This is a genomic window from Picosynechococcus sp. PCC 7003 (assembly GCF_001693255.1).
In the GTDB taxonomy this organism is placed as follows: Bacteria; Cyanobacteriota; Cyanobacteriia; order Cyanobacteriales; family MRBY01; genus MRBY01.
In genome coordinates this window covers 1,197,197-1,427,882 of record NZ_CP016474.1, presented here as the reverse complement: position 1 = coordinate 1,427,882, position 230,686 = coordinate 1,197,197, and the positions used below count along the sequence as shown (strand labels likewise).

Annotated in this window: 209 protein-coding genes, 4 tRNA genes and 3 pseudogenes (2 of these 216 cut by a window edge); 117 read left to right on the top strand and 99 right to left on the bottom strand. The window is 50.0% G+C overall.

Going from position 1 to position 230,686, the window contains the following annotated elements; translation table 11 throughout:
* Together AWQ21_RS06815 and AWQ21_RS06810 are read right to left on the bottom strand one after the other, a co-directional pair.
* Positions 1-2,700: the 5' portion of a Tn3 family transposase gene (locus tag AWQ21_RS06815; RefSeq protein WP_065713887.1), read on the bottom strand. 330 nt of this gene lie to the left of the window's left edge; 2,700 of the gene's 3,030 nt are visible here — the first part of the coding sequence; its start codon is at positions 2,698-2,700; its stop codon lies beyond the left edge, outside the window.
* Between the two features lie 152 nt (positions 2,701-2,852).
* The gene (locus AWQ21_RS06810; RefSeq protein WP_065713886.1) at positions 2,853-3,734 is read right to left on the bottom strand and encodes a tyrosine-type recombinase/integrase; all 882 of its coding nucleotides are present in this window, start codon (positions 3,732-3,734) and stop codon (positions 2,853-2,855) included.
* Between the two features lie 76 nt (positions 3,735-3,810).
* Here AWQ21_RS06810 and AWQ21_RS06805 point away from each other — a divergent pair, with 76 nt between their 5' ends.
* Positions 3,811-4,275: a helix-turn-helix domain-containing protein gene (locus tag AWQ21_RS06805; protein WP_071932272.1), complete on the top strand. Its 465-nt coding sequence runs from the start codon at positions 3,811-3,813 to the stop codon at positions 4,273-4,275.
* 93 nt (positions 4,276-4,368) lie between these two features.
* Here the strand turns inward: AWQ21_RS06805 and gyrB are convergent, their stop codons facing one another.
* The 5 genes from gyrB to AWQ21_RS06780 all read right to left on the bottom strand — a co-directional run bounded on the left by gyrB (position 4,369) and on the right by AWQ21_RS06780 (position 9,683).
* Positions 4,369-6,291: a DNA topoisomerase (ATP-hydrolyzing) subunit B gene (gene gyrB, locus AWQ21_RS06800; protein WP_065713884.1), complete on the bottom strand. Its 1,923-nt coding sequence runs from the start codon at positions 6,289-6,291 to the stop codon at positions 4,369-4,371.
* Positions 6,292-6,579: 288 nt separating this feature from the next.
* Positions 6,580-7,173 carry a hypothetical protein gene (locus AWQ21_RS06795; RefSeq protein WP_065713883.1) on the bottom strand — a complete coding sequence of 198 codons (594 nt, stop codon included), beginning with the start codon at positions 7,171-7,173 and terminating at the stop codon, positions 6,580-6,582.
* A gap of 23 nt (positions 7,174-7,196) precedes the next feature.
* Positions 7,197-8,537, bottom strand: a complete 1,341-nt coding sequence (locus AWQ21_RS06790; protein WP_065713882.1) for a DUF4335 domain-containing protein — start codon at positions 8,535-8,537, stop codon at positions 7,197-7,199.
* 9 nt (positions 8,538-8,546) lie between these two features.
* The gene (locus AWQ21_RS06785; RefSeq protein WP_012306959.1) at positions 8,547-9,182 is read right to left on the bottom strand and encodes a DUF3038 domain-containing protein; all 636 of its coding nucleotides are present in this window, start codon (positions 9,180-9,182) and stop codon (positions 8,547-8,549) included.
* 198 nt (positions 9,183-9,380) lie between these two features.
* Positions 9,381-9,683: a DUF2288 domain-containing protein gene (locus AWQ21_RS06780; protein WP_065713881.1), complete on the bottom strand. Its 303-nt coding sequence runs from the start codon at positions 9,681-9,683 to the stop codon at positions 9,381-9,383.
* Positions 9,684-9,831: 148 nt separating this feature from the next.
* Between AWQ21_RS06780 and AWQ21_RS06775 the strand changes: the two genes are divergently transcribed.
* Positions 9,832-9,903 (top strand) — tRNA-Gln (locus AWQ21_RS06775).
* 116 nt (positions 9,904-10,019) lie between these two features.
* Here AWQ21_RS06775 and AWQ21_RS06770 read toward each other — a convergent pair.
* The 3 genes from AWQ21_RS06770 to AWQ21_RS06760 are packed head-to-tail and all read right to left on the bottom strand — an operon-like array spanning position 10,020 to position 11,862.
* Entirely contained in the window at positions 10,020-10,346 is a 327-nt protein-coding gene (locus tag AWQ21_RS06770; protein ID WP_065713880.1) for a YbjQ family protein, read from the bottom strand.
* A gap of 40 nt (positions 10,347-10,386) precedes the next feature.
* Complete coding sequence (locus tag AWQ21_RS06765; RefSeq protein WP_065713879.1) at positions 10,387-10,785, bottom strand: TIGR03792 family protein; 399 nt, start codon at positions 10,783-10,785, stop codon at positions 10,387-10,389.
* Positions 10,786-10,824: 39 nt separating this feature from the next.
* On the bottom strand, positions 10,825-11,862 hold the full coding sequence (locus tag AWQ21_RS06760) for a hypothetical protein (protein ID WP_065713878.1): 1,038 nt from the start codon (positions 11,860-11,862) through the stop codon (positions 10,825-10,827).
* Between the two features lie 198 nt (positions 11,863-12,060).
* Here AWQ21_RS06760 and AWQ21_RS06755 point away from each other — a divergent pair, with 198 nt between their 5' ends.
* Positions 12,061-12,942: an ABC transporter permease gene (locus AWQ21_RS06755; protein WP_065713877.1), complete on the top strand. Its 882-nt coding sequence runs from the start codon at positions 12,061-12,063 to the stop codon at positions 12,940-12,942.
* Between the two features lie 80 nt (positions 12,943-13,022).
* On the opposite strand, the gene AWQ21_RS06750 is transcribed toward AWQ21_RS06755, so the two are convergent.
* Entirely contained in the window at positions 13,023-14,147 is a 1,125-nt protein-coding gene (locus AWQ21_RS06750; RefSeq protein WP_065713876.1) for a TMEM43 family protein, read from the bottom strand.
* A 321-nt stretch (positions 14,148-14,468) separates the two neighbouring features.
* Here AWQ21_RS06750 and AWQ21_RS06745 point away from each other — a divergent pair, with 321 nt between their 5' ends.
* Positions 14,469-15,620, top strand: a complete 1,152-nt coding sequence (locus tag AWQ21_RS06745; RefSeq protein WP_065713875.1) for an alanine--glyoxylate aminotransferase family protein — start codon at positions 14,469-14,471, stop codon at positions 15,618-15,620.
* A 401-nt stretch (positions 15,621-16,021) separates the two neighbouring features.
* Positions 16,022-16,588 carry a methyltransferase gene (locus tag AWQ21_RS06740; RefSeq protein ID WP_232315096.1) on the top strand — a complete coding sequence of 189 codons (567 nt, stop codon included), beginning with the start codon at positions 16,022-16,024 and terminating at the stop codon, positions 16,586-16,588.
* A gap of 127 nt (positions 16,589-16,715) precedes the next feature.
* On the opposite strand, the gene AWQ21_RS06735 is transcribed toward AWQ21_RS06740, so the two are convergent.
* The 3 genes from AWQ21_RS06735 to AWQ21_RS06725 all read right to left on the bottom strand — a co-directional run bounded on the left by AWQ21_RS06735 (position 16,716) and on the right by AWQ21_RS06725 (position 18,964).
* Positions 16,716-17,657 carry a DUF1517 domain-containing protein gene (locus tag AWQ21_RS06735; RefSeq protein ID WP_065713874.1) on the bottom strand — a complete coding sequence of 314 codons (942 nt, stop codon included), beginning with the start codon at positions 17,655-17,657 and terminating at the stop codon, positions 16,716-16,718.
* 84 nt (positions 17,658-17,741) lie between these two features.
* Entirely contained in the window at positions 17,742-18,323 is a 582-nt protein-coding gene (locus AWQ21_RS06730; RefSeq protein ID WP_065713873.1) for a hypothetical protein, read from the bottom strand.
* Positions 18,324-18,328: 5 nt separating this feature from the next.
* Positions 18,329-18,964: a ParA family protein gene (locus tag AWQ21_RS06725; RefSeq protein ID WP_065713872.1), complete on the bottom strand. Its 636-nt coding sequence runs from the start codon at positions 18,962-18,964 to the stop codon at positions 18,329-18,331.
* Between the two features lie 217 nt (positions 18,965-19,181).
* Between AWQ21_RS06725 and AWQ21_RS06720 the strand changes: the two genes are divergently transcribed.
* Together AWQ21_RS06720 and AWQ21_RS06715 are read left to right on the top strand one after the other, a co-directional pair.
* Complete coding sequence (locus AWQ21_RS06720; protein ID WP_065713871.1) at positions 19,182-21,689, top strand: U32 family peptidase; 2,508 nt, start codon at positions 19,182-19,184, stop codon at positions 21,687-21,689.
* Between the two features lie 164 nt (positions 21,690-21,853).
* Positions 21,854-22,921, top strand: coding sequence for a hypothetical protein (locus tag AWQ21_RS06715; protein WP_065713870.1), 1,068 nt, complete (start codon positions 21,854-21,856; stop codon positions 22,919-22,921).
* Between the two features lie 48 nt (positions 22,922-22,969).
* Here AWQ21_RS06715 and cobA read toward each other — a convergent pair whose 3' ends face one another.
* Positions 22,970-24,460, bottom strand: coding sequence for a uroporphyrinogen-III C-methyltransferase (cobA, locus tag AWQ21_RS06710; RefSeq protein WP_065713869.1), 1,491 nt, complete (start codon positions 24,458-24,460; stop codon positions 22,970-22,972).
* Positions 24,461-24,580: 120 nt separating this feature from the next.
* Here cobA and AWQ21_RS06705 point away from each other — a divergent pair, with 120 nt between their 5' ends.
* Positions 24,581-25,267, top strand: coding sequence for an ATP-dependent Clp protease proteolytic subunit (locus AWQ21_RS06705; RefSeq protein WP_012306815.1), 687 nt, complete (start codon positions 24,581-24,583; stop codon positions 25,265-25,267).
* Between the two features lie 64 nt (positions 25,268-25,331).
* Positions 25,332-25,931, top strand: a complete 600-nt coding sequence (locus tag AWQ21_RS06700; RefSeq protein WP_065713868.1) for an ATP-dependent Clp protease proteolytic subunit — start codon at positions 25,332-25,334, stop codon at positions 25,929-25,931.
* Positions 25,932-26,019: 88 nt separating this feature from the next.
* Here AWQ21_RS06700 and miaA read toward each other — a convergent pair whose 3' ends face one another.
* The 3 genes from miaA to AWQ21_RS06685 form a co-directional block, all read right to left on the bottom strand.
* On the bottom strand, positions 26,020-26,916 hold the full coding sequence (miaA, locus tag AWQ21_RS06695) for a tRNA (adenosine(37)-N6)-dimethylallyltransferase MiaA (protein ID WP_065713867.1): 897 nt from the start codon (positions 26,914-26,916) through the stop codon (positions 26,020-26,022).
* Between the two features lie 7 nt (positions 26,917-26,923).
* Positions 26,924-27,259 carry a co-chaperone YbbN gene (locus AWQ21_RS06690; protein WP_012306818.1) on the bottom strand — a complete coding sequence of 112 codons (336 nt, stop codon included), beginning with the start codon at positions 27,257-27,259 and terminating at the stop codon, positions 26,924-26,926.
* Between the two features lie 89 nt (positions 27,260-27,348).
* Positions 27,349-28,065 carry an NnrU family protein gene (locus tag AWQ21_RS06685; RefSeq protein ID WP_065713866.1) on the bottom strand — a complete coding sequence of 239 codons (717 nt, stop codon included), beginning with the start codon at positions 28,063-28,065 and terminating at the stop codon, positions 27,349-27,351.
* Positions 28,066-28,207: 142 nt separating this feature from the next.
* On the opposite strand from AWQ21_RS06685, the gene AWQ21_RS06680 reads away from it, so the two are divergent.
* Positions 28,208-29,188, top strand: a complete 981-nt coding sequence (locus AWQ21_RS06680) for a LysR family transcriptional regulator (RefSeq protein WP_065713865.1) — start codon at positions 28,208-28,210, stop codon at positions 29,186-29,188.
* Between the two features lie 18 nt (positions 29,189-29,206).
* Here AWQ21_RS06680 and AWQ21_RS06675 read toward each other — a convergent pair whose 3' ends face one another.
* Complete coding sequence (locus AWQ21_RS06675) at positions 29,207-29,740, bottom strand: TIGR02652 family protein (RefSeq protein ID WP_065713864.1); 534 nt, start codon at positions 29,738-29,740, stop codon at positions 29,207-29,209.
* 98 nt (positions 29,741-29,838) lie between these two features.
* On the opposite strand from AWQ21_RS06675, the gene queA reads away from it, so the two are divergent.
* Positions 29,839-30,915, top strand: coding sequence for a tRNA preQ1(34) S-adenosylmethionine ribosyltransferase-isomerase QueA (gene queA, locus AWQ21_RS06670; RefSeq protein ID WP_065713863.1), 1,077 nt, complete (start codon positions 29,839-29,841; stop codon positions 30,913-30,915).
* Positions 30,916-30,991: 76 nt separating this feature from the next.
* The gene (locus tag AWQ21_RS06665) at positions 30,992-32,275 is read left to right on the top strand and encodes a TldD/PmbA family protein (protein ID WP_065713862.1); all 1,284 of its coding nucleotides are present in this window, start codon (positions 30,992-30,994) and stop codon (positions 32,273-32,275) included.
* A gap of 248 nt (positions 32,276-32,523) precedes the next feature.
* Here the strand turns inward: AWQ21_RS06665 and AWQ21_RS06660 are convergent, their stop codons facing one another.
* Together AWQ21_RS06660 and AWQ21_RS16185 are read right to left on the bottom strand one after the other, a co-directional pair.
* Positions 32,524-33,510 (bottom strand): RNA polymerase sigma factor, RpoD/SigA family, encoded by a 987-nt coding sequence (locus tag AWQ21_RS06660; RefSeq protein WP_065713861.1) that lies wholly within the window; start codon positions 33,508-33,510, stop codon positions 32,524-32,526.
* 820 nt (positions 33,511-34,330) lie between these two features.
* Positions 34,331-34,489, bottom strand: a complete 159-nt coding sequence (locus tag AWQ21_RS16185; protein ID WP_157094712.1) for a hypothetical protein — start codon at positions 34,487-34,489, stop codon at positions 34,331-34,333.
* 65 nt (positions 34,490-34,554) lie between these two features.
* On the opposite strand from AWQ21_RS16185, the gene AWQ21_RS06655 reads away from it, so the two are divergent.
* Positions 34,555-35,787 carry an LL-diaminopimelate aminotransferase gene (locus AWQ21_RS06655; RefSeq protein ID WP_065713860.1) on the top strand — a complete coding sequence of 411 codons (1,233 nt, stop codon included), beginning with the start codon at positions 34,555-34,557 and terminating at the stop codon, positions 35,785-35,787.
* 82 nt (positions 35,788-35,869) lie between these two features.
* On the opposite strand, the gene AWQ21_RS06650 is transcribed toward AWQ21_RS06655, so the two are convergent.
* The 3 genes from AWQ21_RS06650 to pyrE form a co-directional block, all read right to left on the bottom strand.
* Positions 35,870-36,496 (bottom strand): triacylglycerol lipase, encoded by a 627-nt coding sequence (locus tag AWQ21_RS06650; protein WP_065713859.1) that lies wholly within the window; start codon positions 36,494-36,496, stop codon positions 35,870-35,872.
* Positions 36,497-36,535: 39 nt separating this feature from the next.
* Positions 36,536-36,964 carry a hypothetical protein gene (locus AWQ21_RS06645; RefSeq protein WP_065715252.1) on the bottom strand — a complete coding sequence of 143 codons (429 nt, stop codon included), beginning with the start codon at positions 36,962-36,964 and terminating at the stop codon, positions 36,536-36,538.
* A 141-nt stretch (positions 36,965-37,105) separates the two neighbouring features.
* Positions 37,106-37,702, bottom strand: coding sequence for an orotate phosphoribosyltransferase (pyrE, locus tag AWQ21_RS06640; protein ID WP_065713858.1), 597 nt, complete (start codon positions 37,700-37,702; stop codon positions 37,106-37,108).
* Between the two features lie 92 nt (positions 37,703-37,794).
* Between pyrE and AWQ21_RS06635 the strand changes: the two genes are divergently transcribed.
* Complete coding sequence (locus AWQ21_RS06635; protein ID WP_065715251.1) at positions 37,795-38,211, top strand: hypothetical protein; 417 nt, start codon at positions 37,795-37,797, stop codon at positions 38,209-38,211.
* Between the two features lie 109 nt (positions 38,212-38,320).
* On the opposite strand, the gene AWQ21_RS06630 is transcribed toward AWQ21_RS06635, so the two are convergent.
* Positions 38,321-38,393, bottom strand: a tRNA-Ile gene (locus tag AWQ21_RS06630).
* An 82-nt stretch (positions 38,394-38,475) separates the two neighbouring features.
* Here AWQ21_RS06630 and AWQ21_RS06625 point away from each other — a divergent pair.
* Together AWQ21_RS06625 and AWQ21_RS06620 are read left to right on the top strand one after the other, a co-directional pair.
* Positions 38,476-39,174, top strand: coding sequence for a hypothetical protein (locus AWQ21_RS06625; protein ID WP_065713857.1), 699 nt, complete (start codon positions 38,476-38,478; stop codon positions 39,172-39,174).
* Positions 39,175-39,213: 39 nt separating this feature from the next.
* Complete coding sequence (locus AWQ21_RS06620; RefSeq protein ID WP_065713856.1) at positions 39,214-40,653, top strand: hemolysin family protein; 1,440 nt, start codon at positions 39,214-39,216, stop codon at positions 40,651-40,653.
* Here the strand turns inward: AWQ21_RS06620 and psb35 are convergent.
* Positions 40,650-40,859: a photosystem II assembly protein Psb35 gene (gene psb35, locus AWQ21_RS06615; protein WP_065713855.1), complete on the bottom strand. Its 210-nt coding sequence runs from the start codon at positions 40,857-40,859 to the stop codon at positions 40,650-40,652. The two genes, AWQ21_RS06620 and psb35, sit on opposite strands and share 4 nt — an antisense overlap.
* A 53-nt stretch (positions 40,860-40,912) precedes the next feature.
* On the bottom strand, positions 40,913-42,268 hold the full coding sequence (locus AWQ21_RS06610) for a type IV pilus twitching motility protein PilT (RefSeq protein ID WP_232315094.1): 1,356 nt from the start codon (positions 42,266-42,268) through the stop codon (positions 40,913-40,915).
* Positions 42,269-42,951: 683 nt separating this feature from the next.
* Between AWQ21_RS06610 and AWQ21_RS06605 the strand changes: the two genes are divergently transcribed.
* Positions 42,952-43,323: a hypothetical protein gene (locus AWQ21_RS06605; protein WP_065713854.1), complete on the top strand. Its 372-nt coding sequence runs from the start codon at positions 42,952-42,954 to the stop codon at positions 43,321-43,323.
* A 159-nt stretch (positions 43,324-43,482) separates the two neighbouring features.
* Positions 43,483-44,595, top strand: coding sequence for a non-hydrolyzing UDP-N-acetylglucosamine 2-epimerase (gene wecB, locus AWQ21_RS06600; RefSeq protein WP_065713853.1), 1,113 nt, complete (start codon positions 43,483-43,485; stop codon positions 44,593-44,595).
* Here the strand turns inward: wecB and AWQ21_RS06595 are convergent.
* A complete protein-coding gene (locus tag AWQ21_RS06595) occupies positions 44,582-45,190 on the bottom strand; it encodes a hypothetical protein (protein WP_065713852.1) in 609 nt (202 codons plus the stop codon). The genes wecB and AWQ21_RS06595 overlap by 14 nt on opposite strands.
* A gap of 205 nt (positions 45,191-45,395) precedes the next feature.
* Here AWQ21_RS06595 and AWQ21_RS06590 point away from each other — a divergent pair, with 205 nt between their 5' ends.
* Both AWQ21_RS06590 and AWQ21_RS06585 read left to right on the top strand, forming a co-directional pair.
* On the top strand, positions 45,396-48,134 hold the full coding sequence (locus AWQ21_RS06590) for a valine--tRNA ligase (protein WP_065713851.1): 2,739 nt from the start codon (positions 45,396-45,398) through the stop codon (positions 48,132-48,134).
* Positions 48,135-48,153: 19 nt separating this feature from the next.
* Complete coding sequence (locus AWQ21_RS06585; RefSeq protein WP_065713850.1) at positions 48,154-48,567, top strand: hypothetical protein; 414 nt, start codon at positions 48,154-48,156, stop codon at positions 48,565-48,567.
* A gap of 25 nt (positions 48,568-48,592) precedes the next feature.
* On the opposite strand, the gene AWQ21_RS06580 is transcribed toward AWQ21_RS06585, so the two are convergent.
* The 6 genes from AWQ21_RS06580 to AWQ21_RS06555 form a co-directional block, all read right to left on the bottom strand.
* Complete coding sequence (locus AWQ21_RS06580) at positions 48,593-49,789, bottom strand: FtsW/RodA/SpoVE family cell cycle protein (RefSeq protein WP_065713849.1); 1,197 nt, start codon at positions 49,787-49,789, stop codon at positions 48,593-48,595.
* A gap of 166 nt (positions 49,790-49,955) precedes the next feature.
* The gene (locus AWQ21_RS06575) at positions 49,956-50,285 is read right to left on the bottom strand and encodes a hypothetical protein (RefSeq protein WP_065713848.1); all 330 of its coding nucleotides are present in this window, start codon (positions 50,283-50,285) and stop codon (positions 49,956-49,958) included.
* 618 nt (positions 50,286-50,903) lie between these two features.
* Entirely contained in the window at positions 50,904-51,896 is a 993-nt protein-coding gene (locus AWQ21_RS06570) for a pentapeptide repeat-containing protein (protein WP_065713847.1), read from the bottom strand.
* A complete protein-coding gene (locus AWQ21_RS06565) occupies positions 51,893-53,161 on the bottom strand; it encodes a hypothetical protein (RefSeq protein ID WP_065713846.1) in 1,269 nt (422 codons plus the stop codon). The genes AWQ21_RS06570 and AWQ21_RS06565 overlap by 4 nt, the downstream gene beginning before the upstream one ends.
* A gap of 148 nt (positions 53,162-53,309) precedes the next feature.
* Positions 53,310-54,389 (bottom strand): CIA30 family protein, encoded by a 1,080-nt coding sequence (locus AWQ21_RS06560; RefSeq protein ID WP_065713845.1) that lies wholly within the window; start codon positions 54,387-54,389, stop codon positions 53,310-53,312.
* A gap of 83 nt (positions 54,390-54,472) precedes the next feature.
* Positions 54,473-54,973 (bottom strand): cupin domain-containing protein, encoded by a 501-nt coding sequence (locus tag AWQ21_RS06555; RefSeq protein ID WP_065713844.1) that lies wholly within the window; start codon positions 54,971-54,973, stop codon positions 54,473-54,475.
* Positions 54,974-55,502: 529 nt separating this feature from the next.
* Here AWQ21_RS06555 and AWQ21_RS06550 point away from each other — a divergent pair.
* Positions 55,503-55,877: a response regulator gene (locus AWQ21_RS06550; protein WP_065713843.1), complete on the top strand. Its 375-nt coding sequence runs from the start codon at positions 55,503-55,505 to the stop codon at positions 55,875-55,877.
* Here AWQ21_RS06550 and tatC read toward each other — a convergent pair.
* Together tatC and AWQ21_RS06540 are read right to left on the bottom strand one after the other, a co-directional pair.
* Positions 55,874-56,635 carry a twin-arginine translocase subunit TatC gene (gene tatC, locus AWQ21_RS06545; protein WP_065713842.1) on the bottom strand — a complete coding sequence of 254 codons (762 nt, stop codon included), beginning with the start codon at positions 56,633-56,635 and terminating at the stop codon, positions 55,874-55,876. The two genes, AWQ21_RS06550 and tatC, sit on opposite strands and share 4 nt — an antisense overlap.
* Positions 56,636-56,698: 63 nt before the next feature.
* The gene (locus tag AWQ21_RS06540; RefSeq protein ID WP_065713841.1) at positions 56,699-57,130 is read right to left on the bottom strand and encodes an EVE domain-containing protein; all 432 of its coding nucleotides are present in this window, start codon (positions 57,128-57,130) and stop codon (positions 56,699-56,701) included.
* Positions 57,131-57,276: 146 nt separating this feature from the next.
* Here AWQ21_RS06540 and AWQ21_RS06535 point away from each other — a divergent pair, with 146 nt between their 5' ends.
* From AWQ21_RS06535 to AWQ21_RS06525, 3 genes are all read left to right on the top strand, one after another.
* On the top strand, positions 57,277-58,593 hold the full coding sequence (locus AWQ21_RS06535) for an ATP-binding protein (protein ID WP_065713840.1): 1,317 nt from the start codon (positions 57,277-57,279) through the stop codon (positions 58,591-58,593).
* Positions 58,594-58,771: 178 nt separating this feature from the next.
* Positions 58,772-58,951, top strand: coding sequence for a hypothetical protein (locus AWQ21_RS06530; protein WP_065713839.1), 180 nt, complete (start codon positions 58,772-58,774; stop codon positions 58,949-58,951).
* A 120-nt stretch (positions 58,952-59,071) separates the two neighbouring features.
* Entirely contained in the window at positions 59,072-59,581 is a 510-nt protein-coding gene (locus AWQ21_RS06525; protein WP_030006311.1) for an inorganic diphosphatase, read from the top strand.
* A gap of 69 nt (positions 59,582-59,650) precedes the next feature.
* Here the strand turns inward: AWQ21_RS06525 and AWQ21_RS06520 are convergent, their stop codons facing one another.
* Entirely contained in the window at positions 59,651-60,277 is a 627-nt protein-coding gene (locus AWQ21_RS06520) for a TetR/AcrR family transcriptional regulator (protein WP_012306850.1), read from the bottom strand.
* Positions 60,278-60,437: 160 nt separating this feature from the next.
* Between AWQ21_RS06520 and AWQ21_RS06515 the strand changes: the two genes are divergently transcribed.
* A complete protein-coding gene (locus tag AWQ21_RS06515) occupies positions 60,438-60,626 on the top strand; it encodes a CPXCG motif-containing cysteine-rich protein (RefSeq protein WP_065713838.1) in 189 nt (62 codons plus the stop codon).
* Positions 60,627-60,912: 286 nt separating this feature from the next.
* Positions 60,913-61,902, top strand: coding sequence for a hypothetical protein (locus tag AWQ21_RS06510; RefSeq protein ID WP_157094711.1), 990 nt, complete (start codon positions 60,913-60,915; stop codon positions 61,900-61,902).
* A 9-nt stretch (positions 61,903-61,911) separates the two neighbouring features.
* Here the strand turns inward: AWQ21_RS06510 and AWQ21_RS06505 are convergent, their stop codons facing one another.
* Positions 61,912-62,508, bottom strand: a complete 597-nt coding sequence (locus AWQ21_RS06505; protein WP_065713836.1) for a Crp/Fnr family transcriptional regulator — start codon at positions 62,506-62,508, stop codon at positions 61,912-61,914.
* An 828-nt stretch (positions 62,509-63,336) separates the two neighbouring features.
* Between AWQ21_RS06505 and AWQ21_RS06500 the strand changes: the two genes are divergently transcribed.
* Complete coding sequence (locus tag AWQ21_RS06500) at positions 63,337-63,606, top strand: hypothetical protein (RefSeq protein WP_065713835.1); 270 nt, start codon at positions 63,337-63,339, stop codon at positions 63,604-63,606.
* Between the two features lie 304 nt (positions 63,607-63,910).
* Here AWQ21_RS06500 and AWQ21_RS16180 read toward each other — a convergent pair whose 3' ends face one another.
* Positions 63,911-64,048 (bottom strand): hypothetical protein, encoded by a 138-nt coding sequence (locus AWQ21_RS16180; protein ID WP_083997980.1) that lies wholly within the window; start codon positions 64,046-64,048, stop codon positions 63,911-63,913.
* The gene (locus tag AWQ21_RS06495; protein WP_065715249.1) at positions 64,045-64,611 is read right to left on the bottom strand and encodes a 5-formyltetrahydrofolate cyclo-ligase; all 567 of its coding nucleotides are present in this window, start codon (positions 64,609-64,611) and stop codon (positions 64,045-64,047) included. The genes AWQ21_RS16180 and AWQ21_RS06495 overlap by 4 nt, the downstream gene beginning before the upstream one ends.
* Positions 64,612-64,770: 159 nt before the next feature.
* Here AWQ21_RS06495 and AWQ21_RS06490 point away from each other — a divergent pair, with 159 nt between their 5' ends.
* The 3 genes from AWQ21_RS06490 to mnmH all read left to right on the top strand — a co-directional run bounded on the left by AWQ21_RS06490 (position 64,771) and on the right by mnmH (position 67,814).
* Entirely contained in the window at positions 64,771-66,291 is a 1,521-nt protein-coding gene (locus AWQ21_RS06490; RefSeq protein ID WP_065713834.1) for a helicase C-terminal domain-containing protein, read from the top strand.
* 108 nt (positions 66,292-66,399) lie between these two features.
* Entirely contained in the window at positions 66,400-66,648 is a 249-nt protein-coding gene (locus AWQ21_RS06485; protein ID WP_065713833.1) for a hypothetical protein, read from the top strand.
* A 101-nt stretch (positions 66,649-66,749) separates the two neighbouring features.
* Positions 66,750-67,814, top strand: coding sequence for a tRNA 2-selenouridine(34) synthase MnmH (mnmH, locus tag AWQ21_RS06480; protein ID WP_065713832.1), 1,065 nt, complete (start codon positions 66,750-66,752; stop codon positions 67,812-67,814).
* Positions 67,815-67,893: 79 nt separating this feature from the next.
* Here mnmH and AWQ21_RS06475 read toward each other — a convergent pair whose 3' ends face one another.
* Positions 67,894-68,118, bottom strand: a complete 225-nt coding sequence (locus AWQ21_RS06475) for a ferredoxin family protein (RefSeq protein ID WP_065713831.1) — start codon at positions 68,116-68,118, stop codon at positions 67,894-67,896.
* On the opposite strand from AWQ21_RS06475, the gene AWQ21_RS16175 reads away from it, so the two are divergent.
* Genes AWQ21_RS16175 through AWQ21_RS06460 form a run of 4 tightly spaced genes read left to right on the top strand, consistent with a single transcriptional unit; the run spans position 68,110 to position 69,988 of the window.
* Positions 68,110-68,289: a hypothetical protein gene (locus AWQ21_RS16175; protein ID WP_157094710.1), complete on the top strand. Its 180-nt coding sequence runs from the start codon at positions 68,110-68,112 to the stop codon at positions 68,287-68,289. The two genes, AWQ21_RS06475 and AWQ21_RS16175, sit on opposite strands and share 9 nt — an antisense overlap.
* A 33-nt stretch (positions 68,290-68,322) precedes the next feature.
* Complete coding sequence (locus AWQ21_RS06470) at positions 68,323-68,700, top strand: phasin family protein (RefSeq protein WP_065713830.1); 378 nt, start codon at positions 68,323-68,325, stop codon at positions 68,698-68,700.
* 37 nt (positions 68,701-68,737) lie between these two features.
* Positions 68,738-69,388 (top strand): DUF2301 domain-containing membrane protein, encoded by a 651-nt coding sequence (locus tag AWQ21_RS06465; protein ID WP_065713829.1) that lies wholly within the window; start codon positions 68,738-68,740, stop codon positions 69,386-69,388.
* Positions 69,389-69,394: 6 nt separating this feature from the next.
* Complete coding sequence (locus AWQ21_RS06460) at positions 69,395-69,988, top strand: L-threonylcarbamoyladenylate synthase (RefSeq protein ID WP_065713828.1); 594 nt, start codon at positions 69,395-69,397, stop codon at positions 69,986-69,988.
* A gap of 6 nt (positions 69,989-69,994) precedes the next feature.
* On the opposite strand, the pseudogene AWQ21_RS06455 reads toward AWQ21_RS06460, so the two are convergent.
* From AWQ21_RS06455 to AWQ21_RS06445, 3 genes and pseudogenes are all read right to left on the bottom strand, one after another.
* Positions 69,995-70,639: pseudogene (locus AWQ21_RS06455) on the bottom strand (hypothetical protein); the annotation flags it as partial.
* Between the two features lie 355 nt (positions 70,640-70,994).
* Positions 70,995-71,468: a hypothetical protein gene (locus AWQ21_RS06450; RefSeq protein WP_065713826.1), complete on the bottom strand. Its 474-nt coding sequence runs from the start codon at positions 71,466-71,468 to the stop codon at positions 70,995-70,997.
* 149 nt (positions 71,469-71,617) lie between these two features.
* Positions 71,618-72,175 (bottom strand): thioredoxin family protein, encoded by a 558-nt coding sequence (locus AWQ21_RS06445; protein WP_065713825.1) that lies wholly within the window; start codon positions 72,173-72,175, stop codon positions 71,618-71,620.
* A gap of 137 nt (positions 72,176-72,312) precedes the next feature.
* On the opposite strand from AWQ21_RS06445, the gene rimM reads away from it, so the two are divergent.
* The 4 genes from rimM to AWQ21_RS06425 all read left to right on the top strand — a co-directional run bounded on the left by rimM (position 72,313) and on the right by AWQ21_RS06425 (position 77,632).
* Positions 72,313-72,840, top strand: a complete 528-nt coding sequence (rimM, locus tag AWQ21_RS06440) for a ribosome maturation factor RimM (protein ID WP_065713824.1) — start codon at positions 72,313-72,315, stop codon at positions 72,838-72,840.
* A gap of 219 nt (positions 72,841-73,059) precedes the next feature.
* Positions 73,060-74,637, top strand: a complete 1,578-nt coding sequence (gene serA / locus AWQ21_RS06435) for a phosphoglycerate dehydrogenase (RefSeq protein WP_065713823.1) — start codon at positions 73,060-73,062, stop codon at positions 74,635-74,637.
* A gap of 62 nt (positions 74,638-74,699) precedes the next feature.
* Complete coding sequence (gene prmA / locus AWQ21_RS06430) at positions 74,700-75,590, top strand: 50S ribosomal protein L11 methyltransferase (RefSeq protein ID WP_065713822.1); 891 nt, start codon at positions 74,700-74,702, stop codon at positions 75,588-75,590.
* Between the two features lie 101 nt (positions 75,591-75,691).
* Positions 75,692-77,632, top strand: coding sequence for an FAD-dependent oxidoreductase (locus AWQ21_RS06425; RefSeq protein ID WP_065713821.1), 1,941 nt, complete (start codon positions 75,692-75,694; stop codon positions 77,630-77,632).
* A gap of 1 nt (position 77,633) precedes the next feature.
* Here AWQ21_RS06425 and AWQ21_RS06420 read toward each other — a convergent pair whose 3' ends face one another.
* Complete coding sequence (locus tag AWQ21_RS06420; protein WP_065713820.1) at positions 77,634-77,933, bottom strand: DUF3593 domain-containing protein; 300 nt, start codon at positions 77,931-77,933, stop codon at positions 77,634-77,636.
* Positions 77,934-78,000: 67 nt separating this feature from the next.
* Here AWQ21_RS06420 and AWQ21_RS06415 point away from each other — a divergent pair, with 67 nt between their 5' ends.
* The 3 genes from AWQ21_RS06415 to AWQ21_RS06405 all read left to right on the top strand — a co-directional run bounded on the left by AWQ21_RS06415 (position 78,001) and on the right by AWQ21_RS06405 (position 83,108).
* A complete protein-coding gene (locus tag AWQ21_RS06415) occupies positions 78,001-79,158 on the top strand; it encodes a 2-succinylbenzoate--CoA ligase (protein ID WP_065713819.1) in 1,158 nt (385 codons plus the stop codon).
* A gap of 63 nt (positions 79,159-79,221) precedes the next feature.
* Entirely contained in the window at positions 79,222-79,956 is a 735-nt protein-coding gene (locus AWQ21_RS06410) for a GDSL-type esterase/lipase family protein (protein WP_065715248.1), read from the top strand.
* A 32-nt stretch (positions 79,957-79,988) separates the two neighbouring features.
* Positions 79,989-83,108, top strand: a complete 3,120-nt coding sequence (locus AWQ21_RS06405) for an alpha-mannosidase (RefSeq protein ID WP_065713818.1) — start codon at positions 79,989-79,991, stop codon at positions 83,106-83,108.
* 23 nt (positions 83,109-83,131) lie between these two features.
* On the opposite strand, the gene AWQ21_RS06400 is transcribed toward AWQ21_RS06405, so the two are convergent.
* The gene (locus AWQ21_RS06400; RefSeq protein WP_232315089.1) at positions 83,132-83,689 is read right to left on the bottom strand and encodes a hypothetical protein; all 558 of its coding nucleotides are present in this window, start codon (positions 83,687-83,689) and stop codon (positions 83,132-83,134) included.
* 116 nt (positions 83,690-83,805) lie between these two features.
* On the opposite strand from AWQ21_RS06400, the gene thiL reads away from it, so the two are divergent.
* Positions 83,806-84,798 (top strand): thiamine-phosphate kinase, encoded by a 993-nt coding sequence (thiL, locus tag AWQ21_RS06395; protein WP_065713816.1) that lies wholly within the window; start codon positions 83,806-83,808, stop codon positions 84,796-84,798.
* 71 nt (positions 84,799-84,869) lie between these two features.
* Positions 84,870-85,691 (top strand): carbohydrate ABC transporter permease, encoded by an 822-nt coding sequence (locus tag AWQ21_RS06390; RefSeq protein WP_065713815.1) that lies wholly within the window; start codon positions 84,870-84,872, stop codon positions 85,689-85,691.
* On the opposite strand, the gene AWQ21_RS06385 is transcribed toward AWQ21_RS06390, so the two are convergent.
* Positions 85,681-86,634 (bottom strand): DNA polymerase III subunit delta', encoded by a 954-nt coding sequence (locus AWQ21_RS06385; RefSeq protein ID WP_065713814.1) that lies wholly within the window; start codon positions 86,632-86,634, stop codon positions 85,681-85,683. The genes AWQ21_RS06390 and AWQ21_RS06385 overlap by 11 nt on opposite strands.
* Positions 86,635-86,702: 68 nt before the next feature.
* Between AWQ21_RS06385 and AWQ21_RS06380 the strand changes: the two genes are divergently transcribed.
* The 4 genes from AWQ21_RS06380 to AWQ21_RS06360 all read left to right on the top strand — a co-directional run bounded on the left by AWQ21_RS06380 (position 86,703) and on the right by AWQ21_RS06360 (position 91,061).
* Positions 86,703-87,050 carry a hypothetical protein gene (locus tag AWQ21_RS06380; protein ID WP_065713813.1) on the top strand — a complete coding sequence of 116 codons (348 nt, stop codon included), beginning with the start codon at positions 86,703-86,705 and terminating at the stop codon, positions 87,048-87,050.
* Between the two features lie 123 nt (positions 87,051-87,173).
* Positions 87,174-87,509, top strand: a complete 336-nt coding sequence (gene psb28, locus AWQ21_RS06375) for a photosystem II reaction center protein Psb28 (protein WP_065713812.1) — start codon at positions 87,174-87,176, stop codon at positions 87,507-87,509.
* 345 nt (positions 87,510-87,854) lie between these two features.
* Positions 87,855-90,671: a preprotein translocase subunit SecA gene (secA, locus tag AWQ21_RS06365; RefSeq protein ID WP_065713810.1), complete on the top strand. Its 2,817-nt coding sequence runs from the start codon at positions 87,855-87,857 to the stop codon at positions 90,669-90,671.
* A gap of 78 nt (positions 90,672-90,749) precedes the next feature.
* Positions 90,750-91,061, top strand: a complete 312-nt coding sequence (locus tag AWQ21_RS06360) for a hypothetical protein (RefSeq protein ID WP_065713809.1) — start codon at positions 90,750-90,752, stop codon at positions 91,059-91,061.
* Between the two features lie 23 nt (positions 91,062-91,084).
* Here the strand turns inward: AWQ21_RS06360 and AWQ21_RS06355 are convergent, their stop codons facing one another.
* A complete protein-coding gene (locus tag AWQ21_RS06355; RefSeq protein WP_065713808.1) occupies positions 91,085-94,774 on the bottom strand; it encodes a response regulator in 3,690 nt (1,229 codons plus the stop codon).
* 514 nt (positions 94,775-95,288) lie between these two features.
* On the opposite strand from AWQ21_RS06355, the gene AWQ21_RS06350 reads away from it, so the two are divergent.
* Positions 95,289-96,458, top strand: coding sequence for a serine hydrolase (locus tag AWQ21_RS06350; protein ID WP_232315088.1), 1,170 nt, complete (start codon positions 95,289-95,291; stop codon positions 96,456-96,458).
* Here the strand turns inward: AWQ21_RS06350 and dnaN are convergent.
* The gene (gene dnaN / locus AWQ21_RS06345) at positions 96,455-97,639 is read right to left on the bottom strand and encodes a DNA polymerase III subunit beta (RefSeq protein ID WP_065713807.1); all 1,185 of its coding nucleotides are present in this window, start codon (positions 97,637-97,639) and stop codon (positions 96,455-96,457) included. The two genes, AWQ21_RS06350 and dnaN, sit on opposite strands and share 4 nt — an antisense overlap.
* A gap of 342 nt (positions 97,640-97,981) precedes the next feature.
* Between dnaN and AWQ21_RS06340 the strand changes: the two genes are divergently transcribed.
* The 3 genes from AWQ21_RS06340 (at position 97,982) to AWQ21_RS06330 (ending at position 99,167) form a co-directional block, all read left to right on the top strand.
* On the top strand, positions 97,982-98,203 hold the full coding sequence (locus AWQ21_RS06340) for a Calvin cycle protein CP12 (protein WP_012306885.1): 222 nt from the start codon (positions 97,982-97,984) through the stop codon (positions 98,201-98,203).
* A 199-nt stretch (positions 98,204-98,402) separates the two neighbouring features.
* Positions 98,403-98,996, top strand: coding sequence for a DUF3177 family protein (locus AWQ21_RS06335; protein WP_065713806.1), 594 nt, complete (start codon positions 98,403-98,405; stop codon positions 98,994-98,996).
* Positions 98,997-99,094: 98 nt separating this feature from the next.
* A tRNA-Phe gene (locus AWQ21_RS06330) sits at positions 99,095-99,167 on the top strand.
* A gap of 211 nt (positions 99,168-99,378) precedes the next feature.
* Here the strand turns inward: AWQ21_RS06330 and AWQ21_RS06325 are convergent.
* Positions 99,379-101,193 carry an aspartate kinase gene (locus AWQ21_RS06325; protein ID WP_065713805.1) on the bottom strand — a complete coding sequence of 605 codons (1,815 nt, stop codon included), beginning with the start codon at positions 101,191-101,193 and terminating at the stop codon, positions 99,379-99,381.
* A gap of 594 nt (positions 101,194-101,787) precedes the next feature.
* Here AWQ21_RS06325 and AWQ21_RS06320 point away from each other — a divergent pair.
* Positions 101,788-102,231, top strand: a complete 444-nt coding sequence (locus tag AWQ21_RS06320; RefSeq protein WP_065713804.1) for an RNA-binding protein — start codon at positions 101,788-101,790, stop codon at positions 102,229-102,231.
* 117 nt (positions 102,232-102,348) lie between these two features.
* Positions 102,349-103,050 carry a ribose-5-phosphate isomerase RpiA gene (gene rpiA, locus AWQ21_RS06315; protein ID WP_065713803.1) on the top strand — a complete coding sequence of 234 codons (702 nt, stop codon included), beginning with the start codon at positions 102,349-102,351 and terminating at the stop codon, positions 103,048-103,050.
* A 61-nt stretch (positions 103,051-103,111) separates the two neighbouring features.
* Here rpiA and ruvA read toward each other — a convergent pair whose 3' ends face one another.
* Complete coding sequence (gene ruvA, locus AWQ21_RS06310; protein ID WP_065713802.1) at positions 103,112-103,741, bottom strand: Holliday junction branch migration protein RuvA; 630 nt, start codon at positions 103,739-103,741, stop codon at positions 103,112-103,114.
* 152 nt (positions 103,742-103,893) lie between these two features.
* Between ruvA and dnaB the strand changes: the two genes are divergently transcribed.
* Both dnaB and AWQ21_RS06300 read left to right on the top strand, forming a co-directional pair.
* A complete protein-coding gene (gene dnaB / locus AWQ21_RS06305; RefSeq protein WP_065713801.1) occupies positions 103,894-105,270 on the top strand; it encodes a replicative DNA helicase in 1,377 nt (458 codons plus the stop codon).
* A gap of 402 nt (positions 105,271-105,672) precedes the next feature.
* The gene (locus AWQ21_RS06300; RefSeq protein ID WP_065713800.1) at positions 105,673-106,095 is read left to right on the top strand and encodes a hypothetical protein; all 423 of its coding nucleotides are present in this window, start codon (positions 105,673-105,675) and stop codon (positions 106,093-106,095) included.
* Between the two features lie 143 nt (positions 106,096-106,238).
* Here AWQ21_RS06300 and AWQ21_RS06295 read toward each other — a convergent pair whose 3' ends face one another.
* The 3 genes from AWQ21_RS06295 to AWQ21_RS06285 form a co-directional block, all read right to left on the bottom strand.
* Positions 106,239-108,065, bottom strand: a complete 1,827-nt coding sequence (locus AWQ21_RS06295; protein WP_232315087.1) for a ribonuclease J — start codon at positions 108,063-108,065, stop codon at positions 106,239-106,241.
* Positions 108,066-108,251: 186 nt separating this feature from the next.
* Complete coding sequence (dapA, locus tag AWQ21_RS06290; RefSeq protein WP_065713799.1) at positions 108,252-109,142, bottom strand: 4-hydroxy-tetrahydrodipicolinate synthase; 891 nt, start codon at positions 109,140-109,142, stop codon at positions 108,252-108,254.
* A 36-nt stretch (positions 109,143-109,178) separates the two neighbouring features.
* The gene (locus tag AWQ21_RS06285) at positions 109,179-110,222 is read right to left on the bottom strand and encodes an aspartate-semialdehyde dehydrogenase (RefSeq protein WP_065713798.1); all 1,044 of its coding nucleotides are present in this window, start codon (positions 110,220-110,222) and stop codon (positions 109,179-109,181) included.
* A gap of 412 nt (positions 110,223-110,634) precedes the next feature.
* Here AWQ21_RS06285 and tig point away from each other — a divergent pair, with 412 nt between their 5' ends.
* Entirely contained in the window at positions 110,635-111,999 is a 1,365-nt protein-coding gene (gene tig, locus AWQ21_RS06280) for a trigger factor (RefSeq protein ID WP_065713797.1), read from the top strand.
* A 223-nt stretch (positions 112,000-112,222) separates the two neighbouring features.
* On the opposite strand, the gene AWQ21_RS06275 is transcribed toward tig, so the two are convergent.
* Positions 112,223-112,564 carry a hypothetical protein gene (locus AWQ21_RS06275; RefSeq protein ID WP_065713796.1) on the bottom strand — a complete coding sequence of 114 codons (342 nt, stop codon included), beginning with the start codon at positions 112,562-112,564 and terminating at the stop codon, positions 112,223-112,225.
* A 13-nt stretch (positions 112,565-112,577) separates the two neighbouring features.
* The gene (map, locus tag AWQ21_RS06270) at positions 112,578-113,348 is read right to left on the bottom strand and encodes a type I methionyl aminopeptidase (RefSeq protein WP_065713795.1); all 771 of its coding nucleotides are present in this window, start codon (positions 113,346-113,348) and stop codon (positions 112,578-112,580) included.
* Positions 113,349-113,701: 353 nt separating this feature from the next.
* Between map and ilvC the strand changes: the two genes are divergently transcribed.
* The gene (ilvC, locus tag AWQ21_RS06265; protein WP_065713794.1) at positions 113,702-114,697 is read left to right on the top strand and encodes a ketol-acid reductoisomerase; all 996 of its coding nucleotides are present in this window, start codon (positions 113,702-113,704) and stop codon (positions 114,695-114,697) included.
* Between the two features lie 100 nt (positions 114,698-114,797).
* On the opposite strand, the gene AWQ21_RS06260 is transcribed toward ilvC, so the two are convergent.
* Positions 114,798-115,622 (bottom strand): bifunctional 2-polyprenyl-6-hydroxyphenol methylase/3-demethylubiquinol 3-O-methyltransferase UbiG, encoded by an 825-nt coding sequence (locus tag AWQ21_RS06260; RefSeq protein ID WP_065713793.1) that lies wholly within the window; start codon positions 115,620-115,622, stop codon positions 114,798-114,800.
* A 186-nt stretch (positions 115,623-115,808) separates the two neighbouring features.
* Between AWQ21_RS06260 and polA the strand changes: the two genes are divergently transcribed.
* Positions 115,809-118,724: a DNA polymerase I gene (polA, locus tag AWQ21_RS06255; protein WP_065713792.1), complete on the top strand. Its 2,916-nt coding sequence runs from the start codon at positions 115,809-115,811 to the stop codon at positions 118,722-118,724.
* A gap of 2 nt (positions 118,725-118,726) precedes the next feature.
* Positions 118,727-119,914 carry an 8-amino-7-oxononanoate synthase gene (bioF, locus tag AWQ21_RS06250; protein ID WP_065713791.1) on the top strand — a complete coding sequence of 396 codons (1,188 nt, stop codon included), beginning with the start codon at positions 118,727-118,729 and terminating at the stop codon, positions 119,912-119,914.
* Here bioF and AWQ21_RS06245 read toward each other — a convergent pair.
* Positions 119,911-120,786, bottom strand: coding sequence for a hypothetical protein (locus AWQ21_RS06245; protein WP_232315086.1), 876 nt, complete (start codon positions 120,784-120,786; stop codon positions 119,911-119,913). The two genes, bioF and AWQ21_RS06245, sit on opposite strands and share 4 nt — an antisense overlap.
* A 67-nt stretch (positions 120,787-120,853) precedes the next feature.
* Positions 120,854-122,077, bottom strand: coding sequence for a hypothetical protein (locus tag AWQ21_RS06240; RefSeq protein ID WP_157094709.1), 1,224 nt, complete (start codon positions 122,075-122,077; stop codon positions 120,854-120,856).
* A gap of 52 nt (positions 122,078-122,129) precedes the next feature.
* Between AWQ21_RS06240 and AWQ21_RS06235 the strand changes: the two genes are divergently transcribed.
* The gene (locus AWQ21_RS06235; protein WP_065713788.1) at positions 122,130-122,570 is read left to right on the top strand and encodes a thioesterase family protein; all 441 of its coding nucleotides are present in this window, start codon (positions 122,130-122,132) and stop codon (positions 122,568-122,570) included.
* 123 nt (positions 122,571-122,693) lie between these two features.
* The gene (locus AWQ21_RS06230) at positions 122,694-123,032 is read left to right on the top strand and encodes a P-II family nitrogen regulator (protein ID WP_012306905.1); all 339 of its coding nucleotides are present in this window, start codon (positions 122,694-122,696) and stop codon (positions 123,030-123,032) included.
* Between the two features lie 86 nt (positions 123,033-123,118).
* On the opposite strand, the gene AWQ21_RS06225 is transcribed toward AWQ21_RS06230, so the two are convergent.
* The 3 genes from AWQ21_RS06225 to AWQ21_RS06215 all read right to left on the bottom strand — a co-directional run bounded on the left by AWQ21_RS06225 (position 123,119) and on the right by AWQ21_RS06215 (position 127,568).
* Complete coding sequence (locus AWQ21_RS06225; RefSeq protein ID WP_065713787.1) at positions 123,119-123,583, bottom strand: plastocyanin/azurin family copper-binding protein; 465 nt, start codon at positions 123,581-123,583, stop codon at positions 123,119-123,121.
* Positions 123,584-123,631: 48 nt separating this feature from the next.
* Positions 123,632-127,120: a transcription-repair coupling factor gene (mfd, locus tag AWQ21_RS06220; RefSeq protein WP_065713786.1), complete on the bottom strand. Its 3,489-nt coding sequence runs from the start codon at positions 127,118-127,120 to the stop codon at positions 123,632-123,634.
* A 118-nt stretch (positions 127,121-127,238) separates the two neighbouring features.
* Positions 127,239-127,568: an STAS domain-containing protein gene (locus tag AWQ21_RS06215; RefSeq protein ID WP_065713785.1), complete on the bottom strand. Its 330-nt coding sequence runs from the start codon at positions 127,566-127,568 to the stop codon at positions 127,239-127,241.
* A gap of 351 nt (positions 127,569-127,919) precedes the next feature.
* Here AWQ21_RS06215 and AWQ21_RS06210 point away from each other — a divergent pair, with 351 nt between their 5' ends.
* From AWQ21_RS06210 to folP, 3 genes are read left to right on the top strand one after another with little or no spacing between them, the layout of a single operon-like run.
* Positions 127,920-129,050 carry a saccharopine dehydrogenase family protein gene (locus tag AWQ21_RS06210; RefSeq protein WP_065713784.1) on the top strand — a complete coding sequence of 377 codons (1,131 nt, stop codon included), beginning with the start codon at positions 127,920-127,922 and terminating at the stop codon, positions 129,048-129,050.
* A 22-nt stretch (positions 129,051-129,072) separates the two neighbouring features.
* Complete coding sequence (xth, locus tag AWQ21_RS06205; RefSeq protein WP_065713783.1) at positions 129,073-129,855, top strand: exodeoxyribonuclease III; 783 nt, start codon at positions 129,073-129,075, stop codon at positions 129,853-129,855.
* Between the two features lie 3 nt (positions 129,856-129,858).
* Positions 129,859-130,716, top strand: a complete 858-nt coding sequence (gene folP, locus AWQ21_RS06200) for a dihydropteroate synthase (RefSeq protein ID WP_065713782.1) — start codon at positions 129,859-129,861, stop codon at positions 130,714-130,716.
* Here the strand turns inward: folP and AWQ21_RS06195 are convergent.
* Complete coding sequence (locus AWQ21_RS06195; protein WP_065713781.1) at positions 130,694-132,130, bottom strand: NAD(P)/FAD-dependent oxidoreductase; 1,437 nt, start codon at positions 132,128-132,130, stop codon at positions 130,694-130,696. The two genes, folP and AWQ21_RS06195, sit on opposite strands and share 23 nt — an antisense overlap.
* Positions 132,131-132,337: 207 nt before the next feature.
* Between AWQ21_RS06195 and AWQ21_RS06190 the strand changes: the two genes are divergently transcribed.
* Together AWQ21_RS06190 and AWQ21_RS06185 are read left to right on the top strand one after the other, a co-directional pair.
* On the top strand, positions 132,338-133,102 hold the full coding sequence (locus AWQ21_RS06190) for a dienelactone hydrolase family protein (RefSeq protein WP_065715245.1): 765 nt from the start codon (positions 132,338-132,340) through the stop codon (positions 133,100-133,102).
* Between the two features lie 223 nt (positions 133,103-133,325).
* The gene (locus AWQ21_RS06185; RefSeq protein ID WP_065713780.1) at positions 133,326-133,910 is read left to right on the top strand and encodes a hypothetical protein; all 585 of its coding nucleotides are present in this window, start codon (positions 133,326-133,328) and stop codon (positions 133,908-133,910) included.
* A 9-nt stretch (positions 133,911-133,919) separates the two neighbouring features.
* On the opposite strand, the gene AWQ21_RS06180 is transcribed toward AWQ21_RS06185, so the two are convergent.
* Positions 133,920-134,846 (bottom strand): FTR1 family protein, encoded by a 927-nt coding sequence (locus tag AWQ21_RS06180; RefSeq protein ID WP_065713779.1) that lies wholly within the window; start codon positions 134,844-134,846, stop codon positions 133,920-133,922.
* 444 nt (positions 134,847-135,290) lie between these two features.
* On the opposite strand from AWQ21_RS06180, the gene AWQ21_RS06175 reads away from it, so the two are divergent.
* The 8 genes from AWQ21_RS06175 to AWQ21_RS06140 all read left to right on the top strand — a co-directional run bounded on the left by AWQ21_RS06175 (position 135,291) and on the right by AWQ21_RS06140 (position 145,488).
* Entirely contained in the window at positions 135,291-136,919 is a 1,629-nt protein-coding gene (locus AWQ21_RS06175; protein ID WP_065713778.1) for an NB-ARC domain-containing protein, read from the top strand.
* A gap of 143 nt (positions 136,920-137,062) precedes the next feature.
* Positions 137,063-138,100 carry a class II fructose-bisphosphatase gene (gene glpX / locus AWQ21_RS06170; protein WP_065713777.1) on the top strand — a complete coding sequence of 346 codons (1,038 nt, stop codon included), beginning with the start codon at positions 137,063-137,065 and terminating at the stop codon, positions 138,098-138,100.
* Positions 138,101-138,367: 267 nt separating this feature from the next.
* Positions 138,368-139,645 (top strand): glutamyl-tRNA reductase, encoded by a 1,278-nt coding sequence (locus AWQ21_RS06165; RefSeq protein WP_065713776.1) that lies wholly within the window; start codon positions 138,368-138,370, stop codon positions 139,643-139,645.
* 131 nt (positions 139,646-139,776) lie between these two features.
* Positions 139,777-140,328 carry a photosystem II reaction center PsbP gene (psbP, locus tag AWQ21_RS06160; RefSeq protein WP_065713775.1) on the top strand — a complete coding sequence of 184 codons (552 nt, stop codon included), beginning with the start codon at positions 139,777-139,779 and terminating at the stop codon, positions 140,326-140,328.
* Positions 140,329-140,421: 93 nt separating this feature from the next.
* Positions 140,422-141,006: a nucleoside triphosphate pyrophosphatase gene (locus tag AWQ21_RS06155; RefSeq protein WP_065713774.1), complete on the top strand. Its 585-nt coding sequence runs from the start codon at positions 140,422-140,424 to the stop codon at positions 141,004-141,006.
* 182 nt (positions 141,007-141,188) lie between these two features.
* Positions 141,189-143,948 (top strand): hypothetical protein, encoded by a 2,760-nt coding sequence (locus AWQ21_RS06150; RefSeq protein ID WP_065713773.1) that lies wholly within the window; start codon positions 141,189-141,191, stop codon positions 143,946-143,948.
* A gap of 58 nt (positions 143,949-144,006) precedes the next feature.
* Positions 144,007-144,774: a hypothetical protein gene (locus AWQ21_RS06145; RefSeq protein WP_065713772.1), complete on the top strand. Its 768-nt coding sequence runs from the start codon at positions 144,007-144,009 to the stop codon at positions 144,772-144,774.
* A gap of 36 nt (positions 144,775-144,810) precedes the next feature.
* Complete coding sequence (locus AWQ21_RS06140) at positions 144,811-145,488, top strand: hypothetical protein (protein WP_157094708.1); 678 nt, start codon at positions 144,811-144,813, stop codon at positions 145,486-145,488.
* Between the two features lie 141 nt (positions 145,489-145,629).
* Here AWQ21_RS06140 and AWQ21_RS06135 read toward each other — a convergent pair whose 3' ends face one another.
* The 4 genes from AWQ21_RS06135 to AWQ21_RS16170 all read right to left on the bottom strand — a co-directional run bounded on the left by AWQ21_RS06135 (position 145,630) and on the right by AWQ21_RS16170 (position 149,610).
* Positions 145,630-146,379: a response regulator transcription factor gene (locus AWQ21_RS06135; RefSeq protein WP_065713770.1), complete on the bottom strand. Its 750-nt coding sequence runs from the start codon at positions 146,377-146,379 to the stop codon at positions 145,630-145,632.
* Positions 146,380-146,615: 236 nt separating this feature from the next.
* Complete coding sequence (gene thyX / locus AWQ21_RS16705) at positions 146,616-148,670, bottom strand: FAD-dependent thymidylate synthase (protein ID WP_065713769.1); 2,055 nt, start codon at positions 148,668-148,670, stop codon at positions 146,616-146,618.
* Positions 148,671-148,803: 133 nt separating this feature from the next.
* Entirely contained in the window at positions 148,804-149,400 is a 597-nt protein-coding gene (gene dcd, locus AWQ21_RS06125) for a dCTP deaminase (protein WP_065713768.1), read from the bottom strand.
* Between the two features lie 60 nt (positions 149,401-149,460).
* Entirely contained in the window at positions 149,461-149,610 is a 150-nt protein-coding gene (locus tag AWQ21_RS16170) for a hypothetical protein (protein WP_157094707.1), read from the bottom strand.
* On the opposite strand from AWQ21_RS16170, the gene AWQ21_RS06120 reads away from it, so the two are divergent.
* From AWQ21_RS06120 to tmk, 6 genes are all read left to right on the top strand, one after another.
* Positions 149,609-149,728: a PetM family cytochrome b6-f complex subunit 7 gene (locus tag AWQ21_RS06120; RefSeq protein ID WP_024545731.1), complete on the top strand. Its 120-nt coding sequence runs from the start codon at positions 149,609-149,611 to the stop codon at positions 149,726-149,728. The two genes, AWQ21_RS16170 and AWQ21_RS06120, sit on opposite strands and share 2 nt — an antisense overlap.
* A gap of 73 nt (positions 149,729-149,801) precedes the next feature.
* A complete protein-coding gene (gene psb28, locus AWQ21_RS06115) occupies positions 149,802-150,275 on the top strand; it encodes a photosystem II reaction center protein Psb28 (RefSeq protein ID WP_065713767.1) in 474 nt (157 codons plus the stop codon).
* Positions 150,276-150,603: 328 nt separating this feature from the next.
* Entirely contained in the window at positions 150,604-152,208 is a 1,605-nt protein-coding gene (locus AWQ21_RS06110; RefSeq protein ID WP_065713766.1) for an MFS transporter, read from the top strand.
* A 205-nt stretch (positions 152,209-152,413) separates the two neighbouring features.
* On the top strand, positions 152,414-154,642 hold the full coding sequence (locus AWQ21_RS06105) for a molybdopterin oxidoreductase family protein (protein ID WP_065713765.1): 2,229 nt from the start codon (positions 152,414-152,416) through the stop codon (positions 154,640-154,642).
* A 57-nt stretch (positions 154,643-154,699) separates the two neighbouring features.
* Positions 154,700-155,917, top strand: coding sequence for an FAD-dependent oxidoreductase (locus tag AWQ21_RS06100; protein ID WP_065713764.1), 1,218 nt, complete (start codon positions 154,700-154,702; stop codon positions 155,915-155,917).
* Entirely contained in the window at positions 155,917-156,573 is a 657-nt protein-coding gene (tmk, locus tag AWQ21_RS06095; RefSeq protein WP_065713763.1) for a dTMP kinase, read from the top strand. Before AWQ21_RS06100 ends, tmk begins: the two co-directional genes overlap by 1 nt.
* Here the strand turns inward: tmk and AWQ21_RS06090 are convergent.
* The 3 genes from AWQ21_RS06090 to ureA form a co-directional block, all read right to left on the bottom strand.
* Positions 156,530-157,234, bottom strand: coding sequence for a biopolymer transporter ExbD (locus tag AWQ21_RS06090; RefSeq protein ID WP_065713762.1), 705 nt, complete (start codon positions 157,232-157,234; stop codon positions 156,530-156,532). The two genes, tmk and AWQ21_RS06090, sit on opposite strands and share 44 nt — an antisense overlap.
* Entirely contained in the window at positions 157,224-157,871 is a 648-nt protein-coding gene (locus AWQ21_RS06085) for a MotA/TolQ/ExbB proton channel family protein (RefSeq protein WP_065713761.1), read from the bottom strand. Before AWQ21_RS06085 ends, AWQ21_RS06090 begins: the two co-directional genes overlap by 11 nt.
* A gap of 159 nt (positions 157,872-158,030) precedes the next feature.
* Positions 158,031-158,333, bottom strand: a complete 303-nt coding sequence (ureA, locus tag AWQ21_RS06080; RefSeq protein ID WP_065713760.1) for an urease subunit gamma — start codon at positions 158,331-158,333, stop codon at positions 158,031-158,033.
* A 464-nt stretch (positions 158,334-158,797) separates the two neighbouring features.
* Between ureA and AWQ21_RS06075 the strand changes: the two genes are divergently transcribed.
* From AWQ21_RS06075 to AWQ21_RS06070, 3 genes and pseudogenes are all read left to right on the top strand, one after another.
* Complete coding sequence (locus AWQ21_RS06075; RefSeq protein WP_065715212.1) at positions 158,798-160,045, top strand: RNA-guided endonuclease TnpB family protein; 1,248 nt, start codon at positions 158,798-158,800, stop codon at positions 160,043-160,045.
* A gap of 24 nt (positions 160,046-160,069) precedes the next feature.
* Positions 160,070-160,276: pseudogene (locus AWQ21_RS16700) on the top strand (BrnT family toxin); the annotation flags it as partial.
* Entirely contained in the window at positions 160,248-160,478 is a 231-nt protein-coding gene (locus AWQ21_RS06070; protein WP_065713759.1) for a hypothetical protein, read from the top strand. The pseudogene AWQ21_RS16700 and the gene AWQ21_RS06070, both read left to right, overlap by 29 nt.
* A gap of 10 nt (positions 160,479-160,488) precedes the next feature.
* Here the strand turns inward: AWQ21_RS06070 and chrA are convergent, their stop codons facing one another.
* Positions 160,489-161,643 carry a chromate efflux transporter gene (gene chrA / locus AWQ21_RS06065; RefSeq protein ID WP_232315085.1) on the bottom strand — a complete coding sequence of 385 codons (1,155 nt, stop codon included), beginning with the start codon at positions 161,641-161,643 and terminating at the stop codon, positions 160,489-160,491.
* A gap of 106 nt (positions 161,644-161,749) precedes the next feature.
* On the opposite strand from chrA, the gene AWQ21_RS06060 reads away from it, so the two are divergent.
* Together AWQ21_RS06060 and AWQ21_RS06055 are read left to right on the top strand one after the other, a co-directional pair.
* Positions 161,750-163,480 carry a diflavin flavoprotein gene (locus AWQ21_RS06060; RefSeq protein ID WP_065713757.1) on the top strand — a complete coding sequence of 577 codons (1,731 nt, stop codon included), beginning with the start codon at positions 161,750-161,752 and terminating at the stop codon, positions 163,478-163,480.
* A gap of 127 nt (positions 163,481-163,607) precedes the next feature.
* Positions 163,608-164,099 (top strand): cupin domain-containing protein, encoded by a 492-nt coding sequence (locus AWQ21_RS06055; RefSeq protein ID WP_232315084.1) that lies wholly within the window; start codon positions 163,608-163,610, stop codon positions 164,097-164,099.
* On the opposite strand, the gene AWQ21_RS06050 is transcribed toward AWQ21_RS06055, so the two are convergent.
* Positions 164,100-166,802: a CBS domain-containing protein gene (locus AWQ21_RS06050; protein ID WP_065713756.1), complete on the bottom strand. Its 2,703-nt coding sequence runs from the start codon at positions 166,800-166,802 to the stop codon at positions 164,100-164,102. It lies immediately after the preceding gene.
* Between the two features lie 66 nt (positions 166,803-166,868).
* Here AWQ21_RS06050 and AWQ21_RS06045 point away from each other — a divergent pair, with 66 nt between their 5' ends.
* From AWQ21_RS06045 to AWQ21_RS06035, 4 genes are all read left to right on the top strand, one after another.
* Entirely contained in the window at positions 166,869-167,114 is a 246-nt protein-coding gene (locus AWQ21_RS06045) for a hypothetical protein (protein ID WP_232315083.1), read from the top strand.
* Positions 167,114-167,854 (top strand): nucleotidyl transferase AbiEii/AbiGii toxin family protein, encoded by a 741-nt coding sequence (locus AWQ21_RS06040; protein WP_232315082.1) that lies wholly within the window; start codon positions 167,114-167,116, stop codon positions 167,852-167,854. Before AWQ21_RS06045 ends, AWQ21_RS06040 begins: the two co-directional genes overlap by 1 nt.
* A 106-nt stretch (positions 167,855-167,960) precedes the next feature.
* Positions 167,961-168,098: a ParA family protein gene (locus tag AWQ21_RS16670; protein ID WP_261340611.1), complete on the top strand. Its 138-nt coding sequence runs from the start codon at positions 167,961-167,963 to the stop codon at positions 168,096-168,098.
* Between the two features lie 270 nt (positions 168,099-168,368).
* Positions 168,369-169,106, top strand: coding sequence for a hypothetical protein (locus AWQ21_RS06035; RefSeq protein ID WP_157094706.1), 738 nt, complete (start codon positions 168,369-168,371; stop codon positions 169,104-169,106).
* 8 nt (positions 169,107-169,114) lie between these two features.
* On the opposite strand, the gene AWQ21_RS06030 is transcribed toward AWQ21_RS06035, so the two are convergent.
* From AWQ21_RS06030 to AWQ21_RS06020, 3 genes are all read right to left on the bottom strand, one after another.
* Positions 169,115-170,557, bottom strand: coding sequence for a sodium/glutamate symporter (locus AWQ21_RS06030; RefSeq protein WP_065713752.1), 1,443 nt, complete (start codon positions 170,555-170,557; stop codon positions 169,115-169,117).
* Positions 170,558-170,875: 318 nt separating this feature from the next.
* Positions 170,876-171,199, bottom strand: a complete 324-nt coding sequence (locus AWQ21_RS06025; RefSeq protein WP_315862239.1) for a type II toxin-antitoxin system PemK/MazF family toxin — start codon at positions 171,197-171,199, stop codon at positions 170,876-170,878.
* The gene (locus AWQ21_RS06020; RefSeq protein WP_065713750.1) at positions 171,193-171,453 is read right to left on the bottom strand and encodes an AbrB/MazE/SpoVT family DNA-binding domain-containing protein; all 261 of its coding nucleotides are present in this window, start codon (positions 171,451-171,453) and stop codon (positions 171,193-171,195) included. Before AWQ21_RS06020 ends, AWQ21_RS06025 begins: the two co-directional genes overlap by 7 nt.
* Before the next feature lie 138 nt (positions 171,454-171,591).
* Between AWQ21_RS06020 and AWQ21_RS06015 the strand changes: the two genes are divergently transcribed.
* A complete protein-coding gene (locus AWQ21_RS06015) occupies positions 171,592-172,782 on the top strand; it encodes a class I SAM-dependent rRNA methyltransferase (RefSeq protein ID WP_065713749.1) in 1,191 nt (396 codons plus the stop codon).
* 12 nt (positions 172,783-172,794) lie between these two features.
* On the opposite strand, the gene AWQ21_RS06010 is transcribed toward AWQ21_RS06015, so the two are convergent.
* Complete coding sequence (locus AWQ21_RS06010; RefSeq protein WP_083997977.1) at positions 172,795-174,093, bottom strand: FIST N-terminal domain-containing protein; 1,299 nt, start codon at positions 174,091-174,093, stop codon at positions 172,795-172,797.
* A 248-nt stretch (positions 174,094-174,341) separates the two neighbouring features.
* Between AWQ21_RS06010 and AWQ21_RS06005 the strand changes: the two genes are divergently transcribed.
* The 4 genes from AWQ21_RS06005 to AWQ21_RS05990 all read left to right on the top strand — a co-directional run bounded on the left by AWQ21_RS06005 (position 174,342) and on the right by AWQ21_RS05990 (position 177,669).
* Positions 174,342-174,680 (top strand): hypothetical protein, encoded by a 339-nt coding sequence (locus AWQ21_RS06005; protein WP_065713748.1) that lies wholly within the window; start codon positions 174,342-174,344, stop codon positions 174,678-174,680.
* Positions 174,681-174,782: 102 nt separating this feature from the next.
* Positions 174,783-176,282 (top strand): AAA family ATPase, encoded by a 1,500-nt coding sequence (locus tag AWQ21_RS06000; RefSeq protein ID WP_065713747.1) that lies wholly within the window; start codon positions 174,783-174,785, stop codon positions 176,280-176,282.
* A 125-nt stretch (positions 176,283-176,407) separates the two neighbouring features.
* Positions 176,408-176,761: a DUF1257 domain-containing protein gene (locus AWQ21_RS05995; RefSeq protein WP_012306802.1), complete on the top strand. Its 354-nt coding sequence runs from the start codon at positions 176,408-176,410 to the stop codon at positions 176,759-176,761.
* Positions 176,762-177,021: 260 nt separating this feature from the next.
* A complete protein-coding gene (locus AWQ21_RS05990) occupies positions 177,022-177,669 on the top strand; it encodes a hypothetical protein (protein ID WP_065713746.1) in 648 nt (215 codons plus the stop codon).
* Positions 177,670-177,771: 102 nt separating this feature from the next.
* On the opposite strand, the gene AWQ21_RS05985 is transcribed toward AWQ21_RS05990, so the two are convergent.
* Complete coding sequence (locus AWQ21_RS05985) at positions 177,772-179,073, bottom strand: DUF3747 domain-containing protein (RefSeq protein ID WP_065713745.1); 1,302 nt, start codon at positions 179,071-179,073, stop codon at positions 177,772-177,774.
* Positions 179,074-179,156: 83 nt separating this feature from the next.
* On the bottom strand, positions 179,157-180,794 hold the full coding sequence (locus tag AWQ21_RS05980; RefSeq protein WP_065713744.1) for a mechanosensitive ion channel family protein: 1,638 nt from the start codon (positions 180,792-180,794) through the stop codon (positions 179,157-179,159).
* A 482-nt stretch (positions 180,795-181,276) separates the two neighbouring features.
* Here AWQ21_RS05980 and ftsH point away from each other — a divergent pair, with 482 nt between their 5' ends.
* The 6 genes from ftsH to AWQ21_RS05950 all read left to right on the top strand — a co-directional run bounded on the left by ftsH (position 181,277) and on the right by AWQ21_RS05950 (position 196,321).
* Positions 181,277-183,196, top strand: coding sequence for an ATP-dependent zinc metalloprotease FtsH (gene ftsH / locus AWQ21_RS05975; protein ID WP_065713743.1), 1,920 nt, complete (start codon positions 181,277-181,279; stop codon positions 183,194-183,196).
* A gap of 5 nt (positions 183,197-183,201) precedes the next feature.
* Positions 183,202-183,444, top strand: coding sequence for a membrane protein insertion efficiency factor YidD (gene yidD / locus AWQ21_RS05970; RefSeq protein ID WP_012306797.1), 243 nt, complete (start codon positions 183,202-183,204; stop codon positions 183,442-183,444).
* Between the two features lie 39 nt (positions 183,445-183,483).
* A complete protein-coding gene (locus AWQ21_RS05965) occupies positions 183,484-184,383 on the top strand; it encodes an alpha/beta fold hydrolase (protein WP_065713742.1) in 900 nt (299 codons plus the stop codon).
* A 196-nt stretch (positions 184,384-184,579) separates the two neighbouring features.
* Positions 184,580-192,730 (top strand): type I polyketide synthase, encoded by an 8,151-nt coding sequence (locus AWQ21_RS05960; protein ID WP_065713741.1) that lies wholly within the window; start codon positions 184,580-184,582, stop codon positions 192,728-192,730.
* Positions 192,731-192,932: 202 nt separating this feature from the next.
* Positions 192,933-194,849, top strand: a complete 1,917-nt coding sequence (dxs, locus tag AWQ21_RS05955; protein WP_065713740.1) for a 1-deoxy-D-xylulose-5-phosphate synthase — start codon at positions 192,933-192,935, stop codon at positions 194,847-194,849.
* Between the two features lie 140 nt (positions 194,850-194,989).
* Complete coding sequence (locus AWQ21_RS05950; RefSeq protein ID WP_198159693.1) at positions 194,990-196,321, top strand: CmpA/NrtA family ABC transporter substrate-binding protein; 1,332 nt, start codon at positions 194,990-194,992, stop codon at positions 196,319-196,321.
* A 2-nt stretch (positions 196,322-196,323) separates the two neighbouring features.
* Here AWQ21_RS05950 and mnmE read toward each other — a convergent pair whose 3' ends face one another.
* The 4 genes from mnmE to AWQ21_RS05930 form a co-directional block, all read right to left on the bottom strand.
* Complete coding sequence (mnmE, locus tag AWQ21_RS05945) at positions 196,324-197,706, bottom strand: tRNA uridine-5-carboxymethylaminomethyl(34) synthesis GTPase MnmE (RefSeq protein ID WP_065713738.1); 1,383 nt, start codon at positions 197,704-197,706, stop codon at positions 196,324-196,326.
* 10 nt (positions 197,707-197,716) lie between these two features.
* Entirely contained in the window at positions 197,717-198,184 is a 468-nt protein-coding gene (locus AWQ21_RS05940; RefSeq protein WP_065713737.1) for a single-stranded DNA-binding protein, read from the bottom strand.
* 59 nt (positions 198,185-198,243) lie between these two features.
* Positions 198,244-198,777: a hypothetical protein gene (locus tag AWQ21_RS05935; protein WP_065713736.1), complete on the bottom strand. Its 534-nt coding sequence runs from the start codon at positions 198,775-198,777 to the stop codon at positions 198,244-198,246.
* Positions 198,778-198,959: 182 nt separating this feature from the next.
* Complete coding sequence (locus tag AWQ21_RS05930; protein ID WP_157094704.1) at positions 198,960-200,555, bottom strand: hypothetical protein; 1,596 nt, start codon at positions 200,553-200,555, stop codon at positions 198,960-198,962.
* A gap of 192 nt (positions 200,556-200,747) precedes the next feature.
* On the opposite strand from AWQ21_RS05930, the gene ispF reads away from it, so the two are divergent.
* A complete protein-coding gene (gene ispF, locus AWQ21_RS05925) occupies positions 200,748-201,227 on the top strand; it encodes a 2-C-methyl-D-erythritol 2,4-cyclodiphosphate synthase (protein ID WP_065713734.1) in 480 nt (159 codons plus the stop codon).
* 44 nt (positions 201,228-201,271) lie between these two features.
* Positions 201,272-201,472, top strand: a pseudogene (locus AWQ21_RS15875) (type II toxin-antitoxin system HicB family antitoxin); the annotation flags it as partial.
* Here the strand turns inward: AWQ21_RS15875 and AWQ21_RS05920 are convergent.
* The 3 genes from AWQ21_RS05920 to AWQ21_RS05910 all read right to left on the bottom strand — a co-directional run bounded on the left by AWQ21_RS05920 (position 201,464) and on the right by AWQ21_RS05910 (position 204,798).
* A complete protein-coding gene (locus AWQ21_RS05920) occupies positions 201,464-202,063 on the bottom strand; it encodes a heme-copper oxidase subunit III (RefSeq protein ID WP_065713733.1) in 600 nt (199 codons plus the stop codon). The pseudogene AWQ21_RS15875 and the gene AWQ21_RS05920 overlap by 9 nt on opposite strands.
* A 13-nt stretch (positions 202,064-202,076) precedes the next feature.
* The gene (gene ctaD / locus AWQ21_RS05915; protein WP_065713732.1) at positions 202,077-203,723 is read right to left on the bottom strand and encodes a cytochrome c oxidase subunit I; all 1,647 of its coding nucleotides are present in this window, start codon (positions 203,721-203,723) and stop codon (positions 202,077-202,079) included.
* Between the two features lie 85 nt (positions 203,724-203,808).
* Positions 203,809-204,798: a cytochrome c oxidase subunit II gene (locus tag AWQ21_RS05910; RefSeq protein ID WP_065715242.1), complete on the bottom strand. Its 990-nt coding sequence runs from the start codon at positions 204,796-204,798 to the stop codon at positions 203,809-203,811.
* A gap of 386 nt (positions 204,799-205,184) precedes the next feature.
* On the opposite strand from AWQ21_RS05910, the gene AWQ21_RS05905 reads away from it, so the two are divergent.
* Genes AWQ21_RS05905 through AWQ21_RS05895 form a run of 3 tightly spaced genes read left to right on the top strand, consistent with a single transcriptional unit; the run spans position 205,185 to position 208,554 of the window.
* A complete protein-coding gene (locus AWQ21_RS05905) occupies positions 205,185-206,099 on the top strand; it encodes a heme A synthase (RefSeq protein WP_071932270.1) in 915 nt (304 codons plus the stop codon).
* 53 nt (positions 206,100-206,152) lie between these two features.
* Positions 206,153-207,106 (top strand): heme o synthase, encoded by a 954-nt coding sequence (locus AWQ21_RS05900; RefSeq protein WP_065715241.1) that lies wholly within the window; start codon positions 206,153-206,155, stop codon positions 207,104-207,106.
* A complete protein-coding gene (locus AWQ21_RS05895) occupies positions 207,106-208,554 on the top strand; it encodes an aminotransferase class I/II-fold pyridoxal phosphate-dependent enzyme (protein ID WP_065713731.1) in 1,449 nt (482 codons plus the stop codon). Before AWQ21_RS05900 ends, AWQ21_RS05895 begins: the two co-directional genes overlap by 1 nt.
* Positions 208,555-208,559: 5 nt before the next feature.
* On the opposite strand, the gene AWQ21_RS05890 is transcribed toward AWQ21_RS05895, so the two are convergent.
* On the bottom strand, positions 208,560-209,378 hold the full coding sequence (locus AWQ21_RS05890; RefSeq protein WP_065715240.1) for a Cof-type HAD-IIB family hydrolase: 819 nt from the start codon (positions 209,376-209,378) through the stop codon (positions 208,560-208,562).
* Between the two features lie 93 nt (positions 209,379-209,471).
* Between AWQ21_RS05890 and AWQ21_RS05885 the strand changes: the two genes are divergently transcribed.
* Complete coding sequence (locus AWQ21_RS05885) at positions 209,472-209,750, top strand: hypothetical protein (RefSeq protein ID WP_198159692.1); 279 nt, start codon at positions 209,472-209,474, stop codon at positions 209,748-209,750.
* Positions 209,751-209,964: 214 nt separating this feature from the next.
* On the opposite strand, the gene AWQ21_RS05880 is transcribed toward AWQ21_RS05885, so the two are convergent.
* Positions 209,965-210,037: transfer RNA gene (locus AWQ21_RS05880), tRNA-His, on the bottom strand.
* Positions 210,038-210,091: 54 nt separating this feature from the next.
* Here AWQ21_RS05880 and AWQ21_RS05875 point away from each other — a divergent pair.
* Complete coding sequence (locus AWQ21_RS05875; RefSeq protein WP_065713729.1) at positions 210,092-210,496, top strand: DUF4359 domain-containing protein; 405 nt, start codon at positions 210,092-210,094, stop codon at positions 210,494-210,496.
* On the opposite strand, the gene AWQ21_RS05870 is transcribed toward AWQ21_RS05875, so the two are convergent.
* The 3 genes from AWQ21_RS05870 to AWQ21_RS05860 all read right to left on the bottom strand — a co-directional run bounded on the left by AWQ21_RS05870 (position 210,493) and on the right by AWQ21_RS05860 (position 212,308).
* A complete protein-coding gene (locus AWQ21_RS05870) occupies positions 210,493-211,212 on the bottom strand; it encodes an LOG family protein (protein WP_065713728.1) in 720 nt (239 codons plus the stop codon). The genes AWQ21_RS05875 and AWQ21_RS05870 overlap by 4 nt on opposite strands.
* Positions 211,213-211,292: 80 nt before the next feature.
* Positions 211,293-211,958, bottom strand: coding sequence for a histidine phosphatase family protein (locus tag AWQ21_RS05865; protein ID WP_065713727.1), 666 nt, complete (start codon positions 211,956-211,958; stop codon positions 211,293-211,295).
* Positions 211,959-211,960: 2 nt separating this feature from the next.
* Entirely contained in the window at positions 211,961-212,308 is a 348-nt protein-coding gene (locus tag AWQ21_RS05860) for a DUF86 domain-containing protein (protein ID WP_065713726.1), read from the bottom strand.
* Positions 212,309-212,421: 113 nt separating this feature from the next.
* Here AWQ21_RS05860 and AWQ21_RS05855 point away from each other — a divergent pair, with 113 nt between their 5' ends.
* On the top strand, positions 212,422-212,979 hold the full coding sequence (locus AWQ21_RS05855; RefSeq protein WP_065713725.1) for a DUF3172 domain-containing protein: 558 nt from the start codon (positions 212,422-212,424) through the stop codon (positions 212,977-212,979).
* A 77-nt stretch (positions 212,980-213,056) separates the two neighbouring features.
* Positions 213,057-214,928, top strand: coding sequence for a glutamine--fructose-6-phosphate transaminase (isomerizing) (glmS, locus tag AWQ21_RS05850; protein ID WP_065713724.1), 1,872 nt, complete (start codon positions 213,057-213,059; stop codon positions 214,926-214,928).
* An 80-nt stretch (positions 214,929-215,008) separates the two neighbouring features.
* Here the strand turns inward: glmS and AWQ21_RS05845 are convergent, their stop codons facing one another.
* The gene (locus tag AWQ21_RS05845) at positions 215,009-215,299 is read right to left on the bottom strand and encodes a YiaA/YiaB family inner membrane protein (RefSeq protein WP_065713723.1); all 291 of its coding nucleotides are present in this window, start codon (positions 215,297-215,299) and stop codon (positions 215,009-215,011) included.
* A gap of 176 nt (positions 215,300-215,475) precedes the next feature.
* On the opposite strand from AWQ21_RS05845, the gene AWQ21_RS05840 reads away from it, so the two are divergent.
* Both AWQ21_RS05840 and gshB read left to right on the top strand, forming a co-directional pair.
* Positions 215,476-216,498 carry a hypothetical protein gene (locus AWQ21_RS05840; protein ID WP_083997976.1) on the top strand — a complete coding sequence of 341 codons (1,023 nt, stop codon included), beginning with the start codon at positions 215,476-215,478 and terminating at the stop codon, positions 216,496-216,498.
* 75 nt (positions 216,499-216,573) lie between these two features.
* A complete protein-coding gene (gshB, locus tag AWQ21_RS05835; protein ID WP_065715238.1) occupies positions 216,574-217,542 on the top strand; it encodes a glutathione synthase in 969 nt (322 codons plus the stop codon).
* A 138-nt stretch (positions 217,543-217,680) separates the two neighbouring features.
* Here the strand turns inward: gshB and aroB are convergent, their stop codons facing one another.
* Entirely contained in the window at positions 217,681-218,781 is a 1,101-nt protein-coding gene (gene aroB / locus AWQ21_RS05830; protein ID WP_065713722.1) for a 3-dehydroquinate synthase, read from the bottom strand.
* A 102-nt stretch (positions 218,782-218,883) separates the two neighbouring features.
* Complete coding sequence (locus AWQ21_RS05825) at positions 218,884-219,453, bottom strand: DUF4333 domain-containing protein (RefSeq protein WP_065713721.1); 570 nt, start codon at positions 219,451-219,453, stop codon at positions 218,884-218,886.
* A gap of 430 nt (positions 219,454-219,883) precedes the next feature.
* Here AWQ21_RS05825 and AWQ21_RS16485 point away from each other — a divergent pair, with 430 nt between their 5' ends.
* Positions 219,884-220,627 (top strand): MFS transporter, encoded by a 744-nt coding sequence (locus tag AWQ21_RS16485; protein WP_232315077.1) that lies wholly within the window; start codon positions 219,884-219,886, stop codon positions 220,625-220,627.
* A 44-nt stretch (positions 220,628-220,671) separates the two neighbouring features.
* A complete protein-coding gene (locus tag AWQ21_RS16480) occupies positions 220,672-221,067 on the top strand; it encodes a hypothetical protein (RefSeq protein WP_232315076.1) in 396 nt (131 codons plus the stop codon).
* On the opposite strand, the gene ndhN is transcribed toward AWQ21_RS16480, so the two are convergent.
* The 3 genes from ndhN to AWQ21_RS05805 form a co-directional block, all read right to left on the bottom strand.
* Positions 221,068-221,541, bottom strand: a complete 474-nt coding sequence (gene ndhN, locus AWQ21_RS05815; protein WP_065713720.1) for an NAD(P)H-quinone oxidoreductase subunit N — start codon at positions 221,539-221,541, stop codon at positions 221,068-221,070.
* A 137-nt stretch (positions 221,542-221,678) separates the two neighbouring features.
* On the bottom strand, positions 221,679-223,220 hold the full coding sequence (locus AWQ21_RS05810) for a sodium:solute symporter (protein ID WP_065713719.1): 1,542 nt from the start codon (positions 223,218-223,220) through the stop codon (positions 221,679-221,681).
* Between the two features lie 114 nt (positions 223,221-223,334).
* A complete protein-coding gene (locus tag AWQ21_RS05805; RefSeq protein WP_065713718.1) occupies positions 223,335-224,234 on the bottom strand; it encodes a bile acid:sodium symporter family protein in 900 nt (299 codons plus the stop codon).
* A gap of 209 nt (positions 224,235-224,443) precedes the next feature.
* Between AWQ21_RS05805 and fni the strand changes: the two genes are divergently transcribed.
* Together fni and sppA are read left to right on the top strand one after the other, a co-directional pair.
* Positions 224,444-225,472, top strand: coding sequence for a type 2 isopentenyl-diphosphate Delta-isomerase (gene fni / locus AWQ21_RS05800; RefSeq protein ID WP_065713717.1), 1,029 nt, complete (start codon positions 224,444-224,446; stop codon positions 225,470-225,472).
* 37 nt (positions 225,473-225,509) lie between these two features.
* Complete coding sequence (gene sppA / locus AWQ21_RS05795) at positions 225,510-227,294, top strand: signal peptide peptidase SppA (RefSeq protein ID WP_065713716.1); 1,785 nt, start codon at positions 225,510-225,512, stop codon at positions 227,292-227,294.
* Here sppA and argJ read toward each other — a convergent pair.
* A complete protein-coding gene (gene argJ / locus AWQ21_RS05790) occupies positions 227,291-228,535 on the bottom strand; it encodes a bifunctional ornithine acetyltransferase/N-acetylglutamate synthase (RefSeq protein WP_065713715.1) in 1,245 nt (414 codons plus the stop codon). The genes sppA and argJ overlap by 4 nt on opposite strands.
* A gap of 111 nt (positions 228,536-228,646) precedes the next feature.
* Positions 228,647-229,825: a DUF58 domain-containing protein gene (locus AWQ21_RS05785; protein ID WP_065713714.1), complete on the bottom strand. Its 1,179-nt coding sequence runs from the start codon at positions 229,823-229,825 to the stop codon at positions 228,647-228,649.
* 98 nt (positions 229,826-229,923) lie between these two features.
* Here AWQ21_RS05785 and AWQ21_RS05780 point away from each other — a divergent pair, with 98 nt between their 5' ends.
* Positions 229,924-230,451, top strand: a complete 528-nt coding sequence (locus tag AWQ21_RS05780; RefSeq protein ID WP_065713713.1) for a GIY-YIG nuclease family protein — start codon at positions 229,924-229,926, stop codon at positions 230,449-230,451.
* 159 nt (positions 230,452-230,610) lie between these two features.
* On the top strand, positions 230,611-230,686 hold the 5' portion of the coding sequence (locus tag AWQ21_RS05775) for a DUF3038 domain-containing protein (RefSeq protein ID WP_012306700.1). The gene runs 515 nt beyond the window's last position; the window shows 76 of its 591 coding nt (coding positions 1-76); its start codon is at positions 230,611-230,613; its stop codon lies beyond the right edge, outside the window.

Here is a 230,686-nt window from a genome sequence, read left to right as displayed (position 1 = left end):
AGATTCCACCTTGTTAGTACAGTCATTAATCTGTCGTCTGAGGTGACGCTCAGAGATATAGCGCAGTAGAAACAGAGTGCGAATGACTTGCCCAAGGGCCTTAAAAGCTTGATACAGGCGGTTTTTGCGGCTGTAACTACCTAACTTCCTCAGGATGGTGGAAGGCATTAATTTGCCCGCACGGATCGATAGTACAACACGCATGAGATCCTGCCAATGGGTTTGGATTAGCCCCCATTGAGCAACATCGGTGAACAATGGGTCAATGTAGTCGTAAACCACCTCACTATCCGGTCGAAAGAAGCTGTAGTCTTGCCAAGAGCGAATACGGGGCATGAGTTCAATGCCTAATAAATGGGCCAGGGCAAAGACGGGAGTCGATTGCCCTTGGGTATCGGCATGGAGGGTATCAGGTTGAAGAGCCGAAGTATTTTTGAGCAAGCCATCCAGGATATAGACCGCTTCCCAGACGCCACAACTGATGAAATGAGTGAACAGGGCAATGTAATTGTCACAGACATGGTGATAGGCAATGCCCCCATAGCCTTTGTAGCGTAGATGATACTCCGCCATCAGATTATTATCGTAGACCTCAAACTTGCTGCCATCCGCCGCAGCTCGTTTGCCAGTGCCCCAACAATTGGGCAACTTCAACTGGGAGTAAGCTTGGATGATATCGCGAATGGCATCCTCAATTTTTTCAGTACTGATATGTCGCGAATGAATGTAGGAGAGCTGATGGGCCGAGAGCAAGCCTCGGGTATGGCGAGCAGTTTCATTGGGGCCAAGATTACACCCATAGCCAAAAGTGGTGAAAATATAGCGTTCAACTGGCTCATCTAGCTTAGGCTCTGACCCGGACAGGGGGCCAAAATGGCGCGTCCAATTAACCCAGTGCTGCACATTGCAGAGAATATCAAGAACTGAGCGCTCTGGCAGACGCTGATGGATGGTATGCTCCAGCCGCAGTGCTGATGGGGAGCTGGGTGCCGCCTTCAGCCGCTTGAGCACTGGTTTCCCCTCTTTAGAGATCGTCACCTGGGTACCATCTTTGCAAATGGTATCCACCGCTGCTGCCACCTGGCTGAGCTGACTTTTGAGCTGTTCGACAAAGGCTTCAGCAGTATTGGGGATACCCGTTTCTTGAGAGTATTCCGCCAACAAATTTTGGCATTCTTCCCAAGGGAGGAGCTGTTCGCGGAAATCAGCATAGGATTCTGACCCCATGACACAGATATCGCCGGTTTTGAGCTCGGTGGCCAGATAGCTGAACAGACAAACCTCCAGTTGCTGTCGCACTAAAACGGTTTCCTCGTCCCGTTCCACAACCACCAATTTACGCCAATTCTCGCTGATGAAGTTCAGCTCTAACTCAGCAGGAAGATAGGCGGCACGCTTATCTTCATAGGTTTGGAGAAATTCTAAGGCAGTGAACAGCGATTGTTCTGCTGAAGTTGGGCGGAGCTCTAACAGACGCAATAAATCAAACATCGCTTTACGGTGCCGTGAATAAAACTGCCAGGCCAAGGGCAGATGATTATTGGTGTTGTAAGTTGTGAGCTCCTTGCATTGGGTCAGCAAATTGGTGGTGCCGCCATGGGTATTTAATATAGCTTGCACGGCTTTGCCTAATTGGGCTTCGTCTTCAGCGTTGTCGGCTGATTCCGCCAAGACTTCAGCAAAGATGCCCAACATTATTTCCGTTTGCCTGAGATGTTGTTCCCGTAACTCAAGTAATCTCTGCTTGGCAGCGTTATGAATTTTGCCCATACGCTGCACAAACATATCAGCCAAATGGTCGCGGGTCTTAACCTGAGCACGGTGGAGTAGACATAGCAACAAGGAGCGCCGTTTCGGCAGTCGCATATCCTTGAATTCCCCGGCATCGAGGGCTCTGGCTTGGGCAGCGAACGCCTTCGCCTTGGCCGGGGCAATATCCTTGAGTTTTTCCTGAGCATCCCCGAAACCCATGAGGCGCTCCAAGGTGTTTTGAAGTTCCCATAGATGGGAAAGGGAAGGACGTTTGGGTGAAGCTTTGAGAAGATTTAGGGTGACTGGCAACTTCTCGGGAGTATCCCCTTGAGGGTCTTGATTTTCCATTGCTTCGTCTGTCGCCTCTTCAGTATGAATCAAGCGATCCAAATAGGCACAATCATCAGCGCTGAGGCTATCGGCGAGCTGCTCCCAAAGCTTCTGATTCGTTGCCGCACGGACATGACGCACCAAACGGTCAAGGGTACTAAAAGCCGGCAGCTCAAAGCCTCGCTCACTCAACTCCTCCAAAGCTCCATTGATTAAATCTGCTGGGTCATCCCGAATGAGAGCAAGCTTTTCAACTACCGTTATTGCTAATTGCTCCCCCTGGGGACGATAAGAAACAATATTTAGGTGACCCCGGATCTGTTCTTGATACAACCGCCAGGAACGCTTGGCTGGCATTCCGGAAAGGGATGCTGGGAGTTTGAGATGGCTGCGAATATATCGGATGACCCTTTTTGGGACGTCCTTGGGGGCAGGGAAATAGTGCGTTGCTTGGAATATTTTGAGGGTTACCAACCAGCTCAATAGCCCTGCCTGGGTGCGAACATGGGGGCGAGCCCAAGCGAGCTCCTCCTCCGTTGGTCTGTATCGTTCCTCCAATTCCTTGGTGCTGGGAGTCCTGGAGATTTTGGGATAAGCCGTTCGCTCAATAACCGTCATTGTCAAGCTTCTGGGCTGTTTGGCCCGCTTTATGTCATTATTTGCAGCCGCAGAGTATAGCCCATACTCACAACCAAATGGCTTAATTGGTCCAAAGTGATAAAAATCTTGAATAACCTGTAGTACTAAGTAGTCGCCATATATTTAATAATCTATAGTTTTTGAAATGCTTTTTTTGCTATATATTTAGCGCGCTCAGATGTAACTTTTTGATAGCGTAGGGTGGTCTCAATTTTTTCATGGCCCATCAGTGCTCTTAACTCTTCAATCCCCATTAAGCCAACCCGTTCAGTGGCAAAGGTATGTCGTAGGTCATGTAGCCGGAGCCCCCTCAATAGAGGATTTTGATTCGTTAATGTTCGCCAGCGGTGGTAGGCCGTCGAATAGCTTAGCCTGGTGACATGACCGCTCATTGGCTGTTTCGCTGTAAATAGAGCAGAGTGACCTGAAAAACGATAGTACTTGCGATATTTCTCTAGGAGTTGAGCGGCTTCATCATTGTAAAAACACCATCGCTGTTTGTTGCCTTTGCCAAGCACCTGGAACTTCTGACTTCCCCAATCCATATCACTCTCATCTAAAGCGAGTACTTCGGAAATTCTTGCCCCACTACAATGCAGGAGTTTGACCAAAGTATACAAACGATTGTCAGACCTGAGCTGTTGGTAGAGCACTGTCAGCTGTTCTGTCGTCAAGTAATGAATCGTCTGATCTGATTGATGTTCTCCTTTTTCAGGATTGGGCTTACGGCGGCGCAAACCCGCCAATGGATTGACACGGATATAACCTTGCTCCACTGCAAAATTGAATAGTGCCTGTAAAATCGCTTGATGTCTATGATGGGTGGTGTAGCTCAGGTTTTTTCGGTCATTCAGGTACTCACCAATACTTTCGCGATCTAATAGCTCTATCGGCCATCGACCATATTGTTTCAGCACGGGTAGTAATGTTGATTCGTAGGAACGCACGGTACTTGGGGCTAGACCTGGGCGATCTAAAAACTCGGTTGCTACTTTTGCAAGGGAGACAGACATACTCTTATTTTCTCGGCCTAGGTCATTTAAAAAGTAGTCGAATAGAATATTTCTAATCCATACTCTTTTCTATATTTTGACATCTACTTCTGATTCTGAAAAAATACCTCTCTCCGATGAGTCCATCGCTCATTATCTTTTGCGGATACGCCGTTTACTCGGTCTTTCCCAACAGGACGTGGCGAGTAAGGCTCGGATACATGTTCAAAGCCTTGGCAAGATTGAACGTGGCCAAACCAACACGCTCCATGACAAGACACTCAACGGTCTTGCCTATGCTCTTCAAATTCCAGTTGAGCATTTGGACTCCCTCCAGCGGGGGGGCGCTATCAGCGATGCTACTACTTTCCGCTTTTGTCCCCAATGCTGGACTCCAGGGACACCACCTGAACCTCTATGGATGCATCAACGGGCTCATTTCTGCTTCGAGTGTGGCTCTCCTCTTCGTTCCCGTTGTCACAGTTGCCAAGAACCAATCTCCTCTCTCAGACATCGTTTTTGCCCCCTTTGTGGAACGCCTTATAAGGAAATTGTCGATTAGTGCCTGAAACCTACTCATAGCAAGGTTTCTAGAATCTACTTGCACTTTTTTACACGTATCTCGGCATGACCCCTTTTGTACTTAAAGCTGCTGTTAAATATCGAGATCATCCATATTCAGTTTGGGGGCATTCATCTCAATAAATTCTCGACGGGGCGCGACGCGATCGCCCATGAGCACCGTAAAGATTCGATCCGCTTCGGCAGCATCTTCGATCTCAACCCGTTTGAGGGTACGACTTTCTGGGTTCATGGTGGTATCCCAAAGCTGCTGGGGCATCATTTCCCCTAGACCCTTAAAGCGTTGGATATTATATTTCGCGTTGTCGGGGAGCTGACGGATTTGATCTTGCAGTTCGCGATCGCTGTAGCAATACACATGATTTTTCCCCCGTTCCAATTTGTAGAGGGGCGGGCAAGCGATGTAAATATAGCCTTGGTCTACCAGTTCCCGCTGGTAGCGATAGAAGAAGGTCAGTAACAACGTCCGAATGTGCGCCCCATCCACATCCGCGTCGGTCATAATCACCACCCGATGGTAACGGAGTTTTTCGGGGTTAAATTCTTCCCCTTTAATCCCCATCCCCAGTGCTGTAATCAAAGACTGAATTTCGTTATTTTTATAAATCTTGGCGTCGTCGGTTTTCTCAATATTGAGGATTTTCCCCCGCAGCGGCAAAATCGCTTGGAAGGCGCGATCGCGGCCCTGTTTGGCACTACCACCCGCAGAATCCCCCTCTACCAAGTAAATCTCAGTCTTAGCCGGATCCCGTTCACTACAATCCGCCAATTTACCGGGGAGCAACGAAGATTCTAAAACAGATTTACGGCGCACCAATTCCCGCGCCCGCCGTGCCGCTTCTGCCGCCTTAAAGGCTTGGATTGCCTTTTCTAAAATTGAATCAACGACATTTAAATTAAATTCAAAATATTCCGTCAGCACCTCACCCACAAAGGAATCAACAATCCCCCGCACTTCTGAGTTGCCGAGCTTTGTTTTCGTTTGCCCTTCAAATTCTGGATCGGGCACCTTCACCGAAATCACAGCAGTTAGGCCTTCGCGAATATTTTCCCCGGCTAGATTCGAATCATTATCCTTGAGCTTATTGCGTTTCCGCGCCACGGTATTCATGGTTCGGGTGAGTACGCTTTTTAACCCTTCAAGGTGTGTCCCCCCGTCAATGGTGCGAATGTTATTCGCAAAGCCCAATAGGTTGTCGCTATAGGCATCAGTACACCATTGCAAGGCCACTTCTAGTTGAACACCGTTCTTTTCCCCGGTGACATAGATAATTTCTTCGTGGAGGGGCGATTTTTCGCGGTTCATGTAGGCGACATATTCTTTGATGCCCCCTTCATAAAAATAGGTATTACTGGCTTGCTTTTCTGAGCGGTGATCCGTAAAGACGATTTTGACACCAGCATTTAAGTATGCGAGCTCCCGTAGGCGTCCAGCGAGGGTATTGTAATCAAAAACGGTGGTTTCGGTAAAAATTTTCGCATCGGGCAAAAAGCAAACGGACGTTCCCGATAAATGCTGTGGGGCCGGGGCTTCGGTGAGTTCGCCTTGGGGGACACCTCGTTCGTACCGTTGTTTGTAGGTGGTTTCGTTGCGCCAAACGGTCACTTCGACCCATTCTGATAGGGCATTGACCACGGAAACCCCTACCCCGTGCAGACCACCGGAGACTTTATAGCCGCCCGCGCCAAATTTGCCCCCTGCGTGGAGGACGGTCATCACGGTTTCGAGGGCTGATTTCCCGGTACTGGGGTGCACATCAACAGGAATACCACGTCCGTTGTCAGTGACGGTGACGGAGCCATCGGCATTAATCTCAACGCTAATTTCTGTGCAGTAGCCGGCCAGGGCTTCATCGACGGAGTTATCAACAACTTCATAAACGAGGTGATGTAAGCCACGGGGACCAGTGGTGCCGATGTACATTCCGGGACGTTTGCGGACAGGTTCTAATCCTTCGAGAACCTGGATCTGCTGGGCACTGTAATTACTGGTCATGGACGAACTCCGAATTTTGGGCGTAAAAACTCTGTAGCCTGTTTTTGGGTTAAATCAGGCAAAAATTATACCATAAAAGGCTTCTGGGGGGAGCAGGCTAAATCTGCGGCAGGATTTACCAAGGGGGTGGAGCGGCGGTTTTGCAGCAAAAAAATATATATGCAAACTAAGCAAAAAATGAACTCGGGGCGATCGCCATAAAAAGACTCAATGGAGCGGAGAAAAATTAGTACGTCTATTTCACAATTTTAGCGCAGGGGCGGGGGATCAGAAAAAATGTTTGGGGGGTTAGAAAATATTGAGATGCTGGGGTTGTTCGGCGGCGGCAATGAGGCGATCGCAGCCGGATTGGGGGGCAGCCCAGCGGTAATGACATTCCTTTGGGTTACCCCAGCAGAGGGCGAGGTAAAATTCACCATGACCCACGTCTAATTCAGCCCATTCTGCGAGTTGACTCGCCCGCTCTAACTCCGCAAAAGTCAGGGGAGAAAGTTGATGATCGACTAACTGCCAGAGGTTTAAGCCAGCGGTGATGTGGTGCCAAAAGTCGAGAACATTGGGTTTTGCCGCCCGGAGAATCGCTTTATCGCTGTCAATGGCAATCAGTTGTTGGTGAATTTCCGGCAGGTGCAGCTGGCGATCGCCCACAGTGATTTCCCGCCAGACGATGCCGGAAACATTATTTTCCCGTTGGTATTGATGAATCTGTTGGGTAAAGTCCTGGCAGGCAAACACTTTTCCCAGTTGGTCTTGATCGAGGGCCATGGTCACGATCGGCACTCCTACCCGCGCATCTGGTGAGAGCAAAAGGCGATCGCCCCGGAGGGTTGCCTTTAACTCTTGGTTGAGGATTTCAATTAAATCTTGGGTACTGTAGACCATGGCTTTGCGGTGGTCGCTTTCTTTTAACGATAACCTGCCCAGGGACTCACTTCGATCACGCCATTGGTTTGAAAGACCACATTAACCTGGGTCAGCGGTTCAGTGGGCAAGATTGTTTCGCCAGGGACAATGCCCGCCGCCGCTGGTTCCACTAGGGCGGGGAGGGGCGTTTGATCAAGGGCTGTTTTCGCGGCGTTGTTGTCGGCGACCACGAGGGCGATCGCCCCATCATTGGTGACTCCTAGGGTATAGGCCAGGGTTTGGGGAATGGTGGTATTTTCTCGATCAAATTCGGTGGCGATGTTGTCCTTGACCTGTTGGATCAATTGGCGGAGGGCATCCCCTTCCACTTCGCGGGAGTCAAAATCCAATTCGCTAGAACTTTGAAAACCGTCCCAGGGGCTTACTTCCAAGACATTCCCCGTAAAATTCACCCGAAATTGGGCCATGGCCTGCTCGTTGGTGATCGCCGCCACTTCTGGGGTATAACCCAACTCATTTAAAGCCGTTATCCCCGTCGTCATCTCAGCGCCATCTAAAGGTTGCACCCCCAAAAGACGACCATCAGTGCCGAGGGCCAAGCGATAAGAGGCATTATCTGTCGTATTTCGCTCCGTCCAAGCCGAGTCCAGGGTGCCATAGAGATAAGCCTGCATTAACTGCAGATCGCGATCTGTGGCAATGGTGGGCAAGGTTTCACCCAGTTGATCAAACTCGGCTTCCGTCCAGAGGGCCGTATCCGGCAAAGCTTCGCTGGCGAGCTGTTCTGTCTCCTGCCCAGAACCGATCTGTTCACTGTCAGTACGTGTTTTTTCTGGCGCTGGTACGAAGAATAAAGCAAAAGCTGTTAGGGCTAACCCACTGACGCCAACCAGGGGCGGCACCGCCCGATCTGCAAAGGATTCCTCCGGTACGCAATGGCGGCGACTCAGGGGCGTGAGGGGTAAAACAAAATCCGGTAGAGTCAAACTATCGGCCAGGAATTGATCAATGGCTTCCGTCAAATCAAATAACTCCGCCGTCGTTAATTCGAGGGTTTCGGCGGCGCTGCCATCGGGTTGTTGCCAATGGAGATGGTGGGTATAGGTTGCCGTTGCTGTTTCCAAGCGAACCTGGCCCTTTGCATCGAGGACTTCGGGGGGACGTTGGAGACCGCTTAAAATGCCCTGGGCATATTCACTCACAGCTTGGACGAGGTGATCAAAGAAAATTTTCCCGCCGCTGAGTACTTTCTGGGAGGTGGTAAAACGGCATTCTACATTGGAAAGAATGCTCAGGGTGTCGAGGAGTTTGCCACTACCATCGTCGAATCCTTCGAGGGTGAGGGTGCAGTTGGGGAGGTTGTATTGGCGATGAATATTCATGGTAATTGTTTAGCTCACTTCTCCATCAAAGAGGCTGACCCATAGCCGTTGGGTGCCAACGGTGCCTGTGCAAAACAACAGCTTTTCGAGGAGGGCGATCGCCAGTTCGTTTAAATCTTGTTTTGACTGGTTGTAGAGTGTAACACGGACACGTCGAGGATTCATCCGGCTCCGGAAATGGGCGCGAAACCTTTCTAGGTATTCAGAAAGACGGAAATGACTGTCGAGGGGGAGATTCCGTTCCCGGAGGTGCTGGGCGGCGGGTAGGAGTTGTCGTAACAGGGCCAGTAAATTCTTCGCGCGATCGCCAATGATCAAAACTAATGCCTTGGCTTCTGTGGGGGTCAGGTGGCCATGGGTGTGAGACCGTCGCCAGGGGTTGGTGCGCCGCAGTCGCCAGAGGACGACCCGATTCGGGATAATCTCCGTCAATTCTAGTTTTTGGGCAGAGCGCAGCATTAGTTCTGAACCGCCCAATTCCAACGCTTCTAGGGCCAAGAGGAGCAGGTCAATTTGCTGTTGGGCCCGGCGCGGAAAAACTTTTCCCTCCGGCAATAGATCCGGCAGATTTTGCAACAGGTAGGGTTGTCCTGGGGATACCGATGGGGAACTAGGATTGGGCATTACGCTCACAGAATCATTCATACTCTCAGAAAAACAAACTTGGTTCGCTGCAAACCCACGACGGGAGATGATCGCTATCTATCGCCATGCCATCAATGAGGCTCAAACCCGATCATACGCGATGATCAGAGGTCTCACACCAGGGCAATGGATTGTTCTCAATCAGTTTACCCCACAAGACCCGTCGTCCCAGCGAAAAAATTCCGGGCGATCACCCCTTTAAACTTCTGGTTGGTCTCCACTGATCAGCACAAAGGGCTGCACAATTAATGTCGCAAATACTAGGGTCTGGGTTGCTTGGTTCCAGCGTTCTAGTTCTTCTTTTGTGGGCTTACGCACTAGGCCACCGCTCATCCACTTGCCCACTAGGGCAGCATTATCCGTGGCGATCGCCTCTCCCACCTGTAACAGATCTAAGGAAGGATGTACCACAATCAGCGCATCACGGGCCGCATGGGGCGCGAGGTCATGCCACTCACTGTCGCCAAAATTGGACTGGAGTTGTTTAAGCAGATCTGACATTAAAAAAATAATGAAATTAAGGGCAACGGTTAAGGTTTACTGGATTTTGGGGTTTTTGACAATTATCCAGGGCCACTCGAAAAAGATTTGGTGAGACTGTTGACGCTTCCGAAAAATTGGTGTTATATTTCTAAAGGCTTAAACGCAATGGGGTGTCGCCAAGCGGTAAGGCATCGGATTTTGGTTCCGACATTCCCAGGTTCGAATCCTGGCACCCCAGTAAAATCATCAACTTCAAACAATCTCTGAACCTTGTTGCCCACGGCGCTATGTATCTGCAGGGTTTCAGAGAACGATGTTGGGAAGATCGTGGCGATCGCCCAGTAAAGAAAATTCTTACCCCAGTTTTACAGCGGTTCCAGTGGCCGTGATCAGCAGCAGAACGCCTTTGTCGTCGATATTGATCGTGCCCGTGTCCATGCTCAGGCCAATTACCGCATCGGCACCGCGTTTTTGGGCATTGCTTTCTAGCTCCCGCAGTGCTTCCTGATGACCTTTTTCAAAGATACGCTCGTAACTAGCAGTGCGGCCGCCAATCATGTCTCGGATGCCCGCAAAGAAATCCCGGAGGGCGTTGGTGCCATAGACTACTTCAGCGGTGACGACACCTTGATAACTGGTGATGGTTGCCCCTTCGATGGTGTTGGTAGTGGTGAGAATCATATTTTTCTATGGGTATTAGTGCAACAGAAATTTAGCGAGTTCAATTGGTAGGAGAAAGATTGTAGAACTCTTTCTTTTCGAGGATTGGGTAACTTTTGCCCATGGCTTTATCAAAGGCTTTCTCGGCGGCTGCCACTTCCTCTGGGGAAACGACTTTCCGTAGGGCTTGGCTCGACCAAGACACAACGACAGTAAGCTGATCGGGGTGGTCAGCAGCTTGCCAGATTTCTTTGCGCACAAAGGCAGGCGATCGCCGATCAATTGGGTTCCAGATTTCCAGTTCCTTTTCGATGAATTTTGCCTGGTCGGCCTGGGGAACGGCAAAGGTTAACCATTCCACCACGGGAGCATCGCTCAGAGGTGCCGCCAGACTTGCGTTTTGTCCGAGACCGAAAATTAAAGCGAAGACTAAGGCGATCGCCCCGAACCATTTACCCATCGGATCCGCTACTCCTGATTGAAACTGTTCTCTGCTATTTTACTCCTCTCCCAAAATGCGAATCCGCACACTACTCTCGCCGGAATCATCTAAATCGACTTCTAAAACCTCGCCACTCAAGGCATCTAGGGTGCCCAGCATCGACCGTAGATAGGGATTGCTCGCCCCCGTATCCACATAAAGGCGATCGGCTAATTTTCCTAGGCGCTTCCAGGTGGTAAAGAGTTTCACCACACATTGCTCCATTTGGGTGGCCTGTTTCACCAGATCAGCGGCGGTACCCAGACAATCCAAACGTAGGGCTTCTTCGAGGGCCATTTCTAGGTCAATGTTCGCCTTGCGGAGGGTCTGCACCTGGGCGGCGGCATCGATATATTTTGCTAGACTTTTCGCCTCCCGGGTCATGGCTTTGACGGTGTCGGTGTTGGGGGCTTCGCGGATTTCCTCTTGGATTGCCGTGACATGGGCTTCTGGCAATTTCTCTAATTCCTTCACCAGGGGCGAAAGAAACCGACTGGGGAGCGCACCGCTGGCGGCCTGTTCTTTCACTTCATCGGGGAGCAGCTCCGAGCTCATACTCGTCCATTCGTCGGCCAGTTGTTTTACTTCCCGTCTGGTGATGCGATCGCCTTTTTGGGCGGCATCGGCAACGAGTTTTTGAATTTCTGGGGCTGATTTTGCCGTTTCGACAAAGGCATTTTTACTGAAATTGTTAATGCTGTTGGGGTCGAGTTGTCCTTCGGCGAGGAGGGTATCGGCACTGTTGGCCAGTTCAATGAGGCCGTAGGCTTGACTTTTGCTAATCTCTCGCTGTTTGAGCCAGTTTAAAAAGCCTGTCCCGCGCCCGTCGCCGCCACGTTTTTCTCGATCCCGCACGGCCCGCATAATCCGGCCCCGCCAAATGTCTGTTTGCAGATCAAAGCGATCGCAAATTTGCCAGACCCGCTCAATCTGGGTATCAAATTCCGCATCGTGGAGTTGGTCATCCTCAGGATCCGGCAGCTCCAAGTTAAAATCAACGTCCGTATTCAAAGCGGCGGCCAGGTCAGCGGCAGAAACGTCGGTCAGGGTGGTCATAGGGGCGATCGCCTTCAGAAACGACATAGAAGTAAAACTATAGCTCTCGCTAAGCCCCACTGATTTTAGTGGGAATTCTCTCCCCCGACAAGGCGCATCCCCAGGGGAACAAAGACCATGATTTAGGGTGGAATACGTTAATCTAGTCCTGAGAAAAGAGCCAACATTTGCGCCCATTGGGTACGCGAAACAACTGTTATGAGTCAATCTGTGTTTACTCCCAACTCCATTCTGTCCCCCACTGCGAAGGTCAATACTCCTGAGGGAAATGGCTGGCAGGATTTTTTTCAGGAAACGGTGGCCCTCACCCAACGGCTGGTGATTCAATTACAGCGACGCCCAACGACCCTAATCGCTGGCATTATCCAACCGTTTATGTGGCTGATTTTATTCGGTGCCCTATTTTATAAAGCGCCCCAAGGACTGTTTGGGAATGATATTAACTATGCCCAATTCCTCGCCCCAGGGATTATTGTGTTTACGGCCTTTTCCGGGGCATTGAATGCAGGTTTACCGGTGATGTTTGACCGGGAATTTGGCTTTTTAAATCGACTGCTAGTGGCTCCTTTAGCGACGCGCTACTCCATCGTGGCGGCCTCAACGATTTACATTATGGGTCTGACCTTGATTCAAACGGCGGTGATTGTCGGGGCCAGTGCTTTCTTGGGGGCGGGTTTACCCAGTGCCTTGGGTCTCGGGGCGATCGCCTTGGTGGTGTTCTTGATTGTGTTGGCGGTAACGGCCCTCAGTTTAGGTTTGGCTTTTGCGCTGCCGGGACATATTGAACTGATTGCGGTAATTTTTGTGGTGAATTTACCCCTGCTGTTTGCCAGTACCGCTTTAGCGCCCTTAGATTTCATGGCGAACTGGTTACAGATTGTCGCGAGCTTAAACCCCTTGACCTATGCCATTGAGCCGATTCGCTATCTCTATATGCACAGTGATTGGACATGGCAGAGTGTGGTTTTTAGTGCACCTTGGGGAGATTTAAACTTTGGGGCAGTGCTTGGAATTTTGACGGTTTTTGGGGCGATCGCCTTGGCAACCATCCAACCGCTCCTTAAACGTCGTTTGGGCTAATTTTTACAAAAATTCCACTAAAAAAGGAACGGATCGCCGTTCCCAAATATTTTTAAAACTTTTACTTGACCAGGGAGAACCTAAGCCAGTTGATCCTTGGTCTTTTTACGTTTCGTCCAGCGGTAGACAATGAAACCACAGAGACCGAGGGCCAGGAAAATCATGATCGGACTGTGAAGAATCATCGACACAATAATCGTTAAACCAGACAAAATCGCCGCCACAATGAACGTTGCAAAACCTGTGGCGGTGCGGGTCAAATCCCCTAAAAACGGAATGATATCCAGCACAACACCGAGGGGTTCGACGACTAAATTTAAGCCAATCCACATTAATAAAAAGCCCCCGAACCGTAGGCCCCAGGTGATCAGCTTATGTCGGTTTGCTAAGTTGGCGATCGCCTGGTCACGGGTACCGGGAAAGAGTCGATAAAACGTCACATTTTTTGGGCCTTGGTAGGGCGTGAGCTGGTTGCCGTTGCCCAAGTCCCCAAACACCGTTGCTTGAATATTTTTATTTAGGGCTTGATAACTGAGCCGCAGATCGCCAATTTCTGGACTGCCGAGGCTACCTGTCCCAAAAAATAAGTAACTGCCGTTGAGTTTGTTTTTTGATTCTGCTGGGATCTGGGCTGCCGTTAAATTAACGGGCTGGTTGATGGGAAACGTTAGCTGATTGACATCCAGTTGATAGTCCCCCACTTGGGCTTGGGAAACCCGCAGGTCTTGGCTCTCGATGCTTTTTTCGGGGTTGTAATGGCCGGTTGGATTCTTAAACCGTGAGGAATCATCCGGATTTTCAGCCCATTCTTTGGCGTAAGTATAGGTCGTTGTTTTCGTTTCTGAACCCCCTGCATTTTTCTTGGTGGTGGTGCGGCTATTCTCTTCCCAGGCATACATTTCTGTTTTGCGCCTGAGGGCAATGTATTCACCGGGTTCTAAGTAGGGGCGATCGCCGAGGGTTTCTGGGCTGCTGAGGTTGCCTGTGATCGACACAAAACTATTGGCCTTTACCGTAGCAGTGCCGGTGGCGGGAATTTCTGTGGCCGTGGCCGCAATTTTCGAGAGGTCTACCCGGCCTTCATTCCAGTAGAGCACCCCAAAGGACGCTAAAAAGAGAACGATACCCAGGAAAATCCCCACAATGGAATTGCCGAGGCGCTGAAAATACCCCGTTGTTTTTTGTTCAACAAATTGGTCACTCATTGGCTTTGGAACCGTACAAAACATTTCCCTTCGATCCACTTCAACCGAGGGAAAACTTCCGTTTGATCGGTGAATCGAAGGTGCCTTTAGGATATAACTTGGCCCCCGATTTTTTGGACTTTGTGACGCTTCTCAATCATCCTTAACGTTTTTCTTCACTGCCTCGTGAAATTTTTGCTTTTCGTGAATAAATAGACGGCATCTCAGTAGCTTGATCTGGGCGATCGCATAGGATAGGATTTAGCTTTTGCGGAACCTCCCTCGGCTCTTGGGGATTGGTGGCAGGTTCAAAAAAATTGTCTAAGCGAGGATAAACACAACATGGAAGACAAACATATGCTGATGATTCCCGGCCCGACCCCTGTGCCGGAGCAGGTTTTGCTAGCAATGGCCAAACACCCTATCGGTCACCGGAGCGCCCAGTTTAGCGAAATCATGGCCGAGGTCACGGCACAACTCAAATGGCTCTTCCAAACCAAAAACGATGTGTATTGCCTCGCCGCCAGCGGTACCGGCGCCATGGAAGCGGGTTTGATCAACTTCATCAATGCGGGCGATAAAGTCCTCGTCGGCGATAACGGCAAGTTTGGTGAACGTTGGGCGATCGTCTGTGAAACCTACGGTATGGACGTCGAAAAGGTGCAAGCCCCCTGGGGTGAAGCCCTCGATCCTGAAGTTTTCCGCGCCAAGCTCGAAGCCGACACTGCCAAAGAAATTAAAGCCGTCGTCGTCACCCACTCAGAAACTTCTACCGGTGTCCTCAACGACCTCGAAACCATCAGCCGCTACGTCAAAGCCCACGGTGCATTAATGATTGTGGATGCCGTTACCAGTTTAGGCGCTTGCAATGTTCCCACTGATGAATGGGGCCTCGATGTGGTCGCCTCTGGTTCCCAGAAAGGCTTTATGATTCCGCCGGGTTTGGGCTTTGTTTCCGTCAGTGATAAAGCTTGGGCTGCCTACGAAACTGCAAAAATTCCCCGCTTCTACTTTGATCTCAAGGCCGCGAAGAAAAATTTAGCGAAAAATACCACCCCCTTTACACCGCCTGTGAATCTAATTTTCGCCCTCCAGGCGGCCCTAGGGATGATGCAACGGGAAGGCTTAGAGAATATTTTTGCTCGCCACCAACGCTTAACCGATGCCACTCGCGCGGCAGTAAAAGCTTTAGGTTTAAAGACTTTCGCCCCCGATGGCAATGCCAGTACAGCGGTGACCGCCGTTGACCCCGCGCCTCTCGGTGCCGAGGATATCCGCAAGGCGATGCGCACAAACTTTGATATCGCCCTCGCTGGCGGCCAGGATGATTACAAAGGGAAAATTTTCCGGATTGGTCACCTAGGCTTTGTCCATGACCGGGATATCATTACGGCGATCGCCGCCCTCGAAGCAACCCTCCAGGGCTTAGGCCACGGTGATTTTGAGGCAGGCGCTGGCGTGAAAGCAGCAGCAACAGTTTTCCAAAACGCTTAAAACATTTGGCTTTCTAAAATTAACTGCAAATTTTCATTTTTCGCCTCTGGTCTACGGTGCTGGGGGCGAATTTTTTTATGGGCTAAATCTTAAATCTGGTTTTGTGAACTTGGGCGCGGCAGTCCCTATCCCTCTTTAGGGTAGGGAAGGATAGCGCGGCTACTGAAGAGAAACGGAAGTAGCCAACCAGTGTGGAAATAATATGCTATAACAGTAGCCACATTGATCACTTAAAAAGAATCAATGCAGCTCAGGTTAATTGAGCCTGGGCAAGGGGTCAGGAACTGGCCTCTTTAGACGCAGAGCTGCCAAGCTCTACCGATTGCGGAAGCATGAGGCAACTAGGAGCGATGAAGCGTCGGAAACTCCATGTCTCTTAGGCTGGAGTAGTTCATGAGGCGATGAACAGCTTCTCCAAAAATGAAGAGCCAAAAATTTTGGCCCATTATGATTTTTCTGCCTTCTCAACCATCGTTGATGTGGGTGGGGGCTACGGGGAGTTGCTCGGCAGCATTTTGGCCAAATACCCCCAGTTGCAGGGCATTTTGTTCGATGAAGATTATGTGGTGGACAATGCCGCACCGACGTTAAACCGCCACGGAGTCGGCGATCGCTGTCAACGGATTGGCGGCAGTTTCTTTCGAACGGTTCCGGCTGGGGGCGATGCCTATTTACTCAAACATATTATTCACGATTGGGGCGATGAGCCGGCGATCGCCATTTTGAAAAATTGTCGAGCAGTGCTACCAGATGACGGCAAAATCTTGATCTGTGAAGCGGTGGTACCAGAGGGTAATGAACCCAGCGGTGCAAAGATGCTCGACATCAATATGCTGGTGATGTGCCCCGGTGGCAAAGAGCGCACTGCGATGGAATTTGAAACCCTGTTGGCGGCGGCGGACTTAAAACTGACGCGCATTGTCAGAACCGCCGAGGAAATTTGTGTCATTGAAGCCTGCAAAGCCTAGAAAATACATTTACCCAATAGGGGATTGGCAGGGCAAATTTTTACAAAAATCAAAAAAAATCCCCTCAATACGGGGGATTCTTTAAATTGCCATCATTTACGTTGGATTACTTTAGCGTTTGACCTGATTAAACGAGATTGATGTCGGGGTAATAGGTCAAAATATCGTCGGTGCTGAGGGTGTCACCAATCGCTTGGGGCGTCCATAAAACTTCGAGGGCCAAAAGGCGATCGCCACCGAGGGCACCAATTTGCCGGATTGCCTGTTCGAGGGATTGGGAATCAGTCACTTTCGGTAACTCAACTTTGCCCATGGCCCCAGCGATAATCGTCACCATGATGTATTCGTTCGGTGTGCCGTCGCTTTTTACCAAATCAACACCGGCGCTCTTCCCTGCCACATCCCGTTCGTTGTCAACGTTGCTGAGGGTTTCGGCGGTAAATTTACTCCGTTCGTTCAAAGCCAATTGATTAAACTTGGTTTCGGCAGCATCAACCCCAGCCTCGAGGGATTCGCTCGCGCCATAGACCCAATATTCTGGGTGACGCAGCAGGGCAAGGGTGGATTCCTGTAGAACCTTGGCGCGTCCGGCAGGGGTTCCGGTATCAGCGGTGCTCGCGAGGCGGTTTAGATCCTGCTGGAGATCCCGGGCTTGGGCCAATAGACCCACCTGTACCTTCGCCACAGAAATTTTGCTACTAGGGGCAGAGTAACCGAGACTGTCGCCCTCATTCATGCCACCCCCCATCACATTCTGGAAGGTGCGGACGAGGAATCCAGCGATCGCCAACATCATGAAAAGACCAAAGATGCCGCTAAAACCACCGAATCCGAAGAAGGGCAACAGGAAGGGGAACCCAAATCCGCCCCCGAATCCGTAGCCATAGCCACCGCCAACGGGAGCGCGACGCGCTGGGCCTGGGGAGAAACTGCGACTAGGAGCACTGCGGAAGGAACCGCCACCAATGCGTCCCCCACTGCGGGCCGCCCAAGCGTTATCCGCCGGGGTAAAGATCAGGGTAAAGGCCAAGACAATGGCGATCGCCCCATAAAAAAACCGTTTAATCATGATTGAGTTGTTAAATGTGCTGCGTAAAAATCCTGGGATCTATTCTATCAAGCCCCAGAATTCCGAGCATTGGCGGTTTTTCCCCTAATCAAACCAACCGATTTCCTCATCGGGGATGCTGGAGGGGGGCTGCGCCGGAAATTGCAGATTCGCTTGGTAGCTGGCAATGCGGGCAAGCACAAGGGCGCGGTCTTCTTCGACGGTGCGTTCTATGGCGGCTTCTTTTTCCGTCTGTTGGGCTTCGAGGCTTTGGATTTGACCGTACAACTTTTCGACGAGGCCCCGTTGTTCGTCTAATGCTTGTTCAAGTTTCGCTTTTTCAGAAGAATCCGCTTTGAGGGTCTTAATCGTTTTCTCGGCGTTGGCGATCGCCTGTTGTTGAACCGCAATTTTTTCTTCGAGGGCTTTTACCTCACTCGCCAAGGTTTCCTTCTCCGTAAGCAGCGTTTGATCAACATGATCAACAGGGGCGGCCGTTACCGTTTCCTGTTGGGCATACAGGGTTTCAATGTGGGCCAGAAGTTGCGCCTTCGTCATCCGAGAAAGGGCCGTTGTCGAAGGTTTCTCCGGTGAGTTATCTGCCGTTTCGGGAGCAGAAGCCTTGGTTTTATCCTGCTTTGCTTCCTGCCGTAATAAATCCGATAAATTTTGTTTACTGCTAGCCATAACCGTTAAATCCAATCTCGTTGCAATTCATCCGCGACACGACGATAATCCGTTTCCGCATCCTTAGCCTTTTTACCACGCATTTGGGTCATGGGAACGCCGGCGAGAACAGCTTGCTCGTGGGCTTTATAACTACGCACAAAGGCATGACACACCGGAATCCCCAGCTCAATCAAGGTATTTTGGGCATCGATGCTCTCCCGGAGACTGCGACTATCGACTTTTGTCAGGAGTACCCGGTGATGAATCTCAATGGGGTTAATGGCCGTTTGCACCGTTTCAATTAATGCACTCAAGTCCATTGGGGCCGGTGGCGTCGGCAAAACCACATAATCCGCAATGCGGAGTACGGTTTTGAGGGCCTGCGATCGCAAAGCTGGGGGCGTATCCACCACAATCAGGTCATAACCTTTAATCTGTCGGAGGTTTTGGAGTAAATCTGGTTGATGCTCTCTGCTTACATCTAGCTGCCATTCATCGGGGTTACGGTCTACCCACCAAGAGGCTGATCCTTGGGGATCACTATCCACCAAAAGAACCTGCTGTGTTTCTGCAAAAATGGCCGCAAGATTGACGGCGGTAGTGGTTTTACCAACGCCCCCTTTACCATTCACAACTGCTAAAATCCGCTGGGATGCCACGATAGATTCGTTTTTTGCTTATTAGCCTTGATTTATGGTGAGCCATTATAGCGGCTCTGTTCCCACTCCCTAGTAAATGCAAAGTTTCTTGAGAGAGAAGTTATCTTTTCTCACAGTAATTGGATCCTTCAAAACGCTATGCTCAGACTCATCACTCGTTCCTAGACAGGATGCCACTATACTACTGGAGCGATCGCCTCTCTATTTTGATATTCCTATGTCTACTCCCTCCGTTACCCCTGTAGAATCTACCATCTTAGTAAAAACCCCTGAACTGTTGGCTCCGGCGGGAAATTGGGACTGTGCGATCGCCGCCGTGGAGAATGGGGCAGATGCGATTTATTTTGGGCTGGATCAGTTCAATGCAAGGATGCGATCGCAGAATTTTACCGAGGCGGATTTACCGGAGTTGATGGCCTATTTGCATCGGCGCGGCGTGAAGGGTTATGTGACGCTGAATACGTTGATTTTTACCTCGGAATTGGCGGCGGTTGAACAATATTTGCGGTCGATGATTGCGGCGGGGGTCGATGCGGCGATCGTGCAGGATGTGGGTTTGTGTCGCCTGATTCGGCAGTTGTCGCCCGATTTTCCGATCCACGGCTCCACGCAAATGACCGTCACCAGCGCGGCGGGGGTCGAGTTTGCGCAAAATTTGGGCTGTAATTTGGTGGTGTTGGCGCGGGAATGTGCCATCAAGGAAATCGAAAAAATTCAGCAGGAATTGGGTCAGCAAAACCTGTCGATGCCGCTGGAAGTGTTTGTGCATGGGGCGTTGTGCGTCGCCTATTCGGGGCAATGTCTGACCAGTGAATCCCTCGGCGGACGGTCGGCCAATCGCGGGGAATGCGCCCAAGCCTGTCGGATGCCTTACGAGATGATTGTTGATGGCAAACCCTTCGATTTAGGGGACAGACATTATTTATTAAGTCCCCAAGATTTGGCAGGATTACCTGTGTTGCCGGACTTGATCAAAGCGGGAGTAGTTTCTCTCAAAATTGAAGGGCGTTTAAAACAGCCGGAATATGTGGCAAGTGTCACCCAAATTTATCGCCAAGCCATTGATAAAGCAGTCACCAATCTATCAGCAGAATATGAAGTTTCTGAGCGGGAAACATATCAATTAGAAATGGCATTTTCGCGGGGCTTATATACAGGTTGGCTCGATGGCATTGATAATCAAAGTCTGGTTCATGCTCGATTTGGTAAAAAGCGCGGCGTGTATCTAGGCGAAATTAAACAGGTGCGTGATGGTCGGGATAAACAAGTGGTTTTACGCTTAGAAGCGCCCTTAAAAGCGGGGGATGGCGTGGTTTTTGACTATGGAAAACCAGCGGAACGGGAGGAAGGTGGACGAGTCTACGCAGTGGAAACCCACGGGAAAGATACCCTTGTGACCTTTGGACGGCGGGATGTGGATTTGCGGCGGGTGCGGGTTGGCGATCGCCTCTGGAAAACGAATGATCCGGAACTGGATAAAAAATTACGGCAAACCTTTACTGGTGAAAAAATTCAATTTCAACGCCCGATTACTTTAGAAATTCATGGGGAAATTGGCGGAAATTTGACGGTGATCGCCCGTGATGAACAGGGTAATATTGTCCAGGTCGCATCAGAAATCAGCCTCGACGCAGCAATCAAGAAACCCCTAACGACGGAACGTTTAACAGAACAATTTGGGCGCTTAGGAAATACTCCTTTTTACCTCCAGCATTTAGAAAATAACCTGGTTGGTGAGGCCATTCTTCCCGTGAGTGAACTAAATCGAATGCGGCGGGAAATGGTCAGTCAATTAGAAACTTTGCGCGCTCAACCGAAGCGTTGGCAACTGAATCGTAGCGCATCCTATCAAAGTCTTTTACCCTGTTTAGAAAAATCGGCGAGTAACTCAGCAAAAATTATTGTTTTAGTGCGTAATTTGCTGCAACTTAAGGCTATCTTAGATACAAATATCCAGACCATTTATTGTGAGTTTGAAAATCCGATCAACTACCGTGAAGCGGTTAAACTGGCGAAAGAAACAGAACATCAACCAGAAATTTGGGTAGCACCGCCCAGAATCACTAAGCCCAAGGAACAGTACATTCTCAATCAAGTGCTGTCTAGTCAAGCAGATGGCTATTTAATCCGCAATTACGATCACCTCAAATTCTTTAAAAATGAACGGATTACCGCTGATTTTTCTTTAAATATTTCTAATCCAATCACTGCCAATTATTTTAAAAAAACCTTTCCCCTAGAACGTCTTACGGCCTCCTACGATCTGAATATTCATCAGTTAGAATCGCTCCTGAAAAATACACCGCCCCACTGGTTTGAAATTACGATCCACCAACATATGCCGATGTTTCACATGGAGCACTGTGTTTTTTGTGCATTTCTCTCCGATGGCACTGACTTTACAAATTGTGGTCGTCCCTGTGAAAGCCATGAAGTAAAATTAGGCGATCGCACTGGTATCGAGCATGTTTTAGTTGCCGATGCAGGCTGCCGGAATACGGTTTTTAATGGCACCGCCCAGACTGGCGCAGAGTATATGCAGCATTTTATGAATTTGGGAGTGCGGCACTTCCGTGTTGAATTTGTGCACGAATCCCCCCAGGAAATTACAAAGACCATTGCCCTTTATCAACAGCTCATTACGGGAAAAATTTCTGGAGCACAGCTCTGGAAAACCCTCAAGCTCCAAAATCAATTGGGGGTGACCCGTGGTTCGCTAGAATAAAAAGGCGATCGCCCTGTTTCAGCCAATCGGAACTGTCACATATCCCTGGCAATAATGGGCTGCACCAAAATTATGGGTTGTTAAACGGACTTGCCGTAGTCACCTCCCCCAATGCGCCACAACTGTTCTGCTTAAAATCACATCAACGTTTCAGATAAAATTCTATGACTTTACCCTTCGATGCGGCCCCCACCGAAGCACGGGTTAAACAATTTTGGCAACTCACCGCCAGTTTCGGCATGGAGCGTAATGCCTACCATAATTACCTCAATGAAATCGTCAGCGATCGCTATGCTCTGATCAGTGGACTGCAGATTTTGCGGGATGAATTACAGTTTGTCGCCTCAGATTCAACGGATATCAAGGCCTGTGGGGCGGATATGAGTTTGCCCAGTGTGGTAACGACCCTCGCCTATACCAATTGTGGCGATCGCATCCACCAGGGGGAAGCCACAAAGCGATATCGAGATGTGGTGGCGTCCCGTTTTGCGACCCTCTCAGAAATCGGCGAATTAAAATTAGAGGCTTTCTTTCCGGCGGGTGGCGGCACCGATGACGGTGAAACTTTGGCCCATGTCACCGTGGCTCACGAGCTAGACGAATCTCTAAAGCGGCGCGTTTACGAAGGCAATCCCCAATCCATTTCCCTGGTGGCCATTGATCTCAAAACCCATGTGGGACGGCTGCGTCAGGATGGCAAGCAGGTATATGGAAAAACCCGTGAATCACCGTGGCGCGAACCTCGCAACGCCTGTGGCGCAATTGTCGGCACTCTAAAAAATTACAATGCCCATAATCCGATCCATCGACGTATTCGCAATGATTTAGGGGAAGAAAATTTTCACTTTTTAGCCCACAATGCAGTCCTGACGGATACCAAAAAAATTGACATTACGATGGCGGTGGCAGCCAATATTGTGGCCATTCGCGGCATTCGCAATACAGCCATGGCGATCGCCCAGGAATTAGACGAACGGGGTTTAGCTCACCTCACCGCTAGCACCACAGTCAATCGCCCTTCCCGCGACGATTTGGTGATTTATCTCGCCCGGGCCACGGTCTTTAACGGCAGCATCAAGATCCAAAGCCTAGGTACTGATGCCCGCTTATATGGTGGCAAAATCGTTGAATATGCTGGGGAAAAACGCCTCCAATTGCGTTACACAGACTGGAATTTAAATAATCTCCCCATCGAAGAAATTCCCTATCAAGTCCGCTCATCGGGATTGTGAACGTCAAAGGCGATCGCCTCTAAAACTGCCAATGATGGCTGATTATTTTTATACACAATTGGTTAGAATCGCATCCCGTAAACCTTCTAGGGTATAGACCTCGGCTTCGAGATCAACCCGTTGGAAAAGGTCTAAACAAGTCTGGGAAGTTTGGGGGCCAATGGAGGCAATTTTCAGCGGTTTTAACAGTGCTAAATCTCCCCCCTGCCGCTGGATTAGCTGCCAAAAGTTGCGCACTGTTTTAGAGCTCGCAAAGGTTACTAGATCAATGGTTTGTGCTTCGAGGGCTTGCCACACCGCCGCTGGAATTTGTCGCGGACACCCCGATTCGTAGGCAGGCACTTCAATCACCTGAGCGCCTTGTTGGGCGAGCTCTTGCACCAGGATTTTTCGCCCTCCTGTTTCGACCCGGGGAAAAAGAATTTTTTGATTTTGCAGAGAATCTGGAAAGTTTTCTACTAAAGAATCCGCAATAAAATCGGGGGGAATATAGTCCGCTTTTAGGCCGTGCTGGCGCAAGAATTTTTCTGTTTTTTTGCCGACGACGGCAATTTTGAGCTTACCTAAGGCCCGCACATCTTTGCCCAAGGTTTCGAGTCGCTGGAAAAAATATTCAACGCCATTGGCCGAGGTGAGGATCAGCCAGTCAAAGGTTTCTAGGGTGGCGATCGCCTGGTCGAGGGGTTCCCAGGTGGAGGGTTCACGGATCTCTAAAGCGGGCATTTCCAAGACCTTTGCGCCGGTTTCTGCCAAAAGTTCGGTAAATTCACTTGATTGCGACGCGGCACGGGTAATGAGAATTGTTTTGCCACCCAATGGAGCCCGATCCATGTAATCCTCCCGGAGACTAACCACCTGACCCACAATGATCACACAGGGAGAAAGTTTTTGAACCGTCGCCGTTTGCTTCGTAATGCTCTGTAACGTTCCCGTCCAGACCTGCTGCTCTGGTAATCCCGCCGCTTGGATAATGGCAATGGAAAAATCAGGCGATCGCCCCGCTTTGACTAACCGCTGGCAAATTTCCCCTAAATTGCGTCCCCCCATCAAAAACACCAGGGTTTCCAAATGGGCCAGAGCAGACCAATCAAACGCGTCTAGATCATGGGCTGTCCCCACAAAAAAGCCGCGACTCAAGTCTTTATGGGTGAGGGGAATACCTGCTAGTAACGGTGCCACCAAAGCCGATGAAATGCCAGGAATCACCTCAAAATCACAGCCTGCCTCTTTCAGTGCCAGAATCTCCGGGTGCGATCGCCCAAAAATATACGGATCTCCACCCTTGAGGCGCACCACCCGTTTCTCCGACTGCCCATATTCGACCAGATACCGATTAATTTCCCCCTGGGGCGTACTCTTTTCTCCACCCCGCTTGCCGACAAATAACCGCAAACAATCCTGGGGCAGTAGATCCAACAGTTCCTGGGAACCTAGCGCGTCATAAATCACCACCTCCGCTTGTTGGAGGATTTTCCAACCCCGTACCGTCAAATAGTCTTTTGTCCCTAAACCGGCTCCCAGCAAAAATACCTTACCCATGTGCGATCGCCCTAAACCACCGTCAAACCTTGCGTTAAAATTAGATGCTAAGACAAAATCAGACAAAAACACCCCGCAACCGTAACGCCAACACGTTACCCAACGCATTAATAAAGATCTATGAACTCACCGATTCAGGCTGTACAAGCACCCTACAGAGGTGGCGGCTCCACCTACAGGACGCCACCGCCAGATCTCCCTTCCCTGCTTTTAAAAGAGCGGATCGTTTACCTCGGTCTGCCCCTCGTTTCCCCCGATGAGTATAAAGATCAAATTGGCGTAGATGTCACCGAACTGATCATTGCCCAACTGCTATTTTTGCAGTTCGATGATCCCGATAAACCCATTTACATGTACATCAACTCCACCGGCACCTCTTGGTACGGTGGCGACTCCATTGGGTTTGAAACAGAAGCCTTCGCCATCTGCGATACCCTCAACTACATCACGCCGCCGGTGCATACCATTTGCCTCGGTCAAGCAATGGGGACAGCGGCCATGATTCTTGCTGCTGGCACCAAGGGCTGCCGCGCGAGCCTGCCCCACTCGACGATTATTCTCCACCAAGCGCGCCAAGGGGCCCAGGGCCAAGCCTCCGATATTCAAATTCGGGCGAAGGAAGTGATCGAAAACAAACGGACAATCCTGCAAATGATGTCCAAATACACAGGTCAGCCCCTCGAAAAACTCGAAAAGGACACTGACCGGATGTTTTACATGACACCCCAGCAGGCTCTCGAATACGGCATTATCGATAAAGTGCTCGAAAGTTCGAAGGATTTGCCGTCCCCCGTACCGGCGCTGTAGCTCCTGTGATTGCTTAAAATCACCTCATTTTTTCCCGTTGTTCAGATCAAGGTAAACAAAATCCATGCCCATCGGTGTACCCAAAGTTCCCTATCAAATGCCCGGTCAGCCCTATTCTGACTGGATCAATATCTATGACCGTTTGTACCGTGAACGGATCATTTTCCTCGGTCGGGGTGTCAATGATGCTTTGGCAAACCAGATTATTGCCATCATGCTTTACCTCGATTCTGAAGATCCTGGCAAGCCGATCTATCTCTACATCAACTCCCCTGGTGGTTCAGTGACAGCGGGTCTTGCGATTTACGACACGATGAAACACATCAAGTCGGAAGTGGTAACCATTTGTGTGGGTTTAGCGGCATCTATGGGGGCGTTTTTGCTGTCTGCGGGCACCAAAGGTAAACGTCTGGCCCTGCCCCACTCCCGGATTATGATTCACCAACCCCTCGGTGGGATCCAAGGCCGTCGTCAAGCGACAGATATTGACATTGAAGCCAAGGAAATTATCCGCATTAAGCATCAACTCAATGAATTGATGGCCGCCCATACGGGTCAATCCATCGAAAAAATCGAGAAGGATACGGATCGGGATTACTTTATGTCAGCCCAGGAAGCGTTGGAATATGGCCTGATTGATAAGGTAATTGAAGAACGCCCTTAATATTTGTCTGATTTTTCAGCCTCAAATTTGTTGAAGCATTCTTTCTCACGAAAGGGTGCTTTTTTCTGATTGAAAAATCTCTGAATTTCTATTGTTGGGTAATGAGATTCAGAGCTTGCTCAAGGAGATCCGAGGCTGTGTTGTCGAGCCAGTGGATATCTGGGTTAGCGCGGAACCAGGTGCGTTGGCGTTTGGCAAATTGGCGGGTGTGGAGAACGGTATTGGCGATCGCCTCCTCTAATGTCCCTTGACCCTGGACATATTCCCGAAATTCTGCATAACCGAGGGTGTTCAGGAGGGGCAAATCCCAACCGTATTTTTTGCCGAGATGTTCAACTTCGGTGACGAAACCCTGGTCAACCATCTGCTGGGTGCGTTGTTGAATCCGCTGATCGAGGTGGTCGGGATTGCAATCGAGACCAATTTCAAGAATGGGATAACTGGGTGGATTTTCTCCCTGTTGGTGACTAATCGGTTTCCCGGTGACATAGAACACCTCCAGGGCGCGGAGGGTACGTACCTGGTCATTGGGGTGAATTTTTTGGCAAGCTTCTGGGTCAAGCTGCTGGAGCAGTTGATAGCTATAGGCTTGGCCCAGGTCGGTAAATTGTTGGCGCAGCTCTGGTTGGGGCGAAACCCGGGGAATTTTTAATCCTTTGGTGATTGCTTTGATGTAAAGGCCAGTGCCGCCGACGAGTAAAACAGGCTTTTTTTCGGCGTGAAATTGGGCGATCAGTGCTTGGGTTTGGGTTTGGTATTCCGCGAGGGTCAGGGTTTCCGTCGGTTCACAAATATCAATCAGGTAATGGGGAATGCTTTGCTGCTCTGCAGGGGTTGGTTTCGCCGTACCGATGTCGAATTCTTTGTAAATTTGTCGCGAATCAGCACTGAGAATTACGGTGTCTAGTTTCTCGGCAACTTTTAGGGCTAGGCCGGATTTACCCGTCGCGGTGGCACCACAGATGACGATGATGGGGGAAGTCATAGAAAATTTAGGGGATCACCACGCCCTGGAGGAGTTGTTCGAGTTGGGCATTGAGGCGATCGCGGTTTTGGAATTTATCGATGCGCTCGACGATCGTGCCATCGTTGAACAAAATTAAAGTCGGTAAGGTTTTGAGGCGATAGGTATTGGCGAGCTTCAGGTTATCGTCGGCATTAACATCGACCAAGAGAAATTGTCCTTCCCATTCCTTTTGCAACTTCACCAAAAAGGGATGGAGCAAATGACACAAACCACACCAGGGTGCCCAAAAGTTCACCAAAACAGGTTGATTTGCTTCTAAAACAGTCTGGGTAAAATCCGCTTCGGTGATTGATAGAACCATAATTACCTGTTCTTTTCGCTCACATACTCAATATTATCTGTGGTCTCTTATCTTACCTGTATCGGTCCTGGGGATCATCTTTTTTTCCGCTACCAGGGCACTTTCGCCGTCATTACCATCAACCAGGGATGTCCCCACCAGAGCAGGGCAATGAACGCTGTAACACCGACATAGGCAGGTTTGAGGAATTCTTCTAGCTTGAGCTGTTGACGCCCCTGGAGAATCGCCAAAAAGGGAATGATCGAGGTGCGTTCTTTCACAGCGAGAAAAGTCTTGCCATAACGGGATTTCAAACGGCGATCGCCATGCCAAACCGCAAAAATATGGTGGGCCATCAAGCCAATGGAGGTGAGCAATGTAAAAGAGCTTCCAATCCAGAGGGTATGGGCCACGCACCAAATCAACTGACCAACCATCTGGGGGTGACGGGTGATGCGAATGATCCCCTTTTCGTAGAGATGCACCTGGGGTTGCTTGACCGCCGCAATTTCGAGCAAGTTAAAGGTTGAGGGATACAAAAAGAAAAAAGAAATCGCCGACAGCCACCACACCGTTGGTTTCACCCAAGCGACTCCCTGGACTCGCCACAACACCAGGCCATCATAACGGTGATTGAAAAAATAGATAATTAAACAGGTGGCAAAGGGAATACTGACTAAAGCAAACAGCACCCGGTACAGTCGAGAACCGATTTTTTGTTCGCCCCAAGGACGTAAGGCAGCCAAACCACTATGGGCGATCGCAAAACCAAGCAAAAGACCCGCCATAATCCAGTGACTTGTCGAAAACCAGCTCAAATCCGTCATAATTCCGTCGATCGAAGTATTTTGCTTAAAATTAGTACAAGCTATATTATCCATGAAAAGAGATACGATCCCCTTATTATGGTACTGTCAATCATAAAACCAGCAGTGATCCCTCTTTGTCGTCCCTTTTTGCCGAGGCTATATGTCTGACATTCCATTTACCCTGGATCAACTCCGTATCCTAAAGGCCATCTCCACCGAAGGAAGCTTTAAACGGGCAGCAGATAGTCTCTACGTCTCCCAACCTGCCGTCAGTCTCCAGGTACAAAACCTCGAAAAACAGCTCAATGTCCCCCTCTTTGACCGGGGTGGACGGCGGGCCCAACTCACCGAAGCCGGTTATCTTCTCCTCGATTACGGCGAAAAAATTATTACCCTCTGCCAAGAAACCTGCCGCGCCATTGAAGATTTACAAAATCTCCAGGGGGGCACCCTCATTGTGGGCGCTTCCCAAACCACAGGTACTTACCTCATTCCCCGGATGATTGGTTGCTTCCGGCAGAAATATCCCGATGTGGCGGTGCAACTGCAAGTCCATTCAACGCGACGCACTTCCTGGGGAGTTGCCAACGGTCAAGTGGATCTGGCGATCATTGGCGGCGAAGTCCCTTCGGAATTGCAAGATACGTTGAAAATCGTTCCCTATGCCGAAGATGAACTGTCCCTAATTTTGCCCGTGAGTCACCCCCTCGCCAAGGCAGACACCATTTATCGAGATGATTTGTACAAACTGAAATTCATCGCCCTTGATTCCCAATCGACGATCCGCAAAGTCATTGACCAAGTTTTAACGCGCTGTGATATCGATACCAAACGGCTCAAGATTGAAATGGAACTCAATTCCATTGAGGCGATTAAAAATGCCGTGCAATCGGGTCTAGGGGCTTCTTTTGTCTCCGTGACCGCCATTGAGAAAGAACTGCGGATGGGCGTGCTGCACCGGGCGCGCATTGAAGATGTGGAAGTGCGGCGGATTTTAAGCGTAATTGTTAATCCAAACCGTTATCGTTCCAAGGCAGCGGAGGCCTTTTGCCTAGAAATTTTGCCCCAATTTGCCAATCAGTTGAAAAAGTTTGACCTGAGTGAGTTGATGCCCCAGGGCCTAGAATCGGGTCAGAAATAAGGGTCGAATTGGGTCGGGTTAGTCCCGGCTCAGGTAATGGTAGGGATAACGACGGGGAGAGCCGGGTTCAGTTTCTAGCTCGAAGTTGACAATTTGCCAGCGGTCTTGGCGATCGCCTGCCTCATGGAAAACCACGGGAAGGCCGTATAGGTGAGGCACTGAAGAGGCGGCATAGTCCGTTGGGGTTATGTCTGTCCGTCCAGGGGCCGATTTAAAATCCAGGGTGCGCCGCATAAGGGTTTGGTAGCGTTGGGCGATGGTGATTTTTGTGGCCCGTAGCCCTTGGGTGTAGAGGCGGTCGAGGGCTTCATGGATCTCAAAGCGAATGCCATCGGGATGGGTATGTTGGCGGTACCATTTTTCCTCCCAGCGCTTCCATTGGCGACTGGATTGAAGGTGTACCAAGATTTCTGTTTCTGGATCTGCTTCAAAAGCACCATGGCGATCGCAGAGATAACTATCCGTCAAAGTTAAAGCTGGAATCATTTGACGACAATGGGGACAGGGAATTTCAGCACCAAAAATAGGGTAATGTAAGCTAGATTCAACCATTGCACTTGTGTCGGTATAGTCGGAATAAAAAAATTTTGCTGTGCCGTCCTCAAAGTTGTGTTCATTATATCGGAGATTTTTATTCGCTTCAGTGAGCTATGAACCCAGACCAAAGCCTCTCAAGTTATGACTATGACCTGCCGCCGGAACGCATCGCCCAAACCCCTGTCACTCCCCGTGATCGTTCCCGCCTATTAGTACTTGATTCTGTCGATAGCATTCAGCATCAACATTTTTACCACCTAGTTGATTGGCTACACCCCAATGACCTGCTGGTGATGAACAATACAAAGGTGATCCCGGCGCGGCTCCATGGCCGTAAGACAACGGGTGCTCCTGTAGAAGTCCTGCTCTTGGAAGAACGCTCAGCTCACACTTGGCTGGCTTTAGTGAAACCGGGTAAGCGTTTTACCCTAGGATCAGAAATTTTATTCACCGCTCCCCATGATTTGAGCCAAACCTTGAAAGCAACGGTGGTTGACCGGGATCCAGACACCGGGGGACGTTTACTCGAATTTCAGTTGCGCGAAAATCAAACCCTTTGGTCTGTGTTAGATGATTTTGGGGAGATCCCTTTCCCGCCCTACGTTACGGACTCTGAGGCGAAACCCGACCAGTATCAAACGATCTATGCCGATACTCCTGGGGCTGTGGCGGCACCGACTGCGGGGCTACATTTTACGCCGGAGGTACTTGCAGCATTAGAGCAAAAAGGTATTGAAAAAACCTTTGTGACGCTCCATGTGGGGGTTGGCACATTCCGTCCGGTGGAAGTAGAAGATATCACCGCCCATGATATGCACTATGAATGGATTGACGTGCCGGAGGAAACGGTGAAAAAAATCCGGGAAACGAAGGCAAAGGGTGGTCGAGTCATTGCGGTCGGGACAACGGTTGTGCGATCGCTAGAGGGAATGGCAGCAGCCTCGCCTGGGGAGTTACAGTCATTCCAGGGACAGACCAATTTATTTATCTATCCGGGTTATGAATGGCAGGTGGTGGATGGCCTGATCACGAATTTTCATTTGCCAAAATCGAGCTTACTGATGCTGGTTAGTGCGTTGATCGGCCGCGAAAGATTGCTCGACGTTTACCAGGAGGCGATCGCCCAGGAATACCGTTTCTATTCCTTTGGGGATGCGATGCTCATTTTGCCTGAGGCGAAGGTCTTTTAGGAGAATTAGGATTAGGTCTAAAGTCTCAGCTAAACGGCGTTATTCACAGTTTGTAGGGTACCGGTAGGAAAATTTTATGAGCGATTTTGCCCAGCAGCTCCTGGATCTGGCACGCCAGAGAGGAGCCGAGTTTGCGGAAGTTTATCAGGGAAGTTCCGTTTCCCACCCCGTCACCTTTGAGGCGAATCGCCTAAAACAGCTAGAAACGTCCGAGTCCATCGGTACGGCGCTGCGACTTTGGTACCAGGGGCGACCTGGGCTGGCGGTGGCCTATGGTCACGGGTCACCACAACTGTTGGTTGAAAAGGCGATCGCCCTCAGTCAGCTCCAGGAGCCAACTCCCCTAGAGGTCTGTGAACCCCGCCGCGATATCAATCCTCCCATTGGTACCGCCATGGATGTGGAAACTCTGGTGGAGAAAGGCAAAGCGGCGATCGCCCAACTGCGCGACCACTATCCCGAAATTCTCTGTAGCGGTGTTTTTGACTGTGAATCGAGCCATACGCTCCTGGTTAATTCTGAGGGCCTCTATTGCACTGCCGCCGATATTTCCCTCAGCTATGGCCTAGAAGTTGAATGGGTGCGGGGAGATGACTTTTTAGGCATTTATGATGGGGATATTACCCAGGATTCCCTCGACCCAGAGGCAACAGTGCAAAGGCTGTTGGAGCGTCTCCACTGGGCCAAGCAAAATAGTCCGGCCACCACGGGCAAAGTGCCGGTGATTTTTACCAGTAATGCCGCGCCCCTACTGTGGTCAACGGTGGCCGCCGCCCTAAATGGGAAAAATATCCTCGAAAAATCTTCTCCCTGGAGCCAAGCCCTTGGTCAACGGGTCATCTCGCCTCAGATCAGCCTCTACCAAGACCCCACCGCCAAACCTTACATTTGCCACTTTGACGACGAAGGTACGCCGACGCGATCTTTGTCCCTGGTACGTGAAGGCTTTGCCCAAGATATCTATGGCGATCGCCAAACAAGTCGGAACCTTGGGATTCGACCCACGGGCAATGGGTTTCGGGCCAGTTTGGGGCGCTATCCAACCCCAGAGCTCGCTAATTTGATTGTTGCCCCTGGCGTGGGCACACTTAACACAATTATTTCTCAATTAGATACAGCAATTGTCGTCGATCAAATCTTGGGGGGAGACGCAGACCTTTCGGGGGACTTTTCCGTCAATATTGACCTAGGCTACCAGGTGCGACAAGGACAAATCACCGGACGCATTAAGGATACGCTGGTCACAGGGAATGTTTATGAGGCCCTCAAACAGGTCATCGAAGTGGGAGGCGATCGCCGCTGGCAAGGCTCTTGCTATACCCCCTGCATTGCCCTCGAATCCTTGTCCATTGTTGCCTAAATCCTCGCCCATCGCTTTTAATGTTGTGCCTATTGGTGTTGCCTCTTTGAATTTTTGGCAATAAAAAAGGTGGGACCCCCCACCCTGTACATCCTTGAGAGAAAAACACCATCTTTAGGATACTCTTAGTTGATAAATTAAGTCAACAATATTAAAAATCTTTTTTATTAGCTGTCTGAAGCGACAAAAAAAGATGGGGAGAATGCCCCATCTCAAAATGCCTAAGTCATGGTGAAAAGTTGAAAAACCTAGCTGGCAACCAGATATTCACGAATTTGCGATCGCCGCCGTCGCAGATGATTTAGGGCTTGGCGTTCTAGCTGGCGCACCCGTTCTCGGCTGAGGTTCATGCGTTTGCCAATTTTTGCGAGGGATAGCTCTTTGCCATCGTTGAGCCCAAACCGCAGAATAATCACCTCCTGCTGTTGGGGAGTGAGATCCGCAATCAGATCCCGTAGATCCTGCTTGAGGAGTTCATAGGTAACATTATCATCGGGGGACGCATCGCTATCTTCGAGCAGATCCATCAGTTCCGTATCTTGGTTGTCGCCAACCCGGACATCAAGGGAAATGGGGTGCCGGGAAACGCGGAAATATTCGCGAATTTGGGCCGGCTCTAGTTCGAGGGCTTCGGCGATCTCCGCAATGGTTGCTGCCCGTCCCAGGTCTTGGGCCAGTTGTCGCTGGGTTTTCTTAATTTTGTTGAGCTTTTCGGTAATGTGGATCGGTAGTCGAATCGTGCGACCCTGTTGGGCGATCGCCCGGGTAATCGCCTGGCGAATCCACCAGTAAGCATAGGTGGAGAACTTATACCCTTTTGTGGGGTCAAACTTCTCGACACCCCGCTCTAAACCAAGGCTTCCTTCTTGGATCAAATCTAAAAATTCTAGGTTGCGCTTTTGATATTTCTTGGCGATCGCCACCACAAGCCGGAGATTCGCTTCAATCATCTTGCGCTTTGCCCGTTCCCCAATTTGGAGATCCCGTTGGAGTTGCTTCGGTGTTAGTTGATTAGCCTCAGCCCATTCCTCCCGGGTTGGTTCCCGGTCAAGGGATTCTTCTAGGGTTTGGCGTTTTTCCTGGAGGGCCATCAGGCGCTGCACCTGTTTCCCATAGACAATTTCTTCTTCGTGGGTTAACAAGGGCACCCGACCGATTTCCCGGAGATAGGTGCGCACCATATCCGCAGAACTTTTGCCGTTATTGGGGGCTTGTTGAAGATTTACTTTAGGCATTTATGCTTTAACTCCTTAAATCTAAAGAACGAAGAATTATATGGTGCGGCCCAGGGGGCAAATACTTTACAAAACAATCATCATGCAGGTCAGAATCTAAAACACAAAAAATTTTTCCAAGAAATATAACGGCATACCCCTTATTTTTTTTTACGCTCTATAACTTTTAATTGAGCACTCACTACTTTAGACGGGCAACAATCAGAAAAGGTTCAACGATTCACAAAAATCTCAGGGATGGAGAATTCATAGACGCTCTATACTCAATTCTCCTTGATTGACTGAGGGATTGAAAAGGGAAAAAGATGCGGGATTACCGAACTTGGGATGTCGCCAGACTCAATTTAAAACGTAGTGCCGTTGAAATACACGATTCGCTGTAATGCTGCTGGTACTTTTAGGGAAAACATCCCTTAAAAACGAAACCTCTATCATACTAGAGGGGGTGGGGAATACCCAAAAACCAAGACTTTTTACTTCTTATAGCGTATCTTTTTGCGCGAATAAAATCAAGTTCGGTGGGGTTAAGTCCACCCAGAGATAGACTTCTTTACCTGTAGCGGTGGTCTCCCTTGTGACTTTTGCTACCGTTTAAAAGATTGAAAAAGAATATTTTTTTGACCAATAAGTCCAGTTTATGCAAAAAAGAGCCCTTTGTCTGCCTTTAAGGACAATATAATCTCGGCAAAATCAGGAAAATTTAGACCGGAGATACGGAACTCAGAAATATTTTTGGGAAGTCGGGGATTTCACCTAGAAATTAGCAGTTCATAATTTTCTAGGAAATAAACGAAAGAATCTCCTTGCGGGCCGAGGAAGCCTAGGAGGCGATCGCCTCTGGAGAAGATCTATACTCTAGGGTTTCAAAATTTGTGCGGCAATGGGACGGCGTTTCGATTTTTGTAACCCGGTGCTGCGGGTTGCCTGGGTGAGGATCGACAGACAATTTTTTCAGCGTCGCCACCCCAAAAAGATCCATCGGCTTCCCTGGGGCATGGGATGATAGGTTAATCTGTTTTACGGTCTTTTGCCCCTGATTTTTCTATGGTTAGAATTAACGAAAATTACCTCAAACTGAAAGCAGGTTATCTCTTTCCCGAAATTGCCCGGCGGGTGAATGGGTTTTTAGCAGAAAACCCCAATGCGCCCATTATCAAATTAGGGATTGGTGATGTCACCGAACCCTTGCCCGCTGCCTGTCGCGAAGCGATGGCAAAGGCCATTGACGACATGGGCGATCGCGCCAACTTTAAAGGCTATGGCCCAGAACAAGGCTATGCTTGGCTCCGGGAAAAAATTGCTGCCCACGACTTCCAAGCGCGCGGTTGTGACATCGATGCCTCTGAAATTTTTGTGTCCGATGGTGCCAAATGCGATACCGGAAACATCCTTGATATCTTTGGCAAAGACAACACTATTGCTGTAACTGACCCCGTTTATCCCGTTTACGTTGATACCAACGTCATGGCAGGACACACCGGAGAAGCCGACGAATCAGGTAAGTATGGTGGCCTGACCTACATCCCCATCACCGCCGACAATGACTTTGTGGCCCAAATCCCCACAGAAAAAGTCGATCTGATCTACCTTTGTTTTCCGAATAATCCCACCGGGGCGACGGCGACAAAAGAACAGCTCCAAGCTTGGGTGGATTATGCCAAGGCCAATGGCTCGATTATTTTCTTTGACGCCGCCTATGAAGCGTTCATTACCGACGAGAGCCTACCCCACTCGATCTACGAATTAGAAGGGGCAAAAGATTGCGCCATCGAATTCCGTTCCTTCTCCAAAAATGCGGGCTTTACGGGAACCCGGTGTGCCTTTACCGTTGTGCCGAAAAACCTGACTGTCACCACGAGTAATGGCCAAGCCGTGCAACTCTGGAGCCTTTGGAATCGCCGTCAGTCCACCAAGTTTAACGGTGTTTCTTACATCGTCCAACGGGGGGCAGAGGCCGTTTATTCCGAAGCCGGTCAAGCGCAAATCAAGGCACTGATCGATTTTTACCTAGAAAATGCGGCCATTATTCGTCGAGAACTCCAGGCCGTCGGTTTTGATGTCTATGGCGGCGTGAATGCCCCCTATGTCTGGGTCAAAACCCCCGCTGGTTTATCGAGTTGGGACTTTTTTGACAAGCTCTTGATCAACTGTAATGTGGTTGGCACCCCTGGATCTGGCTTTGGGGCCGCTGGGGAAGGCTATTTCCGTATTTCTGCTTTCAATAGTCGTGAAAACGTGCTCGAAGCAATGAAACGGATCACAACGGCGTTCCAATAGGGATTGAGTAATTTCTAAACGTTGAGTTAAAAAATTTGCTGTTGATTTTCTGAGGCGCACCGGAGTGCGTCTTTTTTTATCTTCACCAAGACGCGGGAGAGTGGGGGCGCAAAATGTCGCGGACAGTCTGTTGGAGGGGCAAGTGATTCATCATAAAAGTGTGCAGTACCGGTAATTGGATCACTGAATCTGCCGAGGAAAGTCGCGTTTCTCCGAGAGCAACAATGCCATCATTAAATTCTTCGCCAAAGGGACTCAAGCTTCCCCTGGGGCCACCTACGCCCGCAATCACAGTGTAGGGAGCATCTAAATTAGGTAGAGCTTCGTAAAAGGCTGGATCCGTTAAATTGAACCCGCATTGCCCCGTCCACCAGCGAAAAGGAGGCAATTGCCACGCCCAAGCCGCTAAACGAGGCGGTTGGTTCGGGGTTCCCAACATTACCACGTGCTCTGGGTCTGGCGTGTTCGGGCAAGTAAGGGCGGCGCGCGTCAACACTCCTCCCAAAGAATGGGCCACAATACTGTATTTCTCGGTTTTGGCGATCGCCTGAATTTTTTGGCGAAGCCGTACCACAATCTGCTCAAAACTTTCTGTGGCCGCAAAATAGCCAAACTGCTCCGTCGTCCAACCATGGCGCTCTAAATATTGAGCTAACCCAAGCAGAGAAAAGGGCGTCCGGCTGAGGCCGTGAACACATAAAACTTTCATTGATTACGCTGCATCACCGCCCCTTTCAACACAAAAACCCTAGGCGGCTGGAATTGTTTTTCTGATCCGATGGTAACGTTTTTGGAGCCACTGGTACGACACCACATTCAATAAAATACCAATCCCTAAAAGTAGCGTCATCAAAACAAGCTGATACCAAGGAGCTTTAACAGTAATATCTGCGATCAAATGACCAATATTTAGTACCGAATACAACAACGTCACCAGAAAATGTAGTCGCCGAAACCCTTTACTGTTGGTAAAGGTCGTCAAAATTATCAACACCATGGGGATGGTGAAGAACAAAAACATAAACCCAAAAATTAGATCTAGATTGCCCCCAGCATGGGAGTGCTCCACGGCCTGGTCATGGAACAGAGGCATTAACCCCAGGTCTGTATGAAACAAGATTCCCAAGAGGAAAGTTGTCCAAAGAGCATTGATCTGTGTCGGGTAGCGATTCGCCATTATCTTAAGCTCCACCATGGCCACTTGCCTCAGTCATAGCATTGCCGCACCAACCTAGCCAAGAGCGCATTTACCAAACATTACGCAGGGGCTGATCTCTAAGGCCCGCACTAGATTGGGATATAACTTTACTGCTTGACCCTACGTATTTAGAGCGCGGTAGGCAGCCTGTACTTCGGTGATTGTGAATAAACTGGAGAACTTGAGATTTTGACTAGCGTAAAATTCAGATCCTCCCTGCTGCCGGTCAACGAGGGCAATGATTTCTTCGACTTGGTAGCCGGCATCCCGGAGACGTTCAACAGCTTGGGCGGCGGACTGTCCGGTGGTCACGACATCTTCAAGGACAACCACTTTAGCGCCTGGGGCGAGGGGTGGCCCTTCGATATAGGCTTGGGTGCCGTGGCCCTTGGCTTTTTTGCGAATGATCAGGGCGGGAATGGGACAATTTTCGTAGGCTGAGACAACACTGACGGCGCTAACGATTGGGTCAGCCCCTAGGGTTAAACCCGCGACAGCAGCAACATTTTGATCGAGCTGGGTGAGGATGAGACGACCAATGAGGAGAGCGCCCATTGGGGTGAGAGTGACCAATTTGCCGTTGATATAGTAGGTACTTTTTTGTCCGGAAGAGAGGGTGAAGTCGCCTTCTTTGTAAGCGTCTGTGGCGATTTGATTGAGGAGTGTTTGTTTGAGGGTGGCTTGATCAGCGGTCAGGAGGTCGGAAAGGGCAGGCATGGTTGTTATGAAGTTCAGTACAGAGAAAACTTGACCAATTGGGTTTTGTGAGCAAAGATGCTGGTAAAGGTTTGATTTATGGGTGTAATACCATGAAAAAATGGTTTCATCATTTAACCACAGTTTTTGTGGTAGGTGCGGCGGTACAGGGAATTGGCCAGGAGGCGATCGCCCAAACTTATCTAGAGGGAAGATACCCGACTTACCCAGAACATACCAATGATGTGTTTACTCGTGCCCTCTACTACGAATTGAAAGATACCTTTGCGAGCTTTAGCACGGGCCAAGTTCTGAATGAATATTTTGGTTTGGTGCCCTTTGGTTTGAATGGTGCGGGCTATCCAGAACACCGGGCGAAACGAGATATCAAAAAAATCGATATTCTCTACCGAGATATTTTGTTGCAACAGGTAGGCAGTGACCCGGTGCTCCGTACCCAGGATTTGCCGAATCCGTTTAACTCTTCCCTGCAAACGGAAGCCGCCTTCGACCATAACATGGGTTATTAGACAACATTCACCCAAACGGCGATGCTCCCAAACGGAAGGCGATCGCCTTTGGGACATTTTTTCGTAAGGTTGAATTTATAAATTGAAAAATAGAAAGTTCGCCTGAAAGTCCAGGGTGCAGGAGTTGAACCTGCCTGGGACGAATTATGAGTTCGTTGCCTAAACCGCTCGGCCAACCCTGGGAAATTTGTTGGGGTGATTTTGCCCACAGGCTATCATAGTACAATTTCTCCTTTTCCTTAACTGTTCCTCTGGTGATCGCCCATGAAGTTTCAAACGACCCTGGCTTTTACTTTCTTGCTTCTGCTTGCGATGTTTGGCGCTGGAACTGTGAGTGCTCTCTACGGCTTTACCGTCGGTTATGAAGCCCTAAAAGGCGTCAAGCAGCCCGAAGGAAATCCGAGTCAGCAACTAATTCATAGTCGTCAGCCCGACAACGGCGAAGCAGATCCCGCCGAAAACCTAGAATTTGTGTCCGAGCGATCAATCATTGTGTCTGTTTACGATCAAATCCAGGCCCAAGAAAAGGAACTCCAAAAGGCCACCGCGTCAGCGACACCTGAAAAAAATACATTTATTGACGCGGCTGAGCCCCCCGCAGAAACAGGTGATCAAAAAACCTTCCCCCTCACCACCAGTGCAGACGATATCACGTTAGAAATTGTGAGCGGCCAACTGTCTGGCAACGATTGGCTCATGGAAGTAAACCTGCAAAATAATGGCCAGGAAGCGGTGAATTTTTTGTATAACTTCCTCGAAATTAAAACCGAGACGGGACGATTGTTAAGTACCCAAATGGACGGCCTCCCCAACGAAATTCCTGCAAATCGGCAAAAATACGCTGGCACTATTCGGATTCCGGCGGTGATCCTTGATGAGACGAAAAGCCTGTCGCTCCAACTTCAGGACTATCCTGATCGGGAAATTTCCCTCGAACTTTCTCAGATTCCAGTGATACGTTAGGTAGAAATAGTACGCCTGCAAGGGTCATAGCACAATTCCATGTTATCGAGCGGTGAAATTTTAGTCCGATTATTGTCTGTGTTGTTGCTGATCGCAATTAATGCTTTTTTTGTGACCGCAGAATTCTCGATTGTCTCGGTGCGGCGATCGCGCATTAGTCAATTAATTGCGGAAGGGGATCTCCAGGCCAAGATGGTGCAAGCCCTCCAGTCTCGTTTAGAACGCCTCCTTTCGACGACCCAGTTGGGGATTACCCTCTCTAGTTTGGCCCTGGGCTGGATTGGTGAAGATACCATGGCGACGGTTATTGCTCAGTTCCTGGTGGGATTGCCCCTCCCCGACGACTGGATTCAACCCTTTGCCGTATCCATTTCGATCCCTTTTGCTTTTTTCTTAATTGCTTATTTGCAGATCGTCCTGGGGGAACTCTGCCCGAAATCTTTGGCCCTCTCCCATGCCGAAGAAATGGCCCGCTGGTTAGCACCTCCCAGTTTGGCGATCGCCCGCATTTTCAAACCTTTTATTTGGATCCTGAATCAATCTAACCGTCTCTTGTTGCGCCTTGGGGGCATTGCACCGATCCAGCAGGGCCTTTGGTATGACCGACTAACACCAGAGGAACTGCAACTGATTATCACCACTGAGCAAGAATCCATGGGGTTAGAGGCCGAGGAACGGGAACTTCTCAGTAATGTCATTGAATTTGGTGATGTGGTCGCCGAAGAAATTATGACACCCCGCACAAAAATCCATGCGATCGCCAATGGGGCCACCCTTGGAAATCTATTGCAAAAAGTCAGCCAGACCAATCACTCCGCCTATCCCGTCTATGGGGAATCCATCGATGACATTGTCGGTTTTGTGCGCTTCCGAGATTTTGCCAAGCCCCTAGCGGCCGGCGGGATGAATCTCACCACGGCCATTACCCGCTGGGTGAAGCCCATTCCTTTTGTCGCCGAGGGCACCCCAATCGCCGACCTCTTGCCGAAGATGCAGCGCACCAAGCAACCGATGGTCATGGTCGTTGACGAATTTGGCGGCACCGCCGGACTTGTCACCCTCAAGGATATTATTAATGAAATTATTGGTGATGAACTCGACAGTCATCCCAATGCGCCGCTCCATTTCAAAGCTTTAGATCGACAAACTTTCCTGGTCGATGCCCAAATTGATCTCGAAGAATTAAATGATCTCCTGAATGTCGAATTGCCCTACACCGACGATTACCAAACCCTCAGCGGCTTTTTGCTCTACCAATGGCAAAAAATCCCGGAAACGGGCGAAATATTCCAATTTGAAGACCTAAAGTTTCAAGTGATGGGCATTGATGGCCCCCGTCTTCAGCAGGTTAAGATCACCCGCGATCCTTCTGATATTGAGGCGATCGCCGAATTTGATCTCCCTCCAGAGCCAGAGAACCATCCCGACATGGAAGAAATCCTTGGCCCCGACTTTAAACCCAACGGCGAAACCGACTAGGATTCATCCTCGGACTCTTTTTTCTGCAAATCTGGAATCAGATCCGGGCGTTTGGCATCTTCCCAACCCGAAGGCCGCTTGGAATTAAAAAAGGCGATTAGACCAATGGAAACCGCCGCCACAAAGCCCACCACGTAAACGAGGGTGAAGTACAAAGGGAAGGGTTGGCCAGCGACTGCCAAGAGTAAAGAATGAGAATCGGACATAGCTGCTTGATTGTTACAATTCGTTACAAGCTTACCAAGAAATGGCTTTCTGCCTAGATCCGTCCCCGGAGCATCATCGCCATTTCGTTGGGGGTCGGCGATTTTTCTAGGGCAATTTCTTCGGTGATTCGACCTTCTTGATAAAGGTTAAACAACGATTGGTTCATGGTGACCATGCCATCAAAGTCGCCATTTTGCATCAGTTCCAACATTTTGTCGTATTGGCCCCGGACAATATAGTCCTTCATGGTTTCGGTGTTGATCAAAATATCGTGGTAGGCGGCCCGTTTGCCATCAGTGGTACGGCATAGCCCCTGGGCAATGACTGAGACCAAAGATTCGGCGATCGCCACCTTCATCGCATTTTGTTCCTCGGCGCTGTAGAGGTTGAGTATCCGTTCAATGGTTTTAATCGCATTGTTTGTGTGGAGCGTTCCCATAACCAGGTGCCCCGTTTGCGCCGCTTTGAGGGCTGTATTGACCGTTTCTTTGTCCCGCATTTCCCCAACAAGGATAATGTCTGGATCTTCCCGGAGCGCCGCTTTGAGCGCATTATCAAACTTTAGGGTATGCATCCCCACTTCCCGGTGCTTGATCAAGGATTTCCGACTTTGGTGGACAAATTCAATCGGATCTTCAATGGTGATGATGTTCTTCGGGTGAGTTTTGTTAATGTAATCCACCATCGCGGCCATGGTGGTGGACTTACCCGAACCCGTTGGCCCTGTAACAAGGACAAGGCCTTTTTCTGCATCAGAAATATTCTTAAAGATGGGTGGTAGACGCAATTGCTCCATGGTCAAGATTTTGAGCGGAATCAAACGCAAAACCAAAGAGGGGCCATTTAAGGAATCAAAAATATTAATCCGCACCCGCGCGAACTCGTATTGAGTCGCACCATCAAAATCGAGACTGTCCTTGAAGCGTTTGATCTCCGGGGGTTTCAGCACTTCATGCAACCAAGAATAAAACGTATCTTGGTCGGTCACAGGGTACTCCGTGATCACCATTTCCCCCCGATCACGATACCGGGGGACTTCCCCTACCCCAAGGTGCACATCGGAAAATCCTTCTTTGTGAGCCCTGGTGACCAATTCCTTTAGGCTGGGTTGTCCTGGCCCCCGTTGGGGAATTCGTTCGGCATTGGCTCCTAAATATTGGCGCGGTGGCGCCGGTAAAGGCGGTGGGGGCGGCATCCGTTGCAGCGGCGGTGGGGGCGGCGGAGACGCAGGACGACGTTGGGGTTGGGCCGTGGGTTGAGGACGCCGTTTTTGGGGCATCACAATTTGTGTTTCATCCGCTGGAACGTCAGCTTGAGGCCGTGCAGAGATAATTTGGGTTGCCTCGGTGGCAGGGGGGACCGGAGGACGAGAGCCCGCAGAACGGTTAGGAGGCATGGGATCACTCATAGGTATCTTTCCGCAATGGAGGGGACTGAGAAATGAGGGGACACCCTGGTGTTGTATGGGTTTAACCGGGGAATTTTGCCTAGATTTATTGGCTAACTTTCCCTATGGTAACTTGAAATCTTCGCTCCGCTAAAGGGGAAATACTGTGGGCGATCGCCTTTATGCTGACCCAAAAACCAAAGATCACGCCCTTTATCTCTAACAATTTAGCACTAACACAATCTCAAGGATTATCCAGAGAATCCAGGGATCTTTTACGACAATATTCCTGACGCTTGATCGAATACTGCCTGAGAAGAAAATAGCCCCTTTCCAACCTGGCATAAATACCCATGGCCTAATATGAATTAATGTAACGAAATCTCAGGAGCCAGGGCAGGATTTTGACGATAAAAATGTGTTCAATAGCGGCTCTTAAAAGACTTTTTATTATCTGAGTATAAATAACTATTTCTAGTGACTCAAAAGGGTTGAAAGACCTGATTAATCAATGTTTTCGCTGTTTTTTGTTAGATTTTTACCATAAAAAAATGCTTTGGAAATTAATTTATGTAAAGAGATTCTCATTTTCGTCTTTTCCCTGTTTATACTATTTACTATCGAAGGGCATCAACACCCATAAATATTGATGCTGCCATTTAAGTTTTTTGACAACTAAACATATCCCTGGGAGGGGACAGATTATGGACTACTCATCGACGCGCAGTTGGGATTCAGCTTACCTATCTGTACTATTAAAAAGCTTTTTGATCTGGAGTTTTACGCTACTGGTTTGCCTTTTGGTTGTTGGTTTTCCGGTTGTTGTTTTAATGATGACTATTGGTTCACTCATGGCCATTGTGCTCCAATCTATTTTGCCGGTTAGTGCCGTGCTCGTTGTGGCTGGTACCATTATTGGCGGCACCTTGATGGGAATTTTGGTAGCGGCGGCGATGCTAACGGCCAAAGGTGTACACCCCCAGGAAGTTACTTGGCTAACTTGGCTCCATGGAAATGCAGAGGTAGCATCGGATTCTGTTTTTGCAGCCTGTCCTTTAACCTGTGAAGTTGGCTAGAGGCGCGTTTGCATTGCACACTGCCTTGTTGATTAGAGTTTTCTAAAGTTCATAAGTGATGTAAAAAAAGATGCTTGTGTCTGCCCGGTAATTTGCCGGGTTTTTTCGTGACCGTCGAGGGAATCTGTAAAATGAGTAAGACCTTTTGGTGAGTGTTTTATGCCCTCAGTTTGTATCACCCTTGGTACCCGCCCGGAAGCGATTAAGCTCGCGCCTGTGATCCGGCAATTTCGCCAGCAGTCTGATTTTAAAACCCATGTGATTTTGACGGGGCAGCACCGGGAAATGGTGGATCAGGTGATGCAGTGGTTTGATCTGCGGGCGGATGATGACCTCGAAATTATGCAACCGGGACAAACGTTATCGGATATTACTTGCCGGAGCTTGGTGGGTTTACAAGCGATTTACCAAGAGCTATCTCCGGATATAGTCCTGGTGCAAGGGGATACGACGACAGCCTTTGCGGCGGCTTTGGCGGCTTTTTATCAGCAGATTCCGGTGGGCCATGTGGAAGCGGGTTTGCGGACGGATAATTTAATGAATCCTTTCCCAGAGGAAGCAAATCGACGGTTGATTTCTCAGATTGCCCAGTTACATTTTGCGCCGACGACCCAGGCGATCGCCAATTTGAAAAAGGCGGACATTTTAGGGGGACTCCATTGTACAGGTAATACGGTGATTGACGCTCTCTTAACCGTCGCGGCGGCTAACCCTCCTTGTGAGATTCCCGGTTTAGATTGGGAAAAACAACGGGTTATCCTGTCTACGGTGCACCGTCGGGAAAATTGGGGTGAACCGCTCCAGGACATTTTGCAAGGCTTGCTAAAAATTGTGACCACATTTCCAGATGTGGCGATTTTATTACCCATGCACCGAAATCCCACTGTCCGGGAGCCGATTCAACAGATCCTGGGCCAACATCCCCAAATTTTTCTCACAGAACCCCTAGACTATCCCCAGTTGGTCGGGGCAATGCAGCGGAGTTACCTGGTACTCACGGATTCCGGAGGGCTCCAGGAAGAGGCACCGAGCTTGGGTAAGCCAGTGTTGGTTTTGCGGGAAAATACCGAACGCCCAGAGGCGATCGCCGCCGGCACAGCCCAATTGATTGGCACTGCCCAGGATAATATTTTCCAAGCCGCTCAACTACTGCTCACAGATCAAGAAAAATATGAGCAAATGGCTAATGCCGTCAATCCCTTTGGGGACGGCACTAGCTCCGCGCAAATCCTGCAAATTGTGCGTGATTTTCTGCAAACTAGGGCAGCTTGAGATCCCGGGCCGGGGCCGAGTTTACAAAATCCCGGAGATTGACAGAACTTGGGGCTTGGATCGTGTCTTGGCCCTGAAAATCGGTGTTTTCCTGCGGGGATGTTGCCGGGTCAGGCCGAAAAGAGTCTGGGGTCGTTTGTGAGCCGAGGGTTGGTACGCTGGCGACGGTATCAGAGGGGCGATCGCCTGCCGTTTGACCACTGGGTTGACCTGCACTGAGATTAGGGTTGAGGGGCTGACTGGTAAAGTTCGGAATCCTGATATTCGCCCAATAGTTGGGATAGGGCGGCACAGAAGGCTGGTTGGTGGCGTACTGGGGAATCGCCGTCGGCATGTTGCGGAGTGCCTCGGGAGAGACCGTTTGGTAATCTTGGAGGATCTGTTCGCGGCTATCGTTTTCGGCAAAGGTGGCGGTGCTGGGTTCGTCGACCATGAAACTTGGGTCTGAGCCGCCATTTTCAAAGGTTTCATTAGCGGCTGTTTCTGCTGTCTCAGCGGGGCGATCGCCTTTATTGAGTAGACCAACTGTCACCGGTGTCAGAACTGCCCCAGCCAAGAATAAACCACCATATAAAAAATACTCTTTCTTTACCATCTTGCTCAGATATAGGCGAACTTATCTTCCTTCTAGCATATTGTTCCGCGTTTCGGTGTTGCGCAAAATTTACCGATTAATGTCCTAGGCGATCGCCGTCCTCAACCAAATTTGGGGAGAACTAGCCCAGCATGGCACAATCTAGGGCGAAGATCGATTTACAATGAAGCATCTCTCAAGTTTTTTATTCCTCTAAGACGGCCCAATGACTACCGATATACCCAATCTTCCCAGTCAGTACGATCCCCACAACACCGAGAATAAGTGGCAACAGACTTGGTTTGAACGGTCAGTGTTTCGGGCCGATCCCCAGAAAAAAGGTGATCCCTTCTGTATCGTGATTCCGCCCCCCAACGTCACGGGCAAACTCCACATGGGCCACGCCTTCAATACCTCCCTCATCGATACTGTCGTTCGTTATCACCGCATGAAGGGGGACAATGTCCTCTGTCTCCCCGGCACTGACCATGCCAGTATTGCGGTGCAAACCCTCGTCGAAAAACAAATTAAAGCCGAAGGCAAAACCCGTTACGATCTCGGTCGGGAAAAATTCCTCGAAAAAGCCTGGGAATGGAAAGCAGAATCCGGTGGGGCGATTGTGAACCAGCTCAAACGCCTGGGACTGTCCGCCGACTGGACGCGGGAACGGTTTACCCTCGATCACAATCTGTCGGAAGCGGTGAAAAAAGCCTTTATTACCCTCTACGAAGAAGGTTTAATTTATCGCGGCAACTATTTGGTGAATTGGTGTCCCGAATCCCAGTCCGCCGTCTCTGATCTGGAAGTAGAAAATAAAGAAGTAGACGGACATTTGTGGCATTTCCGTTATCCGCTGACCGATGGTAGTGGTTATGTGGAAGTGGCAACGACACGACCGGAAACGATGCTCGGTGATACCGGGGTCGCTGTGAATCCCAACGATGAACGCTACAAAGATCTAATTGGAAAAACATTAACCTTGCCGATTGTCGGGCGGGAAATTCCCGTCTTTGCCGATGACCATGTGGATCCCGAATTTGGAACGGGTTGTGTCAAGGTTACGCCCGCCCATGATCCAAACGATTTCGAGATGGGTAAACGCCACAATCTCGAATTTATTAACATCATGAACCGCGATGGGACGTTGAACGAAAATGCGGGGCCGTTTGCAGGGCAGGATCGGTTTGAGGCGCGGAAAAATCTGGTTGCGAAGTTAAAAGAAGACGGCGTACTGGTGAAAACAGAAGATTATCGCCACAGTGTCCCCCACAGCGATCGCGGTAAGGTTCCGGTGGAACCACTCCTTTCCACCCAATGGTTTGTAAAAATTGACCCGCTGGCGCAGAAAACCCTTGCCTTTTTAGATGAGGACAATCAACCGAACTATGTGCCGGAACGGTGGCGTAAGGTCTATCGGGATTGGTTAGTGAAGCTGAATGATTGGTGTATTTCGCGGCAGTTGTGGTGGGGACATCAAATTCCGGCGTGGTATGTGGTCAGTGAAACTAACGGCGAAATCCAAGACCACACCCCGTTTATCGTTGCCCATGATGAAACCGAAGCAAAACAAAAGGCGATCGCCGAATACGGAGAAAACTGCCAACTAGAACAAGACCCTGATGTTTTAGATACTTGGTTTTCCTCTGGGTTATGGCCGTTCTCCACGTTGGGCTGGCCTGAAAATACGGATGATTTCCAGAAATATTTCCCCAATAGCGTGTTAGTGACGGGGTTTGACATTATCTTTTTCTGGGTGGCGCGGATGACGATGATGTCCAGCCATTTCACGGGCAAAATTCCCTTTAAGGATGTCTACATTCACGGGCTAGTGCGGGACGAAAACGGCAAAAAAATGTCGAAATCGGCGAATAATGGCATTGATCCGCTGCTGATGTGCGATCGCTATGGCACGGATGCCCTGCGGTATACCCTGATCCGGGAAGTGGCTGGAGCCGGACAGGATATCAGTTTGCAATACGACCGCAAAACCGATGAATCCCAGTCGGTGGAAGCCTCCCGTAATTTCGCCAATAAGCTCTGGAATGCGGCGCGGTTTGTGATGATGAACCTCGATGGAAAAACCCCCACCGATTTGGATCGTCCTGCGATGGCAGATCTCGAATTAGGCGATCGCTGGATTCTCTCCCGTCTGCACCAAGTCATTGCCGACACCCACAAAAACCTCGAAGGGTATGGATTAGGAGAGGCCGCAAAAGCCCTTTACGAATTTATTTGGGGCGATTTCTGCGACTGGTATATCGAACTGGTTAAACCCCGTCTCTATGCAAAGGAAGCGCAGGATCAAGCTTCCCGTACCGTTGCCCAGCAGGTTCTGGCATGGGTTCTAGAGGATATTTTGAAACTGCTCCACCCCTTTATGCCCCATATCACCGAGGAGATTTGGCAGACCCTCACCCAGGCAAACGGTCAGAAATTCCTGGCGACAGCGCTTTTCCCCGCCGAAAATAATCAGTTAGTGGATGAAGCCCTAGAGAACGAATTTGCATTGTTGATCGAAGCTATTCGCACGATTCGCAATCTCCGCGCCGAGGCAGGGATCAAACCGGGAGCAACGGTGAACGTCATCCTCCAAAGTGAAACCGAAACGGAATTAGAAACCCTCGCCAAAGGGGAAGCCTATATTCTTAAATTAGCCAAGGTGGAAACGTTAAAATTGACCAATACTGTGGATAACACCCTCAAACAGGCGATCGCCGGGGTTGTTGGGACGATTCAGGTCTTAATTCCCCTTGAAGGCCTTGTCGATATTCCTGCACTACGGTCAAAATTAGAGAAGAATCTTGTAAAAGTGAATAAGGAGATTCAATCCCTCAGTGTTCGTTTGAATAACCCTGGCTTTGTCAACAAAGCCCCAGCAGAGGTGATCGAAGGTGCCCGGTCTGCCCTTACCGAAGCTGAAGCACAACAATCTATCTTGACGGAACGTTTACAGCGACTTCAGTAATACGTTTTCCTTACCTGTGATGCGTCACCTTGCTCAAATTCAACGTCATCCCCAATCGACTCAGCCTCAACTTGTGTTTGTGGCGCAAGAGCAACCTGACGGGAGTTGGCTAATCCATGACCAAGGCGATCGCCCCTCCATGGTTTATTCCCAAACGGAATTTGCTGTGGGGGCACTGGTTTTAATTCAACTGGATAAACAGCGACAATTGGCCAGCATCCAAGACGCGACGGACTGGCTATTGAATGTGGTGCACCATTACTTCGTACCAGGGAAAATTACCCCGGAGTTCGTCCAGCAAGAGCAAAAGAAAATAGAAACTTGGCGCCAGGAAATGACAGCCCAGAGCCAAGACTTTACCCGTCGTCAACTCGAACTAGAGGTGCGCAGGGAGCAGCTAGAAGCCCTGGAGCGTAAACTGTCTGACCCTTAATTTGTTAAGTTAACTGCTGAGCGACTTATGTCGGATTTTCTTGTCGTTGTTGCCGCCGTTCTGCGAGGGAAATGACCGTCGCTTCGCCGTTTTCTCTGGCGATCCGCACCAAAAGTCCTGTCAGCATCAGGCTCGAAATAATTGAACTACCACCATAGCTAAAGAGGGGCAACGGTAAGCCCGTCGTTGGCAAAACCCCCGTTGTTACGCCAATGTTGAGCAAAGATTGACCAATGAGAATAAAGGTGGCCCCAATGGCAATGAGTCGGTGACGGAGCACAGGCGATCGCCAAGCCACATAACTCCCCAAAGAAGCATAGGCCAACAGTAACCCCAGTAGCCCCAAGGAGCCAATCAGACCAAATTCCTCGGCGAAAATCGCGAAAATAAAGTCTGTATGTTGAATGGGGAGAAAAAATAACTTTTGCTGGGATTCCCCAAAGCCTAATCCCCAACCACCACCGGAGGATACCGCCAACAGACTTTGCACCAACTGATAACCTTCATCCCGTGCAGCTCGAAAGGGATCAAGGAAAAACGTCAATCGCTCCCGTTGATAACTATGGATACTAACGCTTACCAAGGCAGCTAATCCCCCGACACCAGCGGCTCCCCCCAGCAGTAGCCAAGGAAGACCCGCGGCCAAGGCAATAAACCAAATGGTCATGCCACAAAGGCCGGTGGTACTCAGGTTGGGTTGCTTCAAAATTGCCAATAAAATACCAGCAAACAAACTCAGCCAAACGCCCCGGTGCCAAATTTTCAACTGACGCCAACGGCTAAATACATTAGCGGCCTCTAAAACCAAAAAAGGCTTTGCAAACTCTGAAGGTTGCAGGGCAAATCCAGCAATCCCAATCCAACGGGAAGCGCCCCATTCTTCGCCACCTCGACCAAAACCGACAATCGTCAGTAGAATCAATACAAAAGAAATCATCAGACCGCCGAACGAGACCAAGCGAAGTTTCTTGAGGGGGACACGGGCGATCGCCCCAGCACAAATCAGACCGGCGATCGCCCAAACGATTTGCCGCTTGATGTAGTACCAACCATCCCCATTCTCGACGGCTGCCACCGGATAAGACGCAGAAAAAAGGGTAACCAATCCAAGCCCAAGCCAGAGCAACGTCAACCACCGCAACAACCTTGCCTCTAAGGCCCAATGCTTGACCTCAGTAAAATACGCTAAACAATGGTGTAGGAGATCTCTGTTAGCCAACACGTTTTAAAGGTAAAAAAATATTTCCCTATTATCGCAAAAGATATTCGATCCGAGGGTTACTTCTCCCGGACTTTTTTTTGCCAACTTATTGACGAATTTTTGATCTTGATTACCGTCGGTCACTTAGTTGTAAATACTTACTAAAGAGAAATGACGATTTTTTCTCCTAAGCCGTTGCTGGAATTTCAACCTCTAAACGTGCCGCTGTGACAGCGCTAAAGGCAAAGGCCATCACCAACGGTAAAGGGCAATGCCAATAATAAGTAAAAATACCGGCGACCAAGCTCACCCCGGCAGCCAAGGCCAACCAACATTTTTCATCTTGGGTAAAACCTTTTTCCGATTTAATGAGGCGGAGAATTTCTCCAGGAATGGGTTCGGGCATGACTCCATTTGGCGGGAAAGCCCAATAAAAATCTGCACTGACTAATGTTGGATCCGTCCAACCATTACCATCACACCACTCTTGAATCCACTCGTCGCAATAATGCCTCATACTCATTTGTTCCTGCTGATTAATTCCGTAATGTCTATTGATCTTGCAAACAATAAACAATAATTTAAGATTTGATTGTGTCTTGCCCTGTCCATTCCCAAAGACAATTCCAAATGCAGAAATCCTTTAAGAATGGAATTTTATCCTATCAACTGAAAAACCAAAGGCGATCGCCAAAGAAAGAAAAGTTTAGATAAAAGAATTGAGTATAATTACTTATCTTCGTTATCGTTTTGATGGCTGTTCTTAAAGCAAAATACAATAACCCCTTTTCAAGAAAATCTATTTTCCCGTGATTAATCTTGCTGGCGATCGCCAAGCTCAAAGTCAAGGTCCGAACCAAGTATCAGTTCGTCTGTAAAGAAATATTGCAAAAACTGATGGCGCTTGTTACAATTTTTAACAAAGCTCATTCCAAGATTTTACAGATTTCCATTCCAGTGGATCTGTCGGCAAAGTACCATGCGCCGTCTTGACATTGAGTTTCTCCTCTCATACAGCAAGCTCAAACTGACCAGCCCTGAAGCTTAGGCTGGTTTTTTTATTGAAAAAATTTTTTCTCGCAAAGATGGCAGGGGAAGCCCCCCGAATACCGCTAAAGAAAAGGCCAACATTGATCTAGCGGTGTTCGGAGCCATCGGGCATCATCGCCCCAGTCAGAATTACCCCAGCAAGGTTTGTGCTGCTAATTTCAGCACGGACCAGGTTTGCCCGGGTTAAATCTGCCCCCATGAGATTGGCACGGGCAAGGTAAGCATCAATCATTTCAGCATCAATTAATTTGGCCTGGGACAGGTTCGTACGACTGAGATCTGCACGGTTGAGACGGGCATTAGTCAAGTCAGCTTTATTGAGTTTGGCGCGATTGAGACGGGCACCCGGCAGATTGGCCCAGGTGAGATTGGCGAGGCGAAGATCGGCATCTTCCATCAAAGCCCGTTCCAACTTTGCATTTTTGAGGTTGGCTTTGACAAGGTTTGCCCCAATTAAATTCGCTTCGGTCAAGATCGCATTTTCTAAGTTGGCCCCACTGAGATCAGCTTCGTGGAGATCGGCGCGTCGGAAATTAACGCCCTTGAGGTTGGCACCACTTAATTCGCCCCGGGCGAGGTCTGCGCCCTGGAGATTAGCCCCCTGTAGATCGGCTTTTCGGAGGATGGTGCCCCGCAAACTGGAGTTATAAACTCGCTTTTCTTCCCGCAGATTGGCTTCCCGCAAACAAACCCCAGAAAGATTAGCCCCACTGAGGTCTGCTCCCCGCAGGTCTGCCCCCATGAGGTTGGCATCGAGTAAATTCGCTAGGGTCAGGTCGGCATTGGTTAGGTTGGCACCAATTAAGACAGCGCCATGGAGTTCGGCGTTGTGGAGTTCGGCCAAGGTTAAATTGGCTTGGTTAAGATTGGCGCCGCTGAGGTTGGCATTAATAAAATTGGTCTGTTTGAGGTTAGCCCGGCTGAGATAGGCAAAAATTAAAATTGCATTATGGAGGTCGGCATCTTGGAGATTAATGCCGATGAGATCTGCCCCCCAAAAGTTCGCACCATCGAGTTGGGCCCCTGGGAAATGGGTTTCTCCCAGTGCATATTTAGCAATTAGTTCTTGGGGGGTCATAGGTCATGGACAGGGGGATTGGTGAAGGTCGTCACGGCTTGAACGATGGCTTCGGCGGCTTGGAGATGTTCGTTTGCGTCAAAGAGTGAGCGGGCGATCGCCGACATTTTGATTGTCAGGGCATTGAGGCTAGAGGCCTCGCACAGCACTTCGGATAATAACTCATCAAAATCACAGGTGCGTAACATTGACCAATCTTTACCGCTAAGATCGAAGGGGTGATGGACGACGGAAAACAGCAGAATTTTTGTGCGGAGGGGATTAGCATATTTCATCACCTCCAGTTTGAGTTCGTAGATGTTGAGATCAGCCGCAAAATGCTTTTTTTTCGCCACCGGGGCTGGGGCTGGAGCGGGCTTCGGCGCTGGTTGGGGAGCACTGGTGTTGAGTACCATCGTTTGGGGCCCCTGGGTCTCTGGATCTAGAGCTAGGGTTTGATTTGGGCTGAAATCAAGATCCCTTGACTGGGCAGGATGGGGAATGGGAAGTTCACCAATATTAAACGCCATGGTCTGCTTATAGTTCACAGGCTCCGGCTCTGGGGTTGGGGCAGGGGGCGGGCCAACCGGGGTGGGGACTGGTGCTGGGGGATCGGCGGTGGGTTTGGTTAAACCTGTGGCAGAATCACCAGATTTGTATAGGGGGGCGATCGCCCCAAGGATCACGTCGGCTAATTGGCCATAGATTTGTTGGCGGTTAAGTAGGGAAACTAATTTACGCAGGATCGTCTCAAATTGTTTACGGGTGGGGTAGTTAACGATTACTTGGCGCAACAGATTAGCCAAAGTGTATTCTTCTAAAACCTGAAAACTATTTTCCCAGCACTTAAAACAGAGGGCATAGAGCAATTTTTTGATGCGAATATTTTCGCGATGTTCCTCAAGGGTCTGCACCGCAACTTCGAGGTGAATCTCTGTAATGCTTTGTTGATTACTCTGGCCAGGCGCAACAATCCCCGTAGAAAGATCTTGGTCTTCGTAGAGGGGGCTTAATTGGGTCAAGATGTCATTGGCAAGGCGACCATAGGTGGCAGGCCGACTGAGGGTGTTGACAGAGTTGCTAAAGGCTCGTTGGAGTTCTTTGAAACTCAAAAACTGATCAAGGTTTTTTTTGACAATGCGCTCAAGGGAGAGACGTTGGAGTAACTGGGGGTTACTTTCCCAACGGTTGACAGCAGTATAAATCAACAACTTTTTGATGCGTTGGGCATCTGGATGTTGTTCTAACTCTCGAATGATGGCTTGGAGAGAGACGGGGGGAGTCATAGGTTGAGAAACAATTCCCACGGGAAACCAGCGTTTAATGGTACAGGATTAGGGCAACCAAAGTGTTTATGCTTCCGATCTTACTTGTTTATGCTGAATATCTAACCGGATACCCCGCAATTCTTTGCCATGGGTAACCCGTTAGCGGTTATTGGGACGCCGTACAGGTAATAATTTGGTTAACGGCTTGGCGATCGCCAATGACATTGATCACAGTTGGCAGATTTTCTGCGGTAAAACCCTGGGGACAATGAATTAAACAGTAGGGAATCCCCGTTTCCTGGAGCGCCTCCTGGGGGGCTGTGGTTTGACTTAGGGCAATAATTTGAGGGAAAGGTTCACCACCATAGACGGCGATCGCCTCAATGACCAGTTGGAACCCCCCCGGTTTAAAGCTGGGATTGAGTTGCCCATCGTATTCAAACTTACTGAGCATCAACTGCAGTGCATAGACCCGATCCGCTTGAAATTGCCCCATTTGCGGTACGGATTTGGCCCGAAAAACAGGCACCAGCTCCCTAAAGGGAATATCCACAGTCCGCCACTGGTCTGCGGTGGTCTCAAAGGAATAACTGTAGCCAATGCCATCCCAACGGTTTTCACAGCGGGCAATAAATTTGTAGCGTTGGCCATCGCCCTTTACCCGGAGCCGGAACCCTGCATATTTAGATAAATCCCAGGGATTGGCCAAACTTTTTGTCCGTACCGATGCAAAACCGCCATTGTTATCGGTGGAGACATTACCAGTAAATAGCGCCCCGGCTGGGGTTAATCGTAATTGACTTTGGCTGACGCCCCCCATCACCACGTCGTCCACGGCCCCCCACAGTTGGGCGAGGGCAGGGGTCGCTTGGCGAAAATTAAACAGTTCCCACTGGGGCGATCGCCATTGGGGGTCTCGGCTCGCCTGGGTGAGGAGGGATTCTCTGGTTGTGGCGGCGAGATCGGCACAAAGAATGAGCATGGCTGCTCCATCGCAAGATTCATCGGCATCTTGTGCCCAATGGGTTTGATAACCACGCTCCAAAAGGGCCTGCACAAGGGTTTGATTTTCTGGGCGATCGCCACCCACGACTAAAATTTTTCTCATCTGGGCGCTGCCTCCAAATGCTGTACTATCTGCCGCCATGTTTTCTTGACCCAACCAAGGTTTAATCAGCTGACTCCCCGGCATGACATCAAACTGAATGAGGGTCTGCATGAAGCGACCGAAATCCCAAATTGCCATTGTGTTTCCCTCGGTTGCCAATCCATTGGTCAAAGTTTAACGGGTTTCCCTGGGCGATCGCCAAAGTGAGACAGTGATCTCCCTTAATGGTTTGGATGAATGTAAGCCTTAAGTTGCGGCCAATGCTCCGGATACAGATCTTTAAGAACTGCCCCCTGGGCCACTTCCAAATCTTGGTAATCAAACCCTGGGGCCACCGCTTCCCCCAAAAGACCAAATTCGCCCGTTTCTAAAATGGCTGTTTTCCAGTAACCCCCTGGCACCAGGAGTTGGGGCACTTCCCCCGCCGCCAAGTCAAAGCCGAGCTTCGTAGTCTGCCACTGGCCTTCCGGAGAAAGGGTGTGGTAAGTGATTGCCGCCCCACCGTGGAAATAGTGCATGATTGGCGATTGGTTACGGTGCAGATAATCCATGGGCCGGGATTGACTGAGCAGATAGTAAATCGAAGTTAACAGTTGGCGATCGCCTCCCGGTCTCTCGGTGGCCATGGATAGTGCCGATCGGTAAGTTTCTCGGAAATAGCCCCCTTCCAAATGGGGCTCCAGGCCCAAATATTCAATTACGGCTGCTGCTGTCAAAGTCATAGAGTAAAAATCCTCTGGCTAAAATAAACGTGAAAATTAGCATTGATTTTGTTTGCTTTCAAGATAGCGCCTGATCACGGTCATCAAACAATCTAAAAAAATTTTTAGTCGATAATTTCAGCCAGTAAGACAAAATACCTAAAAATAAAATTTGATTTCGACGCAAGTCGCAGTAAATCGCAATAAATTTTCAGAAAATTAGTTACAAAACCACAGACAAGTTAAGAAAAACAAACTTAATCAATCTTGCTTGCGGGAAACCTTAAATGTTCATTAGGGTTTATTTTTTCGAGGCAAAGTCACCTCTATGATCAGTACCGTAAGCAATTTTAGGTCAATGCTGCGAAATTACTTTTTTGCTGCTGTTGTTGTGAGATTTCTCTTGACCAATTGTGTTTAACCCTGGCAAGACAAAATTTGTCACGACCTTTATTTACTATTTAGATCCGTCGCATTTTCCCTGGATTCAGGCTCACAAAGAGTCTTGAATTTTCTCCGCAAAAATTATTATTTCCCTTGGTGACGCATCATGATCCCCAAAATTTTAGTGATCGAAGCTGAATCTGATCTGCGAGGTAGCTTGGTTATTTCCTTAATTGTCGAAGGCTATGCCGTTACAGGTGTAGCGAATGGTGCCATTGGGGTTAGTTTGGCGCGACGGCTGACGCCAGATGTGATTATTTGTGATTTTCGCTTGCCCTGTCTTGATGGCCGAGAAATTTTTGGTCAATTGCGCCATGATCAATCCACCGAAAAAATTCCGTTTATTTTGATCAGCGCCGATGCTTTGCCAGAATATTCTGTGCCCAAGCCCGATTCTTTCCTCCGTAAACCCTTCGGTCGCCACGAATTAATGGATGCTGTGCTGCAGGCGATCGCCAAGCCCCTGGCTCCAAGTTTCTAGCGTCCTGAGAGTTTCACAATACCAATACCACCAAAATATAGGCCCAACACTGCCCCAGCCAAGAGCGATTGGGTCATCGGATCTGTCGAGGGCGTAATCACAGCACCGAGAACCACCGCCCCCAGCACCACAAAGCGCCAACCCTTAAGCATCAAGCTCGAAGAAACAATCCCCAGCCAGGACAAAATCATTTGTACCACGGGCACCTGAAACGCTAGCCCCGTAAAGAACATCAGACCCAGCACCAACTCAAAATATCGCTCAATGGACCAGGCCGCCTCTACGACATCAGCACCATAGGTAATGAAAAAATTCAAGGCCGCTGGAATTAGGGCAACGTAGGCGAAGGCCAAGCCCGCAAAAAACAGCACACCAGACCCCAACACAACGGGAGCAAGGAGACGCCGTTCCCCTCGGGTCAGCCCCGGTAAAACAAACTGAATGACTTGGTACAGAATGAAAGGACTCGCCAATAAAACGCCGGTGTAACCCGCCACTTTAAATGACAGAAAGAAAAATTCGCCGGGGGCCACCTGGATAAATTTCACCCCAACGGCAGGTGCTTCTAAGATTTGGACGATAGGTTTGACAAAAAAGAAACAGCCGATCCAACCGACAACCACGGCAATTAGAGAATAAAAAATACGCCAGCGGAGTTCTTCGAGGTGATCGAAAAAGGACATTTCCACTTCATCGGGGATCTCCCGCATGGGATCTGGGGACTCGGTTGGGGGCATTTTACTTTGGGTCGAGGTCATGGTGAAGAAGGGTGCACAGCAGAGTTTTATTTTAACGGAGGTTTTTCGGGAAGTTAGGGGGAATCAGCCTTTTAGTTGATGTACCCGCAGCCATTGTTCGGGGGTAATTTTGAAGTTGGTACTGCTGGGGGTATGGATAACATCGAGATCGCGCAGGATGCCATCAAATCGCAATTCTATCTTGCGTAGGGGTTGACCGAGGAGTTTGCGAATAAAGCGGATTTGACTGCGGGGTTTATCGGCTCGGAGGCGCTTAGGGTCCGTCCAATAGTCGAGGTCTTGAATGTCTTTGGGGGGAATGACTGTGGGCAAACTAATGATTTCGGCGATCGCATAAATTCCGGCAGCTTCACCGGCCATCCAAATTAAGACGCCATCACCGACTTGAATTTTATTTTTGTAGCGGGTCACAAGCCAGGGCATTTCCGTTTGTTCACGGATGGCATCAAGTACACGATGGTAACGGGGGTTCCCTTGAAAAAGCCAATATGCCATCTGATCCGGATTGAGAAAATGTAAAGGATGCTGAGAAATACAATACCGCCATTTCCCCAATGCGGTAAATTCTTAGCAGAATGGTATCGCACCACCAATACGGTTCATCTGGATTTTTTAGCCCATTACATCGGCAGATATTTTTTATGGTTGCTCCCGCTTCAAACACAATTTCGACCAGGCTACTTTATCCCCAAATTGCGTCTTTACTGATTTTTCAGGGGGTGTTTGCCGATCCAGTTGGTCAGACTTTTCTCGCACTGTTAGAAAGTTTATATTCAGACCAAGCGGCCCAGTCCTCTGGGTCAACGGCCAGTATTCAGTGTTTGCGACGGTACGGGCGCTGGTTTCAAGCTTTGGCGATCGCCGATGTGAGTTGGCAAGATTGGCTCGTGGGACGTATTCTCCAGGATGATAATCCCTTTAGTCGCCAGGCCCAGGTGAAATCCCTAGGGGAAATGAGTCATGCGCTGCAAGAGGCGGTGCGCCATGACCTGACGATTTTGCACCAAGTGTATTTATGTGAGCCAGAAACCGTCCGCTATTGGGTCACCGTTGCTACCCAGGTCGCCACCACCCTTACCCCTTGGCGGCGATCGCCTGTTATGGATAATGCCTTTCTCCATTCCCACGACGCTTGGCCCGACTCCCTTGAGCAGTTGGCCGGTTATTACCATCGCCACGGGGCGGGTCAGTTTAGCCAATACGGTGCCTTCCGTTGGGCCGAAGCCAGTTTGCAACCCGTCGTTGATCCCGAATGGCTGCCCCTCGACGATATTGTGGGCTATCCAGAACCGAAAACAGCTTTAATTCGTAATACCGAAGCCTTGCTCCAGGGTTTACCGGCGTTGAATGTTCTCCTGTACGGGAGTCGCGGTTCTGGTAAATCTTCCCTGGTGAAAGCTTTGTTAGGGGCCTACTACGATCAGGGCTTAAGACTCATTGAAGTGGACAAAACGGGCCTGGGAGATTTACCGCAAATTGTGGAGATCCTCCGGCAGCAACCCCAAAAGTTCATTATTTTTGTTGATGATTTGTCCTTCGAAGAGGATGACGAAGTGTTTAAGTCCCTCAAGGTGGTACTCGAAGGCAGTATCCGGGCCAAAGCGAGTAATGTCGTCGTCTATGCCACCTCCAATCGTCGCCATTTGGTGCGGGAATTTTTCGAGGAACGGTCCCGACCCAGCCAGGCAGAGGAAATTCATCACTGGGATACGGTTCAAGAGAAATTATCCTTTAGCGATCGCTTTGGGTTGACCCTGACCTTTGCCCCGGCAAATCAGGCGACCTATCTGGAAATCGTCCACCATTTAGCCCAGAAAGCTGGCTTAAATTTGACTCCGGCTGATTTAGACTTTCAAGCGAAGCAATGGGCCACTCGTCACAATGGTCGCTCAGGCAGGACAGCCCGTCAGTTTATTGATTTTTTGGTGGCAGAACAAGCCTTAAATTTCCCCCAGTAGCCTGTGGTGACGAGGCCCCAACGATTAAAGAAATCTTAAGGGTAGAGAAAATCGTCAAACCCAACACAGTTCTGGGCCAATTCTTCGTTAGAATAACAGCACCTTCTTTAACCACTTAATTTTTTAGTTTTTTAAAACATTGGCTTCCTAACAATTGTGTTAGCAAGCCCTGACACCTATGGACTCCAGTGGCTCTCCCGGCAAACCTGCCGACCCTTCCCCCCGATGGTCTGATCTGCTTGGTACAGCGATCGCCCTTTTGACTTTGACCATTCCCTTGCTGATTATTGGTTATTACTCCGACCGACCCGTCCAGAACCTCGCCCCGGATCTCACCTCCTCTGTGTTACTGAAATAATCCTGCGGGCAAAGGAACCGCTTCTGTGTAGAATGCTTGAGGGCGATCGCCTAGCACTTTTTTAGCGTGTTTTGGGGCCGCCTCAATCTTTTGTTCTGGATATATTTGGAGAAATTACCCGTGGATTTATCTCGGATTCCTGCCCAACCGAAAGCTGGTTTGATTAACGTTTTGATCGAAATCCCCGGCGGTAGCAAAAACAAGTATGAGTTCGATAAGGATATGAATGCCTTTGCCCTCGACCGGGTGCTTTTTTCTTCGGTGAAATATCCCTACGACTACGGCTTTGTGCCCAATACCCTCGCCGATGATGGCGATCCCCTCGATGGGATGGTCATTATGGACGAGCCGACCTTCCCCGGTTGTGTCATCGCCGCCCGCCCCATTGGAATGTTAGAAATGATCGACGGTGGCGATCGCGACGAAAAAATCCTCTGTGTTCCTGCCGAAGATCCCCGTTACAACGACATTAAATCCATCAAACAGATCTCCCAGCATCGCCTAGATGAAATTGCCGAATTCTTTGCCTCCTACAAAAACCTGGAGAAAAAAGAAGTAGAAATCCTTGGCTGGAAAGATATCGATGCCGTTGCGCCCCTCGTCGAAGAGTGCGTAAAAGCTTACAAATAGAGCGCCATCAATTGACCCTATTTAAAGGTGGGCGTGTCCTTAGCTGGGATGCGCCCCTTACTTTGGGTTCTAGGCCAAAACACCGTGGAGGAAAATGTCGGCGATGCCTTCTGCCATCTCCCGGAGCGACTCTGGGGTCGCATGGGGGTCAGCGATGGTCACATCAGAAAAGCCGGCGATCGCAAACATCCCTAAAAAGACCTGGGCGACGATGTGGGGGTTCATTTTTCGGTAAATGCCCTTTTCCATGGCTGACTCGAAAAATGCCTCGGCAATGCCGGTCATCTTATCGATCACTTCTGCCTGGATTTTTTCCTGCAATTCTGGGTGGGCTTGGGTTTCAATGAAACAAACCTTCAGCAAATTTTTGTTTTTGTGCATATTTAGCATCCGGTGGCGCATCACCTGGGCGATCGCCTTGTAGCTGCCCATCTCACTCATTTCCGTTAAAAAGTCCGTGAGGAGATCCATCCAGCCGAGGGTCGCCACTTCCACAAGGATGGTCTTTTTGTTGCTAAAGTGACGAAACAAGGTGCCCTCTGCCACTTGGGCCTTGGCGGCTAATTCCTTTGTTGTGGTTTTTTCATATCCCTTTTGGGCGAATAACTGTAGCGCCGCCTTCAAAATTCGGTCCCGGGGCTGGTCTGCCGCGCAGTTCTCTGCTAATCCTGTCTTTGGCGATCGCTGCTGAAACATGACCATCTTTCCTACGTCCCATATACAGTATCTAACTACTTTTATTGTGTCTTAGGAGACGAAATCCCCTCCCTTAGCCTTCATAAAACTTGAGGTGCTCCCCCAGAAAATATTGAGAAACATTTAGTGACAGAACAACAAACTAAGCGTGCAATTCATTATGGAAAATACAGCGACCTATTTTTGTGCCTATTGTGGAGAAGAAAGCATTACTTTTGTTGATCTCAGTGGTGGTTTTTCCCAGAGTTACATCGAAGATTGCCAAGTCTGTTGTCAGCCCAATCGTCTGTTTATCACCATTGATGAAGAGACCCTAGAAGTGACCATTGAAACCGATATCACCTATTGATTTACACTACTTTAAAGCAAATCAAAAAACTATTTATTTTTGCATTAAATACTTCTGGCAATCCACTCTATCTTAAGGCTATCAATATCTTTTTTAAATTCTAGAAGCAACGATTTTCCTTATTATGGCCGATTTTTACAGTTAACTGCCCCACTATAATCGAAACAATGCTTCTTAAATCATTGTCATCATGAATATTGCGATTAGAGATCAAAATCTGATGCCCTCGCCTTTGCATCTTCTCTTCAGCAGCACTTTGTTTTTTAGCGCATCTTTCGCAGTTTCAGTGAAGGCCGAAGTTTATCAAGGAATTGATTTTCCCCAGGGGGCCAGCTCTTTTGCAGATCGGGTAGTGAGCCTAGAATACAATGGGGCCACCGATGTCAGTGGCGAATATCGTGATAGCTCCCGCGCCCTAGGAATTCCAGATGGTAACCACGTATCCCTCGGTAATACCTCAGATCTCACGAATTCCTCTGCGTTGATTGTGGAGTTTGTGAATAATCGCCTGGTGGATGCGCCAGGGCCAGATCTTTACATTTTTGAAGTGGGGCCAGCGGTGGAAGCCACCAACGTGTCGATTTCTATAGATGGGCAGCAATGGTATGAGTTGGGACGTATTCAAGGTTCTACTCGTTCTGTGGATTTAGCGAAATTCAATAATTTGCCAACTGGTGCTCAATATCGCTTCGTGCGATTACGTGATTATCCCGACTGGCGAACGAGTGGTAGTCCCTACGGTGGCCCAGATATTGATGCGATTGGAGCCATTGGCTCTGTGGCAGCACCGCCGGAACCAATGCGAGTACCTCCTGTAAACCGGCCTGATTTGTTTAATCCTGAGCCAGAAAATACGATCCAATCGAGTAACGGCTCCCAAGCTTGTCGCAACGGGAATGTGACTTTCCAAGCAATTGGGAATCCCCAAGTATCATTGCGCTTTGAGCCAGCCCAGGGATTTGTGACGGTTCCCTATATTGGCATTATCACCCATCAACAACGGGGAGAAGTGGCCCGGTTTGAGTATTCAATTTCAGTGGGCTATCCTAGGGCCAATCTCATTTTGCAAAACAGCACAACCCCGACGGATCCGCCCAGCTTTCCCATCTACTTTTTTGATGGTCGCTTAATGCCGACTTATGGGGATGTGAAATCGGAGTATGCGATGATCTCCGGTTTTGGTGCCTATGATCATTACTTCAATGTCGAAGGCGGTTCTCGCACAGGGGGCGGCGAAATTGGTGATGTGATGTGGCGTCAACAATGTTCGGGCTAGAGCAAACCCTTAGAGTCTGGGCAGAGGAAGGCGATCGCCTTGGGGATCATCTAATAATAAAATGTGGCGATCGCCATCAATTTTGAGCCAGCCTTGCTGTTGAAATTCTTTAAAGAGTCGGGTGACAGTGACACGGGTGGTGCCGATGGCATCGGCGAGATGCTGGTGCGTAAAACGATAACGAAGTCGGGTGATGGTCGCTTCTGGTTTGCCCATTTCATCCTTCAGGAGCAGCAACAAAGAAATTAAGCGGTCTTCAATGCGTTTGAGACCGGCGATCGCCAGAAGATATTCGGCTTGACGGAGGCGCTGGAGAGTCTGTTGGAGCAATTCTTGTTGCAGGCTAGGGGACTGTTTCACTGCCTTGGCAGAATGGCGCACCAGACGACTGTCCACAAGGGCGATCGCCTCAATTCCTTCCAGCTTAGTCATAAATGACCCCCAAAAACTGCCTTTTTGCAGCCAACCTAACACTGTCACTGTCCCGTCGGTGGTATGGCTCCGGAGCTGCAAAACACCCCGTTCCACCTGCCAAATATCCTGAGAATAGCGGGGAATGACCTGGCCCCGTAGGAAGGAATGGCAAACTTTTTCCGCAGCGTCCATGGGCTTACACGACTCAAAGCGTTGGGCAAATAAATAATAGTTGCTGACAAAGATGATTTTGGTTAAAAAATAACTGAAACTTCGCTTAGGATAAAGGCAATAGTTAAATAAAATGTAATCGTGAGTTTAAGGTTAATCCTCTGCAAAGCACCAAACCACGAAGAGAACCCCTAGCCAAAATATAATTTGTTGACTGATCTGAACAAGGGAGCTGAACCCCCAATTGGCAAAAATCACGCCGCACTGAGTTGTGATATAGGTTGTAATCAAGAAGAAGGCACTGAGTCCCACTAATAATGCAATCATTTTTCTCGACCTTTTGCTTTAGAAAAAAGTCATAATTATTTAAAATTGAACATCACTAATTTTGTGAAAATAGCTGTGTTTTGACTCCTCTCATTGCCCTTAAAATTGCGATCAAAATATTGGTGATACTAGGAACAATTTTTCAGGTTTAAATAATCTTTGCTCAAGAGTACCAAGCTGTTTTGGCCATAAAGCCCCATTTGGGAACTTCTGGACTAGGTGCAGTAAGTAGCGTTACTTATTATAGTCTTTGTTGAGAATTTATAGCAAAAGCTTGGATTTGATGCACTCAAACATTGGCTATAAAGCCCTAACTTAAGTTGCCTCAAAAGACCATGATCCTTTAGGCGGAAAAAACAAGAAAAGCAATAGTGTTTTGATTAGCCTTTCTGATGATCGGCTTTGCTTTTGTTCAAACCTTTATGGTTCTTGCCTTGACGGCTACTCAAGGACAATTTTTCATCGCTATAATTAATAGCCGTTTTAACTTGGTCTTAACTTAGATTAAGGAGTATTTATACTATGTACATCAAACGTTTTCTGTTGGTGGCGATCGCCTCTGTTATGAGCCTTGGTTTCTTAGGTGCTTGCGGCCCTGAGACAACTGCTCCCACCGATGAAACAACCACGGAAGAAGTTCCCGCTGAAGGTGAAGTTACCGAAGAAGCCCCCGTTGACGGTGAAGTAACTGAAGAAGAAGTTCCCGCTGAAGGCGAAGTTACTGAAGAAGCCCCCGTTGACGGTGAAGCCACCGAAGAAGCACCTGCTGAAGGCGAAGAAACCGCTAACTAATTATTTGGCGATCGCCTCGTGCTTGGCTCCTCAACTCTTAGCGGGTTGGGGAGCTTTTTAACGGCAAAGGGTTGAAATCCCCGCCCCTTGGGGCGTAATGCTCTATAATCATATCGTTGACACGGCAACGGATAGCGAAAACCAAGCTAGAACATACAAAGTATTTTTTGTGACCGTGATTTTTGTCCTCGGGAACCGGGGAGTCCGCCTATCGCCAGAATATAAGACTCGCTATTCCTCGGAATAGAAAGCTTTTCTTTGGGTAGGAAGCCCCGCTGCTTGCGGCGGGGTAGTTCACTTCGCTTCAATAGCAGCAGCCAGCCCAGAAGGGTGACGGCTCAACTTTTCTCTTCCCTGGGAGCCACACGAGATAACCGCCACCAATTTCAAACAACCCCGCCAATACAAAATACAGCAAAGATTTGAGGATGACACAGGTCATTGGGAAAGCTCCTGGGCGATTTTAATCAGTCGTTTTTCTGTACAAACATAGTCTAAGGGCACGTCCCAGGGATCGTTGGGCAGGGTCGGCACAAAGCAGCATTCAAACACAATACCCACTGTGGTGACGGGCTGGGGTAGGGTGGCAAAAAATCGGTCATAAAATCCAGCGCCGTAGCCGAGGCGATCGCCCCTTTGACTACAGGCAAGGGCGGGTACTAACACCAAATCGATGGTCGCCAGATCAATTAAAGGAGTCGTGGCTTCCGGTTCACGGATCCCAAATTTACCAGGCACAAGGCGATCGCCCCTTTGATAATGGTGCCAAGCGAGATCGGCCCCCACACAACGGGGTAATCCCCAAGTTTTAGGGGCATTTAGCAAAGTCTGTAAACAAGGCTCTCGGTGATGGGATAGGTAGCTCAAAATCGTGATGGAATCCTGCCAGAGCTGACTGTCCCGGAGATGCTGACAGATGGCGGCATTGGCCTGGTGCCAAGTCGATTCCGGTAGCGATCGCCGCCGTTGCTTAAAAGTTTGCCGTAAGTGCGTTTTTTGATCCATATCCATGGATATACCAGACCCATCACCGCCCCGGCAATGGGGGCAGCTTTGAGTCTAAACGTTTCTGATAGGCTAGAAAACGTTTTCGCGGGTGCGTATGACTGATCGATTTTTATTTAGGAAATTCTGGGTCGTTGTGTTGATGGGAAAAGTGACGCGATGATGGAAGCGCAAGTACACCAAATCCTGGTGGCGATCGCCCGTGAGCAAGATATTAGCCCCTGGCCCCATCATTTAACCCTGGCGCGGTTGGTGGCGCGGGGATTACGCCTAGGCCGTTCTGCCCTGATTCAAACCAGAACCGGCATCGAAGACTATGCCTTGAGCTATCTAACCCCTGCTCTCTTGACCCCAGAGCCTGTCGTCATTGTCGTCCCCCAGCTATTGTTGACTTGGCTCCAGACGGAGGAAATTCCGCGACTGCAACGCTTACTGGCAACCAAGCGCCCCATTGTCACCGCTGAATCTGGAGGTCAGCCCCATCCCAGCGCTGTCACGCTCCTGACCTCTACCCAGTGGTTAAATAGAATGACTGGCGATCGCCCCCCGGCCCCGGTGACAACAATTCTTAATCCTGTCGATGAACTGTGGCAGTGGGCCCAAGATTTTTACCGTTGCCAACTGCAACTCGCAGATTGGGAAGCCCTCAAGCAACAAAACCCTGCCCAGCAGGACTTCATTCAGAGCCAGTACGACCAACTGAAAGCGCAATTGCTGCGGCGATCGCCCAATCCCTACCATTGCTATCCCCTCGACCCAGACAATCAACGTCGCCTGGCTGCCTGTTTTCAACTTCCCCGCTTACCCGCAGCTTGGCGCACCTTTACGGATACCTGGCAGCATCGCCACCAGTCCCCCCTCTGTTGGGCGCAGCTCCACCAACGGGATGGCCGATTTTCTCTCCAAGTGGCCCCCCAAGCCCTTAACCACAGCCTGGCGCCCCTCTGGCAAAGGCAGCCGACTTTACTGATTGGGAGTTTTCTCGAACCCCAACGAGAGGCCCCAAACTTTTGTGCGCAAATTGGCCTCAACCCCGACCAGCTCACCTGTGTAGATTTTGCGCCTCCCCGCCAACAGCATCAAGTGCGCGTTTATCTGCCGGAGCAACGTCTTCCTTTACCCAATACCCCAGAATTTCAAGAGGAATTGTTACACCAACTGCGTCATTTGATCCGCCGCCACCCCCACCACAATCGCCCCATTGTTTTGTTAATTAATGATGTGCCCCTCCAGGCGCAGATGGGGGCCGCCCTGGCCGCTGAGTTTGGGTCGCGGGTCAAGGTCGAAACAACTAATCCCCAGGCCGACAGTATTTTGATCTGCGGTTGGGCCTTTTGGCGACGGCTCACGGATCCCTTATTTTATGGTCAATCTGTGGGCTTCCCGTTACCTCAACTGATGGCGATCGCCACCCTCCCCCTCCCATCCTTAGAAAATCCCCTGGTGGCAGCCCGCGTCGCCCAATACAAACAAAAACGCCAAGATTGGTTTCGCCTGTACCTATTACCCACAGCCCTCCAAGAAATGCAACGGGCCACTTATCCCCTCCACCAAGAGCAAAGCGTGATCGCCATTCTCGACAATCGCATCAACCACCGCGCCTATGGTCAACAGATCCTAGATGCCCTCCAGCCCTGTTCTGTGTGTAATTATCTCGAACCCAACTGGCTGGGAAGTTGACTTTTTTTTTGAATACCAAGGCAAAAGTCAACACTCTTGTAACAATTTGCAATATTTCGTAAAAATATGTTAAGATTGTCCGTGTAGACAAACAAAACAGGCAATTTTATGGTTACTGACTTCAACTACAAACCCGAAAATCTTTTCACCCCCGTTATTTTCCGTAAGGACTTCAGTGACGCGACCATTTCTGCTACCCAAGCTTGGTCCCTCTTCTTCTCTGCGGGTCAAGAAGAAAACCTCTTTGGCCAAGAAAAAGAAATCGGTTGGTTTTACAACAACGTGTTGTTAGCCGGTGGTGTCGCCTTTGCCCTCGCCGCAATCTTCTTTAGTGCTCCTTTGTCTCCTCTGTTCTAGGTCTCGCTGGACTTGTGCTAAAACCTAAACCCCGAAGGCAGCCCCGTGGCTGTCTTTTTGTTATGGTAAAAGCCTGATTCAAAACGCAAAGTTAGGTGGCGATGGCTCCTCCGATTCACAGCACGACAAATCCTTGGGATCAGGATTTTCAACCCTACACAACCATTATTGATGTGCGATCGCCAGCGGAATTTGCCGAGGATCATATTCCCGGTGCCGTCAACTTTCCGGTACTCAGCAATGAAGAGCGGGCCTTGGTGGGCACCATCTATACCCAGCGATCGCCCTTTGAAGCCCGTAAAATTGGGGCCGCCCTCGTGTCTAAAAATATTGGCCGTCACTTAGAAACGCATTTTTTAGAAAAGCCCAAGGAGTTTCATCCCCTCATCTACTGTTGGCGCGGCGGCCAGCGTTCCCACAGTTTCGCGACGGTACTCAGCCAAATCGGTTGGCAGACCACCCTACTGAGCGGGGGTTACAAAACCTATCGTCAGTACGTGCGCCAAGCCCTTGCCCAGTTCGGGGCAACCCTGTCTTTACGGGTGCTCTGTGGCTATACGGGTAGCGCCAAAACTAAATTACTCCAGGCGTTACAGGCAGAACAGTTTCAAGTTTTAGATTTAGAAGCCCTCGCCGCCCACCGGGGATCTCTGCTGGGACAAATGTGGCAAACAACGCCCCAGCAACAGCCTGCGCAAAAGTGGTTTGAGTCGCAACTGGTGGCCCAGCTCAAAACCTTTGATCCAGGGCGACCGATTTGGGTCGAGTCAGAAAGTAAAACCATTGGCAAAATCCATGTGCCGAAACCCCTCTGGGAAAACATGGGGCGATCGCCGGTGGTGGAAGTGGTCTTACCGATGGCCGAACGGGTCAAGCTGCTTATCGCGGAATATCCTCACCTCATCGAACATCCCGCGACCCTAAAACAATTGCTCAGTCACCTTGTTCCCAAATATGGCAAGCGCAAAATCCAAGCTTGGTATGCCTTAATTGATGCCCAACAATGGCCAGAATTTGTTGAAGCGATTCTCGAAGAACATTATGACCCCACCTATCGGCGATCGCTGCCCCGCCACTTTCGCCAACCCCAACAAACAATTCACCTCGATGGGTTAGACCCTGCCGATATTCAACGCTTTATCCAGACCCTCAACCCGGAACAGTAAAGGGTTTACGCTGCTAATAAAAATCCCCTGCTGCGGGGATTTGTCACCTATCAAAATTATCTAAGCCAAGTCCCCAAAATTAGGGAGTACGCTGTAACGTGGAATTTTCTTCCGGGATAATCGCCCCTTCGACGGGACAAACCTGAATACAGATGCCGCAATCAATGCACACATCAAAGTCAATCCAGTACCAATCGGTACCTTTGGCGTTTTTGCCGGGGCCATCGTGGATACAAGCCACAGGGCAAGCTTCGACACAGTCCGCGATGCCTTCGCAAACGTCAGTCACAATGGAATGGGGCAAGGGTTTTTCCTCAAAGATGTACTGCTTGTTGTTATTGTTTGTAACCGATTCCTTGCAAGAAGATCAACGTTTCGCTACTCCTTCCTAAAGAATGGTCTGGAATATCGTCCTTCTCTGGGGGGACAGGCGATCGCCCCCAGCCCAAGCCTCAAATTTATCGACTATGCTTAAAACAGCACGCTTGATGACACAGGACTTTAGACTATGGCAGGCTTCAGTGATTTAGTACAAAAGGCTTTTTACCTTGGGGTCGGGGCCGCTTCCCTCGCCGCCGAAAAAGCAGGGGCAACGATCCATGATCTACGCGAACAGGCCCAGGTCATCGCCGATGAAATGGTGCAAAAAGGGGAGATGAACGCCGAGGAGGCCAAAAAGTTTGTCAATGAAATGGTCAAGCAGGCCCAACAGCGGGTGCCCCAAAGCCCAGAAACAACAGACTCGAACAGCGAGACCAAAGAGCCGCGGCGCATTGAAATCCTGGACGATGACGAACCCGAAAACACTGACGCCATGGACGAAGCGGAACGGCTCCGGCGGGAAGTGGAATCTCTCCAAGCAGAGCTGAATAATTTGAAACGATAAACGTAGCTGTTTTGGAAATAGATAACTGGAAATAACGATGTCTGATGCTTCTTTATCACCCCAAACCCCAGAAGTTTACACGGGTTACTACGGCGAATTTACGATCACTGATGCTGATCGCCAGGAGGTTTTTCTCTATCGTTTGGGGTTGGCGATCGCCGCTGGGACATTCAGCCTCGGCACTGCTTTCGCCCTTACTTTTGGGGATCAGGGTTGGGCGCCGGGGCTGATTTCTGGACTATTTGTCGGGTTTTGTGGTGGTCTGGGTCTCAGTTTGGCAAAGATTCATATTTATCTAATTCCCCTACACCGACTACTCCAGGGCTTTTGGCTCGTGGGCTGTGGGGCGGCGATCGCCTTTGGTCTCATTTTTCCAGAACCGCTATTCGTCACCGTTTTAGATCAACCTCAAACTCTCTGGGGCATTGGTTTTCTTTTTGCGGCCTTAACGGGAATTTTCTTTAAAGAAGGCTTTTGTTTTCGACGTTTGGAAACAATGCTGTTGACGCCCCTGGTGCCCCTGCTGCTTTTGGGCCACTTGACTCAGCTTTTACCCTTAGAAGTTGCCCAAATTGGGTTCAGTCTGTGGAGCGTTTTGTTTGTGATTTTTGCGGCCCGTAAATTTACACAAAAGCCCGCCGATGATATTGGTGATAAAAGTGTATTTGACCATCTCAAACAAACCTAATAATTAATGCCCCTCGTTACTGCTGCTGCCCTGGTTGACCAGGCAAACAATGGCCAAGTGGTGAGCTTCCCCACGGATACGGTGCCTGCCCTCGCGGCGAAACCCGACGCTGCCCCACTGATCTATCAATTGAAACGGCGATCGCCCGATAAACCGCTGATCCTGATGACGGCTTCCCTGCCGGAGATTTGGGACTATGTGGTGGGTAGTGAGACAGAAAAAGAACAATGGCAGGCGATCGCCCAGCAATATTGGCCAGGAGCATTAACCCTCGTTCTACCCGCTTCTGCAAAGGTTTCCGCCGCAATGAACCCCACCAATTCCGGCACCATTGGCGTGCGTGTCCCCGATTTAGACTTGGCCCAAGGGATTTTGCGAGAAACAGGCCCCCTCGCCACCACTAGCGCCAACCGTTCCGGTAGCGACCCCCTCGAATGGATGACGGCGATCGCCACAGAATTTCCAGAGATCCCGGTGCTCGATTGCACAACCCAGGAACAAATGGGCAAGATAGGCAGTGGGCAGCCCTCGACGGTGGCCCAGTGGACAGGCTCCGGCTGGCGCATTCTCCGTCAGGGGACTGTCAGCCTGAATGTTTAGCAATTTTTACCAACTAAAAATCAATGGTAAACCGGGCCGACAATCGATGTGTTGCCCAGACTGTTCTCCATCAAAACCCAGTGCAATTCCGTGATGATTACCGATTCTTCGACTCACTTGTGCCGTTCCTAAGACAGCTTGTAGTGCTGGCGAAGGTGAATTAGTCATCGGCTGAATCAATTCCACACGAGTGACTTCTCGCCAGCCAATGGGGTGTTTGATAGGCTGTGCTTTATCGGGAGAATATTGGTCGGAGCGTTGGCCAAAGGGTGTTTGAAACAGCAGCGGTTCGCTGAGGATGTCACTATTTGTACCCATAGCAATACTTAGGGGTTCTGGTAAGTAGACCGGCTGGTAAGTCCAATGGGGAAAAGCCATAGAGTTAGAACCACTGGCTGTAGGCCGTAGACAAATCCCGAAAGGACACTCTGACTGGCGATTTTGCCACCGCTCCCAAAGATGGGTTGGACGGGTGAGGTCGGCAATCGCTTCCTCTGGATCATGTACCCACAGTAATTCCAGCATGGCGTTATGGAAAAAGAAGCGGCGATTGCTGGTGCCCTGTCCGGGATGAATATTTGCTGTTCCTTCTCTTAAGCCAAGGGCAATGAGATCATTAGCAATCTCTGCACCGACATCGACACAGATAAAGAGATGGTCGAAATGAACTACTCCAGCCTAAGAGGCATGGAGTTTCCGACGCTTCATCGCTCCTAGTTGCCTCATGCTTCCGCAATCGGTAGAGCTAGGCAGCTCTGCGTCTAAAGAGGCCAGTTCCTGACCCCTTGCCCAGGCTAAATTAACCTGAGCTACATTGATTCTCTTTAAGTGATCAATGTGGCTACCGTTATAGCATATTATTTCCACACTGGTTGGTGATTCCGCTTTGCTACATCACCGCGCTATCCTTCCCTACCCTAAAGAGAGATAGGGACTGCCGCGCTAAAGTTCAAATGCCATTGCTTTGTTCTAGATCATCCTAGATGTTGTGATTGAAATCATCAGTTTAGGCTTGGTCTTGCCCCTGGCGTAGCCCAAAGACGAGGCCCAAGCCCACGATCCCGGCCAAGAAAGAATAGGCAAAGTAATCATGGCTGTGTTCCGGTTGGGGCACTTCGCTAATGGCGTTGGCATCGATCCCCTCTGCTTGGACGGGCACAATGAGGCGATCCCAGTGGCTATCGTCGGCGGAACCAATTTCGACGGCCCAATCTCCGGCCTTTGTTGTGTCAGCCTTGAAGCTAAATTTCCCATTTTCGTCGGTGCGGCCAATCATGATTGGTTGGTCTGGATTGTCAGGGGAATAAACCGTCACGGGAGCATTGGGGAACACTTCGCCATCGCCAAAGGTGCTTTGGATCTCAAAATTATCGAAGCGCACCTGGAAGTTCGTTTCAATGGCGTGGGCCAGGGCGGCTTTGGGAGCCAGACAGCCGATGGACAAACAGGTGATGGTGGTGAGGAGAGACTTGATATTCATAGATACTGACTGAAACAGGGCGTAACCTGAAACCTAGGGAATTGGGAAAAATCTGAGGCACCAGCATAAACCGGCCAGGGCCTTAAAATTGGCTTCAATTATAGCCAACCTTTTTGGGAAATTTACGGAGCAAGTTTTTGACCCAGAACCTAGGACTTGACCTGGGCGCCATGGCTCCGGGGATCGCTCTGGCGGGGTTGTTGATTGGGCCGATCTAGTTTAGAAACCTGGCCTTGGTCGTAGGTGTAGGGTAAGTCGTTATGGGCGAGGAGCGCATCGAGGTCGGCTTCCAGGATGCTGCGGGGTTGTTCACCGATGGTTTCGGCGATCGCCTGGCCGGCTTCATCTAAGAAAACAAAGTGGGGAATCCCATCAACACGGTATTTCAGCACTTCCGGGAGCCATTTGCCGTTATCGACATTGAGCATCACAAAATTGAGGCGATCGCCATAGGTTTGTTTGATTTGGCGGAGATCCGGGGCCATGGCCTGACAACTGGTACACCAATCTGCATAAAATTCCATCAAAGTCGGGCGACCATTGTCGAGAGCAACGGTGAGGGGCACGGCTTCGGCCGCTTGGGCTTCGAGGGTGGCGGCGGGGGGCTGGAATTTGATCCCCAGGGCGAGGGATACCGCCAAGGCGATCGCCACCAAACCAATTACGAGACCTTTGAGTTTATTTTGTCCAGAATTTGTGTCATTCATCGCTAAGGGCTAGATTCCAAGTAAAACTTATAAGTATTGTAAAGGGCGCGTTCCGTCAGAAAAATCCGATAAAGTAAGAAGCCTGAGTTTTTAACCCATATTTTTCACATCGTCCCAAAAAGGCATCGAGGCACAACATGGCAGAACAGGATTGGATCATCATTGGCCAGGTGGTGGCCGCCCAGGGTCTTAAGGGGGAAGTGCGAATTAATCCCAGCACCGATTTTCCCGAACGCTTCGAAGTGCCTGGTCAACGGTGGTTACAACTGCCCAATCAAGATCCCCAGTCGGTAGAACTCGAACGGGGCCGGCAAATCCCTGGCAAAAATTTATTTGTGGTGAAATTTGAACATATCCAAGACCGCACCCAAGCAGAAAATATTCGGGGTGCTAAAGTTCTGGTGCGGGCTGGCGATCGCCCCGAACTCGAAGCCGACGAATACCATGTTAGCGACCTGATTGGCCTTGAGGTCTTTGATTGCAACACCCAAGAAAAACTAGGGGTTGTCAGCGATCTTTATACAGCCGCCCAAGATGTCCTCGAAGTCACCGATGCTAACCAGAAAAAGCACCTCGTCCCCTTCGTGAAAGCCATTGTCCCCGTCGTTGATCTGGTAGAAAGTCGCCTGGAAGTAGACGCACCTCCCGGACTTTTTGAGATTTAAGCGCCAAAATTCTGCTTGCAAATCCAGAAAAAAGGCGATCGCCCCCTGGGAAAAATCCGTTCAGGGTGAGCAGTCAGGATAGAATAATCCTTTGTTCTATACAAAAACTTAAGGATCTGTCGCCCTTGTCCCTACGGTAACTTTCCCCAAGCCACGCCCCTGGTGACACGGCCCGCAGCATCCGACCCAAACGAAACATTTATATTTAATCGAATTGTTATGGCTAAAGTTCTTGTTTCCGACTCTATCGACCAAGCCGGAATCGATATCCTCTCCCAGGTCGCCCAAGTAGACATTAAAGTCGGATTACCCCTCGAAGAACTCATCAGCATTATTCCCGAATACGATGCCCTGATGATTCGCTCCGGTACCAAAGTCACCAAAGAAGTGATCGAAGCCGGCAAAAACCTCAAAATCATCGGTCGTGCTGGGGTCGGTGTTGATAATGTCGATATTCCCGCCGCCACCCGCCAAGGGATCATCGTCGTCAACTCCCCCGAAGGAAACACCATTGCCGCCGCCGAACATGCCCTAGCGATGATGTTGTCCCTCTCCCGCCATATTCCCGATGCCAACCAGTCCGTCAAAGCCAAGGAATGGAACCGGAAAAAATTCATCGGCGCAGAAGTTTACAAAAAAACCCTCGGCGTTGTCGGTCTCGGCAAAATTGGCGCCCATGTGGCCAGCGTCGGTAAAGCCTTAGGGATGAAGCTCCTCGCCTACGATCCCTTTATTTCTGAGGAACGGGCCGGACAATTAGGTTGTCGCCTCGTTGATCTCGATTACCTGTTCCGGGAAGCCGACTACATTACCCTCCACGTCCCCAAAACCCCCGAAACTACCCACCTAATTGGGGAAGAATCCATCGCTAAGATGAAGCCTACCACCCGCATTGTTAACTGTGCTCGCGGTGGTGTGGTTGATGAAGCCGCCGTTGCCAAAGCGATCCAGGAAGGTCGCCTTGGTGGGGCCGCGTTGGATGTGTTTGAAGAAGAACCCCTGGGTGACTCTGAACTCCGGGCCTTGGATAACGTTGTCCTGACTCCCCACTTGGGCGCGTCTACCGCTGAAGCCCAGGTGAATGTTGCCGTTGATGTGGCCGAGCAAATTCGGGATGTCATTCTGGGTTTACCCGCCCGTTCGGCAGTCAATATTCCTGGCCTCAACGCCAACGTTATGGAAAAACTCCGTCCCTATCTCCAGTTGGCAGAAACCCTGGGTAATATGGTCGGTCAGTTAGCCGGAGGCCGCATCGAAAAATTAAATGTGACGCTCCAAGGGGATTTGGCCGAAAAAGAAGCCAAGCCTTTGGTTGTGGCTGCGCTCAAGGGCTTACTTTCTCCGGCATTGCGGGAACGGGTCAACTATGTGAACGCAGAAATCGAAGCCAAGGAACGGGGGATCCGGATCATTGAAACCCGTGATGAGTCAGTGCGTGATTACACCGGGGCCATTCACCTAGAAGCCACCGGCGCTGATGGAGAACATTCCGTCAATGGGGCGCTGTTGAGTGATGGGGATATTCGCATTACCAGCATTAATGGTTTTCCAATTAATGTGCCGCCGACGGGTTATATGCTCTTTACCCTCCACCGGGATGTGCCGGGGATTATCGGCAAGATCGGCTCTCTGCTGGGCAGCTTTAATGTGAACATTGCCAGTATGCAGGTGGGCCGCAAGATTGTCCGGGGTGATGCTGTGATGGTTTTGAGTCTGGATGATCCGCTGCCAGAAGGCGTTCTGAGTGAGATTACGAAGGTAACCGGAATCCGGGATGCCTACACGGTTAAGCTGTAAGGTTAAGCTACGGGGGAAAGGTCTCTGGATGCTTTCCCCTGTCCAATGACAAGAGGCAAAAAATGACAACAACTTGGTGGGAATTACAGATCCTCTGCGACCCTAGTTTAGAAGAAACGATTTTCTGGCGCTTAGATGATTTTGGCTGTCGGGGAATGGCGGGGGAGCAGAAGGGACAGTCCTACCTGATCCGTGCCTATAGCCCCCAGGTGGAGTTTGATCATTTGGATCTCGCGGCCTTAGCGCTGCTGTTGAAACAGGATGCTTCAATTGCCCGTTTGCCTAAACCCGTGGTCAAGTGGCACCTCATTGATGAGGAAGATTGGTCGAGTAGTTGGAAAAGTCACTGGCAACCCCAGGAAATTGGCGATCGCCTGTTGATTTACCCGGCTTGGTTAGAAGTGCCCACCCAGTCGGAACGCCTCCTCTTGCGCCTCGATCCGGGTTCTGCCTTTGGCACCGGCGCTCACCAGACCACCCAACTGTGCCTCGAAGCCCTAGAAATGCGTTTAGGGCAGCGACCAGAAACCCAGGTGATCGCTGATATTGGCTGTGGTTCGGGGATTCTCTCGATTGGATCTCTCCTTTTGGGGGCCAAGCAAACCTTTGGGGTGGATACCGATATTTTGGCGGTGACTGCCTCCCATAGCAATCGGGCGCTGAATAATATCGACCCAGAGCGCATGGTCGTCGCCCAGGGCAGCATCGAAACATTGCCCCAAATGTACCCAGAACCCTTTGATGGCATTGTTTGTAATATTCTTGCGGAAATTATTATTGAGCTGATCCCCAAGATGTCGGCGATCGCCAAACCGAGCACCTGGGGCATCCTCAGTGGGATTCTGATCGAGCAAATTCAACCCATCGCCGATACCCTCGAGCAAAATGGCTGGGCGATCGCTGCCCTCTGGAAAAAAGACGAGTGGTGTTGCTTCAATATCCGCCGAAACTAAGTCTTTTTGCGCAAATGTGACAAAGTGCCTAAAAAAACAACCCGCCCCCAGCAAATCAGTTCATAATAATTGACACTAGATGTGCAATTAAACTGAATGGCATGAGTGACGACAATACCTCCCTTCCCCCCATTTCCCGCCGTAGCGCCCTCAAACTCCTTGGGGTGGGAGCCGCCGGATCGATGGTCGGGTACACCCGCTTCGCCAAACCCCACCCGACGATCCACCAACAGGAATCATTGGATTTACCCCGCTATCATAGCCAAGGAAAAAAAGTCGTTGTCATTGGGGGCGGTTTAGCAGGACTAGCGGCTGCCTACGAATTAAGCCAACGGGGTTTTCAGGTCACGCTTTTAGAAAAAGCCCCCCAACTCGGTGGCAAAGTCGCCAGTTGGAAAATTAACGTCGGTGACGATGAGTTCATGATGGAACACGGTTTCCACGGCTTTTTTCCCCAGTATTACAACCTCAAAAGCTTGGTCAGTGAACTGAGCATCAACGACAACTTTCAATCCCTAGATTTTTATTCCCTCGTTTTCAAAGACCCAGACCGCTATCGCCCAGAGGTCTTTCGTCCCAGTAATACCGCTTTTCCTTGGAATATCGTTGATCTGGCCATTTCTTCTCCGAACCGACTCCGTTGGGGCATTAACCTCACAAAAATTAAGCATTTAGAGGTTTTTCACGCGATTACGGGCTTTAAAATCCCCCGCACCTACGACACCTACGACACCATTACCGTGGCGGATTGGGTCCGGGGTGAGTTTCCCCAGGGCCTTTATGATCTCTACTTTTTGCCCTTTGCCAAATCTAGCTTAAATGCCCCCGATACCCTGAGCACCGGAGAACTGCTGCAATTTTTTCACTTTTACTTTTTCGGGAACCCAGAAGGCTTAGCATTTAACGGCACCGTAGATGACATGGGCACAAGTCTCGTCCAACCCATTGCCGCTGCGATCCGCGCTAACGGAGGTCAAATTCTGACCGATGTGTCCGTCAGTGAAATTCAATGTCAGGACAATAAAATTCAGGCGATCGCCTACCAACAGGGGGACGAACAAACGGATGTGCCTTTCTGGACAAAGAAAAATGAGTTGATTGCCGCTGACAGTCTGGAATATTACGGCGCTGGGGATGCGATGTATGCGGTCAATCCAGAAACGGAGGAGGGGCTGTCTTTAACCTGTACCCACCAGGGTTGTACCGTTGGTCGGCAACCGGATGGGTCTTTCCTCTGTCCCTGCCATGGGGCGCGTTACGATGCCAATGGGAAACGTCTGAGTGGCCCGGCCCAACGGGATTTACCGCAATTCAAAGTCCAAGACCGCGAGGCTGATCAAGTACAGTTGGTGGCCGAAAATCCTAGTAATGATCTCCAACGGGGAACCCTTGCCGCAGATTATGTGGTGCTGGCGACAGATGTACCCGGAACTCGTCATCTGTTTACCCGCTTAGTGGGCGACCGGGATCCAGAGGCGCAGCGTAAGGTTGATCAGCTTGTGGTGTCTGATCCCTTTGCGGTGGGTCGGTTCTGGCTGGATCGGGACTTCCCCTGGGAGCATAGTAAATTTGCTTCGTTGTCGGGTTATGCCTTGACCGATAGCATTACCCTGTATCACCAAATCCAGACCCAGTTTAAGGATTGGGCGGCCCGCACCGGGGGCAGTGTGGTGGAACTCCATGCTTACTGCTACAAGGAAAAAGAATTTCCTACCCAAGAGGCGCTATTGGCTACCTTTGAGCAGGAACTGTACGAAATTGTGCCGGAACTCAAGGGGGCGACGGTGATCCACCGGCAACTGGTGAACCAAAAGAATTTCTCTGGCTATCCGCCCAATAGCTATGGCGATCGCCCCACCACAGAAAGCGAAATTAGCAACCTAATGTATGCCGGGGATTGGGTAAAAATGCCGTTCCCCTGTGGGTTGATGGAGCGGGCCATCAGTAGCGGTTTGCTCGCCGCCAATAGTATTCTCCAGCGGGAAGGGGTGCAGCGGCGGCCCATTCTCTCGGTAAATCCGGAGGGGGTTTTTAAAATTTAAACTACTCGGATTTTGTCTGTTTGAGTTTGGCGATCGCCCCGACGAAACCCAAGACCACCAGCACATTGGATAGGGTCAAAAAAGATTCAGCACCGCCATGGAGCCAGTCCACATTGGCTAGCTCTTCGCCATATTGCACCTGGGCATAAATTCCGGCGGGAATGGAGATCGCCACAAAAACGAGGAGGACATAGAAGCCAATCAGGGCCAGTTTGGGCATTTTCCCGGATTTGGTCAGGAACCAGAGAAAACCGAGGTAGGGAAAAAGAGACAGAGCAAACAGGGTTTCTTTGGAGAACATTGTGGAATAATCAGCAACCAAGGGGCGTTTGTCTCCGTATTCTAAAGGATTCTGCCCATCTGCTCCGATGTCGTCTCTCCAAATCATTGATCAACAAAATCCAGTCCTCTTTGCTGCGGAATTTCAAAAGGCGATCGCCCGTCAAGAATCGGTATTGCTGGTCAATTTCACCTGGCAAACTTCAGAACGAGCACAAATTAACTCTTTCTTAGAGCCAGATCAAAGGCCAGAAATTCTGACAAAAAAATCCCATATTTTAATTCCCACTGGTGGCACATCAGGACAGATAAAATTGGCAATTCATACCCCTGAAACTCTGTCTGCTTCGGCCCAGGCTTTTCGGAATTTTTTCGCCTTGACACGGGTAAATTGTTTTTGCATTTTGCCCCTCTACCATGTCAGCGGCTTGATGCAATGGTGGCGCTCGCATTTGAGTGGGGGTGAATTTAAACTCGGCGACTATCAAGCTCTAAAACGCGGCATTTTACCGGATGGGGATCTGGGTGATTTTTGTTTATCCCTAGTGCCGACCCAATTACAGGTGTTGCTCCAAGTTTGCCCCCAATGGTTAGCCCAGTTTCGCTTAATCTTACTTGGTGGTGCTCCTCCCTGGCGATCGCTCCTTGATCAAGCCCGGCAATTTAAGCTCCAGATTGCCTTGACCTACGGCATGACAGAAACCGCTTCCCAGGTGGTGGCCCTAAAACCAGCAGACTTTTTAGCCGGAAGAAATTGTGCAGGTCAAGTCTTGCCCCATGCCAATTTATCTTTATCAGAAGCGGGCTTGATTTCCATTACGGCTCAATCACTATTTCTCGGTTATTATCCAAATTTTAATTATTCTAAAACTCTAGAAACTGATGATGTTGGTGCCTTTGATCAAGCTGGCTATTTACATTTACTTGGACGCCAAAGCCAAAAGATTATTAGTGGCGGTGAAAACATTTACCCAGCAGAAATTGAAGCGGCGATTCTGGGGACGAAATTCGTCAAAGATGCGGCGGTTTTAGGCTTGCCAGATCCTTACTGGGGAGAAGTTGTTATTGCTGTGGTGAGCCTACAAAATCCAGACGATTTAGACAAGGTAAAGATGGCGATCGCCAAGCAATTGAGTCGTTACAAACAGCCAAAATATTGGTTTGTCGTTGAACAGTTACCGCGCAATGCCCAGGGAAAGTTAAACCGAATCAAACTCCGCCAAATGATTGAAAATCACTATCAGTAAACGTTGCGGCGACATTTTTGATGTAGCTTTATGAAGCAAGCGTATTTTGCGAATACATCCGCCATGACCGCCCTTAGTCCGACCCACATCAACCCCAGTTACGCCCAACGTCATCCGCTGCGGGTCGTCGCTTTCGGGGACAGTCTGGTGTATGGGTTCGGCGATCCAGTCCGGGGTGGCTGGGTAGAGCAGTTGCGGCTCCATTGGATGGGCAATCCCCAAGGTCATGTGCTCTATAACCTCGGTGTGCGGGGCGATACGGTGAAATTGGTTGGCGATCGCCTCCGGGGGGAATATCAACAACGGGGTGAGCTACGCAATAAACAACCCGATTTAATTTTGTTGTCCGTCGGGGTAAATGACTCGCCGCGTTTGGGGCGTCCCGATGGGAAAAGTTTTACGGATTTTGCTCTTTTCCAAAGCCAATTAGACAACTTATTAGAACAAGCGCAACAATTTTGTCCGGTGATTTTCATCGGTCAAGTGCCCGTTAATGAAGCCAAAATGCCTTTTTTAGACTGCCTCTATTACAGTCACAGCGAACAATATCACTACAAAGAATTCACGAAAAAACTGTGCGGCGATCGCCAAATTCCGTACCTGGATATTTTTGATTTGTGGCTCAGCCGGGGCACACACTGGGTAAATGATCACCTCAGCGCCGACGGTCTCCATCCCAACAGTGAAGGCTATGCGATGCTCTTTCAAGATGTGATCAACTGGCAGGCGATCGCCCAACTAGACGCGAGTAATACCTGCCCCGTGACATCGAAAACACCGGTATCCCTTGGGGTTTAAGATAAAAGTCAGTTCTCTGGCTGAAAATCCCCATGGCATCCCCTGTTATCCAAGCGACCATCGAGCGCCTAAAAAGTTTTGTTACTCTGCCGACCCAAACAACTTGGCAATTTTATCAAACCGAGACCACTGTCTCGAAAACATTCCGGCCAGATTTAGAACACTTTCAACCCGCTCAGCTAGAAGCGATTCAACCGAATAATAATGGTTATCTCGTTTTTGAAAAGGGATTAAAACTTGCTTGGTTTTACCAAAAAATTACGCTCCCCGAAAGCGTTAATCACTATCATATTTCTGGGTTAAATGCTCGCTTAAATTTGACCTGGTGGGCTGAAATTGCCGCAATTTTTGTCAATGGTCAATTAATTTGCGAAGGCGACTTATTTGATTCTTCAACACGGCTGCTATTAACAGATAATGCCCAAGTAAATCAGACTTTTGAGGTGGCGATCGCCCTTGTCAGTCCAGGCCATGATATTGGCGCATTGATGAAATCGAGTTTGATTTTTGAATCCCCGACCTTGGATATTTTAGAAGCAGGTAGTTTTGCCACAGAATTACAAATTCTGACCGACTATTTAGCACGTCACAATCCGGAAAAAATAAACTTTGTAGAATCGCACTTAAATCATATCCCTTGGGCGCAAGTCGCAGAGACACAAAAATTCAATCAAACGCTAGCAGAAATACGGACAGCACTAACTCCCCTTGCCAATTGTATTAAAGCCAGAAAATTTCATGTTTTGGGTCACGCCCACCTAGACATGGCTTGGCTCTGGACAACTGCTGAAACGTGGGAAGTCGGACAACGCACATTTCAATCGGTTTTAAATCTCCAACGGGAATTTCCTGAACTGATTTTTGGCCACAGCACCCCGGCACTCTACGATTGGATTGAGAGAAATCGTCCTGATCTTTGGGAGAAAATTCAACAAGCCGTTAATAATAACTGTTGGGAATTGTTGGGGGGGATGTGGGTTGAGCCCGATGTAAATTTAGTTTCTGGGGAATCAATTATTCGTCAATTTCTCTATGGCCAACAATATTTTTTAGAAAAATTTGGCCGACGTTCAACTATTGCTTGGTTACCGGATTCTTTTGGGTTTCCGAATCAATTTCCTCAACTGGCTGAGCATTGTGACATTAAAGCATTTGGTACCGGAAAATTACACTGGAATGATACGGCCCCATTCCCCCATGGTTTGTTTTGGTGGCGATCGCCCGATGGCACAGAACTGTTAACCTTAATGACCCCTCCCAATGTCACGGGAATTATGGATACCAATCCGCTAACGATGGCCAGTTATGCCCAAAAATGGGAGGATCAAACTCATTTAAAAGATATTTTTTGGTTACCGGGCGTTGGTGATCATGGCGGTGGCCCCACCAAGGATATGTTGCAGGTGGCCCGCAAATGGCAACAGTCGCCATTTTTCCCAAAGTTGGAATTTTCCACCGCAGAAAACTATCTCAACCACGTTAAAGAAACGCCCAATTTGCCAGTTTGGCAGGACGAACTTTATTTAGAATTGCACCGTGGCTACTATACTGTGCACCGGGATCAAAAAATCTTTAACAATCGCTGTGAAACCTTGCTGCGCCAAATCGAAATCTGGTCGGCGATCGCCAACAATTTATCCCATACAGATCCCTTTAGATTAAAAAACGCTCAAAGCCAACTAAAAGATCTCTGGAAAAAAGTTTTATTTAACCAATTTCACGATATTTTGCCAGGCACTTCTATTCCTGAAGTCTTTACAGAAGCGAATCAACAATGGCAGGAAGTGATTAATGTTGGCGAGGCGATGTTATCTCAAAATCTACAGGCGATCGCCACACAAATCGTCTATGATTGTCCCTTAGAAACTGCGGCTAAACCACTACTCTTATTTAATGATCTCAACTGGGAACGCACAGAGGTTGTTAGTTTAAGCGTTCCAGATTTAGTGACAGTTTACGACTGGAAAGGCAACAAAGTCGAGTCACAAATTATTGTTGAGGATTTACAGGCAGATCAAAATCACAAAAAATATTTATCATTTCTGGCGACAGTGCCATCCGTCGGTTACTCCCTCTACTGGTTATGTCCTGAACCACAAGCACCAACTCAAAGAGAAGATGATTTATGCAATGAACCAGACTTTATTTTAGAGAATGATTTTCTCCGGATTGAAATTAATCCAAAAACGGGAGATATTGCCCAATATTTTGACAAAATCAACGGGGAAAATATCTTTTCTGGTGTGGGAAATCAACTGCAAGCCTTTGAAGATAAAGGTCAATACTGGGACGCTTGGGACATTGCCCCTGATTACGAAAGTAAGCCTCTCCAACCCGCTGGAGTCGTTTCAATTCACTGGCGGGAGAAAAATGCTGTGCGTTCAGTGATCCGCGTGAAAAAACAATTAAATCAATCCACGTTTATCCAGGATTATCAACTCGATTGCCAGGGGAAAATGCTGAAGATTTATAGCACCGTGGATTGGCAAGCAGAACAGGTTGTCTTAAAAGTTGCGTTTCCTTTTGCCATTGACGAGGCTACTTGCACCTACGAAACCCCCTGTGGCGCCATCGAACGAAAACCTGAAATCGATCCAGCAAAATGGGAAGTACCAGCCTTACGTTGGGCTGATTTTCATAATGAGAAATATGGCGTGAGTATTCTCACCAAAAATCACCATGGCTACGATGTAAAATCCGGTCAATTGCGCCTAACATTATTAAAAAGTCCTCTCTGGCCTGACCCTAAAGCAGATCGGGGAACGCATCACTTAGCCTATGCCCTATATCCCCACAGCGGCCCATGGCAACGGGCAAGAACGGTTAATTTAGCGCGGGATTTCAACTCCCCTTTACGCGCAGTGGTTCCCGACATTACCACCAACCAAAACCATTTACTGCCCCACCATTCTTTTCTGACATTAGGTTCAGATAATTTGGTTTTATTAGCATTAAAACAAGCGGAATCTAATCAAGGCTATATCCTCCGTTTCTATGAAGCCTGTGGCCAAGCAACTAAATTAAATGATCGTAATACTTTGGGATTAACCATCACAGAACAAGTAAATGGTTTAGAGGATACTATTTCACAAGCAATTGACACCCAGATTCACCCTTGGAAAATCCAGAGTTATCGATTAGAGAAACATTAAAACATGACGAATGATGTTTGATTTTAAAGCTCAATCGTTTCATACATTTTGCTATTGTCCTCGACGCCACGGTATTGCCAGGCGACAGATTCGGGATCTTTGGCTTTCGACCACTGGGCAAAATGTTGGCCCCCTTTTTGATTATGGCGACTGAGGGTCGAGGGGTTGGAACGGAGGCGGCGGGCGAGGTCAGCTTGCTTCAGGATGAGGGGACTTTTTTTTTCGGGGTTGGGTGGTATTTCGGTGGTTTGGGCCGGGCTGTCTAACTCAGATTTGAGCTGGGCGATCGCCTGTTGAATTTCTGTTTGTACCCATTCCTGGGTTGGTACATTACTGGGTAGAGTTTCAGAGACAATGGCCTGGAGCTCATCTTTGTCTAAAACGGGAGTGGGGGTGTTGCCATTAAGGTCAGCACTAAAAAAGATCCGCAGCACTTCGATAATGCCTGTGCCTAAGGCGGGCTTCTCTTTGCCGCTTTTTTTGCCTTGGCGAGACAGACCATTTTCCAAACAAAAAGCAGTCAGACGTGCTTCAATTTCCTCGGGGAGATAGGCGGTGACGGCTTTATTTTTGGTACCCATGTTGTCATAGTCCATTACTATTTCCTCGATTTTACAAAAAAAGTAATGGATTTAGTCAATTACTATACTTTTTCAGAGCATAAACAATTCATCATGGAGGGCTTGGCAAGAAAACGATGACGGCAGGGAAATGTCTCAAGGATTTTGGGGAAGCGGAGATTCTCCAACGGTTACAGCGGTTTTGTCCGGCAGAAATTATCGGTGATGATGGGGCAGTTTTAGCGTTCCCCCCTGGCCAAAATTTGGTGGTGACGACGGATGTGCTGGTGGATGGGGTGCATTTTGGCGATCGCACGATGCCTCCAGAGAAAGTAGGCTGGCGAGCAGTGGCGGCAAATTTATCGGATTTAGCAGCGATGGGGGCCACACCAATCGGCATTACCGTGGGTTTATCTCTGCCACCTGAAACACCGATTCTGTGGCTCGATCAGCTTTATCAAGGGTTAGCTGCCTGTTTAGGTCGTTATGGTACGCCTTTAGTCGGTGGGGATCTAACGCGATCACCGGTGAAAACCATTGGCATTACGGCCTTTGGGGTGGTATCGCCGCACCGAGCAATTCAACGCAGTACCGCGAAAGTGGGCGATGTGATTCTCGTTACGGGTTGCCATGGGGATTCCCGTGCGGGCCTGGAACTGCTGCTCCATGACGATGCTTGCTCCCAAACTTTATCCATTGGCGATCGCCAAGCCTTGATCCGCGCCCACCAAACCCCCTGCCCTCGTCTGGATGTGCTGCCCCATTTGATATCTTTAAATTCGCCCCCAGCCGGGATGGACAGTAGCGACGGTTTAGCCGATGCCGTGCTGCAAATTTGTCAGCGCAGTGGTGTCGGCGCCGTGATTGAAGCAGAGAAAATTCCCTTATCCCCTGCCCTCCGGCGCTATCAAGATCCAGAAACAGCTTTACGGTGGGCCTTGTATGGTGGCGAAGATTTTGAACTGGTGCTTTGTCTCCCCCCGGTAGCAGCGGAAGGTCTACTGGCCGAGCTTCCAGGTCAGGGGGCGATTATCGGCCAAATTACCGCAGAACAAACGGTGGCGATCGCCAATGCGGCAGGTGAAACCATACCCTTGAGCCAAACCCAAACCTTTCAGCACTTTGCCTAACGTTTTCCTTGCCGAGATATCCAGCCGAATATGACAAAATAAGGCTGCAATCTTCTCCATTTCAGCCCTCCATGAACCGCCTGAAAACCGCTGCCACTTATCTGCTCCTGGGGGCGATCGCCCTCGTCATGCTTTTTCCCCTGCTCTGGTTGTTGAGCACCGCCCTCAAATCCCCCACCGAGAACGTCTTTAGTTTCCCGCCCCAACTGATTCCCCAGGCGCCGACCCTCAGCAATTTCGTCACCGTCTGGCAACAACATCCCTTTGGCCGCTACCTCTTCAATAGCACCCTCGTTGCGGTTCTCACCATGGGCTTTAATCTCTTATTTTGTGCCCTGGCGGCCTACCCTTTGGCGCGTCTGGACTTCCGGGGCCGGGATGCGATTTTTGCCACCATCGTTTCGACGATCATGATTCCCTTTCAAATTGTGATGATCCCCCTGTATGTCCTAACGGTGCAGCTAGGGTTGCGGAATACCTATTTGGGGATTATTTTTCCCAGTCTGGCCTCTGCCTTTGGAATTTTCCTGCTCCGACAGGCGTTTCAAGGGGTACCCAAGGAATTAGAAGAAGCAGGCCGCATTGATGGCTGTTCGGAACTGGGTATTTGGTGGCACATCATGATTCCTGCCGTACGTCCAGCCTTGATTACCCTGGCAATTTTTGTGTTTATTGGTGCCTGGAGCGATTTTCTCTGGCCGCTGATCGTCATTGACCGTCCGGAATTTTACACTTTACCCCTGGGAGTGGCGACCTTGGCCGGCCAGTTTTCCCTCGATTGGCGCTTGATCGCCGCGGGTTCGATTATTTCGATTCTGCCGGTGATGATCCTGTTTGTTTTCCTCCAGCGTTACATCATTCCCAGCGACAGCAGCAGTGGTGTTAAGGGTTAGTTTGGCAACATTCTAAGAAAAAAGTTTCCCACACGAGACGGGGCTGGACGTAATTGCGAAGATGTTTGCGGGTGGTTTCGAGGCGCTGAATCAGTTGGTCATTGCGGAATCCTTGCCAATATTGGTACTGCAGGTAGTCGATGAGTTGCAATTGCACCTCCGTATCAAGGGCATTGTGAATTTCCTTCGCCAGGCGAAAGGCCCCAAGGGGATTTTGGGGGAGCTGCTGGAGGCTTTGTAATAAATCTTGGGGGACATTACTCAGCAATTCATAAATTTGGATCGCGGCGCCGGGACTCCCCTGGGCGATCGCCAAAATCGTTGCATCGGCCAAAATGTGTTGATAACCCTGGGCCGTTAAAATTTGCGCCACATCGTCCTGGGCAAGGCGATAAAAAGGAATCTTTTGGCAGCGGGAAACAAGGGTCGGTAACAAACTATCGCCACTGGGGGCCAGCAGAATTAAGGTCGCGTTACCAGGTTCCTCTAAGGTTTTTAAAAGGGCATTAGCCGGGGCTTCTGCCATGGTTTGGGCCGCTTCGATCACCACCACACAACGGGGCGCTTCTAGGGCGGGACGACTGAGAAATTCCCCCAATTGACGGATCTGTTCAATGCGAATCTGGGGTGGGGCCTTCCGTTTTAAGCCGGCTTCCTCGGCCTGGGCGGGAGTATAGAGTTTGCCTTGGTGCTGGTAGGTGGGTTCAACCCACAGTAAATCGGGGTGATTATTTTTGAGGAGTTTATAGCGAATCAAACGTTGTGCCGCTTCAGGTACCCCTTGGGTCATGAGGGCCGTCGTAAACCCCCTGGCTGTCAGACTGCGACCAATCCCCTCTGGCCCCGCAAATAGGTAAGCAGGAGCAAGACGATCCTGGGCGATCGCCTGACGCAAAAGAGAAACGGCCTGGGGCTGACCCACAATCTGATCTAGTGAAATCATAAGGAAAGTCCTTCCGTTCGGTAATATAAAAAAGAATGCCTCAGCATGGTTGAAAGCTAATTTTTTTTATGGCGCGTTACACTTGCTCCTATTTCGTTGGACTCCCCGAAGCAGATATGCTTGCCTCTCTGAAAGAGATTATTCAGGAGTGCGACCTTAACCTCGCCTATGAAACGGGGGGATACATCATGGCCAAAGAAAAACCCGGCAATGTCTCTTTCACCAAACTCGTGGAACTCGAAGTCTTGTTTGATCGCAACAAAATCCAAGACGGCAAACTCCAAGTCGACTTTGTGGCCAAGAACGAAGAATTACCCCTCCATATCGACAACCACTGCCGCGCTGTTTTTGACATGATCCAAAAAAAAGTCAGTGCCCAACAACCTTGGCAACTGGAAACTGACACTGCCGATTAGTCTTATTTTATGGCCCCTTAATGCCCAGGAAAATTTCCTGCTTTCCTCCCTGGGGGTCATCGATAAACCGATGGGAATATGAGAAGATAAGGGCACAAGTATATGAAGAAACATTAAATTATTATGGCAGTTATTCAGTTTTCCCAGGGTGTCAATGAGCCGGAAGTTCCCGGTATTCGCTTGACCCGTTCCCCTGATGGCAATACCGGCACCGCCGTATTTTCCTTTGAAGATCCCGCCGCCCTCGCCCAAGAAAGTACCGATGAAATCACTGGGATGTACCTCATCGACGAAGAAGGCGAAATTGTGACCCGCGAAGTAAAAGCAAAATTTTATGACGGGAAACCCCGCATCATTGAAGCGCGTTTGGTGATGCGTTCGACCGCTGAATGGGATCGTTTTATGCGCTTCATGGAACGTTATGCGGCGGAAAATGGCCTCGAATTCACCAAAGCCTAGGCTCAGCTCAACATCTTTCCGTCCTTGGTATGCGGTTGCTTTTGCCAACAAAATTGCCTGTCACTATTGGGCAAACCATGATGCGCTAAATTGTGGCTTGCTTCAGTCTTGACTAGCCAAATGCCAGGGGCGATCGCCTTTTTGTTGCCCCTGAAGTTCTGGGGCCTGGCGTATTTTCCCCACTCTCTCACCGAAAATGGGAGTGATACCATAATTAAAAAAAGTTATTAAACTCATCCTTGCGATCGCCGAACGCCAGACCCAAAATTGGAGAAATAGCGTTCAGTTAGTGCCAGCGCAATGCATATTTTTCTCCCCTAATCCTCCGTTTGTAATCAAAATCCTATGTTTAAGAAGCTATTTGGTGACCCCAACGCCCGCAAACTCAAAAGATTCCAGCCCCTCGTCGCTGAAATCAACCTGCTCGCAGAGGATTTTGCTAACCTTACAGACGAAGCCCTAGCCCAGAAAACCGTAGAATTTCGCGCCAAGCTCGACAAAGCCAACAGCGACGAAGAAACCGAAGAAATTTTAGACGAAATCCTCCCCGAAGCCTTTGCCGTCGTCCGTGAAGCCGCGTGGCGAGTGCTTCAAATGCGTCACTACGATGTCCAACTTTTGGGGGGGATTGTGCTCCATAAAGGGCAAATCGCCGAGATGAGAACCGGGGAAGGAAAAACCCTCGTCGCCACCCTGCCCGCCTACCTCAATGGTCTAACGGGGAAAGGAGTTCATGTGGTCACCGTGAACGACTACCTGGCCCGCCGGGACGCCGAATGGATGGGGCAAGTGCACCGCTTTTTGGGCCTAACTGTGGGGCTAATCCAGTCCAGCATGGGGCCTGCCGAAAAAATTGAAAACTACCGCTGCGATATTACCTACACTACCAACTCCGAACTGGGGTTTGATTATCTGCGGGACAATATGGCTACCACGATCCAAGAGGTGGTGCAGCGTCCCTTTAACTACTGCATCATTGACGAAGTGGATTCGATCCTCGTTGATGAAGCCAGAACGCCTCTGATTATTTCTGGCCAGATCGAACGCCCCACCGAAAAATATCTCCAAGCGGCTGAAATTGCGCAACAGTTGGTTCCCCAAGTCGAAGAAGACGGCCCCGGTGACTACGAAGTCGATGAAAAAGCTCGCAATGTTTTGATGACCGACGAAGGGTTTGCCAAAGCAGAACAATTACTGGGGGTTACGGATCTATACGACGAGCAAAATCCTTGGGCCCACTATATTTTCAATGCCGTCAAAGCCAAGGAACTGTTTAAAAAAGATGTGAACTACATTGTGCGCGGCGATGAGGTAGTAATCGTCGATGAATTTACTGGCCGGATTATGCCGGGACGGCGCTGGAGCGATGGCCTCCACCAGGCGATCGAAGCCCAAGAAGGGGTCACGATCCAAAAAGAAACCCAAACCCTCGCAAATATCACCTACCAAAACTTTTTCTTGCTTTACCCGAAACTTTCTGGGATGACGGGGACAGCCAAAACCGAAGAAACAGAATTTGAAAAGGTCTACAACCTTGAGGTGACGATTATCCCCACCAATCGTCCCACTAAGCGGCAAGATCTAGCAGACGTAGTCTACAAAAACGAAAAAGCAAAGTGGCGGGCCGTCGCTGAAGAATGTGCCCAGATGCACGAAACGGGACGACCGGTGCTGGTCGGTACCACCAGCGTGGAAAAGTCGGAGATTATTTCGGCCTATCTCCATGAGTTGGGTATTCCCCATAACCTATTGAATGCGCGACCGGAAAATGTCGAAAAGGAATCAGAAATCGTCGCCCAGGCTGGTCGTAAAGGAGCCGTGACGATCGCCACCAATATGGCGGGTCGGGGTACGGATATTATCCTCGGCGGAAACTCGGAATATATGGCTCGCCTGAAGATGCGTGAATATTTCATGCCCCAGATCGTTAAACCAGAGGATGAGGGGAGTTTTGCGATCGCCGGTAGTGGAAAGAATAGTGGCGGTCAGGGCTTTGATACCAACAACAAACAGAAGAAAAAAACCTGGAAAACCACCCTCGATATTTACCCGACGGAACTGCCCACAGACCTGGAACAGCAACTGAAGGACGCGGTAAAGTTTGCCGTCGATCAGTATGGCAACCAGAGTTTGACGGAACTAGAGGCAGAGGAAAAATTGGCGATCGCCTCGGAAAATGCCCCCACCGCTGATCCCGTGGTGCAGAAGTTGCGGACGGTGTACCATGCCATCGAAAAAACCTACCATGACCTCACCAGCGTGGAGCACGACGAAGTGATTCAAAATGGCGGTCTCCATGTCATTGGGACAGAACGCCACGAATCCCGCCGGATTGATAACCAACTGCGGGGCCGGGCTGGTCGTCAAGGGGACCCTGGTTCGACGCGATTTTTCCTCAGCCTCGAAGATAATCTCCTGCGTATTTTCGGGGGCGATCGCGTGGCCGGTTTGATGAATGCCTTCCGGGTCGAAGAAGATATGCCCATCGAATCAAAAATGCTCACCAACTCCCTCGAAGGCGCCCAGAAGAAAGTAGAAACCTTTTACTACGACGCCCGGAAACAGGTATTCGAGTACGACGAAGTGATGAACAATCAACGGCGTGCCATCTACGCCGAACGCCGTCGGGTTTTAGAAGGTCAAGATCTCAAAGAGCAGGTCATCCAATACGCCGAAAAGACCATGAGCGAGATTGTCGAGGCCTATGTCAACCCAGAACTCCCCCCCGAAGAATGGAAACTAGACAAACTCCTCGATAAAGCGAAGGAATTTATCTACCTCCTCGAAGATCTAGAACCCAAGGATATTGAGGATATGACGGTTCCAGAAATCAAAACCTTCCTCCATGAAGAAGTGCGCAAAGCCTATGACCTTAAGGAAGCTCAGGTGGAGAAAAGTCAACCCGGTTTAATGCGCCAGGCAGAACGCTTCTTTATCCTCCAGCAGATCGATACCCTCTGGCGGGAGCACCTCCAGGCTATTGATGCCCTGCGTGAATCTGTCGGGCTACGGGGCTATGGTCAAAAAGATCCTTTGATCGAATACAAGCAAGAGGGCTACGAGATGTTCCTGGAAATGATGATCGACATCCGCCGGAATGTGGTGTATTCTCTGTTCCAATTCCAGCCCCAACGGCAACCCCAACAACCCCAAGCGGTGTAGCAATCTTTTTGAAAAACTGAATGTATCCCCCTCTCTGGGGGATTTTTTGTTCGATTTTCCTTTTAAGCATTAGCAGCAATGTTGGAGTTTTCACAATTTGAGGCGGGCTATATTATTTCCCAAAAAGACCTGGAACAGGCAGTGGGCTATCGACAACGGGATCAGCCAGAGGCCTTTGACTATTTTTTAGCGGATGTCTATGGGCTTGTGTTGCAGGCCCTGGAGGAATGTTTACCCCATCTAAAGGTTTATCCGGCGTTAAATTTCCATGGGTTGATTATCCTCGATCCAACCCAGATGACCCTAGAGGAAACCAAGCTCTACCATGGCCGCCGCGATCGCCTCTTGAGAAAGCAGGCCGAGCAGGATATTCGTCGCTCAGAACTCTGAGAGAAAGGGGAGTTTTAATGCCATCATCTAGGGGATTCGAGGTAAGCCTGGATAAACTCGTGGGCCACCTGGAAATGGGTTTCGATCTGCAGGGAAAGCGTCTGGATGGTGGCATAGTTTTCGTTAGCGAGGGCGACTTCGATAGCAATGCACCAATCTGGAATTTTACGCACACTCACACTGCTGGCGGCTCCCTTGAGACGATGGGCTTCGTAGGAGATTTTTGCGGCATCTTGATTGGCGATCGCCCCTTGGAGTGCTTGTAGATAACCGGGCGCAAATTCGAGGAATTGTACGAACACTTCCCGGTGGAAACTGGGATTGTTGCCATAGAAATGCACTAATTGCGTCAAATCTACGGGGACGTCCGGATCTGTGGCTGTTTCTAGGATTGGGGAGGCGATCGCTACGACAGATCGTTTTTTTTCTGACTTTTGTAAACACTGATCGATGACCTGACGGAGAGTCTTAATACTGGTGGGTTTGGCAATGTAACCGTCCATCCCCGCCGCTAAACATTTTTCGCGATCGCCTTTCATTGCATTGGCCGTCATGGCGATAATCAATTGGTGGGTATCCTCCTGTTCCCGTTGGCGAATCATTTCAGTGGTCGTATAGCCATCTAGCTCTGGCATCAGACAATCCATCAAAATCAGGTCATAGGTCCGCTGTTGGAGCTGGGCGAGGGCTTCGCGGCCATTACTCACACAATCAATGGTGTTAAACCCAATAATTTCAAGTTGATTGAGAATGACCGTTTGGTTAATGGGCGTATCTTCGACGACCAGGATCCGGATATTTGGCGATCGCCCCCCTTGATCTCCCAAAATTTCCGCCAAAGTCAGATCAAGGCCAGCCTCATCCGCAATATCCGCCATTGTTTGATCTGGACTTATTTCTGCTTGTAGACAGCGCAGCAGTGCTTCCTGTTGGAGGGGCCGCAGAAGATAGCGGAGTCCTTGGGGCTGCAGCCAATTTTTTAGCCGAGGATAATCCACCGCCGCTAGCAGCAGCACCAAATTTTCCCGGGGGAGAAGCGTTTTTACTTTATCTAAAACTGTTTCGATGCCCGCCTGGTTGCCAAAAATGGGTAAAGCCAACAGCACTAGATCAAAACTATCCTGCTGTTCGAGGGCGAGGATTCCCCCCATAAAATCACCATAGGCAATCACACTGACCCCATAGTGACTAAGCTGCCGACGAATCGCCTCTAGGGACAAAGGCTGGGAGTCAATGAGGAGGACGCGGTAGGGGGCCAATTGGGGCAGCGGGGGCGGCGCTTCGAGCCGTTGGAAACGGGCCGTAAACCAAAAGGTTGAACCTTGACCAGGGCTACTTTCTAAACCAATGTCCCCGGCCATGAGACTGACCAGATATTTGGCAATCGCCAAACCAAGACCTGTTCCCCCATATTCCCTTGTCGTAGACGGATCAACCTGGGAAAAAGACCGGAATAATTTTGCTTGATCTGCTTTGTCAATGCCAATGCCAGTATCAATGACCTCAAACTTCACCAAAACAGATGCCTCATCTTCTGCCACGGGCAAAGCGCGAATCACCACAGAACCGCGATGGGTAAATTTAATTGCATTACCGACCAAATTTGTTAGCACTTGCCGCAGCCGCATCGAATCCCCCGTGACTGTCCCTCCCAGTTGTGGATCAATAATAGTGATCAATTCCACCTGTTTCGTTTGGGCCTGGATCGCCAGCAACTCCGCCACTGACTCCACACAGTCAATAATCTGTAAAGGCACAGATTCGAGGCGCATCTCCCCGGCTTCTAACTTAGAAAAGTCGAGAATATCGTTGATCACATAGAGTAAATGGTTCGCACTTTGGCTGAGGGTTTTGACAAAATCCTGTTGCTGGGGGTTAAGTTGGGTCGTCTGCAAAAGCTCCGCAATGCCGAGAATGCCGTTCATGGGGGTACGGATTTCGTGGCTCATATTCGCCAAAAAGCTCGATTTGAGGCGGGACGCAGCGAGGGCCGCCTCACGACCTTCCACAAGATCGTTAATATTTTGGGTGACAATGACCACGCCACCCACTTGATTTTCCCGGTGATACCAAGGCTGGACTGTCCATTTGAGATATTGTTTTTTGCCATCATGTTGGACGTAGCAATCTTCTTCACAGGTGATCACCTGACCGCTTAGGGCTGTTTGGAGATGCTGTCGGTAGTCTTCCCGGAGATTCACAAAGACCTCATGGTGCGATCGCCCAACGAGGGTTTCTTCCCCAAGCTGATAGTCGACGAGCCATTGACGACTATGGGCCACATAGCGTAGCTTCTTGTCTAACATCGCCATCGCTACAGGCATATTTTGGATCAGTTGCCGCAGTTGCCGCCGTTCTTGGTCTAGGGCTTGGCTGGCAAGTTTACGGTCAGTGACTTCGATGATCACCCCCTCAAGGCGAATTAAATGACCTGTTTCGTCGAAAATTCCCCGTCCTTGTTCAAAGACCCAACAAATATTTTGATCAACGCGAACAAGACGATATTCATCGGTATAGGTGGGATTATCGGGGGTAAGCATTGCCAAAGAGGCGAAAATCCGTGGGTAATCTTCGGGGTGAACAATGTCCCTAAAGGCGCGAATTTGATTATGTAAAAAATCCGTGGCGGGGTAGCCGGTAATCGGTTCAATGCCATGGGAAAGAAACTGCATTGTCCATTGTGCGTCGGGGAGACAGCAGTACACAGCCCCAGGGATATTGAGCACCAAACTGCGGTAACGGGCTTCACTGCTCCGGAGGGTTTCGTTAACGGTTTTTAGCGCTTGGGTGCGTTCGGCGACCTTTTCTTCTAGGCGGTTATTCATGGTTGCGAGCTGACTGTTGGCCCAGGCCAGTTCGTCTAGGGCGCGTTTTCGCTCAATTTCTGCGGCGGCCCGGGAGGCAAAAATACTGGTTAATTTTGTGGCGAGCTCTTGATCAATGGTGGGTTGATGGTGCTGTACATGGAGGGTGCCGATGGGGCGGGAATTGCGGTCTTGGATCGGAAACTGGAGGAATTGATTGGTGTTGGCTCCTTCCGGGGAAGAGGCGATCGCCGCAGCTGGAATCGAGGGAAATTTAGGGTTTTCCCAGGTGGCGAGGGTTTGGGGAGGATCTGTGCTATTTTCGAAGATTTCACTAATGGCGACGTACCAGACATCAAGGGCGATCGCCAAATTTTCGGCCAGGGCAGAAAAGAAATCACGGCCCGTGACAGCAGCAGTGCCCGCCAAAATGCGACTTAAAATGTCTTCAACTTTTTTTCGTTCTTGCACTTCGATCTGCAGCTTTTGATTGATGGCCGCTAATTCTTCTGGGCTTTTGAGGGCTAAAAATTTCGGTAGAAGCGTATAAAGTTCTATGGCGGTATAGCAGGAAATCAATGCTGTAAAACTGCTTTCCACTCCATCAATCCAATAAATGGGAAACCAGAGGGTCAGGACATCTAAAAAGTGACCAATGCCACAGGCAGTAATAAAAAAACCAAACAGGATAAACACCCGTGAAAAAGGCATATCTTGTCGCTTTCTGACAAAATAAACCAGCATAATCGGGATCGAAAAATAGGCGATCGCCGTGAGAAGATTCGCGACCAGATGTAAGCTGACTAAAGGAGTCTGCCAGAGATAGCAACTCCCGTGGGGCATGTACATCCGCCCTGTTAAAAAATCTCGTAGACTCTCCCCGATCAACGCAACAGAAAAAACGGCCATACACAACACCCCGAATTATTTTTTAGTATTGCTGTCAGTTATTTTGCAGGGGAGAATTGTCTTGATTGTTTCCCCTAAATTGGCTTGAGTATTTAAGCAAATTTTAACAGTTCTTTTACGAGTCTAAGGTGAGATTCGGCCGAGGAGGATTAGCCTCTAACTTGAATTTTTAAGCACAAAGGCAAATTTTTATGGAAGAGGAATCGATCGCCAAATCACCTAATCAACGGGGCTTTAGGAATGCTAAATTTAGATTCTCTCCAGAGTTCAAAAGCCCATCCCGGCAGAGGAATGTGACATAGATCTGAAAGATTTGATGGCAACAGTTTTGTCCAAGATGCAAGGCAACCAGCCGACAAAATTTTGAGAAAGGGGGAGCGATCGCCAAGGTCTTCGGGCATAATGAAAAAAATCTATTTCAGTTACCCCAAAGTCAAGGTAGGAGTCGTCAGTGGTTGGTAAGTCCCGTCGTCCTAAACGCAGAAAATCCCCAGCACCACGATCATTGAATGCATTGAACGCTGCGACCGATACTAAAGTGGTCGCTTTTGGGGCCCGTCACCGGCAAGGGAATTCCCCCCAGGCGATCGCCACCATGGTTCCCCCTAACTCCCCAAAGACGAATCGACGCTCCCGCCGCCCAGCCCGCCTCAAATTACCCCGGCCGCTCCTGTATCCTCTCCGTTTACTAATTGTGGGCGTTGGCGTTAGCGCTTGTATTGGCACCATTCTCAGTGCCGCGAATTTACGCTCTGCCCCCACCGTTAATCCCCCTGAAAATATAACCAGCCAACAGCTACTCTCTGGGCAGCTGTCCCCAGCCCCAGAGCCACTCCCCCTGAAAACGCCCCTCACCCAACTGGCAGAAACGACCCAAGCGGCGATCGCCGCTGACCCAAACCTCGATGCGTCTTTGCTTTTTGTGGATTTAGACACTGGGGAATATTTAGACGTGGCTGGCGATCGCCCCCTATCCGCCGCCAGTACGATCAAAATTCCCATTCTCGTAGCCTTCCTAGAAGCCGTTGACAGTGGCAAAGTTCAACTAGATGATTCCCTCACCCTCACTAAAGAAGTCATCGGGGGTGGGTCTGGCAGCATGCAGTACCAAACCCCCGGCAGCACCTACACTGCCCTCTACACCGCGAGGGAAATGAGCGTCAATAGTGACAACACCGCCACCAACATGATTACCGAGTTGTTGGGAGGGAATGCCGTCCTCAACGCGAAATTTCAGCAGTGGGGCATGACCCAAACCCAGTTGAATAATCCTTTGCCAGATCTCGAAGGCACAAACCTCACCAGTGCCAAGGATCTCGCCCATCTCCTTGCCCGCATTAACCAAGGTGAAATTCTGTCTGTCCGGTCCCGCGATCGCCTCTTTCGGATCATGGGAGCCACGAGTAACGACCGCCTCTTACCCCAGAGTTTGGGTCAGGGAGCCGACATCGTCCATAAAACTGGAGATATCGGCAGTATCATCGGCGATGCAGGGATTGTGGATCTGCCCAATGGCAAGCGTTACGTCGCTGCAATTTTTGTCGAGCGTCCCTACAACGACCCCAAGGGCAAAGAGCTACTCCACAAAATTAGCCGCCAATTCTACGACCACATGGCTAAAAAGGACATTATCCAAGCCCCTAGCCCATCAGCCCCAGCGGCGACCCCAGCCGTCACTCCCTAGCTGCGGATCTGCACTGGCATAATCAAATAAGTCATCTGCACCGCACCCAGGGGCGTAAAAATAACCGGCTGATTATTTTCATTCAGCTGCATCTTAATCTCATTACTTGGTAAGGCCTTCAGACCGTCGATGAGATACCTCACATTAAAGGCAATCTCTAAATCTGTCCCCGAAACCTGGGCGGGCAAAGCTTCTTCACCACTGCCCACATCCTGGGCTTCCACAGCGAGGTGAAGTTTTTGTTCGGCGCTGTTGAGGCGGAATTTCACAATATTATTTTTTTGATCGGCCAGAACCGCCACCCGTTCAATGCTGCTAATCAAAGCTCGTCGCTCTAGGGTGACATCGCGGCTAAACTGCCGGGGGATTAACTGATGGTAAGCGGGGTAGGCACCGTCTAGTTTGCGGCTGGTGAGGCGCTGGTGATTGACCTCAAAAATAACTTGGCTATCGTCTAAATGTAGGGCAATCAAATCCGCTTCATTGGCGGTGGTTAACATGCGTTCTAATTCTCGAAGCGCCCGGGCGGGGATGGTTAGGGCAAAATCTTCCAGGGTTGAGGTGGGGAGTTTTCCGGCGTCGCTGGATTCTGGCTCTGGGCTAACCTGGTCACTGGTTTCAACGAGGGCAAGGCGGTGGCCATCGGTCGCGGCAAACTCAAGGCAATCTTGGTGGTGAGTGACATGGACCCCCGTTAAAACTTGCTTGGTTTCATCAGGGCTAGCGGCAAACAGTACCCCTCCCAGGCCTTCGCTTAAGGCGATCGCCGGCAACATTAATTTTTTGCCATCCTGGATCGTCGGTAATTCAGGAAACTCGTCTGCTCCCATACCTCGAATTTGAAACCGTCCCGTGGCCGCAGTTAGGGTCGCTTGGGCATCGCCTTTCATCAAAGTTTCCGACGGACAACTCAAGGTCACTTCCCCCTCAGGCAGACGCGACACAATATCATTAAGCAACTTTGCCGGCAGGGTTAGGGTACCTCCTTCAATGACTTGGGCCGGAAAGCTCGTGCGAATGCCCAGGCTGAGATCAAAGGCGGTGAGTTGAATCTGATGGCGGCTCGCATCCGCAGTCAACAGCACATTTCCCAAAATAGGGTGGGTAGGCCGCGAAGGCACCGCCCGACCAACAAGGGAGAGTTGGCTATTTAGATCACTTTGACTGCAAACAAACTTCATGGCTTTTTCCGGAGATCTCCAAGCAGAGCAGATAGATTCTACTACAACATTCCCTGGCTGGCGGGATTTTTTCTAGTGCGGATGTGGCGCAATACCCGATCTAAAATAAACCGACCCACCAGGTTTCCTACGGTACAATGGGGAACAGTAGGGACTTTCTATTTTTTGAATTTCAGCCTGCGCTAATCTCCATCGGTGAATGCCAATCACTGCTAAGGAAAGCAAAGAGTTTCGTTCCTACGCCAGTGGCTGTTGCCCTTGTTCTCTGCTGAGCTTAAGCAAACATTGCAACATTCGTCACTGGAGCCCTTAATAAAAAATAGCAAGATAAAACGAGGATTCATGACAAATATTCATCAAAAAATTGAACAAGAACGTGATGCGGCTCGGGAAGCTTGTAGTACTGACTCCACTTCCGCTGAATGTGCAGCCGCTTGGGATGCCGTTGAAGAACTCCAGGCTGAAGCCGCCCACCAACGGGAAAAAGAGCCGGAAAAAAGTCCCCTAGAAAAGTTTTGTGATGATAACCCCGACGCGGATGAATGCCGTCTCTACGAAGACTAATTCTGTCGGCGATCGCGGCCATTTCCGTTCAAAAAATGAGTTGATCTGCTTTTAGCCATTGATCTTGGCTCCGGTAAGGTCAAAAAATGTGCTAAATGCCAATCCCCCAAAGCAGTGGTTTCTCTCCGTAGTGCCACTGCTTTGACTTGTGTATACTGTGGAAAATCAATCTTAATTTGTCTCAAACCGCGTATAAACCATGGATGAAACGTTACTACAGCAATTGGCCTGGATGGACTACCGTTTGGCCGTGATTTTTACGGTGATGGTGCCGATTGCACTGTTGATCTGGAGTTTCGTCGCGAAGGTGGAATCGATGCAGCGGCTCCTGGGCATTTACTGGAAAGTAGCCAGTTTGTTAATGGTGACAGTCTATTTGTTGATTCCGAGTTGGTCGGTGGGTTACCTGACGGGGCTGTTGTCACGGATTTTGATCCCCATTGGGTTGTGGTTTTGGATTGATCTCAATGAAGAAATTCGCGATCAACCGGGCAGTCGTCTGAAACTCGCGTTCACAGCTTGGCGTTGGGCGGTAACGGTCTACTGTGCGCTTGGGGCGATCGCCAATTTACCGTTTGTGGGCTGTGCTTTCTCGGCAGCAATGCGCCAAGGGGCCTATTGCCAAGTGTGGCTAGAAGCACCCAGTCGTTACCAACAAATTTTGCATGCCAACTCAGCCCCCGGTTTTCTCGGCTTTTTAGGAATTGTCGGCCTGGTGATTTATGTCGTGTATTTGCTGACGTTTCTATTGTTCCGTTTGGGGCGTCAGGGGCGCATTGCCATCGAAGAATGAGGGAAAAACCGCTGTAAAAAACTTTTTTTTAGAAAAATCTGGGCCTAGGGGTTGCCAATTTAAAATTGCTTTGCTAAATTAGAACTTGTGCGCAAAACGCCAGGATAGCTCAGTTGGTAGAGCAGAGGACTGAAAATCCTCGTGTCGGCGGTTCAATTCCGCCTCCCGGCACTGCATAAAGAGAGTTCACTCCGGTGGGCTCTTTTTCGTTTGCGAGGGATTTTTGAAAATCGAGTCATTTTCGTCACAAAGAAACCCAACCGGGCTAGGCTGGGTTTGAATGCAGATCGTATTTTTAGGGAATTCGTATGGGCGTGTTAATGATCCTGGGGATTTTGCTCCTAATTCTTATAGGCGGGCTAATCCTGGGTTTGGGAAACGATTAGGCTGGCACCTCGACCTTTGCTTCACCACCGAGGGCAAAGGCTTCATGGACGAGTTTGAGGGCGGCTTGGCCTTGGGTTTCGGGGACAACGCAGCTAATTTTGATTTCAGAGGTGGTGATCATCTGAATATTGATTTTTGCCGTGGCCAGAGCCTGGAAGAAGCGGGCCGCAACTCCTGGTGCCCCAATCATCCCAGAACCGACAATACTGACTTTGGCGATCGCCGGATCGACTTCGATTTCGCCAAAGTTTAGCTGTTCTGCCATGCCAGAGAGGGCGAGGCGGGCCGCTTCAGCATCCCCCTGGGCAACGGTAAAGGCAATGTCACGGGTCTTTAGGCCATTGAGCACACGGCAGCGTTGGGACTGGATAATCATATCGACGCTGATGTTTTGGTGGGCCAGCAGCGAAAAAATCTGGGCAGCCATGCCGGGGCTATCCGGGACATGACGAATGGCGAGTTGGGCTTGTTTGAGGTCAAGGGCGACACCCCGGACAGGGGGATGATCTTCAGGATTTAAGGAAGCAGGGGCCGCATTCATCGGGGAAGAGGCAATGTCAAAGACGTCGCAGAGGGTGGCGATCGCCCGGTCACAATCGGTCTGTTGGATGACGCAGCTCACCTTCACTTCCGAGGTGGAAATCATCTCGATATTAATGCCCGCATCGGCCAGACTTTGGAACATAGTGGCGGCAATCCCGGGGCGGCCAATCATTCCAGCCCCAGAGATGGTAATTTTGGCAACGTCATTGGCGCTCATCACCGCTACGTTACTTAAATCTTGGTCTGTGCCCGCGCAGAGGGTGGGAGCAATGGCTTCGGCGATCGCCTGGGCTTGGGTCGCGGCATTTTCGGTGACGGTAAAAGCAATATCATTACTGTTGCCATCATGGATCGACTGGATAATTAAGTCCACATCGACATTATGGGTAGCGATTTCCCCAAATAATTTGGCGGCGACGCCGGGGCGATCGGGGATATGCAGCATCGCAATGCGGGCCTGGTCGGTATCAAACTCCACCGCATCGACGGCCTTGGCAATTTCGAGGTTAATCAAGGGGCGATCGCTCACCGGCGCAGACGTTACCCAAGTCCCTGGATCGTCAGTCCAACTGGAACGTACCACTAAGGGCACCCCATAATTTTTCGCAATTTCAACGGCACGGGGATGGAGTACCTTTGCCCCTAAACTGGCGAGTTCTAGCATTTCATCCGATGTGACTTCCGCCATCAGTTGGGCTTCGGGGACAATGCGCGGGTCAGTGGTTAAAATGCCTGGCACGTCGGTATAGATTTCACAACAGGAGGCCTTGAGGGCGGCGGCGATCGCCACCGCAGAGGTATCGGATCCGCCCCGACCGAGGGTGGTAATTTCTAGATCTTCAGTTTTGGAAATCCCCTGGAATCCCGCCACAACGATCACCTCTCCCCTTTGCAGGTGCCGTTGGAGACGGTCGGTTTTAATTTCGAGGATGCGGGCGCGGCTGTGTTCCGCTTCGGTAACAATTCCCACTTGGGCACCGGTGAGGGAAATCGCCGGTTGTCCCAGTTCCTGGAGCGCCATACTGAGCAGAGAAATAGAGACCTGTTCCCCCGTAGAAAGGAGCATATCCATTTCCCGTCGGTTGGGATTCGCACTAATTTCGTGGGCTAATTTCACCAAGCCATCGGTAGTTTTTCCCATGGCAGAGACCACCACGACAATTTGATTGCCCGCCTGGGCCCGTTGCTGTACCCGTTTAGCCACCGCTTGGATTCTTTCTACGGAGCCGACGGAGGTACCGCCATATTTTTGAACGATCATTGCCATGGAACCTGCCTCACTCTCCCGAACTTAAAACACAATTCGTTTTCCATAGATGTTTTGGAAAATCGGTGATCCACTCTAGCAAATCCTACCGACTTTTCTGATCGATCTTTCACATTCCGTTGTGTGGTGCCGTCACCCTTGTTACTACCGGAGGAAATTTTTTCGCCTAAGGTCTACGATAGATAATCACTTAGCAAAACCAGGACAGCCAGAATTTTCCAGGCGATCGCCATAGCATAAATTCCCTTGGGAAAACGAAAAAAAACGTTAAATGACTTGTCTTTCCGCACCATTTACCCGATAATTGGTCACTCGATGGTGCTATACATTCTGTAACGTTCACGGTAAAGTAAAAATTCCAGAGCAACCGCACGATGTGAAGTATGCCACCACTGCTCCTGTGACAGACAAACCGATCAGTTTTCACTGAAGACCCTAGGGCACAACAATACTGGATGATCAGTCTTTTTACAGCTAAATTTTTTTGTATTCAAGGTCAAAGGCGATCGCCACATTATCAGCACTTGATCCCTGGACGAGTTTGTCCCCCAGCCAGTTTTTCATCTAACCCAACCAACATCTAGGAGGTTCCCTATGTCCGTACGTTTGTATGTCGGCAATTTGCCCAAAGACGTCGTCGAAAAGCAAGCCCTGATTGATTTCTTTGTTGAAGCAGGTGAAAGCGCAACTACCAAAGTGATCAAAGACCGGAAAACAGGCAAATGTCGTGGTTTCGCCTTTGTTACCGTGCCCACCGATGAAGAAGCCGATGCTTTCATCGAAAAGTACAATGGCCAATCCTTCATGGACAGCCCCCTCAAAATTGAGAAGGCTCTCCCCCGCACCAAAGGCGACGACAAGCCCGCCGAAGCCAGCAGCGCCAAAGGCGGCAGCAAGCGCAAGCGCAGTGGTGGCAGTGGCAGCAGCAAAAAACAATCGAGCTATGGCGATGCCAGCTCAGCTCAACCCGATCCCCGCTGGGCCAGCGAACTCGAAAAGCTCAAAGACATGCTCCAACAGCAAACCGCTAACGTTTAGGCCTTGGGCCATTGACTTTCCTGCTGCAGATCGTGTGGCAGGATTTGTTTTGTTTGCGCCAAAAATTTTTTCATCATTGATTTTTTTATTCAAACTTTTTTCTCGGAGGGATACACAATGGATGCCGTCACGGTCATGAAACAGGAAGTAGGGAAAGCCGCCGCGGCCCTAGTCCAGTCCAACTCAGTGGTCGGTCTAGGGACTGGGTCAACAACTGCCTATGCGATTCAATACATTGGTGAGCGTTTAGCCGCAGGTGAACTGGAGAATATTGTGGGCATTCCCACTTCGTTCCAGGCGGAAGTTCTCGCAAAACAGTACAAAATTCCCCTCACCAGTTTGGATGCCGTCGATCATATCGATGTGGCCATTGATGGGGCCGATGAGGTCGATCCCCAGAAAAATTTAATTAAAGGGGGCGGCGCGGCCCACACCCGGGAGAAAGTGGTGGATGCCCTCGCCAACAAATTTGTCGTCGTGGTCGATAGCGGCAAACTGGTTGATCGCTTGGGTTCGACCTTTTTATTGCCCGTGGAAGTCATTCCCATGGCGATTACGCCGGTGATGCGTCAACTAGAAGCGTTGGGAGGTAAGCCAGAACTCCGGATGGGAGTCAAAAAGGCTGGCCCCGTCGTCACCGATGAGGGAAATTTAGTTGTGGATCTCAAATTTACTGGTATCGACGACCCGGCAACATTAGAACAAAAGATTAATAATATTCCTGGCGTCTTGGAAAATGGCTTGTTTGTCGGGGTTGCGGATGTGATTTTGGTCGGTGAAATTATCGACGGACAACCCCGTGTCCGGGAAATTCAGTAGCGTTTTTTCTCAATCGAACAGGTGAACCTGGGCCTCCTCGTTGCAGGGGGTTTTTGTCTTGTTATGCCTGGCTCAAGAGGGTAATCGCCCGTCGGATCCATTCGTCGGCATTGGTATTTTGCAGCAGCAGTGGGTCTTGGCTCAGGGTGGCGATCGCCCCACGGATTTCGGTTTCTTGATATCCCAAGGCCAGCAAGGTTAAGTCCAAGTCCTCGTGAACGGCAGCATTAGGCTGACTGGTTGTGTCAGGGAGCGAAAATTGATCTCGCCATTGGCTGAGTTTGCTACGGAGTTCGAGGGCGAGTCGTTCTGCGGTTTTTTTGCCAATGCCGGGCGCTTTTGCTAACTGGCGATGGTCGGCGGTGACAATGGCCTGCACCAGTTCCGGTAAGGTTAGGGTATCGAGGAGGGCGATCGCCCCCTGGGCACCAATGCCACTGACACTGATCAGCTGCCGAAATAAATCCCGGGCGGCACCGCTGGCAAAACCGTAGAGATAGGTGCCGTCTTCCCGCTGTTGGCTGTGGACGAAAATATGTTGAGGCTGACCGATTGCCGCTTCTAGTTCCTGGGCGAGGCGTCCTGGCACTTGGATCTCATAGCCAATGTCCCTCACTTCAAGAATGAGAAAAGAACGCCCCTGCAAATTCCGGTGGATGGCGATCGCCTCTCCCTTAAGATAACTAAACATGAAATCCCCTCTGCCTAATGCCTGCGATCTTCCCATTGCCCCTGGCATTCCAGCAAGTCCCGGTGGCGATCGCTATTTCCATTTTCAATCAGTACGTTTAGACTATTAAGTATCAAGAAAGCGTTTCCTTACGCCCCACTACCTCCCCCACCATGGCCGATTCGACTCCTGCTTTTCCCGGTAACGCCCTCCCTCCTCAAAACATCGAAGCCGAAGAATTTATTCTGGGGGGAATTTTAATGGACCCAGAGGCCATGGGCCGGGTGGTGGATGTCCTGGTGATCAATGCCTTTTATGTCCAAGCCCACCGGGATATTTATCAAGGTTTATTGGTACTCCACAATCAGGGCAAACCGACCGATTTATTAGCCCTGAGCACTTGGCTCCAGGACAACGAGCGTCTCGAAAAAGTCGGTGGTATTCCCAAGCTTTCCCAATTGGTTGATCGCACCATCTCTGCTGTGAATATTGACCACTACGCGGAGCTGGTCATGGATAAATACGTCCGGCGACAGCTCATTGCCGGGGGCCATGAAATTATTGATCTCGGCTATGACACCGTTAAAACCTTACCCGATGTCCTGGATGAATCAGAGCAAAAAATCTTCCGCCTCACCCAGACCCGTCCCCAGGATGGCCTAACCGCCATTGCCGAAACCATTGCCGAAGCCTTTAGCAATATCGAAGAACGCCAGACCAAGCAGCAGGAAAAAGAGATGCTGTCGGGGCTTTCGAGTGGCTTCTATGATCTCGACGCGATGACCAACGGCTTCCAGCGTTCGGATCTTGTGATTATTGCCGGACGCCCCGCCATGGGGAAAACCAGTTTTTCGCTGAACGTGGCCACCAATATTGCGAAAAAAGAACGGCTCCCCGTGGCGATTTTTAGTTTGGAAATGTCTAAGGAGCAATTGGTGCAGCGTCTTTTGGCTGGGGAGGCGCAGATTGAAAGTAATCGTCTCCGGGCTGGACGCCTCGATGAAGTTGATATGCGTCCCCTCATCAAGGCGGTGGAATTTTTGTCGGATGTGCCTTTATTTATCGATGATACGGCGAACATTACCGTCAGTCAGATGCGATCGCAGGCCCGGAAACTCCAGGCAGAACAGGGGGGAAAGTTAGGGCTGATTCTCATTGACTACCTGCAACTTATGGAGGGCGGTGGCGATAATCGCGTCCAAGAACTCTCAAAAATTACGCGATCGCTCAAAGGACTTGCCCGGGAATTAGATGTACCTATTTTTGCCCTATCCCAGTTAAGTCGAGGCGTTGAGGCCCGCAACAGCAAACGCCCGATGATGTCTGACCTGCGGGAATCAGGTTCCATCGAGCAGGATGCCGACCTGGTTTTGATGCTCTACCGCGACAGTTATTACAACCCGGATTCCCCGGAGCGAGATATTGCCGAGGTGATTATTGCGAAGCACCGTAATGGCCCCACAGGAACGGTCAAGCTGATTTTCCAGCCGGAGCTAACGAAGTTTTTAAATCTGGCCCAGAGTCCCAGCCCCTATGCAGAAACCTATTAAAATCTGACAAAATTTGTGTGGCTGTGATTTGTTTTATTTATCAATAGAAATTACATCTGCCTGGTTTTTGGGGGATCCGGGCTGCTTTTTGAAGAGATCCTAATTTTTTAAAATGTAAATGCTAAGATGCTGCTAGCATCAAGGCCAGAATTTGATCAAGGTTTCTCCAAAAATTGTTGCTAATTTCGAGCTTAAATGCATTTAAATCTCCATGATTTGGGCGATCGCCTTGATCCATTTTGAGCGCATCTACTGTTATTTAAACGCCTTTAAACATCGGCAAAACTATCGATCGTTTTTTTCTAAAAAGGCTTGTTACAAGCATTCTCAATCAAAGAAAAATGCTTCGATAACTTCAGGTTACGCGATTTCTTGTTTGTTTAGTTGTTGGATCCAGTGTTCATGTACGGCTTCTCTCCCCCACAATCACCCCAGAAACAGACCCCCGTTCCCCTCCAGAAACGTCGCCATAACAAAGGCCAAAAAAATTCTGGCCAATCGACGGCGGCGACAAAACACCATCGGTTAGCCTGTTGGGAATTAGCGGCGCAGATTTCTGTGAACTGTTTACTCGGCGGGGTGGCGATCGTCTCCATTGCCCAACTGTTACCGGCCCAACTCTCCCAACGGCAGCAATTGTCCGTTCTTAAGGGCGAAGTCACCGAGGCAGAACAACGGGTCGCCAAACTACGACAAGAATTTAACCGCCACTTTGATGCCTATGGGAGTCATCAGTTAATGCAGGAGTACACCATTAAAGTCGATCCCAAGCAACGGCGCATTATCTGGGTGGATCCGGCTCAAGCTCAAAACAGCGAAAATTAATTTCCCTGGGAACTTGGCCATCGGCCAGCAGATTTTTTCAAATCCTTTCAGTAAACAAAAAAGGGAGTCATTATGGCTCCCTTTCGTAATATTCAGATGCTCATAAGAGACTTAGCGCAAATGCCAAATCCTCTTACTCTTACTTAGGAAGCAAGGGATGCCGTAGGGCGACGACGACGGCGTTGGGCTCTAACGGCGGTCTGTTCACTGACCTGCATTAAAAAGACCACAAGGGGTTCCCCTTGCAATTCCCGACGGGCGAGGCGTTGTAGGGAGGCTTCAATCTCTAGGCGGATGTCAGTCCAGTCAATATCTTCATTGCTGCGTTTGCCATGCTCTTTGTACTCTGCAAGGCGATCCTCTAGGACATTTTCGACATTCCGCTGGATTAACTGGTGGAGCAATTTATTGTTTGCTGCGGTGACCACACCCCGGAGATGAATTTCTGGCGGTGCAATCAAATTACCGTCCTGGGCGATCGCCACGGCCACCGTAATCACCCCTTCCTCAGCCAACTGTTGCCGTTCCTGGAGTACCGAATCATGGACAATGCCAGAACGATCCACTAATTCAATGCCTGAGGGCACTTTGCCAGTAACACCAATGGAATCTTCCGTGAGTTCAACAATGTCACCATTGTCGATAATCACAATATTTTCCTCCGGTACACCCATCGATTGAGCCGTTTGGGCGTGCTTCACCAGCATCCGGTGCTCCCCGTGGAAGGGAATAAAGAACTTCGGCTTCGTCAAAGCTAACATCAACTTGTGATCATCTTGGGCGCCGTGACCAGAAACGTGAATCCCTTCCCCTTTGCCGTAGACGACTTTGGCGCCGCGCATCATTAGCCGATCAATGGTATTTACCACGGCGATCGTATTCCCAGGGATCGGGTTGGCCGAAAAGACCACCGTATCCCCTTCCTTAATTTTGATGTGGCGATGGGCATCATGGGAGATCCGGGTCATGGCCGATAACGTCTCACCTTGGGAGCCCGTTGTCAGGATCAAGACATCCTCATCCTTCATGCTTTTGAGTTGCCGCAGGGGAATGAACAGCTCATCTAAACATTTCATGTAGCCCAAATTGCGGGCATGGGAAATGACATTTAACATGGAGCGGCCCACTACGGCCACCTTACGATTGTGTTTTTGCGCCAGTTCTAAAATAATGCTGACCCGGTGGACAGAAGACGCAAAGGTAGTGACAAAGAGTCGTCCCTGAGCTTGGCCAAAAATGCGGTCTAAATTCGGTTTTACAGAAGCTTCTGAAGGAGTGCGACCGGGAACTTCTGCGTTCGTCGAATCACTTAGAAGACAGAGAACACCTTTTTCGCCATGTTCAGCGAGCCGTTGGAAATCAAACTGTTCACCGTCAACGGGGGTAAAGTCTACTTTAAAGTCCCCTGTGTGGATGATCACGCCAATGGGGGTATGGATTGCTACGGTAAAGCTATCGGCAATGGAGTGGGTGTTGCGGATATATTCCACGAGGAAATTTTTGCCAATGCGCACCATGTCCCGTGGCATAACACTGTGGAGTTTGGTGCGATCGCTAACCCCTGCCTCATCTAGCTTATCGGCAAGGAGAGACATGGCCAGACGTGGGCCATAGATCACGGGAATATCAAACTGCTTGAGGTGATGGGAAATGCCACCGATGTGATCTTCGTGGCCGTGGGTGACAATCATCCCCTTAATTTTGTGGCGATTTTCCCGGAGATAGGTTGTGTCTGGCAGAACAATATTGACCCCATGCATCCCATCCGTCGGAAAGGCTAGGCCCGCATCGAGCAGCACGATTTCATCGTCATACTCAAAAATACAAGTGTTTTTACCAATTTCGTGGAGACCACCCAGGGGAATAATTTTGATACTGTCCTGGGGGTTGAGATTTTCTGGCTTGGTCGTTTGTTGTTGGCTAGTGCGGGTTCTTTTACGGGTTGTGGGTTGGGGTTTGCTCTTGTTCATAAAACTCCTTAGATTTGCGTGTGGTTAAAACTAGAGAAAAGGTTTGAAATAGAAAACTTGTTAGAGAAGGTATCTGAAAGACCAACGGCTAGGTATAACCAGCGATCGCCAGGGTGCTGGTAATTGGCGCAATACTGTTCAGTTGTCAAAAGCCATGGCAGTGGGCCGTTCGCCGAATGTTTCGTTCTAGAGGAGGGACAAGTCCTTCAAGACTTGGGTGAGTTGTTTCGTGCGGTCAGGGCTGAGGGGACAGAGGGGCGGGCGAAAGCTGCCTAAACGCCATCCCTGAAGAATGAGAGCGGTTTTAACGGGAAGGGGATTGGTATCACAGAATAGGACACGGAAGAGGGGGAAAAGCTTAAGGTGGAGGGCGATCGCCTCCTGGGTACGGCCAGCAAGAAAAGCTTGGATCATTGCCTGCATCTGCGGCCCCACGAGGTGACTGGCCACGCTCACAACGCCCTGGGCCCCTACGCTCATCAGAGGTAGAGTTAGACTATCATCCCCTGAGTAAATTTCAAAGGTGGAATCCACACCACAACGAATCTGGGCGGCCTGGTCAAGGTTGCCACTTGCTTCTTTGATTGCCACGATGTTGTCCACTGTGGCGAGGCGAATCACTGTTTCGGGTAACAGGTTACAACTGGTGCGCCCCGGCACGTTATAGAGCATCAAGGGGATGTCTGGACAGGCTTCGGCGATCGCCTTGAAATGTTGATAAAGTCCTTCCTGGGGGGGTTTGTTGTAATAGGGAACAACTTGCAACGAGCCATCTAAATTTAGTTTAGCGGCTTTTTGGGTGGCGGCGATCGCCTCACTGGTGGAATTAGACCCTGTGCCTGCGATCACCTTTGCCCGGCCGGTGGCCGCATTTTGGACAGCCCGGAACAGGTCATACTCCTCATCCCAAGTTAGCGTTGGTGATTCTCCGGTGGTGCCGCAGACAACCAGGGCATCACTCCCCTGGTCAATGAGATGGGCCGCTAATTTTTCCGCCATCGCGTAATCCACCTGCCCCTCTTCCGTAAAGGGGGTCACCATTGCGGTGATCACTCGACCAAATCTTGTACTTGTCATAAACGAATCGACACAACACACATAAATCTTACTGGACTAAACCGCCGTTGCGATCGCCGCCGGTTGGAGCCAATTTTTTTCCCAAAGCAGTTCCGCAATCTGGACAGCATTGAGGGCTGCTCCCTTACGAATCTGATCGCCACAGAGCCACAATTCCAGGCCATTCTGTTGGGAAATATCCCGGCGAATGCGGCCCACCAGCACCGGATCTTTCCCCGTCGCATCCATGGGCATCGGGAAATAGTTGTTTTCCCAATCTTCTACTACGGTAACACCAGGGGCCGTGGCGAGGATATCTTTGGCCTGGGCCGGATCGAAGGGCTGCGTAAATTCTAGGTTTACCGCTTCTGAATGGGCCCTGAGCACCGGCACCCGGACACAGGTGGCACTAATCCGCAGGTCGGGCGCGCCAAAAATCTTCCGGGTTTCGTTCACCATTTTCATCTCTTCTTCGCAATAGCCCGCTTCATTAATGGGGGTATTGTGGAGGAAAAGATTAAAGGCGAGGGGATAAGGAAAGGATTCCGTGGGCGGTTCTTCGCCAGCCAAGATCGCCTGGGTTTGCTGTTTAACTTCTTCCATGGCCATCGCCCCGGCACCACTGGCAGATTGGTAGGTAGAAACGACAATCCGCTGAATGGGCTGCACTTGATGGAGGGGATAGATCGCCACCCCCATGAGAATGGTTGTGCAGTTTGGGTTCGCAATGATGCCTTGGTGTTGTTGGGCTGCCTCTGGGTTAATTTCTGGCACCACAAGGGGTACATCCGGATCCATACGGAAGGCGCTGGAGTTGTCGATCATCACGGCTCCGGCTTCGACGATGGCCTTGGCCCATTTTTTCGAGGTGCTTCCCCCGGCGGAGGCGAGGACAATATCGACACCTGCAAAGGCTTCTGGGCTGACGGCTTCGACGGTAATGGGCTGGCCTTTAAAGGTTAGGGTTTTCCCGGCAGAACGGGGCGAGGCCAAAAGTTTCAAGTTGTTGAGGGGAAAATCCCGCTCTTCTAGTAACTGTAAGAGTTCTGCGCCAACGGCTCCGGTAGCACCAAGAATGGCGACATTGACTGATTTTGACAAAGAATAAACCTCCTAATGATTTTGGGTTAAGGGTAATGGAATTAAAAAGCAAAAATCTGGTGGGGGCGATCGCCTGGGGAAATTTTCTGATGTGGCGGGGAGGGTTCATCACCCCGGAGGCGAGGGTCGGGATAGAGTAAGCAGGGCCGCTTTCGTCGTTCTAAGCTGGTGCATCCCTTTCGTAAGACTTTGTATATCGAAGCTCTAATTATACTATTATCAGATAGGTTAACCCCTCGTAAGAACGCAATAGACCGACCCAAACATATTCTGGGTAATCCTGCGTTTGGGTTACTGACCTTAGGATATCATGGAGCGCTCAATTCAGACCCCTAAAGGGGCGATCGCCAACGAACAAAAACTATCCTAAGACCCTTAGTTGTAACTTATATATTAGAACCTTTAAACATCGATGAAAGTTATCCAGGAAAAGCTTCCTGCCAGCCAAGTTGGGCTAGAAATCGAAGTCCCCGCTGACGTCACCCAAAAAGCCTATGATGAAACAGTGCGGAAACTCGCCCGTACCGTGAACCTCCCCGGTTTCCGGAAAGGCAAAGTTCCCAAGCAGATTTTGATCCAACGGTTAGGCTCCAATCGCATTAAGGCGTCTGTCCTTGAGGATTTGATCGACGACAGCTTAAAAGCGGCGATCGCCCAAGAAAACATTGAGGCCCTAGGAAATTTCCAACTCAAATCTTCCTTCGATGACCTGATCAGCGCCTACAAACCCGGTGAAGCCTTCACCTTCAAGGCTGCCGTGGATGTCCCCGCCACCGTGACCCTCAATAGCTACAAAGGCCTCAGCTTCAAGGCCGAAAAGAGCGAATATGACCCGGCGGATCTCGATGAATTTCTTACCCAGAAACAGCGCGAATTGGCCACCCTTGTCCCCGTCGAAGACCGGGCTGCCCAAATGGGCGATGTGGCGATCGCCGATTATGAAGGCCGCTATGTCAACGACGCTGGCGAAGAAGAAGCAGACATCATTCCCGGCACCCAAGCCGAAGACTTTTCCCTTGACCTCGAAGAAGGCAAATTTATTCCAGGCTTTGTGGACGGTTTTGTTGGTATGAAACCCGAAGAAACCAAAAAATTCACCGTGACCTTCCCCGACGACTACGGCAACGAAGAAATGGCCGGGAAACAGGTGTCCTTTACCGTAACCCTCAAGGAACTCAAGAGCCGCGAGTTACCCGAACTCGATGACGAATTTGCCAGCGAAGCCACCAACGAAGAATTTGAAACCCTCGCTGCTTGGCAAGAAAGTCTGGAGGCCCAGTTAAAAGAAAACGCCGAAATCAGCACCAAAAACAGCGTGCGTCGTTATCTGCTAGAGCAACTCGCTGCTAACAACAGCGCCGAACTGCCAGAAGTAAGCGTTAACGAAGAAATCACGGCAGTACTCACCCAGCAGATGATGGAATTCAGCCGCATGGGCATCGACGTGAATCGGATCTTTACCAAGGATATGATTCCTAAACTGCGGGAAACAGCTCGCCCAGAGGCAGAACAACGTCTCAGCAATTCTTTGATTTTGACGGAAATTGCCAAGGTCGAGAAGATCGAAATTGACACCGACAAATTCAATGAACGCCTAGAGGAAGCTAAGGCCGAACTCCAGGAAGGCTTTGATGAAGAGCGGCTCCAGGAAGCTATCAAAGAAGAACTGACCATTGAGGCAACCCTCGATTGGCTCGCAGAACAGTCTGAGATTGAATTTGTCCCAGCCGGAACCCTCGAAGCAGAAGAGGCTGAAGCAGCAGACGAAGAAGAGTAGAGCCTAAACGCTTAGACTCTAAAAATTAATTGCGAAGAGACCCCAGATGGGGTCTTTTTTATTGGTGCCTAAAGTCGTCAAACGGTTCAATCACAAACTTTTAATCTGCCAGGGTTAGAATTTCTGGGCCCTCTGGGGTGATCGCCCTTTGGGTCAGCCAACAACTCCAACAACGCCCGATACAATCCGGTGGGGAACCGCCCGCAGCGAGACAATATCAGCTCTAGGGACGGCCCCACTCAAGATCACGAATCCGCAAATTTTTTTGCACAATTACGGTGACGGCCTCACCATAGTCATCCCCAGCCACCGCAACATAAACCCAACCCCAATCCTCTTGTATTTTCCCAGGCCAATCCGCCAGAGTCGCCATCACCTCTACAACATGGGGGGGTGTCCCACCATAGGCAACCATCTCCTCAAACACTTGCTGCAACCGTTCCACTGGATATTGCTGTTGCAATGCCGGTGTCAGGAGAGCATGAGCTACCTCAAAAGTTCCTTGGACTAACGCCTGGACAAAGGTTAAAGCAATGTTTTCTGGGCTTGATTCTGGTGGAGACATGATATGAATCAGGCTAGTCTCTGCGGGTCAAAATTTCCGGCCCTTCTGGGGTAATGGCAATAGTGTGTTCAAACTGGGCCGAGAGCTTGCCGTCCTTGGTGACTGCGGTCCAACCATCACTGAGCAATTGACTCTCATAGGTACCTTCATTGATCATCGGTTCGATGGTAAACACCATCCCCGGACGAATTTTGGTGCCCTTGCCGCGTTTGCCATAGTGGGGAACTTGGGGTTCTGTGTGGAAGACATTACTAATCCCATGGCCGACAAAATCACGCACCACTGAATAGCCCTGGGATTCGGCATATTCTTGGATCGCCGCCCCAATATCCCCAATGCGACCATTGGGTTGGGCCGCCTCAATGCCGATGTACAGACATTTTTCGGTCACTTCGACTAATTTTTTGACTCGGGGTGCTGGGGTACCCACAAAAAAGGTTCGGGACGTATCACCGTGATAACCATCGAGAATGGGGGTCACATCGATATTGATGATGTCGCCGTCCTTGAGGACTTTTTTCTTACTGGGAATGCCGTGACAAATTACCTCATTGACACTGGTACAGATAGACTTTGGGTAAGGATTGCTTTTGCCATAACCGAGGGGAGCACTTTTCGCCCCATGTTTCTGGGTCCATTCCTCCGCCGCATCGTTCAATTCGAGGGTCGTCACTCCCGGTTTAACCAGAGGCTCCAGGTAATCGAGGAGTTGCGCCGCTAGCCGTCCCGCATTGCGCATTTTTTCAATTTCTCGTTTTGATAGCAGAACGATGCCTTTACCCATGGGAGTTTATTGATTGTAAGACCAACAGAATTATCAGAGGTTTATTGTAACAGCGTAGCAGCCCCAAAAGCCTTCTGGGAATCATTGCTGCGCCTGTCAAGTCCCGCGAAAAAGCTGCGGCGATCCGCGGCGATCGCCAAGATAATTGCCAACATAAAAATATCGATGCAACGGTTAGCAAAGTTTGCTGCAATCCAAAATGCAGATTTCCTTCTTTGATCACAAGTTATTAAAAATTTCCGTGGAGCTTGCTTCGCAAAAGTTCAGTTGACAACAATCTCCTATAATACAGAGTCTGCAGTATGCATTAACACATATTCTTAACTTTGTAATTTCCGTCGGAGAATTGTCCTATGGCTCGCATGTATTATGATGCGGACGCAAACTTAGATCTGTTAAACGGCAAAACCGTTGCCATTATCGGCTATGGTTCCCAGGGTCATGCCCATGCCCTCAACCTAAAAGACAGTGGGATTAACGTCGTCATCGGCCTGTATGCCGGGAGTAAGTCCACCGCCAAAGCCGAAGCAGAAGGTCTGAAGGTTTTACCTGTTGCAGAAGCAGCAAAAGTGGCGGACTGGATCATGATTTTGTTGCCCGACGATGTCCAAAAATCTGTCTACACCAAAGATATTCTCCCCAACCTCCAAGCGGGTAATGTGCTTTCCTTTGCCCATGGGTTTAACATCAACTTCGGTCAAATTGTGCCCCCTGCCGATGTAGACGTTGTAATGGTTGCGCCTAAGGGCCCTGGCCACCTCGTGCGTCGTACCTATGAGCAGGGCCAAGGGGTTCCCGCGTTATTCGCGGTTTACCAAGATGCCACCGGTCAAGCCCGTGATTTGGCAATGGCCTACGCAAAAGGGATTGGTGGTACTCGCGGTGGGATCCTTGAAACCACTTTCCGGGAAGAAACAGAAACAGATCTTTTCGGTGAACAGGCAGTTCTTTGTGGCGGTCTAAGCGCCCTGATTAAAGCTGGTTTCGAAACCCTCGTGGAAGCGGGTTACCAACCTGAGTTGGCTTACTTTGAGTGTCTGCATGAAGTGAAGCTGATTGTTGACCTCGTTGTAGAAGGTGGTCTGGCGAAAATGCGGGACAGCATTTCTACCACCGCTGAGTATGGTGACTACGTTAGTGGGCCACGGGTGATCACCGCTGAAACCAAAGCGGCGATGAAGGAAATTTTGACGGAGATTCAAACAGGTGAGTTTGCTCGGAACTTCATCCTCGAAAATCAATCGGGCCAAGCACAATTTACTGCGATTCGTCGCCGTGAAGCAGAACACCCCATTGAAGTTGTCGGTAAAGATCTCCGGGCAATGTTTAGCTGGTTGAAAGATAGCTAATCGATAAATTAGATTAATTTAATATTTAACAACAATATTGAATTAAAAAGAGGTAGGTGAGAGTCAAGGATTCTCACCTTTTTTTGTAAATTTTCTCCCTTTAATTGGGTGGTTTTACTTGGGCAATGTGAGCAGCGCAAATATATTGGGTGGGAATCATTTGAATTTTTCGGGTTTGGAAGACCATTTCCAGTTCATCAAAGAGCTGCCTACGGATAGTAGGATCCAGGGCAATGTAGGGGGAGAGGGTTGTGAGTAATTTGAGGTAATCGTTCGGGGAATAATCTTTTGTTTTAATTACCTGGGTTAGTTCTAGGTTTTGAAAACAATTTGAATCGAGCAAACCCTGGCTGATGTTTTTGAGATTTTGTTCCTGGACAGCGATATTTTCAAAGCTGGCAAAGCTGGGCATATATTTTTCGTAGAGGGGCAATAGATCCTGAAAAATGCTGGGATCGGGTTGGGGTACGGTATTCCAAAGCAGGACTATTTTTCCTTGGGGCTTCAGTAGCTGGGCGATCGCCTGACATCTAGTGTCTGGTTGCAACCAGTGAAAAGAAGTGCTGGCAAGGATCGTCTCAAATTTTTCTGGGGTCGGTTCCCATTCCTCAAAGGTGGTGTTAATAATTTGAATTGGGTCATTCTGAAAGCGTTGGGTGGCAAATTCACAGGCCCTGGGGTTCGGCTCCAGACAAATTAACGAAAAACCCCGTTGGGCAAAATGTTGGGTCGCGTTACCTGGGCCACTGCCAATTTCTAGAATGACACTTTCTGGCGGGATTTTTTCACAGATTAAATCAATAATTTCCGGCACATAGGGAGCGCGATATTGATCATAGGCTTGGGTTGCTTCTGCATACCAATGCTGACGGGTTTCAATGGGTTGAGAATAAATTTTCTGAAAAAAAGCGTCGAAATTTTTCATGTTTTAGAAGATTTAAAGGGCAAGATTTTTGATAATTAAATATAGTTATTTTTTAAATTGTTTAAAATTTAGAGAGCAAGAAAAATCTCCTTTCTAGGAGAAAACAAGTCCCTGGGGTGATGAAATGGCGGGATTATGGGAAGATCATCATAGTCGATTGTTTTTTGAATTGCTCCGTAAATATTAATGACAACGCCGCTGCTGCTCCTAATTGATGGTCACTCCCTCGCCTTTCGCTGCTACTACGCCTTTGCCAAGTCTAGACAAGGGGCGCTGCGGACTTCAACGGGCATTCCGACAAGTATTTGCTTTGGTTTTCTTAATGCCCTCGTGCAGGTAATCAAACGGCAAAAACCGGATGCGGTGGCGATCGCCTTTGACCGACCCGAACCCACTTTCCGCCATACTGCCGACGAAAACTACAAAGCCCAGCGCAAGCCCGCCCCCGATGATTTTCGGCCTGACTTTGAAAATCTCCTTGATCTCCTTGATAGTCTAAATATTTCCCGGGTGACTGCTGTGGGCTACGAAGCTGACGATGTGCTCGCTACCCTCGCCCGGCAAGCCAGTGAAGCAGGCCAACAGGTAAAGATATTAACTGGCGATCGCGATCTTTTTCAGTTGGTGAACCCTGACCAAAAAATTAGCATTCTCTACCTTGATACCAAGGGTGTCAAAAGTGGTAGTTACGAAGAATTTACTCCGGAACTCGTCGAAGCAAAACTGGGTGTAAAACCAGAACAAGTCGTAGATTTCAAAGCCCTAGCTGGCGATTCATCTGATAACTATAAAGGCGTCCAGGGCATTGGTGAAAAAACAGCCATTAAACTCATCCATGAATTTGGCAATTTAGATAATATTTATGCCAACCTCGACAAGATTAAGGGCGCTACTAAAAAACGCTTAGAAACCGATAAAGACGCCGCCTATCATTGCCAAAAATTAGCAGAAATTGCCCAGGATGCACCCTTGGATATTGCCTTAAATGAGCTTCATCTAACCGGGTTTGACATCAAACAAGCAATCGAAATTTTAACAAAACTAGAATTAAAAAAATTCATCCAAGACATTGGTAGAATCCAGCAACTTTTTGGCGCAGAAACCATCGAGATTCCCACCCTAGAAGCTGCCCTATCTAATAATATGACCGTTGACGAAGCCGGCAATGCACAGCTTTCTATTTTCGCTGCCCCAGACCAAAATCAGCCCCAGACGCCCCCAGCCCCAACTGTCTCGCCGATTCAGCCCCTGATTATTGACACCACAGAGAAGCTCACCGAGTTAATCGATCAACTCAAAACCCAAACCGATATCAATCACCCCGTGGCTTGGGATACAGAAACCACTGGTTTAGATCCTCGGGAAGTCGATCTCGTCGGTATTGGCTGTTGTTGGGGTAGAGATCCAGGCAATATTGCCTATATTCCCATTGCCCACCACGAAGGCAAACAATTAGAAAAAATACATATTCTTCAGGCTTTAAAACCCATTTTAGAAGTAGAAAAATATCCAAAAGTTTTTCAAAATACAAAATTTGATCGCGCCATTTTTGCTCACCAGGGAGTCACCCTAGCTGGTGTGGTTTTTGATACGATGTTGGCGAGTTATGTTTTACATCCAGAAATGAAGCATAATTTAACGGATTTGAGCTTGCGTTATCTAGGAAATATTATTGCCAAAAGCTATAAAGATCTGGGACTAACTAAAAAACAGACCATTGCGGATTTGGAAATTCCCATTGCGGCAGAATATTGTGGTTTAGATGTTTATACAACCTATTTAGTTTGTCAAAAATTAAAAGTCGAACTTAAAGCTTACCCTGATTTAGAAAAACTCCTCGAAGAGGTTGAAACGCCCCTAGAACCACTGCTGTGTGCCATGGAAAATACAGGCATTCGCATTGACCAAGGTTATCTTCAACAACTGGCCGAAGAATTGGGGGCGGATCTAATAGAACTGGAAACTAAAGCGTACAATGCGGCAGATGAGCGGTTTAATCTCAATTCTCCCAAACAATTAGGAGAAATCCTCTTTGAAAAGTTGGGATTAAATACGAAGAAAACACGCAAAACTAAAACAGGCTATTCAACAAATCACGCTGTGCTCGAAAAATTACAAGGGGATCACCCGATTATTGATTACATTCTTGAATATCGTACCCTTGCAAAATTAAAATCTACCTACATTGATGCTTTACCGACCCTTGTTAGTCCGAAAACAAACAGAATCCACACGGATTTCAATCAAACCTTGACCAGCACAGGGCGACTTTCTTCATCAAATCCGAATTTACAAAATATTCCGGTGCGCACAGAATTTTCCCAACGAATTCGGCGTGCATTTATTCCGAAAGAAAATTGGGTGCTCGTCGCGGCGGACTATTCGCAAATTGAACTTAGAATCCTGACCCATTTAAGTCAAGAACCAATTTTATTACAGGCCTATCAAGCTGGAGAAGATGTCCACCGGGTCACGGCACAGATGATCTTTGATCGGGACTCGCCCCAGGCGGTAACTGCTGCAGAACGACGCATTGGTAAGATTATTAATTTTGGCGTGATCTATGGGATGGGCGCCCAACGGTTTGCCCGGGAAGCTGGCGTTTCTAAGGAAGAAGGGCGGGCCTTTATTGACCGCTACCATGAACGCTATGCCAAAGTTTTTGAATATTTAGAGTTAGTCAAAAAACAGGCGATCGCCCAGGGTTACGTGAGTACAATTTTGCAGCGGCGGCGTAACTTTGACTTTATCAGTAACTGTTTAATTGAATTAAAAGGGACTGACCCCACAGCGATTGATTTAGATAGCCTTGATTATGCCTATAATGATGCCCAATTATTACGGGCGGCGGCTAATGCACCGATTCAAGGATCCAGCGCCGATATTATCAAAGTAGCGATGATTCAGATTCATGAATTATTAAAGGATTATCAGGCCCGTTTACTACTCCAAGTCCACGATGAATTAGTCTTTGAGATGCCCCCAGAAGAATGGGAAGAATTAGGCTCTAAAATTAAAACCACAATGGAGCAAGCAGTACCTTTATCTATTCCTTTGGTCGTTGATATTCACTGCGGTAAAAATTGGCTGGATGCAAAGTAAAAATGGCTAATCCTGATCCCATTTATGGCTGGCTAGAGACTTCTTTAGCCACCATCAAAAAAGCAAACTGGTATCGATACCCGAAGACAATCACGGGTCAATCGGGGGCAACGGTCACCTTAAATGGTCAATCCGTAGTGAATTTTGCCAGCAATGATTATCTGGGTTTAGCGAGCGATCGCCGTTTAATTGATGCCGCCATAGCAGCCACCGAAACTTTGGGTACGGGGAGTACAGGCTCTCGGCTCACCAGTGGCCACCGACAACTCCACCAAGATCTAGAGCAGGCGATCGCCAATCTCAAACAAACCGAAGCGGCTCTGGTATTTAGTTCCGGTTATCTGGCCAATCTTGGCACCATTAGCGCCATTACAAATAAAAAAGACTTGATTTTAGGGGATCAATACAACCATTCGAGTTTGAAAAATGGGGCGAAATTAAGCGGTGCCACGGTGTTGGAATATGACCACAACGATTTAGATGGGTTACGCCAGCTCCTCGAAGCCCATCGGCATAACTACCGCCGTTGTCTGATCACCACCGATAGCGTTTTTAGTATGGATGGTGATCTGTGTTTACTGCCCGAATTACTGGCGATCGCCAAGGAATTTTCCGCTATGTTACTCGTGGACGAGGCCCATGGGACTGGGGTTTTGGGCAACAAAGGCGCTGGAGCCGTGGAACATTTTCACTGTACCCAGCAACCGCTTATTCAAGTGGGCACCCTCAGCAAAGCCCTGGGCAGTCTCGGCGGCTATGTGGCGGGCAGTAAAGCTCTGATTGATTTTCTCCGTAACCGGGCCCCGACCTGGATTTATACTACCGGACTCTCCCCGGCGGATACGGCGGCGGCCCTCGCAGCGATTCATATTTTGCAGGCAGAACCCCAACGGCGACAGCAACTCTGGGAAAATATTCGTCAGTTAAAAAGCGCCCTCGGCAACCACGAATTGGTGCCTTCTGAGTCGGCGGTACTTTGTTTTGGCCTCGCTAATCCCCAGCAAGCGCTAACCATGGGCGATCGCCTTTTGGCCGCTGGTTTTTTTGCCCCCGCCATTCGTCCCCCAACAGTACCCACCAGTCGCATCCGCGTATCGGTAATGGCGACCCATAGTCCCCGACAGATCCAAGGATTTATTGAAGTATTCCAGCGGTGCTTTGCTGAATTTTCCGGGTCATCTCAAGGCTAATCTTCCTCAATTTGGAACGCTTCTTTTTCCGCCTCTAGGATCTCCGGCGGTACCTCAAAGCGAGGACGACCATTTTCATCAATGCGAACAATTACCCCCATGGCCTCTAGCTCGGCGATCGCCCGTCTCTGGGTTTCCACATCCCGCGCCTGACCTAAAATCGACGACCAAGCCGTTACCCGCGCCATAATACTGCGGGGATCCCGTTCCAAAAAGGCAACACTGGCCTCAGAGCGTTGTTGGGCATTGTGACTTTCGGGGTCATCGTAGTAGGCAGCCCAGGCCGCCGCCGTTTTATAGGATTGAATGGCCGCTGGGATATCACCGAGGAAAAGATGCTCGTCAATGGCCTTCATGCGCCAGAGATAAAAACTTTGATCCGGGACAGTGGGGGTCATCTGGGCTAGGCCGCGATTTAATAGCTCGACGGTGCGATCCGGGGTGCCAGCATAGAGGGAACTGCTCCCTGATAGATAGTAATACCCTTCCTTAAACCAAGGGTCGAGATCGACAATCACCTCGAAATAATCAGCACTGAGGCGATAGTCGCCCAATCTCCGCGCCTCATCGTCCCCAAAATATTGTAAAAACCGTAGAAAAACCCAGTCTGAAACTAAATTGTCGTAACCGTAGGTGGGCAGTTGTTGCCACAGGTCTAAACTGGCCGCTTCTGTTTTTGCCTGACGCTCGACAATTTCTGGAGTTAAATCGGTGCCCTGTTGCAAACTATCAAGGCGAAACTGTTGCAGGGTAATAATTACGACTCCAGACGCCAGGGCCAATGCACCTAAGCCGATACTTTTAAGTCCTTTACCCACAAGCGCGATCGCCACCATAGTCTGCCACTGCCAATGTTCTTGAAAACACTCCAATTTTAGCCTGTTGGGCCATCGATCCTGACGACACCTGTCTGTTGCAACGCCATTGACTGAGTTTTGTCTATTTCCTCAATTGATTCAGCTTTTTAAAAAGTTGGCTGGCCGTATGTTCGACCCAAGCCAAAAGGTGATCCAGCGCTTTTAAAAGTCGCTCCAAGAAATGTTGCTCATAGCCAACGCTGAGGGCCTCCGTTTCAATCCATTCCGGTTTGGCTTCGATCTCCGTAGAACTTGGCGGCACATCTGGTCGTGTTAGGCTCTGGGTCTGGGCTTCGACTGTGGCGATCGCCCCTGATTCAGGGCTAGAAATCGGTTGATTTAAAGTTGTTACCAATGGCGGCAGCGGCGTTAGTGGGGCCTGAGGCAAATTGAGATTCGCTGGATCCGCAACCTCGGAAGACTTTGCTTTGGCCTGGAAGAGATCAGCCCAGGTCAGCCAGGGCTTCGGGGTGACAACAGGGTCAGGGGCGGTAATGGCACTGGTGGTGGGTTGGATCTTAAACCAGTTACGGAAAAACCGCTGCAGGGGTGGTAGAGCTTCGGCAGGAACCGTGGGTGCGAGAACCCGCTGTTCTAACTGGGCTAGCCGTTGATCCAGGGGCTTAAGCACTGGGGCAAGGGGTAAAGGGGGTAACAACTGGGGCGAATAAATTTCGGGGGGCACCACCGCCGTGTGCCAGTGGGACTCACCGAATAGATCAATGGCGATCGCCACCGGACTTTGCTCCAGCCAACTCAAGCCCTGCATCAACCAACGCACCGGGGCCAAAAGCCGGGGGTTATGGCCGTGAACCGGGGGTAAAATCCGGGGATTTGGCGCTTGACTCGCGAGATGCTGCTGTCTTTTTTGATAGTTAACGCTGCCTAGATGAAAACTAATTTGTCGTTGCAGTTCCGTTTGGGATTGGTGGGGTTCGACGGTGTGATTGTCTTGATCAATAAATAAAATGTCTTGGGTTGTGAGGTCGCAGGCAATCCCCTGGAGGGGGGGCTGAGTTGTGCCTTCACTTTCAGCAGTGCTGAGGGGAAAATCTGGCGTTTGGGTAGCGGCTTCTGCGAGGGTAAGGCGTTTGCGTTCCGTTTGGGCGGCGGCAATTTGACGTACCGCGACGCGACTAGTTTGCACGAGTAAATACAAAGGATACAAGGCGATCTGGCTGCCCCACTCCACGGTGATTTTGAGGCGACGGGCGGCCTGGGTCAGTCGGTTTCCCCACTGGATCGATTGACGATTGAGAAAGTTAAAGAGTTTACTTTGGTAGGGGCCTGGAGCAGACATCGTCATTTTTGCGGCACAACGCTTTTATTGTCCCATAGAGATTTCGGAATCGAAGTTTATGGCTTACGCTTATCAACGAACCATTCATTTGGCAGATACCGATGCCGCCGGGGTGGTCTATTTTGCGCGGCTTCTCCACATTTGCCATGAAGCCTATGAGATGTGCCTCACGGAGAGTGGGATGGATTGGTCTGGGTTGCTCCGGGAGGGAACAGTTGCCCTGCCCATTGTCCACAGTGCCATCGATTTTTTTCGGCCCATCATCTGGGGCGATCGCCTAGACATTGAGCTCTACCCAGAACCTGAAAATTCTAGTCAATTTAAGATTTCTTACCGGATTTTTACGGAAAATCACGACTCCCCAACAGAATCGCCCCTGGCCACGGCCCTCACTCGCCATGTGGCGATCAATCCCTCAACCCGTCAGCGTTGTGGCCTACCGTTAGCCGTCGAAACATGGTTAAGGAATGCACCAAAAATCGAGGACAGCAAAATTTAGCCTGTACAATTGTCTTGAATCTAACGATATCTTTTTACCTGTGATGCTAAAACAAGGTAGCTCACGCACTTAATCCATTATTTTTCATTATTTTCAGACTATTTAAGAGGAGTCATCACTTCAATGAAAAAAGTAGAAGCCATTATTCGTCCCTTCAAACTCGATGAAGTCAAAATCGCCCTCGTCAATGCAGGCATCGTCGGCATGACCGTTTCTGAAGTTCGCGGTTTCGGTCGCCAAAAAGGACAAACAGAAAGATATCGCGGTTCTGAGTACACCGTTGAATTTCTCCAAAAGCTCAAGATTGAGATCGTCATCGATGATGATCAAGTGGATGCAGTCGTTGACAAAATTGTTGCGGCCGCCCGGACTGGGGAAATCGGCGACGGGAAAATCTTCATTTCTCCCGTGGATCAAATCGTCCGGATTCGGACCGGGGAAAAAGACCTCGAAGCTGTCTAAAACCGCCCCTGGTGCCCAGTTAAATTTTTTTGAAAATTGTCCACAACTATCCCCTACGGCTCCCTCTTGGTTTGAGGGGGTTTTTTTTATGCACCAGCGATGACCTGGATGGTGCCGACCATCCCCGCAGCGGCATGGCCGGGTACAGAACAATGCAGTTCAAACTTGCCGGTCTTTTGGGGAATTAAAATCCATTCGGCGATCGCCCCCGGTTTGAGTTCTAGTTCGTGGATTGCCCCTTTCACTTCCACCTTGCCCGCTTCTACCTTTTGGGTCCAACTGGTGTCGGCAAAATCTTTAGCTGTGAAATAGTGTTTTTGATTACTGGGATTGTCGAGCAGCAATTTGTAGCGTTGGCCGGCGACAAATTCCAACTGGTCAGGGACAAATCTTAGGGCGCCGCTGGCTGTGCCTAAATGGATCTGCATTTCCTGGAGGGGTTGCTGGGCCGGTACCGGTAAGGCGATCGCCGCTGGGGTCAGACAAAATAACATTAGCCCAAGTAAAACCAGCACTTTATAGCCATGGACGAAGTATTTGTTAAACACCATTGATTTTCTCCATTACGCTTGAAAATTTCGGTTGCTTTGATGGTTCTGTTATACCCCGGCTTCCTCTAACACTCCTTGCATTCTGCCGAGCCACTCGATGAGGCTATCCAATTGTTGTTGGGGCTTTATTGCCCCTAGACCCCGCACCGTCACTTTTTTGGAGGTGTACACAAAGCGGGACTGGAGATGGGATGGTAACTTTTCGGCGAAGCGCTGCCAGGCGGGTTCCTCCATGGGCGTTTCGAGGACGATATTTTGTTTGCCTTCGGGTTTAATGCGCGAGAATCCGAGGGACTTGGCAATCATCTTTAGCTCAATGACCTGGAGCAGTTGTTCGACAGAGGAGGGTAATTTACCGTAGCGATCGCCCCAATCGGCGGCAATTTGCATCAGTTCCGGTTTGGAGTTGGCCTGGGTAATCAGACGATAGGCATCAAGTTTTTGGTCACCATCGGTGATGTAGTTACTCGGAATAAAGGCCGTGAGCCGTAGATCCACCTGGCAATTATCCACCTGGGGAATTTCCTGGCCGCGAATTTCACTAATGCAATCCTGGAGCATTTCTACGTATAGATCAAAACCAATGGCCTCCATTTGCCCGGACTGTTCTGCCCCCAGGAGATTACCCACCCCGCGAATTTCCATATCCCGCATCGCCAATTGATAGCCAGAACCCAGTTGACTAAACTCTTGCAAGGCCCGCAGCCGTTTTCGGGCTTTTTCGGTGAGGTCTCCTTGGCTGGGATAAAGGAGCCACGCATGGGCCTGGATGCCGGAACGTCCCACCCGACCGCGCAGTTGATAGAGTTGGGAAAGACCGAATTTTTGGGCATCTTCAACGATAATCGTGTTCACCCGAGGAATATCGAGTCCAGACTCAACGATAGTCGTACAGAGAAGAATATCCGCCTCGCCGTTATTAAAGGTCAACATCGTCGTTTCGAGATCGGCTTCGTTCATCTGCCCATGGGCGATCGCCACCCGCGCCGAGGGAATCATTTCTTGTAATTGGGTGGCAATGGTCTCAATCCCTTCGACACGGGGCACCACATAGAAAATTTGTCCGCCCCGGTCTAATTCGTTGCGAATGGCAGTGCGGATAATTTCGGGGTTATGGCGAGACACATGGGTTTGGATCGGGCGACGGGAGGGCGGTGGCGTCGTGATTAAACTCATTTCCCGAATACCGGACAGGGACATATACAGGGTTCGCGGAATCGGGGTTGCGGACAACGTCAAAACATCAACCTTCGTTTTGAGGGCTTTGATTTTTTCCTTTTGATTCACCCCAAAGCGTTGTTCTTCATCGACTACGAGCAAGCCTAGATCCTTAAATTGCACATCCTTGCCGAGGAGTTGTTGGGTACCGACAACGATGTCTAGTTCGCCCCTGTGGAGCCGCTCCAAAATGTCCTTGCGTTCGGAGGCGGTGCGGAAGCGGTTTAACAGGCCAATATTAATCGGATAGGGGGAAAAGCGTTCCTTTAGGGTGTGGTAGTGCTGTTGGGTCAAAATTGTGGTGGGTGCCAATAACGCCACCTGTTTATGGCCACCGGTGACCACTTTAAAAATGGCCCGGATTGCCACTTCTGTTTTCCCGAAACCCACATCGCCACAGACGAGCCGATCCATTGGGCGATCGCTTTCGAGATCCCGCTTAATATCCTGCACCGCCTTCAGTTGGTCTGGGGTCGCTTGGTACGGGAAAGAATCCTCCATTTCCTGTTGCCAGGGGGCATCGCTTGGGTAGGTTGTGCCCTTCATTTCCGCCCGTTGGGCATAAATTTTCAACAGATCAACGGCTAACTTTTTAACGGACTTTCTGACCTTGGCCTTGGTTTTTTCCCAGGTTTTGCCGCCCATCCGGTGGAGTTCCGGGCGTCCCTTAGCGGTGTGGCGATAGCGGGACAGGGTATCTAAAGAATCTGCGGGAATTCTGAGGATCCCATCGGCATATTTGAGGACTAAATATTCCCGGCTTTGCAGGGTTTCAATTTTAATAAAGCGACCAATGCCATGGCTTTTGTGGACAATATAATCACCGGGATTGAGTTTATTAACATCAACGGTTTTTGAGGCGGCCCGGCGACGTTTTCGGATGTAGCCAAAGGTAGTGAGGGCGTGTTGGCCATAGAATTCTCGGTCGGTAACAACGGCGATTCTAAAGGTGGGTAAAATGAAGCCTTCTAGTTCTGCTTGGCCCTTGTACTTGAGGGCGATCGCCGTGCCTTGGCGTTGGTGTTTTTCGATGGCGGGATAATCCCTAGGATTGGGGATGAACTGGGCGGCGCAGTCATGTTCCTGGAGCAGGGAAACGGAGCGTGTGGGTTGAGCCGAAACCAGCCAAGCGTTGTATTTATCAAGGGTAATGGTGCTATAGATTTCCCGTTTACCGCGCAAAATTTCTGCCAATTTACCGAACTGGTGCGGTGTAATCGGTACCGGACGACTAGATAGGTTGATGCTGGCTTCACTGACATCATCGAGTTCTGTCAAGGTAATTTTTTGGTACCGTTGGCTAACCTGGTCAAAATTTTCCTGCACCCTGCGGTGAACTTTGGGTAGGGGAGATTCGCCATTGAGCAACTGCCACTGGGCCTCGCTAGTTTCGTAGGTGCGATCGCCATGGGCAAGACATTGGGACAATTCATCAATGGCCACCAACGTATTTTCTGGGAGATACGCCAGGATCGAGGCCACCTGATCCGCAAAGGCGACCCCCAAAAAGCGTTGCATTCCTTCAGGATAAACACCTTCTCCCCATTGTTCTTTTTCCTCTGGGGTTAGCGGTAAATCTGCCGGATCGAGGATTTGTTGACCAATTAAAGGCGCCCAGGCCGTGGGGGTCAAAACCAGTTGGTCTACTTTATCGAGGGAACGTTGGCTGTTGGGGTCAAACTCCCGGATGCTTTCTAACTGATCACCGAAAAAATCTAAACGTACCGGCAACTCCCCCGACACCGGAAAAATATCAACAATATCGCCCCGACGGGTCCACTGGCCTTCGGTTTCGACGATGTTCACCCGCTCATAGCCGAGGCGCGTTAACTGGGTGGCGATCGCCTCAGAATGATCAAGTTCTGCTCCTGGCAGCAAGGTCAAGCAATAATCCCGGAAAATCGCTTGGGGCGGCAGATGGGGCTGGAGGGCGCGCTCCGTTGTCACCACAACCATCCCCTTACCCACAGCAGATGACTGACCATAGGCGATCGCCCCTAGGGTTTGCATCTGCCCCCAAATCATCTCTGATTCTGGATCAAAAGCTTCGTAGGGCGACGCTTCCGAGGTGGGATAAAACAGTACCTGGCCCCAACCCATGGCCTCTAACTGGGCGGCCCAACGTCCGGCTTCCTCGAGGGTGGCACAGACCACCAACAAATTTTTCTCCTGCAATTGCGCCAAACTTGAGGCCAACAGTCCTTTGGGGAGTCTGGGCAGACCACTTAAAGCGAGTTCCCCTTGGGTTTGGAGCTTTTGGGTTAATTCTGCTGTGAGGGCAGCACGGCTCAAAAAACGAACAACCGAAGAAAAAGTCATAGGTAATGGCGACGGTGACAGGAAGCATTCATGGGTTCATCCAATGTATTACAGTTCTTTACGGGGCCGCAAAATCAATACAGAATTACGGCGATCGCCTTGCCTCTTTGGGACTTGTTTAGGACTGTGCTGCCTGCTGTTCAAAGAAGTCTGCTTGGGTCGCAAAAATTTCAAAAACACGGTTCATATTGGTCAATTCAAACAGCATTTGCACTTGTTCGTTGACGTTACATAAAATCATTTTTGCCCCGTGGGTACGCACCGTTTTTAATAGTAAAACTAATGATCCGAGGCCTGCACTGTCCATAAACGTGATCCCAGTAAAATCAAGGATCACAACCTCTTTTTTTTCGTCGGTAATACTTTTGAGTAAATCGTCTTTAAACTCAAGGGACTTAATATTATCAAAAATGCCCGTGGGGTGAAAAACTGCAATTTTGTTATCCATAATGAGCGCAGAATTGTTGAAAAAGAAGCAAAAACTGAATAAAGATTTTAAATCAATATTGATGATCAAAGAAGGTGAGGCGTTGTCCTCAAGGGTAGTGACCCAGGGGGACTGTTTTAGCTTAGTCTACATTGCCGCCCTTTGAACCAGACCTATTCTTTTCAATCCATGGGCTTGGCAACAAACGAAGTCTCTACCTTGATATTATCTGACTCCAAGGTAAATCCAGCGGAGAAAATTTGACCTTTTAGGCTCCGGTTTGCGGTTGTGCGGAGGGTCGTTAATCCATTCCCCAGGAAGCGGCCTGATAAAATGCCCAAGGTGTGGAAGCCAGAGTACAGGACAGCGCCAATGGTCAAGCAAATTTTAATTTTGGGGGGCACGGGCCGCATCGGTCAACGGGTGGCAGCGGCGATCGCCCCCCTGGGTTCGGTGACGGTGACAGGGCGTTCGGTGCGAGAGGCAAAGGCACTCCAGGGAACATTTTTGCGCCTCGATTTAGAGGATTTACCGGCTTTAGAAAAGGCGATCACCAACCATGATTTGGTGATTCACTGTGCGGGGCCATTCCACCGCCGGGATGGTCGAGTATTACAAACGTGCATCCACCAAGGCAAAAATTACATTGACATCAGTGACCACCGTTGCCTGTACCAAAAGCTTAAGCCCTTGACCCAGGCCGCCACAGATGCCGGAATCACCGCAGTGTGTAATGCAGGGGTCTTTCCGGGGATTTCTAATAGTATGGTGCGCCTCGGTGTAGAGCAGCTCGACGAACCGCACAAAATTGAGCTTTATTATGGTGTTGCGGGTTCCGGGGGCGCCGGAGAAACGGTGATGACAACGACTTTTCTGGGGTTGGGGGAGCCTTTTCTCGTTTTTCAGGACGGCACTTGGCAGGCCAAACAACCCTATTCTGAGCCGACGACAATTGATTTCCCTAACCCCATTGGCAAAACAACGGTGTATTGGTTTGATGTGGCCGAAACTTTTACCTTTGCCGAATCCTTCCCAGTGAAAACGGTGGTCACAAAATTTGGTTCTCTGCCAAATTTTTATAATCAGCTCACGCGGGCCATCACCCTATTGCCTGAACCACTGCGTCAACATCCCCGCATCATTCAAGGTCTTAGCAAAATTAGCTACGGCATGACCAAGCTCACCGATTCTTTTACGGGGGTTGGGGTGGCAATGCGAGCGATTGTTAGCGGCACTAAAGATGGTACGCCCCAACAGGTTACGGTGGATTTTGTCCATGAACACACGGCGATCGCCGCAGGCTTAGGGGTAGCGATCGTGGCGGAACTGCTTTTGACGGAACAAGTTTCAAAACCGGGTCTCTTCCCGGTCGAACAAATGATTCCCACGGAGCTGTTTATGGCCATGGCCGAAAAGTATAACCTCCAGCTTTCCTGGTCCATAACTCCTAGGCGATCGCCTAGGAGTTATGGGGATATGTCGCCGCAAACTACGCTAAATTAACTAAGTCCAATTCTCGAAGCCCATGGAAATCGCAACCTGGAACGTGAACTCGGTGCGTTCTCGCCAAACCCATATCTGTCAATGGTTAGAAACAACGGGGGTTGATCTGCTCTGTCTCCAAGAAACAAAAGTAGTAGACCCAGACTTTCCCCGGCAGCCCTTCGAAGCCCTAGGCTACCACACCTCGATCTCTGGCCAGAAATCCTACAATGGCGTTGCTCTCCTCAGTCGGGAACAGCTCCAGGACGTGATTATTGGTTTTACACCTGTGGTCGGTGCGGCGATCGCCCAGGATTTTGACGAACAGAAACGGGTGATTTCTGGGGTGATTGGTAACGTGCGGGTGGTGAATTTGTATGTGCCCAATGGTTCCGCCGTCGGCAGCGAAAAATATGACTACAAGCTGGGCTGGTTTGAGGTTCTCAAGGCCTATTTAAAAGAATTGTGCAAAGACGATCGAGAAATTTTAATGTGTGGCGATTTTAATATTGCCCTCGAAGACCGGGATATCTACATGCCGAAAAAACCGGATCACATTATGGCTTCCCCCGCAGAACGGGAAACACTCACGGAGATTCTCGGCTTCGGCTTTCAGGATGTATTCCGCAAATTTAACCAAGACGCCGATCAATTTAGCTGGTGGGATTATCGGACGCGGGGCTTTAGTCGGAATCGCGGTTGGCGCATTGACCACATTTACCTTACGGAACAACTCTACGGCCAGGCGAAACGCTGTTGGATCGACCGGGAGCCGCGCGGTTGGGAAAAACCCAGTGACCATACCCCTGTAATTGTGGAGCTGTAACTGATGGAAGGACTTACACTCCGAAATCAAACCTTTACCTGGGGCGATCGCACCTATGTCATGGGGATTCTCAACGTTACCCCCGACAGTTTCAGTGATGGGGGCCAGTTTAACTCCGTGGCTTCAGCAGTAGCCCAAGCCGAAAAAATGGTCGCCGCAGGCATTGATATCCTCGACATTGGCGGTCAGTCTACTCGCCCTGGATCGGCGCAAATTTCCCTGACAGAAGAACTAGATCGCACCATTCCTGTGATTCGAGCCATTCGAGAAAAATTTCAGACGGTGATTTCCATCGATACCACCCGGGCGGCAGTGGCCCAAAAGGCGATCGCTACCGGGGCCGATATAGTGAACGATATTTCCGGAGCCACCTTTGACGACCAGATGCTGACGGTGGTGCGGGATTTGAACGTGCCAATTATTTTGATGCACATCCGGGGCACCCCGGAAACGATGCAAAGTCTGACGGACTACCAAGATTTGATCGCCGATCTAAAAAATTTCTTCCAGGAGCGCATCGATGCCGCCTTAGCTTTGGGAATCCCGAAAAATCACCTAATCCTTGATCCGGGCATTGGCTTTGCGAAAACAGCCCTGCAAAATTATGATCTCATTCGCCAGCTCCAAGACTTTCGCGATCTGGGTTACCCGCTCCTGGTGGGGCCGTCCCGCAAAAGTTTTATTGGCCACATCCTCAATAAACCAGATCCCACGCAACGGGTGTGGGGGACAGCGGCGGCCTGTGCGGGGGCGATCGCCTTTGGGGCGGATATCCTCCGGGTGCACGATGGGCCAGAGATGATCGATGTCGCGAAAATTGCTGATGTGATTTGGCGGCCTAGAGGGAACGCAGAAAGCTAAAAAACTTCGTTAGGAAACTTTGGAGTTTTTCGTTATCGGCGTATTTTTTCTTGGAGAGCAGCAGCGCTGTTTTACTATTGATTTCGCTCAAGGTCGGGTAGATATGAATCCCCGTTAAGGCCGCAACCGGCAGGCGATAGGTCATGGCCAAAACAACTTCATGGATGAGCTCCCCGGCCATCGGCCCCACCAGATGCGCCCCCAGGATTTCACCGTTGTGACGCACGATCAACTTATGAAAGCCCACGGTAGAATCCTCCGCCTGGGCCCGATCCACTGACGCAAAGGGCACTTTCAAAATCAGTACATCACCGTGGCGTTTACGGGCTTGTTCCTCGGTCATGCCAACCCGTCCCACCTCCGGATCAGTAAAGGTCGCCCAGGGGATTACGCGATAATCAACGCTTTTAAGAAATAGTTGCAAGGGATTTAGGGCATTTTGGAGCACCACAACGGCTTCGTAACCGGCCACATGGGTGAACTGATAGCCGCCAATCACATCGCCACAGGCATAGATCCGGCTATTAGTCGTTTGGAGTTTGTCATTAACGCAAATTCCTTGGCTATCGTAGTCTACCCCAGCGGCTTCTAGGTTTAGGGATTTGACATTGGGGGTGCGGCCTGTGGCCAGGAGGATTTTATCGGCGATCGCCGCCACCTGGGAATCATCCTCGGTGTAGAGATGTTTTTTGCCTTTGACCATTTCCACCCGCTTTAACCGGGCATTTTTCAGAATGGTGATTCCTTCTTGGTTAAATTGTTGCTCGAGGACGGCGGCAACATCGGGGTCTTCTTTGGGTAACAGGCGATCGCGGCTTGCAAACAGCGTCACTTCCGTCCCCAAACGGTGAAACGCTTGCCCCAACTCACAACCGATCGGCCCCGACCCAATCACCGCGAGGGATTCTGGCTGTTCTGTGAGGGAAAACACCTGTTCATTAGTAATAAAACCCGCTTCCTGGAGTCCGTCAACCGGGGGAACAGCGGGCCGTGATCCGGTGGCAATCACAAAGGCGCGCGCCGTTAGTTTGCGACCATTGACCCGAAAAGTTTTGCTGTCGAGAAACTGACCATCGCCAAAAATCACCTCGACCCCCAACTCCGTAAACCGTTCTGGGGAATCGTGGGGTTCAATGGTGGCGATCGCCTTTTGCACATGACCCATCGCCTCTGAAAAATTGATTTCCGGCGGTTTTGTGTGGACGCCAACCCGCCCCCCATGGCGCACTTGGTGGGCAACCTTTGCCGCATGGAGAAAAGACTTACTGGGAACGCACCCATACCAGAGGCAATCTCCCCCAAGGCGATCTTTTTCCACGAGGGCTACCTTTGCCTTTAACTGGGCTGCTGCACTGGCGACCACTAGGCCCCCAGAACCACCGCCAATGATGACAATATCGTAATCCACAGCCACAGCTTACCGTCTCCATGAGTTTGGTCAGTTGTCTTTATTTTGCGCGAAATTTTTCCTTCCAAACCCTTAGCACCATGATTTTCAGGAAATTTTTAACTCTTTTTCTGCTTAACTTCAGTTTTGCGCCCCGCTTCCCCCAAGCCAAGAGGCGATCGCCTGAAATCAGTACAATACGAGTTGATTCACTTGATGGGAGCTCCTTTAAAAATGTTACGAAAACTATTATTTGGCCTAACTCTGATGGTGGGTGCTGGCTTCAGCCTACCGGCCCAGGCGGATGTTGTTGCCTATCCCATGGTTTATAACATTGACGACCAACCCTTTGAGGGATATGTCGCCCGCAATGAAGGCTTTGGGGATAATCAGCCCGTTGTCTTGCTTGTGCATGATTGGGATGGCCTCGACCGCTACGAAAAAATGCGCGCCAATATGCTCTCGACCCAAGGTTATACGGTACTCGCCGTCGATCTTTATGGTCAGGGGGTACGACCTAAAAATGTTGCTGAATCCCAGGCAGAAAGTGGCAAACTCTATGGCGATCGCCAACTGATGCGTGAAAGATTACAAGCAGGCCTTGAGGTCGCCAAGCAACTCGAAGGAGTTGACCCAGAAAAAGTCGCGATCATGGGCTATTGCTTTGGTGGTTCGGCGGTGCTAGAAATGGCCCGGTCAGGGGCGGATCTCGACGGCTTTGTTTCTTTCCACGGCGGCTTAGCCCTGCCAGAAGGTCAAGACTACAGTGAAACCACAGGTTCCGTTTTAGTGCTCCATGGGTCTGCCGATCCTGTATCTCCCATCGCTGAAGTGGCCGCCCTCGCCACGGATTTGAATACTGCGGGTGTGACCTACGATATGGAAATTTATGGGGGTGCCCTCCATTCCTTTACCAAATGGGATTCTAGCGACTATGACCCCCAAGCTGATCTCAAATCTTGGGATGAACTACTTGAATTTTTAAAAACAGTCTTCTAAATGAGACCAATTCCATACTTCAGGAAAAAGTACAGTTAGTTGTCAGCAAGTTTTGGAAAAATATCATTTCAAGCTTGCTTTTTTATTTTTTTCGTCACGGTAAAACATTAATCAGTACAAATATTTTTTCATCACTAATTTCACGCCCATTGGGAAACTTTTTTGTGGCTTAATCTGTCATGGATTTCTACAGAGAATTGAATTGAACAGGATATTTAGCACCATGAAACCCTTTACACGCCAATGGGTACTACTGGGCCTGATTCCCCTCCTGACTTTAGGGTCATTACTGCCTACCTTACCGGCCAATGCTGGCCCCAGACGAAACAACACCCCAGAAAATTCCTACGAATACTATCGATATCGTTGGGATTATGATGACGATGATGATTGGGATGATGACGACGACGATCGCCACAGATATCCATATCGTCAATACGACTGGCGAGATGAAGTTTCTTCCTGGGACGGGATTTTTAATGACATTGATCGCAATTACAATAACCGCATCCCCCGCGAGCTTTTTTACTTTCTAAGACGCGACCAAAATCTGCGTCGGAGCCTGTTCCAAACTTTCGGTCTGCCTAGGGGGAATGACAATTTGATCCGTGACATTATTCTCGGTGTTCTTTTCGACCGTAACTACAACAATTACAATAACTACCGTTATCAGCGCGGGTTTAACTACGGCATCGATGCGAGTTGCTTACCGGCCCGGTGGCGACAGGAATATTATCGCGGCAACCCAGTGCCCCCTTATCTGCTGCGGCAATGTGGTCGCGTGCGTTCATACGATTACGATGATTAGCCGATTGTCCTAAGGTTTCACGGAAGGAGCCTCGGTTCTACGGAATAAACCGAGGCTATAAAGATAGAGTGTGCCAACGGAACTGAGAAAGAGCACATAGGCGATCGCCTGGGCCAGGTAAATTTTTTGGCGATAACCCAACAGAGATTTCAACAGAATCCCTGGAAACTGTTTGTCGGGTAAAATTTCTGATAAATCCCAAAGCTGAATCCCCAACACACAAGCTGGGGCGGGGGAAATGCAGAGGGCCTGATATTGGGTTTGGATCTGGGCAAAGAGGGCGATCGCCGCATCGATGTGCTTTAAAACACCGACCACCAGCCCCGCAATAATTAGCAGCAAAAAGATTCCCATCACCTGAAAAAATAACTTGATATTCAGCCGTACCCCCAGGGCAAAAAGGAGAAATCCCAGCACCGTTGCCACGGTCAAGCCCGCGATCGCCCCAAGACTCGGCATCAGCCACCCCCCTTGGAACTGGGCCACAATGAAAATCACTGTTTCAAATCCTTCCCGGAGCACCGCGATAAAAATCAGGGAAAATACCGCCCAGGCCGCCGTTTCTCTATCCTGGAGTGCTGCTTGTAGTGCCCCTTCGACGTCTGATTTTAGGGATTTGGCCTGGCGGGTCATCCAAATGAGCATCCAACTCAACATGGCGATCGCCACAATCCCAAAACTCCCCTCCAGAATTTGTTTAAAAACCGGTGCATAGGCCCCATCCGCCGTCGCCACCTGTAACAGCAGTCCCCACAGACCCCAGCCGACCAGGACACTCGCCCCCAACCCGGCACCAATGCCGCCATAGACCCACTTTTGTAAAGACATCTGCTGCGCTTTAGCCAGACAAGCCAAGACGATGCCGACCACTAGGGCCGCTTCAAAGCCCTCCCGCAACGTAATCACAAAGGCGGGTAATGCTGCACTAATTTCCATAACTGATCCCATCAATTTCGGTGGTGTTTTTCGCTTGCACAACGATTTTTTGATCCTAAAGGATTTTTCTCTAGGGTCTGGGCGATCGCCAAAAGTCTCTGCTGCCCACCATCGCGGTGATGAATATTTTGCCCCTCAATTTCGCATAAAAGCGACGGGTCATCACGATAGATGCTTAACCGCGTAAACGGAATGCCCCTATCTTGACTGAGAGGTCAAAAATAAAACGCCACGGAAATGCTTGCAATGCATCTTTTGCAACATTTTGCTGCTCATCGACGATTTCAGAAAGTCACTTTATTCATAAAGTCATATTATTCACAACTTTTGGGCGATCGCGCCAGGAAGGAAAGGAATACAGATAAACTCTTAGATAGTCATCTTAGTGTGTAGCAGAGCATTGTCTATTGCCGTCGTCACCTAAAATTCATCGAATAATGCCACATGACCAACCTCACGCTCCTTCAGCTTTGTATTTGGCTCAGTCACAAACATGGAGACCCCCTGGATGGACTGCGCCAAGAGCTATTGCTGCGGGCGTTGGAAGGGTACAAATTAAAAGATATTCAGATCGATGGCTATTCCCACAGCTATGTCAAACGAGTCATTGCTCCAGATCTCTGGAAACGCCTCGGACGTTATTGTAACCAACGGGTGGGGATTCGTTCACTCCAGTTGGCTTTGACTACTAAATATGAGCAGCTCTCGGAGCAAGAAAAGGCAGCGGTCGATAAAATCGTCCCCAACGGCATGGCCACGGCCACAGAACCCCAAGTGCCAGCGCCAACGCTACCCCAGTACCAAGGTATTCCCAGAAACAAAAATCGTTTTTATAACCAAGAGTCAACCCTGCGTACCCTGGGGCAACAACTCCAACAACGGGGTATTTCGTTAATCTTTGTGCTAGGCGGTGGCGGCCTAGGCAAGACCACCCTGGTTAGTGAAGTGCTCCGGCACCACCCACCCCTCCAGGAAAATACCCTTTGGTGCAACCTTAGCGATCGCCTCATGTTTGATCAAAATTGGGCTTTGATTCAGCAGGAATGGGCCTTAGAAGACCACCCCGACGGGGCGATCGCCCAACTCCAGGATTATTTGCAGCAGCAGCCGAAGATCTTAGTCTTTGATCACTGGGAACTGCTCTTTACCACCGCTTGTCTATCGGGGAACTATCAACCACAACATACAATGTATGTGGAATTTTTAGAGGCGATCGCCCACCAGACCCTAGCGGGTACTGTCGTCATTATTTCCAGGGAAAATTCCCCGTCCATCGAAGCCTTGGCCACAGACAACCCCAAGGTCACCCTGATTACCGTCGAAGGCCTTAGTAATTTAGTGGCCCAGCAGATTCTCCAGGAATACAACCTCCAAGATCAAGAACTGTGGGCTGATTTGGTCGAGACCTATCGTGGCAACCCCCTCAAGCTCCGGTTAATCGCCACGGGAATTCAAGAATGGTACGGCGGTTCTGTGATGCAATTTCAAAATCAAGAAACGATTATCGGTGGCAATACCCTACGGGATATTCTCTACAGTCTCACCTGTCGCATTAGCAACTCCGAACAGGAAGTGCTCTACTGGCTGATGTTGTGGGGCAAGTCCATTACCCTCGAACAACTGCAAGCCAACTACCATTTAGAAATGTCCTTCGCCAGTGAAGTTTGGGATGCGGTGCGCTCCCTTGATCGACGCTTCCTCCTAGATAAAAAAGAAAATCATCAGCCCTACTTTGGCCTGCAACCTTCGATCCAGCGTTACCTCGCCCAGGAATTTACCCGGGAATGTTGCCAAGAAATTATCCAGGCGATCGCCACCCTCCCCCAAACCAATTTTAATCACCTCAAACGTTACCCCCTCATGCCCAACGGAGCCGATCCGAATATCCTGGCTTCACCTGTCATTTGTCCAATTCTGAAGGGACTTCAAAACCGTTACCGGGATTTTTCTCAAATCCAAGCAAATTTGCGGCGACTGCTCCACAATATTCCCCCTGCCACTCCCCTCCGGCATGACTATAGCCAAGCCAATCTCACTCTCCTATATGAAACTTTGACGACCTATTTTCTCTAGCCGATCCAGCAATATTTAAAGGAAAAACTTTTCTGGGAATCTTCTGAGGCGATCGCCCTTCTCTGATAGACTTTGGGGTGTTTACAAAAAAACTAAATGACTGGTGGTTTTGATCAACAGTCGCAGTCTGGAGGATAAAAAGCGTGGAAAGCACCCTCGGTTTAGAAATTATTGAAGTTGTCGAACAAGCGGCGATCGCCTCTGCCAAGTGGATGGGCATGGGCGAAAAAGATACCGCCGACCAAGTGGCCGTCGAAGCCATGCGCGAACGCATGAATCAAATTCATATGCGCGGTCGCATCGTCATCGGTGAAGGGGAGCGGGACGATGCCCCCATGCTTTACATCGGTGAAGAAGTCGGGATTTGCACCCGTGAAGATGCAAAAGCCTATTGCAACCCCGATGAACTGATCGAAATTGACATTGCCGTTGACCCCTGTGAAGGCACCAACCTCGTCGCCAACGGTCAACCCGGTTCCATGGCAGTGCTCGCCATTTCCGAAAAAGGCGGTCTGTTCCATGCCCCTGACTATTACATGAAAAAATTGGCCGCGCCCCCAGCCGCCAAAGGGAAAGTTGACATCCGCAAGTCTGCCACCGAAAACATCAAGATTTTGTCTGAATGCCTCGGTCGCGATCCCCAAGAACTCGTGATCGTTGTAATGGATCGCCCCCGCCACAAAGATCTAATCAAGGAAATCCGTGCCACTGGTGCCCGGGTTCGTTTGATTAGTGATGGTGACGTATCTGCGGCAATTTGTGCTGCTTTTGCTGGTACCAACATCCATGCGCTGATGGGGATTGGTGCGGCTCCTGAAGGTGTCATTAGTGCTGCAGCAATGCGTTGCCTCGGTGGCCACTTCCAAGGGCAACTGATCTACGATCCCGCCGATGTAAACACCCCCGAAAGTGCTGGCTGGAGCCGTGAAGAAAATATCGAGCGTCTTAAGTCCATGGGCGTTACTGATCCTGACAAAGTTTACGAAGCAGAAGAACTCGCTTCTGGCGAAACGGTTCTGTTTGCGGCCTGTGGGATTACCCCCGGTACTTTGATGGAAGGGGTTCGCCTGTTCCACGGTGGTGCTCGTACCCAGTCTCTGGTTATCTCTAGCCAATCCATGACTGCCCGCTTCGTCGACACCATTCACATGTGGGATAACCCCCAAACAATCCAACTCTAAGTCGCAAGCTTTGAAGGATTGATCTAAAACTCAATTAGCCTTCTTGAAAAAAAAGCAAGGGCGATCGCCAGTGGGGGGTCGCCTTTTTTCGTGCAGGTTAAGCCGTGAGGACGCCGTAAAGTTACATAAATTTTCTTTACAAAACCTTTTGTCCCGAAATGTTCGGAGACTACATTGCATAGGAAGTTAAAAAAATCCTTTAATAAAACTCTGCGCTTCCCTTGGATGTTGGCGCCCTAGAGAGATAAAACCTTTAGAGAAAACCCCATGAATATTGTTGTTGTTGGCCTGAGTCATAAAACAGCCCCCGTCGAAATCCGCGAAAAACTCAGTATTCAAGAAGCGAAAATGGACGCGGCGATCGCCCACCTCAAATCCTATCCACATGTGGAAGAAGTCACCGTCATCAGCACCTGTAATCGCCTCGAAATCTATGCTGTCGTGCAGGAAACAGAACAGGGCGTGCGGGAAATTTGCCAATTTCTTGCGGAAACCGGACAACTCCAACTCAATCGCCTGCGCCGCTATCTCTTCACCCTGCTGCACCAAGATGCCATCCGTCATCTATTGCGGGTTGCTGCGGGCCTAGAAAGTCTCGTCCTCGGAGAAGGCCAAATCCTCGCCCAGGTCAAAGCCGCCCACAAGCTTGGCCAACAACATAAAGGCTTGGGCCGTTTACTCGATCGGATGTTCAAACGAGCAATTACCGCTGGGAAACGCGTCCGCAGCGAAACCAATATTGGTACCGGGGCTGTCTCCATTAGTTCCGCCGCCGTGGAATTAGCCCAGATGAAGGTCAAGGATCTCTCTGATCAAAAAATCGCCATTATCGGTGCCGGAAAAATGTCGCGCCTGTTGGTGCAACACCTCGTTTCTAAAGGGGCCGAAGACATCACCATCGTTAACCGTTCTGAACGGGGGGCGCGGGATCTCGCGAAAAAATTTCCCGATGTAGATCTGCAATTGGAATTGTTGCCAGAGATGCTCAATGTCGTTGAACAAGCAGACATTGTCTTTACCAGTACCGGTGCAACAGAACCGATTCTCGACCGAGCAAAACTCGAAGATCTCGATCTCCACACCTTAATTTTGATCGATATTTCTGTGCCCCTCAACGTTGCCGCCGATGTGGAAGAAATCGCCGGCGTTCGTTTATATAATGTAGACGCTCTCAAGGAAGTGGTCGCCCAAAACCAAGCGTCTCGCCGCAAAATGGCCGAAGAAGCCGAGGCCCTCCTAGAAGAGGAAGTGGAGAACTACATCCAATGGTGGCAGTCCCTCGAAACCGTCCCGACCATTAGTTCCCTACGCAGCAAAGTCGAAAGCATTCGGGAGCAGGAACTTGAAAAAGCCCTTTCTCGCCTCGGGGCAGAATTTGAAGAGAAGCACCAGGAGGTTATTGAAACCTTGACCCGGGGGATCGTTAATAAAATTCTCCATGATCCGATGGTGCAACTACGTGCTCAACAGGATATCGAAGCCCGCCGCGTCTGCTTACAATCGCTGCAAATGCTGTTTAACCTCGAAACGGAAGAGGCCATTTAGCAAGAGCCTAGGGCCTTATTAGACCCCGTAAATTTCAGTTTGAGCCGGTGTTTTCGCTAGGATGATGAACGCGGAGACTCCGGCTCTGCGAGTTTATTTTTTAAGTTCTTTTAAATTTCTGAGGTAAATAAATGCGCCAAAATCGATGGAAAAAGGCGATCGCCAGTTTGTTGATCGTGATCAGTTGTACGTTGGCCGCTTGTGGTGGCGTCGGCAGTCTGCAGGGCTATAGTAATGGCACCTATGGCTATCAATTTCTCTATCCCAATGGTTGGATTCCCGTTGATGTCAGCAAAAGCGAGACTGGTGTAGATGTCGTTTTTCGGGATTTGGTGGAGTATTCCGAAAATTTGAGTGTCATTATCAGTGATGTTCCCGCCGACAAAGCCTTAGGCGACCTGGGAACTCCCACTGACGTTGGCTATCGATTCATGAAAGAAGCAAGCCAAAATAGCGATCGCCAACCCGAACTGATCCGGGCCGAAAGTCGCACCGACCAGGGCCAGACCTACTATACTCTCGAATATCGCGTCACCCTCCCCGGAGGTCAAATGCGCCATGACCTCGCCACTGTTGCTGTAAAACTGGGTAAACTCTATACCTTCAATCTCTCGACCCGCGAAAGCCGTTGGCCCCAAGTCGAGAAACTCTTTAATGCGATGGTTAAATCCTTTAAGGTCTAATCTCAACCAATATTTTGAAACCTTGATCCCCCAGTGTATCCACCTGGGTATGCTGTAATTGCCTCTGTTTGCGCCGCATTACCTCAAAACACCATGGAATTTGTCCTTGCGTCCGCTTCCCCTGCCCGTCGTCGTTTACTCCAAGGCATTGGGATTAATCCCATTGTCCATGTGAGTCACTTTGATGAATCCCAAATTCACCATGATGATCCGGCCCAGTTAGTCGAAGCCCTCGCTGCGGCCAAAGCAAAGACCGTCGCCGAACATCGCCAAGATGCGTTGATACTCGGCTGCGATTCGGTGCTCCATGTCCGGGGGGAAATCCTTGGGAAACCGGCCTCCCCCGCCGAGGCGATCGCCCGGTGGCAAACCATGCGGGGCCATTACGGTTTGCTCTATACAGGCCATGCCCTCGTGGATCAAACCCAAAACCAAACCTTGGTGCGCCATGGGGTCACAAAAGTATATTTTGCCGCCATTGATGATGACACAATTGCCGCCTATGTCCGTAGCGGCGAACCTCTGCAATGTGCGGGGTGTTTTGCTCTTGAAGGGAAAGGAGGGCTTCTGATCGAGAAGATCGAAGGTTGCCATAGTAACGTCATTGGTTTGAGCCTACCGCTATTGCGGGAAATGCTGACGCACCTCGGCTATACCGTTCAGACTCTATGGCCCTAGCATCAGCGGAAATTTTACACAAATAGGGCAATGTTACATTTACTGGCATTTTACCAACGACATTTTAGGGATGGGATATTCTGAGAAGAAATCAACATCCGCCTAGCCATCATCCCCAGACTTTATCCATCCATACTGCGCCCCTATTTTGGCGCCAACCCAGTGACCAAGGAGATTCCACCATGTCCTTAAGCGATGAATTTAAGCAAGCTCTCCGCAGCGGCGACCTTTCCAAAGCCTTTACGATGGTGGCGAGTAAGGCAGCAATCCTAAATATTACGACTCGAATTGTCCGTGATCCGAACCAGGGCGAACCCTACCCTCCCAATAGCAGCCTCCATACCCAAGTCGATCTCATCAATGGAACCGTGGAAAATGACGTTGGTGAGGCCGTACTCAATACTGCTCAGTACCAAAATCTCCAGCATTTTCACCAACAGCAAGTTGCCCTAAGTCACCGTAAAATTCAAGAAAACTTCCAGGGTTTGCAACAGCTATTTCAGTTGCTTGTGACTTTGCAGCAGTATGACCGTTTAATGAATGCGGAGGAACCCCTAGACCTGAAATTCCTTGAAATACCGAACCAAACCCTCATGGCCGCAACGGTTAAGGTTGTTGAACCTTTCACAACAACGCCGCCACAGGACGACCATGCCCTGCCAACGGTTGCGCCGAGTGCGCCGATGGAAGCTGTTTCAAAATCTCAGCCCGATGTAGTCCCAGAAAAGAACGAAGATTTAACCGATTCTGATTCCCTCAACTTTTTAGACAATTTTGCAGATATTGCCCTGGATGAAACCCCAGATGCGGCCCTAACGGCCAATGATGTCCCAGGGATTGAAGCTTGGGAGACGCCCATTGATACCACGGCTGTAGAACGAGCCAACGGCGATCGCCCGGATGCCTATGTTCCCAACTTGGCAGATTTTGAAGTAGACAGCGATCCCTTCGGAGATGAGGCGATCGCCGCCCAGGCAGACTTAGGCAATTTAGAGGATGATTTAGGGTTAGAAGACTTACTCGAAGACCCAGAAACTCCCATGACTGAGGCGGTGACATCGCCAGAAACGGCAGATCTAGATACGGTCGATGATGAGACTTTATTTACGTTTTTGAGTCAGGATTGGCATAATCACCCAGGTGTCACGGAAGTCACATCCCTCGATGGGCCCGAGACAAGCCAATTACCTCTACCGCCCCTCCCGGAAAATTGGCTAGAGCAGGAATTGGCCGCTGAAACGGAGGCTTTACCCGATCTATCAGAGGCAGAGACTAAGGCGGGTGATGGAGAAGAAGACTTAGAGGGATTAGAAGATTTAGAAGACTTAGACGAAACGACTGCCGACTTTGAGGAGGATCTTTTCCCAGAAGATCTGGCCCTCGGAGAACTCCCAGAAGATGAACTTGGCGATCGCCTCACCGAACCCTTCCCGGATGTTATCACTACCGATTTTGATTACGACCCTGAACCGTCGTCAGAGTTGACTACAGATGATGCCTTAGCTGGTGACGAATTAGAGTTAACGGCCTCTGATTTAGAACAACTAGAGTCTTTCGCGGTGTCTGGCTTAGACGACCTCCTGGAGAGTAATGAAGAAATGCTCATTGCAACCACCGAAGCAGGGGCCCCTGAGGATACCGTTGCAGATCACCAATATCTGCCCACGGATCTAGAGGATTTGGATGCTTTTGAATTCAACATCTTTCCCACAGATTTAGACGAAAATACCCTTGGCCCCTTAAATGCCCCAGACTTTGACAGTTCAGAATTGGCCCTGGATCTAGACTTAGAGAACGATGGAGACATTGACATTGACATTGACCTTGATCCCGATGGCGTCGACGCTGATTTTGATCTCGAGGCTGATCCCTTAGCCACAGCCGATCCGTTAGCCGAGGAAGACTTCGATCTCCTCAGTGATTTTGAGCTTGACCTCGAACCAATGGAAATGGATCCTGCCGACAGCATCAGTGACGATTCTGGGTTAGATACCGATTCCCTAGAAGCCACAGACGCTTTATTCGAGGAAGACTTCGATCAACCCGATGATTTTGAGTTTGACCTCGAACAGATGGATCTATCGGGGGAAATGACCCTTGATTCTCTCGATACATCCTTGGATTTAGACTTCGAACAGCAAGACTTCACGGAAGACATTAATGCGGCAGCCTCCTCTAGCGCTCCTGATGCCTCCCCAGAATCCACTACGGATCAAGATCAGGATGCTTGGCTGTCGGAGATGACCGACCTAGGAGAAGAAGACGAAGATATCTTTAACCTAGGGGAATTCGATGAATCAGCATTGCTCGACTTTGACCTCGATCAAGACCACCTCTCTGAGCTTGACACCGAGGCCCTTGATGACCAGGAAAATTCACACGACTTTGAGGCTCGTGAGTTCAGCAAAGAGACGGTGATTCAGGCAGATTTCCAGCAGCCAGACGACCTGAATTTGTTAGATGCTGCGGCCCTAAGTTTTGATGACTTAGACCTCGATCTTGACCCCCAGAATCTGCCACTGGAGACCATGACCCTTTTGGATGACGATCTTGACCTTACGGTCGATCTACCTTCCCTAGACAACGAAAGCCATGGCACCAGCGATGTCAATCATCACCATGATGCGGCGGCCGCCCCGACCAATGATTTCACCGATGATAGTTGGTTAGAGGAACTTGATCTGTCGGGTGAGCTGGATCCTGATTTTGATCTTGGCCTCGATGAGGGGAATTCTGCGGTCGATAGCGCCAACTTCGATAAGTCGGATCAAGAAAGCGCCATTGATCTATCCACCACTGATGAGGCGATCGCCCCCCTAGATGATCTGGACTTAGACGAAGCCCTGGCGGATTTAGAAGAACTGAATGCCTTCGATAGCAAGGACTTTGATGACCTTGATCTTGGAGACGAAGAGCTCCTTTTCCTAGAAGAAGAGCCCTAGGTACCTATGCTAAGCACGCTCCCAATTGTTTCATTTTCATCCCATTTGTTGGTCTCCCATGAATCGTTCTGCCCCCGAAGCTAAATCCCCTCAGCTCCAGCCCGCCGTTGCCATGCACCAATTTATCCAGGCTCTAAATCAGGTTTTTCTGGATGCCACCACCCTAGAGGTCAGCACGATGGTGGTTGATGCCATTGATGGTCAGCGATTCATTCCCCGGGAGGTGTACCAGGATTTGTATTATCTCAGCGAAGATACCCTCAGTCCGCAGCATTGCCCCCCCGATCTACAGGCGGCCTACGGCAATTTGCGATCGCAACTAGAGCGACAATACCAGGCCCTTCTCAGGGAACCGACGCACCCTTTATATCGCTCCGAAAGTTCCGGCCCTCTACCCGCACTCCCCAATCCCACGGGTGATGCCCAAGACCAACAGCAACTCCAGCATCTCCTCGGCGATCGCCAATTTCTCTGTTGCCTGCGCAAGCTAGGGGAACTCAAAATTGCCCTTGACCAACGCAAACGACAACACCAACAGGCAAAACAAACGCCAACAGAAGGCATTATTTACGCGAAAACGATCCTGCAACTGGATGGCACCATTATGAATACCTACGCCGAAGCGCTCATGACCCATCCCCACTGCACGACAATCCTCCAGGCCCACCAGCACAATATCCAAACCAGTGAACAGCAATGGCAGGGGTTACTTGGATTTTTTATCAGCCTCATTCAAGGAATCTTAAAACGACAGCCTAAACCCAATCGACAAACGCCCAAAGCTCGGCCAAATCCCCATGGAGCGACCCTTGTCAAACCCCAATAGCTTCCCCCGTCATTTAATCTTGTTGCCCTTCCTCCCGTGACTGTTTCCGCTCACCCCTACATCCAACTGGATCAAGAACCGCTAACGACGCCACCGCAGTCCACGCTCTGCCACGGGGTTTTATTTGTGTTGGATCATGAGGCTCTTTTGAAACTCCTGGCACTCAAACACCAAGGGCAAACCCTGACGTTTACCGATGAGTTTAACCTCGCTTGGCGACAATATGTGCTTTTTCGGAAACGTAATTGGCCCCAGGCGTCCCTCTCTTTTTTGTTGCGTTACGAAGGGATCAATGTTTTAAAAACCCAAATTGGCCTTGATGGCGATGTGTTGCACCAAATGGTGGCGGATCTGTTGACGTCTCCTTCCCTTTATCAACAGTTAGCGGAAATTCAAGGGTGGTTTATCGGGCAATTATTGGCGCAATTACCCTGGCGACAACGAAAGTATGGTTTAAGTTGTCTCGCCTGGCCCTTGGCGATCGCCTTTGTCTTGATTTCTGTGATCTTAAGTTGGTCAACGCTGATGACGCAGCCCCTACTTTTTATCCTCGTTCCTATCGCGTTAGGCCTGCTCGGTTGGGGGCTACAGGCTTTACTGCGACAATGGCAAGCTCCCCTAAAACGCTGGTTACTCTCCCAGGTACTGTGTGGCCGTTTTGCCCGGGGCGATCGCCTCAGAAGTTGGGGACTCCGTTGCCTCCATTACCTTTGATTACTGACTAATTCAACGAAAGGTAAGCTTAGGTCTAGGAGTTCATCGGTTCCGAGATATGGTGGGTCTCTAGAAGTTGGGGACTCCGTTGCCTCCATTACCTTTGATTACTGACTAATTCAACGAAAGGTAAGCTTAGGTCTAGGAGTTCATCGGTTCCGAGATATGGTGGGTCTCTCCGTGGTTCACCCGTGAGGGCAACTCCAGACAGTAACCCGCCCCATAAACGGTTTTGATGTATTGGGGACGACGGGGCTCTGGTTCTAGCTTAGTGCGCAGGTGACGGACGTGCACCCGGATGGTCTCGATATCATCGGAGGGATCGTAACCCCACACTTCCTTGAGGATTTCACTGGGAGAAATGGTCTGGCCATGGCGCTGGAGGAGACAGTGGAGCAACTCAAATTCAAGGTGAGTCAGTTTAATAGTCTGATCAAACCAAATCGCCTCGAACCGCTCTGGAATTAAAGTTAAAGGGCCGTAGTTTAAAATTTCTGTGTGTTTGGCTGCCTGGGGAATGCGATCGCTCCGTCGCAAAAGCGCCCGCACCCTCACTAGCATCTCTTCGACTTCAAAGGGCTTCGTGAGGTAGTCATCGGCCCCAGCATTAAAGCCGTCCACTTTATCTTGGGTCTGTCCTAGGGCGGTCAACATCAAAATGGGGATATCTGCTGTGCGCTCTTCCCGTCGAATGCGTTGACACACGGTAAACCCGTCCACTTTCGGCAACATCAGATCGAGCATGACCAAATCGGGTTGTAGCTGCACCGCCAATGCCTGACCTTTAATACCGTCTTCGGCACGACTGACGTCATAACCCGCCATTTCAAGGTTTATCGCAACCAATTCGGCGATCGCCGGATCATCATCAATAATTAAAATTCGAGGCATCACAACCAAGTTAAAGCAACTGTTTCTATCTTAAAAGGAAAATTCAAAAGGATTAAGGAATTTTCACAAAATTCCCCGGCCATGACAATCAAAATTTATGGATAATCCGCCTTATTCTTTGATTTTCAAAGGCTTCATCCATTTAATCTATTTAGAAAAAACGTTACAGATTACCAAGCAATGTTAACTTTTGCGTAATTTTATCCGTCTTCAGCCCTAAAAATCTAAAGAAAATCTTAAGGTGACAGGCGTGCTTTTTGGGCGCGATTTTTGTGGTACCAAGCCGCAATTTCTGGACACCAAGTCTCAAAATGAACAAATAATAATTCACAGAGTTGTTGGGCTTCGAGTTGGGCGTCCTTTTTCCAGCGCAAATCTAATAAATGCATCAGCGATCGCACATTGCAACTCATGACAAAATGTTGCCGCGCATCAAAAGGAATCAAACTCCGGGCGTGCTCCTCTGCCAAGCCTTCTTCGATCCGTTGCCGATAGCGATCGCAGGCGGCCAGGCACCATTCCTTATCCGCCTGGCGTTGCTCTTCTGAGTAAAAATATTTTTTCCCTTGACGGTTGTCATACTTCCCCACAGGCCGCAGATAGAAGACTTCTTCCACGTCCCGCTTGCCTTCTGCCACATCAATAATCCGCTGTCCTGTATAGCGGAAAGAATTGTGCACGACAACACCATTCGCCACAAAGTTATGCCAAGGCCCTTGTACTTCCAGATCATAGGTGGGCTGGATCCCAAGATATTCCACAGCAACGACCTTCACCGGATGCGCTTTTAAACGACGCCCCTTGGGTTTCGGTTTTGCGGCCCATGTTTTGGGTTCTCGAATCGGTTGAAACTGCTGAGCAAAATCCGCCTCTAAATGATTGTGATGTAGATATTGGTGGCAGCTCTGACAAAGAGAAACTAAATTCTCAAATTCATAGGCGAGGGATTGATCTGCAAAAACGGGTACAAGATGATGGGCTTGTAATTGTCCCCCTTGCTGGCCACAAGACTGACAAATATAGTTGAATTTTGCATGGACTTGTGGCGCAATTTGTCGCGTCCATGCCCCAATGTGTTGCCGTTCTGTGGCAGTGCCTCCTCTCCAAAAATGGGAATCTGCACCACGTTTGGTGAAACGTCGCGCATTCCGCCGTCGTGTTTCCATGGCTGTCTCAGACAAGGCAAGGCGATAACCCGTTAAACCTTTGTTCCAAGGTTGTTTTGTTCCAGATGGACGTTTGTTGAGCTGAAGACCGTAATGATAAGTCCATTTCTTCACTGCCTCAATGGAGCAATTGGCTAAAGCCGCAATTTCATCTGTATGTAACCCCTGTTCAAGCTGCTGTTCTAACCAGGCGCGATTACGATAACGGCCATTTCCAACCACTGTTTTTAGGCCTCGTTGATGACCAGCAGGAAGTTTTAATTGAAATTTCTTTGCCCAATGACGAATCACGTCTGGGGAACAGTCACAGATATTAGCAATTTGCCGAGCAGTTAATCCCTGTTTTACCTGGGCTGCTAACCAAGATTGCTGACTATAGAGGGCATCGGGACGGACAACACCATTGGTCATGACTTCGCAGGTTTTTGTCACTGCCAAGACTTGATGATCTGTATCAGTCACTAAACCCAGGGCTTCTCCCATGCGTTGCCAGCCTTGGGTTGTGTAGAGACGGTGGTTAACAGTGCAATCAAGGGTTTTGCCATCCGCCAAAGTCAGACGATAAACGGGCTGCTCACCGCTATTCATGACATCTTGGAGATGGCCAATTTCAAAATTACCAGTGTCCTCGTTCAGCACCCTTAATGACATTTTGCGCAAGCGAGTTTTACAGTCACGGCGGTAAAATCCTGGCTGTTCGCCTTTGCGGCCACGAATTTTACGTTCTCGCACCGCTTTTTCTCCGTTGTGCCAAAGGTCATGGAGATCACTGATTTTGATTTTGCGGAGAGATCCAGAGGCTTGGACAAAGGTGACTTCCGTATCCCCGGCGAGACACTGCACATCAAAGGAGACGCCAACGCGATGAGTCCGAATTTGCTGCATCATCGAATGGGGGAAATAGCCGACGTTAAAAACAATCTGAGGATGTTCGAGGGGGCCATAGTGACCGCGACCACCCGCCAAAAGATGTTTAATAATTAACTCCCCTGCTTTTTGCTCGTCTGGAAAATTACTCTGTTGTTCCCACACAAATTCCTCACAGTAGTCCTGGTGCATGGCACTCCAGATGGTTTGTTGGGGGTTGGGGGTAGAACGGAGCACTTCAACGCGAAATTTATTCATGACAATTCAAACTCGGGAGCAAATGAAGATGTAGGGGAAGTAAAGATTTGATTTCACCATAGACAAAAAATCAGCAATGCCTAGGCGGTTGTAATAAAAATTGCGGCGATCGCCAAATACATTCAGAATCAATCTAGACCCTGGGCAAGGTGACTTTTCCGGCTTGGTTTTGGTACTTGCCACCCCGGTCAGAATAGGTCGTGTTGCAAGGTTCACCTTCAAAAAAGAGTAGCTGCACAACCCCTTCATTGGCATAGATGCGGCAGTCCGTGCTGGAGGCATTGCTAAATTCGAGGGTGATTGCGCCGCACCAGGAAGCCTCCAGGGGGGTCGTGTTTGCGATCAGACCAACGCGGGCATAGGTGGACTTGCCAAGACAGATAGCGGTGACATTGGGGGGCATCTGAATTTTTTCGAGGGACACGCCTAAACCATAGGAATTGGCCGGAATAATGAAGTAATCGCCATATTCGTCGCGCTTGAGGTCAACCCGTTCAAGGTTTTCAGGACTAAAGGCTTTGGGATTCACAACGGTGCCAGGAATGTGGCGGAAAATGAGAAATTCTTCGGGGCTGAGGCGAATGTCATAGCCGTAACTAGAAAGGCCGTAGCTGAGGGCAGGTACAGTCTGCTGGGGAGACAGTTGGATCTTGCGGATCAATGAGGCTTCAAAGGGGGAAATCATCCCTTGTTGGGCTTGTTCGAGGATCCAAATATCGTTTTTCAGCATGTTCCCTACGGCAAAAATCAGACATTATATATTCCCACAACTGCTTACAAATTTATAGGCCTACGGCCAGGCGATCGCCCCTGGCATATCCCAACCGCGTCCCTGGAATACCCCAACCGCAAAAACACCACTCCCTGTTTTAAAATACCGTTTGTAGCGAAATCGCTTTAAGATCAACCCATCATAACCAGATATAAGGAGTATTCCCATGAGCGCAGAAAGCATGATGTTCAACGGCTTTATCATCGCCATTACCGCAGTTCTTTTTGGTCTAGCCTGGGGATTTTTAATCCTCAAAATCCAAAATAAAGCAGGCAAAGCTGAATAGGTTCAGCGCACGATTGTTAGGATAGGGGTATAGCCTTATATCCCTCCCTCACTGGCGATCGCCCCCAAGAACCATGTTTAACTTTTTTAAAAATAAACAAACCGAACCAGCCGTCCCGCCCCCACCAAAAGACCCAACACCCCGGATCGAATTTTTCAACGGCATCAGCGAGGAACTGAGTAATGTTAGCCTGCAGCGCAATCCCAAAACCGGTGTCAAATCCGTCTCCATGACCTTTGCCCAACTCAATGCCCTAGACCGTTTCCAGAGCTTTACCGCCGGTTCCAATGGCATTGTCCGACTGATCGACGAAGAAGGAGACATCGCAGTTACCCCCTCCAGTTGCCGGATTGTCTTTGGTGGCGAAGAAGGAGACGAACTCCGGGGCGTCATTTGTCGCTTTGAAATTGACAATGCCGACCACTGGGAAAGATTTATGCGTTTCATGCACCGCTACGCCGATGAACATGGCTTTGCCTACGGCGAAAACGCAGAAACCCCCGATGAACCCTCCTCATTAGCACCAGAAACAGATCCAGATGCCTAACATGCAGGATTAAGCCCCCTCTCATCCTAAAAGCGCATCGATCCCCATAAAGAGTATCAGCGGTTACGAATTCAGCGAAGAAAGAATGTGATTCTTTATCACAACTTCTTGCGGTGGCGAGAGATTTTTAGGCCATTCGAACTATCAATAGGAAAATAAACAATTGTCGAGATCAGAGATTGTTGATCTTCCCACAATAGGAAAGAATAATTTTCTTGTTTGTTTTCTTGATAATCCCATAACTTCTTGATTGATTCGAATTCCCATAAGGTCGAAAATTGACAGTCTGACCTGCAGCTTGAGAATACTCTTTTTAGGATGGTAAACAATGCTTGGAGAAATGTGGTCATTTAATGGCAGGTATAAGATCCTGCACATGACCTGGTTTGCTTTTTTCCTGTCGTTTGTGGTGTGGTTTAATTTTCCACCTTTCGCAACCACCATCGCCCAGGACTTTGGCTTAGATAAGGCTCAATTAGGCACAATCGGGTTATGTAACGTTGCCTTGACGGTGCCCGCACGGATCATTATCGGGATGCTGTTGGATAAATACGGCCCCCGTTTAACCTACTCATTATTGTTGATTTACGCTGCGGTTCCTTGTTTGATTTTCGCGACGGCCCAGAGTTTTAATCAACTGGTCTTAGGACGTCTCTTAATGGGGATTGTTGGGGCTGGCTTTGTGATTGGCATTCGGATGGTCGCAGAATGGTTTCCCCCCAAAGATGTGGGGACAGCGGAAGGCATTTATGGGGGCTGGGGTAACTTTGGCTCGGCATTTTCGGCCTTTACCATGGTGATTTTTGGGATCATTTTGGCGTTCCTTCCCGGGGCCTTTAATTTTGGCCAGCCGGAAAGTTTTAAGATTCTCTTTTTCCCGGAATTTAATACGGCTATTTTGAACTGGCGGGCGGCGATCGCCGGTACAGGGATTATCGCGGCTTTGTATGGGATGTTGTATTACTTCAGCGTGAGTGATACGCCCCCCGGTAAAACGTACCATCGCCCCAAGAGTGCCCGGGGCATGGAAGTCACCACCAAAAAGGATTTCTGGTTTCTATTGGCCATGAATTTGCCTTTGACCCTGATTTTGATGGTCTTGGCTTGGCGTTTGCAAAAGGTAAATTTCTTAAATGGCACTGGATTGGCGATCGCCATTCTGGCACTAGTGGGCCTTTATCTGTTCCAGACCTATAACTGCTGGACTGTGAATAAGGACTTAATGACCGGGAAAAAACGCTATGCCCCGGAAGACCGTTACGAATTTAGCCAAGTGGCTATTTTAGAACTGACCTATATTGTGAATTTTGGCTCTGAACTCGCTGTGGTGACGATGTTGCCGGCTTTCTTTGAAGGCACCTTTAGTTTAGACAAGGCAACGGCCGGGATTATTGCTTCTAGCTATGCGTTTATGAACTTGATGTCCCGCCCAGGGGGAGGCTTGATCTCCGATAAAATGGGCAGCCGAAAATGGACGATGGTTGTCCTCACGGTGGGTATGGGGATTGGTTATCTGCTGATGAGTTCGGTGGCGGGGACTTGGCCTTTGGCGATCGCCGTTTTGTTAACGATGGCCTGTTCCTTCTTTGTGCAGGCAGCAGAGGGTTCAACCTTTGCCATTGTCCCCCTCGTCAAACGACGTATTACCGGACAAATTGCCGGAAACGTTGGCGCCTACGGCAATGTGGGAGCAGTGGCCTATTTGACAGTGCTGCTGTTGCTCACCGAAGCCTCGGCCGGGGCCAATGGGGGTGAGCCAGTGATGGCTACAGTCAACGCCGGTTTCTTCCAAGTGCTGGGGATCACGGGCTTGATTGTTGCTTTCCTCTGCGCCTTTTTCCTCAAAGAACCCAAGGGTTCCTTTGCGGAGTTCCATGAAGGTGAAACGGAAATGACCGCGACCCCTCCCATTGAGGAAGAAGCAACCTACTAGGTTTTTGAGATTAGTTTAGGCCCAACCTGTAAAACAAAAGTCATGGCAAGTAATGGCGTTTTACAGGTTTTTTTCTATTACGCTCTTTGGGGCCATGTGAATCTTTCAGGATCATTGCCCCAGGGGAATTTTCCTTTAATGGACGCCATGTAATTTTCTGGCATTTTTAACCCTATTATTGAAGTCTTAAGTTGGCGGTTTAGCAATGGATCAACGTAAAACGAAAACCCTTTGTCCCTATTGTGGTGTTGGTTGTGGCCTGGAAGTTTCCGAGGTGATCAAAAATGAGCAACCCACCCTCAAAGTCATGGGCGATCGCCAACATCCATCTAGCCTCGGCAAAGTCTGTGTCAAGGGTGCGACCATTGCCGAATCCCTCGATCAAGACCGCTTACTCTACCCCATGTATCGGCGATCGCTACAGGATCAATTCCAGCGCATCAGTTGGGATGATGCCTTTGAACTGATTGTGGAACAGATCAAAACTGTGCGGGCGACCCTCGGCGTCGAAGGTATTGCCATGTATGGCTCCGGGCAACTCCAAACCGAAGACTATTACACCGCCCAAAAACTCCTCAAGGGCTGCCTCGGCACCAACAATTTCGATGCCAACTCCCGCCTTTGTATGTCTTCTGCCGTGGCGGGCTATATCCAGAGCTTTGGGGCCGATGGGCCGCCCCCCTGCTACGAAGACCTAGAACTAACCGACTGCGCCTTTATCATTGGCAGCAATACCGCCGAATGCCACCCGATTGTGTTTAATCGCCTACGCGAACACCACAAACGCTCCAAGGCAAAGTTAATTGTTGTTGATCCCCGCCGCACCAAAACCGCCGAAGTAGCCGATCTGCACCTGGCGATTCAACCCGGCACCGATATTGACTTACTCAACGGCATTGCTCACCTGTTACTGAAATGGGGCAAAATCGATACCCTCTTCATCGATGAATGCACCAAAGGATTTTCTCAATATGCGATGCTTGTCCAGAGCTACACCCCCGAAACGGTGGCTAGACGCTGTGGGATTCGTATCGATCACCTCGAACAGGCCGCAAAATACTGGGCCAATGCTGACAATGTTCTATCTCTTTGGTCGATGGGCATTAACCAATCCGCAGAGGGCACAGCCAAAGTTCGGACTCTGATTAATTTGCACTTAATGACCGGAGAAATCGGTAAGCCGGGTGCGGGGCCTTTTTCTTTGACGGGTCAACCCAATGCCATGGGGGGTAGAGAAGCGGGGGGACTCGCCCATTTACTGCCGGGATATCGCCTCGTTAAAAATCCAGACCACCGCGCCACCTTGGAAAAAGCCTGGCAATTGCCCCCAGGAACCATTTCACCACTACCCGGAAAAGATGCCTGGGCAATGATCGAAGGGTTAGACATGGGGACGGTGGGTTTGTTATGGGTGGTGGCAACTAATCCAGCGGTCAGTATGCCCGACTTGGAACGCACCAAGGCTGCACTGTTGAAATCCCCCTTTACCATTTGCCAGGACGCCTATTACCCCACAGAAACATCTAACTATGCCCATCTCCTGTTACCGGCACTACAGTGGGGCGAAAAAACAGGCACAATGACCAATTCGGAACGGGTTGTTACCTATTGTCCCCAGTTCCGCGATCGCCCCGGAGAAGCCTGGGCTGACTGGGAGATTTTTGCCGAGGTGGGACGCCGACTTGGGTTCCAGCAACAGTTCCGGGCGGTATCCTCAGCGGAAGTTTACGCAGAATTTGTGCAACTCACAGGCGATCGCCCCTGTGACATGACGGGGCTGAGTCACCAACGTTTAGCCACCGAAGGCCCGATCCAATGGCCCTGTCCCATAAATGAGACCAAAAGCGAGCCAGAAACACCGCCCGACAACCGGGGTTTGTTGCAAAAATTATTCCAACAGGACGAACCTCTCAAAGGAAAACGACTGTATACCGATCACCGTTTCCATACCCCCGACGGGCGCGCGCGGTTTGCGGCGTACCATTCTCGCGGTTTAGCGGAACCCCCGAATACAGATTATCCGTTTGTGCTGACCATCGGGCGACTCTATGGGCATTGGCACACGATGACCCGCACCGGACGGATCAGCAAACTGCAAAAAATGCACCCCAATCCCTTTTTGGAAATTCATCCACGGGATGCGGAACATCTAGGGATTACGGATGGGGAAATGGTGGAAGTGCGATCGCTGCGCGGCACGGCTAAATTTCCGGCCTTGATCACGAAAAATATTATCCCTGGCACTGTTTTTGCGCCGATGCACTGGGGCGCTTTATGGGGGGAAGATACCGAAGCTAATGCCCTGAGTCACGCTGAAGCCTGCCCTGATTCCTTGCAGCCGGAATTAAAAGCCTGTGCCGTGAATGTGTTAAAAATCACCAGCCCTATTCCCCAGGAAGAAACGACAGCCGAGCCTGTATTGCAGCAGCTTTAGGACGATCCGAAACCTGGGTTATGATATCCCTTTTGAGAGTGAGCAATTGGGATTGGTATGGCAGTGGACTACGATTTGGTGGTGATTGGGGCAACGGGGGCGGGAATCGCGACGGCAAAACGGGCGATCGCCTCTGGGAAAAAAGTTGCTTTGGTGCAGCAAACAGGGCAGCCACTCCAGGATCAGCAGGGACTCGCCCTCGAAAAAACACTGCTACACCTGGCCAGACAACCCCAAACGGTGGATCTGGCGGCCTGGATCAAGGGGGCGATCGCCCCGAATGATTTCTATGAACCCTTGGCACGCCTGGCAGAAGCGGGCGTTGATGTAATTCCAGAAATGGGCAGTTTTGTCTGGAAACCCAGCACCTGTTTTGTCACCGCAACCCGTCGCCTCCAAAGCAAACATTATGCGATCGCCACGGGCACCACTTGGACTGCGCACCCCCAAGACAATTTCGTGAGTCCCACCGACCTCTTAAACCCAGAGACTTGGCGCACCCTGCCAGAAAAAATTGTCCTTGTCGGTCACGATCCCCATTGTTTAACCCTCGCCTACTGCCTCGCAAAATTCGGGAAAACAGTCACGTTAAGTAGCGAAAAAAATCTATTGCCCACAGAAGATCCAGACTGCGTTCAACGGTTACAGACTTTTCTTGAAGTGGCAGGAATAACGCTCCAGTTTGAGCCAACCCCAGACCTCCTTACCCAGGAACACCAGGTCGTCATTTGGGCCAAAGAGCGCCGGGGTTTAACGACGCAACTTAACTTGCCCCCCGATTTTTGCCAGCCGCCCCAGATGTGGTTACAGGTTGATCCTGAACTTCGAACCCCCCGCAAAAATATTTATGGGGTCGGAGCAGTGCTGGGCGGTTATGCCTTGCCGGAATTGGCGATCGCCGAAGCAACCACCCTTGTGAACAATATTTCCCAGCGTCGCAAAATGCCCTGTTCCTACGGCGAAATTCCCTATCGTCTGTTTAAACCTCTACCCTTTGATCACATCGGTTTTCAAGGCTCCAATCTTCCCGCCGATACCAAAACGCTTAGTAAAACTCTGATGTTAGATCGCGTGGATCAACTGCAATTTCCCCAAGACTTAACGCTTAAATTGTGGCTCGATGGCCAGGATCAACTGTTGGGGGCCACCGTCCTCGGCGATCGCTCCGGCAAACTCATTTACCATTGCCGTGATTTGATCCAAAACAAAAAACCTTTCCAGACGTGGGACAATCTCCTAGAAAATGCGGGCCTTTTGGCGGAGATGGTGTGGTGATGCAGCGTAAAACCCAGGCAAAATTTATCGTTTTTGAAGGGATTGATGGTTCCGGCAGTTCCACCCAAGCGGAGCTTTTGTATCAATATTTTCAGCGGCAAAATATCCCCGCCGTCCTCAGCCCCGAACCCTCCAACGGCATTATCGGCAACCTCGTCCGGGAAACCCTACGACAACGGCTACGCTTCACCACCGACCCAGCACAATTGAATCGGCAACTGGCCTATCTCTTCGCTGGCGATCGCCACGATCATCTTTACAACGAAATTGATGGTGTCTTTAAACAACTCGCCGCTGGCATCCAGGTAATTACGACCCGCTATTATTTTTCTTCCCTCGCCTACAACGCCAATACCGCCGCCGAATACGAATTTATCTACCGCCTCAACCAGGATTTTCCCAATCCCGATCTGGTGTTTTATTTCGATCTTCCCGTGGAGGTGGCCCTAGACCGCGTCCAAAGGCGATCGCACCAAGAAATCTACGAAACCAAAGCGAAACTCACCCAAGTGCGCCAAAACTACCAACAAATTTTTCAAACCTATCCAGGGAATTGGCAACAACTCGATGCGACCCAACCCCCTGAAACCATCCACCAGCAAATTCGCCAAACTATTGCTGATTTTGTAGCTGCTCCTGAATCTGGGTCGGACTAGGCGGTGTCCCAAACTCCTCTAGGGGCTTTAACTCCATCTCAAACCCATTTCCAGTGGGCGGCGGTAATGGCGTACCACTATCGAGAGGCTCAAGCTGAAAATCATTATTCGGATTTACCCCTGGCACCTGGGGAATCGTCGGCGTGCCAGGATTTAAGCCCGGAGTTTGTTGACCATCAAAGAAAGAATCTAGGGCTTGCTCTCCCTGGGTTCCTGCCCCTGTTCCCAAGGCCACCCGTTCGCCGCCAATGGATTTGAGCCAATCTAAAACCTGGATCACTTCCTGATAAGGACGCTTTTCCGATGCATTGAGAACAACAACACCATTGGGATTGCGCCCTAAATAATCCTCAACAATTTGCGAAAATTGGGCCTGGGTTTCAATCAATTGTTTTTCCACATAAATTTGCCCAAAATCCGTCAAACTAACAATCACCATATCGGGCATTTGGGTCGTTGCGCTATCTGCCACAGGTAAATTTAAGTTAATCGCCTGCTGTCGTGACAAATTGACCGCCGCCAGGATAAAAAAGGTCAGTACACAAAAAATCACATCGATCAGCGGAATAATTTCGATGCGCAGATCCGGCGCAGAATTTTCTTGCCAGAGTTGGAATGGCCTTAAACCCAAAGTTTCTGGCTTAATCGGCTCACGCTTCATTTTGGTATCCCTCACTAGGCGTCACATCTAAATTGTCCACAGAAGCAGGTAATCCTTCGAGATAATTTTGGCGATAGAGCATTTCCAGTTCACTGCCCGCTTGGCGGAAAAGGCGCACCTGATTACTCGAAAGTGCTTGGAACAAACGATAAAAGGCCAGGGCCACAATCGCGACAATCAAGCCCATCGCCGTCGAAAAGAGTGACTCACTGATCCCCAAGGTCACCCCCGTGGTGGAATCTGTGCCTAAATCACTCAGTTGGATCGATCCTAAGGAGTTGATTAAGCCTAGAACAGTTCCCAGTAACCCTAACAAAGGCGAGAGGGCAATGACCGCTTCTAGGACTTTTTCGCCCCGACGCATATTTGCCAACTCTTCATCGGCTGCCGCTTCGAGGGCTAAATGGAAAATTTCTGGGTCAGTGGCCTGTTGCTTCAAAGGGGCATAGAGAAAACGCCCCAGGGGATGTTTTTGGCAGGTGCGAGCAATTTCACTCACCGCTTGCCATTGGTAATGGGCGGCATCCAAAATTTTGTCCTGGACTCGCTGGCTTTGTTGGATTACTTTCCACCAAAACCACAGCCGCTCAATAATGGTACTCAGGGCCATAATCGACAAGAGTACCAAGGGCCACATCGCTGGCCCCCCACGGTTTAGGATATCTAGAACATTCACCGAGCCACCTCACTCCGGTCACACCAAAAAAAAAGACTGCTCCAATTCTAAGGTTTTTAATGGTGTTTTATTCGTCTGTTGGAAGGCAGAGATTCTGGGAATAGTTTCTCTGGTTTTTGATTATTGGATGGGATTATGGATCGTGACCAGTTTCGTCCCGTCGGGAAAAGTGGCTTCGACCTGTACTTCATCCACCATCTCGGCGACCCCTGTCATGACATCTTCACGGGTCAGCCAAGTCTGGCCTTCGCTCATCAGTTCGGCGACAAGTTTGCCTTCCCGTGCCCCTTCGAGGATTAAGCCTGAAATGTAGGCCACCGCTTCAGGATAGTTGAGCTTGAGACCTTTGTTTTTCCGGCGTTCGGCCACGAGAAAAGCAGTGAAAATGAGCAGCTTGTCTTTTTCCTGGGGCGAGAGTTGCATGGTGGTGACTTCGAGATTTAGATGTGATTTTAGTCTACCGTGACTCCCTTAAATTCAAACCCACCACCTCAGTAACCAGGTAGAGAACTTTTGATCTTTTGCCAAGCTAATCAGTAAATTAATATGGATAAAAATGTGTAAAACTATATGTATTCATCGTTTGAGTGGCATCATCAACGAAATATCAGTAATAAAGCAAAACATGGTATAGATTTTGAACTTGGGCGCGGCAGTCCCTATCCCTCTTTAGGGTAGGGAAGGATAGCGCAGCTACTGAAGAGAAACGGAAGTAGCCAAATCAATCAGGCTTAGGCAATCGCCTTATGTACTCTCTGATAATTTGAGCCATGCTGACATCCTTGTTGGACGCGAACGCCTTGAGTCTTGCCAGATCCTCTGATGTTAGCCTTATTTTTAGTACTTCTGACTTGTTCATTGTGGGTACAATAGACTACAATAAGAGTATGGTAACACGCCGAATCACTTACAGGCTCTATCCAAGTCGCCAACAGCAAAAAAAGCTGCACTATTGGCGGCGTTTACATTGCAGTTTGTACAACGCAGCAATCGCTAACCGTAAAACCCAGTACCAAAAGTTCAACCATGCAGTCGATTACTTTGAGCAGCAAAATAGTCTGCCAGGGTTCAAGCAAGTATGGCCAGAATTTAAAGAACTGGGTTCCCATGCCCTACAGGCAACGTTAAAGCGAGTGGACTTTGCCTTCAACCGATTTTTTAAGGGATTGGGGGGATATCCAAAGTTCAAGGCATCTCGGAAGTATTCGGGGTGGACATATCCTTGTGGTGCAGGCTGGAAGGTAGAAACAGGAGGTCACCATGGCTTTCTCAAGTTGAGCAATGTGGGAAGGTTGCAGATGAGGGGCAAGGCCCGTACCTGGGGAAAGCCAACAACCTGCACGATATTCTTCCGCCAGGGTAAGTGGTACGCCTCAATCACCGTCAAATGTGAACCCAAGCGGGAAACCGAGGGTGGGTCTGTGGGGATTGATTTAGGTTGCAAGGAAGCAATTGCCCTTTCGACAGGGGAGCAAATCAGCAAGCCAGATTTTATTAAGGAGGGAGAACAACAGGTTAAGCAAGCATCCAAGCAACTCAGACGAAAGCGTGCACCAAACCGAAATAAGCGAGTTAAAGCATCGCGGCGGTGGCAAAAAGCGAGACGGCAGGTATCAATGCGGCAACGCAAAATTACCCGTCAGCGCGAAGATTGGCTGCATCAAATCACAAGCGACATAGTCAGCGGTAATAGCCTGGTTGCAGGTGAGCAGTTAAACGTCAAAAACATGACCCGCAAAGCCAAAAAAGGCAGCAAACGGAAAGCTCAAAAAACAGGGCTTAACCGCTCCATTCTCTCGGTTGGCTTCGGCATGATTGGTTCAATGCTGGAATACAAGCTGGCAGAGGCAGGAGGATTTTATGTGGAGTCCCCGACAAGGACGCTTAAGCCCTCTCAGCGTTGCGCTAAATGTTGGGAGCTAACGCCAAAGACATTGGCAGACAGGGTACATATTTGCTCAAACCCAAACTGTGGCCACAGGGAGGATAGAGATATCAATGCAGCTCAGGTTAATTTAGCCTGGGCAAGGGGTCAGGAACTGGCCTCTTCAGTCGCGGAGCCGCCAAGCTCTACCGATTGCGGAAGCATGAGGCAACTTGGGGTGATGAAACGACGGAAACTCCATGCCTCTTAGGCTGGAGTAGTTCATACGGCCCAATACGCTTTTTTTGATCCAAATCGTTTAATTGTCCATGATGCCAAGCATAGTGAGGCGGAAGAGCGATGGTTCTGCATTGGTAAGGTGGAGAAGCGTATTTTGACGGTGCGGTTTACCTATCGTCATCAGGTCATTCGTATTTTTGGTGCTGCTGAATGGCGTAAATGGAGAAAATTTTATGAGCAATATCACGCCGGATCCCGCTAAACCGATTGGTGAAGTTACTGTGGTGAGAGATTTTTTACCTGCACCGGAGGAATTGATTCCCAAGAAAAATCATGTGCGAGTGACGATGGAATTTACCCAGGAAAGCATTGAATTTTTTAAACAGGAAGCAAAACGCCACAACGCCTCATACCAAGCGATGATTCGGAATCTTGTGGATGCCTATGCGAAACAACACCAGTAAAGTTTTGAAATTATTGCGCCATGACAAAGGGTAAAACTAAGCCGATCGCCATTCCCGCTAATACTAACCAGAGGGAATTCACTTGATATTTAATTAACAGAAATAAGGCGGCGATCGCCACGGCAAAGGTCAAAGGATCAACTAAAGAAGACTGGGCCAGAAACACGGTGACAACGGTCATGAGACTCAGCGCACCAATATTGACCCCATCGAGAAATGCCCGAAATGATTTGGCCTGGAGTAACTTAGGCAGGATTGGATTGAGAATTGCCACAAAGAGAAAAGAAGGAAGAAACATCCCCAAAGTGGCCACTCCCGCCCCCGGAACTCCCCCCAACAAATAGCCGATGAAAGTTGCCGTCGAAGATAAAGGCCCCGGGGTGATTTGACCAATGGCGATCGCATCGAGGAGTTGCTGATCCGTCAGCCAACCAAGACGTTCCACAAAATCGGCCCGCAAAAAAGCCACGAGAACATAGCCACTGCCGTAGAGCACCGCCCCCACCTTAAGGAACATCAAAAACAGCCAACCCAAACTAAAGTTTGCGGGGGTTGTGTTCAACCAAAGGAGAAAAGGGAGCGGGGTAAGGCTGCGAGTTTGGTCTGTTTTGAGCCATTGGGTGCTGAACTTTTTTCCAAAACCAATGAAGCCACTGATAAATAACAACCACAACTCATGAAGGCCGACCAGGTATAGCACCACGTTAAACACGGCCAAACCGACACCAAACTTATCTTTAATTGCTTTTTTGCCAAGTTTCCACAACGCCTGGGCAATGATGGCGATCGCCACCGGTTTAACCCCGTAGAGTAACCATTCCCCCTGGGGGGTTGCCCCAAACTGCTGATAGGCCACTGCACAGAGCAACATCAAAATCACAGCCGGGGCCGTAAAGCTAATGCCCCCCATAAGTAAACCCCACCAACCGGCCCGCTTAAAACTGAGGTGGATCGCCATTTCCGTCGAGTTGGGGCCAGGAATTAAATTGGTTGCGCCGAGAATATCGAGAAATTCCTGTTCCGTGAGCCAGTGGCGTTTTTTTACCACCTCGTCATGCATCATCGCAATATGAGCCACAGGGCCGCCAAATGCCGTAAAGCCTAATCGTAAAAATAATCGAGAAATTTCTTGCAGTTCAGCCCATTGCGCCATGATGAATGCCATCGAAATGTTTAATCATTTCCCCCTACCTCTAGGCCACAACCCCTAATAAATTCGTGCCACAATAAGTGAAAGATGACTATTGCATCACAGTGTAGGAGGGTTACCTATGGTTGCTACGCCAATTAAAACCGAAAAGCGGTTAACGATCCAGACAGAAAAGGTTAACGACAACACCACAACCATTCGTTCGCTGGATTGGGATCGCGATCGCTTTGACATTGAATTCGGTTTGCAAAATGGCACCACCTACAACTCCTACATCATCCGGGGCGAAAAGATTGCCCTTGTGGATACCTCCCACGCGAAGTTTCGGCAGCTATACCTCGATGCGCTTACCGGCGAGATTGACCCAAAAACCATTGACTACATCATCATCAGCCACACAGAACCGGATCACAGTGGTCTAGTGAAAGATGTTTTGAAAATTGCCCCCCAAGCGGTGGTGGTTGGTGCAAAAATTGCGATCAAATTCCTCAAGGATTTGGTACACGATCCCTTTGAATTTATCGAAGTGAAAAGTGGCGATCGCCTCGATTTGGGCAACGGTCACAACCTCGAATTTGTCAGTGCGCCAAACCTCCACTGGCCAGACACCATTTTCACCTACGACCCGGCGAGTGAGATTCTTTTCACCTGCGATGCCTTTGGGATGCACTATTGCTCCGACGACACCTACGATGAAAATCTCCAAGCAATTACGCCGGACTACCGTTTTTACTACGAATGCTTGATGGCCCCCAATGCCCGTTCTGTGCTGAGTGCGATGAAACGGGTGGATAAGCTCGACGGGGAAATTACCCTAGTTGCCAATGGCCATGGCCCGCTGCTAAAGCACAACACCAAGGAAATGATGGAATGGTACCGCCAGTGGAGCGAGGCCCAAACCAAGGGCGATAAGATGGCGGCGGTATTCTATGTCTCTGATTATGGCTATAGTGACCGCATCTCCCAGGCGATCGCCAAGGGGATTACCAAAGCCGGTGTCGCCGTGGAAATGGTCGATCTCAAGGTCGCTGATCCCCAGGATGTCCATGAAATTGTCGGTCGGGCCGCAGGACTGGTGATCGGGATGCCCCCCATCGACAGTGCCTATAACGCTGAATTAAGTAAAGCAGTGGGCACCATTCTCGCCGCGTCAAAGGATAAACAAGTATTTGGTATGTTTGAATCCTACGGCGGCAACGACGAGCCCATTGATCCATTGCAGATGCGGTTCCGCGATGCTGGCCTGACAAAAGCCTTCGATTCGATCCGCGTCAAGGACGACCCCAGTGAAGGACTCTATCAACTCTGCGAAGAATCTGGCACTGACCTCGGCCAATTGCTCACCCAAAAAGAAAAGCTCAAACAACGAAAAAATATCGATACCGAGCTCGATAAAGCGATGGGACGCATCAGCGGCGGCCTATACATCATCACCGCCCAGAAAGGCGACATGAAAGGGGCGATGGTGGCTTCCTGGGTGACCCAAGCCAGTTTTGAACCTCCTGGTTTTACGGTTGCAGTGGCGAAAGACCGGGCGATTGAATCTCTGATGCAAGTGGGCGATCGCTTTGTATTGAATATTCTCGAAGAAGGGAAATATCAGCCGTTAATGAAGCACTTCCTGAAGCGTTTCCCTCCTGGCGCTGATCGCTTTGCAGGCGTCAAGGTACAAACTGCGAAAAACGGTTCACCAATTCTGAATGATGCTCTTGCTTACCTAGAATGTGAAGTAATTAGCCGCATGGAATGTAGCGATCACTGGATTGTCTACAGTAAAGTTGATGCCGGTCGTGTGTCGAATCCTGATGGGTTGACGGCTGTCCACCACCGTAAAGTGGGCAACTACTACTAAATTCATTGTTTGAAATATTTTGAAAAGGGAGGGGACTTAGTTCTCTCTTTTTTTATGTTGTTTTGAAACAGAAAGAAAGCGATCGCCAAGGGGACTCTTACACTGCAACTATGGTCTTTTAGCAAAAATGAGTCTCTTCCCTGTGAAACCCCGTTATTTTCTTTCTTCATTACTGCTCTGTAGCTGTTTTTCTGTTTTCCAAGCAGCTCTAGCTGAATCAGAATCGACCAATCAATATACCCAAACCGTCACTCGCACTGTTTTGGCCGAGGGTCTACCAAAAGCGGCCCCTAACCAAATTTTAGAGTTGGTGCGTTACGAAATTCCCCCTTTTGCGACCCTACCGCCCCACATCCATCCTGGTTTACAAATTGCCCGGGTGGAGTTTGGTTTGTTGACCTATGCGGTTATTGAAGGAACGGCGCTGATTACCCGTGCAGATGGCACAAAAGAAAGCTTAACTCCGGGACAAAAAACCCTCCTCAAACCTGGAGATGCGGTAACAGAAGCCGAGGGAATGGTACATTTTGGGCAAAATGAAACTCCAGATCCAGTCATTTTACTCGCCACTTCTTTATTAACCGTTGGAGAACCAAAAGCAATCCTCATCGAAGAATAGTTAATCAAGGGGATAATGGGTTTCTAAATAAGCTAATGCAGAGGGGCGATCGCCAATGTTTTTATCAATGGTTTGTTGTAGGAGATCTGACAAAATATCCCGAAATTGTGGCCCCGGTTTATAGCCTAATTCTTTCAAATCAAAACCATCAAGGGGAGCCTGAATATGCTGCCAACGACGGAGATAATGCCAGAGATCATGGCGTAGTTTTTTCGGACTGATAGCCGCGAGTAAAATAATTTCTGGCAAGGATAAATGTTTGAGGGCAAAGACTTTTTCGCTGAGTTTTTTAGCTTGGGAAAGTTTCGGTAAAATTTCAGTTTGGTGCTGGGAAATTTTCGCTAACCGTTGCAAACTATCCTTCGGTAATTGCAGGCGATCGCCTACTTTTAAGCGTTCTGCTGGGGTCAAATTTAGCAACAAAGCTTCCAGTCGAAGCCGCCAATGTTCTAACTCATAATCGGAGTCGTGATAGCGCAACCAACGATCCACACAGCGGATTTGCCACCAGACATTCTCTGTCAAGGCTAGATTTTTGTGGATACATTTCAACGCGCCGAGATCATCCAACAATTGCAACGCAGGCTTCCAATATTTTGCTGTCAAAAGATATTTTAATTCTGCCCGTAAGCGCGTCGTTAAGGCTGGCGCTTGGGGTTTTTCGTGGTGCAATTTGTCGTAAATCCCAGAGGCGATCGCATAACGGATATAGTCTTCCGTTTGGACTTCTAGCTGAAAATTTAAGCGCACCGCAAACCGCACCGCCCGATAAATGCGCGTCGGGTCTTCGATGAAACTGTTGGCGTGGAGCACCCGAATTTGCCGTTTTTTGAGATCCCAAAGGCCGCCGAAAAAGTCCAGTAATTCCCCCGACCGGGGTTCTGTGAGACGTAAGCAGAGGGCATTGATCGTAAAATCACGCCGATACAAATCCTGCCGAATGGAACTCGCTTCTACCTCCGGATTCGCCGCCGGATAGGGATAAAATTCCGTCCGGGCGGTGGCAATGTCCAGCCATAGGGAACCCAACACCGGATCTTTATGCCATAAAATTGCTGCTGTTTGAAATTCCCCATGTACCGATAACCGCGCGTTGGGTTGGCGATCGCAAATGTAATTTGCCAAAGTCACCCCTGCTCCCACATCCGCCGCCGTATGGAAGCCATCCACCACCAGATCAATATCCTGGAGCAGTAATTCTTCGTCTGAATCTGAGAGCAATACATCCCGCACCGCTCCACCCACGAGATATAAATGCCAACCCCGTTTTTCCGCCTCCGTTGCCACTGCCTGTAATAACTGCCACAGAGAAGGGGCCAGCCGTTCCGCAAAAATTTCCCGTAGAGGATAGCGATTTTTGTCATCCTTGGGGGTGGGTAATAGATCGAGGGGCTGCTCGTCCTGGTGGTGCTGTCGCAAAACATCCGTCCGCGTCACAATGCCCAGGAGTTGGTCGCCCTCGATGACCGGTAATCGCCCAACGTCGTCAGTCACCATGATCGTTTCAATGTCGCGCATGGTGGTGTCTGAGGAAATGGTGCGCACCTCTCGGCTCATGTAACCCTTGACTGGAGCGTGGTGAAAGCCATGGTGAATTGCCAAATCCAGATCCCGCCGCGAAATAACGCCGACCAATTGTTGCCGATCATCCACCACCACTAACCCTGAATGGCCGTAGCGAAAAAGTACCCGCTGGGCCTCCTCAATGGTCGTTTGGGGCAAAATCGTGCGCACAGGAGCCGTCATTAAATCCCGTGCTGTTAGGGCAGGGGGCACCTGGGCAATAAATTCAGCATAGATTTTGTGCAACATTGCCTCTGGTTCGTTGAGACGCAAGCTCAAGGATGCGGCTTGATCATGGCCACCGCCACCATAGGGAGCAAACAGTCGATTGAGGCTTGTGCCTACAATCCGCGATCGCCCAATGATCACCATTTTCCCTTCCGAATCGGTCTGGTGATAAAAATGCCCAAGCAACAGCGCATCGAGATCCGTCATTTGCATCATCTGTTCGACGAGATTCGACAGTCCCGGCACAAAATTCGCTGTTTTTAATAGGACCCGCGCCACCCGATGGCCATCGACATTTTCCCGCTCCAGGTTGGCGATCGCCTCCGAAAACAAATGTTGCACCTGGGGCGAAAAACCGGGTTCAGCGTACTCCGCAATAATTTTCACCATCGCCCCCTGACCCATCAGCCAAGTCAAGGCCTGGGCATCTCGCACCGTTGTTTGGTCAAAGGTCAGTGATCCCGTATCCACATGAATCCCCAAGGCCATCACCGTCGCTGTGTAAGGATCTAACTCCACGCCCCGTGCCTGCAATTTTTCGGCAATGATCGTTGTTGTGGCCCCCACGTCCTCAATTTCCACATAGGTTGCCGGAATATCCCGCTCTTGATCGAGGTGATGATCATAAACTTCGATCTGCTTCACTTGGGGTCGATCTAGCCATTCCTGGGCCTTACCCAGCCGTTGTCGCTGCTGGTTGTCCACCACCATAATGGTTCGCAACTGTTCCGGATGGACTGAGCGCATTTCCACAAAGGGAAATTCCCCCCGATAGAGGGCGAGAAACCGTTTTACCCCTGGATGTGCGCCGCCAGTCAGCACAACCCGCGCCCCAACCCGCAAATATGCCAAGCCGATCGCCGCCCCTAGGGCATCAAAATCAACGGTTTGGTGACAGAGAATGACATCCATAAAATTTCAAAAAAAGGTTCGTGAGCTTAAGTTAGAATGTTAAGTAGAGTCCTCCTACCTACTTCAATGTCTTGCGGTGAAATGATTCAAACAAAAACAGTAGAACAAGTTTACCCTGAACATTTACCGTTTTTAGAGTCTATTTGCTGGCAAACTCACAACGTCTACAAATTTACGCCAGAACAAATGCTATCTCGTTACGAACGGGGTTGGCGTTATAAGAATATTTATACCCCTCCCCAGGGAGAAGAATTGGCGTTTCTAAAGAAACTGGCAAGACGTTATCATTCCTGGCTTCAAACTCAATTGTGATGTTTAAACTTGAGCATCACAACTCTATCTTAGAAGTTCTACAATCTCTGAACTCAAAACTTTTAATTGATTGTCAAGCTTATTTTGGGGGTGGCACTCTTCCAGCTCTGGATATGGGGGAATATCGCTGGAGCAAAGATATAGATTTTATTTGTTCTGTGACTTCCCAGGGTTATAAAAAACTGCGCACCCATTTATATCAGACAGGGGATCAAGGTTTATTTTTAAATGAAAATTCTTCATTAACGATTAGACGAGCTACCACTGATCAGTATGGTGTGCGATTGTTGGTAGAAATCAATCAAGTTCCGATTAAATTAGAAATTATTGCTGAGGTTCGTTTTGAACTGGACGAGCCGCGCTTCCCTCCGTGGTCACCTGTACCTTGCCTTAGTCTAAATGACTGTTTAACCAGTAAATTACTGGCTAATGCTGATCGCTACATGGATAGAAGTGTTGAATCCCGCGATTTGATCGATTTGGCTGTTTTACGTTTACACACAGAACTTTCCCGCGAGGCGATCGCCAAAGCAGAAAATGCCTATGAGGTGATTCGTCCCCTGGGTGATGCGATTAAATTCTTCCAAACAAACCCTGATTATCGCCAGCAATGTTTTGAAAGTCTTCAGATAGAGCGAGACTTTTGGCCTAACGTGATTGATGGCCTGGATTTGCTCGGTGCGGATCTCAAACTTGCCCCTACCACCAGAACATATTGGGAAGAGCGATCACCTTTTTGATGGCAACTTCTCCCTCAAGAAACTTTGCATTTACTAGGGAGTGGGAACAGAGCCGCTATAATGACTCACCATAAATCAAGGCTAATAAGCAAAAAACGAATCTATCGTGGCATCCCAGCGGATTTTAGCAGTTGTGAATGGTAAAGGAGGCGTTGGTAAAACCACTACCGCCGTCAATCTTGCCGCCATTTTTTTGGAAGTGTTGAAGCAGTATATCCAAGGACAGAAAAAGCCGTCTTTCTAGGACGGGGCTTGTATCCCATTATTTTTGGTTATTTTTGGTCAAACCACAGTACGCAAGACTCAGAGTAGAAGGTTTGTTGAGGCTCTGAAGCAATGCTACCGTAAATATTTCTACCTCTCATTTTAGCTTTTCGCTCTTTGTTCTCTCGACTGGTTGAGTCCTCAGCCTCAGTATTACTCATCGGGGCAAGCCTCGTACCAGGTAACGCACCGTCATATCAGTTTTGCCGGCGATGGGTTTGATCGAAGAACTCCGACTCACGCAGCACCAATGTCCTCATCAAACTCATTTCCTCCTGCAGGGCTACATCCCCTAACCGCATTACCAGAACCCTATCAAACTGCCTTTCGTCAGGGGAGTGCTCACCATCTGCCAGGGAAATTTTTACCCGCACAGACAGATTGGTTTGTCCAAATCTGTTTATTTCCGTTCATGCTGATGTATGCCTTGCCAGTTCTGGGAGTACTGATATCTCTTGTGTCTCAGGCCATCTATCAGCCCGACAGTTATCAGCGATTTTGGCAAACTCTAACCCAACAAAGCTTACCGGAGTTAGGATTTACGCTTTTTTTGTTCCTGCTCGTAGCAGTCTTAATCGGCTATTGCACCTATCTCGCCTGGGATCTGGCTCAATCATTTTACCGCACCTGGCATTGCTCCCAGTTGCGCAAACGGCAAGAGGAAGGCTACGGAATTGTGCTCTTGTCCCATGGGCTGGTGGGCCGTGTAATTGATAATCTAGGGCGACATAATTGTCTGTGGTTACCCCGCCAGGCGATCGCCGATATTGTCTGGCAACGAATGCGTGAAGAAGGGGCGAAACGATCCTACTGGGTGAATCGAACGTGCATCTGCTACCTGTCTGCCAAAGGAAAAAAACGCTGGCTAACGCTAAGAGGAGATATTGTCAATCTGGGTTGTTCCAGTTATGGGCCTACTGATGACCGAGCGGATCGCGCCCTTTACGAAGCCTTAATGGATTGGTGGAAAGGGCGATCGCCCGAATAAACGTAACCTTAAAGGGAAGGCGATCGCCGTCGTTGCTGCTTATTCTGGCGGATAATCAAAAATCCCATCGCCAGCCAAAAGACCAATAGCCCACCCGTCAGCAATAGCACCGGTACTAGACCAAAGCGGATAACAAGCGCCGGCGCTGCCGCTGTAAATAATCCACCACCGACAATGGGCTCAAAAAAGAGTTGTTTATAAGCAAAACTCTCAAACGCACCGGTGCGGTTCTCCGGATCGACCATTCTCAATAATAGAATGCCTGTGGCCGTCACCCCCATCGACTGTCCCATATCGCCGATTCCTTTTTCAAACCAATGACTCGGGAAAATGCGTGGGGCGAAATAAAGGAACATCAATACGTTCCAGGCAATGCCGACAACACTCAAAATGGTAAACACACCCAAGTTAGAACCAATTACACTCAGGGAAATGGATGCCAGTGCCGTCACCACGACCACGTCCAAGGCTAAACCCGCAATGTTGCTCATCAACGATCGAATAATTAAAGGCGCTAACCCCAGACGTTCCATCACCAACTGAACAATGATGCCGCCGATCAGAGCCATGGGGAATAACGGCACATAGGAGAGGACCTCAAATCCTGTTTGCCCCCAGGTGACCGACTCCACCCAAACCAATGCTTCTAGGATAAGCCAACCAATCACAATCGCCGCGCCGACAATGCCAAAATTGATCGACAGGGGATCAATTAATAAATTGCGCATGAGTTGAGCCCGACGACGGCGCACCTCAGGGGATTCCGTTTCTGTCAGTTCCGGTACACCGTCCAAATCTTCTACAGCTTTCTGAAAAGATGTGACATGGCCCTTACGCCTGCCCCAATCCGCGAGGGCTGTACCAGCGATAATTCCACCGACAATGCCTACCGTGGCAATGCCCAAGGCAAGATCCGCACCCGCCTCAAAGCCCAGTTCAGTAAACGTCTCGGCCATCCCGCCGGCGGTGCCATGCCCCCCTTCAAACCCAATCTCGATCAAGCAAGCGGCAATGGGATTGACACCAAATATCGGCATTAGGATCAGCAGGGTCACCAGGATTCCCACCACATATTGACCCCAGGCCAGCGTTTGACCAAAGATGACTTGAGGAGCCGTTTTTGTCCAAATATCTTTTGGTCGTGGAATCGCTTCCCCAAGGAACAAAGCCGCAAAAACAATATTGATAAAAATCCCTGGGGACTGTGACCAAACGGCGCGAATCGGTTCCGAAAAAAGCCCATCTGACAGGATCGAGGTTCCCCCAGAAATCGCAGTGGCGATCGCCCCTAAAACTTGAGGCCCCAGCAGCAGTGCTAACACGCCGGCCACAATCGATTCAGGTAAATAAAGCCTCTGGATCCAGTGTATTTTTTGTTTGACATACCGTCCCGCTAAAACCAGCAATGCAATCAGGATAAAGGCAAAAAAAACGTCTCTGAGCGTAAACATGACTCCGCTTAGTCCACTAAATAAACATCCTGAACAGGAAAGTGACAGACTGTGTGACAAGCGTGAGTGCAACAAAATTCATCCTGTTTTTCTTTGATTTTATGGATGAGTTGTTCGCTAACTTACTGTTTCACTGACCTGAGTAGGTTGACTTGCATCATAGGGAAAGTTTGAAATCACGGAGTGATTAGAGTTACAGAACTCCACAGAAGCGTTGGTCTGATGTACAGTGCTTCATGTACAATCTCGCTTTTTGCAGGTGGCGATCGCCTTGCCCCCATTGCCCATCAGAGTCAACAATCTAAAATTCATTGCAATTTACTCAGCAAACATCTCTGCCAAAGTTTCAAGCACTATTCTTTGTTCATCTTGACTAATTTGACCCAGCTTTTTGACGAGTCGAGATTTATCGATCGTGCGAATTTGATCGAGAACAATTTGCCCACTTTTACCCTGAAACTGACAGATAACACGGGTTGGATAGGCTTTTCCTTTCGTTGTCATCGGTGCAACAATTACCGTCGCAATATGACGGTTCATTTCATCCGGTGAAATGATCACACAGGGGCGTGTCTTTTGGATTTCACTACCGATAGTGGGGTCAAGATTCACCAAAAAAACATCGAAACGTTTGGCTACCATTCCCATTCTGTTCGATCCCAATTGGTAGCGTTGATGTCATCCAGCAGAACATCATCCTGTCGCTGGGCCATGGTCGAGAAGGCTTCATCCCAGCCTGGGCGTGAGCGGGAGGCGGTGCGAATGGTTAGATGATCGCCTTGCACTTCGATTTCAACTTCTGTATCAATGCCACTTTGTTCCAAAAGTAGCTTAGGAATGCGAATGCCTTGGGAGTTCCCGATTTTCACGATGCGGGTTCTGATTACTGCGCCCATGACTGACTGAGTTTAATAAGGAATGTAATTACATTGTAGCCACAAAAGCTATTTGATGAATTTTGATCTGGCCCATTACTGGGGGCGATCGCCAACGGGAACGATCAATAATAGAGGGCTGCCCATTCTACGATTCCCATGGCAAAACTCCGCGAAATTACCGTTTCCCCCCAACTGAAAAAGCATCTCGTGCAAGGTCATCCTTGGATCTATCGCGATAAATTGCCGAAGAATCTCCGCTTCGAAACAGGGGAATGGTTGCGGGTCAAATGCGGCAACTGGACGGGGTTCGGTCTCTGGGATAACAAAAGTCCCATCGCTGTGCGTATTTTCTCCCAACGGCATCTGCCAGACCGCCGCTGGTTACAACAGCAGGTACAGACAGCCTGGGATCTGCGGGAACCTCTGCGACAAAGCAATTGCACTGCCTACCGTTGGCTCTTTGGGGAAGGCGATCGCCTGCCGGGGATTACGGTGGATCTCTATGGGGAATATGCCGTCGTGCAAACCTACATGGAAGCGGCTAATGTGTTGCTCGATTGGCTAGTGCGATCGCTGCGGGAAGTCGCCCCACTACAGGGAATTTTATGGCGCACCAAACATTTAGAAAATTTAGAAGATCGCGATACAGACAGCAAAACCCAAGTGCTCTGGGGCAAGGAACCCAAGGGCGATATTACCGTGACTGAACATGGTCTGGTTTTCCAGGTGAATCTGCAAACGGGTCAAAAAACAGGATTATTTCTTGATCACCGGGAAAATCGCAAATTTATTGGCGAAATTAGCCGCGATAAAACTGTTCTCAACTGTTTTTCCTACACTGGGGCTTTTTCCCTCTATGCCCTACGCGGTGGTGCAAACCAAGTGACCAATGTCGATGTGGGCAAGCAGTTGGCTGAAGTGGCCAATGCCAATGTGCGCCTCAATCATTTTGACCCAGATAAACATACCTTTGTCACCGCCGACTGTTTTGATGTTCTCAACCGCTACGCCCAAGAAAAACAAACCTTCGATATTGTGATCCTCGATCCCCCCAGTTTCGCCAAAAGTAAGAAAAATCGCTTTGCCGCCATTCGTGCCTACACTAAGTTAAACGCCCTTGCCCTCCAATGCGTTGCCCCCGACGGGTTACTAGTCTCTGCCAGTTGCACCAGCCAAGTCAGCCCCGAAGCCTTTCGAGAAATGCTTGCCACTGCCGCCGCTTCCGCCAATTATTATCTCCAAATCATCCACGAGGCCGGACAACCCCTCGATCATCCGGTGCCAGCCGCCTTTTCAGAAGGACGCTATTTAAAATTTGTCGTCGCGAAGGTCAGCCCGATTATTTAGCGATTGTTCAACTCACGCCTTCGGGTGCAAAATCCCAAAGACAGAGGTGTAGCCATGCAAAAAGGTGCGATCGCCGACGGGGCCAATTTCCCCATTGCAGAAAAATCCCCCTAAATTGGGTGTCGGCAAGGCCGTAGAAAAGAGGGTCGAATCAAAGTTTGCCTCCCCATAGAGTCCTTTTCCGCGACCGAGACAAGCAAACATCAAAGCGCCAAAGGGGGGTTCTAGCGGCTCGCCTGCTTGGAACTGTTGTAACAGCACCGAGAGATCTTCGGCGGAGGTTTCTGCATCCCGCAGGTGGAACTGTATCCTTTGGCCCGCCCGAATGCGATCGCCGACAGCAATGGCCCCAGCCCTAGGGTCTACCCCAAGCAAATTGCGAATCAAAAAATCCCCGTGGATGAGCTTTTGCTTAAAAGCATCCATGGCAATGCCAATAAAGAGAGAATCCTGGGCAAGGGCTTGATCTTCTTCATCCAACTCGGCGATTAATTCTTGTAGAAACCGTAGGGGAGACCCATGACGGAGCTGTTCACCATCCGCCACCGACAATTCAGTGATGATATTGCGATCGCACTGGGTGATTTGATACACCTCACCGATAGGCCGACATCCCTGGGCGACGATGGTTTCCATCTGAATATTCCCCGCTAAAGCCACCCCCACTGTCCCAGAACGCAATAGGGTTGGTTCTTGGTCTACTTCGTAGTAAAACAAACCGCTGGCTGTTCTGCCCCTGGAGCTTGTCAGTCCCCCGACCTTGGCTGCGTTTGGATAGGCAAAATCAAGGCCCGCCAATAGGTCTGTAATACTCGACGAAAAGGGATCCGCCAACAAAATAAAATTTGGTTCCGCCTCAGGAGTGACCCCAAAAATATCGATCCAGGGATCAGGGGCACTATCTAAATCGGGTAAATCTGTCTCGGTCACATGGAAAGGCATTACTTCCACATCGGGCAAATGGGCCACCGTCAAACTGAGGGCAGGTTGTCCTTCGCATTCCTGGGTTTCTCCAGCCGCGTCAGTGCCAATAATGCTCACGCCACCGCAACCAATCACCACTTTACAGGCTAATTTTTCCGTCAATAGCGGCAAAACCCGGGCGTATTCGCTGGCAAATGCTGCTGAGATGAAGAGAATGGCGAGATCCGCGCTACCAGAGAGATTTTCTTGGATTTGGGCAACGACTTCATCAATGGCTCCTTCTAGGGAGGCTTGGGTCGAGAGGGCATTCAGCCACTGAAACGGATGGGTATCGACTGCTGGTTGTGCCCCAGTGATTCCTAATTTTTTCCACAATGCCTTGAGCATACTGACACATCTTGAATCGGTTGCGGTTTTTGAGACTCTCCCAAAGTCTTTAGCTTACAAGGAAAAGGTCGGAGAAAACCAGGGTCTACCTCCAGACAGATGGCATTTTTCTCACGGTGGCGATCGCCTGCATTATGTAACGGAATATTACAAAAAAGACGGCATAACGCTATAGCAGCTTGACGGTCTCTGATGGTCTGGGTACAGTAGGGCGGTATACCCCATCGGGTAAAGCTTCCATTAGTTGTATGCAAGATAAGCAAAAAGTCACCCTCTATCTGCCTGCGGCGATCCATCGTCAGCTCAAAATCAAGGCAGCCCTCGATGCAGATTCCATGTCTGCTTTAGTGGAAAAAGCCGTGGCCTTCTATCTACAACACCCTGAAGTGGTAGAAGAAGTACAAGAAACCTATGGCCAAACCCACCGTTTCCACATTTGTCCCGATTGCGAAGGGGCGGTGGTACTCCGGGATGGACAACTGGTTTCCCTCAAGAGGCAGCCAACGGTACTCCTTGATGAAGAGATTGCACAGGATTTGCAAAGTGCAAAGGGTGCTGCGGATGGGGCAGAACTAGTCACTTGCTAGCTGTCCAATTGGCGATCGCCGTTTATTTTCTTTCCTATTACCTCCACCTTGGTCGATGTGGTGCCGCCTAATTCCCCCTTTTAGAACGTCAGGACTAAACCCATGAAAGAAGAGCTCAATACCCTCATTCAAGCTCAATACCCCCTGATCTACCTCATCACCCCTGAGGAGGAACGGGCCGAGGCGGCGATCGCCCACATTGCGCAACTGTGTGAATATCAAAATGTTTTTGTCTGGACGATGACCCATGGATTGGTGGAATACGGTTCCGACCGCAAGCCCCAAACCCGCACCCTCTCCGCAGAGGCGGCCATTCGCGAAGTCATTCATCACAATGATTCTGGCATTTTTATCTTTAAAGATCTGCACCCGTTTTTAGATGATCCCAGCACGGTCCGCTGGTTACGGGATGCGATCGCCAGCTTTAAGGGCCGCCAAAAGCACATCATTTTAATGTCTCCCTATCAGAAGGTGCCCCTCGAACTTGAAAAAGACGTTGTTGTCCTGGATTTTCCTTTCCCGACCCTCGACGAACTCGATCAAGTTCTCGCCCAATACCTCAATCCCCGGCACCCCATTTCCCCCGTCGTGCGAGAAAAACTCCTCAAGGCAGCCCTGGGCCTGACTAAGGACGAAGCCGAGAAAGTTTATCGCAAAGCCCAGGTTAAGGCGAAGAAACTCACTGCTTTAGAGGTAGAAATTGTCCTCTCCGAGAAAAAACAACTCATTCGCCGTAACGGCATCCTCGAATTTATCGAAGAAGATGAAACCATTGATGCCATTGGTGGTTTAGAGGAACTCAAGCGTTGGCTCAAACAGCGTTCCAATGCCTTTACCGAAGCCGCACGGGAATATGGACTGCCCCAACCCAAGGGGATGCTGATTCTCGGCGTACCGGGTTGTGGTAAATCACTCCTTGCCAAAACCACCTCTCGGTTGTGGGGTCTACCGCTCCTCCGCCTAGATATGGGCCGAGTATATGATGGCTCCACTGTGGGTAAATCCGAAGCGAACCTCCGCAGTGCCCTAAAAACCGCTGAGTCTATTTCTCCAGCAATTCTCTTCATTGACGAATTGGACAAAGCCTTTGCGGGTTCCTCTGGATCTGCAGATTCTGATGGGGGTACCTCCAGCCGTATCTTTGGCTCGTTTCTCACTTGGATGCAAGAAAAAGAATCCCCCGTTTTCGTGATGGCTACTGCGAATCGAGTAGATCGGCTACCAGGGGAATTTCTCCGGAAAGGGCGATTCGATGAAATCTTTTTTGTGGATCTCCCCAACCCCAGCGAACGGGAAGCGATCTTTAATATCCACCTCCACAAACGTCGGCCAGTTGGCGATCGCTTCGACACAGAACAACTGGCAAAAATATCAGAAGGTTTTTCCGGTGCGGAAATCGAGCAGGCAATCATTGCCGCCATGTACGAGGCCTTTGCCCAGGATCGCGAGTTTACCCAACTCGATATTATCGCCGCGATCAAGGCAACTTTGCCCCTTTCCCGCACCATGACTGAACAGGTCAATAGTCTCCGCGATTGGGCCAGACAGCGCGCCCGACCTGCTTCAGCCTCCGTCGCCGAATACCAGCGATTGGAGTTCTAACAGGCTTAATCTGTCCCGGATTAAGGTCAACAAGATTCCCAGCTTGTTGGCATTTAAAAAACCACTTTTATAAGTGGTCTTTACACAAAAAAGTCAAATGTTGTTGTTTTTGGAGAATTATTCCAATGTCCCACTTTAGCACTCTCCGGACTAAAATCACCGATGCCGCCGTTCTCAAAACTTCCCTGCAAGACCTCGGAATTTCTGTGAATACCGATGCTGCAGTTCGCGGCTACAACGGCCAACAGATTCAAGCAGACATCGTGGCTACCCTCGAAGGCGATTATGACCTCGGCTGGACTCGCAATGCCGATGGCAGCTTTGACCTCATCGCCGATCTCTGGGGTGTCGCGAAGAAGCACAACCAAACTGAACTGATCAATTCCATCAACCAGAAGTACGCCATCAACAAGACCCTTGCTGAGGTTAAGCAACGCGGTCTCAACAATGCGAACGTCAAGCTGGTATTACAAAAGTAACGACTAAATGCGTTCCCACAAAGAGCTAGGGTTGGTCTCACAGCAGAGATCGACCCTTTTTCATTGGGTCTTGGGCTGGGGTCTTAGGTTAGACCAATATTTCAGCAGCCAGACTCAATTAAGTAACATTAAAAGAAGTGCACCTCTCTACCGGAATGTTTAGGATTACAGAAGGCAGCCCACCGTTTTGTGCCTAGTTATGTTTGGCATGGGAGGAGGTCACGGGCTCAATTTAATTAAAATGTTGGTCTAAAATTTTTATGAAATCTAAATTTTTACTTTTTTTGAGTGTAGCAACGCTTCAGACAGCACTCTTTGGTTGTGGCCTAATTAGTGTGAACGTCCCAGGAGGGGAAGGCACCACGAGTGGCGAAGAAACCACAACAACTACTGACACTTCAACTGGACAGGCATCTACTGAAAATTTGACGGCGGATTGGGTTGATTTTCAAACGGAAAATGGCAAGCTCGCGGTTAAGTTTCCGGGGACTCCCCAAACGGAAAGTCAAACGACCCCCTCTGATCTCGGTGAACTACAGTTCACGATGACGTCCTATGCGGACGACGCCAATACGCAATTTTTTATGGTGAGTAGTGTCACTTATCCGGTTGCCCCTGATCAATATGATGCGGCCCAAGGACTCGAAGCGGCGAAGGAAGGAGCTGCCAGCAACTCAGGTTCGACGATTGTTTCCGATGAGCCGAGCGATAAGTTTGGGATTCCGGGGAAAAAATTGGTAATGAATGCCGCCCAGGATAATGGTGAGGTTTATACAACCCGCGCTGAAATTTATATTGATCCCAACGGCCCCACACTGCACCAAATTTTGATGGTGACGGAAGGCGATCGCGTGGATAGTCCAGAGGCCAATGCATTTTTTGATTCTGTCAATATTACACCTATCTAAAACTTTTCGGTCTGTAAAAGCCTGATACAGCAATAGCCCCGATGGATCAACACCAGGGCTATTTTTTATGGCCTTTTTATGGCCGAAATTTAAAGGGCAAATTTACCGCACGCTACATTGGAGGGTCCGGAGGGTAGCCGCAGCGGCATAGTTTCGTTGGGAAGCGGTATCGGGGAAAAAGCGATCGCCACTTTCATTTAAAGGAGAGGCCACACGGCAGTAGGTAGACATTTGGGCGGCTAAATCATTGGCCCAGTGACCCGCCGTATCACTAAAGGCAATAGGGCCATTGGTGGCAACAAGGGTCATGGGTTGGCCTTGGGCGGCCTTAGCGTATTCTGCGGTGCGACGGAGAACAGCCAATAGTTCGGCTCGGGTCACAGGTTGAGTGGGCCGGAAAGTCCCATCGGGATAGCCGCTGACAATATTATTGGCCTGGGCCCAGGTGATTTTCGCGGCACTCCAACGGTCGGCAGCCACATCAGGATAGGGGGCGTTGGTAACTTGGGCGGGCACAGCCAGGGAGGCATTGGGAATGCTTTGGAGACCTTCGATGGCCATGGAAACCAACTGTTCGCGGGTAAGGACATCGGTGGGACGGAAGGTATTGTCGTTGAAACCAGCAATAAACCCGACATTCACCGCTTGGGCAATTTCGCTACGGTAGATATCACCACTGATATCGGTAAATTGGGCGGCCGTACTACCGGGATCAACGGTTTCGGTGGGGCTTGGGGTATCTGGCAGAACGGTTTCCATACCCGGAACAGCACCTAGCATCACAATAGAGCTTTTGGTAATTCCGGCGACAAGATCATCAATGGTGGGTTTTCTGAGGACGGCAGTTTGACTACCATCACTGGAAAAATAAAAGTGTCCCAGAGGGCGATCTTCAAAGGTACGGCGGGTAAATTCCCAGCCGGGGAGGAGGTTGAATTTCAGAAAGCCTTCGGTGAGGCCATTACTACGACCAATGACAATTTCTTCTTGATCATCATCTTTGGGAGTTGCCACCAACAAAATCTCATTTTCGAAGGGGGTAATACGTAATAAGTAACTCTGGCCAAAATCTTGCCCATTGATCCGCATGGAATAGCCGTTACTATCGGTGCTACGGCGACAATAACCGGTAAAGTCAAAGTTCAACAGCAGCGGATCAACGCGAGTCGGATTTGCTCCAGTTTCGGCCCAGCATTGTTTGCGGTCTTCGCGTTCGAGTTGTTCGACCACAAGGAGATTATAGCCACCATTACTGAGGGGGACGGCGATCGCCGCCATGGTTTCGGGGTTGATCTCTGCTTCTCCAAAAACAGTTTGGGCCTGGGTGCGCCCCAGGGGAACAACACTACTGAGGGTTGCAAGGGCGATCGCCAACATTTTTCCGGATAAGGCAGCTTTAGACATGACAAATAATCTTGGATTTTAGACAACAACTGCTCCCATTAGACTGAATTTCGCCTATTTTGAGCCCAGCTATTACAAAAGTCTTACATATTTTCCGGATCCCGAAGCGAATCGAGGTCAGGGGCTTCATTTTTGAAGATGAGCACACGGCGGGCAAAGGGAATTTCAATCTGCTCACGGTCAAAGGCTTCTTTAATTAATTTCCGTAAAAGACGCTGCACCGGTAGGTGTTTGCCTGGTTTAACCTTGGTGACCGTGCGGATCGTGAGTTCAGATTCGGCAAAGTTATCGAGGCCATCAATGCGGGTCGGTTCGAGCACATCAGGGTGTAAGCCTTGAATCTGCTGGCCCACGTCCCCTAAAACCTGATACACATGGTCTAAATCTGAATCATAGGCTACCCCAACATAGACCACCGCATACACATAATCTTTGGAGTAATTCACAATGGTTTTGATATCGCCATTGCGGATAATGTGCAGTCGTCCCCCTGTGTCACGGATGCGTGTGACCCGCAGATCCATTGCTTCGACGAGACCTGTGGCGCCATCAGTTTCAACAAAATCACCGACAAGGTAATAATTTTGCAACAAAATCGAAAAGCCATTGACGAGATCATTGATCAAATTTTGCGCCCCAAGTCCCACGGCCAAACCCAGGATCCCGGCCCCGGCGAGGATCGGTGTGGGATCAATGTCAAAAACATAGAGAATTGAAACGCCACTCAAAAAATAAATGCAGTAGCGTACGGTGTTTTGCACCAGGGGAATAAAAGTTAGGCGGCGGCGTTGCTGGACTGGGCTGAGGTTTGGCGATCGCAATAATAATTTTTCGACAATGATATTGCTCAGTTCAATCACTAGAGCAGCGATAAAAATAATCAGGATAATTTGATTGGCCGGGATCGCATAGGGAGCAAGTTGGTCGAGGAGGGGAAATTGGGCACAAATCACCCCGGCGATCGCCAGATAGATGCCCGTTTCTAAACAGCGTTTTGTGAGGCCCAATAAATAGCGAAACCGGGGGTAGAAGCGCAGGGGAGACCGGGGATGCTTCGCGATAAATTCCGTTGATAGACCATCTAAAGTATCAATTAAAGAAAAAGAGGCCCGCACGGTAATAATCCCAAGACAAAGTAAAAAATAAACTTTGATCGCAAGATAAAAATATTGGGTAATGCTAGGGGGGACAAGCAGAAAATTGAGGCACACCACCAGGGCCAAAATCCAAAGACCATTGGCGATCGCCAGGTCAATGGCCATAAAGAGAGTATCTAAGCTGTGGTTATTGCCTTCGATATTTTTCCAAGCTTTGAGGCGATCGCCACCTCGTTTCAGTCGTGGCCTTAGGGAGGCGATCACTAAACTCACTAACAGCAAAAGTAAAACACTTTTCAATAAACCAAGGGCGAGCCTCTGCCACTGATCAGGCGGGACATTGTTAATTAAATCAAGAAGATAAATATAGGGCGATTTCTGCTGAAAAAATAAGTAGCCATTTAAAGCCGCAATGACTATGACTCCAGCAATTTTAATTATTAATAGAGATTTGTTAAGGATTTTTTGAGTTAAATTCAAGGGGTTTTGCCCTTGTTTTTCTGGTACCCATTGGGCTAAACGTTTTAGGGTCAAAATAATCAAAAATTGCCCTATAGTGATGGCGATTAAAAAGAGAATAATCTCGGCGATCACCACACCAAGATCGAGGAGTATCCCATTCATATTTTCTGTCTTTGCGCCGTTTTTGACTGAGATTTGAGATTAAGGCGAATTCTTTTTCTAAATAATCTCGGCTTCAACTTAACAAAAACACTGCCCCATACAGCGGCCCAAGAATAAATCACAAAAAAAATTAACCTACGAAATTTTTAAACCGGCAGAAACCACCGTTTCTCTCCAGGAAACCCATGAAAATCGAGCTAATTTGCGATCTGAGATCAAAATTGAGTCACAATCTGAATTTTTTTCGAGTCACGAAGATCCAGGTAAAGAAATTACCGTAAACAGAGCCGGAGTTGTTTCCTACGGTGCAGCTCAAATTCAACGATTGCTGCGGTGATCAGGCGACTAATAGTGACGGCTTTCGGGGAAAGAAACCGAGGATAAACAGCGGAGATTTTGGCGCGAAACTGAGGGGAGCACCCCGATTATGGGAGGAAAACTCTAGAATAAGAACAGTTTCTCTGTCGTTGTCCCTCCGAAATATGAAGCACTATCGTCACCTCTTTTCGAGCAAGCAGAAGCATCAAGCCAAACCTCGTTTCAAGTGGCGGGCTGGGATGGCTAATTTTCTTTTGAGTCAAGCCTTACTTTGGGGGGGCGGCGCGGCGATCGCCCAGACAGAATCGACAGCACCAACGGAGTCGACAGAGACCTTGGACTATGGCGAGCTGCTCCAGGATATCCGGCAAAACCAGGTGGATAAGTTTATCCTCGATCCGGAAACCAACACTGCCCAGGTCACGCTCCGGGGACAAACCGAGGAGGAAGCCCAGACCATCCAGCTCCTCAACAACAATCAAGAACTCCTTGCGGCCCTCCGGGAAAATAACGTTGACTTTGAAGTGGTGCCTTCCCAGGATCATTCGGTGGCGATCGCCATTTTCACTAACCTCCTCCTCTTTGGCATTCTGATCGGGGGGCTAGTGCTGATCATTCGCCGGTCGGCCAGCATGCAGAACAACGCCATGAATTTCGGCCGCTCCAAGGCGCGCTTTCAGATGGAAGCGGAAACGGGGATCATGTTTAAGGATGTGGCCGGGGTCGAAGAAGCCAAGGAAGAACTCGCCGAGGTGGTCACCTTCTTGAAAGAACCGAATAAATTTACGGCGATTGGTGCAAAAATCCCCAGGGGAATGCTCCTCATTGGCCCGCCGGGAACAGGTAAGACCCTCTTAGCAAAGGCGATCGCCGGGGAAGCTGGGGTGCCATTTTTTAGTATTTCCGGCTCTGAATTTGTAGAAATGTTTGTGGGGGTCGGCGCTTCACGGGTGCGGGATCTCTTCCGCAAGGCCCAGGAAAACGCTCCCTGCCTTGTTTTTATCGATGAAATTGATGCGGTCGGCCGCCAACGGGGCGCAGGCATCGGTGGGGGGAACGATGAGCGGGAGCAGACCCTAAACCAATTGCTCACAGAAATGGACGGCTTTGAAGGGAATTCCGGGATTATTGTGATCGCCGCCACCAACCGCCCGGATGTTTTGGATCAAGCCCTCCTGCGTCCCGGTCGTTTTGATCGCCAGGTGACCGTGGATTATCCAGACCGTTTGGGGCGTTTGGCGATCCTCGAAGTCCATGCCCAAGATAAAAAAGTCGCTGAGGATGTCGACCTAGAGGCGATCGCCCGGCGCACCCCTGGCTTTTCTGGGGCAGATTTAGCGAACTTACTCAACGAAGCCGCCATTTTCACCGCCCGCCGCCGCAAAGAAGCGATTACCAGTAGCGAAATTAACGACGCCATTGATCGGGTTGTGGCCGGGATGGAGGGGACCGCCCTCACCGATGGGAAAAGTAAACGACTCATCGCCTACCATGAAGTGGGTCATGCCATTGTCGGCACTATCCTCAAAGACCATGATCCCCTCCAGAAAGTCACCATTATTCCCCGGGGCCGCGCCCAAGGTTTAACCTGGTTTACCCCCAACGAAGAACAGGGTTTGACCACCAAAGCCCAATTCCGCGCCCAAATCGCCGTGGCCTTAGGGGGACGTGCTGCTGAGGATATTGTGTTTGGCTACGATGAAATCACCTCCGGGGCCTCCCAGGATATCCAAATGCTTACCAATATTGCCCGTCAAATGGTGACAAAGTTTGGGATGTCGGAACTGGGTCATTTTGCCCTAGAAACCAATCGGGGTGAAGTTTTCCTCAGAAATGATTGGTTTGGGGAACGGCCTGAATATTCTGAGGCGATCGCCCAACGCATTGACCTCAAGGTGCGAGAAATCATCAATGAGTGTTACGAAACCGCCAAGCAAATCATTCGGGATAATCGTCAGCTTGTGGATCGCCTGGTAGATCGGCTTATTGAAGAAGAAACCATCGAAGGAGAAGACTTTAGTCGTCTCGTCAACGAAGCCCTTGGTCAAACCATCGACCTCCAAAAAACCGCTTCCGTTGTCTAAATGCCATGAAAAGTTTGATCCTCTGGAGCATTAAAGGGTACCGCCGCTGGATTTCCCCCCTATTCCCCCCCAGTTGTCGCTTTCAGCCCACCTGTTCCCAATATGCCCTCGAAGCCGTAGAACGCTTCGGTGTGCTCCGGGGAAGCTGGCTCGCCCTTAAGCGCCTTGGCCGTTGCCACCCGTTTCACCCTGGAGGCTATGATCCGGTACCCCATCTCTGCCATCACGATTTAGACAATACACCTTAGGATATTCGCTCCCCATTTCGGTTTCATCCATCGCTCACCATGACCATCACTTCTTCCGCCAATCCCCATACTGATTACAGTTGGCAATGGCACGGCTTTACCATTAACTATCGTCAGTGGGGCACCCAGGGGCCGCCCGTGCTTCTCGTCCATGGATTTGGGGCCTCGGCAGGTCATTGGCGCAAAAATCTCCCAGTTTTAGGGGAACAATACCGGTGCTATGCCATCGATTTACTCGGCTTTGGGAAATCGGCAAAACCCCAGCCAAAGGTCGAAGCGGACTATACCTTTGAAACCTGGGCCACCCAAATCAAAGCGTTTTGTGCTGAAATCATTGGTGAACCGGCTTTTCTCGTTGGTAATTCCATTGGCTGTGTTGTTGTCATGCAAACGGCAGTGTCTTATCCCCACTGGGTTCGGGGGGTTGTGGCGCTCAATTTTTCCCTACGGCTATTCCACGAACGCAATCTCTTAAAAGCACCTTTTTACCAACGCTGGGGTGTCCCCATTTTTCAAAAGCTCTTGACCCAAACTCCCCTCGGCTCCCTGTTCTTTAAGCAGTTGGCCCAGCCGAAAACAATCCGCAAGATTTTAGCCCAGGCCTACAGGGATAAAACAGCGATTACCGACGAGTTGGTGGAATTGATCCTGACCCCTGCCCAAGATCCAGGCGCAGCAGCGGTTTTCTTGGCCTTTACCAGTTATTCCCAGGGGCCACTCCCGGATGATTTGCTGCCCCAGTTGCATTGCCCTACGGCAGTTTTGTGGGGAACAGCCGATCCGTGGGAACCGGTTGATCTGGGCCGTGGCCTCGTCGCCCAATATCCTCAGATTGAGTTTATTCCCCTCGATAATGTCGGCCATTGTCCCCAGGACGAAGCCCCGGAGTTAGTTAACGGCTATTTACTTGATTGGTTAGGGCGGCAACAGTCAACATAGCCTGGGGCTTTTACACTCAAATCAGTTGAAACCAGGCCCTCCATAACCGAAGGAACGGCGGATTTTGGGAGGATTTACCGTGGGGAGGGAACTCACGGTTTAATATGGTTAACTAGGCTATGGCCCGTGGGTATTCGCAAAAATTGCTAGGATACGGAGTCCAGAATTTCCATTCACAGGAGTTGCTAAGGCATACATGGTTGGTCAATTTGCAAATTTCGTCGATCTGCTCCAGTACAGAGCTAAACTTCAGGCGCGGAAAACCGTGTTTAGTTTTCTGGCTGACGGCGAAACGGAATCTGCAGCCCTAACCTACGGAGAATTAGACCAGAAAGCCCAGGCGATCGCCGCTTTTTTGCAAGCTAACCAGGCCCAAGGAGAGCGAGCACTCTTACTATATCCACCGGGTCTTGAGTTTATCGGTGCTTTTTTGGGGTGTTTATATGCCGGGGCGATCGCCGTGCCAGCTTACCCGCCGCGACCGAATAAATCCTTTGACCGCCTCCATAGCATTATCCAAGATGCCCAGGCGAAATTTGCCCTCACCACAACAGAACTTAAAGATAAAATTGCCGATCGCCTCGAAGATTTAGAAGGTACAGACTTCCATTGTTTGGCTACAGATCAAGTTGAATTAACCTCCGCAAAAAACTGGCAAAAACCAAATATTTCCGGCGCAGATCTTGCCTTTTTGCAATATACCAGTGGCTCTACGGGCGATCCCAAAGGGGTGATGGTCTCCCATCACAATTTGATCCACAATTCTGGCCTGATCAACCAAGGATTCCAGGATACGGAAGCGAGTATGGGGGTTTCCTGGTTGCCGCCCTACCATGATATGGGCTTGATCGGCGGCATTTTACAGCCCATTTATGTGGGAGCAACGCAAATTTTAATGCCCCCGGTGGCTTTTTTGCAGCGACCTTTGCGGTGGCTAAAGGCGATCAATGACTATCGCGTTTCCACCAGTGGTGCGCCGAATTTTGCCTATGACCTCTGTGCCAGCCAAATTACCCCAGAACAAATCAGAGAACTCGATCTAAGCTGTTGGCGACTGGCCTTTTCCGGGGCCGAACCGATCCGTGCTGTGACCCTCGAAAATTTTGCGCAAACCTTTGCTGTAGCAGGCTTTCAAAAATCAGCGTTTTATCCCTGCTATGGCATGGCCGAAACCACCCTGATTGTTTCCGGGGGTAATGGTCGTGCCCAGCTTCCCCAGGAAATTACCGTTAGTAAACAGGGCATTGAAGCCAACCAAGTCCGCCCGGCCCAAGGAACTGAAGCGACAGTGACCTTGGTCGGCAGTGGTGAGGTGATTGGCGACCAAATTGTCAAAATTGTTGATCCCCAGGCTTTCACAGAATGTGCCGTCGGTGAAATTGGTGAAGTATGGGTCAAGGGTGAAAGCGTTGCTCAAGGCTATTGGCAAAAGCCAGGCCTCACTCAGCAACAATTCCAAGGAACCGTTGGTGCAGAAACGGGCTTTTTACGCACGGGTGATCTGGGTTTTTTGCAAGACGGCGAACTGTATATTACGGGTCGTTTAAAGGATCTATTGATTATCCGGGGTCGCAATCACTATCCCCAAGACATTGAATTAACCGTCGAAGTGGCCCATCCCGCTTTACGGCAGGGAGCCGGGGCCGCCGTATCAGTGGACATTGATGGGGAAGAACAGCTCGTCATTGTCCAGGAAGTGGAGCGCAAATATGCCCGCAAATTAAATGTTGCGGCAGTGGCCCAGGCTATTCGTGGGGCGATCGCCGCTGAACATCAACTGCAACCCCATGCCATTTGTTTCATTAAACCGGGTAGCATTCCCAAAACATCGAGCGGGAAGATCCGTCGCCATGCCTGCAAAGCTGGTTTTTTAGACGGAACCTTGGCCGTGGTCGGCGAGTGGCAGCCCAGCCACCAGGAAGAAAAACCAGAGAGCAACACGCAGAACCCCAAGTCCGCCGGAGTAGCCCCCACAGATTCCTCGCAGCCCAACCACCAGCAACAGCAAATTGAAGCCTGGCTTAAAGATAATATTGCCCGTCGCCTCGGCATTGCTCCTCAACAATTAGATGAAACGGAGCCCTTTGCGAGTTATGGCCTGGACTCAGTGCAAGCGGTACAGGTCACCGCCGATTTAGAGGATTGGCTGGGTCGAAAATTAGATCCCACCTTGGCCTACGATTACCCGACCATTCGCACCCTGGCTCACTTTTTAGTCCAGGGCAACCAAGGGCTCGAAAAATTACCGCAAGTACCAAAAATCCAGGACAAAGAAATTGCGGTGGTGGGTCTCAGTTGTCGTTTTCCCCAAGCCGACAACCCCGAAGCTTTTTGGGAATTATTACGCCAGGGGAAAGATGGTGTTCACCCCCTCAAAACCCGCTGGGCTACAGGAGAATGGGGTGGTTTTTTAGAAAATATTGATCAGTTTGACCCGCAATTTTTTGGCATTTCCCCCCGGGAAGCGGAACAAATGGATCCCCAGCAACGGTTGCTATTGGAAGTGACCTGGGAAGCCTTGGAACGGGCCAATATTCCAGCCGCAAGTTTACGCCATTCCCAAACGGGGGTTTTTGTCGGCATTAGTAACAGTGATTATGCCCAATTGCAGGTGCGGGAAAACAATCCCATCAATCCCTACATGGGCACGGGCAACGCCCACAGTGTTGCGGCCAACCGTCTGTCTTACTTCCTTGATCTCCGGGGAGTTTCCCTCAGCATCGATACGGCCTGTTCCTCTTCTCTGGTGGCGGTTCATCTGGCTTGCCAAAGTTTAATGAATGGAGAATCGGAGTTGGCGATCGCCGCTGGGGTGAATTTAATTTTGACCCCCGATGTGACCCAGACCTTTACCCAGGCGGGCATGATGAGTGCAACGGGCCGTTGCCAAACCTTTGATGAAGGGGCCGATGGCTACGTGCGGGGGGAAGGCTGTGGGGTCGTGCTCCTCAAACCCCTCGCCCAGGCAGAACGGGACGGGGATAATATTCTCGCGGTGATCCACGGCTCCGCGGTGAACCAAGACGGCCGCAGCAATGGTTTGACGGCCCCCAACGGGCGATCGCAGCAGGCCGTTATTCGCCAAGCCCTGGCCCAAGCAGGCATTACCGCCGCCGATTTAGATTACCTAGAGGCCCATGGCACCGGCACGCCTCTAGGTGATCCCATTGAGATTAATTCTCTGAAGGCAGTTTTACAAACAGTACAGCGGGAACAGCCCTGTGTGGTGGGTTCCGTGAAAACGAACATTGGTCACCTCGAGGCGGCGGCAGGCATCGCGGGCTTAATCAAGGTAATTTTGTCCCTAGGGCATGGGGTGATTCCTCAACATTTGCATTTTAAGCAGCTCAATCCTCGCATTGATCTAGACGGTTTAGTGACCATTACGAGGGAACAGCAGCCTTGGCCAAGGGGGTCGCAAAAACGATTGGCTGGGGTGAGTTCCTTTGGGTTTGGTGGCACCAATGCCCACGTGATTGTGGGGGACTATGCCAAATCGCCAACGCCTAATCTCTCCGTTGCCCAAGACCGCCCTTGGCATCTGCTGACCCTTTCTGCCAAAAATTCCCAGGCGTTGAATGCTTTACAAAAGAGCTATGTAGACTATCTGGCCCAACATCCTAGCGTTGACCCACGGGATCTATGTTGGTCTGCCAATACCGGGCGATCACCCCTCAAGGAACGTCGTTTTTTTGCCTTTAAACAGGTTGCCGATTTACAACAAGCCTTAAATCAAGATTTTCTGGCCCAACCTCGCCTCAGTTCCCCCGCAAAAATCGCCTTTTTATTTACAGGGCAAGGCTCTCAATACCATGGTATGGGACAACAACTGTACCAAACCAGTCCACGCTTTCGACAGGTGCTGGATGAGTGCGATCGCCTCTGGCAGACCTATTCCCCTGAAGCGCCTGCCCTCACCGACCTGCTATACGGTAACCATAGCCCTGATCTCGTCCACGAAACCGTCTATACCCAGCCCCTCCTCTTTGCCGTTGAATATGCGATCGCCCAACTATGGCTCAGTTGGGGCGTCACACCAGACTTTTGTATGGGCCATAGCGTCGGTGAATATGTCGCGGCCTGTCTGGCGGGGGTATTTTCCCTAGCAGACGGCATGAAATTAATTACGGCCCGGGGCAAACTGATGCATGCCCTCCCCAGCAATGGCAGTATGGCGGCGGTCTTTGCCGATAAAACCGTCATTAAACCCTACCTATCGGAGCATTTAACCGTAGGGGCCGAAAACGGTTCCCATTTGGTGCTGTCAGGACAGACCCCCTGCCTTGAAGCCAGTATTAGTAAACTCCAAAGCCAAGGGATCAAAACCAAACCCCTCAAGGTTTCCCATGCCTTCCACTCCCCTCTAATGGCCCCCATGCTGGCAGAGTTTCGGGAAATTGCCGAACAAATTACCTTCCACCAGCCTCGTATCCCGCTAATTTCTAATGTCACGGGCGGCCAGATTGAAGCCGAAATCGCCCAGGCTGACTATTGGGTGAAGCATGTTTTGCAACCCGTTAAATTTGTGCAGAGCATCCAAACCCTGGCCCAGTCAGGGGCAAACGTTTACCTCGAAATCGGCGTGAAGCCAGTGCTCCTGAGCATGGGACGCCATTGCCTAGCCGAACAGGAGGCGATGTGGTTGCCCAGTTTACGCCCCCATAGCGAACCATGGTTAGAAATTTTCACCAGTCTCGGCAAACTGTATGAGCAAGGTCTAAATATCGACTGGCAGGCGGTGGAAGCGGGCTATGGTCAACGGAAACTGATCCTACCCACCTATCCCTTCCAACGACAACGGTATTGGTTTAATCACGGCTCTTGGCAAAAGGTTCAGGCCGAACCCGTAAACCCAGCACCTGATGACCTCAAGGATTGGTTTTATCAGGTGGCCTGGACGCCCCTGGAAACCTTACCCCCGACCCCTGAGCCGTCGGATAAGCTGTGGCTCATCCTAGGCGATCGCCACCACCATAGCGAGTCCATTGAGGCCCAGTTCAAAAATGCCCAACGAGTGTATCTCGGCCAAAGGAATCATTTTCCGACGGATGCCCCCTGGGAAGTGTCTGCCGATGCCTTGGAAAGCTTATTTACCCAGGTCGGCCCCCAAAATTTAGCGGGCATCCTTTACCTATGTCCCCTCCGAGAAGATTCAGAAGACCTAGATGAAATTCAAAAGGAAACCAGTGGCTTCGCTCTCCAACTCATCCAAGCTTTATATCAACAAAAAATCGCGGTTCCCTGTTGGTTTATAACCCACCAGAGCCAACGGGTGCTCGCAACCGATGCTGTCGCCGGATTTGCCCAAGGGGGATTGTGGGGCCTCGCCCAGGCGATCGCCCTCGAACATCCAGAGTTGTGGGGGGGGATTATTGATGTCGATGACACCCTGCCGAATTTCGCCCAGATTTGCCAACAAAGACAAGTGCAACAGGTGGCGGTGCGGCGCGAGCGACTCTATGGGGCACAGCTCAAAAAGCAACCGCTACTTTCCCAGAACAACATCCAGATTCAACCCCAACAGACTTATCTCGTGACAGGGGGACTGGGGGCCATTGGCCGCAAAATTGCCCAATGGTTAGCGGCTAAGGGGGCAGAAAAAGTAATTCTCTTGGGGCGGCGCGTTCCGGCAGCGGATCCGCAAACTTTACCGACCAATGCGGTGGTCTATCCCTGTGATTTAGCCGATGAAACCCAAGTAGCAAAATTGTTCCAAACCTACCCCCACATCAAGGGGATTTTCCATGCGGCGGGTACCTTAGCCGATGGTTTGCTGCAACAACAAACCTGGCAAAATTTCCAAACCGTCGCCGCTGCCAAACTGAAAGGGACTTGGCATCTCCACCGCCATAGTCAAAAGCTCGATCTTGATTTTTTTGTGTTGTTTTCCTCCGTGGCGGGGGTGCTGGGTTCACCGGGACAGGGGAATTATGCCGCGGCAAACCGGGGCATGACGGCGATCGCCCAATATCGACAAGCCCAAAGTTTACCGGCTCTGGCGATCCATTGGGGGCCTTGGGCCGAAGGGGGCATGGCCAACTCCCTCAGCAATCAAAATTTAGCGTGGCTGCCGCCGCAACAGGGATTAACGCTCCTCGAACAGGTCTTAGGAACCCAGGGCGAAATGGGTGTTTTTAAACCAGACTGGCAAAACCTGGCCAAGCAGTTTCCTGAATTTGCCAAAACCCATTATTTTGCCGCTGTTATTCCCGCCGCCAAAGATGCCCCTCCAACGGCTTCGATCTTTGACAAATTAATCGACCTAGACGCTTCCCAACGGGCTGACTATCTGCTGGACTATCTGCGGCAGTCTGTGGCACAAATTCTCAGGTTAGACATTAACCAAATTCAAAGCCACGATAGCTTGTTGGATCTGGGCATGGATTCGCTGATGATCATGGAGGCGATCGCCAGCCTGAAACAGGATTTACAACTGATGTTGTACCCCAGGGAAATCTACGAGCGGCCCAGACTCGATGTATTGACGGCCTATTTAGCCTCGGAATTTACCAAGGCCCATGACCCCGAAGCGGCGACGACAACAGAAGTGATTCCCTCCCAAAGCCTTGCGGTCAAAACGAAAAAACAGTGGCAAAAACCCGACCGCAAAAACCCAAATCCCGTTGCTTTTATCCTCTCTAGCCCTCGGTCTGGTTCGACCTTGCTGCGAGTAATGTTGGCCGGACATCCGGGTCTATATTCGCCGCCGGAGCTACATTTGCTTCCCTTTGAAACCATGGGCGATCGCCATCAGGAATTGGGCCGATCCCACCTTGGCGAAGGGCTACAACGGGCCTTGATGGATCTCGAAAACCTCACCCCAGAGGCAAGCCAGGCCAAGGTCAACCAATGGATTGAGGCAGATACTCCCATTGCTGAGATTTATGCCTATCTCCAGCAAAAGGCGAGACAGCGTTTGCTCATTGACAAATCTCCTAGCTATGGCAGCGATCGCCATAGCTTAGACCACAGCGAAATCCTCTTTGACCAAGCCAAATATATTCACCTGGTACGTCATCCCTACGCGGTGATTGAATCCTTCACCCGATTACGAATGGATAAACTGCTGGGGGCCGAACAGCAAAATCCCTACGCCCTCGCGGAGTCCATTTGGCGCACCAGCAACCGCAATATTTTAGACCTGGGTCACACGGTTGGTGCGGATCGCTATCTCCAGGTAATTTATGAGGATCTCGTCCGTAGTCCCCGCCAAGTTTTGGCGGAGATTTGTGATTTTCTGGGGGTGGATTTTGACGAAGCGCTCCTCAATCCCTACAGCGGCGATCGCCTCACCGATGGACTCCACCAACAATCTATGGGCGTCGGGGATCCCAACTTCCTCCAACACAAGGCCATTGATCCGGCCCTTGCAGACAAATGGCGTTCGATTACCCTGCCCGCTGCTCTCCAGCCAGATACGATCCACCTGGCCCAAACTTTTGCCTACGAGCTGCCCCAGGAACCCCACCAACTAACGCCCCAAACCCAAGTTCTCCCCTCCATGACCGAACGGTTCGTGACCGTACGCGGTTTAGAAACCTGTCTTTGTGAGTGGGGCGATCGCCACCAACCATTAGTTTTGTTCCTCCATGGCATCCTTGAGCAGGGGGCATCCTGGCAACTGATCGCCCCCCAGTTAGCGGCCCAGGGCTATTGGGTCGTTGCCCCGGATCTGCGTGGTCACGGCAAATCTGCCCATGCCCAGTCCTACAGTATGCTCGATTTCCTGGCTGACGTAGATGCCCTTGCCAAACAATTAGGCGATCGCCCCTTTACCTTGGTGGGCCATTCCATGGGCTCGATCATCGGTGCGATGTATGCAGGAATTCGCCAAACCCAGGTAGAAAAGCTGATTCTCGTTGAAACCATCGTCCCCAATGACATCGACGACGCCGAAACGGGGCATCACCTGACCACCCATCTCGATTACCTCGCCGCGCCCCCCCAACACCCGACCTTCCCCAGCCTAGAAGTGGCTGCCCGTCGCCTCCGCCAAGCCACGCCCCAACTCCCCAAAGATCTTTCGGAGTTCCTCACCCAGCGCAGCACCAGCACCGTTGAAAAAGGGGTGCGGTGGCGTTGGGATGCCTTCCTCCGTACCCGGGCGGGCATCGAATTTAATGGCATTAGCAGACGGCGTTACCTCGCCCTACTCAAAGATATCCAAGCGCCGATCACCCTCATCTATGGAGACCAGAGCGAATTCAACCGCCCCGCTGATCTCCAGGCGATCCAAGCAGCCCTTCCCCAGGCCCAACGCCTTACGGTTGCCGGCGGCCATAATCTCCACTTTGAAAATCCCCAGGCGATCACCCAAATTGTTTATCAGCAACTCCAGACCCCCTGACCCAAAACACAATAAAAAATATTGCAAAGTACAGTCCAAGACTCCGTAAATATTAGATTCTAAAAATCTGTGGAACCTTGACCCAGATTTCCACACAATCCCCTGGGATCATTCAGGCCAACCCGAATCTTCTGATTAAAATTGTTAGACCTGATATCCTGAGAACTAGACCCCTTTACAAGATCGCTCTCTAGAAACACCCATGCATCTGAGTGAAATTACCCATCCGAACCAACTCCACGGTCTAACCACCCGTCAGTTGGAAGAGATTGCCCGGCAAATTCGAGAAAAACACCTCCAGACGATTGCCGCAAGCGGTGGTCATCTCGGCCCTGGTTTAGGGGTGGTTGAACTCACCCTCGCCCTCTACCAAACCCTTGATCTCGATCGTGACAAAGTGGTGTGGGATGTTGGTCATCAGGCTTATCCCCATAAGTTGATTACCGGACGCTACAACGAATTCCACACCCTCCGGCAAAAGGATGGGGTCGCCGGCTACCTCAAGCGCAGCGAAAATGTGTTTGATCATTTTGGTGCCGGTCACGCCTCGACCAGTATCTCCGCAGCCCTAGGGATGGCATTGGCACGGGATGCAAAGGGGGAAGATTTTAAATGTGTGGCGGTGATTGGTGATGGTGCGTTGACCGGCGGCATGGCCCTCGAAGCGATTAACCATGCGGGTCATTTACCTGACACCAACCTGATGGTGGTGCTCAACGACAATGAGATGTCCATTTCCCCAAATGTGGGGGCCATCTCGCGCTATCTCAACAAAGTTCGCCTCAGTGATCCTGTTCAGTTCCTGACCGATAACCTCGAAGAACAAGTCAAACATCTCCCCTTCCTGGGGGATTCCCTCACCCCAGAGATGGAACGGCTCAAGGACAGCATGAAACGCTTGGCGGTCTCGAAGGTTGGCGCAGTCATTGAAGAATTAGGCTTTAAGTATTTTGGCCCCGTGGATGGCCACAACCTCGAAGAGTTGATCCGCACCTTTAAACAGGCCCATAAGGCAAAAGGCCCGACCCTCGTCCACGTCGCTACGGTGAAGGGCAAAGGCTATGCGATCGCCGAAAAAGATCAAGTGGGCTACCATGCCCAGAAACCCTTTGACTTGGCCACCGGCAAAGCGTTTCCTTCGAAGAAACCAACGCCACCAAGCTATTCCAAAGTCTTTGCCCACACCCTGACCACCCTCGCGGAGAACAATCCTAAAATTGTCGGGATTACAGCGGCGATGGCCACCGGTACAGGGTTGGATAAGCTCCAGCAAAAATTACCGAAACAGTACATCGACGTCGGCATTGCCGAACAACACGCCGTTACCCTCGCGGCAGGTCTCGCCTGTGAAGGCATACGGCCAGTGGTCGCGATTTATTCGACCTTCCTGCAACGGGCCTACGACCAAATTATCCATGATGTCTGTATTCAAAAACTACCGGTCTTTTTCTGCCTCGACCGGGCGGGCATCGTAGGGGCTGACGGGCCGACCCACCAGGGGATGTACGATATTGCCTACCTGCGCCTTATTCCCAATATTGTGGTGATGGCACCCAAGGATGAAGCCGAACTACAACGGATGCTCGTCACCGGCATTGAATACACGGACGGGGCGATCGCCATGCGGTATCCCAGAGGGAATGGCGTCGGCGCACCGTTAATGGAAGACGGTTGGGAACCCCTCCCCATCGGCAAAGGGGAAATCCTCCGTAATGGTGATGATATTCTTCTGATCGGCTATGGAGCCATGGTGCACTCGACCCTCCAGGTGGCTGAAATTCTCAGTGAACATGGCATTAGCGCCACGGTGATCAACGCACGATTTGTGAAACCCTTAGACACCGACCTCATTGCTCCCCTCGCGAAGCAAATTGGTAAGGTTGCCACCTTTGAAGAGGGCTGCTTAATGGGTGGTTTTGGGTCTGCGGTCTGTGAAGCGCTCCAGGATCATGATGTGCTTGTTCCCGTAAAACGCTTTGGCATTGGGGATGTACTCGTGGACCACGCGACTCCGGCGGAATCGAAAGCGGCCCATGGGTTGACCCCAGCCCAGATGGCAGAGTCAATTCGAGCCGCATTTTTCCAGAAAGATGCCGCCAAGACAACCACCACCGTTTAAGCAAAACTTGCTGTGATGTGACCTTGATCCCCAGTATGCCCTCGATGCCCTGGGGATTTTTTAATGGTAGAACCGTCACAGAAAATTGCGATCGCCAAAGCGAACCCGTAAAATTTGGGAGCCTCCCTGTATTTTTGCCTATGAAACGTCGCCACCTGCTCAAATACGGCACCTTTGCGGCTTGGGGTTACGGCCTCACCGCCTGTAATCGACTCCCAGATGCCGTTCGTCTGCCGGGTAGATCCGCCAGAAAAGAGGAGCCAGAACCAACTGCTCCCGTATTAGACCTGAGTGCCCCAGAAAAACAAACCCTTACCCTAGGTTATGTGCCAGACTTGGCGATCGCCCCCTGGCTCATGGCCCTTACCCAAGGCTTTTTTGAGCAGTATGGCCTGGAAATTAAGCTTTATCCCCAAGTAGATCAACAGGCCGTGGAGCAGGGATTATTAGAATCCCGTTTTGATGCGGCAATTACCTCCTTTTCGACACCGCTCATTTATCAACTCAAAAGTCCTAGGGTTGATCTGATCGCGTTGATGCAGATCCATCGCCACGGTGGTGTTTTTTGTGGTCGCCAACAAACCTGGGCCGATAATATTCGTTCTGGCATCGACTATGCTAATTTTGCGGAATTTGCTGCAGCCTACCGGGACTATGTGCGGGCTTTACCGGAAAAAACCTTTGGGGTAGATCACGACTACAGCATCACGGCTTATCTTTACCGCTATTGGTGGGCGGCCCTGGGCTTCCATCCAGATCGAGATTTGGAGTTGGTTACCTTTGCGCCTACGGAGCTTCGCCATAAATTACAAGCCGGCATTATCCAAGGCTACTGCAGCCAAGAGCCTTGGGGACAAGAGGCGATCGCCAATGACTCTGGTTTTGTTCAATACCTCTCAGGGGATATTTGGCAGGGTCACCCAGGACCGGTGATCACCACCAGTGCGGGCTGGCTAGAAGAAAACCCAAATACAGCTAAGGCTCTCATTGCCGCCACTTTACAGGGTTGCCAATATTGCCAAAATCCCACCCACGCCGCCACCATTGGACCTCTATTGGCCAGTAACCTTGACCTGGATCCCACCGCCATTACTGCGCTTTTTAGTGGGCAATATTTCTACGGAGGAGATGGCGATCGCCCCATTGCCCGGCGGGATAGTCCCATTTGGTTTGACCAAGGGCGACGAATTACGGCCCCCGACCAAGCCAACTACTGCTGGCAATCCCATGGCCTGTGGCTCCTCACCCAGATGGTTCGCTGGCGACATTTTGATCTACGACAATATCCCCAAAATGCCCGTGAACTGGTGGCGGCGGCTTACCCCACGGAACCCTATGGGGCGATCGCCCAGGGATTTGGGTTGCGTTTACCCCCCGAACCCCTTAAGTCAGAGATTCACTTCATTGACCAACGGGCCTTTTTACCGAACCAAGTGGCCAGCTATCTCAATCAGTTCAAAATCCGCACCTGACCCTATTTCCCGATACAAAAACGGCTAAAGATCCGATCCAAAACCGATTCAGTCACCCCTTCGCCGGTGATTTCCCCCAGGGCTTGGATCGCGCTGCGTAGATCGATTGTCCAAAAGTCCAGGGGCAACCCTTCGGCAATGGTTTCTTGTACTTGCATGAGAGCTTGTTGGGCCTGGGCCAAGGCAGCGGCTTGTCGTTGGTTGATCGCAAAGTCAAGATCCGCAGCCCCCACTTTCCCCGCTTGCACTAAATTGGCGATCGCCATTTCCAATTCATCCAAACCCTGGTTCTGGGCGGCGGCTGTTTCGACGACTCCTTGCACTTGGGGGGGAATTTCAATGGCTTCCGGTTGGCCGATGTCGATTTTATTAAGGATCAAAATTAAGGGCTGGTTGGCTTTTGCCGCCACAATGCGCTGAAAAATCTCTTGATCTGCCGCTGTCCAACCCGCCGCCGCATCGATGGTAAATAAAATTAAATCCGCCTGTCGGGAGGCCGCCAGGGAACGGGCAACACCAATTTTTTCGACGGCATCTTCCGTTTCACGAATGCCCGCCGTATCCAGTACCTGCACCGGAATGCCCTGCACCACAAGCTGGGACTCTACCACATCCCGCGTTGTCCCTGGTAAATCTGTGACAATGGCGCGATCGCTACGACTCCAGGCATTTAACAAGCTCGATTTCCCCACATTGGGGCGGCCCACAATTGCTACCTTTAACCCCGTGCGCAATAATTCGCCCCGGTCAGCGGTCTGGAGAATCTGTTCTACCTTTTTAAGCACCTGAGTCAGATCCCGCTGAATTTGCGGCTCATCGAGGGGGGGTAAGTCGTCTTCAAAATCAATGCGGGCTTCCACTTCCGCCAAAATATCTAGACATTGACCCCGGAGCTGCTGGATTGGTTGGGCCAGTTTCCCTTGGATTCCCGCCAGGGCCACCTGGGCTGATTGGGGTGATTTCGCGCCTACCAGTTCTGCGACACTTTCGGCCTGGGTGAGATCAATGCGGCCATTCAAAAAGGCGCGGAGGGTAAATTCCCCTGGCGTTGCCAGCCGCGCCCCAGCTCCCAAACAAAGCTGTAGTACCTGTTGCACGGGAATAATTCCCCCATGGCAGTGGAACTCCACCACGTCTTCGGCCGTAAAGGAACGGGGAGCCAACATCAGCAGGAGCAGGGCTTCATCGACGATGGCTTGGGTTTGGGGATGACGCACATAGCCATACAAAATGCGATGACTCTCCCAGGTCTGCTGACCAGGGGCTTGAAAGAGTTGCTGGGCAATGGGGAGGGCCGCTGCACCGGATAGACGGACAATGCCAATGCTGCCCTGGTTCGGGACGACGGCACTGGCGATCGCCACAATGGTATCGCCTAGGTTCACAGTCTAAAACCTAAAACGGGATGTCATCGAGGTTCGGTTCCGGTTCACTGGGAGCCGGAGTGGGATTGGGGGCGGCGGGGGCCATGGGGTTGATGGGCACCACATTATTGGGGGGAACAGGTGAGGCGATAGCAGGATTGGCCATGGTTGTTCCGGGGGAGGTGGGGCCTAGACCTGCACCAATGGCTTGGATTTGGGAAATAACTAACTCGGCCTTTTTTTCCTTAAAACCTTCGGGACGTTCAATGGTGTTCATTGTCAGTCGCCCTGTCACAATCACTTGATCACCGTCGTGATAGTTTTGTTGGATGTCTTGGCTGAGGTTATCGCCCCAACCCACTGCCTTGAGTTGACAGGCGGGATCTCCTTCCCGGAGCGCCGGAAATTCGATGGTGATTTGGGCAAGGGGGGTATTATCGGGGGTATAGCGCAATTCTGGTTCCCCTAGGATGCGCGCCATTAATACACAACTATTCATTTTTTCCTTTGGCGATCGCCTAGCATACGGTTCAATTGTACTGGTTCTAAAAGCGGATTCTAAAAGCGGAGGCCTAGGCCCCCCTGGAGCGCAACGGCTTTTTCATTTTTACCTTCATAGGCATCAAAGGCAAACACCGCATTGGTAAAGAGCACCGTATTGCTATTGGGGAGCGCATAATCAAGCCCTGGTTGAATCACCAAGGTGTTTCGATCACCTACAGGAGAAGGGTTGTTCCCGGTCGCAAAGGAATAGCCAGCACCCACATAGGCATCGAGCTGCCAGGTTAAGGGCACATCATAGGAAACCGTTGGCACAATCGCCGTGCTGCCAGAACCAATAAAAGCCTGGGTACGTAAGGAAATGGGTAATTTCAGAAATTTGTAGCGGGCAGCTAAAACGGCACCAAGTTGTTGACCTTCACCGTTCCAATCAGACGAAACGCCAATGCTCGCACCAGCTCCCACATAGCTACCATAGGCGGCCTGGGCCTGGGCCATGGATTGGTGGATCGTGCCGGTGAATCCTGTCAGTAGGGTTGTGGCGATCGCCAAGCGACTCAATTGCTGTCGGCCAATGCAAGAAAGGCTCATATTTATACTCCTCAAAACCATGGAACGGAAATTGTCTAGAATTGCTGCCATTTTAAGGTAAATTTTAGCTTTCTACCACAGAGCTTTGGAGGCGCAAAGACTTCATTTTTGAGGTTTTTGGGGCCGTTGCTGGGACAGTATTTTACCTTTCAGCTTTGGTTAAGTATTCTGTGCCCAAACTTTTAGGCTAAGGATTCAACATTTTCTAAAACAACAATGCCCGGTTGGACTAATTCCCAAAGATTATCTTGGTCTGTGGCAGCAATGCGGGCGGGTTTGAGTAATTTAATCGTCTGTAAATCCGGCCCTTGGTTACCGTAGCAGATAAAGGTTTGCTGGAAAAAAGCGTAATTGTCGGGGGTGATTTTAAGCTGGGCGCGGGGCGCAAGGTAATACTGATTTTGCACTTGGATCGCCCAGTAGTCTCCCTGGTCATCGGTTTGGAATAATAAGCTGCTCAGGAAATTTTCAGTTTCTCCGTCAGCTTCGGGGGCTGGGGTTACAGGCGGTTGGACGGCCAAGGCAATCGCCTCCGGGGCAAGGATCATTGCATCAGCGTTATAGGTTGCTACTAGGGCATCGTAGGCATTGAGAAACTGCACCGGAAAATCATCAGCGTCGGTGTCTGTATCTGGCTCAAGTTCTGTTTCCCCAAGGTTTAGATCTAGACCATTAGGCGTTTCTAGAGATGTATTGAATGCCTCTGGATCGTCTAGGGTGTTCGCGGCCAGGGGTTGTAGATTCGGTGTTTCACTGGGGGGCATGGTGGTGGGTTGCGTTGTGACTGGTGGCGGGGCGATCGCCGCAAAATTATCCTTGGGTGAAAGATCATAGGTATTTTGGAGTCGCTTGATAAGCTTGGCTTCAAGCTGGTCGAGATCAAAAGAATCCGGTTCAGCATCCGGGAAATAACGATTTACCGCCGAGGGTGCTGGCGTCGGTTTCCGTAGATAGAGCAGGGCCAGGGTCGCGGTGCCTAACAGAAGGAGTAAGCTCAACAGAAGATTGGTTGTACGCAGGCGTTGTCGCAGGCGCTGATTATCCCGCTGGAGGGTTTGGATCATTGCCGGAAAGGTCGTGCCTCCACCCACAACAGTATTTTCTAAACTCAGGCTGGTGTAAAGGTAATCCATCGAGGTGGCCAGATCCGGGGCGATCGCCCCTTGGGTAGCCGTTTCATTTAGGGTTTTGAGGGTTTCGCTGAAGTCACTTAACTGTTGCGTCAGGTATTCTTCTAGCTCCGTTTGGGTGACGCTGCCGTAGAAACCATAGTCCGCATCACTGAGGTTGCGCCGCTCAAAAAAATCTAAAAATTCCTGGAGTTGACGGATCGTTTCCGGATTAAAATCGTCTGCAAAGGGTTCGATCAGGTTGGCCAGATTATCGAGGTGCTGATCCAGGTTGGCGATCGCCGTTGTCAATGCTTCCCGTTGGGCCGAATCTTGAATCGTTGCCAGTTGCCCTTCCAGTAAACGGATTTGTTCCTGGAGTTGTTGCAGGCCAGCCCGATCATCCCGAAAAATCTGGGCATCGAAGTCCGTTGTATCAGCGTTGAGCGCCGCTAAATTGTCGGGGAACTCTTCTAGGTCAGACCGGAGACCCACAAAACCCTGGTTTAATAACCACAACTCCGCGAGGAATGAACGCTCCTGGGTAGTAGAAGTAGCTTCTTGGGCAAAAGTTGAGGGCATCAGAGCAGGCGAGAGCAGTCCCAATCCGCCCGTACCTAGCAGTAAACTCCCCAGGATTAAACCGTGCCAGCGTTGCCTCATTGCCATACTTTTTCCCTGCGATACGATTCCCAAACCCAAGAAAATTGCGCTCAGAATGTGTGAACTTACCTAAGGTGATTCTAAGGCAGCTTTCCCCTAGACATTAGCTTAGTCCCAGAAATTTACCGCCATCACACCTAGAAAACAAAAAGAGATATGCTACCCTAACCAGTGACTTTACGCCCGCCCACAATTCCTATGAAAATCCGCATTGGTAACGGTTACGATGTCCACCGTCTTGTGCCTGGTCGTCCCCTAATTTTGGGAGGCATCCAGTTAGAACATCACCTCGGCTTAGATGGCCACAGCGATGCGGATGTTTTGACCCATGCGATTATGGATGCGATGTTGGGAGCGCTCAGTTTGGGGGATATTGGTCATTATTTTCCGCCCACGGATCCCCAGTGGAAAGGGGCCGACAGCATTGAATTGCTCAAGCAGGTATATCGGTTAATCCAAGAGCGGGGCTGGCAAATTGGCAATATTGACTCGGTGATTGTTGCCGAACGCCCGAAACTAAAACCCCATATTCAAGCTATGGTTCAATGTCTCGCTGAAGCCCTTGGAGTGGAGCCGGATCAGGTGGGTGTTAAGGCCACGACCAATGAAAAACTAGATGCCATGGGTGAGGAGAAAGGAATTTGTGTTCATGCTGTCGCCCTGTTAGTGCAAGCCTAAGCCACGGACATTCATTCGTTACCTAATAAACCAATACAGGTTATTCCGCTTATTCTCCAGATCTATCTGGTTGTGCAGCAACAGGCAAAACAGAAGCGGAGGTGACCCAGAATATGCAGGAGGCGATCGCCTTTCATCTTGAAGGCTTGCAATTAGAACGCTTAGAAATTCTGCTCCTAGAAAAACAAAAAAAGGAGGTCGTCGCCTCCTCAAATTCATTAAAAGTTATCAGCGCTTTAAAGTAAGTAAACAAGTCCGAACAGAATAATCCAGACCACATCGACAAAATGCCAATAGAGTTCCGCTGCTTCGACACCAAAATGGGCTTGGCCACTGTAATGACCGGCTTCGCGCGATCGCCATAGAACCGCTAGGGTAAATAACAATCCTGCCGTAACGTGGAGGCCGTGGAACCCCGTCAGCACATAGAAACAACTGCCAAAGAGGTGTTCCGTTAGGCCAAATTCCATGTGGGCATATTCATAAACCTGGCCGCCGAGGAAAATCGCCCCCATCAATGCCGTAATCCCGAACCATAGCTGGAGACCTTTAATGTCGTCGTTTTTGATTGCGCTTTGGCCCTTGTGCATCACAAAGCTACTACTGACCAGGATGATTGTATTCACCGTCGGCACGAGCAATTCTAATTCCTTCGTGAAACCAGGCATTGTCGCTTTATAAATGAGAAAAGCGGCAAACAACCCAAGGAAAATCATACTTTCTGCGACTAGAAACATGACCAGGCCAAACATCCGGTAGTCGGGGTGACCGTGGTGTTCCGTCGGGGGCGTTTGATAATCGGTGGCGATCGCCGGGTTGGTGGTTGAACTTTGCATTTTTATGACTCCTCTAACTCATTTCTGCCACTTCAGCGAGCATCTCTTCGATGGAATCCTCATCTCTGGGTTCATCATCAATGCCATATTCATAGGGGCCAGCCCACAGCACAGGCGGCTCATCAAAATTTTCGATACTGGGTGGCGAGGTTGTTTGCCATTCCAGGGTGAGGGCGCGCCAAGGATTCCGCCCAGCCGCTTTCCCGTTGATTAACCCTAGGATGATTGACATCAAAAAGGGCAATGTTGATAGCGCCAAGATATAAGAGCCTAGGGTACAGACTTGGTTTAGGGGCTGGAATTGGGGATCATAGAGGGCAATGCGGCGGTTCATCCCCTGTAAGCCGAGGTAGTGCATCGGCAAAAAGGTCATATTAAAACCAACGAAGGTCATCCCAAAGTGGATTTTGCCCCACATTTCGTTGTACATTTTGCCCGTCATTTTCGGGAACCAGTGATACACCGCTCCAAAGAGAGCAAAGACCGAACCACCAAAGAGGACATAGTGGAAGTGACCCACGACGAAATAGGTGTCATGGACATGGATGTCAAAGGGTGCTGCTGCCAACATCACCCCCGTTAAACCGCCAATTAGAAAAGAAGAGAGAAACCCAATGGCAAAAAGCAGGGCGGAGTTGAGCTGTAATTTACCGCCCCAGAGGGTGGCACACCAGCTAAAGATCTTGATCCCCGTCGGTACGGCAATGATCATTGTCGTCGCCATAAAGAACATCCGTAGCCAGCCAGGGGTGCCACTGGTAAACATATGGTGCGCCCAGACGATTAAACCAAGAAAACTAATTGCTAAACCGGAGTAGGCGATCGCCCGGTATCCGAAGATTGGTTTCCGGGAGTGAACCGGGAGAATTTCCGAGATTACCCCAAAGAACGGCAGCACCATGATATACACCGCTGGGTGGGAATAAAACCAAAACAAGTGCTGATAAACGATCGGATCGCCGCCCCCCGTCGGATTAAAAAAGGCCGTGCCCGCCATCAGGTCAAAGGACAGCAAAATCAAAGCTGCGGCCAAGACCGGAGTCGAGAGCAAAATTAACGCCGAAGTCGCCAGCATCGCCCAACAGAATAGCGGCATACTGTGGATGTCCATGTCCGGGGCGCGCATCTTAAAGATCGTGGTGACAAAATTAATCGCCCCCAAAATCGAAGCTGTTCCCAAAATCAGCAGACATAAAATCCAGAGTTCCTCGCCCCACTTACCAGAAATCAAACTTAAGGGCGGATAGGATGTCCAACCCGCTTGGGGAGCGCCCACAAAAAAGCTGGCAATCAACAAAATGCCACCGACAGGCTGCATCCAAAATGCCACCGCATTTAAACGGGGAAATGCCATGTCATCCGCACCGATCATCAGGGGGATTAAATAATTCGCAAAGGCGGCTCCTGCAGGCACAATCCACAAAAAGATCATGATCGTGCCATGCATCGTAAACATTTGGTTATAGACTTCGGGGGAAACAAAGTCTGGGTCTGGGGTCGCAAGTTCTGTGCGGACAACTTCTGCTAATGCACCACCGATGAAATAAAAGAAAAACGCCGTGACGAGATATTGAATCCCAATCACTTTGTGGTCAGTACAAAAGGTAAAGTAGTCCGTCCATTTGCGATCGCCCGCATGGTGTATTGTCGCGTCACTCATGGTTGATCGTTGATTTATTATTGTGCGTTTACTAAAAAAGTCAGTTACGGGTTTAGTTGGTTTAATTGTTTGAAAAAGGCTGACCTTACTGGGCCATCGACATCATCCCCAAAGGCTGATGGGGAATCTGCTCTAGGGTATTTTCAATAATGCCCATCTCTTCGGCGTAGGCCTGGAGAAACTCCGCATCGGTTAAGGCCGTAGAATCAACGCGTAGAGGTTGGTTTTGACCCTCTTGCAGCGCCACTGTGCGCGATTGTACCCATTGGTCATAGCCCTCTGCCGTTTCAACGGTCATCGTGGTTTTCATGCCGCCGTGGTAAGAGCCACAGAGTTCCGCACAAATCACCGGGTAGGTTCCTTCGCGGTTGGCAACAAAGCTCAGTTTTGAAACCTGACCGGGCATCACATCTTGTTTAATGCGAAATTCTGGAAGCCAGAAAGCATGGATCACATCCGCCGCTTTCATATCGAGTTGAATCGGGCGATCCACGGGCACATGGAGATCCCCAGAGACAATGCCCGTATCGGGATAGGTAAAAATCCACGCATATTGCAGGCCATTCACTTCAACCACAAGGGGGTCTTCGTCACTGGCCGACATAGATTTACCAATGCCAATGGCCATGCGGGAATCTGGTTCCATTGCCACCATATTTTCCATGGTTTCGGGAGTGTGATGGTGGGCCATGGCCATACCACCACCAGAAACCATCGGGTCGAGGCCACCCATTTTGTTATAGATTTCGAAGCTATAGATCGCCAGGATAAAGACGATGACAGTGGGGATCGCTGTCCAGACAATTTCTAGGGGGACATTGCCTTCGATCGCCGGGCCATCGGTTAGATCCCCTTTTTTGCGGCGAAATCGAATCAGACAGATCACCAAAACCCCTTCAATCAAGATAAATAGACCGGTGGCAATGGTCATCATGAGGTTAAATAATTCATCCACATCATTGGCGTCGGCAGAGGCGGCAACGGGGAGTAAACCATGGTTTTGACCGTACCAGAGACTGATGAGGGTAATGGCAATTCCAGCGATCAAGGTTGTGATGCTATTGGGAATATTCACGGGAAATGTTGGAGCTTTTTTGGAATAACTGCTGGTTACCACGTTAAAACAAACTGTTTGGAAATGCCTTTGGTTTGTCACAATCTTCATGGTTGACTGATGACAAATCTTGATTGTTTTGTATCAATGTCATTGAAAACTCAATTATGTAATCTATCTGACCAAAAACTTAAGGTTATATTTAGATTTCCTGGGTGATTTGTTGTTTAAATGTAAAGAATTTGTACAGGATAGGTCGCTGAACAGCAGCGTCTAAATGGGTTCACTACAGTGTTAATTAATGAGATTTAGCTATTTTCCTTAGCTCAAAATCTAATTTGTGTAGCTATTTACATCTGTGGCAGTTCTGACTCCGTAGATTGTTAAGTGTTTTGTGAGGAGGCTTCATGGCTCATTCCATTTCATCGCCAAATTCTTTTTCGCCAGCGAGTGATCAGGTGAAAACATGGGTTCGCCGTTTGGTTTGGAAAATGGCGATCGCCACCTTGTTGTTAATGGCGATTGGTAGTGCAACACGGGTAATGAATGCGGGACTTGCTTGTCCAGATTGGCCCCTGTGCTACGGGCAACTGGTGCCGACCCAACAGATGAATTTACAGGTTTTCTTGGAGTGGTTCCACCGTTTAGATGCGATGTTGATCGGTCTATCGGCGATCGCCCTGGTCGGACTTAGCCTCTGGTTCCGGGCGGCACTGCCCCGTTGGCTCCCATGGGCTTCCGGTTTTGCTCTATTTTTAATCGTTTTCCAGGGCATTTTGGGCGGTTTAACCGTCACCGAACTGCTGCGCTTTGATATCGTCACGGCTCACCTTGGCACGGCTTTATTCTTCTTTGTCACCCTACTCACCATTGGCAGTTGCTTAAGTGAATATCGCGGCAATGGTACCGCCGGAAAATTACCCTGGTTTGGTTTGGCGGCAGCAATTTCTATTTATCTCCAAAGCCTGTCCGGAGGCTTAGTCGCCTCCCAGTGGGCCTTGCACCAGTGCTTTTTCCAAGGGGAGATGTGTGTGGTGATGGACAGTCACATCATCGGGGTTGTCCCCGCTACCCTCGCAACTGTTGTTACTGTGGTCATGGCTTGGCGGACGCCGGCTCTCCACCCTTTTTTGCGCCGTCTGGCCAATGTCGCCATCTTGCTGGTGTGCTTACAAATTCTGATTGGGGTGGCCACCTTTAAACTGCATCTCCAGGTAGAACCTCTCACTGTGACCCACCAGGCCGTTGGGGCGAGTCTCCTTGGAACCTTGGCGATGTTTTCTGTCTTTGCGTTCCGCGATCGCCAGCCCCAGACCAGCTAAACCAAACCTTATCTCTCCATTCCTCTGCGTCTTTATTAAATTCAGGTATTTTTATGCTCGGCACCAGCCTTTCTCCGCACCATGAAAACGTTTGGGCGGTCATCAAAAGCTATTACCAACTCACCAAACCCCGCATTATTCCCCTACTGCTGATTACCACCGCTGCTTCGATGTGGATTGCTTCCCACGGTCACATTGACCCGGTGAAATTGTTGGTGACGCTCTTGGGGGGAACCCTCGCGGCGGCCTCTGCCCAGACCCTCAACTGTATTTATGACCAAGACATCGACTTTTCGATGCAGCGCACCCGTAAGCGTCCAATTCCTTCCGGTCGAGTCCAACCCCGCCATGCCTTGATTTTTGCCCTGGTTTTGGGGAGTTTGTCTTTTTCCCTGTTAACGGCATTTGTGAACCTACTCAGCGCCTGTTTAGCGTTATCGGGCATTGTGTTTTATATGCTGGTTTATACTCACTGGCTAAAACGGCACCATGTACAAAATATTGTGATCGGTGGCGCAGCAGGTTCGATTCCACCCCTGGTCGGTTGGGCAGCGGTCACGGGTCAGTTGGATTGGTCCGCCTGGATTTTGTTTGCGCTGATTTTCCTCTGGACGCCGCCTCATTTCTGGGCCTTGGCCTTGATGATCAAAGAAGATTATGCAGAGGTTGAGGTGCCGATGCTGCCCGTGGTCAAGGGCGAAAAAATAACCGTCGATCAAATTTGGATTTATACATTGATCGTTGTGCCCTTCAGTTTCTTGTTGGTTTTTCCGTTCCAAGCGTCTGGGCTGTTTTATGCGATCGCCGCTTTAGTGCTCGGAGCCATTTTTATCCAAAAAGCCTGGGAATTGAAGCAAAATCCCTTTGATCAGCCCCTAGCCAAATCCATGTTTAAATATTCGATTCTTTACATGATGTTGCTTTGTACGGCGATGGTGGTGGATAGTTTACCTGCGGTGCATAATGTCACTGCCCTGGTGACCACAACTTTAGCTTCCCTGACTTAATGACGCCCCTCTTTTCTCGCCTGCTCGCCCTCGCCCATGACAACCATGCAGCCTTCTATGCCCCCGGTCACAAAGGTGGTCAGGGGATTTTTTCTGGGTTGGCACAGGTCTGGGGAAAAGAGATTTTTCGGGCAGATTTACCGGAGCTCCCCGATCTCGATAATTTATTTGCGCCAGAAGGGGTGATTTTAGAGGCTCAAACCCTAGCTGCCGAAACCTTTGGAGCTGATCAAACCTGGTTTTTGGTCAATGGCTCCACCTGTGGGATTATCGCCGCCATTTTAGCGACGGTGGGGGAAGGGGAAAAAATTCTCTTACCCCGCAATATCCACCAGTCAGCCATTTCTGGCTTGATTTTGTCAGGGGCGATGCCAGTTTTTGTGAACCCGCCCTATGACCCAACTTGGGATTTAAGCTATGGCCTCACCCCAGAATCCGTTGAATTAGCCTTTCAAACGCATCCCGATATTAAAGCGGTCTTGGCCCTCTCACCGACCTACCAAGGGGTTTGTCCTGATCTCAAGGCGATCGCCGCCATTACCCAGCGTAGAAATATCCCTTTAATTGTTGATGAAGCCCACGGGAGCCACTTTAAATTTCATCCTAATTTCCCGCCCACGGCCCTCGAACTCGGCGCGGATGTGGTGATTCAATCAACCCACAAAACCCTGGGGGCGATGACTCAGGCTTCGATGCTCCATCTGCGAGGAACTAGAGTTGATCCCCAGAAAATTAACCGCGCCTTGCAACTTGTCGGATCTACCAGTCCTAGTTATTTACTCCTGGCTTCCCTGGATGCGGCCCGCGCTCAAATGGCGACCATGGGCGAAACCCTTTGGTTAGAAACATTTGCTTTAGCGCAACAGGCACGGCAGACATTGGCTTCGATTCCAGGCTTAAAAATTTTTGATCCCCAACCCCAGACAGGTATTGAATATTTTGATCCCACCCGCCTCACGATTGATGTTTCTGGTTTGGGGTTAACGGGTTATGCCGCAGATGAAATCTTGACGGAACCCTTTGGTGTGATTGCAGAACTCCCCCTGGGGCGATCGCTCACTTTTATCCTCACCTTTGGCAATACAGAGCAAGATATTCAGCGGTTAATTAACGCATTTCAAAAACTTAGCCAAAACAATCAAGCACAATATCCCTTAGATCGGCCAAAAATTCCAACAACTCAGCCTGAAACCTGCTATGGACTGCCACAACTCTCGCCACGGCAAGCTTTTTTTGCCACCAGTAGGGCCGTTGCCCTTGAAGCGAGCCTCAATCAAATTTGCGCTGAGTTGATCTGTCCTTATCCCCCTGGGATTCCCGCAATGATGCCCGGCGAAAAAATCACGGCAGCAACCCTCGCCAGTTTGCGTCAGACATTACAGTTGGGTGGTGTGATCACAGGGGCCAACGATCCGAGTCTAAACACAATTCGCGTGATTGATTATTGATGAACCTAAAGTAAAAACTTGGCGATCGCCTCGGCGACCCCATCTTCTTCGACGGAAGTTGTCACCGCGTCCGCAACGGCTTTGAGGGCAGCAGGGGCATCCCCCATGGCAACCCCAAGTCCAGCATATTCAAGCATTTCCCGGTCGTTAAAGTTATCGCCAATGGCCATCACATTAGCGGCCTGCAACTCCAGAATTTGTTCAGTGAGAAATTTTACGGCTTGGCCTTTCGTCGCCGTCGGGGAGGTGAATTCTACATAAACAGCCGTGGATTGGGTGCAGTAAATTTGCTGCTGGGTATAGCGTTTTTGCACAAGGGGCAAGAGGGTTTTCGGTACCGTTTCCGTGTGGCAAACCGCGAGAATTTTCGTCGGGGCCTGGGCCACAATGTCCCGCAAATCGGTGAGTAAATTTGCTTTACAGCCCGTTCTTTCTTGGTAGGCCGCAGTCCGCTCGTTAAATTCATCAACGTATAATTCGTCGTTGTGATAGACGTGTAAATGAAGCTGCGATCGCCAAGCCTGGGTACTGAGAAAATCCAAAATATCAAGGGCAATGTCCGCTGGCACCGAAAGCTGTTGGTGGGGAAGCGTCTGCAAGGGATCTTGAATCCAAGCGCCGTTATAGGCAATCAAGGGGACATCGGAGGCGATCGCTTCATAAAACCGTTTGGCCGAACAAAACATGCGTCCGGTGGCGATCGCCACTTTGATCCCTTTCCTTTGGGCTGCTTGGATCGCCCCTAAAACCTGGGGACTGACTTGGTTGATTTTCCCCGAAATAGTGCCGTCAATATCCAACACCAGTAGGCGAATGTCCTGCATTGTTTCGGTCAAAATGGTTGCCCCTAAAGCATAGAAGAGTTCCCCCATCCCAGCAACGGCCCAAGCCCCAAGGAGGCATTGCCGCTTTGTATAATGGAAAACACAATTGTGAATTATTGCTGCATTCAAGTTTTAGAGAATTTCACCATGACCACCGAGCGGGAATTTGCCGAATGGCCCGAAAAAATTAGACGGGTTCGCGGCCAAGCGCCCCAACGTAAACCCCAACGTTCAACACAGACATCCCGTTGGTTACCAATTTTGCTGTTCTTTTCGAGTTTGGCGATCGCCCTTTGGTTCAACCAACAACTCCAACAACGCCCGGTACAATCCGGTGGGGAACCGCCTGCAGTGAGACAATATCAGCTTTAGGGGATCGATCCTCTGCTAATTTTCCTTCGGCTTGAATCGAGCGCACACCCTGTTTGAAATATGTCTTTGCACCGAAAATTTAGGCCAAGACATATTTTTTGGCTTGAGCCACTGTTGCTACGTCTGACATCTCAGGGCGCAAACAGATCGTTAATAAAATCTCTCCTGGGACAGGCGGTGAGGAAGCCCTGACTTCGGTTATAAGATTTGAAAGGGCGAACGAGGGGACTCGAACCCCCGAATGGCGGAACCACAATCCGCTGCCTTAACCACTTGGCTACGCTCGCCATAATCACGATTAATAATGTTATCGAATTGATTTTATTTTGTCCAGGTTTTTTATGAAACTTTCTCAAATTAGCGGCATGGTCAGCGGCGTTGGTGTTGTTGTCCTCGGGGCGATCGCCTACTTAACCAATCCTCCCCTGAGTCAATACCAAAGTTATGCTGGCGAACAAATTGCCATCTATCTCAAGGATAATGTTTGCCAAAATTCCGGTGATGATCTGCCCCTCGGTTTGGGCAATCTCCAGGGCGATCTGTTGCGCAACTACTGTAAAACTCTCGTTGATGCGAGCCAGGCCCAGTTGGGCGAAATTGTCAGTCGGCAAACCAGCGTCAATAATTATTTTTTCTTTAGCATCTACCAGACGGATATTGTTCTACCGGAGCCATTTCCACGGTACTCCTTTGAGACAGTAGGGATCTTTCAGCAGTTCTACACTTACCGAGCAGAAAAAAGCTAGGGTGAGCATTCCGTCCAGGCTTGATGGGAGATTTTTAAACGGGCGATCGCCTCATCCACCGACCCAACACACACAGGAATTTCAAAATCCACCGCATCGGCCATCTGGGGCACCATGGTTTGTTCCGCCCACTGAACCAATTCTGTCCACATGTCCCCCACCAAAATAAACGGCATATTGTGGATTGAGCGCACCTGGAGTAATTGCCAAATCATCAACGCTTCGAGGGTTGTCCCAATCCCCCCCGGCATCACCACAAACGCATCGGAAACCAAGACAAAGTGATGGAGGCGTGAGAAAAAAGTCTGGTGCTGGAATACTTCTTCGACAAAGGGGTTAACCTCCTGTTCAAAGCCTAAATCCACCCGAATCCCAATGGATTTTGTCCGATCTAGGGGATCTGCTAAAACACTTCCTTCGTTCGCCGCTTCCATGAGACCAGGGCCACCCCCCGTCACAATGTCACAGCCGAGGGTTGTTAACTCACTGGCTAAACGACGTACATCTTGGTAGAGGGGCGAGTCGCGGGTAATGCGGGCCGAACCAAAAATTGTCACGCGATAGCGATCGCGGCGGGGTGGTTGAATACTACTCAGGCCATTGACCACTTGCCAGAGGGAAAACACGGCTTCTTGCACAATGTCATAGCTCATGGTCTGTTCCGTGAGGCTGACAGGAAAGCAAGGGGAAGATTGGCCGTTCGCTTCGTTTTTCATGGTGATTTTTGCCCAGTAATGGGAGCAATATTACAATATTTCTGGGAATTTCCCCGGCAGAGACTTGGTGAATTGATGCTTTAGGGGGCGACCTTAATGCCTGGGTCTGTCAAAAAATGGGTCTCATTTTGCCGTTGCCAAAACCAGCGATCGCCAATGTTAACCAGTTGATTGAGAGCACACACATCGGGGCTCATGGTTTTGGTGTCCCCCAGTAGGTAACTCAGACAAATGCCTAGGGGAACTTTGTGGCCGATGAAAAGCAAGTTGCCAGCATAGGATTTGAGTAACTGCTGGAGGGTCAGAATCGTCCGTCGCTTCACCTGGGCAAGATTTTCGGGGTAGCGGGGCAAATATTTTTCCTGGTAGTGCCAGTCGATATTGACGCAGTTTTGACGCAAGAATCCTTTGGGGTGAGTCAGCGGCGGGCGGGTCATCCAGGCGGGATTATGCCATTCCCCCAGGCCCGGCTCTAGCTTCAGAGAGAGGTTTAAACGTTGGGCGCAGTACTGACCCGTTTGGATCGTGCGCAAGAAAGGGGAGGTGAAAATGTGGTGGATCGTTTCTTGGGCGAGGCGATCGCCTAACTCCTGGGCCTGGCGGTGGCCAGCGGGACAAAGGGGCGGATCGTAGGGATAGAGAGCCGTCGTAAACCAAGCCGGTTGCACAAAATCCAAGCGATTTCCGTGGCGCACAAACCACAACTGTCGGCCCCAAGTGTCGTGGGTAACAGATTTAAATACCATCCCTAGACATGGAGATTTTCCGGCAAAATCACTTCCAAAGCCTCCGCCCAAACCGGCAAATCATTACGCACCAGATCCCAAACAAAGGCGATATTAACCGCTTCGTAGTCTTCACTCATGGTTTTGGCGATCGCCTCTAGTTCAAACCAAGGCACTTGGGGGAGTTCCGGATGCATCACCTTGGGAATATTCCGCGCCGCCAGACCCATAATTTCGAGCCGCCGAATCACCGCATCCTGCACAACAATATTGCCGAGGAACTCCGTCCAACTCAGATCTGCCAGGTAATTAATCGCTAACCGCGCCGAAATGAGAATGTCCAATAAAACTAGTGTGTGCCGATCCGCCATGGAAAACCTCGAGATAAGCTCCGGGTGGAGTAGTAAATCGCTATAGTGGATAGAATGATCACTTAACAAAGTATCGACTTGGTGGAGCCGCTGGTCCCCATAGATATCCGCTGATGAAACGTCAAACTCGTTCACGTTACGATCGCCCTTCCTACGACCGTCCGAGGTATCCCGAACGGGAACCCAAAAAGTCCCTCTTTAACTTCAACTATGCAACTCTGGCATTGTTTGGGGGAATTTTTGTCCTAGGGGTTACGGTGGGCATCGGCTTTAGCTCCAGTACCAATCTTAACCCGACAAGTATTGATTCTCGCCTGGAAATTGACCGCCAGGCCCCCGATGCTGAACTTTGTCAGCAATTTGGTGCGAGTGCCATCGTGACAGACATGAAAATCTTTGTGACCTTAAATCCCTTCAACGTCTTTGTCACCCAACCCCAGATGGAGCCAGGCTGTGTGATTCGGCAAAATAACTGGGCGATTCTCGAACGCCAAAACCTCGTCACCTCAGAACAAGTCAACGACTGTAAGCGGCGCATGAATACCTTTGGTTATACCGGGAGTCTACAAGGATCACCGAGTATTAACTGTATTTATCAAAATGATGCGGCGGGAAATCTCTTCCTTAATCAGCCTGGAACAACTACTGTTCCAGAATCCGACCGTTTCTAGGGAACAAAAACAAAAATTCAAGGTTAAAGATAATAGGATAGTAACGGCTCATTTTTCGTGTAGGGAGACCTGATTTTATGTGTGGCATTGTGGGATATTTAGGCACGCAAGCAGCAACAGATATTCTGGTCTCGGGCCTAGAACGGCTGGAATACCGGGGTTATGATTCGGCGGGCATCGCCACCATCTGGCAAGAAAAACTTCACTCGGTACGGGCGAAGGGTAAGCTATACCGGCTCCGGGAAAAATTAGAAGGAAATACGATTCCCGCCACCATTGGTATTGGCCATACCCGCTGGGCAACCCATGGCAAACCAGAAGAACATAATGCTCACCCCCACTTGGACATGGCGCAACGGGTGGCCGTGGTGCAAAATGGCATCGTGGAAAATTACCGAGAGCTACGGGAAGAACTCCAGGGCAAAGGTTATGTGTTCTTGTCGGAAACGGATACGGAAGTCATTCCCCATCTGATTGCGGATGTGCTCCAGACGACAAAATCTGAACCGGAACCCCTCCTCGCAGCGGTACAAAAGGCTGTGCAACGGTTGGAAGGGGCCTTTGCGATCGCCGTCATTTGTGTTGACTATCCCGATGAGCTGATCGTCGCCCGGCAGCAAGCACCCTTGACCCTAGGGTTTGGCCAGGGGGAATTTTTCTGTGCCTCGGATATTACGGCGTTAATCCCCCACACGCGGGCGGTGCTGACCCTCGAAAATGGTGAGATGGCCCGGATGACGCCCCTGGGGATGGAAATTTATAATTTTGCGGGCGATCGCCTCAAAAAAGCCCCCCGCACCCTCGACTGGAACCCAGGCCAAGTCGAGAAACAAGGCTTCCGACACTACATGCTCAAGGAAATCTATGAGCAGCCGGCGGTGGTGCGCACCAACCTCGAAGTCTATCTCAACCCCGAAGTAGCCCAGCCGATCAACCTCGGTATCAATGACCCCACATTTCTCGAAAACATCGACCACATCCAAATTGTCGCCTGTGGTACCAGTTGGCACGCTAGCCTCGTGGGGAAATATTTACTCGAACAACTCGCCGGCATTCCCACCTTTGTGCACTATGCCTCGGAGTTTCGCTATTCTCCTTCACCGATCATGGCCAATACCTTGACCATTGGCGTGACCCAGTCCGGTGAAACTGCCGATACGATCGCCGCCCTAGAAATGGAAAAAGAGCGTCGTCTACACCACAACGATCACCTCAAGGCTCGGCTCCTGGGCATTACCAATCGTTCAGAAAGCACGATCACCCACCTTGTTGACCAAGTGCTCTATACCCATGCGGGCATTGAAATTGGCGTTGCGGCGACGAAAACCTTTACGGCTCAACTTATGAGCTTTTATTTCCTGGCCCTGGAGTTGGCAACCCGGCGGCAAACCCTTTCCCCTGAAAAACTCCAGCACATTGTTACCGGATTACAGCAGATTCCAACCCAAATTGAGTCGATCCTGGCGGATCAAGAAAAAAGCATCGAAGAACTGGCCCATAACTTCGCTGATACCCAGGACTTTATTTTTATTGGTCGGGGGATTAATTTCCCCATTGCCCTAGAAGGTGCCCTTAAACTCAAGGAAATTAGCTACATCCATGCCGAAGGTTATCCGGCTGGGGAAATGAAACATGGCCCCATTGCCCTCCTCGATGCGAAGGTGCCCGTGGTGGCGATCGCCATGCCAGGGGATATTTACGAAAAAGTCATTTCCAATGCCCAGGAAGCGAAGGCGCGGGATGCCCTTTTGATCGGCGTGACGGCCCTAGATGATACGGAAGCGACCCAGACCTTTGATGAGGTGTTACCTGTAGCCGCAGTAGACGAAATTTTGTCGCCCCTGTTAGCGGTGATCCCTCTCCAACTCCTTTCCTATCACATCGCCGCACGACGGGGTTTAGATGTGGACCAACCGCGCAACCTCGCCAAGTCTGTCACGGTGGAATAAAAGCAAAATCAAGGCGATCGCCCAACATTTTTAGTCCGGGGAGAGCCATAATATTCTCCCCAATTTTGTGGTGCCAATGCCTATTTATTGAAAGGATCATATTCTGCCAACAATTTTTCGAGTTTGGCCTCGTCAACCCGATTGAAAATCCGTTTTGATTCTTCCAAATCCCTGGTGGTCTTCGCCAAGCTAATGGTGGAGCTAATCGAAAAAACAAACCCCATGCCTAGGTAGCTTTTCATCCAGCCGTTGAGGGGCAATAGATAAATGCCGACGCCCATCGCACTGAGGGACAAAATAAACGCTAGCCAGGTTTGAAAAATCCAAGCGTTGGTGTGGGTGGCTGGGGCATCAAATTTAGGAGTGGCCATAATCTTGAACCTCAATGGTGACTTATGTTCTGTTACTTTCATTGTCGGTAAAGATTTTCTGTAGTCGCAATGAGCAAACCCAAGGCCACAGTAGAGTGTCGTAGTTTTTTGCAATGGGAAGCAGTCCACAGAAGTAAGGTGAAGTAGGATGAAGTGATAGCCCCACAGAAAAAGCGATGATCACCCTCCAAGAGCTTGACCACTGGTTTCCCGCAGTCCAAAAACAAGCTTTGCTGACCCAGTTAAAGCAAGTGGTGGGCCTCACACGGGTGCGGGCCGAATATTTTTTGCGTCTTTGGATCTATCTCCTGGTGAAGGCAAAACTGGCGCAAGAGCCGCAGCTACAATCCCCCTTAAAGGAATTAGAAACCCAATTTGGGGCGATTATTTGTACCCACCGGGAGGCAGCAGAATTGTTCTATGGCGATCAAGAAAAAGGGGGCGATCGCGCCGCGGGCATGATGCTAGATAAGCTGGCGGCCCTGGGGTTGATTCGCAAGTATTTTGATGGCAACACCACCTGCATTGAGATTTTGCCGTTGCCGCAACAGGTTTTAAGTCCCGAAACCGACACAGTTGCTTCCCTTACTTTGGCGGAGTTTAATCCCCGCTGTGATGCGATTCCCGTGGCAAATTTGCTCGCGGTAAATTACAACTGGATGAACAATAATAATGATGCGGTGCCCCACCGAATTGCCAGACTGTTGCGCCAATGGGGGCAACAATATCCCACGGGAATGCGGGTTTTGAGGCGTGTGGATAATCAAAATCCGGTGGGTTTTTATCTGCTCTATCCGACTGCTGCCCATTCCGATGTCAATTTTTTTCGGCCCGCAAAGAAGGCGCTGCACCTCAGTACGATGGCGGCAATTGATCCGTTTACCCTGGCCACCGTGGGCGACGAAACCTGTGTGTCGGTGTTTATTCGCAGTTGGGTGATTGATCCTATGTATTTAACGGCCTATCGACTTACTTTCCTGGTGGATGCCCAGCAAACGTTACGAAAAATGCAAGGAGATTTTCCCAATCTTTGTGATCTGCATACTTTGATTATCCATCCGAGCTATGCTCAACTGGCGATCACCCTTGGTTTTCAGCCAACCCAGCAAGGGGATTTAGGTTCGATCCACTGGATGTATCAAGCTCTGGATCGGTTTTTGGCTCTGGAGATTGCTGGGGCGATCGCCCAGTTAGCGTGAGGCCAAACCTTTGCCTTTTCAATTGGCGATTGATTATGATCAGTGGGTTCCATTGTGTTTAGGAAGCAACCCCCTGTGAAACTGGCCTTTATCCTCGATCCCATTGCCAACCTTGACCCCTGCCATGATACGACGGTGGCTTTTATGGAAGCAGCCCAGCTCCTCGGCCATGAGGTTTGGATTACGACCATGGAGCAGTTGAGCGTGGTAGACCATCAGGCCTGGGCAACGGTGCAGGCAGTGGAATTAGAGCCAGTGCGTTTGGAAAATGGCCTCTGGATCGCTGAGGAACATTGGTTTCGCCTCGGAGAACGGAAATTATTGCCCCTCACGGAAATGAACGCGGTCTTTATGCGCACCGATCCCCCCGTGACCGCCGCCTACCTCTATGCCACCTACATTTTGGATTTGCTCATCCCCACCAAAACTCTGGTGTTAAATAACCCTCAAGGGATCCGCGCCGCCAACGAAAAACTCTATGCCCTCCGGTTCCCAACGGTGATTCCCGCCAGTATTATCACCACAGAAAAAGCAGTGGCGCGACAATTTATCGCAGCTAAAGGCAAGGCCGTTTTAAAGCCCCTCGGTGGGAAAGCTGGGGAAGGCATTTTGCTTATCGAAAAAGGCGATCGCAATTTCAATTCCCTTGTGGAAATCAGCACCAAGCAAGGCAAAGAGCCGGTGATGGTACAGGAATTTTTGCCCGCCGCCCAGGAAGGCGATAAGCGTCTGATCGTCCTAGATGGGGAACCCATTGGGGCCGTGAATCGGATTCCAACGGGGGATGATTTCCGGGGCAATATGGCCGTCGGCGGTCGCATCGCCCAGGTGAATATTACAGCGCGCGACCGGGAAATTGCCGCAACCTTAGCCCCCCAACTCAGGGCCGATGGGCTGTATTTTGTCGGCCTCGATATTATTGGCGGCTATGTGACGGAGGTGAATGTCACCAGTCCCACAGGTGTCCGGGAAGCCGATCGCCTCGATGGGGTCTCCCTTGGTAAGCAAGTGATCGAATGGGTTGCGGCGCAGACATCCCCCTAAATCTCCTCACTAAAGCTCCGACTTCGGCAGGGGGACTTGATCTTTCCCCTAAATCTTCCTTCAGAGGGGAAAGTTGATTTTTCCCTCAATGACTGCTTCTGGATAGAAAGGACTTGATGGCCGTCTGTTTGTGCGGCATTAACTGGCGGGAACAGACGCTAAAACGTCGGTAATAAGGTCGGCGGTAACCTGATCGGTGATCAAAACTTCGCCGATTTTGGTCGGGAGGATAAACCGCACTTTCCCCGACTTCACCTTTTTATCGCTCTGGAGAGTGTCGAGAATCTTGGCGATCGCTAAATCATTCGGACATTCGGTGGGCAGACCTGCTTTTTTGATTAAGGCATCTTGGCGTTGGGTTTCGACAGTCGTCCAGAGATTCATCCGGGTGGCGATCGCCCCAGCTAAGGCCATACCAATGGCGACTCCTTCTCCGTGGACAAAGGTTTCGTAGTGGGTTAGGCTTTCGACGGCGTGACCGAGGGTGTGACCGTAGTTCAAAATCGCCCGCAGCCCCGATTCCCGTTCATCTTGGCTAACCACTTCCGCCTTCGCTCGACAGGAACGCTCGAGGATCAAATCCAGCAAATCGGGGTCAATGGTTTCGTAGCTATTAATCTGTTCAGCGGCTTCGAGTTTGGTAAAGAGATCAGCATCCCAAATCACGCCATATTTAATCACTTCCGCCATGCCCGCCCGGAATTCTCGCACAGGTAAAGTTTTGAGCACCGTCGGATCGATGAGGACAAATTTCGGTTGGTAGAACGCGCCAATTAAATTTTTTCCTTGGGGATGGTTGACCCCTGTTTTGCCGCCGACGGACGCATCCACCATTGCCAATAGGCTTGTGGGTACCTGGACGAAGTTAATGCCCCGGAGCCAAGTAGCCGCCGCAAACCCAGTCATGTCACCGATGACGCCACCCCCAAGGGCCAGCATTGTCGAAGCGCGTTCAAGGCGATTTTCGAGGGCGGTATCGTAAATTTTTTCAATGGAAGCCAGATTTTTATACTGTTCTCCAGCGGGAATTAGGTGAGTAAAAACGTCAAAGCCAGCGGCCTGGAGAGATTTTGCGACGGTTTCGCCGTAGTGGCCATAGATTTCTGGGTTGGAGACAATCAAGACTTTCTGACCCAGGTTGAGGGGGCGGAGAAACGTCCCGATCTGTTGGAGGCTACCTTTGGCGATCGCAATGTCGTAGCTATTTTCTCCCAGTTCTACCCGCGTTGTTGCGTCCATAATGTTTTGAGGTGCTTGCTGTTAAAAAACTCAAGGGTTAAGTGGGTATTTTACAAGGTGGCGATCGCCTTTTGGAGCGTGATGTAAATCTCCAAGTGCAATTTACTGGAGTCGCCACACCACATTGCCCGCATCATCCTCGGCGGTGACTTCCACAGAAGCCGAATTACCAGAATTATCTGTGGCCGTGCAGTTAAAAGTTTCGCCGGTGAGCAAGATCCGATAGGGAGCACCACAATCGATGGTTGCCTCGATGTTTAACTGTTCAGCAATGCCTTGGGCGATTTGTGTTTCTAAAGCCTCACTGGAGATTAACCCCCGGAGATTTGCGAGGCCCTCATCGGCACTCCAATTGATATTGCCCTCGTCATCATTTTGGGTGACTTGAATCGCAAGGGTTTGCCCTCCTTCTAGGGCGGCCTCACAGCTAAACACATTGCCCGCTTCGATGGCTTGACCTTCAGGACAAGTGACTGTTGTCGTGACTAACCCCGTTTGGTCGGTGAGTCCCTGGGAGATTTCTGTTTCGAGTTTTTCATCATCGAGGGTTCTGTTCCCAAAACCAAAAGATAAGCCCTCGACGGAGAAAGAACATCCAGCTAAGGTCAGCACAGCCAGGGGCGCAATGGTATGTAGTAACGGCTGTAAGAAAGGATTTGTGAAACGAATCATAATCAATCAGTTCAAGAAATCGATAAATAAATGATGATGGGTCTTAGAGAAACCTTGGATAAACTGCTTTTTTGGAAGAGGTCTAAGCGGTTGTCATCCCAATGTTGTTAAGACGCCCCTTAAATCCCCCATGCAAGGGAACTTCATTCGCGCAACATCTGAGCAGTTCCCCACAAGTTGGGGGTGAGGGGCTTTTTAGACATCCTCTAAACCGATAAAGACACGTTTATCTAGGGTGAGATTTGGATTTTTTGAGGTCTTTTGAAGCAAATTGAAATATTTGTTGCCATTGTAGTGACGATTTATGATTGACAGTCATTGCTTATTGTTTCTTAATTGCCAATGGAAACACAGGCTGGGCGATTGAGGCGAGCAATGTAAATCGAAGTTTCGCAACACTCGGTAAAACCAATGGTGTATTTAACAGGATATGGGGCACTTAAGACCAGCGGAACCAATCGCTAAAAATTCAACAACCCTCTGGCTGCTCAAGGGCCTTGAATCTGCTTGGTTTCCAATTCCAGTCATCGTGCTGTTTTACGAATCCCAGGGTTTATCCATTGTCCAGGCGATCGCCCTCAAGGCGATTTTGTCAGCGGCGATCTTTGTGGGGGAAATTCCTTCGGGTTATTTTGCCGATCGCTTTGGCCGTAAAAATAGCTTAGTTTTGGGATCATGCTTGTGGTTGCTAGGCTGGCTGATTTATTGCACCCAAGGGAGTTTTAGCTGGTTTGCGGGGGCGGAAATTTTGGCAGGAATTGGCGGTAGTTTAATCTCTGGAGCCGATAGTGCGATCGCCTATGAGAGTTTGCTTGCCCTTGGCCGGACTGACAAATATGCAGCCTGGGAAGGGAAAGGGGTGGCGATTATGGGTATTACAGAAGCGGTTTGTGGTCTCATGGGTGCTTGGGTCGCCCAGTGGGATCTGCGCTATCCGTTTTATTTGCAAACTTTCTGCATTGGCGCTTACCTGGGGTTGGCGTTGACGCTCCGGGAACCGCCCCAGCAGCACCCAGAAAAAACACCGGGCTGGCGTACTTTGTTGCCGCAAATTCGGGCAATTTTTCAGGAAAGGCGATCGCTCCGGTGGCTGCTGCTCTTTTCGGCATCCTTAAGTTGTGGTTCTTTTTTAGTGGTGTGGGTTTCCCAGGAATATCTTGTAGACCGGGCCTAGGTTTGACCCAACTGGGCTGGGCTTGGTTACTATTCCACGGGGCAATGGCACTCATTTCTTGGCGCATTCATACCTTCGTCCGCTGGTTTTCCTACCGCCGCTTATTTGCGCTGCTGCCCGGATGTATGGCGATCGCCTACATCACCATGGGCCTGATTGAAAATCTCTGGGGGATTTTATTAATTGTCGTGATTTATCTTGTGCGGGGCTGCAACACCCCGCTGGTTTTGAGCTATCTCAATGCACGAATTCCCTCAAACCTACGGGCGACTCTGATTTCCCTGAATAGCTTTGCGTTTCGGTTGCTGTTTATTGGGCTGGCGGCGATCGCCAATGGGGCAACGTTGCTGTGGGGACTCAATGGCAGCTTGATCGTCGTTGGCATTGTGGTGGGCGTAACTGCTTTGTATGGTTACTTAAAATTACGCCCGGCTCTCTAACTAAACCAAGAGGTCAGCCAAGGGCTTAAAGGAAAATTGGCGATCGCCCCCCATTTCGATGACGACCTTAATTTGAGGATTTTCTTGGGTCAGGCTCACAAGGTATTCCTGTTCCTGGCGGGAGAGCACAAACCCTTCAATGATCCAGAGAATAATTCCTTTGCTCTTTTGGGGGAGATTTTCTAACTGGTAGCTCGCAATCCCCGGCACATAATACCGGAGGCCCACCGCCGCCCCACTGCCAGCAATGTCCTTTTTACCCAGGTGGGGAGGACGAATCCCGTGGTATTGCGTTAAATAAGCGGCCACATCTCCTAAACCCCGCGCCGTCAAATTCACCACCGAATAGCCAGAACTACGCAAACGACGCATATAGCGACCTTCGAAACCACCCTCAAGGGGAGCATAGACTGCAACTGCGCCAGACTTTTCTACGGTGCGGGTAAAGCTTTTGCCGGTGGTCAGAAGTGCCATGGTTTTACGATCTTGAGATGGATTGAACTTGCCAAAAAATTATATCGGATTCCCCTGGCCCCTGTCGCTAAACTTCTGGGCAGATCCATAGTGCCATGCCCCATTTGACCCTACTTCCAGCCCATCGATACAAATGCTTAATAATCCTCATAGCGAGAAATATCTTCTTCGAGGCCCGGACGTCCTAGGGGTTTAGTTGCTTGGGTTTGGCTCCAGAGGGTAAGTCCTTCTAGCGATCGCCGGGGCGGAATTTGACCCAATAAAGAGATCCCATAGCCCAGCAAAATACCCAGGGGAGCCGTGATCGCCGATCGCCAAATGCCAGGGAAGGTCAGCCAACCCGCATTCGAACCAATAATTACCAAAATGACTGCGGCCACCGTCCCATAGAAAGCACCCGTGCTGTTTACGCGCGGAAATAAAACCCCCATTAAGAAAATACCGAGCAAGGGCCCCAGGAACATGGTGGTGTAGCTCACCAGAAATTCCAGTAAATCTTTCCCGGTTGAAGCCACATAAAACGCCGCCCCAATGCCCACTAAGCCCCAAATCACGATCAGGATCTGTGCAATGCGCAAAGATTGCTTTTCGCTGGCCTTCGGTTGACGATAGCGGTCATAAAAATCGACGGTAATGCAAGTCGCGAGGGAATGGAGGGCCGAGTCAATGGAGGACATGGCTGCGGCAAAAATAGCGGCCACCAAAAAACCAGAAGCCCCTGGGGGCACTTGATTGATAATGAAATGGGACAAAATCCCATCGGCGGGCACTTCGGCAGGTAAACCCCCGTTAATGTTGTAAAAACCAAACAGCAGCACCCCTAGCAAAAGTGTGGCCGCTACCCCCACAAGACCCGAAAACCAACCGAGTAAAATCGCCTTGCGGGCCGAGGTTTCGTCAGCACAGGAGACATAGCGCTGGACAGATTGTTGATTCGTGCCAGCCACGGCAAACGCCAAAATTCCGTAAGCAAAAAGGGCTGTCGGTAAAGTCCGGATGGAGCCTGGATCCCAGGCAAAGTTAAAGACGGCGAGCTTATCATTGGCCGCCGCCACTTGCCATAGTTCCCCAAAACCGCCCGGAACCCCGGTCACAGCCGTCCAGATCCCCGCGCCAATCCCGACAAAAATCATTGCAAACTGCAATACATCTGTCCAAACGACGGCGGTGATTCCCCCAGCGACGGTGTAGACAATCGAAACCAGCCCCACCAAAAGAATGGCGATGCCTGTGGGCATATCAGTCACCGTGGCGACCACCAGAGAAGCGGCATAGAGCAATCCCCCTAACCGGGCAATGACAAAGAGCAAAAAACAGAAGGAGCCGAGGGATCGGGTTTTGGCATCGAAGCGTTTTTCGAGGTACTCGTAGGCGGTGGTGAGGTTCAACCGCGCAAAAAATGGGAGGAGCAGAGCAATCACGAGGCCATAGCCCAGGAGATCCCCCAGTTGGAGTTGGAGGTACAAAAAGCCATTGGTATAGCCTTCCCCTGGCCCCCCTAATAGTGAGGCGGCAGAAAAGGAGGTGGCGATGATCGAAAAGGCGATCGCCCACCAGGGGATTTGCCGTGCGCCCCGAAAATATTCGTCCGTGTTGGTTTGTTTGCGGCTGGCAATAACGCCGATGGCAATGACAATCAAGCCATAGATTGCCACAATAACCCAGTCAATCACACCCATTGTTGTTGCACCTCACAATTCGTTCGTCAGCCCCATGGCAGGGGAGCCAAGTAGACTTGAACCATTGTATTGATTGGTTGGCCTGGCTCTATCGTTCTTGTAACAAAATATTTTTTAGGGACGAGAATCTCTCTCCGTTGCCCTTGGCGATGATGTTTGATGCTGGATAAACCAACCAAAGGCCGCACTGGTGATGAACATCAGCAAAGAATAAATCGCGGCGGGGATTGCCATCGTCGGCGCATTTAAAAGGGTCGGGGTACTGGCAATGGTGATCGCCAAGGTGCCATTTTGAATCCCGACCTCTACACTAATGGACTTGGCACTGGGGCCATCTAGCCTCGTTCCGAGGGCGATCGCATAGCCCAGGAGCATCATCGTCACATTGAGCGCCAGCATCACCCAGCCCACCTGGAGGAAGAAACTCAGCACATTGGCCCGTTCTGCTAACAGTAAACCCGCAATGACCAAACCCAGGAAAAAAAGCGACAACCATTTCACGTAGCCTTCGACCGTGGCCGCAAATTTGGGGGCGTAACGGTGGAGCATCATGCCAATCCCAATGGGAATCAGGGTAATCACCGCAATTTGGAGCACCGTTTTAAAAAATGGTAGTTGGAGCGTGGTGCTGGCCCCCAGAAAATATTGCATTGCCCCATTAATCACCAGGGGAATGGTAAAAACTGTGATCAAGCTACTCACCGCCGTCAGGGTAATCGAAAGGGCCACATTTCCCCGCACAAGATAGGTGATCAGATTAGACGTTGATCCCCCAGGACAGGCCGCTAGCACCATCACCCCCACGGCCAATTCCGGTGTAAGGGGAAACAGATTTGCGAGGCCAAAGCCCACCAATGGCAGGAGTAATAATTGAGCGATCGCCCCGACGATCACCCCCCTAGGCTCAACCAAGACCCGTTTAAAATCCGTGGGGGTCAAGCCCAAACCCATGCCCAGCATAATCACGAAAAGAGCCAGGGGGAGCAGTACCGCAGTCAGAAAATTGGCATTCATCTGGAATCGTTATTGGTCTTTGGCGAAGGAATACTCGAAATTTTAGGCTGATCTTACCCCTGTTCTAGGAGATAAATCTGGAGTCTTTGACGCATAAGTGAAGCCAGACCCATCGCCCTGGCAGCTTAAAATATTGCAATCCATTGCCTAATGCCGAGAACCCAGAGGGGATTCTGTACAATTTTGGGAGCTTAAACCTTGCCTAACCCATGACTGACAGTACCCAAGTTCGTAAAGCCGACCATATCCGCATTTGTCTCGAAGAAGATGTCCAATTTCACCACAATCGCGCCGGTTTCGAACGGTACCGTTTTGAGCACTGCTGTTTGCCTGAACTGGACTGCGCCGACATTGACCTGAGTACCTCTTTTTTCGGGAAAACCCTCGGTGCGCCGATTCTGATTTCTTCGATGACCGGCGGCACGGCCCAGGCCCAACAGATTAACTTTCGCTTGGCAGAAGTTGCCCAAAGCCATCGCCTCGCCATGGGGGTTGGTTCCCAACGGGTTGCCCTCGAAAAGCCAGAGGTAGCCGCCACCTTCGCAGTCCGTCAAAAAGCGCCTGATGCTCTCCTGTTTGCGAATATCGGCGCAGTGCAACTCAATTATGGCTATGGCGTAGAGGAATGCCGCAAAATTGTTGACTTACTTGAAGCTGATGCCCTAATTCTCCATCTCAATCCCCTCCAGGAATGTATTCAACCCCAGGGAGACACAAATTTCAAAGGGCTTTTGGGCAAAATTGAGCAAGTTTGTCACCAATTGCCTGTGCCGGTGATCGCGAAGGAAGTGGGCAATGGCATCTCCGTCAAAATGGTGCAGCGCCTCCGGGAAGTGGGGGTACAGGTGATTGATGTGGCCGGAGCTGGGGGCACCTCCTGGGCCAAGGTAGAGGCGGCGCGATCGCCGAACCAACTTTTGCGTAATCTAGGGCAAACCTTTGGGGATTGGGGGATTCCTACGGCGGACTGTCTGGCGGCGATCGCCCATTACGATCCCGAAATTCCTCTGATTGCTTCTGGGGGCCTCCGGAACGGTTTAGATGGGGCCAAGGCGATCGCCCTGGGGGCTGACCTCGTGGGCTATGCCCAACCCTTTCTCAAGGCGGCGAGTGAATCCCCAGAGGCTTTGGCCGAATGGGTCGAACTGCTGCTGCTGGAATTGCGGACGGTGCTGTTTTGTACGGGCAATGCTAATTTTCAGCAATTACAACGGGCGAATTGTCTACACAAGTTCTAAGGTAACAATTAAGACCCTTCTCCCGAATGCCTCAACCATGAAAGATTTTTTTAAACAAGTTTTTAGCAGTTGCCTTGGCACCCTGATTGCCCTCAGCCTTTTATCGACCCTCTCTTTGTCAGCGTTTATTGCCCTAATTGCCCTCTTTGCTTCCCAGGAAGGTGGCGGAAGGCCAAAAGAGAACAGTATTTTGATCTTCAATATGGGCACGATCATCCAAGACCGAGACCCATCTAGTTCCATTGGGAATGTCATTGCCGGAGATTTTCCGGAAACCCTCAGTCTGCGGGATGTCACCGAAAGTATCCGGGCCGCCGCCGAGGATGACAAGATTACGGGCCTATTTCTTGATGGCAGGCAAAATAGCTTGAATGGTTACGCCACATTGCGGGAAGTGCGCCAAGCCCTCCAGGATTTTAAAGCCGCTGGGAAAAAAATCTACGCCTACGATGTGGAAATGACGGAGCGGGAATATTATCTAAGTTCCTTGGCCGATGAAATTTGGCTCAACCCCCTGGGTGTCGTGGAAATGAATGGTTTGGGTAGTGAGCAGCTTTTCTTTAAGGGGGCTTTAGATAAGTATGGGATTGGGGTGCAAGTGGTTCGGGTTGGTGATTATAAAAGTGCGGTAGAACCCTTTACCCAAGAGGAGTTTAGCCCAGAAAATCGCCAGCAAACCGAGGCCCTCCTCAGTGATCTGTGGACGGATTTTAAAGATACCGTGGCTGGCGATCGCCCCTTTGCCACAACCCTACCCCAGAGCCTTGCCGATACCCAGGGGATTCTCCTGCCGGAGGTGGCCCAAGGGGAGCAATTGGTGACGCGCCTGGCCTATTTTGATGAAATCCTCGCAGAACTCAAAACCTTTACAGGCACAGAACTGGATGAAGATTTACCCCAGGTGAATCTAGCTGATTACAGCCTGGAACAGGATTTAGCCCAGGTCAATGTCACCTCAGAAAATACCGTGGCGGTGGTCTATGCCGAGGGAAATATTGTCGGTGGGGAAGGGACACCGGACACTATTGGCGGGGATTCCCTCTCGCGACAACTGCGGGAGTTGCGGGAAGATTCGAACGTGAAGGCGGTTGTGCTGCGGATTAATAGTCCTGGGGGCAGTGCGATCGCCTCAGAAATTATCCTGCGGGAGTTGAAGCTCATCCGTGAGGCGGACAAGCCCGTGATTGTCTCCATGGGGGATCTGGCGGCCTCCGGGGGCTATTGGATTGCCACCGAAAGCGATCGTATTTTTGCCCAGCCCAATACCATTACCGGCTCGATTGGGGTGTTTGGTATTTTGCCCAATATCCAAACCATCGGGAATAATAATGGCCTCACCTGGGATAGCGTCCAAACGGGGGAACTGGCGAATTTAGGCACGGCGTCTCGCCCGAAAACCGAAGCGGAGATGGCGATTTTCCAGAACTTTGTCAATGATATTTACGGCAAATTTTTAGACCGGGTCAGTGCGGCGCGAGGATTGACAGAAGCAGAGGTGCGTCAAATTGCCCAGGGACGGGTCTGGTCTGGGGAAGACGCCCAGGCGATTCGGCTCGTGGATGAATTGGGAGGGCTATCTGAGGCGATCGCCTACGCCGTGGACACCGCAGAATTAGGGGAAGATTTTACCGTTGAGGAATACCCCCGGCCCCAAACCTGGGAAGAAGAAATTTTTACTAATTTGTTCGGGGCTGAGATCGAAGCGAGCGATCCCCTCTCCCAAGAATGGCTCCGGCTCCAGGCGGGCATAAAACTGTGGCGATCGCTCAATGATCCCAAACAGGTTTATGCACTCATGCCCTGGCAACCCCAAATCGATTAAGTCGTATATTCGGCGTTAATGCGCACATAGTCATAGCTGAGGTCACAGCCCCAGGCCGTGCCTTCGCCCGAACCATTGCCCACACAAACAGAAATTAGCACCGTATCGTCTGTGAGATAAGCCCCGGCGGCGCGATCCACAAGGTATTGACTAGCTGCTGCCCGATCAAAGGGGAGGGGTTGCCCCTGATCCATGAGCTGAAAATCTCCCAGGGCAATTTGTAGATCTTCTTGGTTGAAGGTCACCCCAGCCCGGCCAGCGGCGGCGGCGATGCGGCCCCAGTTGGGATCTCGCCCAAAAATCGCTGATTTCACTAAAGAAGATCCGGCGATGGTGCGGGCAATTTTCCGGGCGGCAACATCATCCACAGTGCCTGACACTTGAATTTCCACGAGACAAGTGGCCCCTTCTCCGTCCCGGGCGATCGCCTTAGCGAGGTACTGGCACACTTCCGTGAGCATCGCCTCTAGTTGTTGGGCATTTTTTGACTGGGGATCGGTAATCGCCGTGGTGCGGGACTGACCATTGGCGAGGGCAATCACACAGTCGTTAGTGCTGGTGTCGCCATCGACGGTGATTTGGTTAAAACTTTTGTCCACCGCACGGGAGAGCATCTCCTGCCATAGTTGGGTGGAAACTGCCGCATCACAGGTAATAAACCCCAGCATCGTCGCCATATTCGGGTGGATCATCCCGGAGCCTTTACAAATGCCGCCGATCCGCACAGGCCGCCCTTCAATTTCTGTTTCCAGGGCGATCGCCTTTGGCACAAGATCCGTGGTCATAATCGCTTTGGCCGCATCATCACCTCCCTCTGGAGACAGGGCCGCCACAACTTTGGGAATCCCCGTTTCTAGGGCGTCCATTTTAATCCGCTGACCGATGACCCCCGTAGAGGCGAGCAAAATACTTTCTGGGGGAACATTGAGGGCTTCCCCTAACCATTCAGCTGACTGAACCGCATCCTGCCAACCGGCTTCCCCAGTGGCGGCATTGGCTTGGCCGGAGTTACACAAAATCGCCCGACTGCTGGGTTTTGCTTGGAGGCGCTGACGGCAATAATCGACACAGGCGGCACGCACTTCTGATTGGGTAAAGACGCCGGCGGTAATCGCTTCGGTATCGGACACAATCAGGGTCAAGTCCGGTGCCCCAGAAGGTTTGAGTCCGGCGGTGATCCCTGCGGCCCGGAAGCCTTTGGGAGCCGTCACACTGCTAGAAATTTTGTGCCAATTTGCCATGGTTTTCGTCAACGCTAGATGGGTTGCCAGCAATTATACAGGGGGCCTCCGGGATTTTTTGCGGCAATTGTGGAGAATTGCTCACGCTGCGCTGATTTGCAAGGCATTGCCCTAGGACAGAAGGCGATCGCCTTTGGGTAACCGTTGTAATTGACTGGGGAGCGGATCCTGAAGATTGATCGTTAAACCCGGTCGTTTCGTTTCAGGGATCAGGGGATTTTCCGCCGCTTGAAAATAGATCCAACGACTACCCAGGGAAAGCTCGGTGCAAGTGGCCATATTCTGGCTTAACCACAGCAGATTTCCGTCTGGTCGAGAAACGGGATTCGTGGATTCGGGTTCGGGGTTAATGCGGGCAAGGGCTTCGAGGATTGTCGCGCGGCTGTTGAGGAGGCCACTCTGGGCTGTCCAAAATTTCACATTCAATTGCGATCGCCGGGCGTAGAAGTACAGAGAAGCCGCCGCACTGGCTGCCTGTTCAAAACTCTCCGGATCCCAGGCAAAACGATGATCCAGACAAACGATCAACTCCTCGCCCCCCGTGGTAATTTCCAACTCCCGCACCTTAAATTCCCCAAACCGGGCGCTACTACGCCAATGGATCAGTCGCATCGGATCGCCCACCCGGTAATTGCGGATCGCCTTCGTCATTCCTTCGGTGGCGTTTTGATAGAGATTTTCGCTCTGAAATTTGGTGCTGTCCTCCGCGCCGATATTCTCGATGATCGGGCAATTGCTCAGGGGGAAAATTTGCGGATAAATCACAATGCGACCCGGCACCGGGCGATCGCGGCGGCACCAAAATAAACCGAGGGGATTGGCGGTGCGTAGTTCAATCTCTCCCCATGGGAAAACCCCCCGTTTTTTCGCATCCAATTCGTATTCCCAATCTAAGCTTTCCTGGGGCAGTAGGGCTTCAATCACAGTGCGGCGGGGAGCACCCAAGGGAGCAGGAATTTTATCGGTAACAGCTACCAGAGTTTTTGCGGCTTTACTGTGATTGCTTAAGCTCAGATGGACACTTAAAACTTCCCCCACGCTGACCGGAGCAATGGGCGATCGCTGGATCTCCAGTTGCCTCAAGGCCCGCACTGGCAGGATTGCCCCCAGAAGCAAAATGGCGAGGATCGTACCACTGAGGACATACAACCAACCTGCCATCGTATTCGTGGCGGCTCCAAAAAAACAGAGGGCAATGGTGAGCAGAATGCCGCCTCCGTAAGCTGGGGCCACCCAACGCCGTTCAAGGCGCTGATAAAAAGTACTGCGGGGGGAAGGAAGAGGTGCCATAGATTTTGATGAGAAACCATTAAGGATATTTGCGATCGCCCCCAGGGGAGCCGTGGTCTTACCTAGGATTAATCCTATCTGTCCTTATCCCATTGTCTATGTCTTTACCAAAACTTGCCGCCCTCGATTTTCTTCCCTACATCGATGCCGAGGGCCTAATTTGCCCCGCATTTAACGGTAAGCTGGGCCTCTATGGGATTTTTGATGCCAACCAAACCCTCTGTTATGTCGGCTATTCCCGTGATGTGTCCAAAAGCTTGCAGCAACATTTAGTCCGCTGCCCGGAGCAATGCCATTGGGTCAAGGTTTTCTTAGGCGATCGCCCCAGTCGTACCCTCCTAGAAGAAATGCGGGCTGCTTGGCTGACGGAAAATGGCACCATCCCCCCCGGCAACGGCGAGGCAAAATCTCTCTGGACTCAACCCATCGACATTAAACAAGATTTGCAGCCAGCAGAGCAGGAGACCCTCCAGCAGAGCACCGAATTGGAGATGGTCAAACACCTGAAAAACTACGCTCGCCAGCGGGAAGCAGCCATCAAAGACTACCTGATCGGCCGGGGCCTCAAGACTGACCTCCGCTTCCAGCCCAAGCTCAAAGAACAGGGACTCCTCGACCTAAAATAACGACGGCTGTGGCTGCGGAAAAATACAGCGATCAAGGGTCGCGCCCTAGGGGTGGGGCATAATATTGGGGAGATGTCGCCCACCATGGGGTCGCCACAAGGAAGTTGCAAAATCTGTAACCCAACGCTGGTCTCTGTTTTTTCCACCTAAGCTGTAACTATGCGCCCTAGTCTCCAAGCCGTTCCTACCCCTGCGTCTTTTGCGGATTTGCCCCTGGCCCAGCCCCCCGATGGTC

Coding starts and splice junctions, on each gene's coding strand:
- AWQ21_RS06625 (WP_065713857.1), top strand. CDS start 38,476: ATGAAGTTTCAAACGACCCTGGCTTTTACTTTCTTGCTTCTGCTTGCG.
- AWQ21_RS06765 (WP_065713879.1), bottom strand. CDS start 10,785: ATGGGTAAATGGTTCGGGGCGATCGCCTTAGTCTTCGCTTTAATTTTC.
- dapA (WP_065713799.1), bottom strand. CDS start 109,142: ATGACAAGTACAAGATTTGGTCGAGTGATCACCGCAATGGTGACCCCC.
- AWQ21_RS06225 (WP_065713787.1), bottom strand. CDS start 123,583: ATGGTGTTTAACAAATACTTCGTCCATGGCTATAAAGTGCTGGTTTTA.
- AWQ21_RS06460 (WP_065713828.1), top strand. CDS start 69,395: ATGCCCCTCGTTACTGCTGCTGCCCTGGTTGACCAGGCAAACAATGGC.
- AWQ21_RS06565 (WP_065713846.1), bottom strand. CDS start 53,161: ATGACTCCCCCCGTCTCTCTCCAAGCCATCATTCGAGAGTTAGAACAA.
- polA (WP_065713792.1), top strand. CDS start 115,809: ATGACAACGCCGCTGCTGCTCCTAATTGATGGTCACTCCCTCGCCTTT.
- AWQ21_RS05860 (WP_065713726.1), bottom strand. CDS start 212,308: ATGGCGGATCGGCACACACTAGTTTTATTGGACATTCTCATTTCGGCG.
- AWQ21_RS16485 (WP_232315077.1), top strand. CDS start 219,884: ATGGGGCACTTAAGACCAGCGGAACCAATCGCTAAAAATTCAACAACC.
- AWQ21_RS06620 (WP_065713856.1), top strand. CDS start 39,214: ATGTTATCGAGCGGTGAAATTTTAGTCCGATTATTGTCTGTGTTGTTG.
- secA (WP_065713810.1), top strand. CDS start 87,855: ATGTTTAAGAAGCTATTTGGTGACCCCAACGCCCGCAAACTCAAAAGA.
- AWQ21_RS06690 (WP_012306818.1), bottom strand. CDS start 27,259: ATGGTTCTATCAATCACCGAAGCGGATTTTACCCAGACTGTTTTAGAA.
- AWQ21_RS06575 (WP_065713848.1), bottom strand. CDS start 50,285: ATGAGGCATTATTGCGACGAGTGGATTCAAGAGTGGTGTGATGGTAAT.
- wecB (WP_065713853.1), top strand. CDS start 43,483: ATGCCCTCAGTTTGTATCACCCTTGGTACCCGCCCGGAAGCGATTAAG.
- AWQ21_RS06685 (WP_065713866.1), bottom strand. CDS start 28,065: ATGACGGATTTGAGCTGGTTTTCGACAAGTCACTGGATTATGGCGGGT.
- AWQ21_RS06355 (WP_065713808.1), bottom strand. CDS start 94,774: ATGGCCGTTTTTTCTGTTGCGTTGATCGGGGAGAGTCTACGAGATTTT.
- AWQ21_RS06730 (WP_065713873.1), bottom strand. CDS start 18,323: ATGGCTAGCAGTAAACAAAATTTATCGGATTTATTACGGCAGGAAGCA.
- AWQ21_RS06425 (WP_065713821.1), top strand. CDS start 75,692: ATGAGTGACGACAATACCTCCCTTCCCCCCATTTCCCGCCGTAGCGCC.
- AWQ21_RS16175 (WP_157094710.1), top strand. CDS start 68,110: ATGGGGCAAGGGTTTTTCCTCAAAGATGTACTGCTTGTTGTTATTGTT.
- ftsH (WP_065713743.1), top strand. CDS start 181,277: ATGAAGCACTATCGTCACCTCTTTTCGAGCAAGCAGAAGCATCAAGCC.
- rpiA (WP_065713803.1), top strand. CDS start 102,349: ATGGATGCCGTCACGGTCATGAAACAGGAAGTAGGGAAAGCCGCCGCG.
- AWQ21_RS05890 (WP_065715240.1), bottom strand. CDS start 209,378: ATGCAGGACATTCGCCTACTGGTGTTGGATATTGACGGCACTATTTCG.
- ispF (WP_065713734.1), top strand. CDS start 200,748: ATGAAAATCCGCATTGGTAACGGTTACGATGTCCACCGTCTTGTGCCT.
- folP (WP_065713782.1), top strand. CDS start 129,859: ATGGAAGGACTTACACTCCGAAATCAAACCTTTACCTGGGGCGATCGC.
- AWQ21_RS06520 (WP_012306850.1), bottom strand. CDS start 60,277: ATGTTTCAGCAGCGATCGCCAAAGACAGGATTAGCAGAGAACTGCGCG.
- AWQ21_RS06000 (WP_065713747.1), top strand. CDS start 174,783: ATGAAAGAAGAGCTCAATACCCTCATTCAAGCTCAATACCCCCTGATC.
- AWQ21_RS06755 (WP_065713877.1), top strand. CDS start 12,061: ATGAGTCAATCTGTGTTTACTCCCAACTCCATTCTGTCCCCCACTGCG.
- bioF (WP_065713791.1), top strand. CDS start 118,727: ATGGCTAATCCTGATCCCATTTATGGCTGGCTAGAGACTTCTTTAGCC.
- AWQ21_RS05905 (WP_071932270.1), top strand. CDS start 205,185: ATGGCTCATTCCATTTCATCGCCAAATTCTTTTTCGCCAGCGAGTGAT.
- AWQ21_RS06110 (WP_065713766.1), top strand. CDS start 150,604: ATGCTTGGAGAAATGTGGTCATTTAATGGCAGGTATAAGATCCTGCAC.
- AWQ21_RS06585 (WP_065713850.1), top strand. CDS start 48,154: ATGCGTCACCTTGCTCAAATTCAACGTCATCCCCAATCGACTCAGCCT.
- AWQ21_RS06145 (WP_065713772.1), top strand. CDS start 144,007: ATGAATCGTTCTGCCCCCGAAGCTAAATCCCCTCAGCTCCAGCCCGCC.
- AWQ21_RS06215 (WP_065713785.1), bottom strand. CDS start 127,568: ATGGATAACAAAATTGCAGTTTTTCACCCCACGGGCATTTTTGATAAT.
- AWQ21_RS06390 (WP_065713815.1), top strand. CDS start 84,870: ATGAACCGCCTGAAAACCGCTGCCACTTATCTGCTCCTGGGGGCGATC.
- AWQ21_RS06190 (WP_065715245.1), top strand. CDS start 132,338: ATGTTACGAAAACTATTATTTGGCCTAACTCTGATGGTGGGTGCTGGC.
- AWQ21_RS06235 (WP_065713788.1), top strand. CDS start 122,130: ATGGCTTACGCTTATCAACGAACCATTCATTTGGCAGATACCGATGCC.
- AWQ21_RS06420 (WP_065713820.1), bottom strand. CDS start 77,933: ATGTTCTCCAAAGAAACCCTGTTTGCTCTGTCTCTTTTTCCCTACCTC.
- AWQ21_RS05845 (WP_065713723.1), bottom strand. CDS start 215,299: ATGGCCACTCCTAAATTTGATGCCCCAGCCACCCACACCAACGCTTGG.
- ilvC (WP_065713794.1), top strand. CDS start 113,702: ATGGCTCGCATGTATTATGATGCGGACGCAAACTTAGATCTGTTAAAC.
- AWQ21_RS06405 (WP_065713818.1), top strand. CDS start 79,989: ATGGCATCCCCTGTTATCCAAGCGACCATCGAGCGCCTAAAAAGTTTT.
- ruvA (WP_065713802.1), bottom strand. CDS start 103,741: ATGTTTAGTTATCTTAAGGGAGAGGCGATCGCCATCCACCGGAATTTG.
- AWQ21_RS06515 (WP_065713838.1), top strand. CDS start 60,438: ATGGAAAATACAGCGACCTATTTTTGTGCCTATTGTGGAGAAGAAAGC.
- AWQ21_RS06035 (WP_157094706.1), top strand. CDS start 168,369: ATGTCCTCATCAAACTCATTTCCTCCTGCAGGGCTACATCCCCTAACC.
- AWQ21_RS06465 (WP_065713829.1), top strand. CDS start 68,738: ATGTCTGATGCTTCTTTATCACCCCAAACCCCAGAAGTTTACACGGGT.
- ureA (WP_065713760.1), bottom strand. CDS start 158,333: ATGCAACTCTCGCCCCAGGAAAAAGACAAGCTGCTCATTTTCACTGCT.
- map (WP_065713795.1), bottom strand. CDS start 113,348: ATGGGTAAAGGCATCGTTCTGCTATCAAAACGAGAAATTGAAAAAATG.
- fni (WP_065713717.1), top strand. CDS start 224,444: ATGACTGACAGTACCCAAGTTCGTAAAGCCGACCATATCCGCATTTGT.
- AWQ21_RS06340 (WP_012306885.1), top strand. CDS start 97,982: ATGACAAATATTCATCAAAAAATTGAACAAGAACGTGATGCGGCTCGG.
- AWQ21_RS06605 (WP_065713854.1), top strand. CDS start 42,952: ATGGACTACTCATCGACGCGCAGTTGGGATTCAGCTTACCTATCTGTA.
- AWQ21_RS06590 (WP_065713851.1), top strand. CDS start 45,396: ATGACTACCGATATACCCAATCTTCCCAGTCAGTACGATCCCCACAAC.
- gyrB (WP_065713884.1), bottom strand. CDS start 6,291: ATGACCAGTAATTACAGTGCCCAGCAGATCCAGGTTCTCGAAGGATTA.
- dxs (WP_065713740.1), top strand. CDS start 192,933: ATGCATCTGAGTGAAATTACCCATCCGAACCAACTCCACGGTCTAACC.
- AWQ21_RS06780 (WP_065713881.1), bottom strand. CDS start 9,683: ATGTCAGATCTGCTTAAACAACTCCAGTCCAATTTTGGCGACAGTGAG.
- AWQ21_RS06655 (WP_065713860.1), top strand. CDS start 34,555: ATGGTTAGAATTAACGAAAATTACCTCAAACTGAAAGCAGGTTATCTC.
- AWQ21_RS06415 (WP_065713819.1), top strand. CDS start 78,001: ATGTCGTCTCTCCAAATCATTGATCAACAAAATCCAGTCCTCTTTGCT.
- AWQ21_RS06050 (WP_065713756.1), bottom strand. CDS start 166,802: ATGGATGTCATTCTCTGTCACCAAACCGTTGATTTTGATGCCCTAGGG.
- AWQ21_RS06745 (WP_065713875.1), top strand. CDS start 14,469: ATGGAAGACAAACATATGCTGATGATTCCCGGCCCGACCCCTGTGCCG.
- AWQ21_RS06770 (WP_065713880.1), bottom strand. CDS start 10,346: ATGATTCTCACCACTACCAACACCATCGAAGGGGCAACCATCACCAGT.
- AWQ21_RS06020 (WP_065713750.1), bottom strand. CDS start 171,453: ATGGGCGCAGTAATCAGAACCCGCATCGTGAAAATCGGGAACTCCCAA.
- AWQ21_RS06445 (WP_065713825.1), bottom strand. CDS start 72,175: ATGAATGACACAAATTCTGGACAAAATAAACTCAAAGGTCTCGTAATT.
- psb35 (WP_065713855.1), bottom strand. CDS start 40,859: ATGTCCGATTCTCATTCTTTACTCTTGGCAGTCGCTGGCCAACCCTTC.
- AWQ21_RS05940 (WP_065713737.1), bottom strand. CDS start 198,184: ATGAATAGTTGTGTATTAATGGCGCGCATCCTAGGGGAACCAGAATTG.
- AWQ21_RS05935 (WP_065713736.1), bottom strand. CDS start 198,777: ATGAGCCTTTCTTGCATTGGCCGACAGCAATTGAGTCGCTTGGCGATC.
- yidD (WP_012306797.1), top strand. CDS start 183,202: ATGAAAAGTTTGATCCTCTGGAGCATTAAAGGGTACCGCCGCTGGATT.
- AWQ21_RS05900 (WP_065715241.1), top strand. CDS start 206,153: ATGCTCGGCACCAGCCTTTCTCCGCACCATGAAAACGTTTGGGCGGTC.
- AWQ21_RS06120 (WP_024545731.1), top strand. CDS start 149,609: ATGAGCGCAGAAAGCATGATGTTCAACGGCTTTATCATCGCCATTACC.
- AWQ21_RS06005 (WP_065713748.1), top strand. CDS start 174,342: ATGCAAGATAAGCAAAAAGTCACCCTCTATCTGCCTGCGGCGATCCAT.
- AWQ21_RS06045 (WP_232315083.1), top strand. CDS start 166,869: ATGTCTTGCGGTGAAATGATTCAAACAAAAACAGTAGAACAAGTTTAC.
- dnaN (WP_065713807.1), bottom strand. CDS start 97,639: ATGAAGTTTGTTTGCAGTCAAAGTGATCTAAATAGCCAACTCTCCCTT.
- AWQ21_RS06750 (WP_065713876.1), bottom strand. CDS start 14,147: ATGAGTGACCAATTTGTTGAACAAAAAACAACGGGGTATTTTCAGCGC.
- AWQ21_RS06720 (WP_065713871.1), top strand. CDS start 19,182: ATGTCTACTCCCTCCGTTACCCCTGTAGAATCTACCATCTTAGTAAAA.
- AWQ21_RS06785 (WP_012306959.1), bottom strand. CDS start 9,182: ATGAATGATTCTGTGAGCGTAATGCCCAATCCTAGTTCCCCATCGGTA.
- AWQ21_RS16480 (WP_232315076.1), top strand. CDS start 220,672: ATGGCACTCATTTCTTGGCGCATTCATACCTTCGTCCGCTGGTTTTCC.
- AWQ21_RS06645 (WP_065715252.1), bottom strand. CDS start 36,964: ATGGCGAATCGCTACCCGACACAGATCAATGCTCTTTGGACAACTTTC.
- AWQ21_RS06055 (WP_232315084.1), top strand. CDS start 163,608: ATGAGTCTCTTCCCTGTGAAACCCCGTTATTTTCTTTCTTCATTACTG.
- AWQ21_RS06075 (WP_065715212.1), top strand. CDS start 158,798: ATGGTAACACGCCGAATCACTTACAGGCTCTATCCAAGTCGCCAACAG.
- miaA (WP_065713867.1), bottom strand. CDS start 26,916: ATGACTTCCCCCATCATCGTCATCTGTGGTGCCACCGCGACGGGTAAA.
- AWQ21_RS06180 (WP_065713779.1), bottom strand. CDS start 134,846: ATGGAAATTAGTGCAGCATTACCCGCCTTTGTGATTACGTTGCGGGAG.
- queA (WP_065713863.1), top strand. CDS start 29,839: ATGAACCCAGACCAAAGCCTCTCAAGTTATGACTATGACCTGCCGCCG.
- psb28 (WP_065713812.1), top strand. CDS start 87,174: ATGGCAGTTATTCAGTTTTCCCAGGGTGTCAATGAGCCGGAAGTTCCC.
- mfd (WP_065713786.1), bottom strand. CDS start 127,120: ATGACTTTTTCTTCGGTTGTTCGTTTTTTGAGCCGTGCTGCCCTCACA.
- AWQ21_RS06555 (WP_065713844.1), bottom strand. CDS start 54,973: ATGACTTTGACAGCAGCAGCCGTAATTGAATATTTGGGCCTGGAGCCC.
- AWQ21_RS06385 (WP_065713814.1), bottom strand. CDS start 86,634: ATGATTTCACTAGATCAGATTGTGGGTCAGCCCCAGGCCGTTTCTCTT.
- AWQ21_RS06470 (WP_065713830.1), top strand. CDS start 68,323: ATGGCAGGCTTCAGTGATTTAGTACAAAAGGCTTTTTACCTTGGGGTC.
- AWQ21_RS06380 (WP_065713813.1), top strand. CDS start 86,703: ATGGCGCGTTACACTTGCTCCTATTTCGTTGGACTCCCCGAAGCAGAT.
- AWQ21_RS05895 (WP_065713731.1), top strand. CDS start 207,106: ATGACGCCCCTCTTTTCTCGCCTGCTCGCCCTCGCCCATGACAACCAT.
- AWQ21_RS05780 (WP_065713713.1), top strand. CDS start 229,924: ATGTCTTTACCAAAACTTGCCGCCCTCGATTTTCTTCCCTACATCGAT.
- thyX (WP_065713769.1), bottom strand. CDS start 148,670: ATGAATAAATTTCGCGTTGAAGTGCTCCGTTCTACCCCCAACCCCCAA.
- AWQ21_RS05930 (WP_157094704.1), bottom strand. CDS start 200,555: ATGGCAATGAGGCAACGCTGGCACGGTTTAATCCTGGGGAGTTTACTG.
- dnaB (WP_065713801.1), top strand. CDS start 103,894: ATGGCCGATTCGACTCCTGCTTTTCCCGGTAACGCCCTCCCTCCTCAA.
- AWQ21_RS06135 (WP_065713770.1), bottom strand. CDS start 146,379: ATGCCTCGAATTTTAATTATTGATGATGATCCGGCGATCGCCGAATTG.
- serA (WP_065713823.1), top strand. CDS start 73,060: ATGGCTAAAGTTCTTGTTTCCGACTCTATCGACCAAGCCGGAATCGAT.
- sppA (WP_065713716.1), top strand. CDS start 225,510: ATGAAAGATTTTTTTAAACAAGTTTTTAGCAGTTGCCTTGGCACCCTG.
- ctaD (WP_065713732.1), bottom strand. CDS start 203,723: ATGAGTGACGCGACAATACACCATGCGGGCGATCGCAAATGGACGGAC.
- AWQ21_RS06275 (WP_065713796.1), bottom strand. CDS start 112,564: ATGTCTCCACCAGAATCAAGCCCAGAAAACATTGCTTTAACCTTTGTC.
- AWQ21_RS05985 (WP_065713745.1), bottom strand. CDS start 179,073: ATGTCTAAAGCTGCCTTATCCGGAAAAATGTTGGCGATCGCCCTTGCA.
- AWQ21_RS06175 (WP_065713778.1), top strand. CDS start 135,291: ATGACCAACCTCACGCTCCTTCAGCTTTGTATTTGGCTCAGTCACAAA.
- dcd (WP_065713768.1), bottom strand. CDS start 149,400: ATGCTGAAAAACGATATTTGGATCCTCGAACAAGCCCAACAAGGGATG.
- AWQ21_RS06485 (WP_065713833.1), top strand. CDS start 66,400: ATGGTTACTGACTTCAACTACAAACCCGAAAATCTTTTCACCCCCGTT.
- AWQ21_RS06325 (WP_065713805.1), bottom strand. CDS start 101,193: ATGGCAATGATCGTTCAAAAATATGGCGGTACCTCCGTCGGCTCCGTA.
- AWQ21_RS06610 (WP_232315094.1), bottom strand. CDS start 42,268: ATGAGTGATCCCATGCCTCCTAACCGTTCTGCGGGCTCTCGTCCTCCG.
- AWQ21_RS05965 (WP_065713742.1), top strand. CDS start 183,484: ATGACCATCACTTCTTCCGCCAATCCCCATACTGATTACAGTTGGCAA.
- AWQ21_RS06635 (WP_065715251.1), top strand. CDS start 37,795: ATGAAAAAATGGTTTCATCATTTAACCACAGTTTTTGTGGTAGGTGCG.
- AWQ21_RS06155 (WP_065713774.1), top strand. CDS start 140,422: ATGGAATTTGTCCTTGCGTCCGCTTCCCCTGCCCGTCGTCGTTTACTC.
- AWQ21_RS06230 (WP_012306905.1), top strand. CDS start 122,694: ATGAAAAAAGTAGAAGCCATTATTCGTCCCTTCAAACTCGATGAAGTC.
- prmA (WP_065713822.1), top strand. CDS start 74,700: ATGACAACAACTTGGTGGGAATTACAGATCCTCTGCGACCCTAGTTTA.
- AWQ21_RS06100 (WP_065713764.1), top strand. CDS start 154,700: ATGGCAGTGGACTACGATTTGGTGGTGATTGGGGCAACGGGGGCGGGA.
- AWQ21_RS05875 (WP_065713729.1), top strand. CDS start 210,092: ATGAAACTTTCTCAAATTAGCGGCATGGTCAGCGGCGTTGGTGTTGTT.
- AWQ21_RS06150 (WP_065713773.1), top strand. CDS start 141,189: ATGTCCTTAAGCGATGAATTTAAGCAAGCTCTCCGCAGCGGCGACCTT.
- AWQ21_RS06675 (WP_065713864.1), bottom strand. CDS start 29,740: ATGGTTGAATCTAGCTTACATTACCCTATTTTTGGTGCTGAAATTCCC.
- AWQ21_RS06400 (WP_232315089.1), bottom strand. CDS start 83,689: ATGGGTACCAAAAATAAAGCCGTCACCGCCTATCTCCCCGAGGAAATT.
- AWQ21_RS06300 (WP_065713800.1), top strand. CDS start 105,673: ATGTACGGCTTCTCTCCCCCACAATCACCCCAGAAACAGACCCCCGTT.
- AWQ21_RS05995 (WP_012306802.1), top strand. CDS start 176,408: ATGTCCCACTTTAGCACTCTCCGGACTAAAATCACCGATGCCGCCGTT.
- AWQ21_RS05805 (WP_065713718.1), bottom strand. CDS start 224,234: ATGAATGCCAATTTTCTGACTGCGGTACTGCTCCCCCTGGCTCTTTTC.
- AWQ21_RS06360 (WP_065713809.1), top strand. CDS start 90,750: ATGTTGGAGTTTTCACAATTTGAGGCGGGCTATATTATTTCCCAAAAA.
- AWQ21_RS05870 (WP_065713728.1), bottom strand. CDS start 211,212: ATGAAAAACGAAGCGAACGGCCAATCTTCCCCTTGCTTTCCTGTCAGC.
- argJ (WP_065713715.1), bottom strand. CDS start 228,535: ATGGCAAATTGGCACAAAATTTCTAGCAGTGTGACGGCTCCCAAAGGC.
- AWQ21_RS16185 (WP_157094712.1), bottom strand. CDS start 34,489: ATGGATCTTTTTGGGGTGGCGACGCTGAAAAAATTGTCTGTCGATCCT.
- AWQ21_RS06500 (WP_065713835.1), top strand. CDS start 63,337: ATGTACATCAAACGTTTTCTGTTGGTGGCGATCGCCTCTGTTATGAGC.
- AWQ21_RS05865 (WP_065713727.1), bottom strand. CDS start 211,958: ATGGTATTTAAATCTGTTACCCACGACACTTGGGGCCGACAGTTGTGG.
- AWQ21_RS06650 (WP_065713859.1), bottom strand. CDS start 36,496: ATGAAAGTTTTATGTGTTCACGGCCTCAGCCGGACGCCCTTTTCTCTG.
- AWQ21_RS06795 (WP_065713883.1), bottom strand. CDS start 7,173: ATGGTCTACAGTACCCAAGATTTAATTGAAATCCTCAACCAAGAGTTA.
- AWQ21_RS06790 (WP_065713882.1), bottom strand. CDS start 8,537: ATGAATATTCATCGCCAATACAACCTCCCCAACTGCACCCTCACCCTC.
- glmS (WP_065713724.1), top strand. CDS start 213,057: ATGTGTGGCATTGTGGGATATTTAGGCACGCAAGCAGCAACAGATATT.
- AWQ21_RS06530 (WP_065713839.1), top strand. CDS start 58,772: ATGGACTCCAGTGGCTCTCCCGGCAAACCTGCCGACCCTTCCCCCCGA.
- AWQ21_RS06240 (WP_157094709.1), bottom strand. CDS start 122,077: ATGACGATGTCTGCTCCAGGCCCCTACCAAAGTAAACTCTTTAACTTT.
- AWQ21_RS06490 (WP_065713834.1), top strand. CDS start 64,771: ATGATGGAAGCGCAAGTACACCAAATCCTGGTGGCGATCGCCCGTGAG.
- AWQ21_RS06010 (WP_083997977.1), bottom strand. CDS start 174,093: ATGCTCAAGGCATTGTGGAAAAAATTAGGAATCACTGGGGCACAACCA.
- AWQ21_RS06165 (WP_065713776.1), top strand. CDS start 138,368: ATGAATATTGTTGTTGTTGGCCTGAGTCATAAAACAGCCCCCGTCGAA.
- AWQ21_RS05855 (WP_065713725.1), top strand. CDS start 212,422: ATGAAACGTCAAACTCGTTCACGTTACGATCGCCCTTCCTACGACCGT.
- AWQ21_RS06540 (WP_065713841.1), bottom strand. CDS start 57,130: ATGGCATATTGGCTTTTTCAAGGGAACCCCCGTTACCATCGTGTACTT.
- AWQ21_RS06030 (WP_065713752.1), bottom strand. CDS start 170,557: ATGTTTACGCTCAGAGACGTTTTTTTTGCCTTTATCCTGATTGCATTG.
- mnmH (WP_065713832.1), top strand. CDS start 66,750: ATGGCTCCTCCGATTCACAGCACGACAAATCCTTGGGATCAGGATTTT.
- AWQ21_RS06680 (WP_065713865.1), top strand. CDS start 28,208: ATGTCTGACATTCCATTTACCCTGGATCAACTCCGTATCCTAAAGGCC.
- AWQ21_RS05840 (WP_083997976.1), top strand. CDS start 215,476: ATGATCACCCTCCAAGAGCTTGACCACTGGTTTCCCGCAGTCCAAAAA.
- AWQ21_RS06715 (WP_065713870.1), top strand. CDS start 21,854: ATGACTTTACCCTTCGATGCGGCCCCCACCGAAGCACGGGTTAAACAA.
- AWQ21_RS06505 (WP_065713836.1), bottom strand. CDS start 62,508: ATGGACGCTGCGGAAAAAGTTTGCCATTCCTTCCTACGGGGCCAGGTC.
- AWQ21_RS06185 (WP_065713780.1), top strand. CDS start 133,326: ATGAAACCCTTTACACGCCAATGGGTACTACTGGGCCTGATTCCCCTC.
- AWQ21_RS06105 (WP_065713765.1), top strand. CDS start 152,414: ATGGATCAACGTAAAACGAAAACCCTTTGTCCCTATTGTGGTGTTGGT.
- AWQ21_RS06810 (WP_065713886.1), bottom strand. CDS start 3,734: ATGTCTGTCTCCCTTGCAAAAGTAGCAACCGAGTTTTTAGATCGCCCA.
- xth (WP_065713783.1), top strand. CDS start 129,073: ATGGAAATCGCAACCTGGAACGTGAACTCGGTGCGTTCTCGCCAAACC.
- psb28 (WP_065713767.1), top strand. CDS start 149,802: ATGTTTAACTTTTTTAAAAATAAACAAACCGAACCAGCCGTCCCGCCC.
- AWQ21_RS06550 (WP_065713843.1), top strand. CDS start 55,503: ATGATCCCCAAAATTTTAGTGATCGAAGCTGAATCTGATCTGCGAGGT.
- cobA (WP_065713869.1), bottom strand. CDS start 24,460: ATGGGTAAGGTATTTTTGCTGGGAGCCGGTTTAGGGACAAAAGACTAT.
- AWQ21_RS06260 (WP_065713793.1), bottom strand. CDS start 115,622: ATGAAAAATTTCGACGCTTTTTTTCAGAAAATTTATTCTCAACCCATT.
- AWQ21_RS06660 (WP_065713861.1), bottom strand. CDS start 33,510: ATGCCTAAAGTAAATCTTCAACAAGCCCCCAATAACGGCAAAAGTTCT.
- AWQ21_RS06410 (WP_065715248.1), top strand. CDS start 79,222: ATGACCGCCCTTAGTCCGACCCACATCAACCCCAGTTACGCCCAACGT.
- AWQ21_RS06070 (WP_065713759.1), top strand. CDS start 160,248: ATGAGCAATATCACGCCGGATCCCGCTAAACCGATTGGTGAAGTTACT.
- AWQ21_RS06735 (WP_065713874.1), bottom strand. CDS start 17,657: ATGATTAAACGGTTTTTTTATGGGGCGATCGCCATTGTCTTGGCCTTT.
- AWQ21_RS06665 (WP_065713862.1), top strand. CDS start 30,992: ATGAGCGATTTTGCCCAGCAGCTCCTGGATCTGGCACGCCAGAGAGGA.
- AWQ21_RS05980 (WP_065713744.1), bottom strand. CDS start 180,794: ATGAATGGGATACTCCTCGATCTTGGTGTGGTGATCGCCGAGATTATT.
- psbP (WP_065713775.1), top strand. CDS start 139,777: ATGCGCCAAAATCGATGGAAAAAGGCGATCGCCAGTTTGTTGATCGTG.
- chrA (WP_232315085.1), bottom strand. CDS start 161,643: ATGGCATTCATCATGGCGCAATGGGCTGAACTGCAAGAAATTTCTCGA.
- AWQ21_RS05960 (WP_065713741.1), top strand. CDS start 184,580: ATGGTTGGTCAATTTGCAAATTTCGTCGATCTGCTCCAGTACAGAGCT.
- AWQ21_RS06210 (WP_065713784.1), top strand. CDS start 127,920: ATGGTCAAGCAAATTTTAATTTTGGGGGGCACGGGCCGCATCGGTCAA.
- AWQ21_RS06320 (WP_065713804.1), top strand. CDS start 101,788: ATGTCCGTACGTTTGTATGTCGGCAATTTGCCCAAAGACGTCGTCGAA.
- AWQ21_RS06570 (WP_065713847.1), bottom strand. CDS start 51,896: ATGACCCCCCAAGAACTAATTGCTAAATATGCACTGGGAGAAACCCAT.
- thiL (WP_065713816.1), top strand. CDS start 83,806: ATGACGGCAGGGAAATGTCTCAAGGATTTTGGGGAAGCGGAGATTCTC.
- AWQ21_RS06085 (WP_065713761.1), bottom strand. CDS start 157,871: ATGTGGCCCTTGGTACTCTTGTCGATTATGGCCCTGAGTACCATTATT.
- AWQ21_RS06705 (WP_012306815.1), top strand. CDS start 24,581: ATGAACTCACCGATTCAGGCTGTACAAGCACCCTACAGAGGTGGCGGC.
- AWQ21_RS05885 (WP_198159692.1), top strand. CDS start 209,472: ATGGAAAACACAATTGTGAATTATTGCTGCATTCAAGTTTTAGAGAAT.
- AWQ21_RS06060 (WP_065713757.1), top strand. CDS start 161,750: ATGGTTGCTACGCCAATTAAAACCGAAAAGCGGTTAACGATCCAGACA.
- AWQ21_RS05950 (WP_198159693.1), top strand. CDS start 194,990: ATGAAACGTCGCCACCTGCTCAAATACGGCACCTTTGCGGCTTGGGGT.
- AWQ21_RS06295 (WP_232315087.1), bottom strand. CDS start 108,065: ATGAACAAGAGCAAACCCCAACCCACAACCCGTAAAAGAACCCGCACT.
- AWQ21_RS06700 (WP_065713868.1), top strand. CDS start 25,332: ATGCCCATCGGTGTACCCAAAGTTCCCTATCAAATGCCCGGTCAGCCC.
- AWQ21_RS06535 (WP_065713840.1), top strand. CDS start 57,277: ATGGTTGCTCCCGCTTCAAACACAATTTCGACCAGGCTACTTTATCCC.
- AWQ21_RS05990 (WP_065713746.1), top strand. CDS start 177,022: ATGAAATCTAAATTTTTACTTTTTTTGAGTGTAGCAACGCTTCAGACA.
- AWQ21_RS06025 (WP_315862239.1), bottom strand. CDS start 171,199: ATGGTAGCCAAACGTTTCGATGTTTTTTTGGTGAATCTTGACCCCACT.
- AWQ21_RS06335 (WP_065713806.1), top strand. CDS start 98,403: ATGGATGAAACGTTACTACAGCAATTGGCCTGGATGGACTACCGTTTG.
- AWQ21_RS06090 (WP_065713762.1), bottom strand. CDS start 157,234: ATGAAGCGTGAGCCGATTAAGCCAGAAACTTTGGGTTTAAGGCCATTC.
- AWQ21_RS16170 (WP_157094707.1), bottom strand. CDS start 149,610: ATGGGAATACTCCTTATATCTGGTTATGATGGGTTGATCTTAAAGCGA.
- AWQ21_RS06740 (WP_232315096.1), top strand. CDS start 16,022: ATGAACAGCTTCTCCAAAAATGAAGAGCCAAAAATTTTGGCCCATTAT.
- AWQ21_RS06760 (WP_065713878.1), bottom strand. CDS start 11,862: ATGACCACCCTGACCGACGTTTCTGCCGCTGACCTGGCCGCCGCTTTG.
- AWQ21_RS05785 (WP_065713714.1), bottom strand. CDS start 229,825: ATGGCACCTCTTCCTTCCCCCCGCAGTACTTTTTATCAGCGCCTTGAA.
- AWQ21_RS05825 (WP_065713721.1), bottom strand. CDS start 219,453: ATGATTCGTTTCACAAATCCTTTCTTACAGCCGTTACTACATACCATT.
- AWQ21_RS06495 (WP_065715249.1), bottom strand. CDS start 64,611: ATGGATCAAAAAACGCACTTACGGCAAACTTTTAAGCAACGGCGGCGA.
- tig (WP_065713797.1), top strand. CDS start 110,635: ATGAAAGTTATCCAGGAAAAGCTTCCTGCCAGCCAAGTTGGGCTAGAA.
- pyrE (WP_065713858.1), bottom strand. CDS start 37,702: ATGCCTGCCCTTTCCGACCTCCTGACCGCTGATCAAGCCACCCTCAAA.
- AWQ21_RS06015 (WP_065713749.1), top strand. CDS start 171,592: ATGGCAAAACTCCGCGAAATTACCGTTTCCCCCCAACTGAAAAAGCAT.
- AWQ21_RS06595 (WP_065713852.1), bottom strand. CDS start 45,190: ATGGTAAAGAAAGAGTATTTTTTATATGGTGGTTTATTCTTGGCTGGG.
- AWQ21_RS16180 (WP_083997980.1), bottom strand. CDS start 64,048: ATGACCTGTGTCATCCTCAAATCTTTGCTGTATTTTGTATTGGCGGGG.
- AWQ21_RS05920 (WP_065713733.1), bottom strand. CDS start 202,063: ATGCAAAGTTCAACCACCAACCCGGCGATCGCCACCGATTATCAAACG.
- AWQ21_RS05810 (WP_065713719.1), bottom strand. CDS start 223,220: ATGGGTGTGATTGACTGGGTTATTGTGGCAATCTATGGCTTGATTGTC.
- AWQ21_RS06560 (WP_065713845.1), bottom strand. CDS start 54,389: ATGGCAATTTGGGATTTCGGTCGCTTCATGCAGACCCTCATTCAGTTT.
- tmk (WP_065713763.1), top strand. CDS start 155,917: ATGCAGCGTAAAACCCAGGCAAAATTTATCGTTTTTGAAGGGATTGAT.
- tatC (WP_065713842.1), bottom strand. CDS start 56,635: ATGACCTCGACCCAAAGTAAAATGCCCCCAACCGAGTCCCCAGATCCC.
- AWQ21_RS06040 (WP_232315082.1), top strand. CDS start 167,114: ATGTTTAAACTTGAGCATCACAACTCTATCTTAGAAGTTCTACAATCT.
- AWQ21_RS06450 (WP_065713826.1), bottom strand. CDS start 71,468: ATGAATATCAAGTCTCTCCTCACCACCATCACCTGTTTGTCCATCGGC.
- rimM (WP_065713824.1), top strand. CDS start 72,313: ATGGCAGAACAGGATTGGATCATCATTGGCCAGGTGGTGGCCGCCCAG.
- ndhN (WP_065713720.1), bottom strand. CDS start 221,541: ATGGCACTTCTGACCACCGGCAAAAGCTTTACCCGCACCGTAGAAAAG.
- aroB (WP_065713722.1), bottom strand. CDS start 218,781: ATGGACGCAACAACGCGGGTAGAACTGGGAGAAAATAGCTACGACATT.